The following is a 227,913-nucleotide window of genomic DNA, read 5'->3' on the forward strand; positions in this document are numbered from 1 at the left end:
CGATGGCGACGCCCGAGCCGAGAGCGGAGGATCCGCTGTCCGGCCGCGTCTTTCCCAGCAGCAGGGACAACAGCGTGGACTTGCCGGAGCCGTTCGCGCCGGTGAGCACGATGCGGTCACCCCAATCCACCTGCACCGTCACGGGTCCCAAAGTGAACTCGCCGCGGCTCACGATCGCGCCGGACAGGGTGGCCACCACCGACCCGCTGCGTGGCGCGGCGGCGATGGACATGCGCAGCTCCCACTCCTTGCGCGGTTCCTCCACCGAGTCCAGACGTTCGATGCGCTTGAGCGTCTGCTTGATCTTGGACGCCTGCTTCTCGGTGGACTCGGCGCGCATCTTGCGACCGGCCTTGTCGGAGTCGAGCTTTCGCGGATCCCGCGCCTTGCGCCGGGCATTGCGGACGCCGTGCTCCATCCAGTTGCGCTGCATGCCGGCGCGGGCCTCGAGCCCGGCCTTGGTGTCGGCGTACTCGTCGTAGGCCTCGCGGGCGTGACGGCGGGCGATCTCCCGCTCCTCGAGGTAGGACTCGTAGCCGCCGTCGTAGACGCCGACCTGTTGCTGGGCCAGGTCCAGCTCCACGATGCGATTCACGGTGCGCGCCAGGAACTCCCGGTCGTGGCTGATCACCATGAGGGGCTCGCGGACGCCGGTCACGAACTGTTCGAGCCGGGCCAGCCCGTCCAGGTCGAGGTCATTGGTGGGCTCGTCGAGCAGCAGGATGTCGAAGCGGGACAACAGGACCGAGGCCAGACCGGCACGCGCGGCCTGGCCGCCGGAGAGCACGGTCATCGGGGTGTCGAGGCCGTGCGGGAGGCTCGCGGCCAGACCGAGATCGGCGGCCACCTCCTCGGCGCGCTGCTCCAGGTCCGCGCCGCCGAGGGCGAGCCAGCGCTCCAGGGCGGGGGAGTAGTCATCGTCGCCGCCGTCGGCCAGGCGTTCGGCGGCCGCGTCCATGGTCTGCTGGGCGGCCCCCACACCGGTGCGCCGACGCAGGAATTCGAGCACGGTCTCGCCCGCGACGCGCTCGGGTTCCTGGGCCAGGTAGCCGACCGTGGCGTCGGGCGGGCTCAGCACGATCTCGCCCTCGGGGGCGCGTCCGTCGGCGAGCATGCGCAGCAGGGTGGACTTCCCGGCCCCGTTCACGCCGACCAGCCCGATCACATCGCCCGGGGCGAGGACCAGGTCCAGGTCGGAGAACAGGATCCGCTCGCCGTGTCCGGCGGCCAGGCCGCGCGCATGCAGAGTGGTGCTCACCGGGGCGATTCTGCCGTGTTCAGGGTGGCACCCTGACTCCGGCCCTCGGAAAGTTCAGGGTCGGTATGGGGCGTGGGACCGATGTGCGCGGAGATCGAATTCGGCACAGTGGAGACATGACCACAGAGTTTCCGAACCCCGCCCCCAAGCGCCTGACGCGCTCGGCCGATGACAAGTGGATCGGCGGCGTCTGCGGCGGCCTCGCCGAATACTTCGGCTGGAACGCCAATCTCATCCGCGCCCTGTTCGTCCTGTCCTGCCTGCTCCCGGGTCCCCAGTTCCTCATCTACATCGCCCTGTGGATCGTCATTCCGAAGAAGTGAGTCAGTGGCCGAATTTCACGACCTTCCCGTCGTCGCCGACGTAGATCGTTCCGGTCCCATCGACCGTGAGGGGATCGGTAAAGACCACCCCGAGATGGGTATCTTCTCCCAGCGGCTAGTTCCCTGGGACCTCTCGAAGACCTTGTGCTGTAGCGAATCCATCGAGCACGCGCGGAACGTGCGGTATTCACATGCGCCGAAGTTATCCACAATCCGAATCAAGGTGCTGCACAGCGTCTCCCGGAGTGACAGGATGAGAGCCACGTCACTACGGAGGAGCGCACATCATGGTCACATCGGGTGATCTGCCGGGTCTGGATCTGCCGGGTTTCGACGCGCATTCGGAACTGGGTGCGCTCGGTGGGGTGGAATTATCGCACCCCACGCAGGATCTCGACGGAGATGGCCTACTGGACACGGTGACCACCACCACCGATCACGCCATGCAGGTGTGGACGGATCTGGATCACGACGGCTTCGCCGATCATGTGACCGTGGTGGACAGCGACGGGGACTTCGCGGCCTGGGAGTTCCACCACAATCCGGACGGCACCACCGAGTGGGTGCGCATGGACGTAGGACATCTCGGCGGCAAATAGCCGGGGCGCGGGGGTTTTCACGGCACTGGGATTCGAGGGGGACCAATGGGGGAATCCGATGATTTCGGCGTGCGCATCGCGGCCCTGCACGCCGCGGCCACCACCTTGCGCGACAATGCGGCGAGCCTGGGGCAGCGCGCTCGTGCGGTCGGCGATCACGCCTTCGGCATCGGCAACGACCAGGCCGGGCGCAACTATGCCGCGCAGGGCACAGCCATGCACCAGGGCTTCGAGCGCGCGGCCGCCTGCCTGCGCTACTGGGGCGCGGCCGCGGCCGCCACCGCCGACGTATTCGACCGTGCCGCCACCGAATACGCGCGTCTCGACCACGCCCACGCCACCGCCCTCACCGGGGTGGGGCGATGAGCTTCGACCCGAACGGTAAGACCGTCGACCAGATCCTCGACTATGGTGCGCCGGGACTGCAGTACTGGGAGCACTTCCTGCCCCTGTACACCGAAGCGTTCGGTGCACCGCGGGGTGTCGTCCTCGCCGACCTCTACGCCCGCTATGACGAGCAGCGCGGTACGAAGCTCGCCGACTTCGACACCGCCCGAACCGAACTCGGCAAGGCACTCGACGAGGCCGAGGCGCGCTGGTCGTCCCATCGGTCGGTGGCGCAGACCCTGCCCACCGCCTGGACCGGCGTTACCGGCACCGAGGCGCTGACGATCGTGAATTCCCAACTGCGCCAGGCTCGGGACGATCTCGACACCATCCGTGCCGCCTCCACCGCCATGGCCGCCGCCCTGGACCCACTCCGCCGATCTGTCCTCGCCAAGGCCGAGCACACCCTCGCCCTGCTCGAATCAACCGCGGACGGTGCGGGCCGCGTCGTCATCGACGGCAGAACCCCCGACGACATCGAGGCTCTCGGCGCCACCGACCCGTGGCTGACCGGCACGTTCCGGGCCGACGTCGATCACAAACTCGCGGCCTTCACCGCGACATGCGACGCCACCGACGAGACCTTCGAATCCCACTACCGCACCATCATTACGGCCCTGGCCCAGGTCATCGACCACCCGTACCCCCAACCGGCCCAGGCTCTGCTGCCCCAACCCGATGTGAACCCGATGCCGAGTCCTCCCACCCCCCAACCCCTTCCGGCTCCGCAGTCCTACCCCGCGGTATCGCAGGCTCCCACGGTGCAGCCTCAGCCATCGCAGCAGCCCGTCGTCGCGCCCGCTCACTCGCCGACACCCACCGAATCGCCAGGTGCGTCCGAGCCGCTTCGGGCTCAGCCGCAAGGCCGAAGCCAACCCGCTGGCGGTGCGCCGGAAGCTGTGCCCGACCACGCCGTCTCCACCGAACCGGCCGCCGCCACGGAACAAGCTGCTTCCCCTGCGGCAACTGACATGGCCCAATCTCCATCCGACCAGCTCGGCCGTACAGTGAAGGCTGCCCTCGACCAACTTGAAACCAGTCTTCAACAGGGCATTTCCGCCACCATAGAGAAATTCGGCGCCCTGACCGGCCAGACTTCACCCACGATCGAAGACCCCGATGGCCCTCTCGATTCCAGGCGCCGGCCGGACCGATCAGCCGACTCGGTCCTGACGTCCGGCCGACTCGAATTCGATTTCGCCGGAAAGCATCTCCTCCTCGAGCGCACCTCGGAAGGCGACGTGACCGTTGCCGTCACCGACGAATCAGGCCGAACTCACACCTACGCGCTGTCTTTCGATCAGAACGGAGATCCGGTTCTCACCACAGATGACCCGGCACACGGTCCCGTCGCGCCCGCGGGTGACGGCGCGCCCCAACAGTCTCCGCCCAGCTCGACAGACACGCCGCCCACGGCGGACGGCGGCGGAACGAACGGTACGTCGGAGGACACCCGGCCCATGGAGCCCGGCGAGGCTTCCGGGCCCGCGCCGGGCGCGCCCGTCCAACCCGATTGTGCGCCCCTCACCTGCGCCGTTCCGGACGCCTCGGCCGCTCCGACGCCGGACGCCTGCCCGGACCGCGTACCGGATCTGGCTGCGCCGCCGGATGTTCCGGCGTCGCCACCCACTCTCGAACACAGGGCGCTGCCGAACTGTGCCCAGTCATCTCCTCCGGAACAGGTCGTTGGCGCTTGCCCGCCGCCGACCCCGACCGCGCCGGACCAATACTTGGGAGCGCCCGCGCAACCGCTCGAAAACCCCGCGTCGCCGCTCACCGACCCCCCTCCGTCATTGGCGGAACCCGGTGCGCGGATGGAGATCCCGGAGGGAGGTGTCGAAATCCCTGAGACCACAGATCTTGTCGTGCCGTAGTGGCCACTCTGGTTGACCGCGTGCAATGTGGGCGGCGCGGGGCTGCGGGCACGACGGCCGGCGACTGCTCTGTGCTCGTGGTCGGTATCGGGTTACTTGCGCAGGGCCTGGATGAGTTGGAGGACCGGGAGCTTCTGGGGCTGTTCGGGCTCTTCCTCGATGGCGTGCGGGTCCACCAGTTGGGTGTGGGGGAGCGCGGCCTCGGGGTCGGCGAAGGGCTTGTACTTCTTGTCGCCGAGGACGGTGTAGTTGAGGTAGCCCACGAGCAGGGCCCGGGTGAGGCGTTCGGTCTTGGGCTCGTGCTTGCCCGCGCCGAGGGCGGCCAGGGCGCGGCGGCCCTCGATCATGCCGTTGTGACCGGCCTTGTCGAGGGAGCGCAGGATCGCGCCCTCGCCCCAGGCGGCGGCCAGGGGGATGGCATCGGAGCTGACCGAGTCGATATCGGTGGCGCCGGCCAGGATCAGGGCGGGCGCGTCGATGGTGGGGGCCAGCGCCTCGGCGGACGGGGCGGTGGGCGAGGGGTACAGCGCCGCGATGGCGGCGACCTCGCGCTGGGAGGCGGCGATGACGGCCGCGCCCGCCCCCATGCCGTGCCCGGCCAGGGTCAGTTTGTCGGGGTGCACGCTGACGTTGCCCGCGCCCAGCCGTACCCCGGTGCAGATGTCCAGAGTGGTCAGCAGATCCGTGGCCAGGTTCAGGTGTGAGGGGATGGGTCCGCGCTCGGTGTCGGGCGCCGCGGCGACATAGCCCCAGGAGGCCAGATGCTCCAGCAGCCGGCGGTAGTTGCCCACCCCGGTCAGCCACCCGTGCCCGAACGCCACCGCGGGCAGATTGAGTCCCTTCCCGGGCGTGTACACCACGCCCGGCAGCCCGGCGATGCCGAGATTCCCGCGCAGCACCTCATGCGGGCCGCGCAGGGTCAGAGTGCTCAGAAGCGATTTCACAGACGCCGACACGGTGATGAACTTAGTCGGTAATGGCCCGAGATGCTTCAAGCGCACGAGGTTCGCGGCCCAAGCGCAGGTCTGTGGAGCGCTCGTTCTGGACCGCGGCTCGATAGACCTCCGCCTTGCACCTCCGACTGGGGGGCGGGGGCGTGAACGGCTTCATAGACCCGCGCCTCGGAGGAGCGCAGGAGGGACGATCGAGACCTCCAGCGCCGCGAACCCGACCGGAGCAGCGGGCAAATCGGATACAGCTAGGCTTGTGGCCCATGTGCGGAATCGTGGGGTATGTGGGGTACCGGGATGCGCTCGGCGTGGTGGTCGATGCGTTGCGCCGCATGGAATATCGAGGCTACGACTCCGCGGGAGTGGCGATCCTGGACGGCGCGGGCGGCCTCGCGGTGGAGCGCAAGGCGGGGCGTCTGGCCAATCTGGAGGCGGAGCTCGCCGAGACCGGACGGGAGCGCTTCGCCGGGGCCACCGGCATGGGCCACACCCGCTGGGCCACGCACGGCGCGCCGACCGACCGCAATGCCCATCCGCATCGCGATCACACCGGGCGGGTCGCGGTGGTGCACAACGGCATCATCGAGAACTTCGCCCCGCTGCGCCGCGAGCTGGAAGAGGCCGGGGTCGAGCTGGGTAGCGACACCGACACCGAGGTGGCGGTGCACCTGGTGGCTCGCGCCTATGCGGCCGGGGACACCGCGGGTGATTTCGTCGCCTCCGTGCTCGCCGTGGTGCGCCGTCTGGAAGGCGCGTTCACGCTGGTCTTCTCGCACGCCGACCACCCGGGCACCATCGTGGCCGCCCGTCGCTCCACCCCGCTGGTGGTGGGTGTCGGCCGGGGAGAGATGTTCATCGCCTCCGATGTGACCGCCTTCATCGAACACACCCGGGAGGCGGTGGAACTCGGCCAGGACCAGGCTGTGGTCATCACCGCCGACGGCTACCGGGTCACTGACTTCGCCGGTCGGACCGACGGCGTCCGGATCCGCCCGTTCACCATCGATTGGGATCTGGCCGCCGCTGAGAAGGGCGGCCACGACTATTTCATGCTCAAGGAGATTCAGGAGCAGCCCGCCGGCGTCGCCGACACCCTCATCGGCCACTACGCGGGCGGCCGCATCATTCTCGACGAGCAGCGGCTGGCCGATCAGGAGCTGCGCGAGTTCGACAAGGTCTTCGTAGTGGCCTGCGGCAGTTCGTATCACGCGGGCCTGCTGGCCAAATACGCCATCGAGCACTGGACCCGCCTGCCCGTCGAGGTCGAGCTCGCCAGCGAATTCCGTTACCGCGACCCGGTTCTGGACCGCTCCACCCTGGTGGTCGCCATCTCGCAGTCCGGCGAGACCGCCGACACCCTGGAGGCCGTGCGCCACGCCAAGGAGCAGAAGGCGCGAGTGCTGGCCATCTGCAACACCAATGGCGCGCAGATCCCGCGCGAATCCGACGCCGTCCTCTACACCCGCACCGGGCCGGAGATCGGCGTAGCCTCCACCAAGGCGTTCCTGGCCCAGATCACCGCCAACTACCTGGTCGGCCTGGCGCTGGCCCAGGCGCGCGGCACCAAGTACCCGGACGAGGTGGCGCGCGAGTTCGCGCAGCTGGAGTCCATGCCGAAACTCGTTGCCCAGGTGCTGGAGTCGGGCGATCGGGTGCGTGAGATCGCCCGGCGGTTCGCGCACGTGCCCACCGTGCTGTTCCTGGGTCGCCACGTCGGCTACCCGGTCGCCCTCGAGGGTGCCCTGAAGCTCAAGGAATTGGCGTACATGCACGCCGAGGGCTTCGCGGCGGGCGAACTCAAGCACGGCCCGATCGCGCTCATCGAGGACGGACTTCCGGTCTTCGTGGTCATGCCGTCCGCGAAGGGCCGCGCGGTCCTGCACTCCAAGCTGCTCAGCAATATCCGCGAGATCCAGGCGCGCGGCGCGCGCACCATCGTCATCGCCGAGGACGGCGATGACACCGTGCGGCCGTTCGCCGACCACCTGATCGAAATCCCCTCGGCCCCAACGCTGTACCAGCCGTTGCTGTCCACCGTGCCACTTCAGATCTTCGCCGCCGAGGTGGCACAGGCCCGTGGCTACGACGTGGACAAGCCGCGGAATCTCGCGAAGTCCGTCACGGTCGAATAGCTCCGAGCGTCCGGTCGAAGATTCGCCCCGTCACTCCAGCGCGCACGTGGCTGGAATCCACTCGGTCGGCAGTGGATCTCGGCCCCGAGCATGCCGGGATGACGTTGATCACTGCACGGTGACGGTGCCCTTCATATCCGGGTGCAGCGGGCACAGGTAGCGGTAGGTGCCGGCCGTGGTGAAGGTGTGGCTCCATTCGCCCTTGTGGATGATCGGACTATTGATGCCCAGCGCCACGTCGCCGATGCCCTGTACGGCGTGCGGGGCCTTGTCCTCGAACTTCCAGGTCACGGTGTCCCCGGCCTTGACGGTGACGTCGGCGGGGGAGAACGCCATGTCCTTCACCTCGATCGTGACCGCGGCGGGCGCGACCGGACCGGTCGAGGCGGCGGCGCTCGACGTGGCCGCCGGAGCCGACGTACCGGTGGCCGCGGTGTTCGAGTGGTCCGACGAGCAGCCCCCGGCCGCTAGCGCTCCCGCCACGACGGCGACGAGAAGCAGGGCACGCGAGGACGACTGGCGACGGATCGACATGCCAGCCAGGTTAGTCCCCCGCCGATGACGGGCCACTCGTGGGCACCCGCGCTGACCTGCGTCGCGATCCGACCAGCGTAGTCTCCACAAGCGCAGGCAATCCAGATCCGGGAGGCGAACCATGACCGCACCCGCGGTGCGCGCGTACTACACGGTCGACGAGATCCGGGCGGCCGAGGCCGAACTCTTCACCCGGGTGCCCCACGGAATGCCCATGCGGCGGGCCGCCTTCGGTCTCGCCGATGTGGTGGCGCGGGAACTGCGGGAACGCACCGGCGGCGTGGCCGGGCGCGCGGTGACCCTGCTGGTCGGCTCCGGCGACAACGGCGGCGACGCGCTGTGGGCGGGATCGTTCCTGCGCCGGCGCGGGGTCGCGGTGCGCGCGGTGCTGCTCGCGCCCGAGCGGGCCCACGCGCAGGGACTGGCCGCGCTGTGCCGCACGGGTGGCCGCGCCGTGAGCGCGCCGGCCTCGCCGGACGAACTGCGGGCGGATCGGATGCCCCCGGGAACGCTTCCCTGCGTTCGCGGCAACCGGGACGTGCCCAGGCCGGTTCGCGACCTGCTGGGCGAACCGGACCTCGTCGTGGACGGCATCGTCGGGATCTCGGGACGGGGCCCGCTCCGTCCGGTGGCCGCCGAAGTGGTTGCGGGCGTGCGCTGCCCGATCATCGCCGTCGACCTGCCCAGCGGTGTCGATCCGGATACCGGGGCCGTGACCGGCCCCGCGGTCACCGCGGATGTCACCGTTACCTTCGGTGCGTACAAGCCGGTGCATGCCCTGGCCGCACCGCACTGCGGACGAACCGAATTGGTACCCATCGGATTACGGCTGCCGATGGCGAATCTGGCTGCGCTGGAACCGCACACGGTCGGTGCGGGCTGGCCTGTTCCCGGTCCGTCCGACGACAAGTACACCCAGGGCGTCACCGGTGTGTGCGCGGGCAGCGCCACCTACCCGGGTGCGGCCGTACTGTGCACCGGCGGCGCGATCACCGCCACCTCCGGCATGGTCCGCTACGCGGGTACCGGCGCGGCTCAGGTCGTCGCCCACTTCCCGGAAGTGATTGCCGCCGAATCCATCTCCGCCACCGGCCGTGTCCAGTCCTGGGTCTTCGGACCCGGCGCGGGCACCGACTCGGCAGCCCGAGATCGCCTCGCCGAAATCCTCGCCACCGATCTCCCCGTCGTGGTGGACGCAGACGGCCTCACCCTGCTGGCCGCCGACCCGAGCCTGGTGACGGGCCGCGGCGCCCCGACCGTCCTCACTCCGCACGCCGGTGAGTTCGCCCGTCTAACCGGCTCCGAACCCGGCCTCGACCGTGTCACCGCCGTCCGCAAACTGGCCGAATCCTGGCAGGTCACAGTCCTTTTGAAGGGGCGAGCCACCCTGGTCGCCGGCCCCGACCGCCCCGTCTTCGTCAATGAGGCGGGCGGTTCCTGGGCCGCCACCGCCGGTTCCGGTGATGTCCTCTCCGGCATTATCGCCGCCCTGCTGGCCCACGGCTCGCACCCGGCCTGGGCCGCAGCGGCCGCCGCCCGCGTCCACGCTCTCGCCGCCAACCTGGCCGCCCACGCCAGCACCGCCGCCGGTGCACCGATCTCCGCCTCTCCCTTGCTCTCCCACATTCGCGAGGCCATCGGCACACTCCGGGAGCTCGCCATCTGATCTTCCGCCGCGGGGGCCCCGGGATTCGGTGTCGCCGGCGGCGTGTCGCGCCGAGGCCAAACGGTGCATTCCGGGGGAGGAGTCCAGGTCATGGAAGACCTTGCGGTGAAGTCCATTTCATATAGGGCATGCGATTCTCCCGTGCCATGCCCTGGCGGCCAGAGGTTGCGCATGCCGGGGTGTGGCTGAGAGCCGACTCCAGCTGCTTCTGCCCGCCGTCGGACGCGCGCTGTGCGATACGCGGGAATTCACTCGGCGGGGTTGGTGGCGGCGGCGCGGAGGGCGGTGCGCGCGGCCGCGACGACCGGATGAGCGCCGGTGCCGCGCCGGTAGGCGAGGTGGGTGCGGCGGTGGGCCGACAGCGCGGTCAGGATGACGCCCGAGGGCACTGTGAGTGCGCCCAGGTCGGGGACGAGCGCGACGCCCTGGCCTGCGGCGACCAGTGCCAGGACGGTGCCGAAGTCGTCGGCGTGGTGGCGGATGCGCGGGGTGAATCCGGCGGCGAGGCAGGCTCGGACGGTCATCTCGTAGCAGAGGGTGCCGGGCGTGCCCGCGATCCAGGGCGAATCGGCATGCGCGGCAAGCGGTCCGGGCTCGCGGGCGGCGAGGTGGACGGTTTCCTCGAACAGCGGCTCGGCGTCGAGACCGGGCTCCGGCGCGAGCGGCACGTGATCGTACTCCTGGAGCAGCGCGATGTCCAGGGTCTCGGCGCGTAGCGCGGCCGGGGCGGCCGCCGGATCCAGCTCGGTGACAAGCAGTTCCAGCAGGGGATGATCGCGACTGAGGGTGACCAGCGCGGGCGAGAGGATGGTGTGGACCGCTGTCGGAAACGCGCCGATACGCAGGGTGCCGGTGAGTTCGGTTCGGCAGGAGGCGAGTTCGGCGGTCGCCTCCTCCAGCACGGCCAGGATGGTCTCGGTGTGCTCGACCAGGCGCAGCGCGGCCGGAGTGAGGGTGACGCTGCGCCCTGTCCGCTCCAGCAGCGGCACCCCCGCCTCGCGTTCCAACGCGGTGAGCTGCTGGGACACCGCCGAGGGCGTGTAGGTGAGGGCGTCGGCGACCGCGGCGATGGTGCCGCGATGCGCGAGCTCGCGGAGCAGGCGCAGACGACGGACATCCAGCATCAGCTGATCTTATGCTCGGGCGAAGAAACGTGAAATAGACCTGACGCACGCTGTCGATCACGCTGGTCATATGACATTCACCGGCCTCTACGTGCCCTTGGTCACGCCCTTCACCGCCGCCGACGAGGTGGCCGCCGACGCGCTCGAGGCGCTCGCCCATGAGGTCCTCGACGCGGGCGCGGCGGGCCTGGTCGCCCTCGGCACCACCGGCGAACCCGCCACCCTCACCGCGGATGAGCAGACCCGGGTCATCGACATCTGCGCCCGCGTCTGCCGCGAGCGCGACGCCGCGCTCATCATCGGTGCGGGCTCCTACGCCACCCTCGACTCGGCGCGCGCCCTCACCGCGCTCGACCCGCGCGCCACCGCCGCCCTCACCGTCGTCCCGTACTACCTCCGCCCCTCGGAAGACGGTGTGGTGGAACACTTCCGGACGCTCGCCGCCGCCAGCCCGGTGCCGGTGCTGATCTACCACATCCCCTACCGCACGGCCCGCACCCTCAGCGCCGACACCCTCTGCCGCCTGGCGGAACTCCCGAATGTCGCGGGCTTCAAATACACCGCGGGCGGCATCGACGACACCACCGTCGCGTTCCTGGCCCGCGTTCCCGAGCGCACCGCCGTGCTCGCGGGCGACGACCTCTACGCCGCCCCGCTGCTCGCCCTGGGCGCCGCGGGCGCGATCCTCGCCTGCGCCAATGTCGCGCCCGCGGCCTACGCGGACCTGGTCGCCGCCTGGCGCGCAGGCGATCTCGCCCGTGGCCGCGAACTCGGCAACCGCCTGGCCCCCCTGGCCTCGGCCCTCTTCGCCGAGCCCAACCCCGCTGTCGTCAAGGCTGTTCTGGCGGCCCAGGGCCGCATCCCCACCCCGAACGTGCGCCTGCCCCTCCTCCCGGCGGGAGAGGCGTCGTTGTCCGCCGCGTCAGCGGCGATCGCCGCCGCGAGGGCGACAACTGATCTGGTGAGGGCCGGATAACTCCCCGGGCACGCCCACAATCGGTTCGGCACCCAACGGAGGTACGGGTGCATAACAGCCAACGGCTCTCGGCCGCCCGCCGAAGGCTCGGGGAGGCGGCCTAGCATCGAGGGCGTGAACAAGCCCGACCCACAGGTGGAAATCCTCGTCGACCTGGACGCCATCGCCCACAACGTGCGAATCCTGGCCGAGCACGCCGCAGACGCGGCGGTCATGGTCGTGGTCAAGGCGGACGGGTACAACCACGGCGCGGCCGAGGTGGCGCGGGCGGCCCTGGCGGCGGGCGCGCGGGAACTCGGCACCACCACGGTCGACGAGGCGGTGCGCCTGCGGGCCGAGGGCCTCACCGCGCCGATCCTGTGCTGGCTCAACACCTCCGACGCCGATTATGTGAGCGCCATCACCGCCGGGATCGAAATCGGCGTCTCCGCGCTGGTGCAGCTCGAGGCGGTGGCGGCGGCGGCGCGACAGCTCGGCCGCACCGCCACCGTCAGTCTCAAGGTGGATACCGGGCTCAACCGCAACGGCATTCCCGCCACCGAGTTCCCCGAGGTCCTGGACCTCCTCGGCCGACTGGTCGGCGATGGCACGGTCCGCTTCCGCGCGATCTTCTCCCACCTCGCGCTGGCCGATCTGCCGCAGCACCCGGCCAATGACATGCAGCGCCAGCGCTTCCTCGACTTCATCGCCACCGCCAAGGAACACGGCCTGGAACCGGAACTGGCGCACCTGGCGAATTCCGCTGCCGCACTGACCCGTCCGGACCTCGCGTTCGACATGGTCCGCCCCGGCATCGCCGTGTACGGCTTGTCGCCGATCCCGGAACTGTCCGACTTCGGCCTGCGCCCGGCCATGACCTTCCGCGCCCGGGTGCTCCGCGTGAAGCGGGTCGCCGCCGGTGAGGGCGTGTCCTACGGCCACCAGTGGATCGCCGACCGCGACACCACCGTCGCCCTTATCCCGGCCGGCTACGCCGACGGCGTACCGCGCCCGCTCAGCGGCAGGTTCTCGGTGTGGCTGGGCGGCGCGCGCCGCACCCAGATCGGCCGGGTGTGCATGGACCAGTTCGTGGTGGATCTGGGCGAGAACGAAGCCGGAGTCGTGGCGGGCGACACCGCGGTTCTGTTCGGCGGTGAGCCCGGTCACCCACGCGCCCAGGAGTGGGCCGACACGCTCGGCACCATCAACTACGAGATCGTGTGCGGCCCGCGCGGCCGCGTCGTCCGCACCCACCTCGGCGGCGACCGGTGACCGATCACCGCATGCTCGCCACCGTCGAGGACACCGAGGCGCTGGGCCGCGAGCTCGCCGAACATCTGCACGCCGGGGATCTGGTCATCCTCGACGGCCCGCTGGGCGCGGGCAAGACCGCGCTCACCCGCGGCATCGCCGCCGGGCTCGGTGTCGAAGGACGGGTCAGCTCACCGACTTTCATCATCGCCCGCCAGCATCGCGCCGGATCGCGTCCGGGCGCGGTGGCATTGGTCCACGTGGACGCCTACCGCCTCGGCGGTGACCTCGACGAGCTCGACGCCCTCGATCTGGACACCGATCTCGACCATGCCGTGGTGGTCGTGGAATGGGGCCTGGGCGTGGCCGAACACCTGGCCGATCGCCACCTGCGCGTGCGACTGCGCCGCGAGCCCGAGTCCGATGTGCGCACCGCCGAATGGGAGTGGGTGTCGGGGAACTGACTTTGCGGATCGGATGTGCCGCTCCTCACGGCACGCGGAACCTCGCGCAATGGTTCGCGGCCCGTCTCGTTCTGGACCGAGTGGAGCGGGGGAGCGAATCGGAGGAGGGAAGAACGAGACCTCCAGGGCCGCGAACCCCGCCGGATCGAAGCGGAGGCAATCAGACACAGTATCGTTAAGGCAATCATGCTGATATTGGCTGTCGACACCGCGACCCCCGCCGTCACAGCGGGACTGGTGGAACTGGAACCGGCGCAACCCGGATCGAACGCACCGCGCATCACCACGATCACCGCCAAGGTGACCGTGGACGCTCGCGCGCACAATGAGGTGCTGACCCCGCAGATCCTGGCCTGCCTCGCCGAATCCGGGTGCTCCCGTGCCGATATCGGCGCGGTCGTGGCAGGCGTCGGCCCCGGACCGTTCACCGGACTGCGCGTCGGCATGGCCACCGCGGCCGCGTTCGGCGACGCGCTGGGCCTGCCCGTGTACGGGGTGTGCAGCCTCGACGCCATCGCCGCCGACACCGAGAGCTATCTGCGCGAGAGCGCCGACCCGATCGAGCTGCTGGTCGTCACCGATGCCCGCCGCCGGGAGGTGTACTGGGCGCGCTACCGCGCCATCGCCGGAAGCCGGGTGCTGGAGCGCGCCGAGGGGCCGGAGGTGAGCAAGCCCGCCGATCTGGATCAGGCCGCCGCCACGCTGATCGCCGGATCCGCTTCCCACGTCGACTATTTCGATCTGCCGGTGCTTCCGGTGGAGACGCCGTCCCCCGCGGGCCTGGTGCGCTGCGCGGCCGCCGACATCCTCGCGGGCGCCGTGCCCGCGCCGCTGGTGCCGTTGTACCTGCGCCGCCCGGACGCGGTCGAGAAGAATTACGCGCAGGTGGGCCGATGACCATCCGCATCGAACCGATGCGGCCTGCCGACGTCACCCGATGTGCCGAACTCGAGCAGGTGCTGTTCCCCGAGGACGATCCCTGGCATGAGGTTTCGTTCCTGTCGGAGCTGGCCGGACCGCACAACCGCTACATCACCGCGCGGGACGCCGACGGCCGCATGGTCGGCTACGCGGGCATCGCGCTGCTCGGCACCGCCGACCATCCGGAGGCCGAGGTCCACACCATCGGCGTGGATCCCGCCGAGCACCGGCGCGGCATCGGCACCCTGCTGCTGGAGGCGTTGCTGCTGGAGGCCGGGCGCCGCGGTGGACCGGTGTTCCTCGAGGTCCGCACCGACAACGCGCCCGCCATCACGCTGTACGAGAAGCACGGCTTCCACATCATCGGCTTGCGCAAGAACTACTACCAGCCCAGCGGGGCCGACGCGTACACCATGCGCCGTCCCGCCATGGCCGGTTTCCCGCAGGACGGATTCACCACCGACGCCGAGGTCTCGTCATGATCGTCATGGGTATCGAAAGCTCCTGCGACGAAACGGGAGTCGGCATCGTGCGTCGGCTGCCCGACGGCAGCTGCGAACTGCTCGCCGACGAGGTCGCCTCCAGCGTGGACCAGCACGCCCGCTTCGGCGGCGTGGTGCCCGAAATCGCTTCGCGCGCACACCTCGAGGCGATCGTGCCCGCCATGCGCCGGGCGCTCGCCACGGCCGGCATCAGCAAGCCCGATGCCCTCGCCGTCACCATCGGCCCCGGTCTCGCGGGCGCGCTGCTGGTCGGTGTCGCGGCGGCGAAAGCCTATGCGGCGGCCTGGGATATCCCGTTCTACGCGCTCAATCATCTGGGTGGGCACGTCGCCGTGGACACTCTCGAGCACGGCCCCATGCCCCCGGCGGTCGCGTTGCTGGTGTCCGGCGGGCACACCCATCTGCTGCAGGTCACCGATCTCGCCCAGCCCATCACCGAGTTGGGCAGCACGGTCGACGACGCCGCGGGCGAGGCCTTCGACAAGGTGGCCCGCCTGCTCGGCCTCGGCTACCCGGGCGGCCCGGTGCTGGATTCCCTTGCCACCGAGGGCGATCCGGCCTCCATCGCCTTCCCCCGCGGCATGACCGGTCCCCGCGACCCGCGCTACGACTTTTCCTTCTCCGGCCTCAAGACCGCCGTCGCCCGCTATGTCGAAGCGGCGCAACGGGAAGGCCGCGAGCTGCCCATCCGCGATATCGCCGCCTCATTCCAGGAGGCGGTCGCCGACGTGCTCACCATGAAGGCCGTGCGGGCCGCTCAGGACGTCGGCGTCGACACCCTCGTGCTCGGCGGCGGTGCCACCGCCAATTCCCGCATCCGCTCGATGGCCGAAGAGCGTTGCACCGCCGTGGGAATCACCTTGCGCGTCCCCAAGCCCCGCCTGTGCACCGACAACGGCGTCATGATCGCCACCTTCGGCGCACACGTGATCGCCGGCGGCGCACAGCCTTCCGAACTCACGGTCGCCACCGACCCCGGCCTGTCCGTCTCCACGAGCCTGCTCTGAACGCTCGCGGGCGATGCCCTTACCGAACTCGCGTGCGCGATGTCACACTCGGCCATTCCGGCATGTTCTCGGCCGGGATCCATACTCTCCGAGCGACACCGGGTTCGGCTGGATTCCGGCTGAAAGCACGCCGGAATGACGAAACGATTTCACGGCTTCGAGCTCAGTAGCGGTCGAGACATCCGCGAATGCCGACGCGACAACTGATTTCGCGATTGTCGGGGTAGCTCACGGGTACGTCCGAAATCGGTTCGGCACCCAACCGCGGGCACGAGTGCGCGACGGTCAACGGCTCTCAGCGGTCCGCGCAAGCCCCGAGGAGGCGGTAGCGGCGGGGGTGCGCGGCGCGGCCGAGATGCGCGGCTCCAAGTCGGCGGGCAGGGGGGTGCCGAGGAGCGGGCCCAGAAGACGGGGAAGATCCACCGGGAACGGGATCTGTGGTAGGTCGGGGTCCGGGCGCAGCGGTGGCTGCTGCCCGGTGCCGCTCGGGGCCACGGGAGAGCCGGTGGCCGAACCGGTTTGGGTCGGCGGGACGCCGGCCGTGGTGCGGTGGCCCGGAGTGGCCGTCGGGCTGGTGGAGCCGTTGGACGTCCCCGGCGGCGAGGTGGCAGGGGTGGTGGGCTGCTGCGGGCCGGTGGTGGAAGGCGAGTAATGCGTCTGCTGCGGCTCCGGGACCACGAACTCCTTGACCCCGTACCCGACGATCAGGCCGACCACCACGATCGCTCCGGCCAGCGTGCCCGCCAGCTTGGTGAAGGTGCCGATCGGCGCGTCCGAGCCCAGGGCGATCACCGGGAAGGTGGTGCTCGGGGTGGTCGAATCCGCCACCAGCGCCGCGCCTTTCGCGATCGCGGCCTCCGGCTCCGGCACGGTGACGACCGGCACGTCGAGCTGACGCTCCAGCCCGACCACCATGATCGGCACGTTCGCGCCGCCGCCGATCACCGCGACCGCCTCCGGGAACTTCGGCGCTCGCGCGAACACAGCACGTGAGAACACCGCCAGTTCGCGCAGCAGATCGGCGACGATTTCCTCGAAGTCCACCCGGGTCAGCTTGAGCGGCTGCCCGGCGACATGGTCGATGGTGACCGCCGGAACCACCGACAGGTGCTCCTTGGCGGCCCGGCTGCGGTTGAGCAGGATGCCCCGGTTGGGCCGGATGCCGCGGCGGGACAGGTGGCAGTCCAGCAGGTGCTGCAGGATCAGCTCGTCGATGGCATTGCCGCTGATGGCGGTGGTGCGTTCGGAACGCAGCACGGTGTCGTCGGCATGATCGGCCACGGTGACGGTGGTGCCGGTGGCCCCGATGTCGATGACCGCCACCGTGTTCCAGCGGTCCAGCAGGCCGGTGTGCCGCAGGTACGCCAGCGCCGCGGTGCTCTCCGGGATCAGCTGGACGCCGTGCCGTTGCCGGCCGATGGCGGAGCGGATGATCTGGGCCTGTTCGCGATCCCGGTAGGCGACCGCGATGTCTCCGGGCACACTCGACTCGGGTTCGGGGTGGCCGTTGGTCCGAGCGACCGGATACGCGCCGACCGGATGCACAGTGTCGCGGGGAATCTGGGTGGTCATCAATTCGATCGAGGACGCCACCAGGTCTCCCAGGTCGGAATGGGCCGTATCGGCCGTCACCACCCGATAGTCGAAGTTCTGGGCTCCGTTGGGCGCGGTGGCGACCGTCGCCGAGCACACCACCTCGCTCCCGGCCGAGATGCCTAGGGATGTTCGCATGTTCACCTCCCTTCGAGCGGATGGTCCGGGTGGAGACGACCATCTCGAACGGACTCCGGACGCGCCCAATGGGTAGCGGACGTTTCCGAGCTACGGATCGCGGCGGGCCCTCGTCCGATGGGGCATCCGGACCTGCCACTGATCACTTGCGGTCTTGCTCTCTTCTCGAGCCCGCGCCCACGGGTTGTCGCGCGGTGGTGAAGCAGTTGTGTAACTCTCGACGGGGCACGTGACACGACCGATTCGGTCTCGTCGCGTGGCCGCCGTCAATGGTGTCACAATCCGTTATCCGAACGTTACAGATTTTCGGATTCCTTTGGAAGCCCTCAGATTCCCGGGCCGTCGTGTCGGCGAGTCGTGTTGGATTCGCGCTCCGCTACGTTCCGGGCAGTGCGCGGCCAAGGCGCAGGTCATAGCGTCGGTACCCCCGGCCTTCCCTCCCTCGAGGCGCAGGTCTGTGCGGCCGTTGGCTCCCCCACTCCAGGACGGAGGTCGATCGTGCCGCGGTCCAGGCCGAGGCGGGCCGCGAACACCGGATGGCATGTAGCAGCCCCGTGCCTTGAGCGCTGGCACTCACATGTATAGAGTGCTAGGTGGCACTGGGTTAGTGCTGAGGTGCCAGCTTGATGACTACTGAGCAGGGGTCCCGGCACCCGCGACGACGGGGCTGATTGCGCAGGGTCACACATGACCGAAACCGTGAGTCCGGGGAACAGCCCCGGGCGCGAAGAATCCCCTGAAAGTGGAGGGCTCAACGTGGCGAGCGTGAACATCAAGCCGCTCGAGGACAAGATCCTCGTCCAGGCCAACGAGGCCGAGACGACGACCGCCTCCGGCCTGGTCATCCCTGACACGGCGAAGGAGAAGCCCCAGGAGGGCACCGTCATCGCCGTCGGCCCGGGTCGCTGGGATGAGGACGGCGAGAAGCGGATTCCGCTGGACGTCAAGGAAGGCGACGTCGTCATCTACAGCAAGTACGGCGGCACCGAGATCAAGTACAACGGCTTGGAGTACCTGATCCTGTCGGCCCGCGACCTGCTGGCCGTCGTCACCAAGTAGGTAGACCCAACTCTCGGGGCTCTCAGGGGCTTCCCCTGAAACCCCTTGAAACGCTTCGTTGCCGGGTGCTCAGGGGCCCGCCCCTGGAACTCGGAGCTTGCCGCCCCGGCGTCGCAGCTGGTCATACAGCCACCGACCCGGGGCGGAGTGCGTTCCGCCCCAACTCATTCCGGGGTTCGGGGGAGACCCCCGACCGTCCCGGACCCACAGGAGTAGGTACATATGGCAAAGCAGATCGAGTTCGACGAGAAGGCTCGTCGGGCGATGGAGCGCGGCGTCGACAAGCTCGCCGACGCCGTCAAGGTCACCCTGGGCCCGCGTGGCCGGCACGTGGTGCTGGCCAAGGCGTTCGGCGGCCCGACCGTCACCAACGACGGCGTGACCATCGCCCGCGACATCGACCTCGAGGACCCCTTCGAAAACCTGGGCGCGCAGCTGGTCAAGAGCGTCGCCACCAAGACCAACGATGTCGCCGGTGACGGCACCACCACCGCCACCGTGCTGGCGCAGGCCCTCATCAAGGGCGGCCTGAAGAACATCGCCGCGGGCGCCAACCCGATGACCCTCGGCAGGGGCATGAGCAAGGCCGCAGACGCGGTCGCCGCCGCCCTGCACGCCGCCGCCACCCCGGTCTCCGGTGAGAAGTCCATCGCGCAGGTCGCCACCGTGTCCTCGCGCGACGAGGAGATCGGCGCCCTCGTCGCCGAGGCGCTGACCAAGGTCGGCAAGGACGGCGTGGTCACCATCGAGGAGTCCTCGGGTCTGCAGACCGAGGTCGCCATCACCGAGGGTGTGCAGTTCGACAAGGGCTACCTGTCCCCGTACTTCGTCACCGACCCGGAGACCATGCAGTCGGTCTACGAGGACGCGTGGATCCTGCTGAACCGCGAGAAGATCAGCTCGCTGCCGGAACTGCTGCCGCTGCTGGAGAAGATCGCGGAATCCGGCAAGCCGGTCGTGATCATCGCCGAGGACGTCGACGGCGAGGCGCTGTCCACCCTGGTGGTCAACGCGATTCGCAAGACCCTCAAGGTCGTCGCCGTGAAGGCTCCGTTCTTCGGTGATCGCCGCAAGGCGTTCCTGGATGACCTGGCCATCGTCACCGGCGGCACCGTGGTCAACCCGGATCTGGGCATCACCCTGCGCGAGGCCGGCCTGGACGTGCTGGGCAAGGCCCGCCGCGTCGTGGTCAGCAAGGACGACACCACCATCGTCGAGGGCGCCGGCTCGCAGGCCGACATCGACGCGCGAGTCGCCCAGCTGCGCAAGGAGATCGAGAACACCGACTCCGATTGGGACCGCGAGAAGCTCGAGGAGCGTCTGGCCAAGCTGGCCGGCGGCGTCGCCGTCATCAAGGTCGGCGCGGCCACCGAGACCGAGCTCAAGGAGCGCAAGTACCGCGTCGAGGACGCTGTCTCCTCGGCCAAGGCCGCGGTCGCCGAGGGCATCGTCCCCGGCGGCGGCACCGCCCTGGTGCAGGCCGCGTCCACGCTGACCGACCTGCGAGACTCGCTCTCCGGCGACGAGGCCGTCGGTGTCGAGGTGGTGCGCCAGGCCCTGCTGTCGCCGCTGTTCTGGATCGCCAGTAACGCCGGCGTCGACGGCGCGGTCGTCGTCTCCAAGGTCTCCGAGGGCAAGGACGGCTTCAACGCCGCCACCCTGACCTACGGCGACCTGGTCGCCGAGGGCGTCATCGACCCGGTCAAGGTCACCCGCTCCGCCGTCGAGAACGCCACCTCGGTGGCCCGCATGGTGCTGACCACGGAGTCCGCGATCGTCGACAAGCCCGTCGACGAGCCCGCCGACGCCCACCACGGCCACGCCCACTGACCCGGTCCCGCTGACGTCAGCTCAGGCCCCCGGACGGGAACCCCCGTCCGGGGGCCTCGGTGTTTCCCGGCGCGATTCGGCCGTGGTTGTTCACCGCATGCGCGTGCCGGGGGAGGGGGTCAGCCAGTTGGGGCTGAGCGGGACGGAGACGGGCGGGAGCGGGGTGACGGGGGATCGGTCGCGGAGATCGTCGGCGGGCTGGTAGGCGAAGACGTAGAGACCGGCGAGGATCAGCGTGAGAGCGGCGGCCATGCCCGCCAGGGCGCGCAGGTGCGGACGAGTGAGGACGCCGAGCAGACGCATGCCGGATCCGTTCGGAGGGCGACATGAATCATCATGGCGCGCACGGACTTATCGTGTCCGAATCGTCTGTTTCAAATGGGGCGTTACCGGCAAAGCATGCAGCCGAAACCGGTCAGGCGACCTGAATCGGCGGCATGCGGAAAAGCCTTGCGCGCGTGAGGGGTTCTGGACCTCATGCTTCGGGAGTACGGACGCTCAGTCGTGAATCGAACTGGCGGAGCGGCCGTTTCCGTGGCGGAGACCGGGGTGGGAGTGGTGGATCGTGTTCGGCGGTGCCTGGTCTGTAGCTATCGCGGCGAGAAGGCGGTCGCGGAGGGCGGGCGGCGGCGGCACGGCCAGCGTGGACGCGGCCAGCGCGAGCGCTTCTCGGGTCTGCTGCACTTCCTGGGTGAAGGCGGCGCGCAGTACCGGGTCGTCGGTATCCAAAAGGTCCGCCACTGCGCGCTGATCTTCGTCGCCGATCGATCCGAGCGCGACAGTGTGCGCGAGATCGATCTGGCTTTCTTTCATCTCACGTCACTCCCAAACTTTTCTTGAGTCGTGTCAATCCATCCCGTATACGGGACTTAACGGTAGGTAATCCAACGCCCAAATGAGCCGCGACCTCGGCGTACGTCCGTCCGCCGAAGTACGCGAGAGAGATGGCTTCCCGTTGCGTCTCCGTCAACGTGGCCAGGCCGGCGAGTACCGCCTGCTGTTCCAGCCGTCGCCCGACCTCTTCGGTGACCTCGTCGAATTCATTGCCGAGGGTGCTGGTGCCGTAGGCGACCTCGCGCTGCGCGTGCGCCTGCTCGGCACGGACACGGTCGACCGCGCGTCGGTGGGCCAGTGTCATCAACCAGGTGACGGCCGAGCCCTTGGCCGGATCGAAATTGGCAGCCGTGCGCCAGATCTGGAGGTAGACCTCCTGCGTGGTCTCCTCCGCGTAACCCGGATCGTGTAGCACGCGTAGGACCAGGCCGAACACTCGCGCGCTGGTGCGGTCGTACAGCTCGGCGAACGCCCGCTGGTCGGACTGCCCGCAACGTTCGAGAAGTGCGGCGAGTTCGAGACTTTCGGCTGCGCGCGCCGTCACCGCGGAGTCCAAGCTCGGTGTTTCCACCCGACCGTTCCTGGAACTCTGGAACGAGTCGCCCTCTGCGGCAGGCGGCCGCGTTGTCACAACGCTCCGTTCTGTGTCATCGGCCACGAGGGTAGCGTGCCGCTATAACCTCCTCTCGCGTGGGGGTATCGGCAAAGAAACTGTGGCACAGCGGTTTTCCAGTTTGCGCCGAGACTTTGCAAACGTGACATACGGGACACGCCGGTCGCGACCGACGCCCGTCAAGCGGTGCCGGGTGTTTGCTAGGCATTCGGCGCGCCGCACCGAACGGATGGGAGGAATCTCGGCCCACCTGCCGATCGCCTCAACGACACCGCTGGTCAACACCGGTCACGCGAGTTTGCTCGGGGTTGTGAGACCGCCGGTCGAGGTCTAGCGCAAGGTTCGGCTACGCGACGACGCGGCGGCGATTGCGGCGCGCGTGTAGCTCGCGCTCGGTCTCGGACATGCCGCCCCAGATGCCGTAGGGCTCACTGACCTTCAGGGCGTGCGACCGGCACTGCAGCAGCACCGGGCAGGACTTGCAGATCTCCTTGGCGCGTAGCTCGCGCTGCGCCCGCGCACGGCCGCGCTCGCCGTCCGGGTGGAAGAACACCGACGAGTCCTGACCGCGGCAGGATCCGCGCATCTGCCAATCCCATACGTCGGCGTTCGGACCTGGGAGGTGGGTCGGCATGGGCATGGTGAACTCCTCATGGTGCGAGCTCGTCGGCATTGTCGAGCGGTGCTGGTGGCAAACAGATGGCCGCATCGCCGTGGCCCGGCGATCGCACTTCGTCGGCTCCGCAATTCAACACGACGCCGACGACGGCGATGACGTACGTTAGGTCGGACAACGAAATCGAGTCAATAGCTTCATTCGACTCGAGTCGAATACCAGCGCATTAGAGAATTAACATCCTCGCTATTTACAAAGCTGCCCTACTGTGGTGATACTGATCGGTTGCCCAGTGTCGTGACTAAGCTGTGATAGCTCATCCGAGTGGGCATAATGCCTGGTAGTAGCGGCTTTTTGAGCGCCAATACCTGTCGCGCGATCTATGCAACCCTCTCGATCCGAGTGATCTCAGCCATTGGACAACTCCCGCTGAGTGGGGTAGAGATGGCTGCTTCAAGACCGGCAGGTTAATAGCGCGAAACGCTATACGAATTCCTTACGGGCGTGCTAGGCGATAGCGAGAACAGATTTACGGAGCGGAAACACAAAGACGCTTGTGAATGCTGACAGGTAGCTGGTGGGTTGTGATATGGCATCTGCCCGCACTTGCGCGCGCACTGGTTACAGTGCGGCTGTGCCTGTGCTCGAAGTGAACCCCGAACTCGCCGACGCCGCCTTCGGTTCCACGCCCGAACGCGCTGCCGCCGGGTTGCCCGCCGCCACCGACGCCGCCGAATCCTGGTTGCGGGCGGTCTCGCTCAGCGGTGTCGGGCGCTATGCGGCCGCCCGTGCCGAGCTCCGGCGCGCCCGCCGCGCAACAGCCGATCCCGCCCTGCTGTCGCTCACCCACAGCACCGAGGCCTCGCTGCTGCGCCAGCTCGGCTGGCACGGCGACGCCGCCGTGGCCGACGGCCGCGCGGCCGCCCTGGCCCTGCCCGGCGGGCGTCCCGCGACCCCCGCACCGGCTGTGACCCCCGTGGAAATCCGGCGCGCCGAAGCGGTTTGCGATGCGTTGACCGGACTCGCCGCCGATGCTCTCGGTACCCTCCGCCCGGCGCTTGCCGCCCGGCTGCTGGAACGTTGCCGAGCGCACCTCGACGTTCACCTTCCCGATGCCCGGAGCGCGTGGCGCCCGCACATTCGCCTGCACTGGGTGGCTGCCGAGACTGCGCTGTCGGCCCCCGGCTCGGGTTTGATCTCCGCACCTTCGGCCGACCCCGCCGACGGCGATGGTCCCGCCCCCGCCGATCCCGCACTGGCGCACGCCGAGACCGCGGTCGCGCTCGCCGAAAACTCGCCCTCGCTGCGGCATCGAGTGAAATCCCGGCTACTGCTCGCCGCCGCGAGCGCCGCCGCCGGCGATCTCGACCGATCTCGCGCGCTGGCAATCGAAGTCGATCGCGCCTGTGCCGAACACGAACTGCTGCCGCTGCGCTGGGCCTGCGCGATGCTCCGCTCGGGTATCGAACCCGCCGGTGACGGGCCGATCGTGGCCGCCGGATGTGCGCGGTTGCTGGCTGCTCGCGGTGGGCGATTGCGTTCGGCGAGCGGTCTTCTCGGCCATCCCTGAGTGGCACCCGGGACTTCCCTGAGTCGTCCCCGAGAACCACCCCGTAACGCCTGGCATGAATGCGCCAGCCGCTATTGTTGGACCGTTCCGCCCCTCCGCGGAAGCACCGGCTCTCGCGCCGACGTGCCACTCTCGTAAACGCCAGGAACAGCTCTGACGATGAACAACACGGGTGAGGAGTTGGATCCCGCAGTCGTCGCTGCCGCAGCGCAGGGCGATCGGGCGGCCCTTTCCCAGGTACTGGTGAGCATCCGCCCGCTCGTGGTGCGGTATTGCCGCGCTCGCATCGGAACGGCCGAACGCGGCCAGCTCTCCGCTGACGACGTCGCGCAGGAGGTTTGCCTGGCCGTCATGACCGCCCTCCCCAGGTACCAGGATCAGGGTCGGCCGTTCATGGCTTTCGTCTACGGCATCGCCTCGCACAAGGTCGCGGACGCCCACAGAAATTCCGCCCGTAACAAGGCGGACGCCATGGCCGAAGTACCGGATGTCATATCCACCGACCAGGGGCCGGAGCAGCGAGCTCTCGAATCCGAAACGAGCCGGCAGATGAACGCTCTGCTGGCGACACTGCCGGAAAAGCATCGAGAGATTCTGATCCTGCGCTTGGTCATGGGTTTGTCGGCTGAAGAAACCGCAGTCGCCGTGGGCAGTACGGCGGGTGCTATACGAGTCGCCCAGCACCGGGCACTCGCGAAACTCAAGTCTCAAGTGGCGAGGGCAGGTGAAATGTATGGCTAGGGATGGCGAGCGTGGTCGGGGCGACTGGAAAGCGCGACCTGAATCGCAGAACAGCGGTCCCTACGCCGAGGCGACCGGTGACACCGGACCGGTGGACATCGCCGCGGTGCGCCGCGACGATGCGCTGATCGACGCCATCTCCGGCGATGGTCCCGTACAGACGGGCAATCCGGAGGAGTACCAGCTCGCGGCTCTGCTGGCGGACTGGCGGGCGGAGATCATGGCCGAGCCGTTGCCGGCCGGGCCGGATCTGGATGCCATTGTCGCAGCGGTCAATCAGGAGATCGGCGCCCGGCAGGCCAGAATCGGCGCGCAGAATCGCGGGCGGCTTCGGCTCGTCCGGCCGATCCTGGGTACGGCGGCGGCCATGGCACTGGTCATCGGCGGTCTGACGGCGTTCTCCTACAACGCGAGCCCCGGCGACCCGCTATGGCGGGTCAAGGAGGTCGTGTTCAGCGAGCAGGCTCAATCCACGGTCGTCTCGCGGGCGGACAATGATCTGGAGCAGGCGCGGCAGCTCATCGCGCAGGGCAAGGCCGACGAGGCCAAGCCGCTGATGGAGCGTGCCGCCGACAATGCCTCCCAGGTCAACGACTCCACCAAGAAAGACAATCTGACCGACCGGTGGCAGCAGCTGTTCGCGCAGCTACAGCAGACCGCGCCACGGGTGGCCGAATCGCTGGCGTCGGTCGCGCCGACCATGAGCACCTCCACCAAGGTTCCCGTCACCACGACAGTGCCGGTGTCGCCGGTGATTCCGCCGACCAAGACGGATGGCAACCCGCCGACGTCGACCGATTCGTCGGTGCTCGGTGGGACCAACCCGAACCCGAACCCGATTCCGAATCCGGCCACCGGAGGGGGCGTGTCGACCGTTCCGCCGGTGACCACGCTGCCGACGGTGCCGTCCCCCGAGACCGAGCCGCAGACCGTGCCGCCGACCGGTGGTGGCGGTAACTCCACGAGTGTCGTAGCCCCGACCGGAGGCAATACCGGTGGAAACGGTGGCGGCACTACGGGTGGCGGGTTGCCGACGATCCCGCAGCCGCCGGTGGAGAAGCCGACGGGCGGGGTGCCGATCGTCCCGTCCTCGATCATCCTGCCGACCGGTGGCCCGGTGCTGCCGCCGGTGCCCGGGGCGCACTAGGGCAGCCCAGTCACCGATCGTCCTGTGGCGATCGGTTTTTCATATGAAAAGGGGCCTGCATCCTCGGGATGCAGGCCCCTTTTCCACTGAATCAGACGTCGAACCCGTCGAATCCGTCGCCGTGCAGTGCCTCGTTCATCGAAGCGTCCGCGTAGCCGCGGCAGTAGTCCCAGGTGACGTAGGCCTCGGGCGTGGGGTCGTAGGCGGGCTCGTGCGGGCGCACCGTGCCGTCCACCAGCAGTTGGAGGAGGTTGGCGCGCAACATGTCCCAGTCGTGGTAGTGATCCTGTCGGCAGTCCTCGCAGCTGACCACGAGACCGCGGATGCCGCGGTGGGCCAGCAGCGCCTCGTAGACCGCGAGGTCGGCGAGATCCTCTTCGACCGCTAGGCGCTCATGAGGATCCAGCGGCTCCCCCGGCTCGATGGCATCGAGCGCGGCCGACGGGTCGGAGGGGTCTCCGGCGAATGGATCCGGCGGCAAGCCAGGTGGTAGATGGTCACGCACAGTCCCACGGTACGCAGAACCACCCCCTGTGCGCCAGCGCTGAAGGGGATTTGCCCTCACTTCGCTGGTGGTGCTGTGCCTAGGTCGCGTTCCGTGTCGCCGCGGACCGGTTCGCGGCGACGGCGCAGGTCTATGGAGTCGCGCTCTCGATACTTCCCTCTCCAGCGCTCCTTCGAGGCGCAGGTCTGTGGAGCCGTTCACTCGCTCGCTCCGGGGGAGCCGCGGTCCATAATCGTGGCGATCGTGAACCCCCGGCGTGACCTCTGGCACAGTACCTGCTCGTTGCTGGCTCGGTGGGCCGGGCGTGGGTGCGGCGGGGAATCCGGCGACCGATACCATGGTTGACCAAAGGCCGGGTAGCAAACGCCGGCATTGCCATTCATCCACGCGTCCACCGGTGCCCGGTCCGGTGGATGATGCCGAGGTCCAGGAGGGGTCGATCCGAATGAGCAGTCCCGTGACGGGCGAACGCAGTGATTTCGCCGGACGCGCCGGCCGCCCGCATACGGGTGGAGACGATCCCGACAAGGTCGCCATGCTCGGCCTCACCTTCGACGACGTGCTGTTGTTGCCCGCGGCTTCCGATCTGATTCCGAGCTCGGTCGACACCTCGAGCAAGCTGACCCGCGATATCACGCTGCACACGCCGCTGGTGAGTTCCGCCATGGACACCGTCACCGAGGCGCGCATGGCCATCGCCATGGCGCGCGCGGGCGGTATGGGTGTGCTGCACCGCAATCTGTCGGTCGAGGCGCAGGCCGCGCAGGCCGAGACGGTGAAGCGTTCCGAGGCCGGCATGGTTGCCGATCCGGTGACCTGTCGCCCCGATGACACGCTGGCCGAGGTGGACGCCATGTGCGCCCGCTTCCGCATCTCCGGTCTGCCGGTGGTGGACGAGAGAGGCATGCTGGTCGGCATTATCACCAACCGCGATATGCGGTTCGAGGTGGATCAGGACCGCAAGGTCGCCGAGGTGATGACCAAGGCGCCGCTGATCACCGCCCAGGAGGGCGTCACCGCCGAGGCCGCGCTGGGTCTGCTGCGTCGCCACAAGATCGAGAAGCTTCCGATCGTGGACGGCAGCGGCAAGCTGCGTGGCCTCATCACCGTGAAGGACTTCGTCAAGACCGAGCAGTACCCCAACGCCACCAAGGACCGGGACGGCCGTCTGCTGGTCGGCGCCGCGGTCGGTGTCGGCGAGGACGCTTGGGCCCGGGCCATGACACTGGCCGAGGTCGGGGTGGACGTGCTGGTCGTGGACACCGCGCACGGTCACCAGTCGGGCGTGCTGCAGATGGTCTCCAAGCTCAAGGCCGAGGTCGGTGACCGGGTGCAGGTCGTCGGCGGCAATGTCGCCACCCGTGCGGGGGCCCTGGCCCTGGTCGAGGCGGGCGTGGACGCGGTGAAGGTGGGTGTGGGCCCCGGCTCCATCTGCACCACCCGCGTGGTCGCCGGCGTCGGCGCGCCGCAGATCACCGCCATCCTCGAGGCGACCGCGGCGTGCCGGCCGCATGGCGTGCCGGTCATCGCCGACGGTGGCGTGCAGTACTCCGGTGACCTCGCCAAGGCCATCGCGGCCGGCGCCTCGACCGTCATGCTCGGGTCGCTGTTGGCCGGCACCGCCGAGTCGCCCGGCGATCTGATCCTGGTGGGCGGCAAGCAGTTCAAGAGCTACCGCGGCATGGGTTCGCTGGGCGCCATGCAGGGTCGCGGCGAAGCCAAGTCCTACTCCAAGGACCGCTACTTCCAGGACGACGTGCTGTCGGAGAAGAAGCTGGTGCCCGAGGGCATCGAGGGCCGGGTGCCCTTCCGCGGCCCGCTGGACCAGGTCATCCACCAGCTGGTGGGCGGTCTGCGCGCGGCCATGGGATACACCGGCTCGCAGAGCATCACCGATCTGCAGGCGGCCCAGTTCGTGCAGATCACGGCGGCGGGCCTGAAGGAGTCGCACCCGCACGACATCACCATGACCGTCGAGGCCCCCAACTACGCCAGTCGCGCCTGACGAACAGGCAAAGGCTAACGCCCAATACGTTCGCGGCGCGTCTCGTTCCGGACTGACGGAGCGGGGGAGCGGAGGAGGGGAGAACGAGACCTTCAGCGCCGCGAACCCGCTCGGAGCGAAGCGGAGGGCAAATTGAACACAGGAGGAATGAACAACGATGCGCGATATGGTCGAGATCGGCATGGGCCGGACCGCCCGGCGCACCTACGAGCTGGACGATATCGACATCGTTCCGTCGCGGCGGACCCGCTCGTCGAAGCAGGTGTCGCTGGGCTGGCAGCTGGACGCGTACCGCTTCGAGATCCCGTTCCTGGCGCATCCCACCGACGCGCTGGTGTCGCCGGAGTTCGCCATCGAGCTGGGCAGGGCCGGCGGCCTGGGGGTCATCAACGGCGAGGGCCTATGGGCCCGGCACGCCGATGTGGCCGCCAAGATCCAGCAGCTGACCGAGGTCGGCGAGAAGGAGGGCGCCGAGGCCGCGGTGGCGATGCTGCAGGAGTTGCACGCCGCGCCCATGCAGCCGGATCTGCTGGCCGCCGCGGTCGCGCAGGTGCGGGCCGCCGGTGTCACCACCGCGGTGCGGGTGAGCCCGCAGAACGCGCGGGCGCTGACCCCGGCACTGGTGGCTGCGGGCATCGACCTGCTGGTGGTGCACGGCACCATCATCTCCGCCGAGCACGTGGGCGACGGAGAACCGTTGAACCTCAAGACCTTCATCGCCGAGCTGGATGTGCCTGTGGTCGCGGGCGGCGTGTCCGATCACCGCACCGCGCTGCACCTGATGCGCACCGGCGCCGCGGGCGTCATCGTCGGCTACGGCTCCATGCAGGGTGCCACCACCACCGGTGAGGTGCTCGGCATCGGCGTGCCCATGGCCACCGCCATCGCCGACGCCGCCGCCGCGCGCCGCGACTACCTGGACGAGACCGGCGGCCGCTACGTGCACGTCATCGCCGACGGCGAGACTCTGACCTCCGGCCACATCGCCAAGGCCATCGCCTGCGGCGCGGACGCGGTCATGCTGGGCGTGCCGCTGGCCATGGCGCGGGAGACCCCGGGCAATGGCTGGTACTGGCCCTCCGCCGCCGCCCACCCGTCGGTCCCGCGCGGCGCGGTGCTGCCGTACGCCGTCGACGAGGAGCGCGTCCCGCTGGACCAGGTTCTCAACGGCCCCTCCCATGACCCGTTCGGTTCGTTGAATCTGGTTGGCGGCCTGCGCCGTTCGATGGCCAAGACCGGCTACTGCGACCTCAAGGAATTCCAGAAGGTCGGTTTGAACGTCCGGGGATGAGCTGCCTCTCCGGGACTTCAGCGGACGGCTGAGAGCCGTTGACTATTGCGCGTGCCGGCGGTTGAGTGCCGAACCGACTGTGGACGTACCCGGTGAGCTATCCGGAACCTCGCGAAATCTCTTGTCGCGTCGGGAGAAAATCCGGCCGGGTGATTCGAAGCTCTTCGTGCCCCTTGCGCACTCCTGCGAGTGTGCAAGGGGCACGAGCTGTTTCAGTGGTCGAGCGCTAGCGGCGGAGGATGGGCTGAGTGGTGGGGCGGGAAACTGCTTGGTCGCGTAGGAATTCGCGGATTGCGGTGTTGACGGCTACGGGGTGGGTCATGTTGACCGTTTGGCGGGCGCCTTCGATTTCGACGTAGCGGCAGTCGGGGAGGCGGTCGGCGAGTTCGCGGGCGTGGGAGCGGAGTATGCCGGAGCGGGTGGGGTGGATGAGCAAAGCGGGGCAGGTGATTTCGGGCAGCCGGTTCAGTACCGAATCGCGGCCCAGGAGAGCGCCGGCGGCCACCTCGGTGGCATTGGGGTCGCGGGCGAGCCAGCGTTTCACCCAGACGGCGCGGTACCAGTCGTCCTCGCCGATGAGCCAGCGGGCGAGGTATTCCGCGAGGGCGGGGCGGGGGCCCTCCTCGTACCATTTGTCCAGGAACTTACGGGCATTGGAGAGTTCGGCCGGGGTGGGCTCGTGCGCCTCGCTGGAGAGCAGGACGAGGGCGGCGACGCGGTTGGGGGCCAGCAGTGCGGTGCGCAGCGCGATGAAGCCACCCTGTGAAGTTCCGCCCACCACGGCGCGTTCCACGCCGAGCTGATCCAGTACGGTCAGCGCGTCCCGGGCGGAGGTCCAGTAGGTGAACGGCAGCCCCTCGTCACGGGTGCGGCCGTGCCCGCGCGCGTCCCAGGTCACGATCCGGAACTCCGGTGTCAGCGCCGCCAGTTGCGACGCGAACATCGTTCGGTCCATGAGGAATTCGTGCCCCAGCAACACAACCGGACCTTCGCCCCCGCTGTCCTCGTAGTGGATCTCGGCATCGATCGCACGGGCGAATGGCACGAGGTAGAGGATAGCCAGGACCTGTGACAAACTTCCGAGCTTTCCTGCCCACCGGTGGACCGGATGCCGCTGGGCCCCAGCGCACGGGCCGGAATTCCCGGGCGGGCAAGGGCGGAGGCCTCTACCGCGACGGCCGTGCCGGGACTACTGTGCGGCCCCGCCGATTTCGCTGACTCGAGCCATCGGTCTGATCCGGTCCGACGGAACCGTGCGCTTCGGACCGATCGGATGCCCTCTGCGTCGAACCCTAGCCGCCGTCCGCGTCCGGCCGCGACTCACCGACGATTGTGAGGAATGGGTCGGAAGTCCCTATCCACGACGCCGTCGACGCGAATACCGTCCCGGTGCCACCACTTCCGGGCCGGGCGGGCTACCGCTTCCGAGGCCGCGGCGCACTCCGGCCCGGGGTGGCGGTCCAAGCTCACCCGCCTCGCCTGGACTTCAGCGGGCTCTCCCGTCTCCCCGGGTCTTCAGGGGAAGCTCAGTGCCCTTGGCTGTTGGGCACCCGTGCCGGCGGCGGGTGAGGGCCGCTCGTGGACGTACCAGGTGAGTTACCCGCACCCCACTGGAGCAGTTGTCACCACCGATTCGCTGGGGAATATCGGCGGCTCGCTGCAGACGCGGGGAGGCGGGTCGGTGTGGTGTGTGTCGCTCACTAGACTGTGGCGGTGGCAGAAACCCAGCGACCAGTCCTTGTCGTCGACTTCGGCGCGCAGTACGCGCAGCTGATCGCGCGCCGGGTGCGCGAAGCGAGTGTGTATTCCGAGGTGGTTCCGCACACGATCACCGTGGAGGAGATCGCGGAGAAGCAGCCGCTGGCGGTGATTCTCTCCGGGGGACCCAGCAGTGTGTACGCCGAGGGCGCGCCGCAGCTGGACGCGCGGCTGTTCGATCTGAATCTGCCGGTCTTCGGTATCTGCTACGGCTTCCAGGCCATGGCGCAGGCGCTCGGCGGCACGGTGGCGCACACCGGGACTCGCGAATACGGGCGCACCGAGCTGAGTGTGGACGGCGGCATCCTGCACGGCGGCCTGCCGACCCGGCAACCGGTGTGGATGAGCCACGGTGACGCGGTCACCGATGCCCCCGCCGGTTTCGAGGTCACCGCGACCTCCGCGGGCGCGCCGGTCGCCGCGTTCGAGGATCGGGCGCGCAAGCTCGCCGGTGTGCAGTACCACCCGGAGGTCTTGCACTCGCCGCACGGCCAGCAGGTGCTGAGCCGATTCCTGCATGAGATCGCCGAGATTCCGGGCGCGTGGACGCCGGCCAATATCGCCGAGACGCTGATCGCCCAGGTCCGTGAGCAGGTCGGGGACGGGCACGCCATCTGCGGTCTGTCCGGCGGCGTGGACTCCGCGGTCGCGGCGGCGCTGGTGCAGCGGGCCATCGGTGATCGCCTCACCTGTGTGTTCGTCGATCACGGTCTGCTGCGCGCGGGTGAGCGCGAGCAGGTGCAGCGCGATTTCGTCGCCGCCACCGGGGCCAAGCTGGTCACCGTGGACGCGGTGGACAAGTTCCTGGGTGAGCTGAAGGGCGTCACCGATCCGGAGGAGAAGCGCAAGATCATCGGCCGGGAGTTCATCCGGTCGTTCGAGGACGCGGTCTCGGAGGTGGTCGGCGAGCAGGGCGAGACCAAGGTCGAGTTCCTGGTCCAGGGCACGCTGTACCCCGATGTCGTGGAATCCGGCGGCGGTGCGGGCACGGCGAATATCAAGAGCCACCACAATGTCGGCGGCCTGCCCGACGATCTGGAGTTCGCGCTCGTCGAGCCGCTGCGGCTGCTGTTCAAGGACGAGGTGCGCGCGGTCGGCCGCGAACTGGGGCTGCCCGAGGAAATCGTTGCGCGCCAGCCGTTCCCGGGCCCGGGCCTGGCCATTCGCATTATCGGCGAGGTGACCTTGGACCGGCTGGAGCTGCTGCGCCAGGCGGATGCCATTGCGCGCGAGGAGCTTACGGCCGCCGGTCTTGACAAGCAGATCTGGCAGTGCCCTGTGGTGTTGCTGGCCGATGTCCGCAGCGTCGGCGTCCAGGGTGACGGCCGCACCTACGGCCACCCGATCGTGCTGCGCCCGGTCTCGAGCGAGGACGCCATGACGGCTGACTGGACCCGCCTGCCCTACGAGGTGCTGGAGCGCATCTCGACCCGCATCACCAATGAGGTGGCGGAGGTCAACCGCGTAGTGCTCGACGTGACGAGCAAGCCGCCGGGGACCATCGAGTGGGAGTGAGACGCACCGGCTCCGTCTCCCCGAGCCTTTAGCGGCGGCAGAGTGCCGCCGACCGTGGGCACCCGTGCCGGCCGTTGGGAGCCGAACCGATTTCGGTCGTACCCGGCGAGTTGGCCTCGTCGGCGCGAAATCGGTTGTCACCTCGAGCGACGAAGGGCCCCGCACCCGGAAAGGTGCGGGGCCCTCATCCTTCTCGGAAGGGCAGTTCCCAGAAGGTGGAGTGCGCTGTCCCGGCGAGGGGGAGGGACAGCGCGGTCGGCTAGTCTCGGTTCTTCCTCGGGGTGAGAACCAGGACGATGCCGACGACAATGGCGGCGATCACTACGATCCAGCCGAGGGACAGGCCGCCGGAGACGGGCCATGAGTGGGGGCCGACGAATGCCCATACGCTGACGCCCAGACCGAGCAGTCCGGCCAGCAGGAGTCCGAACGAGGGACGGCGGTTCTTGTTCTCAGCCACGGTTCACCTCCGCGTTTCCCATCTGCACATCGACGGTCAGATTCAGGACGGGACCCGTTGCCGGGCCGGACATTCCGCTCAGGCAATTCGAATCACCCATGCGGACATCGCAGGTCGTGTTCACCCGCAGGTTGGGTGGCAGGACCACGCGGGCGTCGCCCATGCGCACTTTCAGGGCGACGTCGCGGTCCTCGGTCAGTTGCAGCCTGCTCAGGTCTAGGGTGCCCGAGCCCATGGAGACGTGGTATTCGGGCAGCAGCTCGGAAGTGGTTGCGGCGGCCCACCGGTGGTCGCCCATCGCGCCCTGATCGAACTCGATCGGGCCGACCAGTGAGGCCAGGATGACGAACCCGGCCAGCGGCGCGAGCAGCACCATGAGCCCGTGCCCGCGGCGCAGGAACGCGCCGATGATCAGCCCGAGCGCGATCACCGCCAGCGCGGCGGCCCCGATACGACCCGGAGTCATCCAGTCCACACCCGAAGCGGCGACCGAACCCGCTGCGGCAGCGGCCAGGATCGCGAGACCGATGGTGACCGCGGTCAGGCGGGAGCGGGGACGGCGCGGGGGAGCCTGCACGCCGGTCTGCCGAACCGATATGCCCGGCTCCGGGAGTTCCCACGCCAGCGGAGCAACGCCGAGCGGATCCCAACCGGGTGGGGTGGGCCCGAAGTCGGGAGAGATCGGCGCCGGCCCGAACACCGCCCGGGGGCGGTCGCCGGTGGGCGGAATGCGGTGCAGTGCAGGGGGTTTTGCGGGATCGCCCACCGGTGAGCCGGCGGCGGGTGCGCCCGCCGTGTCAGTGCGGTCGGCGCTCTGTTCCGGAGTGCCGTCCGTGCGGGTCGCCTGCGGTGAGCGGGATTTGCCGAGATCGACCGATCCCGCTGCGTTCGCGACGGTGCGCTGCACGGAATCCTGGGGGTCGCCGGGGGATCCGGCCGTGCCCGTGCCGCCGATCTCGTACCGGTCGTTCGTGCCGGGGTCTGCGGGCTGTACCTGGCCGGTCCGGCTCGAGCCGGTCGCTCGCTCGGCGCCGGCGTCGGCCTGGCCGCCGGTGGCTGAGGCGTCCTGGTCGGCGGCGTCGGAGCCGATCCGGGCGGAGTCGGCCGGCTGTCCGGAAAGGTGTGGGCCCGAGGCGGATCCGGATTTGTGCAGGACCACGGTGTCGGCCACGGCTGACGCGGAAGCGTAGCGCGTGTTCAGTACCTCGGTCACGGCCTCGGTGTCGGGAATGCTGTGCGGGGTGGATGATTCCCGGCGCAGGACAGCGGTGCCTGGGTCGCCGGGGTCGGTGCGGAGCACCGCTGTGGCCGCGGCGTCCGCATCGGGCACGCCCGGCCCAGTGCCGGTCTGCGACATGCCCTGTGCGGCAGCGGATTCCGGGCCTGTCGCGGTGTGGACCGGGTCGGGCTCATAGTGGTCGGGCAAAGTGGTGTAGGGCCCGTAGGTCTGGAAGGTGACGGCATTGGTGCCGGGGTACCCGGTCCAGTACGGGTTGGTGGTGCCCGGGTAGCCGGTGTTGAGGAGGCTGTCGGCGGCCGTCTGCTCGAAATAGGCGGCGGGCGGCTGGGGTTGGCGCTGGTAGAGCAGCCACCAGCCGGCCAGCATGAGCGCGAAGCTGATGACGCCGGACCCTCCGAGCCCGACGCCGACGGGTCCCATCGTGCTCACGGCGATCCCCAACGCCACCATGAGCACGATGGTCTTGGACGAGGTCTGCGAGGACTGGCCGCGTCCGAACAGCGATTCCGCCGCCGAGGACTGGTCGCCCGCCTGGTTGAGCAGCAGCCAGCTCAGCAGGTAGAGCACGATGCCCGCTCCGCCGAACAGCGCCGACACCACGAACGCCACCCGCACCAGCACGGGGTCCACGTTGTAGCGGCGGCCGAAGCCGACGGCCACGCCGGCGACGGGTCCGTCCTTGGGGAAGCGCATCGGCCGCGTCTGCCACAGGTCGTGAAGCTGATCGGAGAAGCCGGTACGCCCGGCGCTCTTGGACCAGTCGCTCGTTCTCGTCATGGCTTCCATCGTGCTGTTCGGCGCTGGTAGGGCGCATCGGGGATCACCCTGAATGGGTACCTGAACTTGGGCCCGGGGCAGGGTCCGCGAGGGATCCGTCCTACAGCGTGATGGGGTCGCCGTACACCGCGCCGCTGCCCCCGTCCGGGCCGGAGTCGGCGCGCACGAGTGTGTAGGGCCGGATGGTGAGCTGCCCGCCGCAGCCGCCGACCATGAGGTGGAAGTCCTGGATCAGCAGTGTCCCGGTGCCGCCGTCGCCGGGCAGGTCTTTCTCCCCGGCGACCACGTCCGCGATCTTGCCCGGGGCGATGGAGATGTCGACGCCGATGCCGCCGGTGACGCTGGGCCCGACGCTGAGGTCGACGCCCGCGTGCGGCCCGAGCGAGGTGTCGAGCCCGGCATGGGCGGTGATGGCCGGGTTGAGGTCCAATTCCGGGTCCAGGTGCAGCTTGGCGTCGATATCCGCCTGGCAGCCCACATAGAACCCGGTCTTCAGATGTCCCGTGCCGCCGGCGGGCACTTTTCCATAGGAGATGTTGTCCAGGAACACTTCTCGATTGGTCGGCATGCCGTTCAAGGCCGGCACCGGCCGTGCGTCCACATCGCGCTGTCCCACGGTGAACTCGAAACCGCTTGCGGTCGAATAGGTCTTCTCGTGCGGCGCGTATGCGGCGCTCGCGTGTGTGGTGATCAGTGCGTACCCGGCCGTCGCCATGACAGCCGTCAGTGCCCGTGCGCCTCGCATCGTTCTCCCCGCGGATCCTGACTGAATCTCGGCACGCTGCGCGGGCCGTTGTCGATGATCAGCGGCGAAACTTCACGGTCGCTGCGGGTTGCCTGGGAGTCGGCTGTGGGGATCGGTGGCAGGGGCGGGTGGTCGGGCGTTCGTGTCCGCGGTCGCCGGCCCGCGGTGCGTCCAGATCGTGTTCCTCGGCTCCGGATTCATCGGCGTCCGAGACTCGAAGGATGCCGACTGAGCGGCGCGTGTCTTCACATCCCATGAATGGGCCAGGTCCACCGATGGCATGCGCTACCGGCCGCGAGGATCGATCGATCCGGGCTGTGGGCCAATGACGCCGGAGGCCTATCGCATGAGGCCGATCGATGGACCGGAGGGCAGTGGGGCTCACCGAAAGCTTGTCCGCCGAACGAACTGGATTCTCCGGGTCGGTGCCAGCCCACGGCAGCGTTCCGTCGACATCGCCCACCGTGGGCACGACGAAGCCCCGGAACGATCTCATCGTGGGCCGCGCGTAGTGAAATACTTGCCTGACCGGCTGAAATGCCCCCAAAATAGATCAGTCCCCGGTAGTCTCCATCGAATTCGGAGTCTCAGTCGTCGCTGAAATACTCTTTATTCGACTGGCTTGCCGGGGGCCTGGCCAGATCCTCGAGCAGCATCACCCGTGTCTTTCGACGTCTCGTCCGACACTGTGACACACTCCGGTGTTCTGGTGTGAGGTCAAGTGTCTCGCCGAAATTGTCGCCAGTCAATAGCTCGCGGGGCGAAATCGACCAGAGTTTGCGAGATGGTCGGACCCGGTCCAGCACTTGGCGCACGAGGTCACACACGTTGTCGGTCATCTGGCTGGATCGCGGTCAGTGACCACTGCCGTGATGAAATGCCACCCATGGCGAAAGGCCACATCAGGGATCGTATCGGGGTGTTTCCCGATGTCGCCTGTCCGGCGCCCGTGCCAGTATCGAAGGCATGTACCCGCCCGTGCCGTTGTACGACCCTGCCCGTGGGGCCGCGATCGCCGTGACCCAGCCGAAACTGGTGCGGCGGACGGGCGGCCGCATCGTGGGCGGGGTGGCGGGCGGGCTCGCCGATCACCTCGGGATCGACGTGTTCAAGGTGCGGATGGGGTTCGTCCTGCTGTCCGCACTGGCCGGGGCCGGGATCGTGGCCTACGGCATGCTGTGGATCTTCACCCCGGCCGGTGGTGACGCGTCCCCGCCGACCGGGTCGGAGCGGCGGCAGGCCATCGGATTGGCGCTGCTGGGAATGGCTTTGGCCGTCGCCACCGCCTGGGTGTTCAACGGGACGGCCGCGCATGTGGTCGGCCCGATCATCGTGGTGGCGATCGGTGCGGCGCTGGTGTGGCGCGAATTCGACGCGGACGGGCCGAGATCCGTCATCGGGCTGCCCGCCAAACCGTCGGTGGTCACCTGGACGCGGATTGTCGGCGGGGCCACCCTCATCGTGGTCGGACTGGGTGTCGTGGTGCTGGGACGGATCAACCTCAGCTCGCTCGGGTCGGCGCTGCTGGCGGTGGCGGTGACCCTGGTCGGGGCCGGGCTGCTGACCGTGCCGTTGTGGTTGCGGATGATGCGAGCGCTGAATGCCGAACGCTCGGCGCGGATTCGCAATGACGAGCGTGAGGAGATCGCCTCGCACCTGCACGATTCGGTGCTGCAGACGCTGGCCCTGATCCAGCGACAGGCCGACGACCCGCAGGAAGTGGTGCGGCTGGCTCGCAGTCAGGAACGCGAGCTACGCAGGTGGCTGTTCGAGGACACCGGGCCCGCGCAGTCGAGCCTGGCCGCCGCGCTGCGCACCATCGCGGGCGAGGTGGAGGACCAGCACGGGGTGAAGGTCACCCCGGTCACCGTGGGCGATGTGTCCATGGACCTCGACGACAGCGGAATAGGGCTGCCCAAGGAACACTTCACCGCGCTGCTCGGGGCCACCCGGGAGGCGCTGGTCAATGCAGCCAAGCATGCCGGGGTGCCGACCATCGACCTGTACGCCGAGGTGGAGCCGCATCAGGTGAGCATCTTCGTGCGCGACCGCGGCAAGGGTTTCGACCCGGATACGGTGTCGAAGGACCGGCAGGGCGTGGCCAAGTCCATTCACGGCCGCATCGAACGCCGCGGCGGGCGCGTGGAGATCAAGTCCGCGCCCGGCAACGGCACCGAGGTGCGAATTTACATGCCGCGCAAGGACGGTGGCGACGAGCGGCTGGTGGTGCAGACCGACATCCCCGAAGACGCCGCCCAGCTGTGAGCCGCGGATTGTGGTACCGATGTGGGCATGGTTCGGTTCGGCGTCAGGTGAGGAGATGTAGGTGAGTGTCCGGGTCTTTCTGGTCGACGACCATGCCGTATTCCGGTCCGGGGTGCGGGCGGAACTGAGCCGCGAATCCGATATGGAAGTGGTCGGCGAGGCGGGCGGGGTGGCCGAGGCCATCGCCGGGATCAAGGCGACCGCGCCGGACGTGGTGCTGCTGGACGTGCACATGCCCGATGGTGGCGGGGTCGCGGTGCTGCAGGGCATCGATCCGGGGCCGGTGTACCTGGCGCTCAGCGTCTCCGACGCGGCCGAGGACGTGATCGCGGTGATCCGGGCGGGCGCGCGCGGGTACGTCACCAAGACCATCTCGGGACCCGAGCTGGCCGACGGGATTCGCCGGGTGTCCGGCGGCGACGCCGTGTTCTCGCCGCGCCTGGCCGGTTTCGTGCTGGACTCGTTCACCGGCAAGTCGCCGGTCCCGGAGCCCCCACTGGATCCCGAACTGGACTCGCTGACCCCGCGCGAGCTGGAGGTCCTGCGCCTGCTGGCCCGCGGCTACACCTACCGCGAGATCGCCGAGACGCTGTTCATCTCGGTCAAGACAGTCGAGACCCACGCCTCCAATGTGCTCCGCAAAACCCAGCAGTCGAACCGCAACGCCCTCACCCGCTGGGCCCACCGCCGCCGCATCGATTGAAATTACTTAGGGCGACAACTTATTTCGTGGTTCGAGGGCAACTCGTCGGGAACGTCCGACATGGGTGCGGCACTCGACCGCCGGCACGTGTGTGCACGATCGTCAACGGCACCGCAGCCGTGCGCCGCGCGAGGAGGCCGAGCGGCCGTCGTGGCCGGGCGGCTACAGCACCACCAGAATCACGATGATGATCAGCAGGCCGATGAGCAGGCCGATCACCACCGCGAGCGGGCCCGCGTTCGGCCCCAGCGCGCTGAGATCGAAGCCCTTCGATCTGGGTTGCGGGGCAGCCGGAGCCGCGGCCGCGGTGGCGCGCTGTGGCCGGGGGAGCGGGCTGGAGTGCGGGCTGCGCAGTCCGGCCGCGGAATTGCGGGCCGCCCAGGCCGGGATCGTCCCGTCCTCGGTGCGGACGGGCGCGCCCAGGATGTAGGGCGCGGTGCCGGGACCGAAGGCGGCGGTGAGGATTTCGTTGCGCGCCTCGGTCATGGTGGGGCGGCGCTGGGGGGCCGGCTCCATCATGTGCAGCAGGACCTCGGTGAGCGGGCCGCTGCGGGCGGGCGGAGTGATCTGGGCCATGGCGGCGCGTTCCACGATGACATCGCTGTCCTCGTCGAACCCGTAGGGCGGCTGTCCCTCGATGGCGGTGTACAGCGTTGCGCCGAGCGAGAATACGTCGCTGGCGGTGGTGGGGCGGGCGCCACGCGCGACCTCCGGCGGCAGATAGGCCGGGGTGCCGGTGATGACGTCGCCGATCTCCTCGGTGGCGTCGTTGGCGCCGCTGGAGATGCCGAAGTCGCTGAGCTTGACCTTGCCGACCTCGTCGCCGCGGTCGGCGACCAGGATATTGCCCGGCTTGATATCGCGGTGCACGATGCCCGCGGCGTGCGCGGTCGCCAGGGCGTCCGCCACCTGCGCGCCGATCTGCGCCACCTCGATCGGGGACAGCCGATCCACCAGCGCAAGGGCTTTGGCGACACTGCGCGAGGGCAGATACTCCATCACCAGCCAGGGCTCACCGGCCTCCAGCACCACGTCGTACACGGCGATGGCGTGGTCATGCGACAGCTTGGCCGCCACTCGCCCCTCGTGCATGATCCGGCTGCGGACCTCCTGCGCCTCCTCCTCGCTGAGCCCCTGCGTGGTGAGCACCTGCTTGATGGCGACATCGCGGTGCAGCAGCCGATCGGTCGCCAGCCACACGGCGCCCATGCCGCCACCGCCCAGCTTGGACTGCAGTCGGTAGCGGCCGGCCACCAGGTAATCGGGGCCGACAATGGGACGGGCGCGTTCGGTCACGGGTGCAGGGTAGCGGAAAACCATCCTGACTGGCCTGGTTCGAAACCCGACGTTTGCTGGCCTTCCCACCGTGGACCTGCGCATTCCATTCCAGACCCATACGGGCACAGCATGTTTCGCTTCGCGGCGCCCATGCGGAAGGCATGAGAGAATCCGGCGGCTGTTCCGGCTTTCCGGACGAAACTGACTCCCGGTTCATCAGCCTATCCGTCGGTCGTTGCTGGGGTCGGTTCGCGGCCGGGGGCGCCAGTCGGTGGTGCGGTCGGTCCGGATGTGGCCGCGGTTCCGTCCGGCCGCGATGGCGGCCGCCGCGTACCGACCTCCTTCTGGTCCGGCTCGACGCCGGTTCAGCCGGAACGGCATCCGTCGGCGCCACCGATCTCGTCGCCGTCGAGGTCCATCGATGAGGTCGCATTCTTTATCACGATGTGCTGCGCCGGCGCCTGCCCCTAATTCCCGGGGGTTTTTTATCGCGGCTGCCGGGACCGGATCGAAAATGAACGTCCGGTCGCTACTCGATGAATTCGAATTCCGACCGGCATTTCATCGGGAGACCATCAGGGCAATTGTCTGATCTCGTCGGCTACTACCGCGGTGGCGGGCTTGGGCGCGGCGCCGCAGCTGGCCTGGCGGGGCGGGTAGGCGACGGTGCGGGTGATGACCAGCCAGCGGCGGCCGTCCCGGTGGGCGACCTGGGCCGCACCCGCGAAAGTGGCCGGTTCGGTGGAATGTCCGACGTGGTCGGGGGCCGGTTCGACGGTGAGGTCGTCGATTCCCGCGGTCGGGTCGCCGGCGGTTGCGGTGACCGGGCCGGTGTCGTCGGTGGTGCGGGCGCTCGCGGTGTAGGTGGCATCCGCGATGCGTTGGCGGACCGCGACTTCGGCGACCTGTTCGACCGGGGTGTAGCAGCTGCGCCCGCGAAGCCCGGTCAGGGAGACTTCGCCCTTGTCGGCGGCGGCGAGCATGGCGTGGGCCGAATCCTCGTCCAGGCGGCCGTAGGTGAGGCCGGTGGGCAGGACGATGACGGCGGGGGCGAAGCGGTGGCCACCGGTGTGGGAGCACTCCCAGATACGGTCGGGGTGGGCGGCGGACAGGCTCGCGGCGATGGGGCGGCCCAGCAGGGCACAGCACTGGTCGCGTTTGCCGTGCGCGCACACCAGGACCAGCGGATCCGTCACGGTCGCACCGATTCCCGGGGCCGGTCCGTTGAGCAGGTGCAGGTCCAGGTCCAGCAGCTCCCGCAGATCACTGATCTCGAGGCGCTCGCACCAGGACCCTTCGGGCCGTGAGCTGGCGAGCAGAACCGTTCGCACGCCGGTGAATTCCCTGCGCCCGGGCCGCCGGATCAGGGTCGGTCGGACATGTGCCGCCTTGGTGCGCGCGGCCAGTTCGGCAGTGATGCCGGGCCCGAGCACCTCGTCGCCGATCACATCGCGCCCCCATGCCCCGGGCTGCTCGACGCACAGCCAGCCGGTGACGCGGGTCGCGCTTCCGGGTAGCGGAACCTCCAGCGCCGCGGTCGAACACGACATTCCCTCGAACCCCGTCACAGTGGCTTCCCGTCGATCAACTTCTGAATCACCTGCTCCAGCCGCCGCTGTCGCGTCTGTGGCCGTACCGCGCTGCCCAGGTGGAAGCCGACCGCGAGGCGCGACTGCCTGGGCAGCGTCTCGAAGAAGGCCGCCGCCTCCGGATACCGGGCCAGCGTGGATCGCTCGGATGCGGACACCAGTACAACTGTAGATACCGGCAGCTCAGTGCCCCAGGAAGGGGAGCACTTCGGCCTCGAATTCGCGGTAGCGGTCGCGGTGGATGCTGTGGCCGCAACCGAATGCGCGGACCGTGCAGTCGGCCAGGCCGGCGCGCATGTGCTCGAGCTTCTCCGGATCCACCATTCCGCCGGGGCCGCCGCGCAGGAACAGGGTGGGTGCGGTGATGTCGGACAGCCCCTCCCACCATTCCGGATACGGCTTGCGGAACTGTTCGAGCGCGACGCCGGTCATGGACCGGTCGAAGGCCAGCACCGCGCGCGGATGCCGGATGAGGCTGGTGGTGGCGTGCCACAGCTCCGGAATCGACGGCAGCCGCCGCGTGAATCGCACCTGCTCATCGCCCGAGCGCAGTGGCAGCGGCTGCTCCTCGATCACCAAGCGTCGCACCAGTTCCGGGCGCTCCATCGCCACCCAGGAGATGGCGTATCCGCCGAGCGAGTGCCCGACCAGGTCCACCGTCTCGAGGTCGAGCCGGTCGCAGAGCCGCAGGATGTCCGCGCCGAATTCCGGGAATCGATAGGACATGGTGTGCGCGCTGCGTCCGTGTCCACGCAGGTCGGGAATGATCACCCGCCGTCCGCGCCGTACCAGCTGGGCCGCGAACCGGTCCCAGGTGTGCCCGTCTCCGCCCATGCCGTGCACCAGCACCACGGGGGTCCCGCTATGGAGGTGCCCGCCTGTGGCCCCGGAATCCCGGTAGGCGATCTGCACGTCCTCGAACTCGACCCGGGCCACCGACAACTCCACGATGGTCCAGAGTACGGACCGGCGCGCGGACGACGCCGCACTTTGTGCCCATCGCCATATCGAATTACCGATTCGGTTGCCTATTCATTCCGTTGGCGAATGACAGCGGAACCCCTCCATACTGGCCTGATATCCAGGCGTTACATCTTGTGAAATAGATCACTTTCACATTTTCGATAATCGGTCAACCGTGACGGTAGCGTCATTGCCGATTCACCAATGCTTTTTCTGCCGGGGAAATATGGTTCTCAATGCTGCCGCCCCCGCGGTCGATCTCCTGGAACCGAGCCCGCCGCGGCCGACCTTCGCCAAGGTCTGGGTCCTGCTGCTCGCCGCACTCAGCGCGGCATTCCTTGCCGTTCCCGCCCTGCGCTACGACTTCTTCGGTGACGAGCTGTATTTCGTCGCCGCCGGCGCTCATCGCAGCGTCACCTACGCCGACCAGGGTGTGCTGATACCGCTCATGGCCCACCTGGCCGATGCCCTGGCGCCCGGCTCGGCGCCCGTGCTGCGACTGCCCGCGGTGCTGATGACCGCGGGCGCGGTCGTGATCAGTGCCGCGGTCGCCTACGAACTCGGTGGCTCCCGCACCGCGCAACTGCTCGCGGCCGCCGCCTACGGAGTATCGCCGTTGGCCGCGACCCAGGCCGTCCAACTGAGCACCTTCTCCTTCGACGCCACCCTGCAGGCCACCATCATCTGGCTGCTGATCCGTTGGATCCGCACCCGCGACGACCGCCTGCTGATCGCGCTGGGTCTCACCGCCGCGATCGACCTCCAGGTCAAATGGTTCATCCCCACGATCCTGCTGTGCCTGGGCGCGGGCGTGCTCGTCGCGGGTCCGCGGCAGCTGCTGTGGCGGCCCGCGCTGTGGAGGGGCGCGGCGATCTTCGTGGCCTCCGCCGTGCCCGGCCTGTGGTGGCAGAGCACGCACGGCTGGCCGGCTCTGGCCATGAGCAAGGTGATCGGCGCCGAGCAGGACGCGGCCGGCGGCGGGCCGCTCGCGTGCATGCCGCAGATGATCGGATTGGCGGGGCTGCTCGGCGGACTGCTCGCGGGGTGGGCGTTCTGGTGCCTGGCCCGGCAGCGCTGGCTGCGCCCCTACCTGTTCATGCTGGTCGCCTCGGGCCTGCTCGTGCTCGTGGTGCTCGTCGGGCACGGAAGGCCGTACTACACAGCGGGATTCCTGCCGGTGCTGTTCGGCATCGGCGCGGCTTCGCCGCCGTACTCGGTGAACGACCGCGGCGGCCGGCTGCTGCGTGTCGTCGCACCGCCCGTCGTGCTGCTGTCCGTGGCCATCATCGCCGCGCTCGTGGCGACCCTGCCGCAACCGGCCTCCCGCGTGCACGGCGACATCCGGACGCAGGCGGACTTCGCCGTACGAACAAGCATCTTCGGCTACTCGGGCTGGTCCGATCTGACCGCGAAGGTCGCCGACGCCTACCGGCAGCTCCCGGAGGCGGAGCGTCCGAAAGCGATCATCGCCCAGAACTATTGGCAGGCCGCCGCGATCCAGAACTTCGGCCGCGACTACGACCTGCCGCCCGTCTACAGCCCCAACCGCGGCTTCGGCTACTTCGGCCCGCCGCCGTCGGATACGGGCGCGGTCCTCTACGTCGGTCTCGGCGATATCGAGCAGAGTCTGCAACGGCAGTTCGGCTCGGTGACGGTGCTGGCACGCCTGAACGTTCCCAACGGGTTCCCCGGCGTGAACAGCGACATCGCGATCGCGATCTGCCGCGGACCCGTGCACCCCTGGCCCGAACTCTGGCCGGCCATGATGGATCTGCGCCTGCCGCTGGGCATTTGAACGATGCTCTACTCGTAGAGCCCCTCCACGTGCCAGGTTTGGTTGTAGCCCAGGAGAAGGAGGGCACGCAGCCGGGTGGCGTCCTCGGCATCCAGCTGGACCTGGGCACGGGCGGCGAAGCCGTGCTCGAAACGGTGTGTCCACCAACGGTCGTCGACGGGCCAGGGTCCCGCCCAGCCGGTCAGCCGCCAGGAACTGCTGCCCCAGTGCAGGTGGGCGGGGTCGGCGGTGAACAGACCGCGATCGCTCACCCAGATCGGGGAACCGTCGACGGCCTCCAGGCGCACTTCCGGATGATTGGTGAGCACCAGGGCCGGGGCGGGCTCTGGGAGCCGGCCCGGCCAGGGCTGGGCCGGATCGGTCGCGGGCACCGGCTCGTCGCCGAGGGTGACCATGGTGATGCGCTCCTGCGGACCGCGCCCGCCACTGAGCACGCCCATGCGTACGGCGTCACCGCCCAGCAGACTCTGCACCCGGACCAGCGCGCGACGGGCCCGCTCCTCGTCCTCGCCGACACCACCCCACAGGCCGAGTTGCAGGGCTCCCGCCGACACCACCTCGACGGGCTCCAGGCGCAGCAGGGTGATGGCGGCGTTCGGGCCGGAATCCCAGTCGTCCGCCTCCGAATTCGATGCGCGCGCCCGGCCGCGGTCCAGGGCGCGGCGGGTGAGCCAGCCGTCGAGCTGCCATCGGATGCGGTCGGCGGTGCTGTCCGGGGTGAGGGGCTCAGCGCAGCGCCAGATGCGGGAAAGTTCTTCGCCCGCTTCGGTTTCGGCGTGAATGACCAGGCGGGTGCAGGCCACGGCGGCGGCCGACAGTCTGGTGTGCAGTTCGGTGGCGAGCAGGCGACCCACGAAGGCCGCCATGTCGACGCGTTCGATCGGCGGATCGCAGCGGTGCTCCACGGTCAGATCGGCGGCGGGCGGGCGGGCGGCGGGCGGGCGCTCCGGGATCGCGCGGGCACAGCGATGCGCGATGATCGCGTCCCCGCCGAAACGCGACGCCACCTCGGCCGGGGTGAGGGCCGCGAAGTCGCCGATGCGGCGCAGACCCAGCCGGTGCAGCAGATCCACCAGTTCGACCCGCTGCGGCGCGGCCAGCACCGGCTCCACGGCCAGCTCCGAAACCGGCATGGGCGCAAGGAATTCCGCGCCCCGTCCGGGCGGGACCAGGGTGGCGCGGCGGGCGGCGAAGACCGCGGTGGACAATTCGTCGGCAATGCCGATCTGGCATTCCGCGCCGACCGCCGCCACCGCGTCCACCAGGCGCTCGGCCGCGGCCTCCTCCGAGCCGAAGAACCGCGCCGCCCCGCGCGCCGAGAGCGCCAGCATGCCCGGGCGCAACACCTCGACACCCGGCGTGGTCGCGTCCACGGCCGCCACCACGGGCTCGAAAAGGCGGGCGTCGCGGTCCGGATCATCCTGTGCCACCAGCAGATCCGGGCAGCGACCCTGCGCTTCCCGCTTACGCAGGCCGCGGCGAATGCCCTCCGCCCGCGCCACGGCCGTACAGGCTGTCACCCGGTTTGCCGCCAGGACCGCCACCGCGCGGGTGGCCTCCACCCCCGCTTCCGCGGCCGCCGCCACCGCCGGCCAGTCCGGGCACCACACGACCAGCACCCGCCGCGCCTTCACGATTCGCTCACTCTCGCGGCTCTACCGCGTACTCGAAAACCCTTGCCGCGCAGCGCGCCGAGGCCGTCAGGCCGCGATATGACGCCCGCCGGCGGTACGGGGATGCCGCTGCGACCTTGCGCCGAACCGGAAGCGCCCGGCGACCGGTCAGGACGCGACATGGCGGGCGAGCCGCAGCGGCTGCTCGAGAGCGGTGCCGGCGGTGGATACCCACTCGACGCGGCCGTTGGCGGGGCTGAGGGCCAGATGACCGAGCCTGGGTTGCGCGGAGCGGCCGCGGACGGAGACGTCGAGGCGGACGGTGCGCAGGCGGCCGCAGCCGCGGCCCAGGCCGCTGTAGCCGGCGACCCGGGTGTCGATGTGCAGGGCCGAACCGGACCAGGAACCGTTGGTCACCATCAGGGTGGAGTTCTTGCCGCGGGCGCGGGCGGCGAGGACGCGGGCGCGGGACATCGGGACGGCGAGGCCGTTGAGGCCGAGAACCACCAGGTCCAGGCCATCCAGCAATACGGAGGCGACTTCGAGCGGGTCGGGGCCCGGATCGGAGACCACGGCCAGCCGGTCGAGCCGCGCGCCCATCTCGGCGGCGGCCAGCAGCCCCAGGCGCGGCAGGCCGACCACGGCGGCATGCCCCCCGGAGCTCGTCACCGCGGCCAGCAGCCCCGAGATCAGCGATCCGGCGCCGTTGTAGACGACCACCGACCCCTTGGCCAATCCGCCATCGGGCAGAAGGTTTTCGAGCGCGGCCGGCACCGGCAACGGCTCCCGCCGCGCCTGCTCCGCCACCGGCACCCGAGCCGCCGCCTCGGCCCCGCGCGCGGGTATGGCGGCCATTCGTCGCCGCAACTCGGCCAGCTGCTCCCGCCTGGCCTCCGCAGCCGCACCCATCTATTGACCACCTCTCCCAGTCGACGGGAAATCAACCCTCGGATACTCGAGCCAGCACCGATCCAGCTACCTAACATAATCGAAAGTTTGTTCGATCAATGCACAGTAGAACTCGAGTCTCGGGACGCGTCAAGAGGCAGTGGTCCACACCTCGCCCGCACATCCTGTGCGGACCTCGGCATTCCAACTCCGCCCTGATCAGGGCGCATGCGTCATCCCCGCTTGCGGCCCGCGCGGCCAGAGCGGTCGAAGGTCCGGTCGTACGGGTCGGGATTCGACCAGGTGTGGTGCCGGTGAACAGTTCCGGGTCGGTGGTGCGCGCCTTCCCGTTTTCGAAGTTCTGTTCACTGCAATGACTTCCGGATGCGGTCCGTGCGGGCGTCGCGAATATCCGGTCGGGCGTGGGTGGCGCGACAGCTCGGAGGGGCTAGTCGAGGCGGGTGGCGGTCACGGCCCACACGGGCAGGTGCACCCGGTTGTTTTTCAGCAACGGCGCGATGATCTGGAGTTGCTCTTGCATCGGCTTCATCCGCTCAGCCCATCCAGAGTCGCCGCTCATCTCCTCGGTGAGATGGGCGAACGTCTCTGGGCTGAAGGTGGCTTGGTAAGTGGTGGTTCCCAGGTAGTCGATGCGCCACCCGGCCGCGGGAAGCACCCGGTCGAAATTCTCCGCCGACAAACCTTCGGGCTGAAGGCCATTGACGTTGTGGCGGCCGATTTCGAACATGAACAGTCGCGCCCCCGGTTTAGTGGCCCGGTGCAGGGCCCGCGCGTACTGGGTCTGGATCCGTTCGTCGTCGAGGAACACGTGGTAGAACGCGCTGTCGACGACGGTGTCGAACCGATCCTCGACGCCCTCGAGCCTGGTGGCATCGGCCACCTGGAAGTCCACCCTCACCCCGGCGCGCTCCGCGTTGCGCTTGGCCTGCTCGATCGCCGTCGGCGACGCGTCGATCCCGGTGGCCGAGTAGCCCTTGGACGCGTAGTGGATCGCGTGATGTCCCAGTCCGGTTCCGGGGTCGAGCACTTCGCCCCGCACAGCGCCGTAGGCCACCAACTGCTGCACCACCGGCTGTGGGCCGCCGATGTCCCAGGGGATCAGCACGGGAGCATCCTGCTTCGCCGACGCGTCACGATACAGCGCTTCGAAGTCCGGCTGACCGTGGTGGTTCGGTTCCCTGTCCATGACGCCTCCTCTGATTGCGGACGGGCCACACCTGAAGGGTCGTGCTAGCGATGAGACCAATGGTTCCGTAACTCGGCGGCGGACGCCACCGACTGTCGTGACCGCGGGCTGGGCCGGTTCGGATCAGGACCATGCGGCTTCTTGCCTCCGGTGACGGACAGGAGGACGCTCGAGTCATGGCCAAGCCGTATCGAGCATGGTGGGGCGTGAGAGCGTCCAACATGTGGATGCGGCTCGTGATACGCGTTGGATTGCCGATATGGACTTTCCGTGTCCTCACGGTGCCCGGACGTCGCACCGGCCGCGCGATCGAGACGCCGCTGGCAGTGTTCGAACAAGACGGCCGACGATACCTGGTGGCGTCCTACGGAACGGTGAACTGGGTGCGCAACCTGCGTGCGGCGCATGGGAAGGCGACGCTGCGCCACGGCGAACGCGTCGAGACCGTGACGGCCGTGGAGTTGCCCACCGATCACGCGGCCAGGGTGTTCCGCGCGTCGCTGGTGTCGGGACCGCCGCGCGTTCCGAAACCCATTGTGGCGCTGTATCGACGGTTCTTCGTGCTGCCCTACCTGGATGTGGGTGTGGACTCGTCGCCGCAGCAATTCCTCGACAACGCCCGCACCCATCCGGTTTTCGAAATCGTGTCGGCCTGACTCCGGTGCGGCGACCTGTGTCCTCACCTGTGGGCGGGGTTGGCTATCGCCTGGCCAGGATGCGACAGGGGCCGCAAACGCCACCCGGAACCGATGGATGTGCACACCGTCTCGACGTCGCATCCGATGCAATTACGGCGGTGATGGCACCGGACCTTCATCGGCGGGAGTGCCACAGCCGCAACTGTTTCGGGATCGCGCCCGACGGCAGACGGCCGGCACCTGCCCGATCACTGCCGTGTCCGCCTGTCGTGCTCGGCGGTCATGGCGGCATCGTTGGTACCCATAGCCCATCGAGTCCGGCCCCGCGATCACCCGGGCTTGCCGCCCGCGCGGGGAGGATCCTCGCCTCATATTTGAGAGTGAGCTTTCCGGGCGGTTCGGCGCGGTCCGTGGAGTCAGCGGGTGATCACCAGTGGGTGCCGGGGACCAGGCGGGCGGCGCGGCGCAGGGCGGTGCCGGTGATCCGGACCGCGGGCGGGACGGTACGTCGGTGGCGTTGCGGGACAACGACATCGACGTCGGTGGTCTCGGGCTCGGCCACCGTCTCGCCCTTGGCGGCGGGGGAGTCGGGGATGGCGCGGTAGTAGCGGTGCAGGACCCGCTCCTTGATGCCGGGGGCGAACATGGAGCCGTACTCGGCCAGGGTGCCGAGGGGTACGTCGATGCGGCGGGGGCGCTCGGTGAGGGCGCGGACGATGAGCGCCGCGGCCCACTCCGGGGATTGTGTGCCGGTGCCCTGGTCGCCGCTGGGGGTGATCATGGGGGTGCGCACCAGCGGCATGTGGATGGTGGTGAAAGTGATGTTGCTGGAGCGCATTTCGGCCGCGGTCACCTCGGCGAACTTGTCCAGGGCCGCCTTGCTGGCCAGGTAGGCGGCGAAGCGCGGGGTGGCGACCTGGACGCCGGCGCTCGAGATGTTCACGATGTGACCGTCCTTGCGCTCCCGCATGCCGGGGAGCAGGCCCAGGGTCATGCGCACCGCGCCGAAGTAGTTGACGGCCATGGTGCGCTCGAAGTCGTGCATGCGGTCGGTGGAGCGGTGCACGGCGCGGCGAATGGAGCGGCCCGCGTTGTTGACCAGCATGTCGACGTGTCCATGGGTGTCGAGAATGGTCTTCAGGGTGTCGTCGACCGATGCCTGATCGGTGACGTCGCACGGGTAGCCGAACGCGGCGCCGCCGGCGGCGGTGATCGCGTCCACCACGGTGGACAGTTCGTCGGCGCGGCGGGCCAGCAGGATGACGACCGCGCCCTTCTCCGCGACGGCGAGCGCGGCCGAGCGGCCGATGCCGGAGGACGCGCCGGTGATGACGACGTGCTTGCCGGTCAGGTCGCGGCGTGCGCGCCGACGGGCCCGGTAACCGGTGCCGTGATCTGCGGAGATATCGGTCATCGCTGCTCCCTTGCAGGTGGAATTGCCTCGAACTTACTCCAAGGTAAGTTCCAATGCCACAGTCGGAGTGGGTCAACTCCCGGGGGCTCTCGAGGGCTGCGTCCCCGAACCTCTCGAACGCGCTCCCACGGGCTTCGTCTTGAACTCGCGAAGCGCAATTCGGGGCTTGTCGCATGCCGCTGTAGAGACCAATCGGTTTCGAATGTATGTTCGATATACGAGACCGGTCGGATTTGTGAGGAGGTGGGTCGTGGGCTGGCACAACGGCCCGCCTTCCTGGGCGGAGATGGAGCGGGTGCTGTCCGGGCGGCCCGATCCGGCGCGCAAGCAGGTCGACGGGGACGGGGGTGACAGTCCGGCCTGGTCGCGGAAGCGGGAGAAATACGAGGCGGGAGAACTCGAAAGGGTCGCGCGGTCGGCGGTGCCGTATGCCGAGTTGCACACGCACTCGGCTTTCAGCTTCCTCGACGGGGCGAGCCAACCCGAGGAACTCGTGGAGGAGGCCGTGCGACTCGGTGTGGAGGCTCTCGCGCTGACCGATCATGACGGGTTCTACGGGGTTGTGCGATTCGCCGAGGCCGCGCGGGAATGGAAGATGCCGACCGTCTTCGGGGCCGAGCTGTCCATCGGCACCGCGGCCCGGGCCGGTGCGCATCTGGTGCCGCGCGGGCGACGACGCGGGCGCGAATCCGATTCGGACGCACTGAATTCCGAACCGCGGACCGGAACGCCCGACCCGGCCGGACCGCATCTGCTGGTGCTGGCGCGCGGACAGGAGGGGTATCGGCGGCTGTCGCGGGAGATGGCCGCCGCGCACATGGCGGCGGGGGAGAAGGGCATCCTGCGCTACGACCTGGACCGGCTCACCGCGGCGGCGGGCGGGCACTGGCACATTCTCACCGGCTGCCGGAAAGGTACTGTGCGACAGGCGCTTCAGCAGGGTGACGCGGTGGCCGAGGCGGCCCTGCGCGAGCTGGTCGAACGGTTCGGTCGCGAGCATGTGAGCGTGGAGCTCACCCACCACGGCATTCCCGAGGATGATGAGCGCAATGCCCGGCTCATCGCCCTCGCGGATCGGGCCGGACTGCCCGTACTCGCCACCACCGGAGCGCATTTCGCGGCCCCGCCGCAGCGGCGGCGGGCCATGGCGCTGGCCGCCATCCGGGCTCGCTCCAGCCTCGACGACATGGCCGGCTGGCTGGCGCCCACCGGCGGCGCGCACCTGCGCTCCGGCGACGAGATGGCGCGGCTGTTCGCGGCCTGCCCGCAGGCGGTGGCGAATGCCGTTGAGCTGGGCCGGGAATGCGCGTTCGACCTGCGGCTGATCGCGCCCGAATTACCGCCCTTCGACGTGCCGGACGGTCACGACGAGAACTCGTGGCTGCGCGAACTCACCCTCACCGGCGCGGCCCGCCGCTACGGGCCCCGAGCCGGGAACCCGGACGCCTACCGGCAGCTCGAGCATGAGCTGGACGTGATCGCCACCCTGAACTTCCCGGGCTACTTCCTGGTCGTGCACGACATCGTCAGCTTCTGCCGCGACAACGACATCCTCTGCCAGGGCAGAGGATCGGCGGCCAATTCGGCGGTCTGCTACGCCATCGGCATCACCAATGTGGACCCGGTCGCCAACAGGCTGCTGTTCGAACGGTTCCTGTCGCCGGAGCGGGACGGGCCGCCGGACATCGACGTGGACATCGAATCGGGTCGGCGCGAGGAGGCCATTCAGCACGTCTACGCCAAATACGGGCGCGAATACGCGGCGCAGGTGGCCAATGTGATCACCTATCGCGGCCGCTCCGCGGTGCGGGATGCCGCACGCGCCCTGGGCTTTTCGACCGGACAGCAGGATGCCTGGAGCAAACAGGTGAGCCGCTGGACGGGCGTGGCGGAGGAACAGCACACCGACATCCCGGACGACGTGCTCGCGCTGGCCGGTGAACTGGAGGGCCTGCCGAGGCATCTGGGCATTCACTCCGGCGGCATGGTGATCTGTGACCGCCCCATCGCCGACGTGTGCCCGACGGAATGGGCGCGCATGGCCGATCGCAGTGTGCTGCAGTGGGACAAGGACGACTGCGCGGCCGCCGGTCTGGTCAAGTTCGACCTGCTCGGGCTGGGCATGCTGTCGGCGCTGCACTACATGATCGACCTGGTGGCCGAGCACAAAGGGCACACCATCGAACTGCACCGGCTGGACCTGGGTGAGAAAGCCGTCTACGACATGCTGTGCCGCGCCGACTCCGTCGGGGTGTTCCAGGTGGAATCCCGCGCGCAGATGGCGACCCTGCCGCGGTTGAAGCCGCGTACCTTCTACGACCTGGTGGTGGAGGTGGCGCTCATCCGGCCCGGACCGATCCAGGGCGGATCGGTGCACCCCTACATCCGTCGCCGCAATGGCAGGGAGAAGTCCGATTACGATCATCCGGCACTGGAGAATTCGCTGGAACGCACCCTCGGCGTGCCGCTGTTCCAGGAGCAGCTCATGCAGATGGCCGTGGACGTCGCCGGCTTCACCGCGGCCGAAGCCGATCAGCTGCGCCGCGCCATGGGATCCAAGCGCTCTCCGGAGAAGATGGAGCGGCTGCGGGCCCGCTTCTACCAGGGCATGAAGGATCTGCACGGTATCACCGGCGAGGTGGCCGACCGCATCTACGAGAAGGTGTACGCCTTCGCGAATTTCGGTTTCCCGGAAAGCCATTCGCAGAGTTTCGCCTCACTGGTGTTCTATTCGGCGTGGTTCAAGCTGCACCATCCGGCCGCCTTCTGCGCCGGGCTGCTGCGCGCCCAGCCGATGGGGTTCTATTCGCCGCAGTCGCTGGTGGCCGACGCACGACGGCACGGGGTGGTGGTGCACGGGCCCGACATCAACCACAGCCTCGCCGAGGCGACCCTCGAGGCACAGGGCATGGAGATCCGGCTGGGGCTGGCCTCGGTCCGGCACATCGGCGCCGAGCTGGCCGAGCAGATCGTGGCCGCCCGCGAGATCGGACCCTACACCTCGTTTCTCGACCTCACCGGGCGCGTGGAACTGAGCGTGCCACAGGCGGAGGCGCTGGCCACCGCGGGCGCATTGGGCAGCCTCGGCGGCAGCCGCCGCGAGGCGCTGTGGGCGGCGGGCGCGGCCGCCGGGGAACGTCCCGACCGACTGCCCGGCACCGGCGCGGCCACCGCCGCGCCCGCCCTGCCCGGCATGAGCGCGCTGGAGCTGGCCGCCGCCGACGTGTGGGCCACCGGTGTCTCGCCCGGCAGCTATCCGACCGAATTCCTGCGCGAGCGCCTCGCCGCCCTCGGCGTCATCCCCGCCGCCCATCTGCTCGACCTTCGGGACGGCACAAGGGTTCTCGTCGGCGGCGCGGTCACCCACCGGCAGCGCCCGGCCACCGCGGGCGGGGTCACCTTCCTCAACCTGGAGGACGAGACCGGCATGGTGAACGTGGTCTGCTCGGTCGGCCTGTGGGCCCGTTACCGCCGCCTGGCCGGCACCGCGCCCGCCCTGCTCATCCGCGGGCGGGTGCAGAACGCGGAGGGCGCGGTCACCATTGTCGCCGAGCACCTGCAGCGCATGGATCTGCGTATCGATGGCCGCTCCCGCGACTTCCGCTGAAACACCCGCGGCGATGTACGGGCAGGTTGTCGCCGATGGCGACATTCGACGAGGACTCGGCGTTGTCGGCACTGAATTCGATGGGTCGTCGAACGCGGACGCGCCCCGCACCTCGGGTGAGGCGCGGGGCGCGTCAGGGGTTTCCGCGGGCGCATCGGGTGGATGACGACGCGGGGTGGTCAGAAGTCGCCGCCGCCACCCCCGGAGTCGCCTCCGCCTCCGAAGTCGCCGCCTCCGCCGCCGAAGTCGCCGCCTCCGCCGCCGAAGTCGCCGCCTCCGCCTCCGAAGTCGTAGTCTCCGCCGCCACCGCCCCACTGTTGCGGGCCCGGGTCGTAGCCGTAGCCGCCGGACTCCGGGGGCGGGGCGTAGTCGTTGCGGTCGTGTTCTTCGCGTTCGCCTTCCATGCGACCGAGTTCATACCCGAGCAGGCCACCACCGATGGCACCGCCCACCGCGCCGAGGCCCGCGGCAGCGCCCGGGCTCATGCCGCCCCTGCCACCGCCGTAAGGCGGCGAGGGTGGGGTGCCGTAACCAGGTGCGCCGTACCCCGGACCGCCGGAGGAATAGCCGCTCCCGAAGCCACCGCCGCCGAGCGGGGCGGACGGGGGCGGCGGATTGGCGCGGCGGCGCCGGACGAAGGCGACGACGGCCGCGATGATGCCGCCGATGATCACGATCGGGCACAGGATGCCCAGCCAGCCCCAGCCGCTGCTCTTGGATTCGGGCTTGGCGGCGGGCGCGGGCGCCGGATTGCCGGCCCGGGCGCTGGTGGGCGCGGCCTGGTCGGTCGCCGACTTCAGCGCGCCCAAGGCCGCGACGGTCGCGCCCGTGTAGTCGCCGCTGCCGAAAGCGTTCTTGAATGCCGTACCGGCAGAAGCGGTTTCGCGAATATGCGAGTTCGCGCCGGTGCGGATCGACAGGAACTTGGACTTGGTATTGATGGCCAGCACCACGTCCGCCGGATCCTTGACGTGGCTTTGCGTCTCCTGATCGAACTTGCCGCGATCGTCGGAGAACTTCTCGGTGGTGAAGATCTGCACCGGATTCGACAGCTGGTTCGCCGCATTCGTCACCTTGGCGACATCCAGCACCTTGGAGTCGTCGTGCACGGTGACCGGCCCGGCCGCGGCCGTCCCCGTCGCCAGCAGGATCACTCCCAGTACCGCCGACAGCAGTAATACGAAACGCTTGACCATCTTGCACTTTCCTTCCCGGGTGACGCTCCCCGCCACCACGGCACCCGCGACACTACGGCTTCCCGCCCTCGATCGCTTACCTGGTTTCCTGTGGCTTCTATCGCAGGCCCGAGCTGTTAACCCGGGGCGCATCCGAGACAATGGGCCCCGACGAGTCGAGAAGGGAGAGCTGCGTGCCCACAGTGGTCCGGGCGACCATCAAACCCGGCAGCAAGAAAGGCCCCTTGGTCGAGATCCTCGATGACGGGGCGCTGCAACTGTACGTGCGCGCCCCCGCGGTGGAGGGCAAGGCCAACAAGGCCGCCATCGAACTCCTGGCAGCCCACTACGGTGTCCCCAAGTCCGCGGTCCGCCTCACCGGCGGCGCGACCTCACGCTTCAAGCGCTTCGAGATCGACGACTGACCCGCGGCGGCGATGTTCGGCGAACCCCGCCCGCGAAACTCAGATCGCGCCCGGAAAGCCCAGCTGTCGCCAGGCTTCGTACACCGCGACGGCGGCCGCGTTGGACAGATTCATGGACCGGCGGCCCGGCAGCATCGGGATGCGCAACTGCTCGGTGATGCGGGGATCGGCGAGCACCCCCTCGGGCAGCCCGGTGGGCTCGGGCCCGAAGAGCAGGACATCACTCTTGCGATAGGCGATATCGGTGTTGTGCGTGGTGGCCGTCGCGGTGAACGCGAATACCCGCTCGGGCCGAATGGACTCCCACGCGGCGGCGAGATTCCGGTGCACGGTGACGACGGCCAGGTCGTGATAGTCCAACCCGGCCCGGCGCAGCTTCGGCTCGGATAGGTCGAAGCCGAGCGGTTCGATCAGGTGCAGTTCGCAGCCGGTACCGGCGGCCAGCCGAATGGCATTGCCGGTATTGGGTGGGATGCGCGGTTCGAAGAACACCAAATGGAACACGGGCTCCAGCATCGCAGAGGGCCGGATAAGCTCGTGCGGTGAGTCCAGCCCATGCCGCACCCGAGAGCCGCAGCAGCCGTGCCGGGGAGTTCGTCCGGGACAATCTGCCCATCCTGCTGGTGGCGGCAGTGCTGGTGGTGGCCGTGGTCTTCCTGGCCTGGGACCGCTGGCGGCGCGGGACGTTCTTCTTCGGCGGGGCGACACTGCTGGCGGCGGCGCTGCGGCTGGTCCTGCCGACCGACCGAGCGGGGCTGCTCGCGGTGCGCAGTAAAGGATTCGATGTCGCGTGGCTGACGGTCCTGGGCGGCGCCATCATCGTGCTGGCGGCGACCATCAGCAGCCTCGGCGTCACCTAGACCGCGCCGAGGTCGGGGCCGCGACCGGAGTCGCGGCGCTGGATGTTCTTCAGGGTGCCCGCGGGTGCTCCCGCGGCGCTGGGAGATCGCTAGACCGAGGTCATGCGGCGGCCGAGTTCGCGGCGTAACACTTCCTGGTCCGGGAGTCTGTGCAGGACGCGGAGTATGGCCGGGCGGAGTTCACGCTGCTCGTCCTCGGAGAGCAGATCGACGAGATCGCGGAGATCCATGTCATCGAATGCGGCGGTCATGCCTGAATACATTACGGGTGCGGAGCCCGGTGCACACGTATTCCGGGAAGCCGGTTACGGAGGTGTCATGCGCGCGAAACCGGAAGGGCGTCAGGACAATTCACATGAAACGAACACGATACGCAAGGTAACGCGCCTCCGGCCGAGGCAGCGGCGGTACAGCGGTTCGGCAGCGGTAATTCAGCGGTCGGACGCGCGCTGCGCCCGGGCCAGGTCCATCGTCTCGAGCACGAGTTTGCCGACCGCCTCGGTCTCGGTCAGGAACCCGTCATGGCCGTCCTTGGAGTGGATGACCTCGAGGCCCTTGGAACCCGGGAGCAGATCGGCCAGCTCCTGCTGGGTGCGCAACGGGTAGAGCCGATCCGAGTCCACCCCACCGATCACGCACGGCACCGGCGTCGCCGCCAGCGCCGCCGCGACGCCGCCGCGGCCGCGACCCACGTCATAGCGGTTCATGGCCTCGGTGAGCAGCACATAGGTGCCCGGATCGAAGCGTGCGATCAGCTTGTCCGCCTGGTACTCCAGGTAGCTCTGCACCGCGTAGCGTCCACCCGCCCAGGGGTCTTCATCGCCCTGGGCGCGGTTCTCGAAGCGGTGGTCGAGCTCGGCCTCGGTGCGGTAGGTCAGGTGCGCGATGCGTCGGGCGATGCCCATGCCGGTCATGGGGGCGCGCCCGGTGCCGTGGTAGTTGCCGCCCTGCCAGTCCGGATCGGAGGTGATGGCGGCGATCTGGGTGGTCTGGGTGCCGAGCTGATCGGCGGTAGCGCGCGCGCCGACCGCCAGCACCAGCGCCGCGCCGACCCGTTCGGGCCGCCCGATCATCCACTCCAGCACCCGCATGCCGCCCATGGAGCCGCCGATCGCGGCGGCCAGGCGGTCGACGCCGAGCAGGTCGAACAGCTTGATCTCGGCGGTCACCTGATCGCGGATGGAGATCGAGGGAAATCTTGCGCCCCAGGGTTTTCCGTCCGCGGCCAGCGAGGACGGCCCGGTGCTCCCCTTGCAGCCGCCGAGCACATTGGTGGCGATGACGCACCATTCGCGGGTGTCCACCGGCGCGCCGGGGCCCACGATGCCGTCCCACCAGCCGGGCTGGCCGTGATGCGCGTCGGCGGGGCCCACCACATGCGAATCGCCGGTCAGCGCATGCTCGACGAGCACCACGTTGTCCGCATTAGCCGATAGTTCGCCCCACCGTTGTACGGCCAGCGTCACATCGGGAATGACGGCCCCGCTCTCGAGCTCGACATCCCCGATGGCAATGCTGCCGAGCGTCCCGTCGGACGGCGGTAGCAGTAGCTCCGCCGCGTGCCGGGAGGTGCTCGATTCGATATTCACGGTCAAATTGCCGCCGCCGTCAGTCCGGCGCGCAAATCCGCCAGGATGTCGTCGATGCCCTCGATACCCACCGCCAAACGCACCAGACCAGGTGTGACGCCCGAAGCCAGCTGCTCCTCGGCCGTCAGTTGGGAATGCGTGGTCGAGGCCGGGTGGATGACGAGCGAACGCACATCCCCGATGTTAGCGACATGGCTGTGGAGCACCAGCGCCTCCACGAACTTCTTGCCCGCGTCCACCCCGCCGGCCAGCTCGAAGGACACGATGGCGCCGACGCCCTTGGGAGCCAGCTGTTTGCCGCGCTCGAACCAGGGGGAGCTGGGCAGCCCCGCGTAGTAGACATTCTCGACGCCGGGCTGCCCGGCCAGGAACTCCGCCACCGCCTGGGCATTGGCCACGTGCCGCTCGACCCGCAGGCTCAGCGTCTCGATGCCCTGCGCGATGAGGAAAGCGTTGAACGGCGACACCGCCGCGCCCAGATCCCGCAGCAGCTGCACGCGCGCCTTGAGCGCGTAGGCCGGCGCGCCGAGATCGGCGAACACCACGCCGTGGTAGCTGGGGTCCGGCGTGGTGAAGCCCGGGAATCGGGCCTCGCCCGCGGCGTCCCGCACGGCCCAGTCGAAGCCGCCGCCGTCCACGATCACGCCCGCGACCGCGGAACCGTGCCCGCCCAGGTACTTGGTGGCCGAGTGCACGACGATGTCCGCGCCCAGCCGCAGCGGCTGGATCAGGTAGGGCGTGGCGACGGTGTTGTCCACGATCAGCGGCACGCCCGCCGCGTGCGCGACCTCGGCGATGCCCGGGATGTCCAGCACCGAGCTGCTCGGGTTGGCGACGGTCTCGCCGTAGAACGCCTTGGTGTTGGGCCGCACCGCCGCGCGCCACTGCTCGAGATCGTCCGGATCCTCGACGAAGCTGACCTCGATGCCCAGCTTGGGCAGCGAGTAGTGCAGCAGGTTGTAGGTGCCGCCGTAGAGGTGCGGGCTGGCCACGATGTGGTCGCCGGCCTGCGCCAGATTCAGGATGGCGTAGGTCTCCGCCGCCTGCCCGGAGGCCAGCAGCAGCGCGGCCACGCCGCCTTCCAGGGCGGCGATGCGCTGTTCCACCGCGTCCTGGGTGGGGTTCATGATGCGGGTGTAGATATTGCCCGGCTCGGCGAGCCCGAACAGCGCGGCGGCGTGATCGGTGTCGCGGAAGGCGTAGGACGTCGTCTGGTAGATCGGCAGGGCGCGGGCTCCGGTGGCCGAGTCGGGGGCCTGTCCAGCGTGAATCTGCTTGGTCTCGAAGGACCAGTTGGCCGGATCCTGGGTGCCGTCAGCCGCAACGGCCGCGGGCGCGGTCGAGTCACTCATGTGTTCTGCTCCAAAGATGAAAGGTCGCCGAATGGCGGAAGTTTGACGTTATCGAGAGGCGAATGGGCTTCGACAACAACACATCTCGGTAGACCTCCTGGTTGCGCTTGCGTTCGGCCTTCGAACGCCCGGTCTGCACCCGGAGCACCCCACCGCAGCTGGAGGGTTGCCGATCAGCAAGCCGGGGCCTTAACGCTGATGCTCTTGACCTGTTGCGCGATTCTAGCGGGCGGATGAGGCTGTTTCAGAAGTGGGGCTTCCCACGGCCGGCGCCGCGCAGGTCCGGACGAATTCGTGATAGGCCGCGACCACGGCCTCGGCCATGCCGCGCGGCGACTCGATGAGCCGCTCGTCGGCGAAGCCGGATTCGGCATCCGATTCGGTGCCGGCCCGCATGATGGCGTGGAAAGTGCCGAGCAGCAATCGAACCCGCAGATCCTCGGTGGTGGTGCCGAGGCGCTCGGCCAGAACCTGAGCGGTCTGCTCGGTCTTGTTCTCCGCCGCGGCCATGCTGCACGCCCGCACCGCGGCGGTGGAGCGAATGATGCGCTGCATCTGCTGGAACCAGCGGAAGGGCAGCGGCTCGTCGTGCTCGATGACGCGGTCCACGATGGCGAGGAAGCTGTCCAGCAGCGCCTTCAACTCGTTGCCGGTGTTGGGCTGCTCGCGCAGCGCCTGCGCGTGCGCCCGGGCCCAGTCGGTGATGGGCGCGATGACGATGTCTTCCTTGCTGTCGAAGTACCGGTTCACGGTGCGCGGCGACACCTCGGCCGCGTCGGCGATCTGTTCCACGGTGGTGGCGTCGAACCCCTGCTCGGTGCACAGGCGCAGGGCCACGTCGATGATCCGCGCGCGGGTCTGTTCCTTCTTCCGTTCGCGCAGGCCCGGCCGGTGACATGCGATCACACCGATGTGACTTGACAACTCCGACATTCCTCCATGGTACGGGGTTCGAAGCTTTTATTGTCCCGATATGACAACTGTCGCGGTGCGACAAATTTCTCTTGACGCCAATTGTCGGTTAGGGCCAAGATGGTCGAGGGTGTCCCGGACCGTCCGTGAGGAGACGACATGACCGCCGCGACAACAACACTCGAAGACCAATCCGAAAGCTCCGACCAGCGCGAATCCGCGCGTTGGTGGGCCCTGGGCGTACTCGCCATGGCCCAGCTGATGGTGGTGCTGGACGCCACCATCGTCACCATCTCCATGCCGTTCGCCCAGCACGACCTGGGCATCAGCGACGGCAACCGGCAGTGGGTGCTCACCGCCTACACGCTGATCTTCGGCGGCCTGCTGCTGCTCGGCGGGCGGCTCGCCGACTACCTGGGCCGGCGCCGCATGTTCCTGATCGGCCTGGTCGGCTTCGCCGGGGCCTCGGCGCTGGCCGGACTCGCGCAGAACGGCGGCGAACTGTTCGCCGGACGCGGGCTGCAGGGTGCGTTCGCGGCGCTGCTGGCGCCGGCCGCGCTCTCGCTGGTGTCGGTCACCTTCACCGAGGCCAAGGAGCGCGCCCGCGCGTTCGGCGTGTTCGCCGGCGTGTCAGCGGGTGGCGCGGCCATCGGCCTGATCGTGGGCGGCGCGCTCACCGAATACGCCGACTGGCGGTGGTGCCTGCTGGTCAACACCCCGATCGCGCTGATCGCCCTCCTGGGCGCGCTCGCCTTCGTGGTCAAGGACGTGCCCGCGCCGCGCACCGGCGGCTACGACCTGCCCGGCGCGGTGACCGCCACGCTCGGCCTGGTCTCGGTGGTCTACGGCTTCAGCCGCGCGGCCTCCGACGGCTGGACCGCGAGCACCACCCTGGCCCTGCTGATCGCGGGTGTCGCGCTGCTGGCCGCCTTCGTCGCCATCGAGCGGCGGTCCGCGAATCCGCTTCTGCCGCTGCGCATTCCGGGCGAGATCAACCGCGGCGGCTCGTTCCTGGTGGCGCTGCTGCTGCCGATCGCCATGTTCGCCATGTTCATCAACATGAGCTACTACTTCCAGATCACCCTGGGCTGGTCGGCGCTGAAGGCGGGGGTGGCGTTCCTGCCCTTCCCGGTTGGAATCGTCGTCTCCGCGGCCATCGCGAGCGCGCTGCTGCCGCGGACCGGGCCGCGGCCGCTCATGATCACCGGCTCGGTGCTGGGCATGGCCGGGCTGCTGTACCTGTCGCGGCTGGGCTTCGGCGACAGCTACGCGGCGGGCGTGCTGCCGGCGCTCATCCTGATCGCGCTGGGCATGGGCGGGCTGTTCGTGGCCATGCAGACCACGGCGCTGCACCAGGTCGAGGAGCGGGACTCCGGTGTCGCCAGCGCCCTGCTCAATGCGGCTCAGCAGGTGGGCGGCGCCATCGGCACCGCGTTGCTGTCGACGATCGCGGTGCAGGTGGCCGAGCGGTTCGCGAAGAACAATCCGGGGGCCGATCATGTACTGGCTCGGGCCGCGATTCATTCCTATGACATCGCGTTCCTGATCGGCGCGGGATTCTTCCTGGCGACCATTCCGATCATCGCGTTCATGATCAAGGACAAGCCCGCGAATCTGCTCGAGGGTTCCGAGCACGTGCATGTCGGTGTCTGACCGGCGAATAGTTCTCGCCTGTGGGCCACGGCAAAGGGTTGCCGTGGCCCGCGGGTTTTCGCATGCTGGGAAGTGCGGAATATCACCTGAATAGCTACTTATCGGTAACCGCACTGAATCCCGCACAGCGGGGGCCGCCCGCGCGGTGAGATCGATAGCAGCAGTACGCTTGTCTTGCTTGACGCCGCAGCGTACGCGGACTTGGCACCACAGGTCCCGTGCCGAGCGCCATGCGTATACGTTGTCTGTTGAACAGCTGGGGTCCGCTACAAGCGGTGCTCACCGGCCGTGCAATGGGAGCACCACCTTCCTAGGAGGACACGAAGATCCATGTCCAAGATCAAGGTTGAAGGGACCGTCGTCGAGCTCGATGGCGACGAGATGACCCGGATCATCTGGCAGTTCATCAAGGACAAGCTGATCAACCCGTATCTCGATGTGAACCTCGAGTACTACGACCTCGGCATCGAGTACCGCGACAAGACCGATGATCAGGTCACCATCGACGCGGCGAACGCCATCAAGAAGCACGGCGTCGGCGTCAAGTGCGCGACGATCACCCCCGATGAGGCCCGTGTCAAGGAATTCGGGCTCAAGAAGATGTGGCGGTCGCCCAACGGCACCATCCGCAACATCCTGGGTGGCACCATCTTCCGCGCGCCGATCATCATCTCGAACGTTCCGCGACTGGTTCCGGGCTGGACCAAGCCGATCATCATCGGCCGCCACGCCTTCGGCGACCAGTACCGCGCCACCGATTTCAAGGTGCACCAGGCGGGTACCGTCACCCTGACCTTCACGCCCGAGGACGGCTCCGAGCCGATCCAGCACGAGGTCGTCCGTATGCCGGAAGACGGCGGCGTGATCATGGGCATGTACAACTTCCAGGACTCGATCCGGGACTTCGCGCGGGCCTCGCTGAACTATGGCCTGCAGCAGAACTATCCGGTGTACATGTCGACGAAGAACACCATCCTGAAGGCCTATGACGGCATGTTCAAGGACACCTTCCAGGAGATCTACGAGACCGAGTTCAAGGACGAGTTCGACGCGGCCGGTCTCACCTATGAGCACCGCCTCATCGACGACATGGTCGCCTCCGCGCTCAAGTGGGAGGGCGGCTACGTCTGGGCCTGCAAGAACTACGACGGCGACGTGCAGTCCGACACCGTGGCGCAGGGCTTCGGCTCGCTGGGTCTGATGACCTCCGTGCTGCTCACCCCGGACGGCCGCACCTGTGAGGCCGAGGCCGCGCACGGCACCGTGACCCGCCACTACCGCCAGCACCAGCAGGGCAAGCCCACCTCCACCAACCCGATCGCCTCGATCTTCGCGTGGACGCGCGGCCTGGCCCACCGCGGCAAGCTGGACAACACCCCCGAGGTGATCGGCTTCGCCCAGACCCTCGAGGACGTGGTCATCAAGACCGTCGAATCGGGCCAGATGACCAAGGACCTCGCGCTGCTGGTCGGCGGCGACCAGGGCTACCTGACCACCGAGGAGTTCCTCGGCGTGCTGGACGCCAACCTGGCTCGCGAGCTGCGCTGATCGCCCCCGACTCTCGGGCTTTCTCAGGGGCGAGTCCCTGAGACCCCCGGGGATTGGGTGCTCTCGGGACCTGAGATCCCAAGGGCGAGAAGTACTCAGGGGCATCCCTGAACCGGAGCGCATGCTCCACGCGCCGACCGACGTGAACAGCGCGAAGCGGTGACGATGGCGGCCGGGACCACAGTCCCGGCCAGAACATCCACCGCGCCACACGGGCACCTGCCGCCACCGGAACCGGTGAGCGGGCGGGTGCCCGAACTGTTCCGGGGGTCCGCGGCCATGAAATGGTCATGGTCGTCCGGGGATCATTCGATCACGAGCGCCGGGGGCGGCTTGGTGACCGCGCTCGAATTCGAATTGTTCGACGCGGTGCGCTTTTCGGCGGCCGGATGCTGTGGCCGGCGGAGCGGGCCGAAACTGTGCTCGCCGCATTCCGGGACGCGACGGCGGAGGCGGCCGAGAAGTTCAGCATCTGGCCGGCGCTCACGCGATTCCCGCCTTTCCCCGAGGTCCCCGAATTCTTGCGGGGGAAATCCATGGTCGCGATCGACGTGCTCGCACGAGGCGATGTAACCGGCCCGCTGCGCCGATTCGACGAGATTCCCCGCGTGGTTCTCGATAGCCCCGTCCCATGGACGCGACCGGAATCGGCGGCATCCGCATGGAGCCGGTCGATCCCGGTCCGGCTCTGGTGCGCGGTGAACTGCTCACCGAATTCTCCAGTGGGGTCGGCGATTCCTTGCTCGCAGCGTCGGCGCCGAATGGTTCGGTGTATCCGCCGGCGCTGGTGCGGATCCGGCATCCGGTGGCGAGCTGACCGGGCCTGCGGCGGATGCCGTTGCGGCGGGCGGCATTTCGGAGCGCTACCCGTTGTCCATGCTGGGCCCGGCCCCGTCGCCACAGCACGCCGCCGTGGTGGATCGCCGCGCCGCGATCGCCGCCGAGCTGTCCCGCTACTCGTCGGACCGGAAGCCGTTCACCTACCTGGATTCCGGTGACATTCTCGCCGACGCCTTGACCGCGACACTCTCGACAAACTGTGGGAGATCAAGCGCCGCAACGATCCTTAGGGGGTGCGTTCCGCGGTAACTTCCCGGTGGCCGCGCCGCTCACCGATGTGGACCGCGCCATTGTCGACACGCCGGCCCGACCCGGATGGTCGCCGTGGCCGTTCGCCGAGCGTGAGCGGACTCACGGCCGGGACGGGATGCGGGACGCCGGAGCCGGTGTTGCGCAACGTCATGGCGAATTCTGCACCGGGGACCGACGCGAACCTCGACGGTATCGACGCGCCGACGGCGGTGCCGGAGACACGGCGGTGGCCGGTGGCGGCCATGCTGGCGCTGGCGCTGGGCGGGTTCGGCATCGGCACCACCGAATTCGTCACCATGGGTTTGCTGCCGGACATCGCGTCCGCCATGCGGGTATCCGAACCGACCGCCGGGCACATGGTGTCCGCCTACGCTCTGGGCGTGGTCGTCGGTGCGCCGGTGATCGCGGCGGTGTGCGCCCGAGTGCCGCGCAAGCGACTGCTGATGGCCCTGATGGCGGCGTTCACACTGGGCAATGCGGCCAGCGTGGTGGCCCCGACCTTCGCGACGCTGACTGTGGCGCGCTTCGTCTCGGGCCTGCCGCACGGCGCGTACTTCGGTGTCGCCTCGCTGGCCGCGGCCTCACTGGCACCGGCGGGCCAGCGCGCCAAGGCGGTTGCCGCGATCATGCTGGGTCTGAGCGCCGCCAATGTCGTCGGCGTTCCCGCCGCGACCTGGCTGGGCCAGAATCTCGGCTGGCGGGACGCGTTCGTGGTGGTCGCCGTGATCGGTATCGCGACCGTGGCCGCCATCTCCGGTTTCGTGCCGGAGTTGCACGGCATCCGCATGACCGATCCCCGCACCGAACTGACCGCCCTGCGCCGCCCGCAGGTGCTGCTGACGCTGCTGGTCGGTGCGGTCGGCTTCGGCGGCATGTTCGCGGTCTACACCTACATCACCACCACCCTCACCGATGTGGCCGGTCTGCGGGCCGGCCTGGTTCCGTTGGTGCTCATGCTCTTCGGCCTCGGCATGGTCGCGGGCAATATCGCCGGCGGTGTGCTCGCCGATCGCGGCGTGGACCGCGCGGTGTTCGCGTCCCTGCTGGCCATGGTGGTGATTCTCGCCGGATACGTTGCGGCGGCACACAATCCGTACACGGCCGCCGTCGGCGCCTTCCTGGTGGGCGCATCCGGCGCGGCGCTGGCCCCGGCCCTGCAAACCCGCCTGATGGATGTCGCCCACGATGCCCAGACCCTCGCCGCCGCGCTCAACCACGCGGCCCTGAACATCGCCAATGCGGCGGGGGCATGGCTGGGCGGTCTGGTGATCGCGGCGGGTCTGGGCTACACCGCGCCGGCGGTGGTCGGGGCCGCTCTGGCGGTCGTCGGCACCGCGCTCTTCGCGGTGACGGTGCTCGTCGCCCGGTCGCGGCCGCACGCCCTCGCCTGAGAGTCCGGCGGGATCGCAGACCCGGTCGATGGGGGTCATCGGTCTGCTCATCGAGGGCCTCTCGGATCCCCGCGGTCGGTGATCGGACAACGCCCCGCAACGCGTCCGCAAGCCCCGGAAACGGCTGGGAAGACCTGATGGCCGGTAACCGGATATCCTGCAGCCTGATCGACGCCCGGCATCGCCGACATTCGGTTCTGCCGGGCGTCTTTTCGTGGTTTCGGGAGGGAATGATGTCAACCACCGATACGGTGCTCCGTTTGGATGCCGCCGAACCGGCTGCCGATCGGCCGCCGTTCGCCTGGAGAGGTGTGCTGGCCGTCTCCTTCGGATTCGCCGCCGTGCTCGGCATCGCCGCGGCCCGGTTCAACTTCTTCGGCGACGAGCTGTATTTCCTCGCGGCCGGACGGCGGCTCGCGCTCGCCTACCCGGACCAGGGGCCGCTCGCGCCGTTCGTCGCACACCTGTGCGACCTGGTGGCGCCGGGTTCGGTACTGGCACTGCGGATTCCCGCGCTGGCGCTGACGGCGGCCGCGGCGATCCTGGCGGCGGCCACCGCCCGGGAGGTCGGCGCGGGGTCGCGGTATCAGATCCTGGCCGCCGCGGCCTATGCCGTCTCGCCGCTGGCCTTCGATCAGTTGCAGCTGATCACACTGACTTTCGATATCCCGCTGCAGGCGCTGATCATCTTCCTGCTGATCCGCTGGGTGCGCACCCGCCAGGACTGGCTGCTGATCGCCGCGGGCGTGACCGCCGCGCTCGCCTTCCAGGCCAAGTGGATGGTGCCGGGCGTGTGGGCGCTGCTGGGCCTGGGCGTGCTGGTGGCCGGTCCGCGTGAAATGCTGCGCCGCCCAGCCCTTTACGCGGGCACGCTGATCCTCGCGGTCGCCATGATTCCCGGCATCGTGTGGCAGGTGCAGCACGGCTGGGTGGAATCCCAGATGACCGCGATCATCGCCCAGGAGCAGTACGCCGCGAACACCGGACCGCTGGTGTGCGCGCTGGAGATCGCCACCCAGTGCGGCCTGCTCGGCGGCCTGCTGAGCATTCTGGGCCTGTGGGGTCTGGTGCGGCAGGAAGCGTTGCGCCCGTATCGGTTCGCGATGGTGGCGGGCCTGGGGCTGCTGGCGGTGGTGCTCGTCGAGAACGGCCGCTCGTACTACATCGCGGGCTTCTGGCCGGCGCTGCTCGGCGCGGGTGCGTACGTGCTCGGCACGGTCGAGGCGCAACGCCGAGTGCGCGGGCTGGTCACCGGTCTGGCGGTGGCATCGGCGGTCATGTTCACCGTGGCGATGATCGTGCTGCCGGTGCCGAAGGGCTGGATCGCGAAGCCGATCACGGACCAGATGCAGTACTGGCAGCGGGAGTCGATGTCCGGTCCGGACGGCTACGCCACCTTCACCGCCGCGGTGCGGGACGCGGTGGCCGCGCTGCCGGAGTCCGAGCGCCGCGACGCCGCGGTGGTGGCGGCCTCGTATGTGCAGGCGAGCGCGCTGGAAGAGTTCGGCCGGGACTATCATCTGCCGCCGATGTACAGCCCCAACCGCGGGTTCGGTTACTTCGGTCCGCCGCCGGATTCCGCGCGCACGATCGTGTACCTCGCCGTCGACGGCGTGGGCGACAAGGACTTCCTGTCCCAGTTCGCCTCCACCACGCTGGTACAGCGGATCGACGACCCGAACGGCCTGCCCGGTCTGGAACGCCTGGTGACCGTCTACGTCTGCCGTGAGCCGCTGCATCCGTGGGCTCAGGTCTGGCCGGGCCTGATGACCCTCACCTTCCCGACCGGGATCTGAGATCTCCAATTCTCGCAGTGGTCGTCGAACGAACCCACCGCGAACAGGGCTGAGCTCGAGTTATCGGCCGAAAACAGCGCCCTCGAATCGGCGTCGCAGCTCCACCGTGGCGATGCGGGCCGGGCGTCGGTTCGCAATCCGGGCGCGAACATACACGATTGTATGTAAGTGTAAGATTTCCGCATGACCAGCTCCGCCGTCTCGAAACAGCCGCGCCGCACCCAGGAACAACGCAGCAGCGAGACCCGCACGCGACTGCTGGACGCCACGATCGAGTGCCTGGTCGAGTACGGCTACGCCGGAACCACGACGCCACGGGTGGCGGAGCGCGCGGGGGTGACCCGGGGTGCGCAGGTGCATCACTTCGGCTTCAAGAGTGAGTTGGTGGTGGCGGCGATCAGTCATCTGGCGCAACGGCGCACCGAGGCGGCGATGAAGGAGATCCGGCGGCTCCGCGCGGGCGACGATCCGATCGGCGCCGCCCTGGAGGCCATGTGGGAGCTGCATCAGGGCCCGCTGTTCATCGCGGCCATCGAATTGTGGGTGGCCAGCCGCACCGACCGGGTGCTCGCGGTCGAGATGGAGAAGGTCGAGCCGTTCGTGAACAACGCGGTGCTGCTGACCGTGGCCCAGCTGGTGCCGAATGAGCTGGACCGCAAGAACGTTCGCGATTTCGCCTACACCGCCATGGACACGCTGCGCGGAATCCTGGTGACCAACTTCATTTCTCCCGATCCCGAGCGGGCGCACCGGCGTTGGCTGCGGGCCTCGGCGCAGTTGCGCCTGGCGGCCGAGGCCCGGATGCCGGACTTCCGGATCGCGGATGAATAGCTGATCGATTCGCGCCGAAGGCCCTCGCCGCTGTCCGCGGTGGGGGCCTTCGGCGTTCGCGCGCGTGGGGCTACCGCATCGACGGCATGTGGGGTGCGCGGGGCCGAACTGCTGATCTTGTGCGTGAAGGAGAAGTCCCCGCTGCCCTCTTGTCTACTTACATACAGCTTTGTATGTTTGTTTCTGTTCCCCTATGTGAGGAGTTCGATGACGAACAAGGTCTACGTCGTCGGCGTCGGCATGACGAAGTTCGAGAAGCCGGGGCGGTGCAAGAACGAGGACGGCAGTGACTGGGACTACCCGGACATGGCCCGCGAGTCCGGGACCAAGGCCCTCGCTGATGCCGGGATCGACTACCGCGAGATCCAGCAGGCCTATGTCGGCTACGTCTACGGCGAGTCCACCTCCGGTCAGCGCGCGGTCTACGAACTGGGCATGACCGGCATCCCGGTGGTCAATGTCAACAACAACTGCTCCACCGGCTCGACCGCGCTCTACCTTGCGGCACAGGCGATTCGGGGCGGTCTGGCCGACTGCACGCTGGCACTGGGCTTCGAGAAGATGCAGCCCGGTTCGCTCGGCTCCACCTGGGACGATCGCGAACAGCCCATGGCGCGCCACATCATGGCGCTGGCCGAGATCTCCGAGGTGCTGTTCCCGGTGGCTCCGTGGATGTTCGGCGCGGCCGGGCGCGAGCACATGAAGAAGTACGGCACCACCGCCGAGCACTTCGCCAAGATCGGGTACAAGAATCACAAGCACTCGGTGAACAACCCGTATTCGCAGTTTCAGGACGAGTACACGCTCGAGGACATCCTGGCCTCGCGCATGATCTACGATCCGCTCACCAAGCTGCAGTGCTCGCCTACCTCCGACGGTTCGGGTGCGGTCATCCTGGCCTCGGAGGAGTTCGTGGACCGCCACGATCTGTCGCGGCAAGCGGTGGAGATCGTCGGCCAGGCCATGACCACCGACTTCCAGTCCACCTTCGACGGCAGCGCCAAGAACCTCATCGGTTACGACATGAATGTCCAAGCGGCCGAGAAGGTTTACGCACAGGCCGGGCTCGGACCCGAGGACTTCCAGGTCATCGAGCTGCACGACTGCTTCTCCGCCAACGAGCTGCTGCTGTACGAGGCGCTCGGGCTGGCGAAGGAGGGCGAGGCGGGGCACCTCATCGACTCCGGCGCGACCACCTACGGCGGCACCTGGGTCGTGAATCCCTCCGGCGGGCTCATCTCCAAGGGACACCCTTTGGGCGCAACGGGTTTGGCGCAGTGCAGCGAGCTCACCTGGCAGCTGCGCGGCGCCGCCGACAAGCGGCAGGTCGCCAACGTCACCGCCGCACTGCAACACAACATCGGGCTCGGCGGCGCGGCCGTCGTCACCGCCTACCAGCGCGCCGACCGCTGACCCTCGCCTTATTCATCCCCGATCCGCTGTCCCGGCACCCCGGGATGGCGGGGACCACACGAGGTATTCCCATGGGACACATCGAAGCTTCCAAAGACCTCAACGCGACCCCCGACGGCCTGTGGGCCGTGGTCTCCGACCCGCAGACCTGGGACAAGTGGTTCTCCATCCATGAGCGCTGGATGGAGGAGCCGCCGGCCGTGCTCGCGCCGGGCGCCACGCTGACCGCCAAGATCGTCATGCTGGGCATGGCCAACAAGATCGAGTGGGTGGTCGAGAGCGTCGAGACCCCGAACAAGCTGGTGCTCAGCGGTACCGGCATGGCGGGCGTGAAGGTCCAGTTCTCCTTCGACATCACCGCCGAGGGCGGCGGCAGCAGGTTCGCGGTGTCCGGTGATTTCGAGGGCGCGTTGATCAAGGGCGCGCTCGGCAAGGCGGTGGAGAAGGATGGTCTCACGCAGCTGGACAAGACGCTCGCCGCGCTCGACTCCCTCGCCACGACGGCCTAGCGGCACGGGGAGGAACGACATGGCTTCCACCGCTGTCGAATTCGACCGCGCTGGGCTGGACGTCTGGTCCGATGAGGAGACGTTCGAGGTCACGCGGGAACGGATCGCCGAATATGCCGCGGCCACCAACGATCCCATCGCCGCGCATCTGAAAGGTGATGTGGCGCCGCCTATCTTCGCCATCGTGCCGGTCTTCGAGGCCATGATGGTGCCGGTCATCGATGTGGCGCCGATGAACATCTTCGGGCGGGTGGTGCACGGGGAGCAGGACTTCCACTTCCACCGGCCGATTCGGCCCGGCGACACGCTGGTGTCGCGGGCCAAGGCCATCGGGTTCGAGGGCAAGGACAACGGGTCGACCATCACCATCCTCATCGAATGCCGTTCGGCGGATGGGGACCTGGTCAACGAGCAGTACCTGACCGCGTTCTTCCGCAATGTCGACGCGGGCGAGCGGGTCGGCGAGCAGGCTCCCACGCACCGGCTCGAGCCGGCGCTGCTGGAACAGGCTCCGCTGGCCACGGTGTCCGCGCACGTCGATGCCGACCAGACCTACCGGTACTCGCCGGCGTCCGGTGATCCGGTGCCGCTGCACCTCGATGATCAGGTCGCCAGGGATGCCGGGCTGCCCGGCATCATCGCGCACGGGCTGTGCACCATGGCCATGTCATCGTGGGGCGTGCTGACCATGGTGGCGGGCTCGGATGTGGCCCGGCTTCGACGGTACGCGGTGCGGTTCTCCAAGATGGTGTTCCCCGACGACGACCTCGAGACGCAGATCTGGAAGGCCGGCAGCGAGAACGGGGTCACCACGTACGCCTTCCGGACCGTTCGCGGCGAGGACACCGTACTCAGCGACGGCCTGGCCGAGATTGCCGACAACTCTTGATCTTTTGTGCCCGCCCGCTGTCGCCGGCGGACGGGGACCGATCCTTGTGGAGAAGGAGACATTTCATGGGTGCACTCGACGGGCGGGTCGCCATCATCACCGGGGCCGGACGCGGCATCGGCCGTGAGCACGCGCTGTTGTTCGCCCGGGAGGGCGCGGCGGTCGTGGTGAACGACCTCGGCGGCAGCAATGCCGGTGAGGGCATGGACACCGGGCCGGCGCACGAGGTCACGGCCGAGATCGTCGCCGCAGGGGGGCGCGCGATCGCCAACACCGACAACGTGGCCGACTGGCAGGGCGCGAAGAACCTGGTGGAGCAGGCTGTTTCGGAGTTCGGACGGCTCGATGTCGTGGTGAACAACGCGGGCATCCTGCGCGACGCCTTCGTGGCGGGCATGGACGAGTCGCAGTGGGACGCGGTGCTGGCGGTGCACCTGAAGGGGCACGCGGCGGTGCTGCGGCACGCGGCCGGGTACTGGAAGGAACAGTCCAAGGCGGGCAATCAGCCCAACGCCGCGGTGATCAATACCGCGTCGGCGTCGGGCACCACGATCCCCAATGCCGGGCAGGCGAATTACGGTGCGGCCAAGGCCGGTATCGCCGCGCTCACCCTGGTAGCCGCCGATGAGCTGGCCCGCTACGGCGTGCGCGTGAACGCCATCGCGCCGATCGCCCGCACCCGGCTCACCCTGGCCACCCCCGGCATGGGTGAGATGATGGCGGCGCAGCAGGCCGGTCTGGAAGAAGGCGAGTTCGATGCCTTCAGTCCGGCCAATATCTCCCCGCTGGTGGCGTATCTCGCCAGCGAGAAGTGCCCGATCACCGGCAAGGTGTTCGCGGTACAGGGCGGCGCGATCTCCGAACTGGCGGGCTGGCACGACGTGAAGACCATCGAGACCGAGGGCCCCTGGTCCATCGACGATATCGCCCGGCGACTGCCGTAATCAGAAAGGCGGACAACGATGTTCGAATGGTCCGAGACCGATGAGCTGGTCCGCGGCGCGGTGCGCGGCTTCATCGACAAGGAGGTGCGCCCGCATCTGGACGCCCTCGACAGCGGCGAGATGCTGCCGTATCCCATCATCCGGAAGCTGTTCGCCGAGTTCGGCATCGATGCGCTGGGCTCGGAGGCTGTCGCCAAACTGCTTGCCAGGCAACGGAAGCGGGAGGAGGCGCGCACCGCCGGGGAGCCGCTACCGGAGAAGAAGGACGCCCCGGCCGGCGACGGCGGGCCGTTCTCCGGGCAGGAATCGCTGATGGCGGTGCTGGTCAGCGAACTGTCCGGGGTATGCATGGGCCTTGTCACCGCCATGGGCGTCAGCATCGGTCTCGGGGCCACCACCATCCTGTCGCGCGGCACCCTGGCCCAGAAACAACGCTGGCTGGCCGACATCGTGACCATGAAGAAGGTCGCGGCGTGGGCGATCACGGAACCGGATTCGGGCTCGGACGCCTTCGGTGGCATGAAGACCTACGTCCGCCGAGACGGCGAGGACTACATCCTCAACGGCCAGAAGACCTTCATCACCAACGGCCCCTACGCCGACACCGTCATCGTCTACGCCAAGCTCGACGAGGGCGACGGCGCCGACAAGCGGGAACGCAGGGTGCTGACCTTCGTGCTCGACAAGGGCATGGAGGGCTTCACCCAGGGCAAGCCGTTCAAGAAGATGGGCCTGCACTCCTCACCCACGGGCGAATTGTTCTTCGACAATGTGCGATTGAGCCGCGACCGCCTGCTGGGTGAAACCGAGCGGCACGAGGGCGGCGACGGCCGCGAGAGCGCCCGTTCGAGTTTCACCGCCGAGCGCATCGGCGTGGCCTTCATGGCGCTGGGGATTGTCAACGAATGCCACCGGCTCTGTGTGGATTACGCCAAGACACGCAAGCTCTGGGGTCAGGAGATCGGCCGGTTCCAACTGGTTCAGCTCAAACTGGCCAGGATGGAGATCGCGCGAATCAACATCCAGAACATGGTCTTCCATGCCCTGGAACGTTCCCGCGCGGGCAAACCGCCCACCCTGGCCGAGGCGTCGGCGATGAAGCTCTACTGCTCCGAGACCGCCACCGAGGTTGCCATGGACGCCGTCCAGCTCTTCGGCGGCAACGGGTACATGTCCGAATACCACGTCGAACAGCTGGCCCGCGACGCCAAATCCCTCATGATCTACGCGGGCAGCAACGAAATCCAGGTGACCCACGTGGCCAAGGGATTGCTCGCCTACTAGGCGTGCGTGAAGGTCCGGGGCCGCCCAGTCGCCGGTGGCGGCCCCGGACGCGCACGCTCCGAACGGGTTCACGGGACGGAGACGGGGCGCAGGCAGCTCTCCAGCGGCAGGATGATGGAGCAGACGGGCTCGCCACCGAGCCCGTATTCGCCGAGTTCGGGTACGACGGAGGCGGTTACGGGTGGGCGGGGGTGGCTCGGACCGCGGTGATGACACAGGAGCCCGGGCTGGGGGAGCGGGTGAACTTCGACCCCGAGGCCGGAATGTTCGTCGCGTACGGACAGGACGCGGAGGCGCTGCGGCGGCTCGGCGCCCTACTGCGGGACGCGATGGCGGATCCGGCCGTATTGCGCAGGCTCATCGCCGCCGGAGATCCGGAGTGGTTCGACTGAGCGGCACCCGCTGATCACGGGATTCGATCGCGATCAGTGAGTGCCGCAGGGTTCGTCCGTCAGGGCTTGCGGGATAGGGCAGCGGAGATGAGCTGTTGCCAGACGCTGAGATCGTGGTGGTCGCCGCCGATGCGGGCCACGCCCTCGGCGGTGGGTTCCGGGCGCCAGAGCGAGCAGGGGACCAGACCGGGTTCGAGTATTTCGAGATCGCCGAAGAGAGCGAGGATCTCCTCGTCGGTGCGCCAGCGGCCGCGGCCGAAGGTGGACTGCAGTTTCTGCTCGGCGACCCGGGTCTCCTCGTTGAAGCCGGAGCGGAAATGGGAGATGTAGACCATGCTGCAGGAGGAGATCTGGTCGGCCCAGTAGCGGACCACCTGCTCGGGCTTCTCGTCATTGTTGAGGTGGTGCAGGATGGCGCTGAAGACCACGGCCACCGGCTGCGTGAAGTCGATGAGCCGCTCCACTTCCGGATGGTGTCGGATGGCTTCCGAATCGCGCAGGTCGGCCTGGATCACAGTGGTGTTCGCGTCGGTCTCCAGGATCGCGCGGCCGTGCGCCAGCACGATGGGGTCATTGTCGACGTAGACCACGTGCGGCTCGGACCGGTGCCGCTGCGCCACCTGGTGCACATTGGCGGCGGTGGGCAGGCCGCTGCCGATGTCGACGAACTGCTCGATACCGGCCCGCGACATCTCGCCGATGGCGCGGACAAGGCAATTGCGATTCGCGTACGCGATATCCACCGAACCGGGCAGGTCCTTGATGAAGAAGTCCCCGACCTCCCGGTCTGCGGCATAGTTGTCCTTGCCGCCCAGGAGATAGTCGTATACCCGAGCGATGCTGGGCTTGGACTGGTCGACCCGCGGTTGTTCCGTCATTCTCCACACCCTGTCGATCTGAAATTGGCCTCCGCGTCGCTCCCGGCGGGTTCGCGGCCAAGCGCGGGGAGGCGGAGCGAAGGTCTCGTTCTTCCCTGCCCGCGCTCCTCCGCCTCGCTCCCTGGCTTCGCTCGGTCCGGAACGAGCGCTCCATAGACCTGCGCTTGGGCCGCGAACCTGGCGACGCGGATCAGTCGTAATCCTATGCACATGAACGAGTTCCGGTGCACGGTTCCAGGTAAAGAAGCCGGGTGTGCCAGGGAGTGTGGGCGATTCGGGAATAGTCAGACGGCCCGCAGGTGGGTGCGGCTGGCGTAGACGTGCTCGGCGATGAGGGTCGCGATGCGGTCGGGCGCCTCGAGCATGGGAACGTGACCGACGCCGTGGACGAGGATGCGGTCCGCCGACTCCGGCAGCTCATCCAGGAAACGCCGGGCGTACAAGCGATTCGGGATGATCCGGTCATGCTCGCACATGAGCAGCCGCACAGGCGTGCGCAGCGTGGCCAGATGCTCGAGCGCGGGGAATCGCAGGCCGCTCACCAGCATCGGAAGTGTGGCTCTGCAGTGCATGGCCGAGGTGATGGCGGCCTCGATGGCCGCCCGCGAGGCCGCTTCGGTGTTCTTGGCGAGCAGCAGCGCCACCGCCTGTCGCACGAGTCCGCTGTAGGCGATGGCGGCCGGCAGACGCTTGCCGATCTCCAGGAACGGCACCAGCGACAGGAACTTCAATCCCACCCGGAGTTGCAGCGCGGAGGGGTTTTGCCAGCCGCCCGCCGGTGCGATAGCGGTGAGGGTGCGGGCCCGGCCCCGGCGGGCCAGTTCGAAGCCCACCCAGCCGCCGAGCGAATTGCCCGCGATATGGCAAGTGCGCCAGCCGATCTCGTCGAGCTGGTCCTCCACCCGGTCGGCAAGGGCACTGACATCGAGGTACCAGCCCTCGAGATCGGGGCCGCCCCAGTGCCCGGTGAAGGCCGGAGCGAACACTTCGCAATGGCTCGACATGCGTTGTGCCACCTGCTCCCAGCAATGCGGGGACATCATGAATCCGTGCAGCAGGAGCAGTGGTTCACCGGAGCCGGTGTGGAGCGCGCGGATGGGCGCGGGCGGGGCGGTGGGCCTGGTGGTGCCTGACGTCATCGTCGTCACCCCTTCCTGGACCTCGATGTCCGTGAAGAGAGTCGGTAAGCCGCATTGTACGGTCGTGAAGTGGCGAAAATCATCAGTACGTGCAACGTGAACGGGGTGCGCGCCGCGGCGGGCAAGGGACTGCTCGAGTGGCTGGCGGCTACCGAGGCCGATATCGTCTGTCTGCAGGAGACTCGGGCGACCGATGAGCAAACGCGTAGCGCGTTGGCGCCCGCGCTGGACGCCGGATGGTTTCTCAGCCATGCCGAGCCGGGTCTGAAAGGCCGTGCGGGCGTGGCCATCCTGTCCCGGCACCAGCCCGATGCGGTCCGGGTCGGAGTGGGCCTGTTCCAGGACGGAACCTGGACTCCCGTCGCGGAATTCGCCACGCTGGGCCGCTATGTCGAGGCCGATTTCGACGATCTCACCATCGCCAGCGTCTACGTCCACACCGGCGAGGCCGACACACCGTTGCAGGACGAGAAGTACCGATTCCTGGACGCCATCGGCGCGCGGATGCTGGCTCACGACGGTCAGTTCGTGATCATGGGTGACTGGAATGTCGCCCATACCGAGCTCGATATCAAGAACTGGAAGGGCAACGTCAAGAACGCCGGCTTCCTGCCGCGGGAACGGGCGTGGGTGTCGTCCATGCTGGCCGCCGGCTACGCGGACGTGGTGCGCGATGTGCACCCGGGCGTGCCGGGCCCCTACAGCTGGCACTCCTACCGTGGCCGCGCCTTCGATAATGACGCGGGATGGCGCATCGATTACCAGTTGGCGCGCGGCGAGATCGCCACCCGCGCCAAGCAGGCCGTCGTGGAGAAGGCCGCGACCTATGCCGAACGCTGGTCCGATCACGCGCCCGTGACGGTGCAGTACCGATGAAGCAGCCGACCAGGAAGACGAGCGCCTGGCTGACGCTGGGCGTGGCCGTGCTGCTGCTGATCGTCGCCATCGTCGCCAATCGCATCAACGACCATCCCCGCGACACCGGCAGCGCCAAACCCGTTGCCACCTCGACGGTCCGGACGACCGTCAAGCCTGGCGGCGCCACACCGGCCCCCGGCATCGTCAACCAATCCGCGCCGCCGTCCAAGGTCGCCGGCGTGCCCGACCGCGCGTACCAGACGCTGGTGGAGATCGACGCCGGGCGCTGGCCGGGTTCGGCCGATGCCCCGGGCACGCACGGCGGAGACACCTGGAACAACCGGGACGGCACGCTGCCCCGGAAGGACGCTTCCGGCAAGGCCATCACCTATCAGGAATGGGATGTCAATCCCAAGCAGCCTGGCCAGACCCGCGATGCCGAGCGCATCGTCACCGGCAGCGACGGGTCGGCGTATTACACGGGGGACCACTACAAAACCTTCACGAGGATGCGCTGAATGCCCGAGCCGATGCCGCTGTCGCAGTTCCTCTCCGCTCCCGCCGACGATGTCACCGAGCGCCGGGCGCCCGCCCCGGTGCTCGGTGTGCTGCCGATCGGCGCGGCCGAATTCTCCGGTGTCCGATACCGGATTCCGGACGGCTATCTCGCCCGTGAGGTACGCGGCCGCAAGATGCGCACGGTCGCCGAGGTTTTCGACGAGTTCGCCGCGGCCTTCCAATTCCCCTACTATTTCGGGGAGAACAAGGACGCCTTCGACGAATGCCTGCGCGATCTCGACGAATTCGTCGGCGCCGCAATGGGGTACGTGGTCGTGGTCCGCAATGCGGCGCTCATGCTCGATCGACAGCCGGACGAACGGGCCTGGTTCGCCGAGGCCGTGGCCGATGCCGCGGCCAGCTGGGACAGACGCGGCATTCCCTTCCGGGTGGTGCTCCAGGACGCCGCGCCGCCCGGATTGCCGGTGGTGCTCCTGTGTTTGGACCCCGAAGCCGAGAATCCTTGATTCACCGGAGTTTCCACCCCAGTTAACCTGCGGTCGAACAAAACTGTCCTGGACGCTGCAATGGTTCCGCTATGCGATCGCGGTAGACGCGATCCGGATAGACCTGGAGGTTCCATGCCCGCCTCGGCCCGCCCTCGCTTCGGCCGACGAAGCCGCGCCGCCGCCGCGTTCGCCGCGCTGGTCGCGCTGAGCGCCACCTCATGTTCGTCGTCGTCCGACAAGGTCGCCGCGGACACCGACACCACGACCCCGATCAAGCACGTGGTGGTGATCTTCCAGGAGAACGTCTCCTTCGACCACTACTTCGGCACCTACCCGACCGCCGCCAACACCGACGGCACCACGTTCACGGCCCTGCCGAACACGCCGAAGATCGACGGCCTCACGCCGGACCTGCTCACCAAGAACCCCAACAAGGCCCAGCCCGTCCGCCTCGGCGGTCCGAACCAGCAGGTCACGTGCGACCAGGACCACGAGTACAAGGACGAACAGCTCGCCCTCGACGGCGGCAAGATGGACCAGTTCGTCGAGCACACCAACGTGTCCGAGGGCAAGTCCTGCAAGGCGCCGGTCTACGGCCCGCCGAGCCTGGTCATGGGCTACTACGACGGTAACTCGGTGACCGCGCTGTGGAACTACGCCCAGCACTACGCCATGAGCGACAACTCCTGGACCACCACCTTCGGCCCGTCCACCGTGGGCGCGCTGAACCTGGTCGCGGGCCAGACCCACGGCGTCACCAAGATGGAGCCGCCGAAGCCCGGCCAGCCCTTCCCCGCGGATACCGTGCTGGAGAACGCCGGCAATGGCCAGGGCACCGTGGTCGGCGACCCGCAGCCCTACGGTGACGACTGCTCCAACCGCGACACCGTCCAGATGTCGGGCACCACCATCGGCGATCTGCTCACCAAGAAGGGCGTCAGCTGGGGCTTCTTCCAGGGTGGCTTCAAGCCCACGGACACCAAGGACGGCAAGGCCGTCTGCGGCGCCACCCACAATGTCGGTGCGGCGCTGGGCGGTACCGGCAAGACCGGTGACAAGGCGTGGGATACCAAGGGCGACTACATCCCCCACCACGAGCCGTTCCAGTACTACCCGTCGACGGCCAACCCGCACCATCTGCCGCCGACCTCGGTCGACAAGATCGGCCACGATGATCAGGCCAACCACCAGTACGACCTGACCGACTTCTGGGCCGCCGCCGACAAGGGCAACATGCCCGCCGTCAGCTATCTGAAGGCCCCCGGCTACCAGGACGGACACGCCGCCTACTCCGATCCGCTGGACGAGCAGCAGTTCCTGGTCGAAACCATCAACCACCTGCAGAAGCTGCCGGAGTGGAAGGACACGGCGGTCGTCATCGCCTACGACGACTCCGACGGCTGGTACGACCACACCGCACCGAAGCTGGTCATGAACTCCGCCTCCGAGCAGGACGGCTACACCGGCCCCGGCGTCTGCGGTGACGCCAAGGCGAATCCGGCCAAGTACCAGGGCCGTTGCGGCTACGGCCAGCGTGTTCCGCTGCTGGTCGTCTCGCCCTACTCGAAGGCGAACTTCGTCGACCACAGCGTCACCGACCAGGCCTCGGTCCTGAAGTTCATCGAGGACAATTGGAAGACCGGTCGTATCGGCGACGACTCCTTCGACGAGAAGGCCGGCCCGCTGGACGCCATGTTCGACTTCAAGGCCGCCGCGCAGCCCGCGCTGCGGCTCGACCCGAAGACCGGCGCCGCGAGCTGATCGCGCTCTCGTCGACCGCCCGGCCTTTCCCGTGGAAAAGGCCGGGCGGTTTCGTATGCGGGCGCCCCGGAGAACTACAAGGCCGACTTGTCGAAAACCTCGGTGCTGGAATGGATGCCGCGGGCCACTACCGATCGGCTACGCCGCGAACCCCACCGCTTCCCCCGCGCCGCGTTGCCGGACCGGGATCGAGACGCGGCTCAACGGCGGATCTTCCGAGCCAGATCCTCGCCCAGCAGCACGAAAACGTCGGTCGTCGCGTCGATGAGCTCATCGCGGGTCATGGGCAGGTCGCCCTGGAGCCAGGCGGCGAGGGTCTGGACCAGGCCGCCGACCAGGTAGGTTGCCCGGAAACCGATCACGGGTTCCGGGTCGCCCTCGGTGAGTCCGTAGAAGTCGATGCCCTCGGCGGCCACGATATTCGCGAACGCGTTGATCGTATGCGTTGTGCGGGTGCGCAATTCGGGGGTGGCGGAGCTGACCACCAGGGCCACCCGGGCCTTGCGCGGATCGTCGGTGAGGACATGGATGCCCGCGGTGATGGCGGCGTGGGCCTTGGCGCGCGGGTCGTCGGGGGCGGTGTGCAGTCCGCTGAGCAGGGCGGCGGCCAGCTCCTCGGCGATGGTGTCGAACAGCGCCGACAACACGGCGTCGCGGCCGTCGAAGTTCTCGTAGTAGTAGCGCTCGTTGAGGGCGGCGCCGGTGCACAGCGCTGAGACGGTGAGCTTGTCGATGCCCTGGGTGCCGAGGATGTCGAGGGCGGCGTCCAGGAGGGCAGCGCGACGCTGGGCGCGGCGTTCGTCCGCGGAGATGCCACCGTAGGTCCGTTGCCCGGTCACGAATCGATTCTGGCACGGCCGCGATTCTGGAAGAAGCTCTTGCCAGAATGTCGAATCTGGGGGACTCTATTGCCAGATGCGATGGCCCGCATCACACCGATTGGGAGGCGACGATGCCTGCACGTGCGGCTCAGAGCGGCTATTTCTCCGACGACTCGATGATCCGGCGAGTCATGCGCAGACGCGCGGTCGGGCTCACCTACGGCCAGCGAGCCCTGGTCATCGGCGCGGTCCATCCGCTGCTCTACGTCGGAACCGCCGAGAACACCCAGCATCGGACCACCCCCTACACCCGGCTCGCGCTCACCGGCCGCCTGTTCGAAGCGGTCTCCCTGGGCACCCGCGAAGAAGCCGACCGCGCACGGGCTTTCACCCGCAAGCGGCACGCCCCGGTCGACGGCGTGCTCCCCGAATCCGCGGGCGCGGCCAATCCGGCCGGCACCCGCTACTCGGCCAATGACCCGCATCTGATGTTCATGACCATGGCCTTCACCTTCGACTCGGCCGAGGTCATGCACGATCTGCTGGTTCGCCGCCTCACCCCGACCGAACGCGAAGGGCTGTACCAGGACTACGTGCGCTGGGGCGAACTGTTCGGCATGCCCCGCGGCGCCGCGCCCTGCACCTACCGCGAATTCCGTTCCTACTTCGACGGCTACCTGGCCTCCGACGAGCCCCACCTCACCGAGGAGGCGAAACTGGTCGGCTCCTACCTCATGGGCCAGCGCGTCGCGCACCCGCTGCCGGTGCCGATCCGGCAGGCCCTCACCGGTTTCTCCCTGCTGGTTCAGGGCAGCCTGCCCAAGCGGGTCCGCGCGATGTACGAGCTCGAGTGGGGCCTGCGCGAAGAGGTCGCATTCCGCGGCCTGGCCCGCGCCGTCCGCACCGCCCACCTGTCCCCGCCGCTGGTCGGCAACCCGCTGACCGCGCCCATGACCGGCCCCAGCTATCCCCTCTACAAGCTGGCCACCCGCCGCGAACAGCGCCTGCTCGACTCCGGTCGCCCCAGCATGCCGGGGGTGGATCCGCGCCCGCTGTCTGACCGAATCGGCGCGTGAGCGGCTGCTTCGGCAGATGACCCAGAGGGGCCCGCGGCCACACGCGAGGAGGGCGGAGCGCACGATTCTGGACTGCGGGTCGACAGACCTCCGCCTCGGCGCGGGGGAGCGAACGGGCTCCAGAGACCTGCGCCTCGGCGGAGCGGAGAATCGAGACCTCCGCGCTGCGTCCCCACGCTCGGCCGTGAACCCGCCCCGGAGCGCAGCGGAAGGGCGAATTAAGCTCGAGCCATGTCGAGTCCTGAAGCGACCGCTGAGCGTAAGCAGCGGGTACTGTCCGGAATCCAGCCCACCAGCGATTCCTTCCACCTCGGCAACTACCTTGGCGCGCTGCAGTATTGGGTGCGTCTCCAGGACGACTACGACGCCTTCTACTTCATCCCGGACCTGCACGCGATCACGGTGCCGCAGGAACCCAAGGAACTGCGCAAGCGGACCCAGGTCTCGGCCGCGCAACTGCTGGCCCTGGGCCTCGACCCCAAGAAGTCGACGCTGTTCGTGCAGTCCCAGGTGCCCGAGCACGCCGAGCTGGCGTGGGTGCTGAACTGCATCACCGGCTTCGGCGAGGCGAGCCGCATGACCCAGTTCAAGGACAAGTCGGTCAAGCAGGGCGCGGACAATGCCACCGTCGGCCTGTTCACCTACCCGGTGCTCATGGCCGCCGACATCCTGCTCTACCGCGCCCAGCTGGTGCCGGTCGGCGAGGATCAACGCCAGCATCTGGAGCTGACCCGAAACCTGGCACAGCGCTTCAACACTCGCTACAAGAAGACCTTCGTGGTACCCGAGCCGCACATCGTGACCGGCACCGCCAAGATCTACGACCTGCAGGATCCGACCGCGAAGATGAGCAAGTCGGCCCTCACCGACGCGGGTCTGCTCAACCTGCTCGACGATCCCAAGGTCTCGGCCAAGAAGATCCGCTCCGCGGTCACCGACACCGGGCGCGACATCCGCTACGACCCGGAGACCAAGCCGGGCGTGAGCAATCTGCTGGTCATCCTGAGCTCGCTCACCGACACTCCGATCGTCACGCTCGAACAGGACTACGTCGGCAAGGGCTACGGTGACCTGAAATCGGATACGGCCGACGCGCTCATCGAGTTCGTGACACCGCTGCGCGCGAAGGTGGAAGAATACATGTCTGACCAGGGTGAACTCGATCGCATCCTCGCCGCGGGGGCCGAGCGGGCGCGCGAGGTCGCTGGGAAGACTCTCGCGCAGGTGTACGACCGGGTGGGTTTCCTGGCCCGCTGAAGCGGCCGCAGCGCGTCGGTTGTGCGGAGGTGGCGGTGTGTTCGGGAACGTCAAGGCGTGGATCACAGGGCAGATCCAGCGCCGCCCCTGGCTGGATCACATGGTCCGTGCCGCCGGGCGCTACCAGCGCCGGCGTGGCGACCACTACGCCGCGGGCATCACGTATTTCACCGTGCTGTCGCTGTTTCCGCTGCTCATGGTGGGATTCGCGGTGGCGGGCTTCGTGCTTTCGCGGAATCCGCAGTGGCTCACCGATATTCAGGACAAGATCGTCCAGAATATCCCGGGCGAGGCGGGCGGCCAGATCAACGACCTGATCCACCAGGCCGTGGAATCGCGCACCGGCGTGGGCTCCGTCGGTCTGGTGACCGGCGCCTATGCCGGGCTGGGCTGGATAGGCAACCTGCGGGCCGCGCTCACCGAGCAATGGGATCAGCCCACCGAGCAGCGAAACTGGTTCGTCGCCAAACTCTCCGACCTGATGGCGCTGATCGGCCTGTTCCTGGCGATCCTCGTCTCCCTCGGCCTGTCCGTGCTGGCCTCCGGCGGGCTGATCACCACACTGCTCGAGCGCCTGCGCGTGCACGAGACGACCTCGGCGAAGATCCTGATCACCGTGGCCTCGCTACTGCTGGCGGTGCTCGCGAACTGGGCGGTCTTCGTCTGGATCATCGCCCGGCTGCCCCTGCACCCGGTCACCTTCCGCAGCGCGGCCCGGGCGGCCATGATCGCCGCGATCGTCTTCGAGGCCTTCAAACAGCTGGCCTCGGTCATTCTGAGATCGGTGGTCAACGGCCCGGCAGGGGTGGTGTTCGGCCCGATCATCGGCCTGATGGTCTTCAGCTACTTCACCGCGCGCATCATTCTGTTCGCCACCGCCTGGGCGGCCACCGCCTCGGAAAACGAAGTGCCCGCTGATATTCCGCCACCCGCCCCGGCGATCATCCGGCCTCGGATGACGGGGCCAGGACTCTCGTCCGGAGCGGGCGCGGCCTGGTTCGGCGCGGGAGCCTTTGTCGGAGCGCTGCTTTCAACCCTGCGCCGCCGCTGACGCGGTTCGATGCGACGCTCCGATTGGCGCCGCCGAACATGGTCCAGTCGCCGTGGTGCAGGTCGTGGTCCCAGCAGTGCCACTTCTCGGCGGTCGCGGACGCGGCGGCGGCCGACCAGCCGACGGGGAACCAATCACCGACCGACGAGGTCAGCGGCGGCGGCTCACCCTTCGCGCGGCCAGCAGCAACGCCAGCACCAGCAAGACGCCGCCGATCATGAGGCCCAGTCGCAGATCGTGGCGGTCGGGGCGTGAACCGGGGTCGGCGTCCGGCGTGGGGTCGGTGCGCGCGGGCGGACTCGCCAGCGCCACTGAGAAATTCGCGGACTTCGCGCCGCCGTCCGGCATGGTCCCCACACTCGCGCCGCTGGGCAGCGCGAAGGCGTAGTCGAGCAGCTTGGCCGCCTGCTCCCAGGGCCGCAGCGGCCGCACATCAGCCTTCAACAGCGTCACTACGTAGCGATGGCCATTGCGCGCCGCGGCCGCCACGAAGGTCTGCCGGGCATCGTCGGTATAACCGGTCTTGCCGCCGATCGCACCGTCGTATTCGTAGAGCAGGTGGTTGTCATTGGCGATCGGGAAGCCCGGATGATCCTTGTCGTCAGGGTTTTTCGGGTCGGCCGGGAAGCCTGGGAAGTCCACCTGCTCGGTGTGGATCAGCTCCGCGAACAGCGGCAGCGTCATCGAATGCCGGAACAGCAAGGCCAGGTCGTAGGCCGAGGTGCTCATGCCCGGACCGTCCAGCCCCGACGGTGTGGCGGCCCGCGTGTCCAACGCCTGCAACTGTCTCGCCAGCGTGTTCATCCTGGCGACCGTGGCGTCGTCCCCGCCCAGCTGTGTCGAGATGGCATGCGCCGCATCGTTTCCCGACGCCATGATGAGCGCCTGGAACAGCTGCTTGTTGGTGTAGCGTCCGCCCGGTCCGATGCCGACCCGGGTGCCGTCGGCATTGGCATCGTCCTGGGTGCCGGTCACGATGTCATCCAGGTTGAGCGCCGGAATCGCCACCGCCGCCAGCAGCACCTTGATGGTGGAGGCCGGGCGATACCGCCCGTGCGGATCCTTGGCCGCGATCACCCGCCCGGTATCCAGATCCGCCACCTCCCAGGCGGTGGCGGAAATCCCCTCCGGCACCGGCCCCGCGCCCGACGGCAGGATCACCCCGCAGCCGCCCAGCTGCGTGCCGCCGATCGGCGGATCCGGGATCGGCAGCGCCGCGGGGGCGGTCTGTCCGGGCTCGGGCACCTCGGAGGTGTCGATGGGCGGCGGCGGAGCGGTCTTGTTCGGGCAGCTGTCGGTGCCGGGTGTGGCGAACGGCGTTGTCGTGGTGGACGGTTGGGCATGCGCGGTGCCCGGTAGCGGTCCGCAGGCTACGCCCGGGAACGCGGTGAGGCCGGCCGCCAGGACCGCGGTGGTCAGAAGGGTGGCGCGCCGGCGCCCCATGGCCCGGCGCGAATACCTGCGGATGCTCATCGCGCCCGACTTTATCGCCGACCGGTCGCCCCGGCGCGCCATGGCCCGCGGTGCGGTGGTGACCGTGTCGTCGGTTGGGGGAGTGGCTAGTTCGCGGTGTGGGTGACCGGGCAGCCGTGCGCCAGGGGGCCGAGCAGCTGGTTGTTGTCGTAGAAGTGCTCGAGCTCGAGGATGCGCAGGTCCTCGGAGACCTTGGCGATGGTGACGCCGTACATCTCGATGAGTTCGCCGGTGGGCTGGTGGCCCTTGTACTCACCCTCGAACTTGCCCCAGTGGCGCCACTTGAAGGTGACGGTCGGCGGGCCGGACAGCACCTCGAGCACCTCCCAGAAGAGGCCGCCCGGGAACGCGGTGTGGAAGATCTTGTGCGAGGACTCGAAGTTCTCGCCCGCGGCGTCATAGAAGGGGTTGTCGCCGATCAGGATGTTGTAGGACCCGATGCGCGCGAATTCCTCTGCGTCCTGCCAGGTTCCGCCGTTGACGCGGCCGCGGTAGTGCTCGGCCACCAGCGAGACCCAGGTGGCCGGATCCTTCTTGTGCGAGACCTCCATCTCGAAGACCTTCACCAGCTCTTCGACGATGTGCTCCAGCGAATCCGGTGCGTGCTGGGTGGTGCGCTCGACCGGGATGACCACCTTGCTCAGGTGGTAGTCGGGCGCGCCTTCGCGCCAGTCCTCCGGTGCGGCGGCGGCGATGACGGCGTCGCGGCCCTGCAGGTGCAGCGGGGTCTCGACGGATTCGGTTGCTTGGTCGGTCATTTCGTGCCTCACGTGTCCAGACCCATTGGGGGGTCGGCGATCTCAGAACGGACCGCATGACGGTAGCAGCACGGGGACTTCGTGTCGCGACAAGCATTTGGGACTCCGGTATCAGATGGCGGAATGGTGACACGCCCCATTCGGCCCCCTGTCCAACGGATGACACGACAAGAATTGACAGTATCGACCAAATGGTAGACGCTCTCATTATCGACAAACATCCAAATGATTGGAACTGTCATGAAGGCTCAGGGAGTGCGCCGCTGGCTGGCGCTGGGCGCCCTGGCGGTCGCCATGCTGACCATCAGCCTCGATGTGACCGTGCTGACGGTGGCCCTGCCCACCCTCGCCGTGGACCTGCACGCCGATACCTCCGCGCTGCAGTGGTTCAGCAGCGCCTACACCCTGGCCCTGGCCGCCTTCATGCTGCCCGCGGGGGCGCTCGGCGACCGCTACGGCCGCAAGAAGTTCCTGCTCGCCTCCCTGCTGCTGTTCGGCGTCGCGGCGGTGGTCTGCGCGTTATCCACCACCTCGGGTGAGCTCATCGCCGCCCGTGTGGTGCTGGGCGCCGCGGCGGCGGCCATGATCCCGCTGTCGATGGCGGTGATCCCCGCACTCTTCCCCGACCAGCAGGACCGGCAGCGCGCCCTCAATATCTGGATCACCTCCACCGCCATCGGCATGCCGCTGGGCCCGGTCGTGGGCGGCTGGCTGCTGCAGCACTTCTGGTGGGGCTCGGCCTTCCTGCTGAACGTGCCGCTGGTGATCGTCGGCGCCATCGCGGTCGCGCTCCTGGTGCCCGAATCCCGCAGCGCCGGCACCTTCCGCATCGATCTGCCCGGGGTGGCGTTGTCCACGGCCGGAATGCTCGGCCTCACTTACGGTTTCATTCGTTGCGGCCAGGCCGGCTGGGGCAATGGCGCGGCCTGGGCGGCCATCGTAGCCGGAGTGCTGGCGCTCGGGGCCTTCCTGTGGTGGCAGCGCCGGACGGCACATCCGCTCATCGACGTCGCCCTCTTCAGCGCGCCCGGATTCCGCTGGGGCACCGTGTATCTGGTACTCGTCAACTTCGCGATGTTCGGCCTGTTCTTCACCATGCCGCAGTACTTCCAGGCAGTGCTCGGCGCCGACACCCTCGGCAGCGGCCTGCGCCTGCTGCCGCTCATCGCCGGACTCGCGCTCGGCTCCCGAGTCGTGGACCGGCTCGAGCCCAAGGCTGGGCTGCGGATCGTGCTCACCACCGGATTCGCGCTGCTGGCGGGCGGAGTCGGCATGGGCGCGCTCATCACCGTCGACAGCGGCTACGGCTTCGCGGCCATCTCCCTGGTCCTGCTCGGCATCGGCATGGGATTCGTGATGCCCAGCGCAATGAACCTGGCCATGGGCGACCTCACGCCGGAGCGGGCCGGATCGGGATCGGCTCTGCTGCAGGCGCTTCGGCAGGCCGCCGGCACCATCGGCGTGGCGGTGCTCGGCACCGTGCTGTCCACCCGGTACCGCTCCGATCTCGGCGACCTGAACCATCAACCCATCGCCGACGGCGTGAACGCCGGTGTCGCCGTGGCCCGCAAGCTCGGCGACCCCGCCGCCCTGCACCAGGTGCAGACCGCGTTCATCGGCGGCATGAGCGCGATGCTGTGGGTCTGCACCGCGATCTGCGTAGCCGCCATGATGCTGGCCGCTGTCTTCACCCGGAGCCGGACACGTGTCGAGGAATCCGGCGCGGATGCGGGACAATCGGTCCATGTCGGCTGAGACTGCCTCCGCTCCGCCTCCGGCCACGATGAAGACCGCGGCCGGAGGCGGACTGCGTGAACGAAAGAAGGAACGCACCCGCCGCACCATCCGCACGGAGGCGTTCCGGCTGTTCCGGGAGCAGGGCTACAACGAGACCACGGTCGAGCAGATCGCCGCCGCGGCTGATATCTCGCCGAGCACGTTCTTCCGCTACTTCCCCTCCAAGGAGCAGGTAGCGCTGGCCGACGACCTGGATCCGATCGTGATCGCGGCCATCGAGGCCCAGCCGAAGGACATGACCCTGCTCGCCGCGTTCAAACAGGCCACCCTGGACGCCTTCGCCGCGCTCACCCCCGAGGAATTCGCCTTCGAGAAGGAACGCGTCGAACTGCTCCACTCGGTGCCCGAACTGCGGGGCGCGGTCGCCCAGGAAATCCAGCGCAATGTGGGGATGATCGCCGAGATCGCGGCGCGCTGGACCGGGCGCGCCTCGGACGATTTCGAGGTCCTGGCCTTCGCCGGCGCGCTCACCGGCGCCATGATGGCCTTCATAGACCGCGATCCGTTCTCCTCCGAGCAGATCATCCGCGTCATCGACTTCCTCGAGACGGGCATGTCCTCGCTCTAGACCGGCTTCACGCCGCCAGCCGCGCCGCCGTGTCATCGGACATGGTCTCGAAGAACCCGCCGATCACATCCTCGATCTGGTTGACGGATTCGGCGCAGTACAGAATCGGCTGATAGTGGGTGATGTCGTAGGCGACGGTCCCCATGGCGTGAACGTCCAGCGACCGCAGCTCGGCCTGTCGGAACTCCTCGATCTCCCCGTACGAGGACAGCAATCCCGCACCGTAGCAACGTACTTCGCCGCGCTCGCGCAGCACGCCGAACTCCAGCGAGAACCAGAACACGTCGGCCAGGAATTTCAGCGCCCGCTCGGTCTCGAGCCGGGCCACCGCCGCGCCGACCGTCTCGTACAGCGCCGCGAAGCGCGGGCAGGCCAATTGATTGGCGTGGCCCAGGATTTCGTGAACGGCGTCCGGCTCGGGTGTGTAGAGCGGCGCGGAGTGGTGGCGAATGTACTGGGTGGAGTGGAACATCCGGTCGGCGAAGGAGCCGAAGAACTCGCGCAGCGGCACCAGTCCGGCCGCCGGCGCGTACCGGAATCCGGTGAGCGGCGCCAGTTTCGCGGTCACCTCATCGAGCTGCGGGATGTGATCCGACGGCAACGCCAGCCGTCCGGCCGCCTCGATCACCTCGGCGCACGCGTAGCGTTCCCGCTTGCGCGCCAGTTCGGCCGAGACGATCCGCCACACCTCCTGCTCCTCCCCGGTGTAGTCGATGCGCGGCACTCGATCGCCGGGCCGGTACCCCAGGGCCATGGCGGCGATCGCATTGCGGCGGGCTCGATACACGGGGTCGTGCACGCCCGGATGCTCGTCGCTCAAGTGCACTGTCACGTCGCCGTCGGCCCCCTTCGTGACCGGCGAGTACAGCTGAGCCTCGGTGAACATAACTCGATGCAAGCACCGGCATGTGATCTAGACAACAAAAGGCCGCCCAGCTGGTCAGATTGACCAGCTGGGCGGCCTCGGTGTCGGTCCATGACGGGCGGCTGGCCGCCGTCAGCTGGGCATTCGTACCGGTATCGAACTGCGCGGCGAATGCCGGTCTCCCGCCGGGCCCGTTTGCAGCCGGGCCGGGCGCGAGGTGGAGATCAGCGGGGTGCGTTGGCCGGGTCGAGCAGGGTCGGGGTGCGGCCCTGCTTGCGCGCCTGCCTGGCGTCCTCGAAGAACTCGCGGCTGAACAGGGCGGAGAGCACCGCGATGCCGCCGCGGTGGATGCGGAACTCGCTCTTGGTGCTGGAACCGGTCAGCCGGATGACGCGACCGGCGGCGTCCTGCGGACGGGCCATGTCCTTGACCCGGCCGCGGCCGGTCCAGCTCAGCTCGCTCTGATCGATGACCGCGTCCTCCGGGACGAGCAGCTTGACCATGGCGTGGTCGAGGTCGGCGTGCACCACGATCTCCTGCTCGTCCTCGATCCAGGGCGAGCGCAGGTCGATGACGACGCTGCCGTAGCGCGCCTTCACCTCGAACGAGGACGAGTGGGTCCAGTCGCCCAGGTGCTTGGCGGTGGCGTGGTCGGTGTGGATCTTGACGGTGTCGGTGGCGTTCATGGCTCTCGTCCCTTTCCGGGGTGGTGGTGCTGGTCGGGTTCGCCTGCTCCTCAATAGTGACATGCGAACTAGTTACTTCGCAACTAGTTCGTCGAAACTAGTTTTCGGGCACCTAGTAGGATGGGCGGCATGACAGCATCGGCGCAGGCCACACCGTTCAAGCGCTCGCCCCTGGCCATGGCGGTGCTCGGCATCCTGCACCTGGAGCCGATGCACCCCTACGCCATCCAGCGCCGCATCAAGGAGTGGGGCAAGGACAAGGTCGTGAACGTCGGGCAGCGCGCGCAGCTCTACAAGACGATCGCGCGATTACAGGAGGCCGGGCTGGTGGCCGTGCGCGAGACAGGGCGCGATCAGCAGTACCCGGAGCGCACCGTCTACGAGATCACCGACGCGGGCCGGACCTCATGCCTCGCGTGGATCGACGAGATGGTCAGCACGCCGCGCAACGAATTCCCGGAATTCCCTGCGGCACTGTCGTTCCTGATGCTGCTGGCCCCCGCCGAGGCGCGCGCGGAGCTCGAGAAGCGGGCCGCCGCGGTGCGTGCCGAACTCGAGGCGATCGACTCGGGCATGGTGCAGGCCGAACAGTTCGGGCTCCCGCGCATCACCATGCTGGAGGACGAATACCAGCGCGCCGTCACCGCCGCCGAATTGCACTGGCTGGAAGGCGTACTCGCCGACCTCGCCGACGGCAGCCTGACCTGGTCGTGGGAATCACTGGCGCGCTTCCAGAATCAGACCACGGCCTGAGTTGCCGCCTCCACGGTGGAATCCGTGCGAACGAAGAAGGCCGCCCGCATCCGAAGATGCGGGCGGCCTTCGAGTTTGGGCTGCGCCGGTCAGCGGGCGAACAGGAGGGCGCGCTTGACCTCCTGGATCGCCTTCGTCACCTCGATGCCACGGGGGCAGGCGTCGGTGCAGTTGAAGGTGGTGCGGCAGCGCCACACACCCTCGACATCGTTGAGGATGTCCAACCGCTCGCGGGCGCCCTCGTCACGGCTGTCGAAGATGAAGCGGTGCGCGTTCACGATCGCGGCCGGGCCGAAGTAGCTGCCGTCGCTCCAGTACACGGGGCAGGAGGTGGTGCAGCAGGCGCACAGGATGCACTTGGTGGTGTCGTCGAACCGGGCGCGGTCGTGCTGGGACTGGATGCGCTCGAAGGTCGGCTCGTTGCCACGGGTGATCAGGTACGGCTTCACGGCCTTGAAGGCGTCGAAGAACGGCTCCATGTTCACCACGAGGTCCTTCTCCACGGGCAGGCCGCGGATCGGCTCGACGGTGACCGTCAGCTCCTTGCCGCCCTTGGGCAGCATGTCCTTCATGAGGATCTTGCACGCCAGGCGGTTGACACCGTTGATGCGCATGGCATCGGAGCCACACACGCCGTGCGCGCAGGAGCGGCGGAAGGTGAGCGTGCCGTCCAGGTAGGACTTGATGTAGATCAGCACGTTCAGGAACCGGTCGGTCGGCAGCACCGGGACCTTGAATTCGTCCCAGTGCTGGCCCTTCCCGTCCTCCGGGTTGAAGCGGGCGATCTTGACCGTGATCATGGTCGACCCATCCGGCACCGGAGCCGGCTTCTGCGGCGTTTCAGCGACAGCAGTCATCAGTACTTACGCTCCATCGGCTCGTAACGGGTCTGCACCACCGGCTTGTAGTCCAAGCGGATGTCGGAGATGAGTTCCGGGCTGGCCTTGTAGGCCATGGTGTGGCGCATGAAGTTGACGTCGTCGCGGTCCGGGTAGTCCTCGCGCGCGTGGCCGCCACGGGATTCCTTGCGGTTCACCGCACCCGCCACGGTCACCTCGGCCAGCTCCAGCAGGAAGCCCAGCTCGACGGCCTCGAGCAGGTCGCTGTTGTAGCGACGGCCCTTGTCCTGCACGGTGATCCGCGAGTAGCGCTCCTTGAGGACCTGGATCTCCTCGAGCATGGACTTGAGGCTCTCCTCGGTGCGGTACACACCGGCCTTGTCGTCCATGGAGTTCTGCAGCTGGGTGCGGATGTCGGCGACGCGCTCGTTGCCATGGTCGCCCAGCAGGCCGGCCAGCCAGTCCTGCACCATCTGCGCCGGGTTCTCCGGCATCTCCACGAACTCGGCACGCTGGGCGTACTCGGCGGCGGCGATGCCCGCGCGGCGGCCGAACACATTGATGTCCAGCAGCGAGTTCGTGCCCAGCCGGTTGGCGCCGTGCACGGAGACACAGGCGCACTCACCGGCGGCGTACAGGCCGGGAACGATGTCGGTGTTGTTGCGCAGCACCTCACCGCGGATGCGCGTCGGGATGCCACCCATCACGTAGTGACAGGTCGGCATGACCGGCACCGGCTCCTTGACCGGGTCCACACCCAGATAGGTGCGGGCGAACTCGGTGATGTCGGGAAGCTTCTCCTCGAGCACGTCCTCACCGAGGTGGGTCACGTCGATGAGCACATAGTCCTTGTTCGGACCGGCGCCGCGGCCCTCGCGGACCTCCAGCACCATCGAGCGCGCGACGATGTCACGCGGCGCGAGGTCCTTGATGGTCGGCGCATAGCGCTCCATGAAGCGCTCACCGGAGGCGTTGCGCAGAATGCCACCCTCGCCACGCACGGCTTCCGAGATCAGAATGCCCAGGCCCGCGAGGCCTGTCGGGTGGAACTGGTGGAACTCCATGTCCTCGAGCGGGAGTCCCTTGCGGAACACGATCGCCATGCCGTCACCGGTGAGGGTGTGGGCGTTGGAGGTGGTCTTGTACATACGACCCGAACCACCGGTCGCGAACACGATCGCCTTGGCGTGGAACACGTGCAGGTCACCGGTGGCCAGCTCGTAGGCGACCACACCGGTGGCGACGGGGCCGCGGTCGGTGTCGGTGAGGATCAGATCCAGCACGTAGAACTCGTTGAAGAATTCCACGTCGTGCTTGACGCAGTTCTGGTACAGCGTCTGCAGGATCATGTGGCCCGTGCGGTCGGCGGCGTAGCACGCGCGGCGCACCGGGGCCTTGCCGTGGTCACGGGTGTGGCCGCCGAAGCGGCGCTGGTCGATCTTGCCCTCGGGCGTGCGGTTGAACGGCAGGCCCATCTTCTCCAGGTCGAGCACGGCGTCGATGGCCTCCTTGGCCATGATCTCCGCGGCATCCTGGTCGACCAGGTAGTCACCACCCTTGACGGTGTCGAAGGTGTGCCACTCCCAGTTGTCCTCTTCGACGTTCGCGAGCGCGGCGCACATACCGCCCTGCGCCGCACCGGTGTGCGAGCGGGTCGGGTAAAGCTTGGTCAGCACGGCGGTGCGGACCCGAGGACCGGCCTCGATCGCCGCACGCATTCCAGCGCCACCGGCACCGACGATCACGACGTCGTAGCGGTGCTCCTGAATCGGTCGGGATTCACTCATCGAGGTGGCCTGTTCCTAACTGATGTTGGGGTCGAAGGTGAAGATCACGTAGGTGCCGGTGACCATGACCAGGATCATGGAGACGACCAGCAGGGTCTTCAGCCAGAAGCGGGTGGAGTCCTTGCGCGCGTAGTCGTCGATGACCGTGCGCAGGCCGTTGCCGCCGTGCAGTTGGGCCAGCCACAGCATGGTGAGGTCCCAGACCTGCCAGAACGGGGAGGCCCAGCGGCCGGCGACGAAGGCGAAGTTCAGTCGGTGCACACCGCCGTCGAGCATCAGCATGATCGTCATATGGCCGATGACCAGCACGACCAGCAGCAGGCCGGAGAAGCGCATGAACAGCCAGGCGTACTTCTCGAAGTTGTTGCCGGCGGTGCGACGGGGGGCGCGGGGCGCGTCGAGGGAGGCGGGGCGGTCGTAAGACTTGCCGAGAACGGGTGCGGTCATATCGGCTCTCACTTCGTCAGCAGGTAGAAGAACTGGCGTCCGACGCCGGCTCCGGCGACGACGATCCAGATCGCGAGCACGATCCACAGCATCAGCCGCTGGTATCGCGGACCCTGCGACCAGAAGTCGATGAGGATGATGCGGATGCCGTTGAACGCGTGGAACAGCACGCAGACAACGAGGCCCATCTCCATCAGGGCCACGACGGGGTTCTTGTACGTCTCGATCGCGTGGTCGTAGGTGTCCGGGCTGACTCGCACCAACGCGGTATCGAGGACGTGGACGAAGAGGAAGAAGAAGATCGTCACGCCGGTGATGCGGTGCAGAGCCCAGGACCACATGCCGGGGTCGCCTCGGTACAGGGTCCGCTTCGGCTTGGCCGGAGCTTCTAGCGTGGTCATAGAGTGCGGTGCCTCCAACGTCGTTGATGGACCCGGCCAGAATCCGTCCGCGGAGCCTTCGGACTGTCGAAACCACCTGCTCACGAGCGGAATCAACGTCCGGTGGCAGTGCTGCAGGCCCGTTGTCGGGAACCTGAACCGATCTGTCCTGAACTCTAAACCCAGCTTTGGAGGGGAACTAATTCGGTGTGCCACTCGTTGGCTCAAATTGTTGCGAGTTAGGGTTGCCTTTCCTGATTTTCATGACCAGGTAGAACGCCTATCGCGCGGGTACGGTCACGTCCATGGGAGGATGGTCCGAAATGTCGGAAATTAACTGGAAAGCCCTGCGGGACAAGGCATTTGAAGTCATGCAAGAGGCTTATGCCCCTTACTCTCGATTCCCCGTCGGGGCCGCGGCTCTCACCGCCGACGACCGCGTGGTGAGTGGCTGCAATGTGGAAAATATCTCATACGGTTTGGGCCTCTGCGCCGAATGTGTACTGGTCGGTAACTTGATTTCGACCGGTGGCGGGCGACTGCGGGCGGTCTCGGTGTGCGACTCCCGCGGCGCCGTGCTCATGCCCTGTGGACGCTGCCGGCAGATCCTCCTCGAACACGGCGGCGGTGAGTTGCTCGTCGATCACCACAGCGGCCCCGTCACGCTGAACACCCTGCTGCCGGACTCCTTCGGCCCCGAGGACCTCAGTGCGGGACAGCTATAACACCTGACGGTCGTGGCGCGCGCGGGAATCCGTGCGAAAGGGCCCGGGCCCGTGCCAGGGTGAGTGCGTGACTGTGCACTCGGCGGTGGACGTGATTCGGGCCAAGCGCGACGGCGGTGAACTCAGCGACGCGCAGATCGATTGGGTGGTGGACGCGTTCACGCGGGGGGAGGTGGCCGACGAGCAGATGGCGGCGCTGGCCATGGCCATCGTGTGGCGCGGCATGACGCGACGCGAGACCGCGCGCTGGACCCAGGCCATGATCGACTCCGGGAAGCGTTTGGACTTCACCGATCTGGAACGGCCGACCGTCGACAAGCACTCCACCGGCGGGGTGGGGGACAAGATCACACTGCCGCTGTCGCCACTGGTCGCGGCGTGCGGTGCCGCGGTGCCGCAGCTGTCCGGGCGCGGATTGGGACACACCGGCGGCACTCTGGACAAGCTGGAGGCGATTCCCGGCTGGCAGGCCGACATTCCCGTGGACCGCATGCGGGAGCTCTTGGCGGATCCGACGATCGGGGCGGTGGTGTGCGCTGCGGGGGACGACCTCGCGCCCGCCGACAAACGGCTGTACGCCCTGCGTGACGTGACCGGGACGGTGGAATCCATCCCCCTGATCGCCAGCTCCATCATGAGCAAGAAGATCGCCGAGGGCACCGGGGCGCTGGTGCTGGACGTGAAGGTCGGGCGCGGTGCCTTCCTGAAGCACCTGGATCAGGCGCGCGAGCTCGCCACCACCATGGTCGAACTCGGTACCGACGCGGGAGTGCGGACGGTGGCGCTGCTCACCGCCATGGACACCCCGCTCGGGCACACCGCCGGAAACGCGCTGGAAGTCTGCGAATCCCTCGACGTGCTGGCGGGCGGCGGCCCCGCCGACGTCGTCGACCTCACCCTCGCCCTCGCGCGGGAGATGCTGGCGCAGGCCGGGATCACCGATATCGATCCCGCCGATGCGCTCGCCGACGGCCGGGCCATGGATCACTGGCGGGCCATGGTGCGGGCCCAGGGCGGTGATCCGGACGCCCCCCTGCCGCAAGCACGCCATACGGAAACCGTGCGCGCCCCCGCCGCGGGCACCCTCACCCGCCTCGACGCCCTCGATATCGGGCTGGCCGCATGGCGGCTGGGCGCGGGCCGGGCCCGGCAGGGCGATCCGGTGCAGGCCGGGGCGGGTATCGAAATGCACGCCAAGCCGGGCGATTCCATCGTTCCGGGGCAGCCGCTGCTGACCCTGCACACCGATACCCCGGAGGCCTTCCCGGTCGCGCTCGAGATTCTCGCGGGCGCGTTCACCATCGCCGAGACCGAATCGGCGCCGCCGCAGCCGCTGATTCTGGGCCGTGTCACGGCCTGACCGGCGTCGCCGAACCGGCCTAGCCTGAGATTGTGAAGCAGAAAACCGATTTCCGCGGGCGGGCCGCGGCGGCCGCCGCACTGGGAGTATTGGGCATCGTCACGCCGCTCGGGGCGGCGCTGCCCGCCGCCTGGTCGCCGGCGCCGGTCGCACAGGCCTCACCCGCGGACAATATCCCGTCCGATCCCTCCGGGGACCATCAGCCGAACTCGCTGTCGCGCGGCGACGCCACGTCGCCCACGACCCGAAAGGCGAAGCCCTCGCCCATCTACACCAGCTGCGAGCAGGTGTGGGCGCAGGGCAGGGGCCCGATCTACCAGGGGCAACCGGGGTATTCGGTGGCGCTGGATCCGGGCGGGACCGGTGTGGCCTGCGCCCGCTAGGTGAAGGAACCATGCTGGTCAGCAACGTGAGGGCAAAGACATGCCGAACTGTGGGGTGAGTCCGGTCAACCGCCCTGCCGCGAAACGGGAATGCGGCTAACGTTGCTACATGACTGGACCGACGCCTCTCACTCTCGCTTCGATCCGCCAGGCTCCGAAGGCGGTCCTGCACGATCACCTGGACGGCGGGCTACGGCCCGCGACCGTGCTGGAGCTGGCCCGGGCCTGCGGCTATGACCAGTTACCGGCAGGCGACGCGGAATCCCTGGCGGCCTGGTTCCGGGACGCGGCCGACAGCGGATCGCTGGAACGCTATCTGGAAACCTTCGCCCACACCGTGGCCGTCATGCAAACCCCCGAGGGCCTGCGCCGGGTGGCCCGCGAATGCGCCGAGGATCTCGCCGCCGACGGTGTCGTCTACGCCGAGGTGCGGTTCGCTCCCGAACAGCACCTCGAGGCAGGGCTCACCCTGGACGAGGTGGTCGAGCACACCATCGCCGGATTCCGGGAGGGCGAGGCCGCCGCGGCGGCCGCCGGTACTCCGATCCGGATGGTCTGTCTGCTCACCGCCATGCGGCACGCGGCCCGCTCCCGGGAGATCGCCGAACTCACCGTGCGCTGGCGCGACCGCGGCGTCGGCGGCTTCGATATCGCGGGAGCGGAGGCGGGCTACCCGCCCAGCCGCCATCTCGACGCCTTCGATTACATGCGGGCCAATCTGGCGCACTTCACGATTCACGCGGGTGAGGCGTTCGGCCTGCCGTCCATCCACGAGGCCGTGGCGTTCTGCGGCTGTGAGCGCCTGGGCCACGGCGTGCGCATCACCGACGACATCACCGATTCCGTCGACGGCCCCAAGCTCGGTGTGGTCGCGAACTATGTGCGGGACATGCGCATCCCGCTCGAACTGTGCCCGTCCTCCAATGTGCAGACCGGCGCGGTGCCCTCGCTCGACAAGCATCCCTTCGACGTGCTCGCGCGCCTGCGCTTCCGGGTCACCGTCAATACCGACAACCGGTTGATGAGCGACACCACCATGAGCAAGGAGATGCTCAAGCTGTCGGAGACCTTCGGCTACGGCTGGAGTGACCTGGAGCGCTTCACCATCAACGCGATGAAATCGGCGTTCATCTCGTTTCCCGAACGCCTTCGCCTCATCGATGAGGTGATCAAGCCGGGTTACGCGGTGCTGCTGGGATAGGGCCTTCCGGCAGGACGATTCGGGCCGCACGCGGAGGCGCGGCCCGAATCATGGTGCCGGTCAGGCTTTCTGGAGTCGAGCCTCGAAAGCCGCCTCCAAGGCCTTCCATGCGTCCGATTCCGCCGCGAACGGCGGGTTCGGGGCCATCCGGGTCGGGTCGGGGTTGAGCAGGTAGGAGACGTACCAGCCGAGCGGGGTGGACACGGCGAGCGCGGACTCGACCGAGTCGTCCTCGGCGTAATCGGCTGCGTCGGTGAACAATTCGACTGCTAGGTCGAGCTGGTCGGTATCGACGGACTTGGGTCCGGCGGCAAGATCCTCGGAGAGGCCGGGCAGCACGTAGACGTTCTCCTCGTCGACCTCGACATCGAGGGAGCCGTCCACGGCGGCGGTCTGCACCTCGCCGTAGGTGCTCACCCGAGACAGCTCGTGGTCGTGGTCGTCGGCGAGGTAGCGGGCCAGGGCGCGCTCTGATCCGAAGACCGTGATGTTGCCGTCCTTGCCCAGGAAGATGGGCTCGTCGTCGACATAGCAGCGCAGAGTGAAGAAGGTGCCGTCGGAGGTGACGATCTTGACCGGGTCGATGCCGACCTCGTGCCAGAACGAGAGTTCTTCGTCCTCGTCCTCGTCCAGATCGACGGCCTCGATCTCGTCGTCGTCGCTCTCGGCCGCGTCCTCGGCGTCGACGATGTTCTCCTGCGCCGCAAGCAGTTCCGCCTCCGCGACCGAGACCGCGTCGGCGTCCACCTCCGGAATCGTCACCACCGAGTCGATGGCGTCGATGACCGCTTCCCAGTCCTTGGCGATGGCCGCGCCGATCTGGTCCCACAGTTCCTCGCCCTCGCGCCCGGCGAAGGCGCTCACGCCGCCGGGCAGCGCACCCAGCACCGGATGCGAGCCGAAGAACTTGGTGACGGTGTCGAGTTCGCACACGTCGCCGATATTGCGGACCATCTCGAGGGTCTCCTCGAGTTCGGAGACCACCTCCGGGTCCGGGTCGTCGGCGGCCAGCTCGGGCACGCCGACCAGATCGAAGACGTACTGCTCCTCCGGCTCCAGTTCGGCCGCCGACAATCCGGCGATGATCTTCCAGGCCGGATGATCCACCAGATCGTTGTCGGAGTTGGTGCGTATGAACGCCGCCAGCTCCGCGACGGACTCGAAACCGTACAGGTCTTCCTCGTGACCGAGGAACGCCTGCCACTCATCGTCACCGTCTCGCCAGCGGGGTGCCCAGAGGGTGACAAGATCGCCTTTGGTCAGGCCGAGCGCGATCGGGACGATGTCTCCAGAAGCCATGACGGGAAGCCTATCCAGTCGTCGCGTCAGGCACTATCCGGGCCGCCCCCAACACTTCTTGAAATGTCTGCGCTCGGAGACAGCGAGTCGTTCAGCCGGGCAACGATCAGGGCGCGCTGCGCGGTCGCCGCCGCGGCCGCCTGTTGACTCGCCCACAGGATCAGCCGCGACACCTCGGCGGGTGCGCGCGAGGTCACCGCTTCGGCCAGCCACAATCCGGTCAGCGCGCCGTCGCCGTCCACCTCGGCGGTCACCGAACGGTCCTCGGTGGTGAAGCGGCCGCGCACTTGCCCGAGTCCGTGCAGGGTGGCTTCGAGGGCCGCCAGCTTCTCGTTGACGCCTCTGACCAAGGCGTCCATTTCGGCGCTCATCGGTTCCGCATCCAACTGGTCTGTCCGGTATCAGCGTCGTCGAGCCGATCGAGCTCCTCCACCGCGGCCCGCCGGGTGGGCAGGCCCAGCCGGTCCAGCATCGCCTCCGGCACGCCCGCCTCGGCCAGCTGTTCGCGCCGCCGGGACCGGGCCACGATGGCCGAGCGCTGGGTGAGCCGGAGAATCTCGTCGGCGAGAGCCTGTGCGCCGTACCGGTATTCACCGCGCTCGAACCGGATCTCCACCGGCATGCCCTGATCGCCGGCGTGCACCGTCACCGTGCCGGCTCGGTTGGCCGCGGCGACGATCACCGCCGGAGGCTGTGGTCGTGTCATCCCGTCTCCCTTCGAAATGCCTGTTCGCGCGCTGTGTGCCTAGGCCGTGGGCCGGTAGAACCCGAGGAACCGCATCCCGCTGTTCTCGAGGCGAATCGGCCCGACCTGAACGGGATCACCCGCCTCCACCAACTGCCCGTTCCCGATCACCATCGCGACGTGCCCGTCCCACACCGCCAGATCCCCGGGCATCAAGTCCCCTGGACCGATGCGCTGGTGCCCGTACCCCTGCTCCTGCGCCAATCGCGGTAGCGAAACCCCCGCCTGCGCATACGACCACTGTGTGAGACCACTGCAGTCCATCCCCACCCCCGGCGTCTCCCCACCCCACGCATACGGCGTCCCCAGCACACTCAACGCGCTCCGAACAGCGTCCGCCGCCTGCTGATTCGGCGCCTCGACGCTGCTCCCATCCGGCAATGTCACCTTCACCCCACCCCCCTGCGGCCGAATGATCGTCGAATCACGGCCGCGATCAGGCGTCTTCGGCGTCGCAGCCGAGGCCGACAGGGTGCGCGGTCCACGCGCCGACGACAGCCCGAGCCCGAGGAGGGAACCCCCAGCGGCAGCGATCGTGCCTCCGGTCTCCGCGATCGAGCCGACCCCGGCTACCGCATCGTCCAGTGGTGAGCTCGCCGCGGCCGGAACAACCACCACGTCGCCGGACGTGGCCTCGGCCGGCCACACCGGAGCCGGCGCGGGGATGGGCGCGGTCAACTCCGCCATGGCCGCCGTCTCACTGTCCAGCTGGGCCCGCACCCGCTCGACCACCCGCACCGCCCGTCCGATGTGATCGATCGCCGATTCCACAACGGCGGCAACGCCACTCGGGGTGAGCCCAGCCGCTCCGAGCGCCTCCACCTCCGCCGTGAACGACCGCAGAATCTCCTCGATCTCCCGCTGCCCCGCCGCGATCTCCGCGTCTGCCCGCTCCACGATCGCCGCCATGGCCCATCCGCGCTCGGACGCCGTCGCCGCCGAGGTCTGCTCCCGCAGCGCCGTGTCCATGGCCGCGTCACCGGCCCGCCCGCGCCAGGCGTCGTACATCCGATCCACGCTGACCCGGCTCTGGGTGTGAACCTGCTGCACAGCAGCGGACGTCTCCCGCAGCACTTCGGCGGCAGCCGCGGCCCGCCCGGAGCCGAAACTCCGCAGCAAATCGACGAGCGGCTCCGCCAGCATCCCCACCGCCGGCTCCCCGCTCACCCGCCCGCTCCTGTCCGAGTTCTACCGCACGGCGGTACTTTTCGATCCACCCTGCCGCGCCGGCGCGGTTCCGGCGGGCAGGAGATCACGCAGTCGGGCGCTGCCCGGGTCGGGCCGCGGCGCACCGAGGCCGGACCCGGCAGTGAACGTTCATCGCGTGTGACCGTGTGCCCGACCGTCCCCGGTGACCGCTGCTGCCGAGAGGAAAGTCGCAGCTGGGCAGCGGAACCGGTATCGGGCCGGCAGCGGCGGCCGGATCCACCGCGTCGGGGTCTGCCGGTTCGTGTGCAGACGGCGTCTGCTCGCGGAGACAGGCTGTGGGTGCCGAGGACGCGTCGGGCGGTATTGCCGCGGGCGAGTGAGCTTGCCGCCCAGAGGGTGTCGGACGGCTCAGTCATGCGATCGACTCCTTGGCGGCGGTTCGGAGCGTGGCCGCGTACGCGACATCGTGGGCGGTGTAGGCGGTCGAGGCAGTGCCTGTTGCGGAGCTCATGGCGGCCAGGACCGCCGAGAGCTCGCTCAGAGTGGTCACGTGGGTGCCGTGCGCCGCGGTGTAGGCGCCGAGGAAATCAGCACCGATGAGACCGAAGGCGGGGGCGAGTAGCTCGGGCGCGGCGGCCGCGGCTCGGCCGGCCGCGGCGGCCAGGTCCGCGCAGAGCAGGGCGGTGGTGGCCGCGTAGCCGCAGAGGCCGTCGGAATGGATGGAGATGCGGTGCATGAATACCCCTTCATGCCGGTCGCGATGGATTCGTGCTGCACGGGGTTGGACGCGGGGCGGGGCGTGCCGGTTCCCGCGACGGAAGAATTCCGGCGGCTGGGGAGCTCGGACGGCGGTGCTGACCTAAGGTTTTCGTATGCGCACTCTTGTGGTGGACCATCCACTCGCTGCCGCTTTGCTGACCACCATGCGTGATGCCCGGACGACCAATCCGACATTCCGGGCGGCGCTGCGGGATCTGACCGGGATTCTGGTTTATGAGGCCATGCGAGATGCTCCGGTGGAGCGGTTTCCGATCACCACGCCGGTGGCGGGGACGGAGGGAACGCGGCTGAATGCTCCGCCATTGCTGGTGCCGGTGCTGCGCGCGGGTCTGGGCATGGTGGAGACCGCGGAGAATCTGATTCCGGATGCCCGGATCGGGTTCGTGGGGCTGGCCCGCGACGAGGAGACGCATCGGCCGACGCCGTACATGGAGTCGCTGCCGCAGGATCTGTCCAGCACGCCGGTCATGGTGCTCGACCCCATGCTCGCCACCGGCGGCTCCATGATCTACACCCTGGATCTGCTGGCCACCCGTAATGCCCGCGACATCACCGTGCTGTGCGTGGTCGCCGCACCGGAAGGCATTGCCGCCCTGGAGAAGTCGGGTCACGACGTGCGCCTGGTGACCGCCGCGGTGGACCGCGGCCTCAACTCCGACGCCTACATCGTCCCCGGCCTCGGCGACGCGGGCGACCGCCAATTCGGCCCCCGCTGAACCGCTCCCGCGCTCAGAGCTTCTCGCAGAACTTTCGGATCTCGGAGAGCCGTTGCGCCGCAGCGGCCTTCGCGTCCGGGAGCCCGGCCCGATCGGCGACCGGCGCGAAGGTCTCCAGATAGCACTTGAGCTTCGGCTCGGTGCCGGACGGCCGGATCACCAGCCGCAGCGTCGGACCCTCGAAAACCAGTGCGTCGGTGCGCATCCGGCCGCGCAGCTGCGACATATCGGTGCAGCGCACCGCTTCTGCGGCGATCTCGGTCGGCGGCCGCTCGCGCAGCCGGGCGACCACCGCCGCCGCCTCGCTCACATTCGGCAGGCGCAGCGACACCTGATCCCCGGCGTGCACGCCGAATTCGACCGCGAGGTCATCGAGCACATCGAGCAGGGTCCGCCCATCGGCCTTCACCTGCGCCGCCAAATCCGCCGCGAGGACCGCCGCGGAAATACCGTCCTTGTCGCGCACCGCGGCAGGGTCGACGCAGTGCCCGATCGCCTCCTCATAGGCGTAGACCAGCCCTTCGCCCGCCCGGGCCAGCCATTTGAACCCGGTCAGCGTCTCCGCATACCGCGCCCCGCGCGCCGGGGCCAGCTTGCTCAACAGTCGCGACGACACGATGGTCGTGGCCACCAGCGAATTCGGCGCGGCCGTCCGCAATACGAAATCGCCCAGCAGCACACCGGTTTCATCGCCGCGCAGCATCCGCCACCCACCGGGTCCCCGAACGCCGAGCGCACACCGGTCCGCATCCGGATCCAGTGCGATGGCGATATCGGCGTCGACCCGCTCGGCCAAGTCCAGCAGCAGATCCGCGGCTCCCGGTTCCTCGGGATTCGGAAACGCCACCGTCGGAAAATCCGGATCCGGCGCGAACTGCTCCGTGACCACCAGCACCTCGCCGAACCCCGCACCCCGGAGCGCGGCTACCGCCAACTCCCCGCCCACGCCATGCATGGCGGTCAGTGCGATCCGAATGTCACTGCGCCGCCGTGTCTCCCGTGTGCCCGGCGTCGTCGTGACAGCGGCTCCCGCGTCACGAGCGGCCGATTCCCCGACGGCCGCCGGTCGGCTGCCTGCTGCCCGCTCGTCGAGAGATGGGCTTGCCGGGTCGCCGGGGGGCGAGGTTCCAGGGTCGTCGAGCGAGCCGGAAACTGCCGACCGGGTGTCTCCGGCGCCGAACGGTGTCGCCGGCTCGCCGCCGATCAGGCGGGGCAGCAGGGTGATTCGGGCCAGATAGCGGCGGACGATCTCCTCGCCCAACTCCTCGGCCGGGGTGCCCGCGGGCAGTCCGAGAATGCTCGGGTCCGGGGCTGTCGGACCGGGGTCGGCGCGGGGGATGTGTCCGGTGACCGCGTCGATGCAGCGCTCGATCTCGGTGTCCGCGGGTGGGATGAGCTGGGAGCCGCCGTCGAGGTAGACCTTGTAGCCATTGTCGGTGGCGGGGTTGTGGGAGGCGGTTATCTGCACGCCCGCAACGGCTTTCAGCTCACGGACCGCGAAGGCCACCACCGGGGTCGGCAATGGGCGGGGGAGCGTGAGCACCGAGAACCCCGCCGCCGCGAACACTTCCGCGGTGGCGACGGCGAATTCGGCGGAACCGTGCCGAGCGTCGCGCCCCACGATCACCAGTCCGCCGCCCAGGCACCGGTCGCGCAGCCAGGCGGCGATGCCCGCCGACGCCCGCGAGACGGTGTCCACGTTCATGCCGTCCGGGCCGTCCTGGAGCGGACCGCGCAGCCCGGCGGTTCCGAAGCGCAGCATGCCCGCCGCCTAGAGGCGTTCCAGCACGCCGCGCAGCAGTTTGCCCAATCTGGGTGCGGCGGCACGGCCTTCGGCCAGCACCTCCGCGTGCGAGAGGTGCGCGCCGGTGACGCCGGCAGCCAGGTTGGTGACCAGGGAGATGCCCAGCAACCTGGCCCCGCCCTCGCGGCAGGCGATGGCCTCCAGCACGGTGGACATGCCGACCAGGTCCGCGCCCAGGGTGCGCAGCATGCGGATCTCGGCGGGGGTCTCGTACTGCGGCCCGGTCAGGCCCGCGTACACGCCCTCGGTGAGGCTGGGGTCGATTTCCTTTGCCAGCGCCCGCAATTCGGGATCCCAGGCGTCGACCAGGTCGACGAAGTGAGCGCCTTCGATGGGGGAGCGCCCGGTCAAGTTGATGTGATCGCTGATGAGCACCGGCTCGCCGACCGACAGCCCGTCGCGAATGCCGCCCGCGGCATTGGTGAGGAGCACGGTCTGTGCGCCCGCGGCCAGCGCGGTGCGCACATTGTGCACCACCTGACTCGGCGCATGGCCCTCGTAGAGATGCTGGCGGCCCATGAGCAGCAGCACCGGCGCGGCACCGACGGTGACGGAGCGGATGGTGCCCTGATGGCCTTGCGCGGTGGGCAATCCGAACCCTGGCACGTCGGCCATGGGTATGGAGGTGGCGGGTTCACCGATCTCGGCGGCGGCCTCCTGCCAACCGGATCCCAGTACCACCGCCATCCGGTGCCGCGGCACGCCCGTTCGTTCGGCAATGGCCTCGGCGGCTAGTTCGGAAACCCCGCCCATGGCCTTCTCGGCTGGCATGCCGCCCACCCTAGCTCTGTTTGATTGCCTCCGCTTCGCTACGGGGCCGGGTTCGCGGCCACGGCGCAGGTCTGGGGAGCCGCGATCTCGATTCTTCCCTCCGCCTCCCCACGCTTGCGCCGCGAACCCACGGCCCGCGGCCCACGAGGCCGCGCGCGGCCCCGTATTACTACCTGCGAGTAGATATGGTCGGTCCGCCGATTACCCTGCCTGCATGCCGTATTTGAAGCGTGACGGGGACGTGTTCGTGCTGTACCTCGGGACCGAGGGCCAGACCATCGACAGCGAGAACCGCTTCCACCCGGACTGGATCACCGAGGTCCACGCCCTGCTCGACGAGGTCGAGGCATCCGAGGGCCCGGCCGCGCTGGTGGTCACCGCCGACGGCAAGTTCTTCTCCAATGGCCTCGACACCGATTGGCTGTTCGGCAATTTCGACAAGAACTGCTGGTATCTCGACCGCGTGCACTCGCTCTACAGCCGCCTGCTGGCCTTCGGCCTGCCCACCGTCGCCGCGGTGAACGGCCACGCCTTCGGCGCCGGTGCCATGCTCGCCACCTCCTGCGACTTCCGCGTGATGCGCGCCGACCGCGGGTTCTGGTGCCTGCCCGAGGTGCACCTGGGCATGCCGTTCACCGTCGCCATGAACGCGCTGCTCACCAACCGACTGGTCAACCAGGTCGCGGTGGAGGCCATGACCACCGGCCGCCGCTATGGGGCCGATGACGCCATCGCCGCGGGCATCGTGGACGCCAAGGCGGATGCGGACGCGTTGCTCGCCACCGCCATCGCGCGCGCGGACATGCTCAAGGCCAACCGCAAGCCGAACCTGCCGGTCATCAAGCGGGCCCTGCATCAGCAGGCGCTGGCCGGTCTGGCCGTGGAGACAACCCCGGAGAACCTGGCCTTCAATCCGTAGGACCTGTTCCTCCTGCGTTGTCGGGGTTCGAGGTTCGCCCTCGAACCCCGGATTTCTGAGCGCGCCCGATGATTTCTGCGTGTCGCGCAGTCTGCCGGAGATTTTCCGGCTTACCTGCTGCGACAGAGTTGCGCGGCAGTGCGAGACTGTTGGGATGTCACCATCGCGCAACGGCGATGACCGGAGATCCTGCGTACCGATCGGTCGGCACGACTCGTCCGTGTCGTCGTCGAGTGCTGCCGTGGCCTGCGCGGATCCGGCGCTGCACGCCGCGGCCGATGCCGCCATCGCCGGATACCGCGAACGGCTGATCGCGCTCTCCCATGACATTCACGCCGAACCCGAACTGGCCTTCGAGGAATTCCGCAGCGTCGCAAAGACAATCGAACCGTTGCGGGAACGCGGATTCCGCATCGAATCCGGCGTGGCGGAGTTGCCGACCGCATTCACCGCCGAATACGGCAGCGGAGACCTGGTAGTCGGTATTTGCGCGGAATACGACGCCCTTCCCGAAATCGGCCACGCCTGCGGCCACAACATCATCGCCGCCTCCAGCGTCGGCGCGGCCCTCGGCCTGGCCGCGGTGGCCGATGCCTGCGATATCACGGTGAAGGTGCTGGGCACCCCGGCCGAGGAGTCCGGCGGCGGCAAGGTGCTGATGCTCGAGCGAGGCGTCTTCGACGACGTAGCCATGGCCATGATGGTGCATCCGGGCCCGGAGGACATCGCCGGTGCGCATTCGCTGGCCCTCGCGGATGTGTCGGTGGTTTTCCATGGCCGCGAATCGCATGCCAGTGCGGCACCGCAATATGGCCGAAATGCCCTCGACGCCGTCACCGTCGCGCAGGTTGCTTTAGGTTTGCTGCGCCAACATCTACTCCCCGGGCAGCAACTCCACGGTATAGTCGGGTCGGGCGGCGTAGCCCCCAATATCGTGCCCGGTCACGCGGAACTGCTGTATTACCTACGTGCGGTCGACTCCGCGACCCTCGATGATCTGATGCAACGAGCATCGGCATGTTTCGAGGCTGGTGCCCTGGCAACCGGATGCACACATGAAATCCGGAAGCTCGCGCCCACATATACCGAGCTCACCCCCGATAGCGCACTACTGTGTGCCTATCGCGAGCAGATAACCGCACTCGGACGCGAGCCCATCGCCCCGGAACTCGAGGCGGCACGGCCACTGGGCAGCACCGATATGGGCAATGTGACCAACGTCATCGCCGGTATTCATCCGGTCATCGGCATCGATGCCGGGGGCGCGGTGACCCACCAGCCGGCGTTCGCGGCCGCCGCCGTGAACCCGTCGGCCGATTGCGCCGTCCTGGACGGGGCAACGGCGTTGGCTCGCACCGCGATACATATCGCAGGTGACAAATTGCACAGGGACAGGTTGTCGGAACGGGTCATTCAACGGCAGTTTCAGCGACAGGAGGACATTCGGTGAGCACAACCGGCCGGTCCGCGGGGCGCATCAGCGGACCATTGGCGGGCACACCGTGCGTGAATACGCAGGTGCCGCCTCTGGAGAGTCCGGATTCGATGCTGCGGGAGGATGCGCAGGAATTCGCGATGGAACCGACGACCGGCCATGAGGTGGTGGAGTCATGGCTCGCGGAGCACATGGACGACCTCGTGGCGTGGCGTCGCCACATCCATGCCAACCCGGAGCTTTCCCGAACCGAGTTCGGCACCACCGAGTTCGTGGAGTCGTGGCTGGTCAAGGCGGGGCTCGAGCCGCGCAAACTGCCGAGCGGCACCGGCCTGATCTGTGATATCGGCCCCGACGGCCCGCGCATCGGCCTGCGGGCCGATATGGACGCGCTGCCGCTGCAGGAGTACACGGGGCTGCCCTTCGCCTCCACCGTGCCGGGCGTCTCGCACGCCTGTGGGCACGACGCGCACACCACCATCCTGCTCGGCACCGCGCTGGCGCTGGCCGAGATCGGGGACCTGCCGGTCGGCGTGCGGCTGGTGTTCCAGCACGCCGAGGAGGTCATGCCCGGCGGCGCCATCGACATGGTCGCCGCGGGCGCCATGGAGGACGTCTCGCGCATGTTCGCGCTGCACTGCGATCCGCGGCTGGAGGTGGGCCGGGTCGGCATCCGGGTCGGGCCGATCACCTCGGCCGCCGACACCGTGGAGTTGGTGCTGGACTCGCCCGGCGGCCACACCTCCCGCCCGCACCTGACCAGCGATCTGGTCTACGCCATCGGCACGGTCATCACCGGCCTGCCCGGCCTGCTCTCCCGCCGCATCGACCCGCGCACCAGCACGGTCATGGTGTGGGGCGCGGTGTCGGCGGGCAAAGCTCCCAACGCGATTCCGCAGACCGGCATGCTGACCGGCACCGTCCGCACCGGCGATCACGCCACCTGGTCGCTGCTCGAGCCGATGGTCCGCGAGATCGTCGAGGGCCTGCTGGCTCCGACCGGCGTCCGCTACCAGCTCAACTACAAGCGCGGCGTGCCCCCGGTGGTCAATGACGAGCAGGCCGTCCGCATGTTCGAGGACGCCATCCGCGGCCTCGGCTCCGATGTCCTCGCCGACACCCCGCAATCCGGCGGCGGTGAGGACTTCTCCTGGTACCTGGAGGAGGTCCCCGGCGCCATGGCCCGCCTGGGCGTCTGGTCCGGCCAGGGTGAGCAGCTCGACCTGCACCAGCCCACCTTCGACCTCGACGAACGCGCCCTCGCCGTCGGCGTGCGCGTCTTGACCAACATCGTCCTCAGCGCCGGCTGACCACGCTCGGCGACAGCACACCGGCCGGGCCGCACTGGAAAGTGCGGTCCGGCTTCGCCTTTCACGCCGAATCCCGGAGACTGCCGCTCGCCTTCCGTGCCGCGGACCGAGTGCGGACCTCCACGCGCGGTGACTTCCATGCCGTGCCGCCGAGGCATTCCGAGGGGGAGCGATCAGCGCGCGGGGTTCCAGCGTCGGCGTGGTGGAGAGTGTCGTGACCGAGCGTCCGGCGCGGACTCGGCGTCCGGGCTACTTCGCCTTGGCGGCGATGTCACCCCAGGCGTGCCAGCGGTCGATCTCGATCCAGGCGGAGACGCGCTTCTGGTCGCGGATGCCGTAGGGGCCGCCGATGTAGTGCTGGGCGATGCGGTCGATGACCGAGGAGTCCGGGTCGTTTTCGAGGGAGACGATGCGGCCCTGCACGCTGACGTGGCTGTACCAATTGTCGCCATCGAGCACGGTGAGGCTCACGCGCGGGTCTTCGCGCAGGTAGTCCAGGCGCTTGCGGAAATCGGCCAGGTTCACCAGGATTCGGCCGTTCTCGTACAGGTACCAGGTGGCGACCGAGACCGGCTGGCCGTCGGGGCGATTCGAGGCGAAGACCGCCGGGTTGGGGCGGGACAGGAATTCGGCGATCGGGGCGGGCACGGGGGTCGCGGGCATCGGCTTCCTCTTTTCGATGGTTCGAAATTGGTTTTCCGGTTCACGCAACGTCGATGCCGCGCCGAATCTTCCGGTCGGGCGCGAATGGTGGCCGCACCGTATCCGGTGCGGCGGCGCTGCTTACGGCCCGAAGGTGCCCGGGCCGACGTTCTTGCTGTTGCGGGTGCGTAGCGCGTGCACGTAATCGCTTGGCGCGCCGGCCTTCTCGGCGGCATCGGCGATGACGCCCAGATAGCGCGCGGAGGGCAGCCCGCCCTCATAGGCGTCCAGGACGTACAGCCAGGCCAGCACCGGCTCGCTGCCCGTGCCCGCGTTGGGGGTGACGCGCAGACGGATCTTCTTGTGGATACCGAAGTCCGAGCCCTCCCAGCGGTCGAGGCTCAGCTCGTCCTCACCGGGGACGTCGTAGAGCACCACGAAGACCCGTTGCCCGGCTTCTTCGACCACCGTCGCCAGCGGTCCCTCCCAGCCGATGTCGTCCCCGGCGAAGGTGAGTCGCCACCCTTCCAGCCAGCCGGTTCCGTACACGGGGGAGTGCGGACAGCGCTTGAGCATCTGCTCGGGATCCATGTTGGACCCATAGGCGGCGTAGATCGGCACCAGGAGAGCCTATCGAACAAACCCGGGAGACCGTCCCCGATCCCCATCACAAGGCGGTTCGCGCCCGCATGACCAACCATCTCGCCGAACAAAACGCGCAGATGGTCCGCCCAACAGCAACGAGCGGGTGGTTCGCCGAACAAAACGCGCGAATGGGACGCCCGCAGTTTGCTCGATCCGCCAATCCGTCGACCGAAAGGTTCGCGGCCGTGGCGATTCTGGACCGACGGAGCGGGGGAGCGAAGCGGAGGAGCGGAGAAGGGAAGAATCGAGACCTCGGGGCCGCGAACCCGCCGGAGCGAAGCGGAGGCAAATTCAACCCAGCGTAGCTGCGGGGATAACGTTAGAGACCGGAACCGGAGATCCCGGGGCCGACCTGAAAGCGGAGGAACAATGACCCGCATTGCGATCATCGGTGGCGGCCCCGCCGGTTACGAAGCGGCGCTGGTGGCGGCACAGCACGGGGCACCTGTCACGCTGATCGACAGTGACGGCATCGGCGGCGCGTGCGTGCTGTGGGATTGCGTGCCGTCCAAGACCTTCATCGCCTCCACCGGCGTGCGCACCGATCTGCGCCGCGCCCGTGACCTCGGCATCACCGTGCATCTCTCGCAGGCGCAGGTCCGCTTGGCGGAGGTGAACTCCCGCGTGAAGGCGCTCGCGCAGGCTCAGTCCTCCGACATCCGGGTCAAGCTGCAGACCGCCGGGGTGACCGTGCTGTCCGGTTACGGCGAACTCATCGACCAGGCCCCGGGTCTGGCCACCCATCTGGTGAAGGCCACCCTCGCCGACGGACAGGAGCGGGTCATCGAGGCCGAGGTGGTGCTCATCGCCACCGGCGCCAGCCCGCGCGTGCTGCCCGGTGCGGAGCCGGACGGCGAGCGAATCCTGAACTGGCGTCAGCTCTATGACCTCAAGGAGCTGCCCCAGACCCTGGTGGTCGTGGGTTCCGGTGTGACCGGCGCCGAATTCGTCTCCGCCTATACCGAGATGGGCGTGAAGGTGCGACTCGTCTCCAGCCGCGACCGCGTGCTGCCCGGGGAAGACGCCGACGCCGCCCTGGTGCTGGAGGATGCGCTGGCCGAGCGCGGTGTGGAACTGGTCAAGCACGCCCGCGCCGACGCGGTGGAGCGCACCGCCGAGGGCGTGGTGGTGAAGCTGTCCGACGGCCGCAACATCACCGGCACGCACGCGCTCATGACCGTCGGTTCCATCCCGAACACCAACGGGCTGGGCCTGGAACGCCTGGGCATCGAGCTGGACAAGGGCGGTTACCTGCGTGTGGACCGGGTTTCGCGCACCACCGCGCCCGGCGTCTACGCGGCCGGCGACTGCACCGGCCTGCTGCCGCTGGCTTCGGTGGCCGCCATGCAGGGCCGCATCGCCATGTACCACGCACTGGGTGAGGGCGTGCAGCCGATCCGCCTGAAGACGGTTGCGTCCGCGGTGTTCACGCGCCCGGAGATCGCGACCGTCGGCGTTTCGCAGACCGCGATCGACAATGGCGAGGTCCCGGCCCGCACGGTCATGCTGCCTCTGAATACCAACCCGCGCGCCAAGATGTCGGGCCTGCGAAGGGGTTTCGTGAAGATCTTCTGCCGCCCCGCCACCGGTGTGGTGATCGGCGGCGTGGTGGTGGCCCCCATCGCCTCCGAGTTGATCCTGCCGATCGCCCTGGCCGTGCAGAACAACCTCACGGTGAACGATCTGGCGCAGACGTTTTCGGTGTACCCGTCGCTCACCGGATCGGTCACCGAGGCCGCGCGTCAGCTCATGCGCCACGACGATCTGGACTAGCCGCATCGCCTTTCGGGCCCCTTTGTCACCCGCCCGTCTTGCTGCCTTGTCTCCCTTGTGATTAAGTTCGCGGCGGAAGCGATCGGCAGGGCGGTCGCGAGCGTTACGCAGCGGGGGTTCTCAATTCCCCTCCGGTGCGAGGCTCTTCGATGCCCGGAGCGATCGTGCCGCCGAGGGACGAAGGAATTGAGCGAAACGTGAAGCACCGCAAGCCGAGTCGGATCAAGGCGAGCACCTCCCTGACGCTGGCCGGTGCGGCCGCGGTGGTGTCGCTGCTGTCCGCGCCCGCCAACGCCGCCCCCGCCGATCCGGGCGCGGTCCCGGCGGATCAGCAACAGCCCGACAGCACCCAGCCGACCACCGAGACGCCGACCCCGGAGACGCCGAAGGCCGACGTCGTGCCCGCGCCCAAGCCGGAGAACGTGCAGCCGGGCACCACCAAGCCGCAGCAGAGCCAGCCGGGCGTCACCACCCCGACCACGCCGAACACCCCGGCGCCGGACAATGGTGCGCCCAAGCAGGATTCGGGTCAGCCGCAGGGCGCCACCCAGCAGGACGGCGCCACCCCGAAGCCGGACCCCACCACGCCGAAGAACGACCAGAACGCGCAGCCGGCCGGCACCAATCCCGAGCCCGCGCAGCCGAAGTCGGTGCGGCCCTCGCAGCCGGGTGTGACGGTGCCGCGGGTGGCGCCGCTGCCGGTGCCGGGTCAGTCGACCCAGGCCCAGCCCGCGGTGACCACCCCGCAGCCGGGCCAGTCCACCCAGCCGGGCCAGCCCGCCCAGCAGACCCAGCCGGGCCAGCAGACCCAGCCGGGCACCCAGCCGGTCAAGCCGAACGACCAGAACGCGCAGCCGGCCGTCACCACCCCGAACCAGGACCCGGGCGTGGACACCATGACCGGCCAGCCGACCGTCACCCCGCAGCAGCAGCCGCGCTGGCAGTCGCCCGCGGTCGACACGGCCCCGGCCGCGCCGGTGGTCGAGATGACCGGTCCGCACACCGAGATCGGCGTCAACCTCGACGGCGGCGCGGTGCTGCCGGGGTGGGCCGCCAACACCCACCACTTCAGCAACCTGGACGGCTACGTCGGCACCATCGGCTACACCACGCCGGGCGGTATGGGCGAGGCCGGCATGTCGCTGGACTTCACCACGGTGAACCAGATCAAGGTGACGGCCTTCGCGGGCAACGGCCCGGACAACGACCAGAAGATGGAGTTCGTGCTCGACACGGCCGGGGCGAACGCCGCCAAGGCCAATGCCGAGAACTTCATCCGCCTGCTCCCGGGCGGCGCTACCGTCCTGGAGGCCGCGGCCCAGATTGGTAGGCTGCCCGAGGGCGAGCGGCCGTCGCAGTCGGTCGACGTCGGCGGTGTGACCGCGCAGGTGGGCGGTTCGGTTCAGTACTGACAGGTCCACGAGGGACCGGAAACGGTCCCGGCAGGATCACTGTTGTCGCGTGGGGCGGTCGTCAGCGACCGCCCCACGCGTCTGTGGCGAAAGGACGGGTGATGGTTTCGGGCAGGGACGAATCCGCCGACCGTCAGGCATCCGAGGGGAAGCAGCCGGGATCGGCCGGGCGGCAGGAGTCCGAATTCGGGCCCTCGCTCAATGACTTCGGGCCGTCCCTCAATGATTTCGGTCCCTCGCTGAACGATTTCGGGCCCGCGCCCGCCGCCGACGCCCCGGGGTGGAGTCCCGTGGCGGGCCCGCAGAGCCCTGATCTGGCCTGGCGTCCCGCGGGCACGCCGGTACCGCCGCAGTACCGCGCCCCTGACGCGTGGCAGCCCGTCACCGGCCGGCATCCGGCGGTCAACGGCCCTTCCACGGGCCAGTTTCCGGCCGTTGAGGGTGCGGTGCGGCCTCCGAGTACCCCCGACGTCGAACAGACCGTGAAAATCCCGCCTGGCGGGGCGCAATCGCCTGCTGTCGACGTGGGGGCGACGACCCGGATATACGACGTCGAGTCGGCGGCCGACGCACGGAATTCGACGAGTGCCGCCCAGGCCGCCGAGTCGGGCGGGGCCGTGGATTCCTGGTGGCGTTCCGAGCCCAGCGGCTTCCCGCCCGCGCCGCCGTCGGAATCGGCCGCGTCCCAGGGCGAGTCGCTGTCTTGGGCCGATGATCCGATCGTCAAGGCGCTGGCGCCGAAAACCCCTGTCCCGCAGCATAAGCCGGAAGACGAGGGTCCGAATCGGCGTAGGATCGGCCTGATCGCGGCTGCCGCGGTGGCGGTGCTGGCGGTGGCCGGGGCGGCGGTCTTCGCGGTCGCCCGCGGCGGCAGGGATGACGCGCCGACCGCCGGGGCCACCACCACCGACAAGGCGTCGCCCACCGCGGCCGCGCTGAGCTGCCCGGCCAGGCAGGAGGGCAAGCTGACCATCGGCAACGGCGCGGGCGGCACCGGTAGTGGCGTGGACGCGATCCTGGGCTTCCAGCACGCCTTCTACGTGGATCGCAGTGGTGTGAAGGCGCGCACGTTCGTGGCGCCCGAGGCGACGACGGTCCAGCCCGCCGATGTGATCCAGACCAAGGGCATCGACCGGCTCGGGCCCGGCACCACCTACTGCCTGAAGATCGTCGAGGTGGCTCCGCGGTCCTATGACGTGGACATCACCGAGCATCGCGCGGACGGCACCACCGAGGTCTACGTCGAGCACATCACCACCGTGGAGCGTGACGGAAAACACCTGATCATGTCGATCGAGTAGCCGATTCGGCCCGGGTGGGCGAATCGGGGCCGGTCCACTCCCTGAAAAATGGACCGTGTGTCTCATATCTCGGGATCAGGATTTCATATCCTGGTCGCCATGTGACATGGTGGAATTTCGCATACCCCGGCGTTCCACTCGGAGGTGTTTCATGTCCGCGACCTTCCCGCCCCTCGCGCGGCGTCTCGACGGCCTGCAGAGCTCGGCGATCCGTGACCTGCTCAAGCTCACCTCGCGCGCGGACATCATCAGCTTGGCCGGGGGTCTGCCGGACGCCGAACTCATGCCCCGCGACCGCATCGCGGTAGCCGCCGACGCGGCGCTGTCGGACCGCTCCCGCCTCCAGTACACCGAGTCGCCGGGCTGGGGTCCGCTGCGTGACGTGCTGGCCGCCCGCGAGTCCGCCCGCCTGAGCCGCGCGGTCCCGGTCGAGGAGATCTTCGTGACCCACGGGTCGCAGCAGGCGCTGTCGCTGCTGTCGGAGGTGCTGCTGGATCCGGGCGCGCTGGTGGTGGTGGAGGATCCCGCGTATGTCGGTGCGCTGCAGGTCTTCCGGGCCGCCGGGGCCCGAATCGTGGCCGTGCCGCTGGATGCCGAGGGCATGCGCCTGGATGTGCTGCGCGAGCTGCTCGCGACGGGCGAGCGCCCCGCCGTGGTCCACACGGTCAGCAACTTCCACAATCCGGGCGGCGTCACCCTGAGCCCCGAGCGCCGCCGAGACCTGGCGAATCTGGCCGAGCAGTACGGCTTCTGGGTCATCGAGGACGACCCGTACGGCGAGCTCTGGTTCGATCGGCCCTCGCCCGAGCCGGTCGCGGCGTACTCGCCCAATGTGATTCGCCTGTCCAGCGCCTCCAAGATCCTGGCCCCCACGCTGCGCGCCGGCTGGATGATCGCCCCGGTTCAGGTCTGTCGTGGGGTGGAGCTGCTCAAGCAGGGCGCCGACCTGTGCGGCTCGGCCCTCACCCAGCAGATCACCGCCGACCTGCTCTCCGACACCGAGTGGCTCACCGCGCACGTGGATTCGGTCCGCCAGGTCTACGGCACCCGCGCCAAGGCCCTCGTCGACGCCGTCCGCGCCCGCTTCGGCGACCGCGTCAGCAGCACCGACGCCGCCGGCGGCATGTTCGTCTGGGCCGAGTTCACCGACGGCACCGACGCCCAGGCATTACTCGCTCGCGCACTGGAATTCGGCGTCGCCTACGTCCCCGGCAATGCCTTCGCCGTCTCCACCGACTACACCCACTCCATGCGCCTGTGCTTCACCACCTCCGACGCCGCCACCCTCGATGAGGCCGTCGCCCGCCTCGCCAAGGCCCACGCCGCCACCCCGGCCCAGCCCTGAACCCGCGCACCGGAGATACCGGTTGACGCGGGTGTCCGCTGGATGGTCGTAGTCCGCGGGAATCGGCGTGTCGTGTGCTGATCGATCTGGATGATCCCGTGAGCCTCACGGCCTTTCCTCTGATCGGTGAGCACTACGAGAATGTCGGCGAACACACCGGCCTGGCCACATGGGAGTTGAAGGGCACTACGGTGACCGTTGATCTCGCGGCGCTGACCAGCGGGCGAGCTGCCGGTCGAGCGGAGTGACGACCGTCCTGAATCAGACCCAGTTGTATGTCCGTTCCACCGCCTTGTTCCATTCACTGACGAGGCGGTCGCGGTCGGCGGCGAGCATGGCGGGGGTCCAGCGTTTGTCTTCTGCCCAGTTGGCGCGGATGTCATCGGTGGAGGACCAGTAGTCGACGGCGAGGCCGGCAGCGTACGCCGCGCCGAGGGCGGTGGTTTCAGTGACGACCGGGCGGACGACGGTGGCGTCGAGGATGTCGGATTGGAACTGCATGAGCAGTTCGTTGCCGACCATGCCGCCGTCGACCTTGAGGGTGACCTGTTCGACGTCCAGGCGCTGGGCCTTGGAGTCGGCGCGCATGGCGTCGATGACCTCTCGGGTCTGGAAGGCGGTGGCCTCCAGGACGGCTCGGGCCAGGTGGCCCTTGTTGACGAAGCGGGTCAGGCCCGCCACGACGCCGCGGGCGTCGGGCCGCCAGCGCGGTGCGAACATGCCGGAGAAGGCAGGGACCACGTACGCGCCGCCATTGTCGGCGACGGTGCGGGCCAGCGGTTCGATCTCCTCGGCGGAGGAGATGATGCCGAGGTTGTCGCGCAGCCATTGCACCAGTGAGCCGGTGACCGCGATGGAGCCCTCGAGCGCGTAGACCGCGGGCTGATCGCCGAGCCGGTAGCAGACCGTGGTGAGCAGTCCGTGCTCGCTGAAAACCGGTGTGGTGCCGGTGTTCATGAGCATGAAATTGCCGGTGCCGTAGGTGTTCTTGGTGTCTCCGGGGGACAGGCAGGCCTGCCCGAAGGTGGCGGCCTGCTGGTCGCCGAGAATGCCCGCCACCGGGACGCCCGCCAGCGCGCCGGTGATGATGGGCGCGTAAACCTCGGAGCTGCTGCGGATTTCGGGCAGCATGGACATCGGTGTGCCGAACTCGGCGCAGATCTGCGGATCCCATTGCAGCGAGCGCAGATCCATCAGCATGGTGCGCGAGGCATTGGTGACGTCGGTGATGTGCTGGCCCGTCAGGTTCCACAGGATCCAGCTGTCCATGGTCCCGAAACACAGCTCGCCGGCCTCGGCGCGCAGCCGTGCGCCCGGCACGGCATCGAGAATCCAGCGCAGTTTCGGCCCGGCGAAATAGGTGGACAGCGGCAGACCGGTGCGGTCGGCGTACCGGTTCGGCCCCTGATCGCCGGCGAGTTCCGCGGTGAGGTCGGAGGTCCGGGTGTCCTGCCAGACGATGGCGTTGCCGATGGGCTTGCCGGTGGCGCGCTCCCACACCACGGTGGTCTCGCGTTGATTGGTGACACCGGCGGCCGCGACCTCCGCCGCCCCGATGCCACAGCTCTCGAGGGCCTGGGCGATCACGGATTCGGTATTGCGCCAGATGGATTCGGGGTCGTGTTCGACCCATCCGGGCTGCGGGAAGATCTGCTCATGTTCCCGCTGAGCGGCTCCGGCGATTCGGCCCTGGTGATCGAAGATGATGCAGCGACTCGACGTCGTGCCCTGATCGATGGCGGCCACATAGCGACGCATTGATCGAGGCTAACCGACGACGGCCGCTCGGCCGGGCTACTGTGGGCTACGGTAGCGCTGGGTAGCCGAAAAATAGCCCTGAGGAGTCTCGTATGACGAATCATCCGCGATCGCAGTTCCTCGGCCCCGAGCAGCGCGAAGCTGCCTGGGGGCGGCTCGGAAAGGACGATTTCGACGTCATCGTGATCGGTGGCGGCGTGGTCGGCGCGGGCATCGCCCTCGACGCCGCCACCCGCGGTCTGGAAGTCGCCCTGGTCGAGGCGCGGGATCTGGCCGCGGGTACGTCCAGTCGCTCCTCGAAGATGTTCCACGGTGGTCTGCGCTACCTGGAGATGATGGAGTTCGGGCTGGTCCGCGAGGCCCTCGAGGAGCGCGAGCTGACGCTGTCGACGCTGGCCCCGCACCTGGTGAAGCCGCTGAAGTTCCTGTACCCGCTCACCCGCTACGGCTGGGAACGTCCGTACGTCGCGGCGGGTCTGGTGCTCTACGACACCATGGGCGGCGCGAAATCCGTTCCCGGACAGCATCATCTGACCCGCTCGGCGGCGCTGCGGCAGGCCCCGGGCCTGAAGCGGGACGCCCTCACCGGCGGCGTGAACTACTACGACACCGTCGTCGACGACGCCCGTCACACCATGACCGTGGCCCGCACCGCCGCCCACTATGGCGCGGTGATCCGCACCTCCACACAGGTCGTCGGCTTCCTCAAGGAGGCGGACCGGGTGGTCGGCATCAAGGTGCGCGATACCGAGGACGGCCGCACCACCGAGGTGCGGGGCAGTGTGGTGATCAATGCCACCGGCGTCTGGACCGACGAACTCCAGTCCCTCGCCCGGCAACGCGGGCGATTCCATGTGCGCGCGTCCAAGGGCGTGCACATCGTGGTCCCGCGCGACCGCATCGCCAGCGACTGCTCGATCATCCTGCGCACCGAGAAGTCCGTGCTCTTCGTCATCGCGTGGAGCACCGACCACTGGATCATCGGCACCACCGACACCGACTGGAACCTCGACCTCGCGCATCCGGCCGCCACCAAACGCGATATCGACTACCTGCTCGAACACGTCAACAAGGTGCTGGTCACCCCGCTCACCCATGCCGACATCACCGGCGTCTACGCGGGCCTGCGGCCGCTGCTGGCCGGGGAGAGCGACCAGACCTCCAAGCTGTCGCGTGAGCACGCCGTGGCCCGCATCGCCCCCGGCCTGGTCGCCATCGCGGGCGGCAAGTACACCACCTACCGGGTCATGGCCTACGACGCGGTCGACGAAGCGGCACAGTATATTTCGCGCCGCGTACCGCCCACCATCACCGAGAAGGTGCCGCTGCTCGGCGCGGACGGCTACCACGCCCTCATGAACCAGACCCCGCACCTGGCCGAGAAGTACGGCGTCCACCCGTACCGGATCCAGCATCTGCTCAACCGCTACGGCTCTCTCATCGACGAGGTGCTCGGCCTGGCCGACGGCAAACCCGATCTGCTGCAACCGATCACGGAGTCGCCGGGCTACCTGCGGGTGGAGGCCGTCTACGCGGCCGCCGCCGAGGCCGCCCTGCACCTGGACGACATCCTGGCCCGCCGCACCCGCATCTCCATCGAATACGCCCACCGCGGGGTGGATTCCGCCGACGAGGTGGCGCGGCTGGTGGCCCCGGTGCTGGGCTGGTCGGAGGCCGATATCGAGCGCGAGGTGGCGGTGTACAACGCCCGGGTCAAGGCCGAGATCGAATCCCAGACCCAGCCCGACGACGCCTCCGCCGGCGCCCTGCGCCTGGAAGCCCCGGAGGCGCGGCGTCAGGTGCTGGACCCGGTTCAGCGCACCATCTTGTAGTTGAACTCCGTGGTGCCCAGCGTGTCCATGAGCCGCACCCACAGCGGCAGCATCGGACGAATCGTGCCCATCGGGTGAAATACCGGGCCGCGGGCGGTCAGGGGTGGAACAGGGGTTGGCAGCGGGGGCAGAAGTAGATGGCGCGGTCGGCTCGGGTGGCGTGCTCGTCGTCGCCGAGAAGGCGGACGACCAGGGGCGTGCCGCAGCGAGGGCAAGGGCGGTGCTGACGGCCGTAAGCCAGTGCGCGCCAGGGCGGCTCGGTGGCGGCCTCGGCCAGGACGCGGTGGGCCTCGTCGACCAGGGCGCGTAGGTCGTCGATGTCGCCGACCGGGGTGGCGGGGTGAACTCGGCGGAGGAAGCAGATCTCGCTGCGATAGATGTTGCCGATGCCGGCGAGATTGGTTTGGTCCAGGAGGGCGAGGCCGATGGGGCGGCCGGGGGTGCGAGAGAGACGACGGACGGCTTCGGTGGGGTCCCAGTCGGGGGCGAGGAGGTCGGGGCCGAGATGGTCGGTGGCGGTGTGTTCGTCGGTGCGGCGGAGGACCTCGACCAGGCCGAGGGAGAAGCCGACCGCCTCGGCGTCCGCGGTGACCAGGACCAGGCGCGCGGTGAAACCCGGCCTGGTCCAGCGTTGTCCGGGCTGATACACCCGCCACTCGCCCTCCATTTTGAGATGGGTGTGGATGGCGAGTTCGGGGGTGCGGACGAACAGGTGCTTGCCGTAGCTGCCGACGCTCTCGATCTCCCGGCCCTTCAGGTCGAGGGTCGCGTATCTGGGCACCCGGAAGTCGCTGCGGGTCAGCACCTTGCCCGCCAGAGCCTTTCGCAGGCGCGCGGCGGTGAGGAAGACGGCGTCGCCCTCAGGCATGGGGGCTCACGGGTGGCTCCGCAACCGGAAGCCCTTCGGGGTCGCGGTGAAACCCGCCTCGGTGAGGAAGCCCGCGAAGGTGTTGCCGTGCACGGATTCCCCGTTCACCCGGTCGATGACCAAGGAGTCCACGCGGCGGTCGCGGACCAGGGCGGCCAGGGCGGTGGCCGCCGCGGTGCGCGTCGCGGGGTCCTCGGTGAAGGTGAGCAGCGTCTTGCCGCCGCGCTCCAGATACAGCGCCAACTCGCCCTCGACCAGCACCACCAGCGCGCCCGCCTTGCGGCCGGGGCGGTGTCCCGCGCCCTCGGCGCTCGCCTTGGGCCAAGGCAGGGCCGCGCCGTACGGGTTCGCCGGATCGCACGCGGCCAACGCGATGGCGTTGCCGACCGGCTCATGGGAGAAGCCGTCGCCCGCCGTGGACGTGCGGTCGGTGTCGAAGGACCGCAGACGGTCCACGACGTCCGTGGTCGAGAACTGCGCCCCGCCCAGGGAATCCACGAAGTATCCGCGACGGCAGCGGCCGCGGTCCTCGAACTCGGTGAGCACCCGGTAGACGAGGGCGAAGCCGCCCGGCACCCCTTCGCTCTGCACAGCGCCCCGGGTCAGCACTCCATACCGCTCCAGCAGCACATCGGCGGTGGCGTGCGCGCGAATCGTATTGTCGGCCACCCGCTCCGGTAGTAGCGACCAGCGCCCGGCCACCTGCGGCGAGGCGGTGCGGGCTGGCATTCCGGTGCGCGGCAGGTACATTCGCCCGCGCGGGGCACGGCGCGGCGTCCGGTGCGCGGTGGTGGTGCGGGTGGTGCCCGCCAGCAGGGCACGCACGGGAGCGAAGGTATCGCCGCCGATGCGCCCGGCCCACACCAGATCCCATAGCGCGGCCGTGACATCGGCCTCGTTTTCGGCACCGTCCACCAGTTGCCGGAAGAAGTACGCGCCCCCGGCGCCACCCGCCACCACCTGGTATTCCCCCTTCGGCAGCGTGGTGCCGATCGGCTCCTCGCCCTCGGCCCCGGCGACCCGCGCGGCCGAATCGACGGTCCCGCCGATCACGGTGGCTCCCAAGGCGGTCAGCAGTCCGATGTGCCGCTCGGTCAGGTCGATGTCATCGGGCGGCGGCAGCGTCAGCCCCGCATGCTCGGCCGGGTGCAGGGCGATCCAGCCGTCCTTGGCGGTGATCGACCCGTGACCGGACCAGATCACCTCGCCGGTGGCCATGAGCTCGTCCAGCATGGCGGGGGAGTAGTCGCGCACCCGCAGCGGCAGGATGAGGGATTCCCACGCCGAAGCCGGAATCGGCACGCCCGCGAGCTGTTCCACCACCGACGCGACCCCGTCCACCCCGCGCAGCTCCCCGGTTCCGACATGCTGCCAGGACGGCAGGAAGCGTCCCAGCGCGGCGGTCGCCACCGGCTCCACCTCCTTGCGGGCGGCGGCCAGCGAGCGGCGGCGCAGGCGGCGCAGCACCTCGCTGTCACACCATTCCGTGCCCGCCGCACCGGGCGTGAATTCGCCCTCCACCACCCGTTTCTCGAGCCCCAGCCGATGCAGCGCGGTGGCCGCGACCGCGGGACCGAGCCCGAAGCGGTGCGCCGCCCGCGTCAGGGTGAACGGCCCGTGCGTGCGCGCGTACCGGCCGATCAGATCGCCCAGCGGATCGGCCACCGGTTCGATGAAGGCCGCCGGGACGCCGATGGGCAGCGGCACGCCGAGTGCGTCCCGCAGCCGCGAGGCGTCCTCGATGGCCACCCACCACTGCGATCCGGCGAAGGAGACCTCCAGTGCCCGGCGCGATTTCACGAGTTCCGCGAACCACTGCCGCGGATCCGCCACGCACCGCTCGGCGGCCTCCGCGGCGGTCAGCGGTCCCAGCAGCCGCAGCAGGTCGACCAGACCCTCCATGTCCCGCGCCTGCCGTTCGGGTGTGAGCCGCTGCAGTTCCCGCTCGGTCTGCTCGAGCACCCCGGCATCCAACAGCTCCCGCAGCTCGACCCGGCCCAGCAGCTCGGCCAGCAGGCCGGAATCCAGTGACAGCGCCGTCGCCCGCCGCTCGGCCAGCGGACTGTCGCCCTCGTACATGAACTGGCCGATGTAGTCGAACAGCAGCGAATTCGCGAACGGCGACGGCGCGGCCGTCTCCACCTCCACCAGCCGGATCTGCCGCCGCGCCACCCGGCCCAGCAGATCCCGTAGCGAGGGCAGGTCGTACACGTCCTGGAGGCATTCGCGCACCGTCTCCAGCAGGATCGGGAACTCCGGGAACTTGCGCGCCACGTCCAGCAACTGCGCCGCCCGCTGGCGCTGCTGCCACAGCGGCGCCCGCTTGCCCGGATCCCGCCGCGGTAGCAACAGTGCCCGCGCCGCGCACTCCCGGAACCGCGACGCGAAAAGCGCCGAGCCGCCGACCTGTTCGGTCACCAGATCGTCGATCTCATCGGTGTCGAATACGAACAGTTCCGCCCCCGGCGGATCATCGGTGGTATCGGGCAGGCGCACCACGATCCCGTCATCCGAGGGCGTGGGCGCAGCATCCACCCCGAACCGCTCCCGTAGCCGGGCCCCCACCGCCAGCGCCCACGGCGCGTGCACCGGCAGCCCGTACGGCGAGTGCAACACCACTCGCCAGTCGCCGAGCTCGTCGCGGAACCGCTCCACCACCAGCGTCTTGTCGGTGGGCAGCTGCCCGGTGGCCTCCCGTTGCTCGACGAGCAGCGCTACCAGATTCGCCGTCGCGTTCTCGTCCAATCCGCCTTGCAGGGCGACGGTTGCGACCTCGGAGTCCGCCCCGGAGGTCCTCGAGCGCTTGCTCTTGTCGACCTCCTGACCGGCATGCCGCACGAATTCGCCCAGTGCCGCGCCCAATTCGGCCGGACGGCCCAGGGAATCACCGTGCCAGAAGGGAAGTCGGCCCGGAAGCCCGAACGCCGGTGTCACGAGCACCCGGTCGAACGTGATCTCCTCGATCCGCCAGCTGGTCGCACCCAGCGCGAACACATCGCCCACCCGGGACTCGTAGACCATCTCCTCATCGAGTTCGCCCACGCGGGAGGCCTTCTCACCCACCATGAACACCGGGAACAGACCGCGGTCCGGAATCGCGCCGCCAGAGGTCACCGCCAGCCGCTGCGCACCCGGGCGGCCGGTGAGCGTCCCCGCATCACGATCCCACACGATGCGCGGCCGCAACTCGGCGAATTCATCGGAGGGATAGCGTCCCGCGAGCAGATCCAGCACCGATTCGTAGGCCGAACGCGGCAGCGCCGCATAGCTTCCCGTGCCGCGCACCGTCTCGAACCAGGCGTCGGCGTCGAGGGGCTCCAGCGCGCATGCCGCCACCGTCTGCTGGGCGAGAATGTCCAGCGGATGCGCGGGCACCCGGAGCTGTTCGATCTGCCCGGCCGCCATACGCTGCGACGCCACCGCGCAGTGGATGACATCGGTGCGGTGCTTGGGGAAGATCACGCCCCGCGAGATCTCACCCACCTGGTGCCCGGCGCGGCCCACCCGCTGCAGGCCGGAGGCCACCGAGGGCGGCGCCTCCACCTGCACCACCAGCTCCACCGCACCCATATCGATGCCGAGCTCGAGGCTGCTGGTGGCCACCACGCAGCGCAGCCGCCCGCTCTTGAGATCGTCCTCGATGAGCGCCCGCTGCTCCTTGCTCACCGAGCCGTGGTGGGCCCGCGCCAAAAGTGTGGTGGCGCCGTGGATCACCTCCGTGGACGCGCCCAGCTGTGCGGGCGGCGCGTGCTCGGTGTCCACCGTCTCCCCGATGCGCGCGGCGTACGCCTCGTTCAGTCGCGCCGTGAGCCGTTCGGACAGCCGCCGCGAATTCGCGAACACGATCGACGACCGATGCTCGAGCACCAGATCCACGATGGCCTCGTCCACATGCGGCCAGATCGAGCCGGGCTGATCCGAATCCTCCGCGCCCGCATCGGGTTCGGTCATATCCGCCACCGGAACCCGCACCGACAGATCGAAGGTCTTGGGCGCAGGCGGCGCGACAATGGTGATGGGTGCGCTGCCGACCAGGAACCGCCCCACCTCCTCCGGCGGCCGCACGGTCGCCGACAACCCGATCCGCTGGGCGGGCGATTGCAAGCGCGGGGAGTCGGAGCGGAGCCGGTCCAGGCGCGCCAGTGAAAGCGCCAGGTGCGCACCTCGTTTGGAGCCGGCGATGGCGTGCACCTCGTCCACGATCACCGTGTGCACCTCCCTCAGCGTCTCCCTCGCCGCGGAGGTCAGCATGAGGAACAGCGATTCCGGCGTGGTGATCAGAATGTCCGGCGGCGTCCGCCGCATGGTGCGCCGGTCCGAGGCGCTGGTGTCACCCGACCGCACGCCCACCCGGATCTCGGGGGCGGCCACACCCAGACGCTTGGCCGTCTGTGTGATACCCACCAGCGGCGCCCGCAGATTCCGCTCCACGTCCACCGCCAGCGCCTTGAGCGGAGAGATATAGAGCACCGACGTCGTGCGCGGTGCCTCGGCCGGCTCCTGGGTGGCCAGCCGGTCGATGGCCCACAGGAACGCCGAGAGCGTCTTGCCCGACCCGGTGGGGGCGATGACCAGTGTGTGGTGCCCGGCCGCGATCGACTTCCACGCCCCCAGTTGCGCGGCCGTCGGCGCGGGGAACGCACCGTCGAACCACTCTCGGGTAGCGGGTGAGAAGCGATCCATTGCCCCAGTCTGCACCCGCGCACCGACAGACTCTGCCACCCGGCCGGGGCAACTCAGGCATTCGCGGTGTCCGAATCCGCCGAGGTCGGGGGCCGAGAACGATTCGCGCCCGGGACGGGAGCGAAGGGCGAGCAATCGGATTACGCCCTCTGGCCCCGCGCGTAGGCTTCGGACCGTGCAGAAGGTGCTACGACTCGACTTGGTCAGTCACGGAATGACCGAGGCGATGCGCAGAGCACGATTCCCCGTCGATGAACCCCTGACGGAAGCGGGCCGCCGTGCGGTGTCCGCGTGCGGCCGTCTGCACGCCGCGCGGGTCGTCACCGCCCCGGAGCGCCGCACTGTCGAAACCGCCGCTCTCATGGGGCTCGTGGGCGCCGCGGACGACCGACTACGGGACCTCGACGCCGGGGCCTGGCGCGGCGGCGAACTCATGTCCGTGCCCAAGGACAACCTCTATCTGTGGCTCACCGACCCGAGTTATCGCGGCCACGGCGGCGAGGCGGTGGTCGATGTCATCGAGCGCACGGGCGAATGGCTCGCCGATATCGCCCTGGACGGCGAGCCCACCATCGCCATCACCCACCCGGCGGTGATCCGCGCCGCCCTGCTGATCACCCTCGACGCGCCCGCGAAGTCGTTCTGGCGCATCGATGTTCCGCCGGTCAGCGTCACCCGACTGCACTATCGCGGCGAATGGACCCTGCACTTCCGCTCGTGATCAGCATGGCGCGCAGGGCGTCGGTGATCAGCCGGGCAGGCAGGCTCGGGTCGATGGCGCGCTGAATGCCCAGTCCCAGACCGAGACTCAGCACGGCGGTGGCGGCGTCGTCGGCCGGCATCGGCAGCGCCATGTCCGTGGAGTCGGCCAGCGCCCGCAGCTGAGCGGCGACCGTGCCGCGCACCAGGCTCAGGCTGGACACCAGGGCGGCCTGGAGCTCCGGATCGTCGCGGGCCACAATGGCGAACTCGAATTCCAGCATGGTCCAGCCGACATCGCCGAGGGTCCGTTCGGCCCAGTCCTGGAAGCGATCGAGCCGGGCCTCGAGGGTGTCTCCGCCCGCGAGCAGCTCGCTGACCTCCCCGAATTTGGCTTCATGAATATTCGCCAGCACCTCGAGACAGAGCGCCGACTTGGTCCGGAAGTTCGAGTAGACCGCGCCCTTGGAATACCCGGCCTCCTCGGCGACCCGTTCCAGGCTGGTCCTGGCGTACCCGTCTGTCAGGAACATCTCGCGCGCGGTGGCGAGCAGGTCCGCGCGGGTGCGCGCCTGGCTCTCGGTCCTGGTCAGTCGTGCCATGGCCACGATTCTATGTACTCCAGGATTTGGGATACCGGCAGTATGCGAATACTGCTAGTGTTCGAAACCATGGGTAACAGGAACGGGGCACGGCGACGTGGCCTTGCCATCGGGTGCGGCGGCACGGTCGGCATGGCCTGGATCGTCGCTGCCCTGGCCGCGGTCCGCGACGTCCTCGACTGGGATCCGCGCACGGCCGACGTCATGATCGGCACCTCGGCGGGCGCGGAAGCGCTGACCATGCTGGGCAGCGGCATCGGCGTGGACGAACTGATCGCCATGCAACGCGGCACCTCCGCCCACCCGATCCTCACCGCCCACCTGCGTTGGGAGCCGGGACGATTTCCGCCGCTGCCGCGCCCGAGTCTGGGCGCGCCCGGCCGCGCGGTCCGAGAGCTGCTGGCCCGTCCCGGAAATGGTCATGCCCTGCTCACCGCGGGCAGTGGGTTGCTGCCGAAGGGGGGCGGCGACCCGGCCTGGCTCCAGCGACTGGCCGAGGGCCTCAACCCCGGCCGCGACTGGGTCCCGCACCCGGCGACCTGGCTGGTGGCGATGGACAATGCCACCGGCGAGCGGGTGGCCTTCGGCTCCCCGTCCGCCCCGGACGCGAATCTCGGTGCCGCCCTGCGGGCTTCCTGGGCCGTGCCCGGCTGGTTCCCGGCCGTGCCGATCGCGGGCCGGCACTTCGTCGACGGCGGCGCGGCCTCGACCGCCTCGGCCGACCTGCTCATCCCGGCCGGGCTGGACGAGGTCGTGGTGATCGCCCCCATGGCCTCCACCGGCCGCCTGCCGATCACCGGCCCCGGCCATTTCCTCGAGCGGCAACTGCGAAACCGCATGAGCGAGAAGCTCGATGCCGAGATCGCCCTGCTGCGCGCCACCGGTGTGAAGGTGCTGCGCATCGACGCCACGGCCGAGGATCTCGCGGTCATGGGCCCCAACTTCATGGATGGCCGCCGCCGTCTCGACACCTTCGAACACAGCCTGGGCAGCACCCGCCGCCAGGTCGAGCAGGGAGCGTTCGCATGAGCATCCTCGGAAACGACTATCCGGCCATCGATCTCGATGGCGCACGGGTCCTGGTCACCGGCGCGGGCCGCGGCATCGGGCAGTGCACCGCCGAGCTGTTCGCGAGCAAGGGCGCACAGGTCGGCATCGCCGATGTGGACACCGTCGCGGCGCAGGCGGCAGCGGCCGTGCTGGGTGCCGATGCCTTCGAGCTGGATGTCCGCGACCGGGCCCAGTGGGACCGGGTCGTCGCCGTCTTCGGTCCCGTCGACATCCTGGTCAACAATGCGGGCGTCATGCCCGCGGGCGCCTTCCTCGACGAGCCGGACGCGGTGGGCCACGCCACCATGGACGTCAATGTCTGGGGCCTCATCCACGGCATGCGCGCCGTCGTACCTGGCATGATCGAGCGCGGCCACGGACATGTGGTGAACGTGGCCTCGCTGGCCGGGAAGATCCCGATCCCGGGGCTGGCCGTCTACAACGCCAGCAAGTTCGCCGCCGTGGGCCTGTCCGCCGCAACGCGTCTGGAGTTCGCGCCGCACGGCGTCAGCGTCAGCTGCGTCATGCCCTCGGCCGTGCGTACCCGGCTGTCCTCGGGCCTGGCCCTGGGCGGCGGCATCCCGACCGTCGACCCGGAGGACGTGGCCGCGGCCGTGCTCACCACCGTGCGCAGCCGCCGCGCCGAGGTCGCCGTCCCGAACTACCTGGGCCCCATCGATGTCGCCCTGGCCGCCGCGCCCGAACCCGCGGTCCGCCTGATGCGCAGGCTCTTCCACGGCGACCGGGCGCTGCACCCGGCCGATGAGAAGGTGCGCGCCCAGTACGAGGACCAGGTGCGCGCGATCACCTCCGACGAGTAGTCACTCGAACCGAATGCCCTGCGCCAGCGGCAGTTCGGTGGAGTAGTTGACGGTGTTGGTGGCCCGGCGCATGTACGTTTTCCAGGAGTCCGACCCCGATTCCCGGCCACCGCCGGTCTGCTTCTCGCCGCCGAACGCGCCACCGATCTCGGCCCCCGAGGTGCCGATATTGACATTGGCGATGCCGCAGTCCGACCCGTCGGCGGCCAGGAAACGCTCCGCCTCGCGCTGATCCCGCGTGAAGATCGACGACGAAAGCCCCTGCGGCACACCGTTGTGCAGCTCGATGGCGGCATCCAGATCGTGATAGGTGAGCGCGTACAGGATGGGCGCGAAGGTCTCCTCCCGCACCACCGCGGTCTGCGCGGGCATGCGCACCAGAGCGGGTCGCACGTAGAAGGCGTCCTCGTCCGGCCCCTCGAGGCGCTCACCACCGCAGATCAGTTCGCCGCCATCGGCCAGCGCCCGCTCCAGCGCCGAGCGCATGCCGTCGTAGGCCCGCTCGTTGATGAGCGGCCCGACGAGAACGCCTTCATCGAGCGGATTGCCCACGCGCAGTTGGCGATACGCCGCCGAGATCCGATCCAGCAGCGGCCCGGCCACACTGGCGTGCACGATCAGCCGCCGCAGCGTCGTGCACCGTTGGCCCGCGGTCCCCGCCGCCGCGAAAACGATTCCCCGCGTGGTCAGGTCGAGATCCGCCGAGGGCGTGACGATCGCGGCGTTGTTGCCGCCCAGCTCCAGCAGGCAACGCCCGAACCGCGCCGCCACCCGCGGCGCGACCCGCTGCCCCATCCGCACCGACCCGGTCGCGCTCACCAGCGCCACCCGCGAATCGTCCACCAGCTGTTCGCCGATCGCCGCCGGGCCCTGAATCAACTGGTGCACTTCGGGATCCGCGCCGACCTCCCGCGCCGCCCGGCGCAGCAGCTCGTGGCAGGCCAGCGCGGTCAGCGGCGTCGCCTCCGAGGGCTTCCACACCACGGTGTCCCCGCACACCAGGGCGACGGCGGTATTCCACGCCCACACCGCGACCGGGAAGTTGAAGGCCGAGATGACCCCGACCACGCCGAGCGGATGCCAGGTCTCCATGAGCCGGTGCCCCGGCCGCTCGGACGGCATGGTCCGTCCGTACAGCTGCCGTGACAGCCCGATGGCGAACTCGCAGATATCGATCATCTCCTGGACCTCGCCGCGCGCCTCGGCGCCGATCTTGCCCGCCTCCAGGGTGACCAGCTCGCCCAGCTCGTCCTGATGCGCGGTGAGCAGTGCCGCCAGCCGCCGCACCACCGCGGCCCGCTGCGGCGCCGGTACAGTGCGCCAATTCCGGAAGGCGGTCGCGGCGCGGGTGATGGCGGCGTCCACCGCGGCGGAATCACTCGCGCGCAGGGTGATCAGCTCACGCCCGGTGATCGGGGTGCGAGCCGAGAGTTCGCCGGGTGGTGGCGTTTCGACCCCGAGGCGTTGCAGCAACTTCTCCGTTTGCTCACGAAGCTCACGGGTCGCCCCGTCGGTCGGTGCGTGACTCATTACATGCTCCAGGTTGGGTTCCGGCACCGAGTTCGGTTCGCTGCGTTAGCCTTCGCTGATGGCGGATACACCGGCGAAACCTGGACTCGACGACATCGATCGACTGCTGATCCGTGAGCTGATTGCCGATGGTCGCGCCACCCTGTCCAATCTGGCGGAGAAGGCCAACCTTTCGGTGTCCGCGGTGCAGTCGCGGGTGCGGCGGCTCGAGGCGCGGGGCGTGATTCGCGGCTACACGGCGAATGTCGACCCCGAGGCGCTGGGCCAGATGCTGTCGGCTTTCGTCGCGATAACTCCTCTCGACCCGTCGCAACCCGATGACGCACCCGCACTGCTGCAGCACATTCCGGGAATCGAGGCCTGCCACTCGGTTGCCGGAGATGAGAGCTACATGCTGATGGTGCGGGTGGCTTCGCCCCGGCACCTGGAACAGTTGCTGCAGGAGATCCGCGCGACGGCCAACGTCCGGACGCGAAGCACCATCATTCTGCAGACATTCTATGACAAGTAGCCCCGCGCAGGCCGCAGACATTCGGGTTTCGACACGGTGTACGACGTAGATATTCCGGAACTTGCGGGCATCGCCGTAAAAGTTAATTTACGCTGGATGGTGTGACCCTCGAACTCGATCGGCTCGGGGCGGCTGCCGAAACCACCCTTGTCACCCCCGCCCGGGTGCATGAGATCCTGGCTGCGAGCATTCTCGCCGACGGCTTCGACCTGGTGCTGGACCTGCGCAAATCCCGCGGCCGGCGCCTGGTGGACGCCCGTGACGGCACGGCATACCTGGACATGTTCGGCTTCTTCGCTTCCTCCACGCTGGGCATGAACCACCCGGCCCTGCTGGGCGACAGGCGCTTTCTGGCCGGCCTCACCGCGGCCGCTCTCAACAAGCCCAGCAACTCCGATGTCTACACGGTCGAAATGGCGCGCTTCGTCGACACTTTCGTGCGCGTGCTCGGCGATCCGCGGCTGCCGCACCTGTTCTTCATCGATGGTGGCGGACTCGCGGTCGAGAACGCCCTCAAAGCCGCCTTCGACTGGAAGTCGCGACACAACGAAATGCACGGGCGCTCAGCCGAACTCGGCACCAAGGTGCTGCACCTGACCGGCGCCTTCCACGGCCGCACCGGCTACACGCTCTCGCTCACCAACACCGATCCGGTCAAGACCGCGCGCTTCCCCAAATTCGACTGGCCGCGCATCGACACCCCCTATATCGGACCCGATCACCCCGACATCGAGGCCGCCGAACGGCACGCCCTCGACCAGGCGCACCGTGCCTTCGCCGAAAATCCGTACGACATAGCGTGTTTCATTGCCGAGCCGATTCAAGGCGAGGGCGGCGACCGGCACCTGCGGCCGGAGTTCCTGCGCGCGATCCAGCGGCTGTGCCATGAGCAGGACGCGCTGTTCATCCTCGACGAGGTGCAGACCGGCGTCGGCATGACCGGCAGCATGTGGGCCTACCAGCAGCTCGGCCTCGAGCCGGACGTCGTCGCCTTCGGCAAGAAGACCCAGGTCTGCGGCATCATGGCGGGCGGCCGCGTGGACGAGGTGCCCGACAACGTCTTCCACGTCAGCTCGCGTCTGAACTCCACCTGGGGCGGCAACCTGGCCGACATGGTCCGGGCCCGCAGGATCTTCGAGGTGATGGAGCATGAGGATCTGGTGGGTCGCGCCCGTGAGCTGGGCCCGTACCTGCTGGCCCGGCTGACCGAATTGTCCACCGCCCATGCGGAAGTCACCGATCCGCGAGGTCGCGGCCTCTTGTGCGCGGTCAGCCTGGCGACCCCGGAGCTGCGCGATGCGGTGGTGAACCGGCTGCGGGAGCAAGAGCACGTGCTGATCCTCGGCACCGGCGAGCGCGGCATTCGCTTCCGGCCGCCGCTGACGGTAACCAGGGCGGAGCTGGACGAAGCCGTGGACGCGCTCGAGCGCGTATTGGGTTGAGCCGCAACCCTAGCCGAAACGCCCGGATTGCCGCATTTGCTGAATCGTGCCTTTGACCGAAGCGGTTGGCGCGGAGCGACACTCCGCGATCGCGCCGCGACTGTCCATGTCGCCGCCTACTATTCGAAGACATGTCAGCTCACGGCAATGCCGACATGGCACGGTGCGCCCTGTGATCGCGCGTGGTGCACGTCCGGGCCTGATTGTCGCCATAGCGATGCTGGCCGGTTGCTCGAGTGGTGAATCGGGCAACGCGCCGCATTCTCCGACCCAGTCGGCCACTCCCTCCGCCGCGGCCGAGGCGGAGGGAGTGGCGCCGATGCCATTACCCGGCATGCCGCCCCCGCTCTCGCCCACCGATGTCTACGCGGCGACCCGCGAACTCAGCCCCGCCGTGGCCGACCAGCCCACCCGCGTCTACGTCCCCAACAGCGAGTCCAACACCATCACAGTCATCGACCCGGACAGCTTCCGGGTCATCGACACCTTCCCGGCCGGCGGCCACGAACCCCAGCATGTCGTTCCGGCGTACGACCTGCAGATGCTCTACGCCAACAACGATCTCCCGATCGGCAGCGGCAGTCTGCTGCCCATCGACCCGCGCACCGGCAAACCGGGCGACCCCATACCCGTACGCGACCCGTACAACATGTATTTCACCCCGGACGGCGAATACGCCCTCGTGGTCGCCGAAGCCGACCGCTCCCTGGACTTCTACGACCCGCACAGCTGGGAGAAGCTGCACGACGTCGCGGTCCCCGACTGCCTCGGCGTCAACCACATGGACTTCACCGCCGACGGCCGCACGGCGCTGGTCAGCTGTGAATTCAGCGGGCGCATGGCCGTCGTCGACATCGCGAGCCTGAGCCTGTTGCGCATGATCGACCTGCCCCGCGGCCGCTCCGGCATGCCGCAGGACGTCAAGCTCGCACCCGATGGCCGCACCTTCTACGTGGCCGACATGATGGCCGACGGCATCTACGTCTTCGACGCCAAGACCTTCGACAACACCGGCTTCGTCGAGACCGGCGCGGGCGCCCACGGTCTCTACATCACTCGCGACTCGCGGCAGATGCTCATCACCAACCGCACGGAGGGCAGCATCTCGGTCTGGGACTTCGCGACCGGACAGCTGGCGCGCAAGTGGCAGATTCCCGGCGGCGGCAGCCCGGATATGGGAAATCTCTCCGCTGACGGCCGCGTCTTCTGGGTCTCCGGCCGCAATCACAGCGAGGTGTATGCCATCGACATCGTCGAGTGGAAGCTGCTCGCGCGCATCCCCGTCGGCCGCGGCGCGCACGGGCTCACCATCTGGCCCCAGCCGGGCAGATACTCGACCGGCCATACCGGCGTCATGCGTTGAGCGCCTCGGCATTCCGACGCCCGCGCGGGTCGCGATCCCGGCCGGCCCCGGGTGTGTGGACCCGGCCAAAACCGGGCCGGGATGACTGGGGGAATTCGCTATTGAACGACGTTCGAGTCCCGCCGGCGCCGCGACCGAATCGCGTGCTCTACCTGCGGCTTTCTACTGGCGGGCAGTCAATAGCCGTACTCGCGAGTAGCCCCGTCTGGATTACGAAGGGGGTCTGGTACTGGTTACACTCCCCGTCATGACGAGTGTCCAGCATCAGCCTTCGCCGGGTCCGGCGGGAGCCCCCGATATCCACACCACCGCCGGCAAGCTGGCTGACCTGCGCAATCGGCTGGAAGAGGCCAAGCACCCGATGGGTGAGGCCGCGGTCGACAAGGTCCACGCCAAGGGCAAGATGACCGCGCGCGAGCGCATCCTCGCTCTGCTGGACGAGGGCTCGTTCGTCGAACTCGACGCGCTCGCCCGCCACCGCAGCGTGAACTTCGGTCTGGAGAACCAGCGTCCGCTGGGCGACGGCGTGGTGACCGGCTACGGCACCATCGACGGCCGCGACGTCTGCATCTTCTCCCAGGACGTCACCGTCTTCGGCGGCTCCCTCGGCGAGGTGTACGGCGAGAAGATCGTCAAGGTCATGGATCTGGCGCTCAAGACCGGCCGCCCGCTGATCGGAATCAATGAGGGCGCCGGCGCGCGCATCCAGGAAGGCGTTGTCTCCCTGGGCCTTTACGGTGAGATCTTCCACCGCAACATCCAGGCCTCGGGTGTCATCCCGCAGATCTCGCTGATCATGGGCCCGGCCGCCGGCGGTCACGTCTACTCGCCCGCGCTGACCGACTTCGTGGTCATGGTCGACCAGACCTCGCAGATGTTCGTGACCGGTCCCGACGTCATCAAGACCGTCACCGGCGAGGAAGTCACCATGGAGGAGTTGGGCGGCGCCCACACCCACATGGTGAAGTCCGGTGTGGCGCACTATGTCGCCTCCGGCGAGCAGGACGCCCTGGACTACGTGCGCGATCTGCTGAGCTACCTGCCCAGCAACAACCGCGCCGAAGCCCCGCGCTTCCCGGCCACCGCGTCCGCCGGCGCCATCGAGGAGAACCTCACCGAGGCCGACCTCGAGCTGGACACCATCGTCCCGGACTCGCCGAACCAGCCCTACGACATGCACGAGGTCATCAAGCGCTTGGTGGATGACGAGGAGTTCCTCGAGGTCCAGGCCGAACGCGCGATGAACGTGATCGTCGGCTTCGCCCGCATCGACGGCCGCAGCGTCGGTTTCGTGGCCAACCAGCCCTCGCAGTTCGCGGGCTGCCTCGACATCGACGCCTCGGAGAAGGCCGCACGCTTCGTGCGCACCTGCGATGCCTTCAACGTCCCGATCATCACCCTGGTCGACGTTCCCGGCTTCCTGCCCGGCACCGGCCAGGAGTACAACGGCATCATTCGCCGCGGAGCCAAGCTGCTCTACGCCTACGGTGAGGCCACTGTGGGCAAAATCACAATCATCACCCGCAAGGCCTACGGCGGCGCCTACGACGTCATGGGTTCCAAGCACATGGGCGCCGATGTGAACCTCGCGTGGCCGACCGCCCAGATCGCCGTCATGGGCGCCTCGGGCGCCGTCGGCTTCGTCTACCGCAAGCAGCTGCAGCAGGCCGCCGCCGAGGGCAGCGATGTCGATGCGCTGCGCCTCGAGCTGCAGAACGAGTACGAGGACACCCTGGTGAACCCGTACGTGGCTGCCGAGCGCGGCTACGTCGACGCGGTCATCCCGCCCTCGCACACCCGTGGCCAGATCGTGTCGGCACTGCGTCTACTGGAACGCAAGATGGTGTCCATGCCGCCGAAGAAGCACGGCAACATTCCGCTCTGATAATGCGATATGCGCGGTGTGGGGCGCACACTGTCGAATGGGACAAAGGACTCGTACCGCGCACGATCGCCTCATCCGAGCAAAGATGTTCAGGAATGGCCCTCGCCGTCGGGGGTTGTATCGAATACCGTTTGCGTCCCGGACACGCTCCGGCCGCGAACGAGCCGCACACCCTGCGGCATACGGACAGGAGGACTGGCGCTGTGACGACCATGGCCGATGAAGAAGTACTGCGCGCCGCCGAACTGGATCTAGCCGTCGATGAACTGGCGGACGCCGTGGACACGGCCGTCACCGAGGCTGAACCGGGGAGCACCGGGCCGGTCATCCGGGTCCTCAAGGGCAACCCGACCGATGTCGAGCTCGCCGCTCTGCTCTGCGTGTTCGCCGCCGCGTCGGCGAGCGCCTCCGCCGCTCCGGCCGACCCCGGCCCGGCCGACATGTGGGGCGTTCCGACCCTGCTGCACCGCGGCTCCTCGCCCTTCTCGCCCTACGCTTTTCCGGCGCTTTCGCACCTGCGTGACTGACGGCCTGTGACCGTCTTCGTACTCGCGTCCCAATCTCCGGCCCGACTCGGCGTCCTGCGCAATGCGGGCGTCGAGCCGGTGGTCCGGGTTTCCCATGTGGACGAGGACGCGGTGGTCGCGGCACTGCCCGCGGATACCGCGCCCGATCGAGTGGTGATCGAACTGGCCCGCGCCAAGGCTCGGGAGATAGCCGGGCGGCTGGCCGCCGATCCCGCCTTCGCCGATTCCGTTGTGGTGGGCTGCGATTCGATGCTGCTCGTGGACGGCGTGCTGCAGGGCAAGCCCGTCACTCCCGAGGTCGCACGCGCGCGCTGGGCCGAGATGGCCGGGCGCAGCGCCGATCTGCTCACCGGTCACTGCGTGCTGCGCCTGAGCGACGGTGAGATCATCGGCGAGGCCGCCGACTGCAGTTCCACCACGGTACATTTCGCCAAGCCCGAGCCGGACGAACTCGACGCCTATATCGCGACGGGGGAGCCGCTTCAGGTCGCCGGATCCTTCACCCTGGACGGCCTGGGCGGCTGGTTCGTGGACAAGATCGACGGTGATCCGTCGAGTGTGATCGGTATCGGCCTGCCGCTCGTTCGTCGGCTACTTGCCGAAGTAGGCGTCGGTATTGCGCAGCTGTGGATCGGTGGCCGCGCGTAGCTGCGGTTCCGTGGTGGTCCGCAATTGCGGTGCGATACGGCTGGTCGAGGGCGCTAGTCGAGGCTCGCCGGGTTCGACCTGATCCTCCTCGCCCTCGGCGTCCCCGGTGCGGCCCTGCAATAGTTCCAGACGCGCGACGCACAGTTCGGGTTCCACGAAGGGGTGCAGGCGCACGGTCACGCTCTCGCGACCGCCGTTGCGGTCCAGCACTTCTCGCATGAGTCCCAGGTGCGCGCCGCACACCACCTCGGAGTGGGTGCGGGCCAGTTCGCGGAGGGGGCAGGCGGTCATCCGGATCAGCGCCTGCTCATCGGTCTCGCTGGCGTGGTCGCGCTCGGGGGCGAAGCCGAGTTCCGACATCAGGGTGACGGTGAGGTCCTTGGCGTCGTCGAGCGACTCGACGGGCTGGTCCACCGATTCCAGTTTCGCGCCCCAGGCCCGGCCGGCCGCGATGGCGGCGTCTGAGCGGCGGCGCGGATCGGTGCCGAGCTGATCGGCCAGCACCTGGGCCAATTCCTGATAACCGACCGATCGCTGTACAGCCGTATAGCCGATGCGGGGGCGGCCGCGGCCGCGCGGCGGCTGCTGGAATTGGCGGACCAGCGATTCGCGGGTGAGGACGTCCAAATGGAAACGGACCGTTGTCACATGTTGTCCGGTGACGCGCGCCAGTTCCTGGGCATCGAGAGGCTCGCTGGCGCCACGTAGGATCGCAAGCAGTCGCCGTCGCGGCCAAGAATCGGACATAGCTCACCCCTCCTCTTGAAAGACTTTATCGGATGAAGCTGCGCTTAATTCGCTCAATCATCCGATTCGTGATCTGAAACGAGTTTCGTAACCGCCACATGCCTACGATCGGTGCTGAGATTCGAACCGCCAATACCTAACCCACCACGCGTGAAGGACCACAACGTGCCCGTCGCTCCGGATCCGCATCACTCATTCGGCTCCTACGCACATCCTCACCGACTAGTAACCACAGAGTGGCTGTCGGCAAACATCGGCACGCCGGGACTCAAGATCATCGAGTCCAACGAGGACATATTGCTATACGACATCGGACACGTGCCGGGGGCCATCAAGATCGACTGGCGCACCGAGCTGATCGATCCGCGTACCCGCGATGTCATCGACGGCGCGGCCTTCGCCAACCTTATGCGGGCCAAGGGTATCGAGCGCGACGACACCGTGGTCGTCTACGGCGACAAATCCAACGGCACCGCGGCCGCCACCCTGTGGGTGTTCTCCCTCTTCGGACATGAGGACGTGCGCCTGCTGGACGGCGGCCGCGACGCCTGGATCTCCGAGGCCCGCGAGACCACCTTCGAGGTGCCGTCCGCCGGGCTGGGCGACTACCCCGTGGCCGATCGCGACGATAAATCCTCCCGGGCCTTCCGCCGGGACGTGATCGCGCATCTCGGCGGGCCGCTCATCGATTCGCGTGCCTTCGACGAGTACACCGGCGAACTCGTCGTTCTCGATCGCCCCGAGGAGCAGGCGCTGCGCGCCGGGCACATACCCACCGCCGTCAACATTCCGTGGACCGCCTCGGTCGGCGCGGACGCCCGCTTCCGCCCGCGTGCCGAGCTCGACGTCATCTACGGCGCGGTCGCCAATGGCATTGCCCCCATGGTGTACTCCCGTGTCGGCGAGCGATCCGCCCTGACCTGGTTCGTTCTCACCTACCTGCTGGGCGTGCACGGTGTCCGCAACTACGACGGCTCCTGGACCGAGTGGGCCAATGCGGTCGGCGCGCCCATCGCGATCGGTGAACAACCCGGTGCTGTGCCCGAGGTCGTGGCAAGCTCGTAACGCACGAGGCCCTCCGGGGAGATTCACTGGACAAGGTGTCGGGAGAGTCTGGTAGAACAGGTTCTAAAAAGGCGGGCTCCAAGAGTCGCTTCGCCCACTCCCTGGGCCTACTCTTCGGTAGCCCTATCCTCGGTTCGGTGATTGTTGGCACGATGCCTACACTGCCGACAGACGAAAGTATCCAGAGCACAGGAGGCTCAGTGCCCAACCATGCCAACGCGCAGATCACAAAGGTCCTCGTAGCCAACCGGGGCGAGATCGCCGTGCGCGTGATCCGGGCCGCCAAGGACGCCGGAATCGCCAGTGTCGCCGTGTACGCCGAACCGGACGCCGACGCGCCGTTCGTCAAGCTCGCCGACGAAGCCTTCGCGCTGGGCGGCCAGACCTCGGCCGAGTCGTACCTGGTGTTCGACAAGATCCTCGACGCCGCCGCCAAGGCAGGCGCGGACGCGATCCACCCCGGCTACGGGTTCCTGTCGGAGAACGCGGATTTCGCGCAGGCCGTGATCGACGCGGGTCTGATCTGGATCGGTCCCTCCCCGCAGTCGATCCGGGACCTGGGCGACAAGGTCACCGCCCGCCACATCGCCGAGCGCGCGCAGGCGCCGATGGCCGCGGGCACCAAGGATCCGGTCCGCAACGCCGACGAGGTCGTGGCGTTCGCCAAGCAGTACGGCGTTCCGGTGGCCATCAAGGCCGCCTTCGGTGGTGGCGGTCGCGGCATGAAGGTCGCGCACACCATCGAGGAGATCCCGGAACTGTTCGAGTCCGCCACCCGTGAGGCCATCGCCGCCTTCGGTCGCGGCGAGTGCTTCGTGGAGCAGTACCTGGACAAGGCCCGCCACGTCGAGGCGCAGGTCATCGCCGACAAGCACGGCAATGTCGTGGTCGCGGGCACTCGCGACTGCTCGCTGCAGCGCCGCTTCCAGAAGCTGGTCGAGGAGGCCCCGGCGCCGTTCCTGTCCGACGAGGTGCGCTCCAAGATCCACGAGTCCGCCAAGCGGATCTGCCGCGAGGCCGGTTACTACGGCGCCGGCACCGTGGAGTACCTGGTGCAGGGCGAGACCGTGTCGTTCCTCGAGGTGAACACCCGTCTGCAGGTCGAGCACCCGGTCACCGAGGAGACCGCGGGAATCGACCTGGTGCGCCAGCAGTTCCGCATCGCCGAGGGCCATGAGCTGTCCATCACCGAGGACCCGACCCCGCGCGGCCACTCCTTCGAGTTCCGCATCAACGGTGAGGACGCCGGCCGCGGCTTCCTGCCCGCCCCCGGCCCGGTCGTCGTGTACTCGGAGCCCGCGGGCCCCGGTGTGCGTGTCGATTCCGGCGTGGTCGAGGGCTCGGTCATCGGCGGCCAGTTCGACTCCATGCTCGCCAAGCTGATCGTCACCGGTGAGAACCGGGAGCAGGCTCTGCAGCGCGCCGCCCGTGCGCTCGACGAGTACCGGATCGAGGGTCTGGCCACGGTCATCCCGTTCCACCGCCACATCGTGGAGAACCCGGCGTTCGTCGGCGACGGCACCAAGTTCGACGTCTACACCAAGTGGATCGAGAACGAGTGGGACAACCCGATCGAGCCCTACACCGGCGCCCAGCCCATCGAGGACGAGGACGAGGCGCCGCGGCAGAAGGTGGTCGTCGAGGTCGGCGGCCGGCGCCTCGAGGTGTCGCTGCCGGGTCAGTTCTCCGTCGGCGCGGCTGCTTCCGGCAATGGCGCGGGTGTCGTGCGCAAGAAGCCGAAGCCGCGCAAGCGCGGTGGCGCGGGCGCGGGTGCTGCCTCCGGTGACGCCGTGACCGCCCCGATGCAGGGCACCGTCGTGAAGGTGGCCGTCGAGGAGGGCCAGTCCGTCGAGGCGGGCGACCTGGTCGTGGTGCTCGAGGCCATGAAGATGGAGAACCCGGTCACCGCCCACAAGGCCGGTGTCATCACCGGTCTCGCGGTGGAGGCGGGCGCCGCCATCACCCAGGGCACCGTCCTGGCCGAGATCAAGTAACGCAACATCTTTCGCGAGTGGCCGCTCATCTGCAGGTGAGCGGCCACTCGCGCTAATGTCATGGCATGGCTGAACCACCCGAGATCCGTATCGGCACCGTCGAGCGCGAGGACGCGATGAAGCGGCTGTCGGATCATTTCGCGGCGGGTCGCCTCAGTGTCGCGGAGTTCGACGAGCGCAGCGGAATCGTGGCCGCGGCCCTGACGCGTGGCGACATCGACAAGGTGTTCACGGATCTGCCGGAGCCGGTGGCGGAGAAAAGCGTTCCGGCGCAACGGGAGTTCGCGGTTCGGCCCTCGCACGGGCCCCGGCGGGTCATGGCGGTCATCCCGATTCTGGCGGTGATCCTGTTCTTCGTGACCCATCAGTGGTGGGTGTTCCTGCTCATCCCGCTGGCGGGTGCGGTGTTGTTCGGGGAGGGCAAGCGGGAGCGGCAGCGGCTGGATCGCCGGGATCGCCGGCGGCAGCGGCGGCTGGATCGGGGGCGTGAGGACTGATGGAACCCATCGAGATCAATGCGGGCAGCTGGTATCTGCGGGCCCTGCGCGCCGACGACCGCATCGACGACCGCCCCGCGCTGGCCGATGGCGGCATCACCGATCCCGGCTATGTGGCCCGGCGCAGTGCGGAATGGGCCGAGGAGACCCACTTCTCATGGGCGGTGTGCGTGCCCACCACCGCGGAGATGGTCGCCGAGATCGGCGTACGGCCCAATCCGGACGGCACCGCGACCGTGACCGGCTGGGCGCGTACGGGATACGACGCCGCGCTCGAGGATGGCCTGGTGACGGTGCGCCGCTTCGTCGTGGGCGCACTGGGCCTGGAACCGCTCGACGCCTGATTCCGGCCTACGCCGTGTCCGGTCCGGACATCGATCTGATGCTAGAAAGTCCACCTCTACCAGCCCTGATGTGGTTCGCCCCGGAAATAATCGGTCGTGCCCGGTCGGGGTCCCAGGTCATCCTGGAGTCGCATCCGAAACCGACGACCAGGGGAGGAAGCGGCTATGTGGAGCTGGAGCAGACACCACGCGGATCGGGCAGCGGCGGCATCGTTCACCGCCTGGCGGATCCGTGACCCGGAACCGACAGTGATCGATCCGGAATTCAGTGAAACCTCGCAGGACAACGGTGCGACGGGCGGTCCGCGCAATGGGGAGCGCCGCACCACGGGCAGCGACGAAGCGATGGGGGCCGCGGTCGCACCGGCAGACGCGGACGTGACGGGCGGTGAGCGCGAGGACGTCTCCGAGCGTGAGCTCGCGGCGCTGTTCGCCGCTCTCGCCGATATGGCGGGGGCGGTGTCCGTAGCGCGCTAGCGTGGCTGGGCCGGGAAGGGGCGGGTCCGATCCGGGCCCGCCCCTTTCGCGTGCGCGGGCCCCGGCCGGTTATGGCCCGGGAGAATGAGCATGCTCATGCGCGGAGGTGGGCGGGCGGGGGAGTAGCGTGCGGGACATGGAGAGGTCGCCGTTGGATGCTGACGCGCTGGGCCGGAGCATTGCCGAGTCGCCGGAGCTGGGTTTCTTCTCGGCCATCGAGGTGGTCGAGTCGACCGGCTCGACCAATGCGGATCTGGTTGCGCGGGCCGCGGATTCGAGTGTCGATCGGCTGGTGCTGATCGCGGAATCGCAGGAACACGGCCGCGGCCGCCACGACCGGCAGTGGGTCAGCCCCGCGCGGGCACAGATCGCCATGTCGGTGCTGGTGCGGGTGCGCGGGATCGATCCCGCCGTGCTGGGCTGGCTGCCGCTGCTCACCGGGGTGGCCGTGGTGGACGCGCTGCGTTCGGTCGGTGGGGTGCAGGCGGTGCTCAAGTGGCCCAATGACGTCCTGGTGGACGGCCGCAAGCTGGCCGGGATCCTGGCCGAGGTCGCCGCCGTGGGGGCGGACCCGGCCGTGGTCGTCGGCGTCGGGCTGAACGTGTCTCTCACCGAGGCCGAACTGCCTGTCCCGCACGCCACCTCACTGGTGCTGGCGGGCGCTCCCGAGATCGACCGCACCGTGCTGGCGCAGGCGATGCTGCGCGAGTTCGCCCGACGCTTCACCGCCTGGGAGACCTCGGGCTGGGACATCGCCGATCTGTCCGCGGACTATCGCGAACGGTGCGCCACCCTCGGCGCGCAGGTCCGCACGGAACTGCCCGGCGGGGAGGTCATCACCGGAATCGCCACGGGTGTAGACGAATACGGGCGTCTGCTGGTCGGCGATCGCGCCGTGTCGGCGGGCGATGTCACCCACCTTCGCGCCGAATACTGACCGGAAACGCGGTTCCCGCAGTCCGATTCGCGCAGGATCTCGCGAGAATCACTGAAAACTGTTGTGGCCGTGCGGGCGGCGGTCGCCCGGGCCGCCGCGGTGATTGTCGCCACCGGGCCGGTTGTCGCCGCCCGGACCGGGACCGCCGGGTCCCGGTGGCCGGGGATCAGCGGTCCTCGGCGGTGCGGCGGGGATCAGGGTGCCGTCCGACGGCGGTGCGGTCGGTTCGGCCGCGGGGGCCTCGATCGAGGAGTCGATGGCCGATGGAACCGTCACTCGGACAGGCGCTTTCGTGGTCGCGACCGCGGACATCCGGGTTCGCTGGTCGGGTTGCGGTTCCGCGGCGCGGCCGGTGACCCAGGCGGCTCCGATGGCGATCGCGATGGCGGCGGTCATGAGGCCCGCCGCCGTGAACGCCCACCGACGCGTCGAGCCGGTGTGGACCGCGCCCAAGTTCGAATTCATCGACAGCGCAACGGTTCGCGCGTCCATGCCGGACTCGGTTGAGCGGGCCTGGACGGCGGCCATAGGATCGACCGCCGGTACGGGAGCCGCGAGGGCCACGGTCGTCTGGTCGCCGAGGCCGCGGACAGCGGGCGGGGCGGTGGGCGCGGGGACGGTCAGGGCGGCGCGGGCGGCGTCGGCGAATTCGCCTGCGGTGGAATAGCGTTCGGCCGGTTGTTTGGCCAGACCACGCGCGATGACCTGGTCGAGGGCCGTGGGCACGGCCGGCGCGAGAGCCGAGGCCGGTTCCGGGGTGCGTTCCAGGTGGGCGCGCATGAGCTGGGCCGGATTCCGGACTCGGAAGGGGCGCTGGCCGGTCAGGCACTCGTAGAGGACGCAGGCCAGCGAGTAGATGTCGGAGCGGGGCGAGGCGGCGCCCTCGAACCGTTCGGGGGCCATGTAGGCGGGCGTGCCGACCAGCATCCCGGTCTGCGTGATGGCGGTCTGGCCATCCTGCAGGGCGGTGCCGAAGTCGATGAGGTAGGCGACGTCGTCGGGGGCCACGATGATGTTCTGCGGTTTGACGTCGCGGTGCACCAGCCCGGCGGCATGGGCCTCGTCGAGGGCCGAGGCGATCTGGGCGATGAGGTCGACGGCCGCGTCCGGGCACATCGGGCCTTCCCATTCCAGCAGGGCCTCGATATCGAGGCCGTCGACGAATTCCGACTCGATGTACAGCCGGCCCTCGAGCTCACCGTAGGTGTGCACCGCCACCACGTGCGGCCCGTGCAGCAGTGATGCGGCCCGGGCCTCCCGCTCGAAGCGCTGCCGGTATTCGGGATCGGCGGTCAGTGTGTGCGCCAGCATCTTCAGCGCGACGGTGCGGTCGGCCGCGGTGTCGTGCGCACGCCATACTTCCGCCGACCCACCGCTGCCGAGCAGTTCGTCGAGGCGGTATCGGCCCAGGTAGCCATCCCCCAACGGATTTCCTCTCGTCACACTGGGGGACACCATAGCGAACCGAATTCATCTCAATCGCACACAACGCATCTCCAGCGTCAGACCGTCTGCAATTCGCTGCGGGCGGCTTCCCGGGCGAGCATGCGGTCGCGCTGCTCCTCGAACTTGACGACGTCCTTGGCCAGTTTGTCCATATAGCTGGCCAGTTCTTCGCGCGCTTTCTCGCCACGCGGTCCGAAGTCGTTGCGCTCGAAGATATTCCAATTCTTCAGCACCGGTGCGACGACATCTTCCAGGTGCTGGCGCAGGTCGTAGATGCCGTGTTTGGCCATGATGACCCCGTTACGCCGGAAGTTCGGCATGCCGTGCCCGGGCATCACGAAATGGGTGAGCACCTTGGTGATGGCCTCCACCGCCTGATCGGGCACCAGGTCCAGGCCCGCGCCGCACATGGTGCGGTAGAAGATCATGTGCAGGTTCTCGTCGGCGGCGATGCGCTGCAGCATGGGGTCGGCGATGGGGTCGTTGCAGACCCGGGCGGTATTGCGGTGGCTGACCCGGGTGGCCAGTTCCTGGAAGGTCACGTAGGCGACATTCTCCAGAAAACCGCCCCAATCCGGGGGTGACTGCGCGCCATTGGTCATGTGAATCATGCGTGCCCGTTCCAGCGCCACCGGATCCACGCCGCGGGTGACCACCAGGTAGTCCCGCATGACGATGCCGTGCCGGTTCTCCTCGGCGGTCCAGCGGCCCACCCAGGTGCCCCAGGCCCCCTCCTGGGAGAAGTTCTCGGCGATCTCACGGTGGTACGAGGGCAGATTGTCCTCGGTGAGCAGATTGGTGACCATCGCGATCTTGGCGACCTCGCTGAGCCGCGACTGCGAGGGTTCCCAGTCCTCACCGCCCATGGCCGCGAAATTGCGGCCCTCGTCCCACGGGACGTAATCGTGCGGGTACCACTCCTTGGCCATCGACAGATGCCGATTCAGATTCGCCTCGGCCACCGGTTCGAGCTCGCGAAGTATCTGGTACTGCGTCAACTCTCGGGTCACACACACCTCCTATGTCATGCACACCGGGTAGGGCCTGAAAGGTCGTGCTCGGGTCAAACGTGAAGGTCTTGCGCGGTACAACTCGGAAGGGGAAAGGCGACTCGTGAGTGCCGATCGTACCGGTAACCGCACGATTGTGCCCCGGCCCGCAGATCCGCGTGAGACATTCCGACATCTACGCGCGATAGGGTTTCGCCATGGGTTATCCGGAGGAGGCATTGGCGCCCGAAGAGGTGCTGCTGCTACACCGCCATCCGCATTGGAAGATGTTGTTCTGGCCCGCGGTGACTTTCATCCTGATCACCGCATTGGCCGGATTCGCCGCGGGGGTGACGGCGCGCGAGACCGACGGCACCCTCCAGACCGGTTTGCTGCTCGGCATTCTGGCGCTGTGGCTGGGGATCGTGCTGTGGCGCAGCGCCGCTCCGCTGATCCGCTGGAAGTCGACGCATTTCATCGTGACCGATCGGCGGGTGCTGATCCGGCAGGGTGTGCTCACCCACACCGGCATCGACATTCCGATGAACCGGATCTCGAATGTGCAGTTCCGCCATGGCCTGTTCGATCGCATGCTGGGCACCGGCACGTTGATCATCGGCTCGTCGTCGGAGGATCCGCTGGAATACGACGACATTCCGCATGTGCAGAAGGTGCACGCGCTGCTCTATCACCAGGTCTTCGATGTGGTGCAGAACAATCCGAATGGTGGCGGCCTCTACGGATCTGCCGGGGCATAGCCGTAGTCTTGTGCCGTGACCGCAGTATTGCTGGCCGAAGACGACGAGGCCATCGCCGCGCCGCTGTCGCGGGCGCTGGGGCGTGAGGGCTATTCGGTGACCGTGGAGAGCTATGGTCCCGCCGTGCTCGAGCGGGCCCTCGAAGGCGGTCATGACCTGCTCATCCTGGATCTCGGCCTACCCGGTATGGACGGTCTGGAGGTGTGCCGCCAGGTGCGGGCGCGCGGCGCCGATCTGGCGGTGCTCATGCTCACCGCGCGCACCGACGAGGTGGACTTCGTGGTGGGCCTGGACGCGGGCGCGGACGACTATGTGGGCAAGCCCTTCCGGTTGGCGGAACTGCTGGCCCGGGTGCGGGCGCTGTTGCGCCGCAGCGGAATCGGCGATGAGGCCGTCGAGGTCGGCGGCATTCGGCTGGAGCCGGCCGCGCGCCGCGTGCTGGTGAACGGCGTCGAGGTGAACCTGGCCAACAAGGAGTACGAGCTGTTGAAGGTGCTCATCGATCGGGCCGGGCAGGTGGTCTCGCGTGAGACCATTCTGCGCGAGGTGTGGGGTGATGCCGATCTGCGCGGCTCCAAGACCCTGGACATGCACATGTCGTGGCTGCGCCGCAAGATCGGTGACGAGGGGCCGGTGGCCGAGCGGCGTATCGTGACCGTGCGCGGCGTAGGCTTCCGGTTGAATACCGACTAGCCGTTCTTTTTGATTCCGTTCTGCTGTGCCGTTCCGCGCGTGTAAAACTCCCGAAAGCCCGGCGAAGCGAGGCATTTCGACGATGAGACGCAGGATCCTGCTGTCCATGGTGGCCGCCTTGACCCTCACCAGCCTGGTTCTCGGTGTGCCACTGGCATTCACGGCCTGGAAGTGGGTCGAGGACATCAACCGCAACGAACTGCGCAACCGGCTCAACGGCATCTCCGAGGAGGTGACGCGGCAGGAGCGCGACGGCATGGTGTACGGCGAGCTCGACACCAAGGCGGTGCGCCTGCTCATCCCGGCCAACGGCAAGTTGACCATCATCTATCCGACGCCCGCGGAGAACAACAAGAAGATCGACATCGGTGCGGCCGCGGTGCGGGATCCCTTGTCCGAATCCTGGTCGATGGGCACGGACGGTTCGCTGCGCCTGGAAGTGCCCTCGGCCCCAATGCATTCCATGCAACGGCAGGCCCTGGGCGCGGTGCTGGCGCTGGTGCTCATCTCGCTGGGCGCGGGCATCGCGGTGGCGGTGGTGACGGCACGCCGGGTGGCCGACCCCCTGCGGGATGTGGCGGCCCGCGCGGCGCGGCTGGCCATGGGCGACTTCCGCGCCGACCCGCGGCGGCACGGCATCACCGAACTGGACCGCGTGTCGGACGTCTTGGATTCGGCCACGGTGGAAATCGCGGGTCGACTCCAGCGCGAGCACGCACTGGTCGCCGACGTCTCGCATCAGCTGCGCAGCCGCCTCACGGCCGTGCGCCTGCGCTTGGACGAACTGTCCGCGCACGCCGACCCGGCGGTGGTGCACGAGGCGGAAGAGGCCATGGCACAGGTGGATCGGCTCACCGACGCCATCGACGAACTGGTGCGCGCCTCCCGCGACGAGGGCGCGGCCGAACGCGACCCTCTGCCCGTGGTGGCCGAATTGCGCGGTGTCGTGGCGGAATGGCGGCATCCCTTCGCCGAGGCCGGGCGCAAGCTGGTGTTGCTCGGCGACCCGACCCTGAAAGCACCCGTCACGGGTTCGCGCCTGCGCGAGGCGGTCGCGGTGCTGGTGGACAATGCCCTCATGCACGGCGGCGGCACCTGCACGGTGTCGGTGCGCACGGTGGCGGGCCGCATGGACGACCGCGAGCCGCTGGTGGTGGTGGAGGTCGCCGACGAGGGTGACGGCGTGCGAGATGAGTTGGCGCCGCACATCTTCGACCGCGGCTTCTCGGCGGCTGGATCCACCGGAGTCGGCCTCGCCCTGGCCCGCGCGCTCATCGAAGCGGACGGCGGTCGGCTGGAACTGCAGCGCCGCCGCCCCGCCCTCTTCGCCGTCTTCCTCGGATCTTCCGGCGTGGCCTCCCGCCCGATCGCCGTGGGGACGGAACCCCGATGATCGTCCCTCCGTTTCCCGACTTCTCGTCGACCGACGCTAGGAAATCGCTTCCCACCTTCGGATTCGTCGACCGGGACCGGGGTCGTGACGCCGGACGGTCGTGCCCCGTCCGACACCATCGTGGCGAGCCCGGTTCGTTGAGAACCATCCTCAGCTCCCGCCCGTATCGTCTGATCTTGTGACAGGTCCCCGGATTCTCATTGTGGACGACGATGTCAGGGTGCTGGCCTCGGTGACGCGGGGGCTCCGAATGTCCGGTTTCGAGGTCGAGACCGCGGCTGACGGGGCCGCCGCGCTCCGCCACATCGGGACCGATGCCCCGCAGGCCATGGTGCTGGATCTGAATATGCCGGATTTGGATGGGGTGCAGGTGGTCACGGCCCTGCGCGCACTGGGCAACGACATCCCGATCTGCGTGCTGAGCGCGCGGAACGAGGTCACCGATCGCATCGACGCCCTGGAGGCCGGGGCGGACGACTACCTGACCAAGCCGTTCGATCTGGGTGAGCTGGTGGCCCGCCTGCGCGCCATGCTGCGCCGCGCGCCCGCGCCCGCCCATGTCGCCGACGACCGCATCGTGGTCGGCCCGCTGACCGTGCTGCCCGGCGCCCGCCGCGCGGCGATCGGCGACACACCACTCGACCTCACCAAACGCGAATTCGACCTGCTCGCCGCGCTGGCCTCGGCGCCCGGACGGGTCTTCACCCGCGCCCAGCTCCTCGATCGGGTCTGGGGCTACGACTTCGACACTCAGACCAAGGTCGTCGACGTGTTCGTCTCCCACCTGCGCCGCAAGATCGAGGCCACCGGCTGTCCGCGTCTGGTCCACACCGTTCGCGGCGTCGGGTTCGTGCTGAGGGCCGAGCCGTGATCCGCGCGCCGCGAGGGCAAAGCCCCCCGGTTATCCCCAGGGGGCATGGGCGCACAGCCCACCACTCGGCTAGTTGTGACCCAGGTGCTCTTCGTTGACCAGGTCGACGAATTCTTCCTGGAGTTCCTGCATTTCGTCCGGAAACACCCACTTTTTCATGGCCCAGAAGCGGAATGCCATTTGCAGCAGGTTGCCGACGATGAATGCGCTGAAGAAGTCCGCGATGTTCTCGACGGTGAAACTCACATTGGGCTGCCGGAGATCGAACACGTAGCTCGACACCCACAGGGGCAGCGCGGCGAGCCCGACGCCGATACCGCTGACCAGGAAGAACAGCAGCGCTTCGTGGTGTTTCTCACGCCCGCCGCGCTTGTCGAAGGTCCATTCCCGGTTGAGGATGTAGGACACGATGACCGCGATGGTGCCCGACATGATGCGGGCCACGGTCGGCTTGGTGTCCATGATCGTCCATTTCAGGACGTAGAAAATGCCCAGGTCGATGACGAACGTGGTCGCACCGACAATCGCGAACTTGAGTAGTTCGTAATGGCGGTCCGCGAGGGCCCGCAGCGGCGCGGGCAGGCGATTGACCACTTCGTCGACAAAAGACACGGTGCGAGTCTACGTCTCTGGTCCGCGTGGTGTCCGGCCGCCATAAATTGGGGCAGACGCGTGTCGTGCGACCCGCGGGTCAGCCGCCGGTGGGTGTCATGACAACATAGTCCAGCGTGAGCGCCCGTTCCTTCGATTCCTCCGCGATGCCCACCGTCACCATGATCGGCGGCGGCCAGCTCGCGCGCATGACCCATCAGGCGGCCATCGCGCTGGGCCAGCGGCTGCGTGTGCTCGCCGAGCACCCCGACGACCCGGCCGCGCAGGTGACGCCCGAGGTCGTGCTCGGCAGTCACGACGATCTGGCCGCGCTGCGCAAGGCCGCGGTCGGCTCGTGCGCCCTGACCTTCGACCATGAGCACGTGCCCACCGCGCACCTGGAGACGCTCATCGCCGAGGGCGTGAACGTGCAGCCGCCGCCGCAGGCGCTGATCTTCGCCCAGGACAAGCTCCTGATGCGGCGCAAGCTCGCCGAACTGGGCGTGCCCATCCCGGCCTATACCGAGGTGACCTTGGTCGCCGACGCGGTGGACTTCGCCGACGAGCACGGCTGGCCGTTCGTGCTGAAGGCGGTGCGCGGCGGTTACGACGGCCGCGGCGTGTGGATGCCCGCGGACGCCGACGAGGCCGCGCCGATCGTGGAAGCCCAGCTGGCGCACGGGGTCACGCTCATGGCCGAGGCCAAGGTGGACCTGAAGCGGGAGCTGTCGGCCATGGTGGCGCGGTCCCCGTTCGGGCAGGCCGCCGCCTGGCCGGTGGTCGAGACCGTGCAGCGCAACGGGCAGTGCGCGGTCGTCATCGCGCCCGCGCAGGATCTGGCCGATGCCAAGGCCACCGAGGCCGAAGCCCTGGCCCTGCGCCTGGCCGCCGAACTCGGCGTGACGGGTGCCATGGCCGTGGAGCTGTTCGAGACCCGCTCCGGCGACCTGATGGTCAACGAGCTGGCCATGCGCCCGCACAATTCCGGCCACTGGGGGATGGACGGCGCCTGTACCGGGCAGTTCGAGCAGCACCTGCGTGCCGTGCTGGACTACCCGCTGGGCAGCACCGAGCCGCTGGCCCCGGTCACCGTCATGGCCAATATCCTCGGCGCGCCGCAAACCCCAGAGATGTCCATGGACGAACGCCTGCACCACCTTGCGGCCCGCATCCCCGAGGCGAAGGTTCATCTCTACGGCAAGGGCGAGCGCCCCGACCGCAAGATCGGTCATATCAACATCCTCGGCGACGACCCCGCCGAGACCCGTGAGAAAGCCGAGCGCGCGGCGCACTGGATGTCGCACGCGATCTGGACCGATGGATGGGACCCCCACCATGACTGATACCGCACAGGTTGGCCTCATCATGGGGTCGGACTCCGACTGGCCCACCATGGAGGCGGCCGCGGAAGCCTTGGCCGAGTTCGGCATTCGCTTCGAGGTGGGTGTGGTGTCCGCGCACCGCACCCCGCAGCGCATGCTCGACTACGCCAAGGCCGCGGCCGGGCGCGGCATCAAGGTCATCATCGCGGGCGCGGGCGGCGCGGCCCACCTCCCCGGCATGGTCGCCTCGGCGACTCCGCTCCCGGTGATCGGCGTCCCGGTGCCCCTGAAGTACCTGGACGGCATGGACTCTCTGCTGTCGATCGTCCAGATGCCCGCCGGCGTCCCGGTCGCCACCGTCTCCATCGGCGGCGCCCGCAACGCGGGCCTGCTCGCGGTCCGCATTCTCGCCACCGCCGACCCCGAATTGCGGTCCCGCATGGAACGATTCCAGGTCGGCCTGGAGAAGCTCGTTCTCGACAAGGACGAGGCGCTGCGCAACAAACTGCTGGGCTAGCACGAGCCGGACGGGCGCGGCGGTGCGTCGAGCACCGCCTCGAATGGTTCCGGCGTGATTTCCGCTCGGGCCGACGGATTTTCGAGCACGCCGTTCTACCGATTCCACGAGACCCGCCGGACGGCCATACCGCGGTGCGCGTCGGCGCGGGGGTGATCGTCAGGGCCGGGCAGGCGAGTGCGCCGCGGCGGCGGGACGGCGCGGCGTCGGCCGTGCCGTGCGGGCGGTCTGGTCGGGGTCGCTACCGTTGGCGGATGTCCAATGACCAGCCCGCGCGGCCGCGCGCCGACGTGGATCCCACTCAGCGCCGCCTGACCGTGGTGGATCAGGCGTTGCGGTTGTTCGCCGAAAAGGGTTACGAGGCAACGACGGTCGACGAGATCGCGGAGGCGGCGGGGATTTCGCGGCGGACCTTCTTCCGGCAGTTCCGGTCCAAGGAGGACGTGGTCTTCGCCGACCACGAATCGCAGCTGGCGCAGGCGCGGGCGTATCTGGAGGCCGCGCAGGGCGATCCGTGGGATGCCGTGTGCGAGGCGGTGATCGAGGTGTTCGAGCGGTTCACGCAGTGGCGGGAGATCGCGGCCCGCCGGTACCGGGTGGTGCGGCAGGTACCGACGCTGCGGGAGCGGGAGATCGTGACGGTCTTCCGGTACGAGCGGTTGTTCACCGACTACCTGCGGCGGCGGCTGCCGCAGACCTCGGATCTGGCGCTGGTGCAGTTCACGGCGGCGGTGACGGCGACCCACAACTATCTGCTGCGACGCATGGTGCGCGGCGAATCGGCGGCGAGCCCCGAGGATCTGCGCACGGCGCTGTCGGCGATTCCGCGCGTGGGGACATCGCGCGAGACCACGGCCCCGGATCAGATGGTGGTGGCCGTATTCCCCCGTGATCTGCCGCCCCGACAGGTCGCCGACCTGCTGGCCCGTCGGCTGGCCGCGCCTACCAAAGATATGCTGTGAGGCGTTCGCACGGTCAAAATGACACTGGGTGCCACGAATAGTTGAGTAAGTACCCGCACGTGGCCGCGATATCGCGGCGTATACTTGACTACGACTGGCACTGAGTGCCGCACAAGTTGGCGATGCTGGGCAACCAGCGGCGATCCCCCCGACGACCAGGAGAGAACCCCATGGCGGGCAACCCCGATTTCAACTTGTTCCAGCTCGAGGACTTCCACCATGAGCTGCGCGAGGCCATCCGCGGCCTGTCCGAGAAGGAGATCGCCCCCTACGCGAAGGATGTGGACGGCAACGCCCGCTTCCCCGAGGAGGCGCTGACCGCTCTCAACGCGGCCGGCTTCAATGCCGTGCACGTGCCGGAGGCCTACGGCGGCCAGGGCGCGGACTCGGTCGCCACCTGCATCGTGATCGAGGAAGTGGCCCGCGTGTGCGGTTCCTCCTCGCTCATCCCGGCCGTCAACAAGCTGGGCACCATGGGCCTGATCCTGAACGGCTCCGAGGAGCTCAAGCACAAGGTGCTCTCCGACATCGTCGCGGGCAAGATGGCCTCCTACGCCCTGTCCGAGCGTGAGGCCGGCTCCGACGCCGCCTCCATGCGCACCCGTGCGCGCCAGGACGGCGACGGCTGGATCATCAACGGCTCCAAGTGCTGGATCACCAACGGCGGCAAGTCCGACTGGTACACCGTCATGGCCGTCACCGACGCCGACAAGGGCGCCAACGGCATCTCCTCCTTCATGGTCCACAAGGACGATGAGGGCTTCGTGGTCGGCCCGCTGGAGCACAAGCTGGGCATCAAGGGTTCCCCGACCGCCGAGCTGTACTTCGAGAACTGCAAGGTTCCCGGCGACCGCATCGTCGGCGAGCCCGGCACCGGTTTCAAGACCGCCCTGCAGACCCTGGACCACACCCGCCCGACCATCGGCGCGCAGGCCGTCGGCATCGCCCAGGGTGCCCTGGACGCCGCGATCGCCTACACCAAGGACCGCAAGCAGTTCGGCAAGGCCATCGCCGACTTCCAGAACACCCAGTTCATGCTGGCCGACATGGCCATGAAGATCGAGGCCGCCCGGCTCATGGTCTACACCTCGGCCGCCCGCGCCGAGCGCGGTGAGAAGAACCTCGGCTTCATCTCCGCCGCCGCCAAGTGCTTCGCCTCCGACGTGGCCATGGAGGTCACCACCAACGCCGTCCAGCTCTTCGGCGGCGCCGGCTACACCACCGACTTCCCGGTCGAGCGCATGATGCGCGACGCCAAGATCACCCAGATCTACGAGGGCACCAACCAGATCCAGCGCCTGGTCATGTCCCGCCAGATCCTCCGCTGAGGTTTTCGGCGAGTTCGTAAGTCCCGGAGGCGGTTCCGAGTTTCGACTCGGGGCCGCCTCCGGTCGTTGGCGGGGCTGGTACCCCTGGGCCGGGAGGCTGCTCAGCGGGCCGCCGATCACCGGAATGGAGCTGGCGCTCGGTGAGCCGGTTGGAATCGGCGTGGCGTGATGCCATGCCGAGTCCCGCGCCGAATCTTTTCGGTAGCTGAAGAATCGCTCTGGGGTGTGGTTCGCCGCCGATGTGCGGCAGGGCCGTTCGCTGGAGCTTCTCTTCGCGGCTTCCTCGGGTAAAGCGCGGGTTCGAGGACTGTTCGGGTGGGCATGCTGGGGGCACTATGGACCCATGGCCGGAGTCGAAATCAACGACACCTTCGTCCGGCGCACACTGGCCGACGGACGGGTGGAAGAGGTCGCGTGGACGGAACTGGCAGAGGTGCGGATCATCACCGCGGCGGACGGGCCGTTCGCCGGGGATGTGTTCTTCGTGTTGATCGGGGCGACCGGTAAGGGGTGTGTGGTGCCGTACTCGGCCGCCGACACCGTATTCCTGGCCAAGCTGCAATCACTGCCGGGGTTCGATGACGCGAAGGTGGGCGAGGCGATGGTCGGTAGCGCCGACCGGCATTTCCGGGTCTGGCAGCGTCGGCACGATCGCGCGAATTAGGCCACCAGGTCGGCGTATTCGGGGTGTTCGCCGATGTACTTCTCGACGTACCAGCAGGTCGGAATGATCGAGAAGCCTTCCGCGCGCGCGTCGTTCAGCGCGAACTCCACCACCTGCGCGGCCACGCCGCGGCCGCGGAACTCGGGAAAGGTGAGGGTGTGCTGGATGTCGCGGACCTTGGTGTCACCGTCCACCCGCTCCGCGTAGTCGGCGTAGCCCGCGAGAGTGCCGTCCAGGTAGACCTCGTAGCGGGTCGCGTCGGCGTTGTGTTCCAGCTTGGTGCTCATGACCGATGTGAACTCACCTGTGGTACGGATTGTTCCTGAACGGGTCCGGGGGCTCCACCATCCGACCGCCGCGCAAGCGGAGCCCGGTTACAGAACCGCGCCCGGATTCAGTATTCCGTGCGGATCCAGCGCGTTCTTGATCCGGCGAGTGAGCGCCATGACGTCGGGGCCGAGCTGGTCGGGTAGCCACAGCTTCTTCAGGCGGCCCACGCCGTGCTCGCCGGTGATGGTGCCGCCGAGGCCGATGGCCAGGTCCATGATCTCGCCGAACGCGAGATGCGCACGCTCGGATTCATCCGGGTCGGCGGGGTCGTGGACGATCAGCGGATGGGTGTTGCCGTCACCCGCGTGCGCGATAACGGAGATGAGGACGCGCCGGTGCGCGGCGATCTCGGCGATGCCGGTGACCAGGTCGCCGAGCCGGGGGAGCGGCACGCCCACGTCCTCGAGCAGTAGTGGACCCTTGCGTTCCACGGCCGGGATGGCGAATCGTCGTGCGGCGCAGAATGCTTCGCCCTCGTCCGGATCATCGGTGCGGAAAGCCTCCGTCGCCCCGGCCTTTTCGCAGGCGGCCAGCATGATGTCTGCCTCTCGCCCGGCATGCTCGCCCGGTGCGTCGGATCGCGCCACCAGCAGCGCCGCCGCGTTTCGGTCGAGGCCCATGCGCAGCTCGTCCTCGACGGCATTGATCGCCACCGAATCCATGAATTCCAGCATGGAGGGCCGCAATTGGCCGGTGATGGCCAGGATCGCATCGGTGGCCGCGGTGAGCGTGGCGAAGGTGGCGACCACGGTGGACTGCGGCGGCTGCGCGGGCAGCAGCCGCAGGGTCAGCTCGGTGATGATTCCCAGTGTCCCTTCGCTGCCCACGAACAGCTTGGTCAGCGACAGCCCCGCCGAATCCTTGAGCCGCGGCCCGCCCAGCCGCACCGCGGTCCCGTCGGCCAGTACCACCTCCATGCCGAGCACGTAATCGGTGGTGACGCCGTATTTCACGCAGCACAGCCCACCCGCGTTGGTGGCCGCGTTCCCGCCGATGGAGCAGATCTCGAACGAGGATGGATCCGGCGGGTACCACAGCCCTTGGTCGGCGACGGCCCGCTTGACCTCGGCGTTCAACAGTCCCGGCTGCACCACCGCCGTCCGCGTCACGGTGTCGACGCTGATCTCGCGCATCTTCTCGGTGCTCAGCGTCAGCGTGCCGTGTTGCGCGGTGGCCCCGCCGGACAGTCCCGTCCCCGCCCCGCGCGGCACGATTGGCACCCGATGCTCATGCGCCCATCGCACGGTCGTCGCGACCTGCTCGGTTGTCAGCGGCCGCACCAGCGCGAGCGCGGTCCCGGCGTCCGGATCCAACGCCCGATCCTGCCGATAGGCGGCCAGCACATCCGGATCGGTCACCACCATGCCGGTAGGGAGCAGACCGCGCAGTGTGTCGAGATCGATGTCCACAGTCGAAAAACTACGTGCTTCGGGCCGGTTTGTCCGGAACCCCGTGCACAGAACGGGACTCCCGCACCAGGCAGGTGTGGGAGTCCCGATCGATCCCGAGCGCCGGAGCGCTCAGCGTGCGGTGGCGGCCTTCGGCAGCGCGAGCGCGGCGGCGAGCACGACCACCAGCACCGCGGCCCCGCCCAGCGCGGCCATCTCCATGGCGGTCACGTAGCCGCCGGTGCCATGATGAGCACCCAGCGCGCTGAAGAAGATCACGCCGAGAACCGTGGCGCCGATCGCGTTTCCGAATTGCTGCGAAGTGGTCAGCACCCCAGCGGCCATGCCCGCCTGCCGCGCCGGAATCCCCGACGACAGCACGGCCCCGACCACCGAAGGAATGGTCAGACCGTTGCCCGTCCCGACGATCATCATGCCCGGGACGAGCGCGAGCACGCTCACGTTATTGCCCAGGGTGAACAGCACGGCCAGCGTCAGCGCCAGTCCGGTGAGGCTGGTGAGGGTGCCCACCACCATGACCCGATTGCCGATCCGGGCCGCGACCCGCGGCGCGAGGAAGAACGAGCTGCCCGCGAAGCACAGTCCCAGCGGCGCGAAGGCCAGTCCGGCGGTGAGCGGCGAGAGCCCCAGTCCGTTCTGCAACATCAGGGTCAGGCACAGCATGAATCCCGCGAAGAAGGTCAGATAGCCGCCCGCGATCACCAGTCCGAGGCTGAATCCGCGTTCGCGCACCATGGCGGTGTCCAGGACGGGTTCGCCGCCGCGTTCGGTGAGCCGGTTCTCATAGCGCAGCGTGAGCAGCAGCACCGGGATCGACGCGAGCATGCTGACCCAGGTCCACATCGGCCAGCCCTCGGGGCGGCCCAGCGTGATCGGCACCAGAAGCAGCGCCAGCGCGGCCGAGATACCCAGTGCGCCAATCGGATCCAGTTTCGGCCGGTGGGTCAGCTCGTGCCGGGGCAGCCAACGGGCGGCCAGCGCGGCGGCGACCAGCCCGATGGGCACGTTGATGTAGAAGATGGTGCGCCAGCCCCACCCGAACAGGTCGGCGTCGAGCAGAACGCCGCCCAGCACCTGCCCCGACACCGCGCCGATGCCGATGGTCGCGCCGAAGGCGGCCATGGCCCTGGGGCGTTCGTGCGGCGGGAACAGGGTGTTGATGAGGGCCAGCATCTGCGGAACCATGAGTGCCGCGGTGCCGCCCTGCAGGACGCGGAAGGCGACCAGCGCCCAGGCATTGGGCGCGAGCCCGCACAGCAGCGAGGCGACGGTGAAGGCGAGCATGCCGATCACGAACAGCCGCCGGTGCCCGTGCAGGTCGCCGAGGCGGCCGCCGGTGATCAGGCCCGAGGCGTAGGCGAAGCCGTAGCCGCCGACGATGAGTTCGAGCGCCGACTCGCCGGCGTGCAGGTCGTGTTCCAGTGAGGAGGCGGCGACATTGACGACGAACCAGTCGAACATCGCCATGAACATGGCACTGAGGATGACGGGCAGGGCGCGCCAGCGGGCGGCGAACTCGAGGGGGCCGGGCGCGACGGGAGCCGTTGCGGCGGTCCGGTTTTCGAGGGTGGTCACGTCGTTCTCCCGAACGTGAAGAGGATGGGGAGGCGTTTGGCGCGTCGTTGCGCCGGAAGCTCGAGTCTTGTAACTAACCGGTTGGTTACAGATATTCCACCCGGCTTCCGCATCTTGTCAACCAGTTGGTTGGTTACCATCGAAGCCATGGCAGGCATCAGGGATCCCGAAGCCACGAAGGCGCGCATCTTCGAGGCCGCGACCGCGGAATTCGCGCAGTACGGGATCGCCGGCGCCCGGGTGGACCGCATCGCCCGCAATGCCAGGGCCAACAAGCAGCTCATCTACGCCTACTTCGGCGATAAGGAGAGACTCTTCCACCAGGTCCTGGAAGAGACCATGCTGGCCGTGGCCGGCTCGGTGACCACCGATATCGAGGACCTCGACACCTGGATCGATCAGCACATCGACTACCACCGCGACCATCCCGAATTGCTGCGCCTGCTGCAGTGGGAGGCGCTGGAACTGGGCCGGGAGAACGCCTCGGCGGGCGAATTGCGCTGCGGCCGTTACCTGGAGAAGCGCGAGAAGATCGAGATCGCGCAGGGCAAGGGCCTGATGCGCGCCGACATGCCGTCCGGCCAGGTGCTCATGGCGCTCATGTCGATGATCAACTATCCGCTGGCGGTGCCGCAGGTCAACGCGTTCACCCTGGGCGCGGACGCCGATCCGGAGGAACAGCGCGCCTGGATCAAGGACGCCATCCGCCGCGTCGTCGCGCCGGACCCCGGTTCCGGATCGGGAGCGGATGCCGGGGCGTGACCGGTCGTCCCCGCGCAGTACACTGCCGCGGTGTCCGATGCCAAGCTAGAGATTCAAATGCTGCACGACCGTGTCATGGTCAAGCTCAACCAGGATGCGGGCGAGCGGCGCAGCAGCGGTGGCATTCTCATTCCCGCCACCGCCCAGGTGGCCAAGCGCCTGTCGTGGGGTGAGGTCTGCGGCGTGGGTTCCCATGTCCGCGCGGTCGGCGTCGGCGACCAGGTGCTCTTCAGCGCCGAGGACCAGTTCGAGGTGGAGATTCAAGCGCAGGCGTATTACGTACTGCGCGAACGCGATCTGCACGCGGTCGCCAACACCCACCCCGAACACGGCACCGGCCTGTACCTTTAACGCTCGCCGAGCCTATCGCTCGAAGACCAACGGCCCGCATCCTTTTCGAGACGCGGGCCGTTCCCGTACCGGGTCGATCAGACCGTTTTCACGATGCCGCCATCGATGATGTAGTCCGCGCCGGTGATATTGCGGGCCTTCTCCGACACCAGGAAGGCGACCAGCGCCGCGATCTCGTCGGCCTCGGAGATCCGGCCCGAGGCGATGCCGAACTGCGCGGGAATGGATGCCAGGAAGTCTTCCTGCGCAACGCCGCTCGCGGCGGCCAGTGCCGCTCCCAGGCTGTCGGGTCCGCGCCAGATGTCGGTGCCGACCGGACCCGGCGACACGGTGTTCACGCGCACACCTTGCGAGCCGAACTCCTCGCTGAGCCGCTTGCCGAACGCGGTGAGCGCGGCCTTGGCCTCGCTGTACCCGGCCGGTCCGACCGCGGGCACACGCGAGTTGATGGAGGACACCGTGACGATGGCCCCGCGCCGCTCGACAATGCTGGGCAGCGCCGCGCGAGTGGTGGTGACCACGCCGAACAGGTTGAGGTCGAACAGCTTGCGCCACTGGTCATCCGGGATGTCGAGGAAGCTGCCCAGAGTGAGCTTGTCGGCGTCGCCTCCGCCCACATTGTTGACCAGGATGTCGATTCCGCCGAGCTCGGCCAGCGCCGTCGCGACGGCGGCGAGCGCGCCCTCGGTGGTGCTCAGATCGGCGGAAACGGTTGCCGCCGCGATCTTTTCGAGCTCGGGAGTGATAGTGCGGGCGACGCCGACCACTCGTACGCCCTCGTCGGCGAGCGCTTCGGCCACGGCCAGGCCGATGCCCCGGCTGGCGCCGGTGACGAGTGCGGTCTTGCCGTTCAGTCCGAGATCCATGATCCGTACCTTTCTTGAACTGTGGGTCAAAAACTCAGGTAAAAGAAAAAGGCCGCGGAATGCGGCCCCGATTCGGGCGGTGATTCAGAGAGTCGCCAGTGTGGTGTCGACGATGCGGTACAGCGTCGCCGCGTCCGTGATCTTGGCTGTGACGCGAAGGCCGCCAATGGCATTCATCAGATACTCGCTGTAGGCGCGAGCATCGATCTCGGTGCGGACGTCGCCGTCGCGTTGTCCCTGTTCGATCCGCTCCGTGAGTACCTCGGTCATGTGCGCATGAGCGGCCGTCACCGCCGCGGTCGCCTCCGCGTCGTGTCCACCGAGCTCCATGGCGGTATTCACCACCATGCACCCACGCCGTACCGGCTGCGCCAGATCGCTGTCCACGACCCAGCGCATCCAGGCTCGCAGCCGCTCCCTGGTCGTCCCCGGCTGCGCCAGCACTTCGCGCGCCAGCGCCGCGCCGAGCCGGTCGTATCGCGTCATGCACAAGTCGAACAACTCCCGCTTACTGCCGAAGGCGTTGTAGAGACTGCCTTTTCCGATCCCGGTCGCTTCGGCGAGCTGTGCGGGCGAGGTATTCGCGTAGCCATGGGTCCAGAACGCCTCCATGGCGCGATCCACCACGGCGTCTTCGTCGAAATTGCGTGGCCGGCCCATGGCTCGAACTCTAGAAGTTCTTGACCTTCAGGTCAAGAACTGGGGTAGAAATCGGCCCGCGCCGGAGGGCGCGGGCCGACTGTCCTGTGCCGGGAGGCAACCCGGGGCTAGAGCGCCTTGAGTTCCTCGGTGACGGCGCCGACGGACTTCTTGGCGTCGCCGAACAGCATGGAGGTGTGGTCGGCGTAGAACAGCGGGTTGTCGATGCCGGCGAAACCGGAGTTCATCGACCGCTTGAGCACGATCACGCTCTTGGCCTGGTCGACGTTGAGCACCGGCATGCCGTAGATCGGGGACGAGGCGTCCTCGCGGGCGGCGGGGTTGGTGACGTCGTTGGCGCCGATGACCAGGGCCACGTCGGTGCGGGCGAATTCGCCGTTGATGTCGTCCATTTCCTTCATGGCGTCATAGGACACCTCGGCCTCGGCCAACAGCACGTTCATATGACCGGGCATGCGACCGGCGACGGGGTGGATGGCGTATTTGACCTCGACGCCCTTGGCCTCGAGCAGGGCCGCCATTTCCTTGACCGCGTGCTGGGCCTGGGCCACGGCCATGCCGTAACCCGGGACCACGATGACCTGGTTCGCATACGCCATCTGGATGGCGGCATCGGCGGCGGAGGTGGCCTTGGCCTGCTTCTGCTCACCGCTGCCGGACGCACCGGGAGCCGTTCCGCCGCCGCCGAATCCGCCCGCGACGATGGCGGGGATCGACCGGTTCATCGCCTTGGCCATCAGGTTGGTGAGGATGGTGCCGGACGCGCCGACGATCATGCCCGCCACGATCATGGCGGTGTTGTCCAGCGCCAGACCCGCGGCGGCCGCGGACAGACCGGTGAGGGCGTTGAGCAGGGAGATGACGACCGGCATGTCGGCGCCGCCGATGGGCAGCACCACCATCAGACCGAGGATGCCGGCCAGCACCAGCACCGCGACCATCCAGTATTGCGGCACGCCGTCATCGGTCGCGCCGATGCCGATCACCACGGCCGCGGCGATCGAGCCAGCCAGCAGCAGCAGGTTCAGCGGCTGCTGCAGCTTGCCCACGCCGATCGGCTTGCCGGGCAGGATCTCCTGCAGCTTGCCGAAGGCGATGACCGAGCCCCAGAACGAGACCGAGCCGATGATGGCCGCGAACAGCGAGGCGATCACGATGTGCACCGAGGGCTGCTCGTGCACCGCGGAAAAGCCCTTGGTGTCGAGGAATTCGGCCCAGGCGATGAGGGCCACGGTGCCACCGCCGACGCCGTTGAACGCGGCGACCAGCTGCGGCATGGCGGTCATCTTGGTGAAGCGGGCGGGCGGCACACCCAGTGCCACACCGACCACCAGGCCCGCGACGATGATGATCCAGTTGCTGGTGTCGCGGATGGCGATGAGCGTCGCGACGACCGCGATGACCATGCCGGTGGCGGCGATCCAGTTGCCGCGCACCGCGGTCTTCGGGCCGGTCAGGCCCATCAGACCATAGATGAACAGCGCGAACGCGACGATGTAGAGGATATTGACCAGATTGTCCATGGGTCAGCGGCCCGCCTTCTCTTGCGCAGCGGGCTTCTTCGCCTTGAACATGCCCAGCATGCGGTCGGTCACGACGAAACCGCCGATGACGTTCAAGGTTCCGAACACGACGGCGACGAACAGGATGATCTGCATGAGCACCGACGGGTGCTGCACTTTGCCGAATACCACCAGCGCGCCGAGCACCACGATGCCGTGAATGGCGTTGGTGCCCGACATCAGGGGCGTGTGCAGGGTGTTGGGCACCTTGGAGATGACGGCGAAGCCCACGAACCCGGACAGCACCAGGATCGCGATATTCGCCAGCAGTTGGGTGTACATCAGGCTTCCACCTTCTGAGAGCTCGGCTCGCTCCGCTCACGCGTCACGCAGGAATCCGCCAGCACCTGATCCTCGAAATCGGGTGCGAGCGCACCATCTTTCAGCATGAGTTCGAGCAGGGCGGCGATGTTCTTGGAGTACAGCTCGCTGGCGTGCTCCGGCATGGTGGCCGGCAGGTTCAGCGGCGAGGCGATGGTGACGCCGTGGCGCACAACGGTTTTCCCGGGTTCGGTCAACTCGCAGTTACCGCCGGTCTCGCCGGCCAGGTCCACGATCACGCTGCCGGGCTTCATGCCCTCCACGGCGGCGGCGGTGACCAGGCGCGGGGCCGGGCGTCCGGGCACCAGCGCGGTGGTGATGACCACGTCGAAGCCCTTGATGGCGTCTTCCAGGGCCTGCTGCTGCTGGGCCTTCTCCTCGTCGGTGAGCTCGCGGGCGTAGCCGCCCTCACCGGCGGCGTCGATGCCGAGGTCCAGCCACTGCGCGCCGACCGAGCGCACCTGGTCGGCAACCTCCGGGCGGACGTCGTAACCGGTGGTCCGGCCGCCGAGACGCTTGGCGGTGGCCAGCGCCTGCAGACCGGCGACACCCACGCCGAGCACCAGCACGGTCGCCGGTTTCACGGTGCCCGCGGCGGTGGTCAGCATCGGGAAGAAGCGGGTGGATTCCGACGCCGCGAGCAGCACGGCCTTGTAGCCGGCGACGTTCGCCTGCGACGACAGCGCGTCCATCACCTGGGCGCGGGAGATGCGCGGAATCGCTTCGACCGCAAAGGCCTGCACGCCCGCACTGCGCAGCGCACCGATCTTGTTGTCGGCATTGCGGGGCGCGAGGAATCCGATCAGCGTCTGCCCGCTCGACAGCTTGGCGACCTCGCTGTCGTTGGGCGGGGCGACCTTCACGACCACGTCGGCGCTGTACGGATCACCCAGTGTGGCACCGGCTTCGGTGTACGCCTCGTCGGGAATCAACGCGCCCAGACCGGCACCGGCCTCGACGATCACCTCGACACCCTGCTTGCGCAGGGCGGGGATGATCTTCGGCACCAATGCGACGCGTCGTTCGTCCGGGTTCGTCTCACGAACCACTCCGACGCGCGCACCGCGGGGCGCAGCGGTCTGTGCGCTCTGCGTTGTGTCCACTTGTCAAACTTCCTTCTCGTGGTGAGCCCAGGCCACCCTGTCGGTATGGGCCGCGTCACCGGTCCAACGGTGGGCCGAACTTACTCGGTAGTAAGTTCGTGAGAATTCTCGCAACTGTACCTGGTTCGCGGTGAGCGTAGCCGAGATGCCCGTCACATGGTGTGGCGAGAAAACTGGACAACTCCATGCTCGACTCGGGTTCGACAGGCGACAAGTACCGCGAATTCCGCGTGCTACCCATGGGTAGGCGTGTCGCCGATTGTGCCCACATCGGGGGCATGCAGGGGGTGTCGCACATCACTTGTACGCCGTAATGTCTGCATGGTGAGTGGCTGCATGTTCTGCCGGATCGTCGCGGGCAACGCACCCGCGACCAAGATCTTCGAGGACGACACCCTGGTGGCGTTCCTCGATATCCGGCCCATCACCCGCGGGCACACGCTGGTGATCCCCAAACTCCACGCCACCGATCTGGACGAGCTCGACCCGGCCATGGGCGCGCGGCTGTTCGCCTTCGGGCATCGCCTGGCCAAGTCCATGCGCCGCGCCGGCCTCGGCGCCGACGGCGCCAACTTGCTGATCAACGACGGCAAGGCGGCCTTCCAGACCGTCCACCACGTGCACCTGCACGTCATCCCGCGTCACCACGGCGACGTCCTGCGATTCGCCAAGGGCTTCGTGCTGCGCCGCCCGCACGACACCGAGCACACCGCCGCGGCACTGCGATCCGGACTGGACCGGCTCGCCGATGAGGAAAAGGAGACCACCACATGACCGACACGGTGCCGGACCGCGCCGAGATCACGGCCCTCTTGTCCGACCAGTGGGACGCTCTCGCCCGGCTGGTGGGCGCTCTGGACGAGAACCGCTGGCGTACGGCGTCGCCACTGCCCGGCTGGACGGTGTTCGACGTGCTCGCCCACGTGGTCGGCACCGAATCGATCTTGCTGGGCGAGCCGATTCCCGAGGTCGAGGTCTCCGGCGAGCACATTCGCAACGATATCGGCGCGCTGAACGAGAAGTGGATCGCCACGCTGCGCCCGCTCGCCGGTTCGCAGTTGCTGGAACGGTTCCTCGACGTCACCGGCCGCCGGTCGAAGGCGCTCGAACAGACCACCTCGCAGGCGTGGGCCGAACTCGTGCCGACCCCGGTGGGAATGGCCCCCTACGGCCGATTCATGCGCATCCGCCTATTCGACTGCTGGATGCATGAGCACGACATCGCCGACGCGCTCGGCGTTTCGGTCGACGAGGGCGGCAGCCGCGGCGCGACGGCATATACCGAACTGCTGACCGCCCTGGGCAAGGCCGCGGTCAAAGGCGCGGGCGCGCCGGACGGGTCGCGTATCACCTTCGAGCTCACCGGGTCGGTGCCGCGGACACTGCACGTGGCCGTCGCGGACGGCCGGGCGAGTCTGGTCGAAACCCTCGACGCCCCGGTGGGTCTCGTGGTGACCATGGACTCGGGCCTGTTCGCCCGCCTGCGCGGCGGGCGCGTCACCGCCGACGCGCACGCGGGGGAGATCACCCTCATCGGTGACACCGACCTCGGCAACCGCCTGGTCCGCAACCTGGCCTTCACCATCTGAGTTCGTGCGACTGTTCCTGTCCAGCTACCGCTTCGGCGCGCACCAGCAGCGATTGCTCGATCTGGTCGGCGTCCCGGGCCGGGTGGCCGTTATCGCCAATGCCTGCGACGCCTGGCCCTCGGCCTGGCAGGGCGCGGTCACCAGTGACCTGGTGCCCCTGCGCCGCTTGGGTTTCCAGCCCGACGTGCTGGACCTGCGCGACTACATCGGCCGCCCGGTCGAGGTCGAGCGGCGACTGCGCGAGTACCCGATGGCGTGGGTGCGCGGCGGCAATACCTTCGTGCTGCGCGCCCAATTCGCCCGCAGTGGAGCCGATCTCGCCCTGGCGACGCTCCTCGCGCAGGACGTCCTGGTCTACGCGGGCTACAGCGCGGGCGCCTGCGTCATGACCCCCGACCTGCACGGCATCGAATCCATCGACGACCCGGACGAGGTCCGTACCGCCTGCGGTGTCGAACCCCGGTGGGACGGGCTGGGTCTGGTCGATCACCGCATCGTCCCGCACCTGGATTCACCGACCGACCCCGCGGGCTTGTCTCGAAAACTGGTGCGCGAGTATGCCTCCGGGGGCGTTCCGCACTGGGCGCTGACCGACGACCATGTCGTTGTCGTCGACGGCGATCGCACCGAGTTGCTGACCTGAAGGGGGTCCGGCATGGGAGAGGCCCGCGCACGCTGTCGGCGTGCGCGGGCCTGTTCTGCCCGGCAGTCGGTCAGTAGCCCTTATGACGCAGGCCGTGGCCGAGAGCTACCGCGGCCGCACCGAAGGCGCCGACGGCCAGGGTCACGAAGCTGGCGACGTAGGCGCCCTCGGTCGGCACGGCGGCGTGCGGGCCGAGGTGCAGGACATGGGCGGTCAGGATCGAGCCTGTGACCGCGCCGGCGATCGAGCCGCCGGCGGTGCGCACCAGCGAGTTGATGCCGGAGGCGATGCCGCTCTCACTCATCGGCACGTGCTGCACGGCCAGGGTGCCCAGCGCCGCGTAGCCGATGCCGAAACCGGTGCCCTGCAGCACATTCGCCATGATCATGTCGAACTTGTGATCGTGCGAGATGGCCAGCCAGCCCATGGACAGACCGGCGAACACCGCGCCGATGGCCAGGGTGTAGGCCGGACCGATCTTGGCGGAGATGCGGCCGGTGTTGAAGGAGAAGAAGGTCATGAGCGCCGCGCTCGGAATGCCGTAGAGGCCGACCGAGAGCACGGTGCCGGACAGGCCGTAGCCGACCTTGTCCGCCGGGGTCTGAATGAAGTTGGACACCAGCGAGAACGCGCCGAACATGGAGAAGCCGAGCAGCGCGGAGGCCAGGTTGGCCGACAGTGACTGCGGGCCGACCAGCAGTTGCAGGCGCACCAGCGGCTGCTCGACCTGGAGCTCCACGAACACCCAGACGGCGGTGAGCACGGCGGCGGCCACGAACAGGGCGATGACCGAGCCGGAGCCCCAGCCCCAGCGCGGGCCCTCGCTGATACCCAGCAGCAGGCAGACCAGCAGGGCGGCCAGCAGTGCCGCGCCGACGAAGTCGGGCTTGCCGCCGTGACGGACGCCGTTGTTCTTGGCGCTCACCTGGATCAGCACGGTGGCGATCACGCCCAGGACCGCGGTCAGCCAGAAGACCGGATGCGGGTTGGTGGTGTGGTCGGCGATGACGCCGGTGGCCAGCAGACCGATGGTGCCGCCGACGCCCATGGTGCCGGAGACGATTCCGATTGCGCTGACCAGTCTTTCGCGCGGGAAGGTGTCGCGAATGATGCCGATGGCGAGCGGGATCATGGCCGAGGAGATGCCCTGCAGGGCGCGGCCGACGATGTAGACGGACAGCGAGGTGGCGAAGGCGCAGACGACCGAGCCTGCGATCAGCACCCCCATGGCGACCATCACCATGGGCTTCTTGCCGTACATATCGCCGAAGCGGGAGAGCAATGGTGTGGCAACCGCGCCGGAGAGCAGGGCGGCGGTGAAAAGCCAGGTGACGCCGGCGACATCGGTGTGCAGCTGGGTGATGAAGCGCGGCAGCAGCGGAATCACGACGGTCTGCTGCAGCGACACGACCAGACCGGCCGCGCACAGCGCGAGCAAGGTCAGGCCGAGGTGAGTCTTCGTGTGGTCTTCGGGTTTGGTCCCTTCGACCTGACCGACAGCGGTCGTTGTCATGCGGCGTTCCTTTGGTTTACTTACCAAAATTAAGTAAATGGGGTTTCGTAAGATAACCACATGCCGCGACCGGAAGCCACTCCCGCCGTTGAAGTTGATGCAGCTCACATCGTGGAACTGGAACGCGCGCTGGCCCGCGTCGCCTATCTGCTGACCAGAGTCCGCCGCCACGACCAAGCCATGGTCCAGTGCGGGCTCACCATGGATCGGGCCAGTGTGCCGTTGCTGCGCCTGCTCGCCGACGCCGACGAACCCATGCGCCTCGGCGAACTCGCCACCCGCCTCGATGTGGAGGCTCCGCACGTGAGCCGCCAGATCCAGCGCCTCGAGAAGGCGGGCTATGTCGAGCGGGTGCCCGACCCGGACGACCGCCGCGCCCAGCGGGTCCGCCCGACCGCTGCCGGTAGGCGTGCGGTCGAAGCCGTGCGGGAGGTCCTGCGCGGCTGGATGCGCGAGGCCCTCGCCGACTGGACCACCGAGGATCTCGAAGCCCTGGCCGTCCTCAACCATCGCATGGTCGACGACTTCCTGGACCACGCCGAATTCATCGGCGACCTCGGTGCGACCGTGCGGGACCGGCCGAGCCGCAGCGCCTGACCCGCCCGGCCGTTGCCACGAGTTGTCCCAGGTCCGGTGTCACCGGTCCGCGGATGCTCGGGTGGGCGCGGCGACGGCGTGAGCGCCCCAGGCGCACAACAGCATTGCCAGCAGCGGCACCGCCATCGCGGCGGTGAGCGGCAATGCCTTGTCGAGCCACCCGATGATCGCGGGACCGGCCAGCAATCCCACATATCCGAGTCCGAATACTCGCGACATATCGGTGGCGGCGGTGCCCGAGCCCAGATTTCCGGCCGCCGTGAACACCTGCGGCACCCCGCCGGACAGGCCGACGCCGCACAGCGTCCACCCCAGCAGCGTGAGCGGAAGCCGGCCGGAGGTGACGACCAGCCCGAAACCGATGGCCGCCAGCAGCGTTCCCCAGCGCACGATGGCCACCCGCCCGAACCGTCCGCTCACCCGGTCCGTCCCGAACCGGCCGAGCGTCATGGCCAGCGAGAATCCGGTGAACGCCAGCGCGGCGGTGCCCGCGTCCACCCCGAGCCGGCCCTTCACCTGCAGCGCACTCCAATCCGCCGCGACCCCCTCGGCCATCAGCAGCGCGAACGCGATCAACCCCAGCGCCAGCACCTTTCGCCCGATCCGCGGTGCGGCGTCGGCACCCGCTTCGGCGGCTATCGGCTCCGGCCGCAGGGGCCGGGGAGCGTGCGGGTGCTCGCCGCCGCCCATTCGAGCCGGGCCGGGTTGCGCGCCGGCCCGCTGGGCCATTGGATCGTCGGTGGTTCGCTCCGGGGCGAGCGCCGCGTCCGGGATGGGCTTCGCGATGGGCGCAGCGGTGTCGCGGGCAGTGGGCGCCGTCGACTGACCATCGCCGCGGATCGGGTCCGTGTCTCCGGATATCGCTGGGAAGTGCTGGGCCGGTTCGGGGCCGGGGTCGGCGGTGTGAGCGCCCGCCACGGTTGACTCCGCGTGAGGGAGGAGTCTGGGAATCGCGGCGCCGATGGTGGCCAGCCCGAAAGCGGTGGAGAGCCCGAAGGTGAGGTGGATCGGCCAGTGGGCATGCTGCGTGGCGGCGCCGAAGGCGGAGCCGAGGAAGCCGCCGCAGGAGAAGAACGCGTGGAAGGCCGACATGATGGGTCGGGCGTAGGCGCGCTCGATATGGACGGCCTGCGCGTTCATGGACACGTCGATCGCGCCGTTGGCGAAACCGAAGACGCACAAGGTCAGTCCGAGGGTTACCGGTGAGGCGGCGTAGGCCGGACCGAGCAGGGCCAGTGCCAGCAGGGTGGCGGCGGCCGCGGTCAGGGTGCGGCTGCCCAGCCGGTCCGCCAGCGGGCCGGCGGCCTGCATACCGATGATGGCACAGGCCGCCATGAGCAGGATCAGCATGCCCAGGGTGGTGGGTGACACGCTGGCGCGTCCGGTGACGGCCGGGATGTGCACGATCCAGACGGCCGAGAGCATCCCGTTGAGGCCGAATACCGCGAACAGCGCCAGGCGTGCATTACGGATCCGAGGAGCGGGCGTCGTAGCGGCCATCGGTACGACGCTACCGGGTGCGCCCGGCATCTCCACGGTTTACACAACCCTGGGCGGCTTCATCGACGCCGCGGGCCGCGGTCCGAAACATCTGCGGTACAACCCGTTTGCTCTTCAGTCCAGGAGAGGGCGCCGACACCTGGCCGGTTTGCCGGTCGTCGAACAGCGAACACGGTTGAGAACGACACGGGCATTTGCCATCGTCTTCGGTATGGATGCGTTGGCCAGCCTGCTCGAAGGACCACGCGCGCGAGCCGCCTTCGTCATGCGCTCGTCGTTCGACCCGCCCTGGTCCCTGCGCATCCGCGACGAGGCCCCGCTGACCCTGGTGGCCGTCGTGCGCGGCGGCGGCTGGGTGATCCCGGACCCCAAGGGCGGCAGCCCGACTCCGCCGCGGCAGCTGCGCACCGGCGATATCGCCATCGTGCGGGGACCCGATCACTACACCGTCGCCGACGATCCGGCCACGCCGCCGCAGGTCCTCATCGAACCCGGCAATGTCACCACCACCATGGATGGCGAAGTGCTGTGCGAGGCACTGAGTTTGGGCGTGCGCAGCTGGGGCACGAGCGCCGACGCGGAGACCGTGCTGGTCACCGGCACCTACGAGCACGAGTCCGCGGCCGGCCGCCGGCTGCTGCGCGCATTGCCGCCCATCGCGGTGCTGGGCCGCGGCGAAATCGATTCCCGGGTGCTGGATCTGCTGGTCGACGAGGCCGCCAAGGACCTGCCCGCCCAGGGCGCCATGCTGGACCGACTATTGGATCTGCTGCTCATCGCCGCCCTGCGCGCCTGGTTCTCCCGCTCCGACGCCCCCGCCTGGTATCACGCCTATGGCGACCCGCTGGTCGGCAAGGCCCTGCGCCTCATGCAGCACAATCCGGCGCATCCGTGGACGGTCGCCTCGCTGGCCGCCGAGGTCGGCGTCTCCCGGGCCGCGCTGGCCCGCCGCTTCACTGAACTGGTGGATGAGCCGCCCATGGCCTTCCTCACCGACTGGCGGCTGGCCCTGGCCGCGGATCTGCTGCACGAATCCGACGCCACTCTGGAATCCATCGCCCGCCGGGTCGGCTACGGCAGCGCTTTCGCCCTGTCCACCGCTTTCAAACGGCACTACGGCATCAGCCCCCGGGACCACCGCGCCACCCCTGACGAACGCTCCGCCTGACCGCCACACACAGTGCCGGCGGGCAGAGCGGCTAAGGTTCGTCTTTCGGCATGCCCCCTACTCGAAGTTCGCGGCCGTCTCGATTCTGGACCGACCGGAGCGGAGGAGCGGAGGGAGGGAAGAATCGAGACTTCGGGGCCGCGAATCCGCCCGGAGCGAAGCGGAGGGCAAAATGACACAGCCACAGCCATACCCGGTGCTCTGGCCGGTGCCGACACGGTGGGCCGACAACGACCACTACGGTCACGTCAACAACGTGACGTACTACTCGTACTTCGACACGGCCGTGAACGCGTGGCTGATCAGCGCCACCGGCACCGATATCCGGAACCTGCACGCCATCGGCGTGGTGGCGCAGACCTCATGCAAGTTCCTGGGCTCGATCAGCTTCCCGGACATGCTGCAGGTGGGCATCCGGATCGCGCGACTGGGCAATTCCAGCATCAATTACGAGCTCGCCATCTTCCGCGACGCCGGACAGAGCCTGGAACTGGTCGCCACCGGCACCTTCACCCACGTCTACGTCGACGAGCAGACCCGCAAGCCGGTGCCGATCCCGGCGGTCATCCGCGCGGCCGCCGAGCCGCTGGTGGTCGCCGAGGCAACCGGGAGCTAGCCGCGACCGAGGTCTAGACCCGGCCGAGCAGGGTCAGCGGATCCTCCAGCAGCGTCGCGACGTTCGCCAGGAAGCGCGAGCCCTGCTCACCGTCGATCATGCGGTGGTCGAAGCTGAGCCCCAGGCTGGTCACCCAGCGCACGGCCAGTTCGTCGCGGTGCACCCACGGGCGCTTGCGGATGGAACCCAGGCACAGGATGGCGGCCTCGCCCGGATTCACCAGCGGCACACCGGTATCCACGCCGAAGACGCCGACATTGGTGATGGTGAAGGTCCCGCCCGTCAGGGCGGCGGGCGTGGCGGTGCCGGCCCGCGCCGTGGCGGCCACCCCGGCGATCTCCAGGCACAGGTCGCGCAGCGTGAACTCCTGCGCCTCCTTGAGATTCGGCACCAGCAGCCCGCGCTCGGTGGCGACCGCGATGCCCAGGTTCACGTAGTGCTTGGTGACGATCTCCTGATTGGCCTCGTCCCAGGCCGAATTGATCTGCGGGAACTCGGTGAGCGCCGCCAGCGCGGCGCGCGCGACCAGCGCCAGCGGGGTGAGGGTCAGGCCGGTGAAGCTGGGGGTGGACCGCAGATGCTCCAGCAGCTCCATGGACGCGGTGAAATCCGCGGTCACGAACGCGCTGGCCTGCGGAATGTGCTGGGCGCTGGACACCATGGCAGCGGCGGTGCGCTTGCGGATTCCGCTGATGGGCGTTCGGGTTTCGCGCTCGGCCGGGGTGATGCGACCCCCTGCCGCCGGGTGCATGGGCGGCACCTCGGGCGCGGGATGCGGTGGCGGGGTGTGGATCGGAATGTGGCCCGTGCCAAGGGCTTCCGGCCGCATGCCGTGCAGGTCCTCCACGGTGACCGCGCCCTGCGGCCCGGTACCGATCACCGCCGCCAGATCGATGCCGATCTCGCGGGCCAGTTTCCGGGCGGCGGGTGTGGCGGCGGGCCGTCCGGCCGGCGCCGAATTGCCGAGCCCCTCGGTGCCGTCGGAGCCCATGGCTCGGGGACTCGGAAAGGTCTTCTTATCAGTCATTTTCGCGGCGGTGGCCCGGGCCGCGCGGCGGGACACCGGCTCGCTGTCGGGGCCGTAGCCGACCAGTACGGACTGCCGGTCGGCCGGTGCCTCGGCGCCGGTGGTCGTCTCCTGCCCGGCGCTCGTCTCCGCGGCCGTGCTCGCCCGCGCCGCCACCCCGATTCGGATGAGCGGCGCGCCGACCGGCACGGTGTCGCCCGGTTCCGCCAGCAGGTCCAGCACCGTGCCCGCGTACGGGCTGGGCAGCGCCACCTGCGCCTTGGCCGTCTCGACCTCCGCGACGACCTGGTTCAGAGCTACCGTGTCGCCGACCGCGACCGACCACGACACCAATTCCGCGTCGGCCAATCCCTCGCCGAGATCGGGCAAACGGAATTCCATGACCTGCTGCTGATCTTCCACCGGGCTTCCTCCGTGGCGTAACCGTTAGGCGGCGAGCGAGCGATCGACCGCGGCGAGAATGCGATCGGGGTCGGGCAGGTGGTGCCGCTCGAGTTTAGCCGGGGGATAGGGGATGTCGAAGCCACCGACGCGCAATATCGGCGATTCCAGATAGTAAAAGCAGCGTTCCGTGATACGCGCCGCGATTTCCGCTCCCAACCCGGCGAATACTGGCGCCTCATGCACCACGATGAGCCGCCCGGTTTTCCGCACCGAGGTTTCGACGGTGTCGAAATCGATCGGGGACAGACTGCGCAGGTCGATCACCTCGATCGAATGTCCTTCCGACGCCGCGATATCGGCGGCGGTCAGCGCGGTGGCCACGGTGCCGCCGTAGGCCACGATGGTGGCGTCCGCGCCGCTGGCGCAGACCCGGGCCTGGTCGAGTGCCGATCGGCCGGCCTCGCGGTCCAGCCGGTCGAAATCCACCTCGGCCTTGTCCCAGTACCGTCGCTTGGGTTCGAAGAAGATCACCGGATCGTCGAGAGCGATGGCCTGGCGGATCATCAGATACGCGTCGGCCGGATTGCTGGGCGAGACCACCCGCAGTCCCGCGGTGTGCGCGAAATACGCTTCCGGGGATTCCGAATGGTGCTCCACCGAGCCGATGCCGCCGCCGAACGGAATGCGAATGGTGATGGGCGCGACGACTCTTCCACCGGTGCGGAAGTGGATTTTCGCGACCTGCGAGACGATCTGGTCGAAGGCTGGATAAACGAATCCGTCGAACTGGATTTCACATACCGGCCGCAGTCCGCGCAATGCCATTCCGAAAGCCGTTCCCACGATTCCGGATTCGGCCAGCGGAGTGTCGATGACGCGGTTGTTGCCGAAATCCTTCTGCAGCTTGTCGGTGACCCGGAAGACCCCGCCCAGGCGCCCGATGTCCTCACCCATCAGCACGACCTTCGGATCGTCCTCCAGCGCGCGGCGAAGTCCGAAATTGATGGCTCCAGCGAAGGTGGTCTTCATCGTCCGGCTCCCTCCAGGTAGGCGGCGTACTCGCGGCGTTCCTCGTCGATCAGGCGATGCGGCGTGGCGTACACGTGGTCGAACAGTGCCAGGGGTTCCGGATCGGGCATGGTGAGCGTGGCATTGCGCAACCGGGCCGCGACCGCGTCGGCGCGCTCGGCCACGGTGGCCTCGAACGCGCTGTCCCACAGTCCTTCTCGCTCGAGCAGCCGCTTCAGCCGGTCGATGGGATCGCGGTGCTGCCAGATCTCGAGTTCCGCGGCGGTGCGGTAGCGGGTGGGGTCGTCGGCGGTGGTGTGCGGACCCATCCGATAGGTGATGGCCTCGATGAAACTCGGCCCGCCGCCCGCCCGGGCACGCCGCAGGGCCTGCCGGGTCACGGCCAGGACGGCGAGCGCGTCATTGCCGTCCACCTGTACGCCGGGAATGCCGTATCCGAGGGCGCGCCGCGCGATCGGGGTGGCGCTCTGCACGCGTACCGGCGCGCTGATCGCCCAGTGGTTGTTCTGGCAGAAGAACACCACCGGCGCGCTCCAGCTCGCCGCGAACCCGAGCGCCTCGGCGATATCGCCCTGGCTGGTCGCGCCGTCGCCGAAGTAGGCGATGGTGGCGATCTCGGCGCCTTCCAGGTGCGCGGCGTAGGCGTACCCCGTGGCGTGCAGCCCCTGCGAGCCCACCACGATCGCGGGATTGGTCATCTTGACCGTGTCGGGGTCCCAGCAGGAATGGGCCGCACCGCGCCAGAGCCGGGTGAGGTCCTCCGGCGCGACGCCACGGCAGTAGGCGACGCCCGCCTCCCGGTAGCTGCAGAACACGTAGTCGTCGGGGGCGAGGGCATGGGCCGAGCCGATCTGGGCGGCCTCCTGGCCCAACAGCGGCGGCCAGAGTCCGAGCTGTCCCTGCCGTTGCAGGGCGGTGGCCTCGGTGTCGATGCGCCGGGCCACGACCATATCGGTGTACATGGCTCGGAGTCGGGCGCCGTCGATATCGGCGACGAGCGGGGCGTGTACGCGATCCAGTACGCGATGGCCGTCGGGTTGTACGAGCTGCACCGGATAGGTGTTCTTCTCGGGCATGGATATCGCCTCCTGACACCGGTGTCGCCTGGGGATTGTGTCCCGTGAGCAACCGATGTGTGTCCTGTAACACACAGCATCCTCCGCTGAGCGATCTGTGCAAGCACACCGCGCAGAACTGTGCAGAATGCACGGTCGACGGCCCGTTGCCAGTGTCATACTGAGCCTCATGAGCAGCAGGGAGCCCATTTCTGCCCCGCTGGACGCCACCGATGCCCGGCTGTTGCTGGAGCTGGTGGCCAGCCCCCGCGCGACCGGCGTGGAATTGGCCGCGCGCTTGGGCCTTTCGCGCAATACGGTGCAGGCCAGGCTGGCGCGCTGGGAGACGGGCGGGATGCTCGCCAGCTTCGAGCGCCGAGTCGATCCCCGGGCGCTGGGCTATCCCTTGGCGGCCTTCGTGGCGGTGGTCGTGGATCAGCATCGGCTCGACTCGGTGGTTGCCGACCTGGCCGAGATTCCGGAGGTCACCGAGGTCTGCGGCATGACCGGGCCGACCGATCTGATGGTCCGGGTGGTCGCCGCCGATGCCGATGGTCTGTACCGCCTGACCGGCAGCATCCTGAAGATCCAAGGTGTGGAGCGCACCAATATGGCGCTGGTCATGCGTCGGCTGGTGGGTCCGCGCGTCACGCCGCTGCTGGAGCGTCTGGCCAACGCCGATGGTGCGGCGTGACCGGTCGCAGATGCCGACCGTTTGTGACTCTCGGTGTGCATTTCAGTCCAGTTTCGGGGGATTGGCCGCTGACCGTGGGGTGACCGGATCGCGACGATGACTCGATGAGAACCAGTGTCACCAGTGCTGCGAGGGTCGAGAGCCCGCGCGCAGCCGGGATGGGCCAGCCCATCGGGGCCGGAATCGTCACCGCGCTCGTCGGATTCACCAGCTCGTTCGCGGTGGTGCTGGCGGGCTTGACCGCCATGGGCGCGACTTCCGCGCAGGCCGCCTCCGGGCTGCTCGCGGTCTGCGTGACCCAGGCGGTCGGCATGATCGTGCTGAGCCGGCGGTATCGAATGCCGATCACACTGGCCTGGTCCACGCCGGGCGCGGCGCTGCTGGCGAGCACCGGGGCGGTGTCCGGCGGCTGGGCCGCGGCGGTGGGCGCGTTCGCGGTGGCGGGCGCTCTCATTGTGCTGACCGGGTTCTGGCAGCGGCTGGGCGCGCTGATCGCGGCGATTCCGGTGGAGATCGCGCAGGCCATGCTGGCCGGGGTGCTGCTGCCCATGTGCCTCGCGCCGGTGAAGGCGCTGCCGGTGAGCCCTGCCGTGGTGGTGCCGGTCATCGCCACCTGGCTTGTGCTGCAACGGTGCGCACCGCGCTGGTCGGTGCTGGCCGCCTTCGCCGTCGCGGCCGTCGGCGCGGGGGTCGACATCGCCGTGACCCATCGTCGCCTGGACCTTTCGGCCCTGGCGCCGCGGGTGGAATGGACGGTGCCGCACTGGAGTTGGCAGGCCATAATCGGCGTCGCGGTGCCGCTGTACATCGTGACCATGGCCGCGCAGAACATTCCGGGCACAGCGGTCATGAAGACCTTCGACTATCAGGTGCCGTGGCGGGCGGCGATGACGGTCACCGGCCTGGGCACCATGCTCGGCGCGCCCGCGGGCGGGCATGCCATCAACCTGGCGGCCATCAGTGCCGCGCTGTCCGCGGCGCCGTCCGCGCATCCGGATCCGAAGCGCCGATGGATCGCCGCGCTCACCGCGGGCTGCGTGTATCTGGTGCTCGCACTGGCCTCGGGTGCGTTGGTGATGTTAGTGGCCGCCGCGCCCAAGGGTGTGCTGGAAACCGTTGCGGGCCTTGCCCTCATCGCCACGCTGGCGGCTGCGCTGACCGCCGCGTTGACGCCCGCCGCCCATCGTTCCGCGGCCGCGCTCACCTTCCTGGTGGCCGCCTCCGGCGTCTCTCTGCTCGGCATCGGGGCGGCCTTCTGGGCGCTGGTCGCGGGGTTGCTGGTGCGCTGGTTCCTGCCCCCGGCGAAATAACACGACGGGCGGACGGCTGCGGGGTGCGGCCGACGGTGGCTAGGGTGGGATGGTTCGGCTTCACAGGGCGATGAATCGGCGTAGAGGAGTTGGCTTGAGTTCGGTGCTGATTTCGGTTGCGGAGCTTGCGGACCTGCTGGGCGACGGCGGCAGCCGGTTGCGATTGCTGGATGTGCGGTGGGCGCTGGGGGATCCGGACGGTCCGCAGCACTATCTGGACGGCCATATTCCGGGCGCGGTATTCGTCGACCTGGAAACCGAACTCGCGGATCCGCCCTCCGCCGCCAAGGGCCGTCACCCCATGCCGGACCTGGCGCACCTGCAGAAGTGCGCGCGCAGCTGGGGCGTGTCCGACGGGGACACCGTGGTCGTCTACGACGCCACCGGCGGCATGGCCGCGGCGCGGGCCTGGTGGCTGCTGCGCTGGGGCGGCATGGCCGATGTGCGCCTTCTCGACGGCGGACTGCCCGCGTGGGAGCAGGCCGGCGGCAAGGTCGTCGCCGGTGATGAACCCGCCCCGGAGCCGGGCGCCGTGGTGCTGTCGCCGGGCAATATGCCGACCATCGACGCCGATGGCGCGGCCGGCTGGCAGGGCCTGCTGCTGGATGCCCGCGCGGGCGAGCGCTACCGCGGCGAGCTGGAGCCGGTCGATCCGCGTGCCGGGCACATTCCGGGTGCGGTGAGCGCGCCGACCGCCGAGAACCTCACCGCCGCGGGGCAATTCAAGTCGCTCACCGAATTGCGTTCCCGTTTCGAGGGATTCGGCTCCGGACCGGTCGCGGTGTACTGCGGCTCCGGCGTCACCGCCGCCCACCAGGTCGCAGCGCTGGCCGTGGCCGGGATCGACGCCGCGCTCTACCCCGGATCCTGGTCGCAGTGGTCCAACGACCCCAAGCGACCGGCCGCCACCGGCGCGGAACCGGCCTGATCAGTCGGGTTTGACGGCGGTGAGGATGCCGGTCGCGAACGGGCCGGTGCGGAATTCGATTGCCGTGAAGCCGACGGCGGCCAGCATGTCGCGGTAGCGGCGGATATCGACCGCCGACAGCGGGTCCCCGGCCTCGTCGCCGTCATGCGAGTGTCCGTGGCCGCCGCCGGCGCGGTGCGCGGCCAGCTGGGCCATGGCGCGAATGGCGAGCCCGCGCAGGCCCGTGGTCGGGTGGGTGTCGGCGAGCAGCAGGCGGCCGCCCGGGCGCAGGACGCGGAAGACGGCCGCCAGGGCGGTCTTTCGTTCCGGCTCGGCGATATGGTGCATGGCGAAGGTCGAGGTCGCCACATCGAACGAGGCGTCCGGGTAGGGCAGCGACTGGGCCGCGCCGAGGTCGAAGGCGCAGTTGGGGGCGGCGTGGGCGGTCGCGTAGGCGATCATCTGCGGGGACGGGTCGACGCCGAGTGCTCGGCCCTGCGGTCCGGCCTGGCGGGCCAGCTCATTGGCGAGTCGCCCCGGGCCGCAGCCTATGTCGATGGCGTGATCGCCCGGGCGGATGCCGCTGGTCGTGGCGAAGTACCGCGCCAGGCTGCCGGCCCGGCCCAGGAAGTACACGTCGGTGAGCAGCCGGTAGCGGCGCGGCCAGGTGATGAGGGCCCCGACGGGCCGGGACTCGATATTGGACACTTGCCTTTGTTGGATCATGCGATCAATCATCGAAGGATGAGAAAGGCCAGTACAGAAGCAGTTTCCGGAACCATGTACGATTCCGGACATTCGGACCGGATCCGTCCTGGAACGGCCCCGGATGCCGTCGCTGACCGCCGCGTCCGCCGCACCCGGACGGCGCTGCACCGGGCGCTCATCGAGCTCATGCAGGAGCAGTCGTACGCGCGGATCACGGTGCAGGACATCATCGATCGCGCCGATGTCGGGCGCTCCACCTTCTACGCGCACTACCGCGACAAGGATGATCTGCTGCTGGTCAGCTGTATCGAGCACGTGCGGGCCGAGATTGCCGCGCAGCTGGCCCGCTATCAGGGCGAGCCGCCGCCGCTGGCGCCCGTCGAGATCCTGTTCCGCTTGATCGCCGCGCATCCCGACGTGTACCGGCCGCTGGTCGGTCAGCGGGCGAACGCCACTGTGCTGCGGTCGATCCGGCAGATGTATGCCGAACTGCTCAGTGAGCACCTGGGTGCGCGGCTGGGATCGGATCCGGTCGAGGCGGCCGCGACCCTCGCATTTCTGTCGTGGGGTCTCTACGGGTTGCTGGAATCGGTCATGGATCCGCGCCAGGAGCTCACGGCCGAACAGGCCTACCGGCGCTTCGCGACGCTATGGGCAGGCGCGGGCGACTCGCCCGAGGGCATCCCGGTCGGCGGTGGTGACGGGTAGCCCGTACCGGTTCGCGGCCATCAGGTACTTGCCCGCGTAGAAGCAGTGATTGGCACGGGCGGGCGGCAACCAGTCGCCTGGCGTGCGATCGCCCTTGTCCTCGTTGGCCTTTCCATCCACCGCGAGCAGGTTGTAGTCGACGTCGTTGGCGAAACGTACGCGCAGTGGCAGTGGCCAGCCGGATGCGCCCAGATCCCAGGCGGCGGCCAGCGGATACACGTGATCGATCTGCACGGCCTTGGCATCGGCGCGATCGAAGGCGATGCGCTGCCCGGTGTACGGATCGTTCAACGACCCGGATACCACCACGCAACCGTTGCCGGGCCGGAAGGACACCCGCGCCAGCTGCCTGGCCAGCACGGTATTGCGGCTGTCGCAGCCGTCGTGACCGCCCGGACCGTCGTGATCATCGGTCCACGCCGGTCCGAATACACACCCCTGCCCACTGCCGCAGCCACGTTCGTAACCGCCCGGTCGCGACCGGGCGGGCACACTGCGCACACTCGCGAGCAGGCGTTCGAGCTGGATGCGGGTGGGGCTACCCGGAGCCGGTGTCACCTGCCCGAGGGACTCGCACCCGAGGACCATGAGCAGGACGACCACCGCGCCGAGCAGCCGGAGCAGGACGGTTCCACCCTTGAGCCACACGGCATTACGTGTACCGCATCCGGGGGCCCGGCAGTGCCGTCGAGCGAACTTCGCACCCTGGGGCCCTTCGTGGAAACGGGGCGTCCGCGGGAATCTCGAGGGGTTCGGGGGCGAAGCCGCTGAGAGTCCGTCCGACTAGAGCCAGGCGTGTGCCAGGATGTCGTCGGCTGCGGTCTCCGACAGTTGTGGCGGAAAGCGCGTTGCCGCAATGGAATCCACGCTCGCGCCGTCATGGCCGACCAGCCATGAGCCGCCCCGCTCCTCGCATTCGGCGATCTTGGCGAAGACGGTGAGCAGGAAAGTGATGGAGTCGTGCGGATCCGCGGTGCGGGCGAGGCGCTGCGACTCGCCGGGCCGGGACAGATCCAGCCACACCCCGGACTGTCCGTCCAGGCGCATCCCCACGATCTTCGTCGTGTCCACGAAGGTGAATTTCCGCCGTTCCCACGGAGTTGTGGGCGTGAAGCTCTGCTCGAGCACTTGGAGCAGAATCGTCATCTTCAACGGCCTCCCTACAGTCTCGAAAGTGCCACGGCTTCGGATCGAGTCGCGGTGGATTGTCGGGTGCGCCCCGCACTGCGCCATCCGTCGCACGACACCATCGTGCAACGGACACAACCGACACCGACGCGAGCGGTGACCTGCGGATTTATCCAGTATGTTCCGTCTCTGATCAGAAATAAAGGGGGATCCGGCTCCGGCGAGCGCGCCGGCGCTTCGCACCCTGAAACCCGGTTGTCGGTGGTGGCTGATTGGATGGGCGGATGCTGCACGGACTGTGGTCGCCGGGGTCCGGGTTGGTGCTGTGGCACGATCCGGGCGAGGACGTCACGGCCGAGGATGCGCAAGGGTTGCCGGAGCCGTTGGGCGCGATCGTTCGCGGGGCCAAGTGGCGGCATCGGGCGCAGGTGATGGTCCCGGGGGAGTACGGGGTGGAGAAGGCGCAGGTGCGGGCGCACGCGCTGGCGCCGGAGCGGGCCGCGCGGGTTCTGTTGCAGGAACTCCCGGTGGGGACGGTCGCGGGCGATCTGCGGTTTCTGGGACATGTGGCGCGCGGAGTGGACCGCTGGGTGCGGGCGGGGCGGATCGTGCCGGAGGTCCGGCGCGATGACGGGCAGTGGTGGGTGCGGTGGCGGCTGGTCGGCGGGCAGCGGCAGCGAGCCTGGCTGGCGGAGCTGGCCGTGGCCATGCCGGCCGCGTTGCAGGTGGCGGGGCGGCCCGCCGAGCTGCTGGAGAACCTCGCCGGGGAACTGGCCGATCCGATCGCGCGCATGCGCATTCCGGAAGGGACGGACGCGGAGCCGGGGTCGCATCCATTGCTGACCGCGCTGCTCGGGGCCACCCCGTTGGAGACCGGATCGCATCGGCTGGCGTCGGTGCTGGACGACTGGCGGACCAGTCTCACCGCGGACGAGCCGGAACTGGTGCTGCGGCTGCTGGAACCGGACGGTGAGGAGCCGGGCGAGCTGTGGCGGCTCGAGGTGTGCCTGCGCGACGAAGGCGAAGCGCCGCAACCGGTTTCGCTAGCGGGTGATCCGCAGATCATGCGGATTGCGGGGGAGAAGCTGGCGGCGGCCAAACAGGCGTATCCGCGGCTGCGGGACCTGCCCGGCGATGCCCGCAGCATGGATCTGTTCCTGCCCACCGAGGTGGTCATGGATCTGGTCGCGCACGGGGCGAACGCGCTGCGCGCGGCGGGGGTGCGGCTGCTGCTGCCGCGGGCTTGGCGGGTCGCCGCGCCCACGATGAAACTGCGGGTGCAGAGCCCGGCTGCCACCGAAACCGCGGTCGGGCTCGAGGGTTTGGTGTCTTTCCGGTGGGAGCTGGCGCTCGGCGATACCGTACTGACGCCCGCCGAGATGTCGCGGCTGGTGGACGCGAAATCGGATCTGGTGCGGCTGCGGGGGGAGTGGGTGCAGGCCGATCACCGCATGCTGGCCGCCGCGGCCGACTACGTCTCGGGTCGCACCGACGAGACCGAGACCACGATCGGCGGCCTGTTCGCGGAGCTGTCCGCGCATCCCGTGATCGGGGTGCCGCTGGAGGAGGTCGCCGCGACCGGTTGGGCCGCGGAGCTTTTCGACGGCGAGCGGAATATCGAACCCGTGCCGCACCCGGTCGGATTGAAGGCACAGCTGCGGCCGTATCAGCAGCGCGGGCTGACCTGGCTGGCGACCATGAGCAGACTCGGATGCGGTGCGATCCTGGCCGACGACATGGGTCTCGGCAAGACGGTGCAAGTGCTGGCCCTGCTGGTGCACGAGCGTGAAACAGCGGATGCCGCGATCGACTCCGTGAAGATCGGGCCGACGCTGCTGGTGTGTCCGATGTCGGTGGTCGGCAACTGGCAGCGCGAAGCCGAACGGTTCGCCCCGGATCTGCGCGTGCTGGTGCATCACGGAGCCGGCCGCCGCCGCGGCGCGGAGTTGGCTGCGGCGGTGGCGAATTCGGATCTGGTGATCACCACCTACGCGCTGCTGGCCCGGGATGTCGAGGACCTGAAGCGGCCGGACTGGCGCCGGACCGTCCTGGACGAAGCCCAGCACATCAAGAACGCCGCGACCCGGCAGGCGCGGGCGGCGCGGCTGGTTCCCGCGCGACACCGCTTGGCGCTCACCGGAACCCCGGTGGAGAATCGGCTCGAGGAACTGCGCTCGATCCTGGATTTCGCCAATCCCAAGCTGCTGGGCAAGCCCGCGGAGTTCCACGCCCGCTTCGCGGTGCCGATCGAGCGCGAGCACGACGAGAACGCCGTCACCCGCCTGCGCGCCATCACCTCGCCGTTCGTGCTGCGACGTGTCAAGACCGATCCGGCGGTGATCTCGGATCTTCCGGAGAAGATCGAGATGACGGTGCGGGCCAATCTCACCGTGGAGCAGGCCGCGTTGTATCAGGCGGTGCTGGACGATATGTCGGCCAAACTGAAGGCCGCGGAGGGCATGGAGCGCAAGGGCGCGGTGCTGGCCGCGCTGACCCGGCTCAAGCAGGTGTGCAACCATCCCGCGCATTTCCTCAACGACGGGTCGGCCTTGCTGCGGCGCGGACATCACCGGTCCGGGAAGCTGGCGCTGGTGGAGGACATTCTGGAGGCGGTGATCGCCGACGGCGAGCGGGCGCTGCTGTTCACGCAGTTCGCGGAGTTCGGAAACCTGCTGGCGCCGTTTCTGTCCGAGCGTTTCGGGGCGGAGGTGCCGTTCCTGCATGGCGGGGTGAGCAAGCGGCGCCGCGACGGTATGGTCACCCGCTTCCAGGAGGAGGACGGCGCGCCGCTCATGCTGTTGTCGCTCAAGGCCGGCGGCACCGGCCTCAACCTGACCGCCGCCAATCACGTGGTGCACCTGGACCGCTGGTGGAATCCGGCGGTCGAGAACCAGGCCACCGACCGCGCGTTCCGGATCGGTCAGCGCCGCGACGTCCAGGTCCGCAAGCTGATCTGCGTCGACACCATCGAGGAGCGGGTGGACGACATGCTGAAGGGCAAGAGCCACCTCGCGGACCTCACCGTCGGCTCCGGCGAGAAATGGATCACCGAACTCGGTGACGATGAGTTGCGCGAGCTGTTCGCGCTGGGATCGGAGGCGGTCGGTGAATGACACGCCGCCCTTGCCTCGGGCCGGTGGTGGATCGACGCCCGCCGAATCGGTCGGATCCGTGGGGAGGACGAATTCATGAACACGTATATCGATTTCAGCGAGTTCGGTGATCGGCGGCCGGTGCGAGGCGGCGTGCGGGCGCGCAGCCGGCGCGGCGCCGCGTTCGCCCGAACCTGGTGGGGCCGTTCGTTTCTGGAGTCCGTCGAGCATGTCGCGGACGCGGGCCGCCTCGCCCGGGGTCGCTCCTATGCCCGCACGGGTCAGGTCGTGAACTACCGCCTCGAGCCGGGCATCGTGAGCGCGGAAGTGCAAGGCAGCCAACCTCGCCCGTTCATCTCGGTGCTGGCCCTGCGTCAGCTGCGCGACGACCGCCTCGAGGAACTGGTGGACCTGGTCCGCGCCACCCCCGGCATGCTGGGCGAGATCGCCGCCGGCACCCTGCCTCGGGCCCTCGGCCCGCTGCTGCTCCCCACGACCGTGTCGGAGCTCGATTTCTCGTGCAGCTGCCCGGATTCCGGCTGGCCGTGCAAGCACACGGCGGCCGTCTGCTATGTCATCGCCGAACGCCTCGATGAGCGCCCGAGCGAACTCCTCACCCTGCGCGGCATCGAGTTGGACGCCCTCATCGGCAGCGTCCAGCGTATCGGCCCGCCCACCGAATCCACCGATCTCTACGGCGACGACGCAGCTCTCCCGAATCTTCCGGAGCCCGAATTCAGCCCGGCCCCGGACGATCTCGACGCCGTCCTGCTTCGACAGGCGCTCCGCATGACGGCCGAAGATGAGCAGTCCGTCGCCGCCGCACTCCGCCAACTCCGCGCCCTCTACCGCTCCTCGAGCACCTGAGCGCCCGATTCGCGGCCTGTTGCGGCAGCCGCTTTCGCCGACAGCGCTGACCTCGCGCCGCCACCGCTTCGGCCGATCGCTATCGCCTCGGCCATCAGATCCACTCCGTGACCGCCATCGGCCGTCCGGCCCCCGTGGATTTCCGCCACCGGGGTGAGTCGCCGGTCCGCAGGCCCGGCAACGGCGAGCCGCGCATCGTGTCGCCGTCGCGGACGGCTCGAATCCTCCCGGACAGCGCCGAGTGAGCGCCCGTGCGCACGGGAGCGTCGGCCGTGGCTGCCGTGCCGTGCGGTGCGGGAGGATCAGGCGGTGGCGGTGCGGGCTGTCGGGTGGCGGGTGGCGCGGTGTTCGTCGAGGGATGCGAAGCGGTAGTCTTTCAGGTCGAAATGCGCGGCGCGCCAAGCGGCTTCGGGGGTGCTCATGGCGCGCAGGGGGACATCACCGTTCTTGTCGAAGTAGTAGGAGTTGGCGAGAGCGCAGCTGTCCTGCCAGAAGACCTGCGTGCCGCGACGGGAGAGCATTTCCTGGAAGTAGCGGTCATTGGCCTCGGGGGTGACCTCGATGCGGGTGGCGGCGCGGCGGCGGGCATTGCGGAGCAGGCGCAGGATGTGGGTGGTCTGCATCTCGATGAGCGTGAAATAGGACGCGCCGTTGTAGCCGTAGGGGCCGATGATGGTGAAGAAGTTGGGGAAGCCGGGCACGCTGACGCCCTCGTAGGCCTGCAGGCGGTGGGTGTCCCACCAGTCCTCGAGGCGCACGCCGCCGCTGCCGTGCACATCGAAGGTGGGCATATTGCCGGACTCCATGACCTTGAAGCCGGTGGCCATGATGAGCACGTCGACCCGGTGGTGGCGGTCGGCGGTGCGCAAGCCATTGGCCGTGATCTCGGTGATGGGATCGGTTTCCAGCGTGACGTTCTCGCGGTTGAAGGTCTTCAGGTAGTCGTTGGAGAACGACGGCCGTTTGCAGCCGAGCGCGTACTTCGGCGTGAGCTGCTCGCGCACGACCGGATCGTGCACCTGGTCGCGCAGGTGTGCCAGCCCGGTGCGCTCGCCGAGCTTCACCACCGGCAGCACCTTGTAGTAGTGCGCCGAGAGCGGGAAGGTGAGCTCCACGAACGCCTGGCTGAGCCAGCGGGTGAGGAACTGTCCGCCGGGCAGCCGCATGAGCGCCCGTGCGACGGGCGGCATGGGCGCGTCCGGCCGGGGCAGGCACCAGATCGGAGTGCGCTGGAACACAACGAGTTCCGATACCTCGGGCGCGATCTCGGGAATGATCTGGATGGCCGAGGCCCCGGTGCCGATGATGCCGACCCGCTTGCCACGCAGATCGATGCCGTGATCCCAGCGCGCCGTGTGCATCATCGTGCCCCGGAACCGTTCCGCGCCCGGAATATCCGGCAGTTTGGGCCGGGTCAGCACCCCGGTCGCGCCGATCAGGTATCGGCAGGTGAGCGCGTCCCCGTCGGTGGTGCGCACCCGCCACAGATGCAGCGCGTCGTCGAAGTCGGCGCGGGCGATGGTGGTGCCGAACCGGATCCGCGGTCGCAGGCCGTACTTCCGCACACAGTACTCGGCGTACGCCTTCAGTTCCCGTCCGGGCGCGTACACCCGCGACCAGGACCGTCGCTGCTCGAACGAGTACTGGTAGCTGAACGACGGAATGTCCACGGCGATACCCGGATAGGTGTTCCAGTGCCAGGTGCCGCCGACGCCGTCGGCCTCGTCGATCATGACGAAGTCGTCGAATCCGGCCTTGCGCAGGGCGATCGCGGTCCCGATGCCGGAGAATCCCGCACCCACAATGACGACCTCGTGGTCGACGACGGTATGTGTCACGATGCGTCCTCCGCGTAGATGATGCAGTCCACTTGATGCTCGACCCCGTCCACGGTCCGTATGCCGAGCGGCGCGAGCCGGGCGATGGGCCAGCTGATGAGGCGGCAGTTCGGCTGCCGCAGGGCCCGGTAGTAGCGACTGTGCACCCGCACCGCGGCGGGCCGATCGGGTGTCAGCTGCCGTCGCTCCCACGAATCCCCGACCTGCGCCCGCAGATTCACCGCGGCGGCCTGTCGCAGCGCCTGCCGCCCGCACCAGCGCAGCAGGTCCAGCCCAGAATCGCCGACGGCGACGAGAATCGGTCGCCGCGCTGGTTTCCGGGGCGAGAGACCTTGCCGCACCGAGGATTCGACCGTCAGTGGGCTGGGGCGCGGGGCGGTGCCCGCGCCGACCGGGTGCGACGGGGCGGACGCCGCCGTGTGGTTGGCCGATCCGGACGGGGCTTCGGGCAGGGACGGCGCGGAGTGGGCGGGCAGCGACCCGAGGAAGTCGGCGGGCAATCGGCCGAGCAGCAGCCGCGCTCCCGGGAGCGGCGGGATGGGCAGGATCCAGACCGGATCATGGTGGAAGACGGTCACTCTGCGGGCCCGGGCGACGACGGGCGGAACCACCCTGGCCAGTGCCGCGCCGCCGCCGACGACCGCGACGTGCAGGTGGTCCAGCTCCTGCTGGTCCCGCCAACGGGTGCAATGGATTTGCGGACCGGTGTAGGCGTCGCGGGTTCTGCCCGGGTCGCTCCGGCGGATCGGCGCGGTCATTTCGCCACCGGCTCGTAGGTCAGGGCCTTGGACCAGGACGGTGCGTGGCGCAGCGCGCGCACGGGGAAGTGGTCGATGGCCCTGTTCAGCGCGTCGTTGATGCCTTGGATCGGCTGCCAGTGGTTGATGGTGGCCATGCCGTGCAGGCGAACCACGTGGTAGAGCGGCACGCGCTTGATGTCAGGGCTGCGGTCACCGGCTTTCTCATAGCGCCGCACGGCATTCCACAGCTTCTCCTCGTCCAGCCCCATTGCCATGATGTTGGCGGACATGCGTGACAGCAGCGGCGTATAGAGCAGCGCGCCCAGCAGGAGGGTGGGGCGCAGCGCGAAACCGGCGGTCTCGATGGCGATTCGCCGCAGCGGCCCTGCCCCGAGCTGCTCGAGCACCTGGAAGCCGACCGCCAGATGCCGGGACTCGTCGCTGTTGATGTGCCGGAACACCTCGTGGCACAGCGGATCCCGCACCTCGTCCAGCAGGAATTTCACCAGCGCGCCGTCGAGGGCGCATTCCAGTGAGGGAATCACCGTGCCCAGCACCGGCAGCGACAGTCCGTCCCCGTACCGGTCCAGCCATTCGATGACGAGCCGGATGTTCTTGTTGGGCACCGGCATCGCGTCGCCGTCGAGCATGCCCCAGCGACGCATGAGCGCCAGTTCGGCATTGGCGTGCTTCTGCTCCTCGGCGTGGAAGTACCGGTAGATCTCCTTGAGCGGTCCGTCCGGGGCTCGCAGCGTGAGCGCCGCGAACCCGCGCGCGCCTACGTGCTCGATCCACACCAGATCGGCCATGAAGGTCGTCAGCGCGGGCCGCTGCTCCTCGGTGATGAGTTCGGCTCCCGGTGCGCCCCAGTCGACATCGGCCAGCGCCCACTGCCGATCCTGGATGACACCGAGCATGTCGGAATACGCGAACGCCATTGTTCAACTCCTTGCCGCTGTGGCTACCGCACCAGCCGCTCCAGCAATCCGGCGGCGCGGGTGTAGGTCTCGGGCAGCAGTCGCTTGGACTGCCAGATCGCCTTGGCCTCGAGCTGCGGGACCACGTACAGCTGACCGTGATCCACCGCGTCGAGGGTGGCGCGGGCGATCGATGCGGGCGGGCGTCCGGTCCAGCGGATGAGGCGATCGCCCCAGAGCTGGACGGTCTCGTCGCCGAGCGACACGCCTTCCAGGATGTTGGTTCGCACGCCGGTGGGGCACAGCACGGTGACGGTGACGCCGGTGCCGGACAGTTCGGCGGCCAGTGTCTCCGACAGCGCCAGCACCCCGGCTTTGCTCACGTTGTAGGCGGCCATGCGGGGCGCGGAGCCGAAGGCGGCCGCGGAGGCCACGTTCACGATCGAGCCGTGCCCGGCCGCGCGCAGCTGGGGCGCGAAGACATGGCAGCCGTGGATGACGCCCCATAGGTTGACGTCGAGGACCTGATGCCATTCGGCGGGCGGGGTTTCGCCGATGAGGGTGCCGCCGCGGCCGATGCCCGCGTTGTTGATCACCAGGTCGGGGCTCTTGCCGAACCATTCCTCGGCGGTGTTCGCCAGGGCGGCCACCTGGTCGAGGCTGCTCACGTCGCAGACGGTGTCGAAGGCCTTTCCGCCCGAGTCGCCGACCATGTCGACGGTCTCGCGGGCGCGGTCGGCGTCGATGTCGGAGCAGACGACACGCCCGCCGCGCTTGGCGATCTCGAGGGCGAAGCCGCGGCCGATGCCGCTGCCCGCGCCGGTCACCACCGCGTCCGCCTGCTGTGTGCGGCGGGATCCGCAGAAGGGATTGAGTCGCATGGGAACTCCCGGGGCCGTGCCGTCCGGGCAGCCAATTGGTGGCGTGTGCCACCACTGGCCGCACCTGCCACCAATTAGGCTCCCGGTGCGCTATTTTGTCAACTATGGACGTGCCCGCACCGGCGGCCGCCGATGTGCCTTCAGGGCCCGCGCCCACCCGGCGCGGCGGCACCTGGGGCGGTCGCACACAGGAGGAACGCCGTGCCGAACGTCGTGAGCGGCTGATCGCGGCGGCGCTGGACATCTGGCTCGACAACGGCTGGGCCGCAGTGACCATGCGCGGCGTGTGCACTCGCGCGGGCCTCAACGACCGCTACTTCTACGAGCACTTCGCCGACCGCGACGAACTGCTCGGCGCGGTCTGGGACGAGGTCGGTTTCCGAGTGCTGGCCGAACTCTCGGTCGTGGTCGCCGAGAACCTCGAGCATCCGGCGCTGGGCATTCTGCACCTGGCCATCGCCCGCGCGGTCGCCTTGCAGTCGGAGGGGCCCTCGCGCATCCTGTTCGGCGATCACGCGGGCAGCCGGGTGCTCGAGGAGCGCCGGGCCGCCATGCTCACCGAGGCCACCGATCTGCTCATCGCCACCGCACGCCCCTACCTGCGCCCCGGTGTCGACGAATCCGATCTGCGCATGGGCGTTGTCATGGGCATCGGCGGCTTCATCGAACTCCTGACCGCCTGGCGCACCGGCGCCGTCGACGCCGACGCGGCCCGCATCATCGACCATGTCAGCCACACCGCCGACCTTCTCGGTGCGCAGTACCTGGCGCTACCCGGCTGATGCCGACATCCCCCTCCTCGGTCTCGTCGGCCGACGGGAGGGAGGAATGTCGGCCGACCGGGCCGGAGCGGCCGACATGGTCCGCATGGCCCGGAGACCACCGCGACCAGAGGACGATCGCATGCGAAAGCCCGGCCGCCCGAGATCATCCCGCTGCTTCGGCGATCGGGAGGGGCGGCCCGTCGGAAGGTCGCAGAAGCTGTGGGCGGCGGTCTTCCATGGCGCGAAGACCCCGCCGGCCAGGGCGTCGCCGATCTTCGGCCGGGCGCGGGCCGACTGTCACTTCACTGCCCAGACCATGGATTCGGGGCCGGCGAGATGTGCGGTGCGGGGGTCGCGGAAACCGGTGTCGGCCAGCCAGCCTCGGAGGTCGGCGGCGGTGTAGTCGAAGCCGCCGGGAGTTTCGATGAGCATGTTCAGGCTCATGAGCAGACCGGAGAGGTTGGTGCGGCGACCATCGTCGATGAGGGATTCGTAGACGAGGATGGCGCCGCCGTCGGGGAGGGCGCGGTGGGCCTTCTCCAGGAGCATGAGCTTGGTGGGCAGGTCCCAGTCATGCAGGATGTGACCGAAGACCAGGACGTCGGCCTCGGGCAGCTCGTCGGTGAAGAAGTCGCCGGGCCGGAAGGTGATCCGATCCTCCACCGGCGCATTGTATTCGGTGAAGATGGGCTCGACCGCCGGCAGGTCGTAGCCGATGCCGTGCAGGTGCGGATTGGTTTCCAGCACTGTGCGCAGCAGCGCGCCCTGGGCGGTGCCGATATCGGCCACCGTCTTCCAGCGGTGCCACGGGAACACCTCCGCGATGGCGTGCGCGCTGGGCAGCGACAGCCCGGTCATGGCGCGCTGAAAGTCATAGAGCCGCTGTGGATCCCGGTAGAGGGTGCCGAAGAAGTCCCCGCCGTCGCGGGTCTCGTTCTGCGGCCTACCGGTGCGCAGCCCATCGGTGAGCCCGCCCCAGAAGGGGTACAGCCGCGCCGCCGCCATCTCCAGGAAGCCGCCGATGTACTCGCTGCCGGTGCTGTCCAGATAGGTGGCGGTGTCGGCGGTATTGGCGTAGCGGTCGTCGCTGCGCCGCAGCATGTCCATGGCCACCAGCGCGTCGAGGAAGTCACGGGCGGACCGTGGATGCAGGCCTAGTTCGCGCTGTAACTGCTCGGCGGTCAGTTGCCGGTGCCCGAGCACCGTGAACACCCCGAGTTCGACGGCGCTGAGCAGGGTCCGGGACTCCCAGAAACCCATTCCGATCCGCAGGATCCGATCCATGGCGCATCACGATAGCCACAGCGATCCTCCGGCAACGGCAGACACCGGAAAATCCGTCCGGTGGGGACGCGCGAATTCCTGTGAGCGGGACTCAGAGCACGTCGATCCGGTAGATCCGTTCGGCATTGCGGCGGAAGACCTGTTCGATGGCCTTGTCGTCGGCCCCGTGCCCGGCCAGCGCGGTGGCCACCGCGTCCGCGGCGTTCGGAATGCTCGTAATCGGCTTGTCCACCGGGAAATTCGAGCCCCAGATGAGCCGGTCGGCCCCGAACACGTCGAGCGCGTGTTCCAGCATCGGCGAAATCCGTTCCAGCAGCACCGGAACCGGCGTCGGCTCGCCGCGCCGCGGCACGGGGTGCCCGAGGATGGGCATCATCAGCCCGCTGACCTTGGACACCACATTGGCGTGCTGGGCGAGGGCGGTGAGGTCGTCGCACCAGCGAACGAACAGCTCGCGCCGCTGCCCCGGATGCTGTCCGGTATCGCGTCCGACCGGCCCGAAAATTCCCGCGGGCGTGCCGAGATGGTTGAGCACGATGGTGGTTTCGGGATAACGCTCGGCCAGTGCCGACACCTCGGGCAGCTGCCCGGAGTACACCCATGCCTCGAAGACGAGCCCCCGGTCGGCGAGCGCGCCGAACCCGTCCAGGAAGGCGGGGGAGGTGAGCAGCCCCGGCGTCTTGCGGGTCGCGCGCACCTGCGAGTCGGGGTGGTATTCGACGCGGGTGCGAATGCCCCGGAACAGTGGCGAGGCGGCTCGGTGCGCGTCGAGAAGTTCGGCGAATTCGGGTGCGGTGGGGTCGGCCGCGCCCAGGACCGCGCCCAGCGCCGGGGTGTCCACGCCGAACGGCAGGCTGGCCACCCACCGGGTCTCGTCGGCGGGCCCGAGCGGCCCCGTGCCGATCCACTCCGCCTCGATGTGCGCGATGGCCTCGACCGGCACGTCCCCGGCGTCGGCGCGATAGTCGCGTGGCAGGTAGGGATACACGAAAGGCGTTGGATCCCCGACGAATTCGCGATCGCGCCGCGGGGCCAGCCGTTTGGCCAGATCCATGGGCACCGGCACGTAGCGCAACAGCTTCGCCAGCCCGCTGAACTCGCGTGGGGTGGTCAGCGGATCCCACTGATGAATGTGCGCGTCCACGACAGTCATGCCCGCCAAGTCCATGGGGTGCCTTCCGTCTGGGTCAGCCTGTCCCGGATTCTTCCACGTCGGCCCCTCCCGGGCCATGAAATCGGACATCGGGAAGGGCTGCGCCGGAACGGCTGTGCCGCGCCCGGCGAGGGGGACGCGGCTCACACATTGCGTCGATACTGACCGCCCACAGTGAAGAAAGTATCGGTGACCTGCTGGAGTGTGCACACTCGTGCGGCATCCATCAGAACCTCGAAAACGTTCTCGTCGCTCGCCGCGGCCGCCGCGAGCCGGGCCAGCGCCGCCGGCGCGTCCTCCCGATGCCGATCGGTGAATTCGCGGACTCGTCGCAGCTGGGACTGTTTTTCCGCTTCGGTGCCGCGCGCCAATTCCAGCGCCCGATGATCTTCCTCATGCGGATTGCGGAAGGTGTTGACCCCGATGATGGGCAGACTGCCGTCGTGCTTGCGTCGCTCGTAGAGCATGGACTCGTCCTGGATGCGGCCGCGCTGATACCCGGTCTCCATGGCGCCCAGCACGCCGCCGCGCTCGCTGATCCGCTCGAACTCCCGTAGGACCGCCTCCTCCACCAGGTCGGTGAGCTCGTCGATGATGAAGCTGCCCTGCAGCGGGTTCTCGTTCATGGCGGGCCCCCACTCCCGGTTGATGATGAGCTGGATGGCCAGTGCCCGGCGCACCGATTCCTCGGTCGGTGTGGTGACAGCCTCGTCATAGGCATTGGTGTGCAGGCTGTTGCAGTTGTCGTACACCGCGATGAGTGCCTGCAGCGTGGTGCGAATGTCGTTGAAGCTCATCTCCTGTGCGTGCAGCGACCGCCCGGAGGTCTGGATGTGGTATTTGAGCTTCTGCGACCGTTCGTTGGCCCCGTACTTGTCGCGCATGGCGATCGCCCAGATGCGCCGCGCCACCCGGCCGATCACCGAGTATTCGGCGTCCATGCCATTGGAGAAGAAGAACGACAGGTTGGGCGCGAAATCGTCGATGTCCATGCCGCGCGCCAGATAGGCCTCCACATAGGTGAACCCATTGGCCAGGGTGAAGGCCAGCTGGCTGATCGGGTTCGCCCCCGCCTCGGCGATATGGTAGCCGGAGATGGACACCGAGTAGAAGTTGCGAACGCCGTTGCGCACGAACCACTCCTGGATATCGGCCATCATGCGCAGGCTGAACTCGGTGGAGAAGATGCAGGTGTTCTGGCCCTGGTCCTCCTTGAGAATGTCGGCCTGCACGGTGCCGCGCACGGTGGCCAGGGTGCGGGCGCGCAGGTCGGCCGCCTCCGCGGGCGTGGGTTCGCGCCCTTGCTCGGCCGAGAACTCCTCGGCCGCTTGATCGATGGCGGTATTGAGGAAATAGGCCAGGATCGTCGGCGCGGGACCGTTGATGGTCATGGACACCGAGGTGGTCGGTGCGTCCAGATCGAAGCCGTCGTAGAGCGCCTTCATATCCTCCAGCGTGGCAATGGACACCCCGGAAGTACCGACCTTGCCGTAGACATCGGGGCGTTCGGCCGGATCGTGCCCGTAGAGCGTCACCGAGTCGAAGGCGGTCGAAAGCCGTGTGGCCTCAGCGTGTTCGGAGAGCACCTTGAACCGGCGGTTCGTGCGGAAGGCATCGCCCTCGCCCGCGAACATGCGCGCCGGATCCTCATTGTCGCGCTTGAAGGGGAACACCCCGGCCGTGAACGGGAAGCTCCCCGGCAGGTTCTCCGAGCGCAGGAACCGCAGCAACTCACCATGATCGGTGAAACGGGGGAGCGCGACCCGGGGAATCGAAGTGCCGGAGAGGGTTTCCCGTCGCAGGGCGGTCCGCGATTCTCGATCCCGGACCCGCACGACTTGCTCGTCACCCCGATACGACGCGGCAACCGCGGGCCACTGCGCCAGCAACGCGGCATTCTCGGGTGTGAGAGTGGCTCGCGCCTGGTCCAGCAACGCCGCCACTTCCGTCATCGCGGCGTGCCTTCGGCCGGAATCCACCTCTGGATCCCGGCCGAAAGCGGGCCGGGATGACGGAAGCGAAGCCTCCCCGGATGACGGAGGAGAAGTCAGTTCCGCGAGCGCCTGCTCCCAGCGTTGGACGCGCCGCGCCGCTTCGAGCTGCCGCGTCGTCTCCGCGTGGTAATCCCGCACCGCCTCGGCGATCTCGGCCAGGTACCGCACCCGCGCGGGCGGAATGATCTGCGCGAAACGCGTCGAGGCGCGGGTCTCGACGCGCGGCAGCACGCCCTCCTGCAACGGCAGCCCATGCTCGGCCAGCAGCCCGCTCAGGTGCTGGTAGAGCGCCGTCACCCCGTCATCGTTGAAGGTCGCCGCGCTGGTGCCGAATACCGGCATGTCCTCGGGTGCGGCGTCGAATTCCTCGCGATTGCGCAATAGCTGCCGCGACACGTCGCGCAGTGCGTCCTCGGCTCCCCGCCGTTCGAACTTGTTGATCGCCACCACGTCCGCGTAATCGAGCATGTCGATCTTCTCGAGCTGGGAGGCCGCCCCGAACTCCGGCGTCATCACATACAGCGACACATCCACGTGCTCGGCGATGGCCGCGTCGCCCTGCCCGATGCCGGGCGTCTCGAGGATCACCAGATCGAATCCCGCTGCCTTGCAGGCGAGCACCATGGCGTCGATATCGTGTGGCAGTTCGTGTTCGCCCCGGGTGGCCAGGGACCGGAAATACACCCGCTCGCCATCGAGGGCGTTCATCCGGATCCGGTCGCCCAGCAGTGCGCCGCCGCCGCGTCGCCGCGTCGGGTCCACCGCCAGCACCGCGACCCGCAGCTTGTCCTGCTGATCGGTGCGCAGCCGCCGCACGAGTTCGTCTGTCAGAGAGGACTTTCCGGAACCACCGGTGCCCGTGATGCCCAGCACCGGCACCTGCCGTCCGGAGGCCGCCGCCGTCAGCGCCGCCAGATCCGCCTCCGGCAGGTTTCCCTGCTGCAAGCAGGTGAGCGTCCGTGCCAGCGCCGCCCGATCCCCGCTCAGCACCGCCTCCATCCTGGGGGGCGTCCGCGAAAGATCCACGTCGCAAACCGAAATCAGCTGATTGATCATTCCCGGCAGGCCGAGCCGCTGCCCGTCTTCGGGCGAGAAGATGGTCACCCCCGACTTCGCCAGCCGCGCGATCTCCTCGGGAATGATCACCCCGCCGCCTCCGCCGAAGATTCTGACGTGTCCGGCCCCGACCTCTTTCAAAGCCTGGGCCAGGTACTCGAAGTACTCGATGTGCCCGCCCTGGTAGGAGCTGACGGCTACGCCCTGCACGTCCTCGGTGACGGCCGCGTCCACGACTTCGCGTACGGACCGGTTATGCCCTAGATGAATCACCTCGGCTCCCTGGGCCTGAAGGATTCTTCGCATGATGTTGATGGCCGCGTCATGGCCATCGAACAGCGCTGCTGCGGTCACGAACCGCACTGGATTGACCGGGACATGCAAGTCGGGCATGCCATCCTCCGCACGGAGAGCCTGTAGGTGCTGTGAATTATCCCACAGCCAATACTTGGAAGTCCAACTATAGGATCGCCACAGACCGCGCAATCGGCGCGCAAGCATCGAGACAGGACTGGCATGGTTCGCGAACTCACCCATTTCATCGGCGGCAAGCACGTCCCGGGAACTTCGGGCAACTTCGGTGATGTCTTCAACCCCAGCACCGGACAGGTTCAGGCACGGGTGCCGCTGGCGAGCAAGAGTGAGGTCGAGGCGGTCATCGCCGACGCCGCCGCAGCGCAGCCGGCCTGGGCCGCCACCAACCCGCAGAAGCGAGCCCGGGTGCTCATGAAGTTCCTGACGCTGGTGCAGGACGAGATGGACTCGCTGGCCGCGCTGCTGTCGAGCGAGCACGGCAAGACCATCGCCGACGCCAAGGGCGACATCCAGCGCGGGCTCGAGGTCATCGAATTCGCCGTCGGCATTCCGCATCTGCTCAAGGGCGAGTACACCGAGAGCGCCGGCACCGGCATCGACGTGTACTCCATGCGGCAGCCGCTGGGCGTGGTCGCGGGCATCACCCCGTTCAACTTCCCGGCCATGATCCCGCTGTGGAAGGCCGGTCCGGCGCTGGCCTGCGGTAATGCCTTCGTGCTCAAGCCCTCCGAACGCGACCCCTCGGTACCGCTGCGGCTGGCCGAGCTGTTCCTCGAGGCCGGACTGCCCGCGGGCGTCTTCAATGTGGTCAACGGCGACAAGGAGGCCGTGGACACGCTGCTGCACGACGAGCGCATCAAGGCCGTCGGCTTCGTCGGCTCCACCCCGATCGCGCAGTACATCTACGAGACCGCGACCGCCAATGGCAAGCGCGCGCAGTGCTTCGGCGGCGCCAAGAACCACGCCATCGTGATGCCCGACGCCGACCTCGACGATGTGGCCGACCAGCTCGTCGGCGCGGGCTACGGCTCGGCCGGTGAGCGCTGCATGGCCATTTCGGTCGCCGTGCCGGTGGGCGAGGAGACCGCGGATCGCCTGCGCGCCAAGCTCATCGAGCGCATCAACAAGCTCAATGTCGGCGTCTCCGACGATCCGGGCGCGGACTTCGGCCCGCTGGTCGGCCGCGACGGCGTGGACCGGGTGAACAACTATGTCCAGATCGGCGTCGACGAGGGCGCGGAGCTGGTGATCGACGGCCGCGGCCTGGTCGTGGAGGGCGGCGAGGACGGATTCTTCGCGGGCGCTTCGCTGTTCGACCACGTCACCCCGGAGATGCGGATCTACCGGGAAGAGATCTTCGGCCCGGTACTGGCCCTGGTGCGCGCCAAGGACTACGAGGAGGCGCTGCGCCTGCCCAGCGAGCACGAATTCGGCAATGGCGTCGCGATTTTCACCCGCGATGGCGACACCGCCCGCGACTTCGCCGCCCGCGTGCAGGTCGGCATGGTCGGCATCAATGTCCCGATCCCGGTGCCGATCGCGTACCACACCTTCGGCGGCTGGAAGCGCTCCGGCTTCGGCGATCTCAACCAGCACGGCCCGGACTCGATCCGCTTCTACACCAAGACCAAGACGGTGACGCAGCGCTGGCCCTCGGGTCGAAAGGAGGCCGTGCTTTCGGACGGCTCCGCGAGCTCGGCCGCCAACGCCTTCGTCATCCCGACCATGGACTGACCGATGTTCGTACTTGACGACGACGAGAAGGCGATCGTCGAGACCGCCCGCTCCTTCGCCGACGAGCTGCTCGCGCCCAACGCCCTGGAATGGGATGAGCGCAAGCACTTTCCGGTGGACGTGCTGCGCAAGGCGGGCTCGCTCGGCCTGGGCGGCATCTACGTGCGCGAGGACGTGGGCGGCTCGCAGCTGCGGCGGCTGGACGCCGTGCGCATCTTCGAGCAGCTGGCCACCGGCTGCCCGGCCGTGGCCGCCTACATCTCCATCCACAATATGGCGACGTGGATGATCGACACCTACGGCGATGAGGCGCAACGCAATCGGTGGCTGCCGGGGCTGACCTCCATGGACCTGCTGGCGTCCTACGCGCTCACCGAGCCGGGCGTCGGCTCCGACGCGGCGGCCCTGAGCACCAAGGCCGTGCGCGACGGCGACGACTACCTGCTCACCGGGGTCAAGCAGTTCATCTCCGGCGCGGGCAGCACCGATGTGTACGTGATCATGGCGCGGACCGGAAACGAAGGGGCGCGCGGGATCTCGGCCTTCATCGTCCCGGCCGATACGCCCGGACTGTCCTTCGGTGCCAATGAGAAGAAGATGGGCTGGAACGCCCAGCCCACCCGGCAGGTCATTCTCGACGACGCCAGGATTCCGGCGGCCAACCTGCTCGGTGCGGAGGGCAATGGCTTCCGCATCGCCATGAACGGGCTCAACGGCGGGCGGCTCAATATCGCCGCCTGCTCGATGGGCGGGGCACAGGCCGCGCTCGACCGGACCGTGGCCTACATGTCCCAGCGCAAGGCCTTCGGCTCCCGGCTGCTGGACAACACGGCCCTGCAATTCGACCTCGCCGATATGCGCACCTCGCTGGAGGCCGCCCGCACTCTGCTGTGGCGGGCCGCGGCCGCCCTCGACGCTGACGCCCCCGACAAGGTGGAGTTGTGCGCCATGGCCAAGCGGTTCGCCACCGATGCCGGATTCGAGGTGGCCAATAAGGCCCTGCAACTGCACGGCGGCTACGGTTACCTGGCCGAATACGGCATCGAGAAGATCGTTCGCGACCTGCGGGTGCATCAGATTCTCGAGGGTACGAACGAGATCATGCGGGTGGTCGTCGCCCGCTCGGTGGTAGGGGCGGCGTGAACGGTCAGGACCCGGAGGCGGCGCTCCGCCTCCCCGCGCTTGCCCGCGTGACCATGGAGCACCTTGTGCGCGCCAGAAAGGAAACAGCATGAGCGCAGCCGTGAACGAACCCGAGGTGTTGATCGAGAAGCGTGACGGCCTCGGCCTGATCACGCTCAACCGGCCGCGGGCCATCAACGCGCTCAATCACCCCATGGCGCTGACCATCCTGGACGCGCTACGGGCCTGGGCCGACGACGACCAGGTGCGCGCGGTGGTGCTCACCGGCGCGGGCGAGCGCGGACTGTGCGCGGGCGGCGATATCGTCGCCATCTACAACGACGCCAAGGCGACCGTGTCGCAAGGTGATTCGCCGCAGGTCGCGGCCGACTCGCCGAGCGGGAAGTTCTGGCGCGACGAGTACATCCTCAACGCGCTGATCAAGCGCTACCCGAAGCCGTACGTCGCGGTCATGGACGGGATCGTCATGGGCGGCGGCGTCGGCCTGTCCGGGCACGCGTCGCACCGCATCGTGACCGAGCGGTCCATGGTCGGCATGCCCGAGACCGGCATCGGCTTCATCCCGGATGTGGGCGGCACCTGGCTGCTGGCGCACGCGCCGGGCGAGATCGGCACCCATGTCGCGCTCACCACCGCACGCATGTCCGCCGGTGACGCCATCGTGGCCGGCTTCGCCGACTACTTCGTGCCGTCCGAGCACATTCCGGCGCTGCTGGAGGCGCTGGCCACCACCGAGGTCGACGTGGCCATCGCCAAGTTCGCGCAGCCCGCCCCGGTCTCGGAGTTCGCGGCACAGCAGGAATGGATCGACTCCTGCTACAGCGCGGACACCGTCGAGGAGATCGTGCACCGGCTGCGGATCGACGGCCGGGACGAGGCCGCCAAGGCCGCCGACGACGTGGAATCGAAATCGCCGGTGGCACTGAAGGTCACGCTGCGCTCGCTGCGTGACGCGCGCCGGGCCGCCGATCTCGAAGCGGCGCTGAACCAGGAATACCGGGTCTCCGTCGCCTCCCTCAATACCCACGACCTGGTGGAAGGCATTCGCGCCCAGGTCATCGACAAGGACCGCAACCCGCAATGGTCGCCCGCCACCCTGGCGGACGTCACCGAGGCCGACGTCGACGCCTACTTCGGCGCGCTCGGCGATCGCGAATTGGGTTTGGCCGCACCGAAGGACGAGCAATGAGCACCAACACCAAGATCGGATTCCTCGGTCTCGGGCACATGGGCGGCCCGATGGCCGCCAACCTGGTCAAGGCCGGATACGACGTCCTGGCCTTCGATCCCGTGCCCGCCGCGCAGGATCAGGCGCGCCAGGACGGGGCGACCGTGGTCGCCACCGCCGCCGAGGCCGTCGCGGCCTCCGACATCGTTATCACCATGCTGCCCAACGGCCGCATCGTGCTGGACCTCTACGGCGAGATCCTCCCGGCCGCGAAGCCGGGCACGCTGTTCGTCGACTGCTCCACCATCGACGTCGCCGATGCCAAGCAGGCCGCGGAACTCGCTGCGGCAGCGGGACATCGGGCCCTCGACGCCCCGGTCTCCGGCGGTGTGGCGGGCGCGGCGGCGGGCACCCTCACCTTCATGGTGGGCGGCGCGGCCTCCGACTTCGCCGACGCCCTGCCGCTGCTGGAGATCATGGGCGGCAAGGTCGTGCACTGCGGCGGCGCCGGCGTGGGCCAGGCCGCCAAGATCTGCAACAACATGCTGCTGGGCATCTCCATGATCGGTCTGTCGGAAGCCATTGTGCTGGGCGAGAAGCTGGGTCTCACACACGACAAGTTCTTCGACGTGGTATCCACCGCGTCGGGGCAGTCATGGGCGCTGACCTCGTATTGCCCGGTGCCCGGACCGGTTCCGGCCAGCCCGGCCAACAACGACTACAAACCCGGCTTCGCGACCGCGCTCATGGCCAAGGACCTGGTCCTGGCGGCGAACGCGCTGCGCGCCAACGGCGTCGACGGCCAGATCGGGCAGCTGGCAGCGGAGATCTACACCCGCTTCAACCAGGACGAAGCGGGCAAGGACTTCTCGGCTATCGTCACCGATATCCGCAAGCGATCGGGAGAGGAAGACTGATGACTGCATCGCGTAGCGATTCGGTGAGGGGTGGTGAGGCGACGGGTGGGCCCGACTTCGAGACCATTCTGCTGGAGCGCAAGGGGCGCGTCGCCCTCATCACGCTGAATCGGCCGAAGGCCCTCAACGCGCTGAACTCGCAGGTCCTGGCCGACATTTCCGCGGCACTGGACGAGCTGGAGAACGACGACGAAGTCGGCGCCGTGGTGCTGACCGGGTCCGACCGGGCCTTCGCGGCCGGCGCGGACATCAAGGAGATGCAGTCCAAGTCCTATATGGACATGTTCCTGACCGACCACTTCTCCGGTTGGGATCGACTGGTCGCGTTCCGTAAGCCCATCATCGCCGCGGTCGCCGGCTACGCCCTCGGCGGCGGCTGCGAACTCGCCATGATGTGCGACATCCTGCTCGCCGCCGACACCGCCAAGTTCGGGCAGCCCGAGATCAAGCTCGGCGTCATCCCCGGCATGGGCGGCTCCCAGCGCCTCACCCGCGCCGTCGGCAAGGCCAAGGCCATGGATCTCATTCTCACCGGCCGGAATATGGATGCCGAGGAAGCTGAGCGCGCGGGCCTGGTCTCGCGCATCGTCCCGGCCGCCGACCTCGTCGCCACGGCCATGGAGGTCGCCGAGACCGTCGCCGCCATGTCGCTGCCGTCGGTCATGATCGCCAAGGAAGCCGTCGACCGCGCCTTCGAGACCACCCTCACCGAGGGCCTTCGCTTCGAACGCCGCGTCTTCCACTCGCTGTTCGCGACCGAGGACCAGAAGGAAGGCATGACCGCCTTCGTCGAGAAGCGGCCCGCGAACTTCACCAACAAGTAGGCGCGCCACCCACTCTCGAAGCTCTCATGCCCCGCTGCCCGACGGCATCGGGGCATGGTGGGTTTCAGCCGTGTTTGGGCGGGCCTACTACTTCGACGGTTGGGGGTTTGCCGTCGGTGTGGCCGCCGCCGTCGCGGTTCATGGCCAGCCCGCCGACGATGGCGCCGCTCAGGGTGGCGGTGACCGCCACTGCCGCAACGAGTTTGCGGCGGGAGACGGGGGCGGGGGCGGGGGGCTCGGGGAGGTTGGCGGCGGGAGGCAGGTGGACGCTGCGGATGCTGCGTGCCGACGGGCGTTCGGCGGCCAGCAGGACCGCGCCGCGGGTGGAGACGAATTCGGGTTCGGGATCGTAGATGAGCGGGTAGCCCAGCTGCTGTTTCAGCTCGTCGCGAATGCTCTTGTTGCGGGTGCAGCCACCCAGGAGAGCCATGCGGGTGGGCCGGATGCCGGTCTCGTCGATCATGTGCCGGACGAAGGACGCCGAGTGATGAATGCCCGCTTCGACGAGTTCGGCGAAATCACTGCGAGTGACCACGGTGCGCTGCCCGGTGATCGGGTCGCAGACGGCCAGTACCCGCTCGGAGGCCAGCGCCTCCTTCTGGCGGCGGGCGGTGGCCAGGTCCAGGGTGACGCCGCCGCGGGTGAGCATCCAGCGCAGCAGGGCATCGTGGCCGTCACCGCCCAGCACGGTGCTGCGCTTGGTGGCGAGGACGGCATCGGTTCGGCAGTCGATCTGGGTGAGGGTCAGCCCGGAAGCGCCCAGGTCGTAGAGCAGGATCGAACCCTCGGTGGGCAGCTTGCCGGTGAATCTGAGATACCTGAGCTGGGCCACCGGCTCGTCGATGACGGTGAGGCGATTGCGGCCCGCGGCGGTGCGGATGGCCTCGGCGTGGGTGGAGCAGCGGCAGGTCACCGCGACGCCGGTGATGAACTCGTCCCGTTCGGCCGCCGACTTCCGCATCTGCGCAATGGCCTCGAAGACCGCCTCCTCCATGCTTCCGCCGCCGGCCCGGCGCAGGACCTTGCACCGATCGATGGGAGGCAGGTGAGGCTGGTCGGAATGGGTGAGCATGGCGCGTGCGCCAGCAGCGCCCGCCGACACCCCGAGGACCAGCACCATGGCCTCAATGGTGAACCTTTCGCGGGCCGAAGCCAAGACTATGACGCAGGAAATTGGCTGCTGGGTCGCTGAACGGTTACTGACCGGCCCACCGTGTGGGGGAGCTACCCGGATCGAAATCGCCGGCCGCCTGCCGGAACTCCGCCAGCAATTGCAGCAGCAGCTGCAATCGTTCCGGCGGCAGTCCGGCCTCGGCGAAAACTCGCCGGTTCAGCTCGGTGGTGGCCTTCGCTACCAATTCTCTTCCGGCATCGGTGATTTCGATGAGCGTCGCCCGCCGGTCACTGGGATGTGGCACACGTTTCACCAACTGCGCCGCCTCCAGCCGATCCACCGTGTTGGTGACGGAGGTGGGATGCACCTGAAGACGGGCACTGGCCACCGCCATGGGCAGCGCGCCGGTTTTGCTGAAACTCAGAAGCATGAGTAGCTCGTACCGCGAAAAGGTCAAACCGGACGGCCGCAGCGCTTCGTCCACCCGCGCCATGACGATCTGCTGTGCCCGCACCAGCGACGTCACCGCCGCCATTCCGTCGGCCACATCGCCCCAGCCGTGCTCGATCCACTGACGGTGCGCCTCCTCGATCGGATCGAGCGGCAGCGGACGTGGTCGAGACATGTCCCGATCATCGCACGTCACGAACCGCGCGGCCGCAGCGCCGAGCCGATCCGCGGGGCGCATAGAAATCACGGTGATTCGAAACCTCGTCCGCGGGCCCGATTCGCCGCACTATTGGTGACACGATGCGGCTGTGTCCGAGTTGGTCAGGAGCAGGCCTGCAAAGCCTGTCACACGGGTTCGAGTCCCGTCGGTCGCTCCATCGAAGAGCGCCTCCCGCGCATTCACGGGAGGCGTTCCGGCCTTCAGATCGACATCACGCCGGTGAGGTCGCGCGGCACCACGAAATTGCGGTCGGCCGTCGTGCCAAGGGTGTATTCGGGTAGCAGACCGAAATATTCGCCCCGGGAGCGCGTGCTCCAGCGCCGCGCGGCCTCGGTGCGGGTCTTGTGGAAATTCAGCATGTAGCCGCCTTCGTAGAGGCGCAGCAGCATGTAACCGCCCGGATATTCCTTGGCCGCCGCGACTTCCAGGAATTCGACCGGGATCGGCAGATCGGCGTGCGTGCGGCGATTCCGGTGGGTGTGCCCGGAGTGGTGCAGGAAGACGCCGGGCGCCGACCGGTAGATCGATTGCAGCTCGGCGGCATTCGCGGCGTCGAGAATGAAGCTGGGGCCCGCGATGTTGGACCAGCCGGACTCGGTGGTGACCGGGTGATGGCCGAAAACCAGTGTGGGCCGGTCCGGGTCGCCGGTGAGCAGCTCGCGCAGCTGGTCGAGCTGGGCCCGGTCCAGGGTACCGCCGGGGGCGTCGAGCTGGGTGGTATCCAGGGCGATCAGACGTAGCCCGCCGATCTCATGGGACACCAATTGTTGTCTGGCGCTGAAGGAATCGCCCCAGCAGTCGTGGCGGTCGAGATACGGGGTGCAGCTGGCGTAGTCGGGGCCCGGGTGCGGGCGATCGTGATTGCCGCGGGCGGCGAACCAGTCCCGGCCGGGCGCACCCCAGGTCGCGAGCTGGGCGTGGACGCCGCGCACCTGGTCGGGGGTGGCCTCGGCGGTGAGGTCACCGGCGAGCAGCAGATGGTCGACGGCACGGTCGGGTCGGTGCATATCGTCGAGCAGCGCGGTCAGCATGACCTCGGGATACGGTGGGAGACCGGGCTCCTGGCGCACACCGGGCGGCAGGCCCGCGGCGATCAGCCCGCTGATCTCCTCGCCGTAGTGAATGTCATTGGATAGGGCGATGGTTCGCAGCAGCCGCCCCGGCGGCGGCACCAGGGTGGTGAAGACCCCTTGCGATTCCGGCGTATTCGGCACGCGCGTGGCCACATTCAGCGCGGGCGCGGCCGGAATGCCCCGCGAGCGCGCCTCGAATCGATACGCGCGCCCGGGTTCGAGGCCGGTGACCTCCGCGTAATGGTAGGCGGTCGGCTGCGGGTCGCCGAAGATCTGCCGCGGTCCGGATCCGTCCGCGGGACCGAGCCACACCTCGCTGTCGGTCTCGACGGGCACGGTGTTCCCATTGGCGTCCGGGCCCAGGGTCGTCCAGGTGAACGCGGCCGACTGTTCGGTAATGGTGACGACCTCGAGATCGGTCACCACGAGCGAACCCGCCTGTGCCCGAGCCGTTGCCGGCCCCGCCATGGGCAGTGCCGCGGCTGCCGCCAGGAGGCCGAGAACCTGTCGTCGATTCGGCCCGCAGCAGCTCATGATCGTCCTACTTGGCGTCGGTGGAGCAGACCTTCCATGCGCCGTCTTCCTTGCGCAGGTGTTCATTGGTCGAGCGCTTGCTGTCGGCGGTGCCGGGCAGGGTGAGGGTGCCCAGGGTGATGGCGGTGGCACGGTCGCCGGTGATGGTGATGCCCTCGACCGAATCGACCTTCATGGAGACCTTGCCCTGATCCATGGCCTTCTTCTGGGCTTCCGGGAGCGCGTCGTACTGGGCGCGGTCGCCCGCGCAGGTCTTGCCGACGGCCTGCGACGCCCCGCCCGAGGAGAGCGCGCCGTAGAAGTCACGTACCGCGGTCTCGATCCGCTTGTCGTCGCCGGCTCCGGAGTCCTTGCCGTTCAACGTCACCGCGGTGGCGATGCCACCGGCCACGAGCACCGCGGCTGCCACGCCGAGTCCGATGGTCAAGGGGGTACGCCGCTGCAAGCTCATCGAGATCCTTACGACTCCGGCCGATCTTCGTTGCTGTCCGTCCGGGGCCGTGCCCCGGAACGCACGCAGACTACAGCGATTTCCAGTCGATTGGTGGGGTGGCATTCGAACCCGCGATATGGAACTGTACGTTGGTTAGGCAAACCTCAGGGGCGAGCCTGGGGTGAGGAAAGGACGGTCATGACGGCGGCTCGATGGAAACTGGTGTCCGGTGCACTGGCGGCGATCGCGGTGCTCGGCGCGACCACGGCTTGCTCGAACTCGTCCAAGGACGACAACGAGATCCTGGTCTACAACGCGCAGCACGAATCTCTCACCAAGGAGTGGATCGACGCCTTCACCAAGGACACCGGCATCAAGGTGACCATCCGCAACGGCGGTGACACCGACCTGGGCAACCAGCTCGTGGCCGAGGGCAAGAACTCGCCCGCCGATGTCTTCCTCACCGAGAACTCCCCGGCCATGGCGCTGGTCGAGAACGCCGGCCTGTTCTCCGATGTCGACCCCGGCACCCTCGCGCAGGTGCCCGACCAGTTCCGCCCCTCCACCGGCAAGTGGACCGGAATCGCCGCGCGCTCCACCGTTTTCGTCTACAACACCGCCAAGCTCCCCGCCGACCAGCTGCCCAAGTCGCTGCTGGATCTGCAGCAGCCCCAATGGAAGGGCCGCTGGAGCGGCGCCGCCTCGGGCGCGGACTTCCAAGCCATCGTGGCCGCCCTGCTCGTCCAGAAGGGCGAGGATGCCACGAAGGCGTGGCTGAAGGGCATGAAGGACAACGCGATCATCTCGCAGAACAACACCACCGTCATGAAGGGCGTGAACTCCGGTCAGTTCGACGGTGGCGTGATCTACCACTACTACTGGTACCGCGACCAGGCCAAGACCAAGGAGAACAGCGGCAACACCCAGCTGTTCTACTTCAAGAATCAGGACCCGGGCGCCTTCGTCTCTATTTCCGGCGGCGGCGTGCTGAAGTCGAGCAAGAAGCAGGCCAACGCCCAGAAGTTCCTGAACTTCATCACCTCCAAGAAGGGGCAGGAGGTGCTGCGCGACGGTGACTCCATGGAGTACCCGGTGGCCTCCGACGTCGCGGCGAACCCCGCGCTGCCGCCGCTGGCCTCGCTGAACGCGCCCAAGATCGACCCGAGCAAGCTGGACGCCAAGAAGGTCACGCAGCTCATGACCGAGGCGGGTCTGCTGTAACCGTGACTGTCCGGACCGCTGTACCCACACGAGCCGCCAAGGCGCCGGTGATCCGGCCCGGCTCCCTTGTCACGATCGCCGCCCTGCTCATGGTGGCGGCGACCTTCGTGCCGCTGGGGTACATCGTGTCCACCCTGGTCTCGACCGGAGTGCACGAGACCGCACAGCTGGTGTTCCGCCCGCGCGTCGCCGAATTGCTGCGCAACACCGCCGAATTGGTGGTGCTGACCGTACCGATCTGCGTCGCGCTGGGCGTGGGCCTGGCCTGGATCGTCGAACGCACCGACGTGCCGGGCGCGGCCTGGTGGGGGCCGATCTTCGCGGCCCCCCTGGCGGTGCCGGCCTTCGTCAACAGCTACGGCTGGGTCAGCGCCATCCCCTCGCTGCACGGGTTGGGGGCGGGCGTGCTCGTCTCGACGGTCTCGTACTTCCCGCTGGTGTACCTGCCGGCGGCCGCCACGCTACGGCGGTTGGATCCCGCGGTGGAGGAATCGGCTCGGGCTCTCGGCTCCGGGCCGGTCGCCGTATTCGCGCGCATCGTGCTACCCCAGCTACGGCTGGCCATTCTCGGTGGCGGACTGCTGATCTCGCTGCACCTGCTGGCCGAGTACGGCGCGTTCGCCATGATCCGGTTCGACACCTTCACCACCGCCATCTTCCAGCAGTACCAGTCCAGCTTCGCGGGCGCGGCGGGCAGCACGCTCTCCGGCGTACTCGTGGTGCTGTGCCTGGTGCTGCTGGCCGGTGAGGCCGCCGTGCGCGGACGGGCCCGCTACGCCCGGGTCGGCGCCGGTGCGCAGCGCGGCGCGAACCGGATTCGGCTGGGCCTGGGCGCAATTCCCATGCTCACGCTGCTGACCGCCGTGCTGGCGGCCACGCTCGGGGTGCCGCTGTGGACCATCGGGCGCTGGCTGACGATCGGCGGCGCCGCGGTGTGGAACACCGCTGATATCGGCGAATCCCTCGCGCAGACCATCGGTTTGGCCGCCACCGCCGCGGTGATCACGACCCTGTGCGCGTTCCCGGTGGCCTGGGTCGCGGTCCGTTCCACCTCGCGGTTCGCGCGAATCATCGAAGGGGCCAACTACATCACCAGTTCGCTGCCGGGCATCGTGATCGCGCTGGCGTTGGTGACCGTCTCGATTCGCTGGCTGCCCGCGCTCTATCAGACGGCCGCGACCATCCTGGCCGCCTACACCCTGATGTTCCTGCCGCGCGCCCTGGTGAGCGTGCGCGCCGGGCTGGCCCAGGTGCCGGTGGGGCTGGAGGAGGCGTCGCAGGTACTCGGAAAATCCCCGGCCGCCACCTTCTTCCGGATCACGCTGCGGCTCACCGCGCCCGCGGCGGCCGCGGCGGCGGCCATGGTGTTCGTGGCCGTGGCCACCGAACTGACCGCCACCTTGCTGCTGGCCCCCAATGGCACCGACACCCTCGCCATGCAGTTCTGGCAGCTGTCGGGCGAACTGGACTATGCTGCGGCCGCGCCGTACGCGCTGATCATGATCATCGTCTCGGTGCCGGTCACCTATCTGCTGTTCACCCAATCCAGGAAGGCGGCGGGATTGTGAGTCGTCTTGTCGTAGACCAGGTTCGCAAGACCTTCGGACAGGCGCCGGTGCTGGACGGCATCAGCCTCGACGTGGCCGACGGCAGTGCCACGGCGGTGGTCGGGTCCTCCGGGTGCGGGAAGACCACGCTGCTGCGGGTGATCGCCGGATTCGAGAACCCGGATGCCGGATCGGTCTCGGTCGGCGGGGAAACCATTGCCCGCCAAGGCTTCTCCGTGCCGCCGCATCGGCGCCGGATCGGCTACGTGGCACAGGACGGCGCGCTGTTCCCGCATCTGACCGTCGGGCAGAACATCGCCTACGGGCTCGGTGGCGGCTTCGGCGGGCGGCGCAAGCACCGGCAGCACGTCGCCGAACTGCTCGAGATGGTCTCGCTGGACCCGTCTTATGCCGATCGGCGTCCTCATCAGCTCTCCGGCGGGCAGCAGCAGCGCGTCGCCCTGGCCCGCGCCATGGCCCGCAAACCCGACCTCATGCTGCTCGACGAACCCTTCAGCGCGCTGGACACCGGACTGCGCGCCGCCACCCGGCACGCGGTCGCCGAAGCCCTGCGCGCCGCGGGCATGACCAGCATCCTGGTCACCCACGATCAGGAGGAGGCGCTGTCCTTCGCCGATCAGGTGGCGGTCATGTGCTCGGGCCGCTTCACCCAGGTCGGCACGCCCGAGCAGGTGTACGCGGCCCCCGCGGACCTGTTCACGGCGGGATTCCTCGGCGACACAGTGCTTCTCGATGCCGCCATCGGCTCGGAGACGGCCGAGACCGTCCTCGGCCGCATTCCCGTGCAGGTGAACGCGCCCACGGGCGCGGGCGCGGTCATGCTGCGGCCCGAACAGTTGCTGGCGCGGGCCGCCACCGACGGCCACACCGGTTGTGCCACCGTGCGCGCTCTCGAATTCCGCGGCGCGGACGTCATGCTCACCCTCGACCTCGACGGCTGCCGCGAACTCATCCAGGTGCGCCGGGTGAGTGTGGACGCGCCCACGGTCGGCGACCGGGTGGACCTCGAAGTCCTCGGTGCCGCAGTCGCTTTCACCGCCGAACAGTGCGCCGCCGCCGGACGGTCACCCAGCGCAGCGGTCGCGGCGGACGTGCCGGACGCGTTCTCCGCGGTCTGATCGATCGGCGCTGCGGCCATCCGGCTGCCGAAATGTGACCGATCGGTTCGGGGAAGTACCTATAGTGGCGCGGAGGCCGAATCGTCGGCTGTGGAGGCGAACTGCCTCAGCCCGTCCCGAAGGAGACCCGGTGCGCCGCACACTGCTCGCCACATCCGCTCTCGCCGCCGCGTGCTTGCTGGCACCGCCGGCCGCCGCCGAGCCGCCCGCCGATCCGGCGGTGAAGGTGCAGGCGGTGTACGGACCCGAGCAGTTCCCCATGGCGGGTGTGGCCGCCGATATCGCGCCCTGCGGCGGCGGCGCGAATGTCGCCACCGTCACCACCGGTACCGACGGCACGGCCGTCTATACCGGTGCGCTCGGCTGCTACCGGGTTCAGGTCAGCACCCCTATCGGCTGCGCGCTCGACGGCGACGCCGCGCTCCAGGTCACCTCGGTGCCGGGCGTCACTCCGCTGGCGACCTTCCGTTTCCGCTGCGCCTGACGTTTTCCGGGGCCCGCGTCCGCACGCTCCCACGGACTGTGACCGTCTCCACTTCCCGGACTTAACGCAGCGGGCAGCTGTTAATCTCGGCCGAAGATAGCTGCTCGTTATTGCTGTACGCGGAAGGCGTCGCATCACCGACGGAGAAGGTGACGAGATGGGCGCGAAGTTCGCGTTGGCACAACAACCCCACAGCATTGCCGCGCCCATAGTCGTCCGCAGGCTCGCGATCCGGGTCGAGGCCGTGGCCGCGCTGCTCGGGGCGGCGGTGGCGGGTCTGCTGCTGATGGCCCCGCTCGACCTCGCTGGCACCCCCGAAGGCCCGGTCTTGCAGCTGGACCTGCTGGTGCTGAACATGCCGCGGGCCGCGGCGGCGGGCGCGGCGTTCGCGGTGGTGTCGGCGGCGCTGGTGGTCGCGCTCGGGCGGCGCACCGCATGGGTCGCCTCATGCGGTAGCGCGGTCGTGCTGCTGGTCGACCAGCTCTGGAATCGAGACGCGGCCGCCGCGGGGAACCTCACCACCGCGAACTACATCGACTGCATTTTCAGCGGCATCCTGCTCGGTGCGCTCGCGGTGGCGGTCTTCGGCAAGCCGATCGCGACGGGCGCGTACCTGATCGGCGCGCTGGGCGCGATCCTGATCGGCGATCAGACGTCGCTGCCGCCCTCGGGCGGCGGCGGCAATCCGCTCATTCAATGGGCTTCGGTGGCGACACCGCCGATGTGGCTGCTCCTGCTGACCGTCCTGCTGTTGGCCGCGGGAACCGCCGTGCAGCATTTCGAGCCGGCGGGCGAGGAGGAGAACACCGATCTGGCGATCGGCCCGATCCTGTCCGCGCTGGTGCTGGTCACCGCGACCACGCTGTCGACGGAATGGCTGGTGCGGCATGCGGGCACACCCGCGCAGATCGGGGTGACCGTGGCCATCACCATCGGCGCGGCCGTAGTCGCGGCCCTGCTGCTGCCGGGACGCGAGGGAGTCCTGGTGCTGCTGGCGGTGGCGGTGGCCAATGCGGGCAGCGCGGTCATCGCGGTGCCCCGGCCGGATTGGACCGCGCCGCTGCCGGTCCTCGCGGTGGTGGCGGGGCTGGCGGCCGGACGGCGGTGGCGTTCCCCGTGGATCGCGCTGGCCGTGACCGGTGGACTGGCGGTCTTCGCGGCCCTCACCGCGCACGCGGCGCACCAGTACGCGGTGATTCCGGTGCTCGGTGTCGCCCTCACCGCGCTCATCATCGGGTTCTGCTTCGGTGCGGCCGTGCCGAAGACCGCCGGCAGCGCCGTGGTGGCGATGGCGGTGATGATCGTGCCGTGCCTGGTGGTGGCGCTGCGCGGCAGCAGTTTCGGCCGGGTCGCCTATTCGCCGCGCTGGTATCGGGATCCGAACGCGGCCACCTCCGCGATGCCCGGCTGGATGGCCCTGGTGATCACTCTCGGTTGCGCTGCCGGGGTGTATCTGCTCTGGCGGATCCGTGCGCCGCGGGACCTGGCCGCGCCCGAGTCCCGGCGCCGACTCAGCGCCTGATCCCCTGCCCGAGGGGCGCAAAACGCCTTGCCGCAGGGCTAGTCTGGCCGCATGCCCGACACGTCACCGGTGGACCCGACGATCGATCTCCTGGAGCGGGCGATCGCCCAGATGGGCGATGTCATCGCCGCGATCACCCCGGACCAGGCGTCCCTGCCGACACCGTGCGAGAACTGGCATGTGCGTCGGCTGGTCGACCACATCGTGGGCCAGATCCTGCGCGACTTCGCCACCGCGGCGCGTGGGGGAACGCCGGACTGGGGCGCGCCACACGACGCCGTCGGCGCGGACTGGGCCGCCGAGTTCCGCAGCCGCGCGCAGCCGCTGCTCGAGATCTGGCGCGCCGCCGACCTGGAGCGGCCGGTGCCCGGCATGGGCGGGGAGGCCCCGCTGCGCGGTCGCGCCGACCAGCAGATCACCGAATTCGCCATGCACGCCTGGGATCTCACCCGCGCCACCGGGCAGCGCCGCACCCTTGATCCCGAGCTCGCCGAACACGGCTTGACCTGGTCGAAGCAGGTCCTGAAGCCCGAATTCCGCGGTCCGGGAAAGGCTTTCGGGATCGAAGTGCCGATCGCCGCCGACGCGCCCGCCTACGACCGGCTGGCCGCGTGGTTCGGCCGCGATCCGGGTTGGCGGCCCGAGGCCTGACCACTATCGGCCGAAGCGGGTATCCACCCAGGTCAGGGCGTCATTGAACGAGGCGTCGAGTACACCGCGGTGATCCGCGCCCAGGTAGGTGCGGTATTGCACCGGCTGTCCGCCGGCGCGCTGCTGGACCACCATGGCATCGGTGGCCACTGCCGGGATGGTGGTGTCGGCGCGGCCCTGCAAGACCAGCAGCGGTTGGGTGAAAGTCAATGCGCTGGGGTCATTCTCGTTCAGCACCCGGGCCAGCGCGGAGACATCGCCGCCGCCGGTGAAGACATCGCCGGCGGTGAGGCCGCCCCACGAATCCTGCTGCCGCAGTTGGCCGATGCAGCCGGTGTCGGCCAGCGTGAGCATGGACAGCGCACGGGGCGTGAGGAATCGGGCCGGATCCAGCGCGGAGACTGTCTGCGCGCCGCGAATGATCAATGGCAGGAACGACACCGCGCCGCCGGTGAGCGGGGCCAGCGCCCAGGGCACGCCCGCGGTCGTGGCCAGCTGCGACGCCTGCAGCCCGATGCCCAGATGCGAGACGGGCGCCAGCGCCACCGAGCCCAGCAGCTGGAGCTCGGGCGCCCACTGCTGGGCCTGCGCATCGGTGAAGACCGCCGCCTGTCCGCCCTGAGAGTGGCCCATGGCCACCCAGCGGACGCCGATATCCGGGTCGACCTCCCGGGCGGCCCTGGCCATATCGGTGACGGCCCGCTGTTCGGCGGTGCCGATCAGGTAGCCGTGTGAACCGGGCGTGCCCAGCCCCTGATAGTCGGTCTGCGCCACCGCGTACCCGGCCGCGATCCAGCGCTCCTGCAGACGGCGCACCAGCGAGGTGTAGTCGTGGGCGGGGAAATCGGGGGAGGTGTCCTGTGAGGGCGCGCAGACGTCGGCGACGCCGGTGGTGCCATGTGCCCAGGAGATCAGCGGCCAGCCGCCCGTCGGCGGGGCGCCGTCGGGGACCGCGAGGGTGCCGGACACGGCGACCGGATTGCCCTGCATGTCGACCGAGCGGTACAGCACCAGGTAGTTGCGTGCGCCCGCGAGGGCGGGATCGCCTGTGAGCGCGCGTAATTGGATCACCGAACCCGGGGTGCCCGGGACCCGGTCCTCAGCCGGGAAGTAGAACGACGCGGGCAGCGGCGCCACCGGTGCGGCGGTAACCGGCGCGGCCAGGGTCAGGCCCGCGATCGCGGCCGTCAGGACGGTGGTGAATCCCCCGACGAATGAGCGCGAGGCACGACGCCGCGGCTGTTGTGCACAGGCGCTCTCCTTCTCGGACACCCCTCAGAACATACCGTTCCGTCCTTATTTCAGAGGGAAAGCGGGGCCGTTCGCCTTGCGAAAGGGGTGGCTACCGTGCCGTGCTCGACCGGCGCGATCATCGACATCGTCCGCGCCCAGTCCTACGGGGCACGTCCCGTTTCCGCATGGTTCCGGCGATCGTGGTCATGGCCCCTGGAATCATCCGCTCGATGGCCCGAAACCGTCACCGCCCCAACGAGTCCGGCCACCTGCCGCATCGGCGACCCATAGAGCCGACCGTACCGTGAAACGCGCTCGCGGTGTCCGGCTGCCTCCTGCACAACCGGACACCGCGATGCGACTTCTACCTTCGTCCCTGCGACCGCTGATCGGAATCCCAATCGGTCACGATGGCACGATAAGTCAGTCCGGCCGATAGGCTCCTACTCGGTCCGCGTGCTGATCCGGGTCGGCACGTCAAGGCAGGCTGAGGCGAAAGCCTATACGGCCCGCGCTCGCGGACCGACACACCGAATGACGGCATGCTGACGCCAGGCGGTGTGGGTACCAGCTTGAATTGCTTCATGAGCCGATACCGAACCCGGCATATCGCGTCCTGGATCGTCGTCGCCGCCGGCCTGGCGGCTGGCATGCTCACCCAGCCAGTCGCTTCGGCGCAGCCCGTATCGTCACTTCATGCGACATCCCCCGGCCGGGCGACCTCGCTATGGGTGGCACGCACCGCCGCTCCACAGGGCGAGAATTCCTGGTGGACGGGCTGTCAAGACCGCAGCTGGGCGGTTAGGGGCTGTGCTCAGTACAACCGGCAACAGCTCGGCTCGGCATGGTGTGCTCCGAACGGCGATAGATTCCTGTGTGGACCGTATAGCCAGAATTCTGGCAATTAGCTGACGCTCAGCGCATCTGGAATCGCTACCCTGGCAGAAAAGCTCGGCGAGGAGTACTGCAATCTGTGCCGCACCGCGTGCACGTTCTCGCGGAGTCCGGCGAGATCAAGCCTGTCCCGGGCCTGTAACGGCCGGACCGGCCGGTGCTGTTCGAAGCCGGCGACGTTCATGACACGCACTGCGCGTACCGATCCGGGCGCGGTACGCGAAAGCCCGCTGAGGGGAGACGATTGGGGGGTGACCATCGAGGAGTTCATCGAGGCCCGGATCGACAAGCAGCAGGAAGCCGCCGAATTCGCCCTGCAGCTCGAGCACGACTTCCGCGATACCGGCCGCGTAATCAATTACGAGTGGGTCCGTTTCGTGCGCCGTCATGGTGTCCATACCGCGCCGTCGTCGGTGTTCCTGCCGGGCGCGCCGACACCGGCCCAAACGCTGAGGCAGTGCGCGGCACTGCGCCATGCGATCGGTCTCATCCGCCTGGCGCACGTCCAGTCCGACGGGTACAGCGTCGACGAGGTGAGCCTAGAACTGGATCTGCGGCCGGTCGCCGCCATCTGGTCCGATCACCCCGACTATTGCCCCGAGTGGGCGCAGGCATGATGTACCGATCGAGTGGTGGCCGGCCGAATGAATCAGCACACCCTGTCTGAGCATCACCCGTGCGGTTTCTATCGCTGCCGCGGCGAAATGTACGAAATTGGCAAGTACGAGTCGGTGGCCGAGGCCCGCTCGGTAGCCGAGGCCCAGATGGACTGCTCGATCGATTGGAGGCTGGTGCCATGCTTCAATGCGGGAACCATGTACGGCTACCCGGGTGACGAGGGCAGCGCGCCCTGGAAGTTCATCATCAAGTGGGGCGACGACCTGGAGTGATCTTGTTGCGGACACCCCTGGTATTATGCTGGTCGCGTAGCGCATGAACTATACGCGCAGCAATTGCCCATCCGGGCATTGAATCATGAAGGCCACCACGTCACCCCGCGGTGGCCTTCGCCATCTCCAAGCCGTCATCATGGCGCTGTTCTGATGACGCTGCATCACCCGATCCTGCGGTTGCCGCTGTGGTGGCCGAACGTGCTGGGCTGCTGGATGTTTCGGGCCCTTGGGCTGAGCATGAGACTGCGCATCCTGCCGCTGCCCACCGAACGGTTGGGTGCGTCGATCACTCCAAGCTGCGGGACGAGTTCGCGCCGGTCATGATCGGCACCGAGGGTGGACCACCGGCCATCACACATCACTGACGGCCACTGCCAACGAGGAGACGGTTTACGCCACTGTGAAACGACATCCGTAAATTGCGAGATGTCAAGGCGGGCAAGCTAATCCCGGCCTTGCCCACCTGCTGAAAGGTGGATAGTGGACCTCCTCCCGAAGACCAAGAGCGTGCTCGTTGGGTCGCGCCTCATCCTGACCAAGGTCAACGAGGACGGCACCACCGCCCGCCATCATGACGGCACGACTGCAATGCAGTTCCGCTACATGATCGTGCCTGACAGCGAAGCCGATGCGACCTCAGACCGGTACTCGGAAGGACTGTCCGCGAGCCAGGCCCTCTTGGGGCACCTGCTGGGCGACATCGTCGAAATCGCGCTCGATGATCAGCCGATCCGCGTGCGAGTACAGAGCATCGATTGACGGGTAGGCGGGCGATGCTGTCAGTCTGTGCCTCGACCATTCGAGGAGGATCCTCCATGGCCGGCCACCGCAGCGTTCGCTGGCGTGCTCTCCGCCTGCCCCCGATCGGCCAGTGACCCGAGCCAGGCTGCGCGCCTGCTCGGTCGCTGGCTGCCCTGCGCTACAGGCCGCACCGCGGTGCGCTCGATCAGCCGAAGCCGGCAATCTGGCTATGGGCCACTCCCGAAGCGGCAAACGCAATGTCGGCCATTGGCTACATGTTTGGCTACAGTGCCCGGGCAGAAGAAAGGCCCTGATCGGCTACTGTGCTGATCAAGGCCTGATTCCCTAGTGCCCTCGGCAGGATTCGAACCTGCGGCCTTCTGCTCCGGAGGCAGACGCTCTATCCCCTGAGCTACGAGGGCGGGGATGGTCCCGCCCGGTCTCCCGGTCGGGCGGGGAAAGCGTATCGCATCGTCCGCGCTGCGCCAAAAAGCGACACGGACCGGGCGTTTTCGGGAGCCCGGTCCGCTGTCGTCAGTTCATCGCCAGTGGTGCGACCTTGCGTTCGGCCAGCATCTGGGTCATCAGATCGGCCTCGCTCTTCTGGGTCTTGCCCATGCTCTCGGCCAGCGAGCGGACCGCGTCGGTGTCGGCGCGTTGGGTGGCATACTCGATCATCGGCATGCCGCCCTGGTGGTGGCGCAGCATGAGCTGCAGGAACAGCGCGTCCAGGGCCGGACCGGTGGCCTGGCCCAGCGCGGCCATCTCCTGATCCGACGCCATGCCGGGCATGGTCTGCACCGCGCCGGAATGCATGGCGGTACCGGAATGCTGATGCGCGGACATGTCCGTCATCCAGCCCATGTAGCCGTCGGGCGAGATGAGCGGCTTGCTCCACTGCTGTAGCCAACCCTGCATGCGGCCCGCCTGATTGGCCTGCGTGGTGAGAATGTCGTAGGCCAGGCGCTTCACCGCCTGATCGGTGGACCCGGCCAGCGCGATGCCGGACATCTGCACCGCCTGTGCGTGATGCACCGACATGTCCTGGGCGAAGCCGACATCCACCGCGCCCGGGCTCTCCGCTTCGTGCCGCAGCGGATTGCCGACCAGGACGCCGGCGAGGAAACCGGCGAGCAGCACCCCGACCACGCCGAGGATCGCGAGCAGCTGCGTCCGGTTGCGGCGCGGCTGCTGGGCGGGCTCGGCGGCGGGGTCCGGCTCGGAGCTGCGGTCGGGTACGTCGGACATGAACGGCGGCGTCACTGGGCCGGAGCCGGCTGCTCCGGCTGCGTCGGGCCGTCGGTCGGGGCCGGGATGGTCGGGATCCCGGCGGGGAGGCTCGGGCTACCGGTGGGCAGGCTCGGGATGCCATTGGGCAGACCCGGGATGCCGCCGGTGGGCATGCCGGGGATGCCGCCGCCCAGTTCGCTCGAATCCTGCTGCAGGCCCTTGCCGTCCATCGGCACGGCGTCGGGGCCGGGTGCGGTCGGGTCGAAGGGGGGCGGGTTGTCGGTGTTGAAGGTCGGGTTCGCGCAGTCCGCCCCGACCTCCGGGTAGGCGTACTGGTTCAGCCGCAGCGCGGTGATGAACTCACCGACGCGCTTGTCGTCGGCGCTGTTCAGCTTCAGCTGGTGGCCCCACGACTGCAGCGAGATCGGCGTGTCCAGGCCGGGGTACGGCGACATCAGGCTATAAGGCTTGCCCTTCACCTTCGACTTCAATGTGTCGATGGCGGCCTGGTCGACCTTGTCCGGGTTGTAGGTGATCCACACCGCGCCGTGCTCGAGCGAGTGCACCGCGTTCTCGGTGCGAATCGCCTTGGCGTACACCACACCGGTGCAGGCCGCCCACGAGCCGTCGTGCGGGCCGCCGAAGGGCGGGGCCTGGTCGTAGTTCACGCGCTGGGTGGCCGCGACATGCATGCCCGCCGCGTAGTCCTTCTTCACCACGCCGGGAATCTGATCCGAGGGATCCTTCTTCTGCGCGGAGGGCGTGAACTTGTCCTGCTCCTGCTTGTCCTGGATCTTCGGCACCAGCACCCAGGCGATGCCGCCGATGAGGGCGAGGATGCAGACCACGGCACCGATCATGAGCCACGGGATCTGGCGCTTACCGCCAAGGCCGCCGCCACCGCCCTTGCGGGACGATCCGGCTGACTTGCCCGCGGCCTTGATGGCCTTGGCCGATTTGGCACTGGTCTTGCTCGGCATGCTTTTGTGCTCTTTCGACGTGTCGGACAATCAAACGACGCGGCCGCATCGTTTGCTGGGCACCTGCCCGTGGTGCCCGCTCGCGGCGTTCACCTGCTCAGACCATAGGATAGTGACTCGTGACTCCAGCTGACCTTGCAGATCTCCTTCGCGCTACCGCGGCGAAGGTACTTGTCGAACGCGGATCCGACCCTGCGGTCCTGCCCGACGAGGTCAAGGTGGAGCGTCCCCGCAACCCCGAGCACGGTGACTATGCCACGAATGTGGCCATGCAGGTAGGCAAGAAGGCGGGATTCTCATCCAACCGTGAGTTCGCCGACCTGCTGGCCGCAGCCTTGGCGAACGCCGAAGGTATCGAGGCCGCCGAGGTCGCGGGACCCGGTTTCTTGAATATCCGGCTGGCCAAGGCCGCTCAGGGCGCGATCGTCGAGAAGATTCTCGAGGCGGGCGAGAAGTACGGCACCGCGGACACGCTCGCGGGCAAGAAAATCAACCTCGAATTCGTCTCGGCCAACCCCACCGGCCCGATCCACCTGGGCGGTACCCGCTGGGCCTCGGTCGGCGACGCGCTGGGCCGGATCCTGGCCTCGCAGGGCGCCGACGTCACCCGCGAGTACTACTTCAACGACCACGGCGCGCAGATCGACCGTTTCGCGAACTCGCTGGTCGCCGCCGCGCTCGGGCAGCCGACCCCCGAGGACGGCTACGCGGGCGCATACATCAGCGACATCGCCGACACCGTCGTGCGGGCCAACCCGGGCGTGCTGGAACTCCCGGAGACCGAACGGCACGAACTGTTCCGCCGCGAGGGCGTCGAGCTCATGTTCGCGCACATCAAGAAGACGCTGCACGAGTTCGGCACCGACTTCGACGTGTACTTCAACGAGAGCTCGCTGTTCGCCTCCGGCGCGGTGGACAAGGCACTGGAGCAGCTGAAGGCGTCCGGCAACCTGTACGAGAAGGACGGCGCGTGGTGGATCGCATCCACCGAGTACGGGGATGACAAGGACCGCGTTGTCATCAAGAGCGACGGCAAGTCCGCCTACATCGGCGGTGACATCGCCTACTTCCAGAACAAGCGCTCGCGTGGATTCGACCTGTGCATCTACATGCTGGGCGCGGACCACCACGGCTACATCGGGCGTCTGAAGGCCGCCGCGGCCGCCTTCGGTGACGATCCGAACACCGTCGAGGTGCTCATCGGCCAGATGGTGAACCTGGTGAAAGACGGTGCGGCCGTCCGTATGTCGAAGCGCGCGGGCACCGTCGTCACCCTCGACGACCTGGTCGAGCAGATCGGTGTGGACGCGGCGCGGTACTCGCTGGTGCGCTCCTCGGTGAACTCCAGCATCGACATCGATCTGGACCTGTGGACTCGGCAGGACAGCGAAAACCCGGTCTACTACGTGCAGTACGCGCACGCGCGCACCAACCAGATCATCGGCAACGCGGCGGCGTTCGACTACGCCTCGGTCACACCGGATTTCGCGCTGCTGACCGATGACCGTGAGGGCGAGCTCATCCGCACGCTGGGGGAGTACCCGCGCGTGGTGGCCACCGCCGCCGAAATGCGTGAGCCGCACCGTGTCGTGCGGTACCTCGAGGAGCTGGCCGGGGCCTATCACCCCTTCCAGTCCGACAAGACGCTGCGCGTCATCCCGCAGGGCGACGATGTGGTCACCCCGCTCAACGCCGCTCGCCTCGAGCTGGTCAAAGCCACCCGTCAAGTTCTCGCCAACGGCCTCGGCCTGCTGGGCGTCAGTGCTCCGGAGCGTATGTAGATGAGTGCCCACCCCGCCGGACCCCGTCACGCGGACATCCCGCACGCCCCGACGCTGTCGGAGCGCCCCAGCACCCCGGCGCAGATGATCGAGCTGCCGGCGAACGTGTGGCCGCGCAACGCCTCTCGCGGCGCCGACGGCGTGGTGCGGCTGGCGGGCATGCCGGTGCACGAGCTGGCCGCCGAGTTCGGCACCCCGCTGTTCGTGATCGACGAGGACGACTTCCGTTCCCGTTGCCGGGACATGGTCCGCGCCTTCGGTGACGGCGCGCGAGTCCACTACGCCTCCAAGGCCTTCCTGTGCGGTGAGGTCGCACGCTGGATCCGAGACGAGGGCCTGCATCTGGACGTGTGCTCCGGTGGTGAGCTGGCGGTGGCGCTGCGCGCCGGGTTCCCGGCCGAGCGAATCGCCCTGCACGGCAACAACAAGTCGGTGCCGGAGCTGGAGATGGCGGTCGAGGCGGGCGTCGGCGACGTGGTCGTCGACTCGCTGATCGAGATCGAGCGTCTGGAGGCGGTGGCCAAACGCGCCGGCAAGGTGGTTGACGTGCTGGTGCGCATCACCGTCGGCGTGGAGGCCCACACCCACGAGTACATCTCGACCGCGCACGAGGACCAGAAGTTCGGCTTCTCCATCTCCAGCGGCGACGCCATGCAGGCCATCGCCCGGGTATTCGAGTCCGACAACCTGCGGCTGGTCGGCCTGCACTCGCACATCGGCTCGCAGATCTTCGAGATCGACGGCTTCGAGATCTCCACCCGCCGCATGCTGGGGCTGCTGCGCGAGGTCGCCGACAAGTTCGGCATGGAGCGCGCCGAACAGGTGCGCGTGCTGGATCTCGGTGGGGGACTGGGTATTTCGTACCTGCCGCATGATGATCCGCCGGCCCTGGACGGCTTCGCCGCCAACCTGCGCCGCATCGTGGCCGAGGAGGCCGAGCGGGCCGGGCTGCCGGTGCCGACCATCGCGGTCGAGCCGGGCCGCGCCATCGCCGGCCCCGGCACCGTCACCCTCTATGAGGTCGGCACCATCAAAGATGTTGTGCTCGACGGCGGCAATCGCCGACGCTATGTGAGCGTCGACGGCGGCATGAGCGACAACATCCGTCCCGCCCTGTACCAGGCCGAGTACGACTGCCGCCTGGTCTCGCGTTCCAGCGAGGCCGGTCCGGTGGTCGCTCGGGTAGTCGGAAAGCATTGCGAGAGTGGGGATATCGTGATTCGCGATACCTGGCTCCCGGCCGATGTGGGCCCGGGCGACCTGATGGCTGTGGCCGCGACCGGCGCGTACTGCTACTCGATGTCGAGCCGCTACAACATGCTCACCCGGCCCGCGGTGGTCGCGGTGCGCGACGGTGAGGCGCGCTTGATCCTTCGTCGCGAAACGGTGGAGGACCTACTCAGCTTGGAGGTGAAGGCATGACCGAGAACAGAAACGGCGTGTGGGGATCGGATCATCCCATTGGCGTCGCGGTCCTCGGCATGGGCACGGTCGGCACCGAGGTGGTGCGCATCATTCGCGACCAGGCCGACGACCTGTGCAACCGCGTCGGCGCTCCGGTCGTGCTGCGCGGTGTCGCGGTGCGCGACCCGAGCAAGGACCGCGGCCTGCCCGCCGAGCTGGTCACCACCGATGCCGAGGCCCTGGTCACCCGCGACGATGTGGACATCGTGGTCGAGGTCATGGGCGGCATCGAGCCGGCTCGCGACCTCATCAAAACCGCGCTCACCAAGGGCAAGTCGGTGATCACCGCCAACAAGGCGCTGCTTGCCGACTACACCGGCGAACTGGCCGCCGCGGCCGAGTCCAACCGCGCCGACCTGTATTTCGAGGCCGCCGTCGCCGGCGCCATCCCGGTGATCCGCCCGCTCATCCAGTCGCTGTCCGGCGACCGGGTCAACCGCGTGGTCGGCATCGTCAACGGCACCACGAACTTCATCCTCTCGGCCATGGCCGAGACCGGCGCGGACTACGACGACGTGCTGGCCGAGGCCACCCGACTGGGCTACGCCGAGGCCGACCCGACCGCCGACGTGGAGGGCTACGACGCCGCGGCCAAGGCCGCGATCCTCGCCTCGGTCGCGTTCCACACCCGCGTCACCTCCGGCGACGTCTACCGCGAGGGCATCTCCAAGATCACCTCCGAGGATCTGGAGACCGCGGCGGCCGTGGGCTGCACGGTGAAGCTGCTGGCCATGGCCGAGCGCGTCAGCGACGAGGACGGCAAGGACAACGTCTCCGTACGCGTCTACCCTGCCCTCATCCCGCGCAAGCACCCGCTCGCCGCGGTCAACGGCGCGTTCAACGCCGTGGTGGTGGAGGCCGAGAACGCCGGCCGCCTGATGTTCTACGGTCAGGGCGCCGGCGGTGCGCCGACCGCTTCGGCGGTCATGGGTGATCTGGTGATGGCGGCGCGCAACAAGTTCTACGGTGGCCGCGCGCCGGGCGAATCGGTCTATGCTGAGCTGCCGATCGCTTCGATCGGCGACACCCCTACCCGCTACCACGTGAACATGCAGGTGGCCGACCGCACCGGTGTGCTGGAAGCGGTCGCGGGGGAATTCGCGAAGCACGGTGTGAGCATCTCGACGGTCCGCCAGGAGGGGCACGACGAGGGCGCGCGCCTGGTCGTGGTGACCCACCACGCGCAGGAGTCGGCGCTGGCGGATACCGTTGCCGCGTTGGCCGAACTGGACTCCGTCACGTCCGTGACCAGTGTTCTGAGATTGGAAGGCACCGAGGAATGAGTGCAACCGCACGAGCCGCAGCCGTGCATACGCCCTGGCCGGGTCTGATCGACGCGTACCGGGACCGCCTCCCGATCCCCGCCGACTGGGAGGCCGTCACTCTCTTCGAGGGCGGCACGCCGCTGGTGCCCGCGCACCACCTCTCCGAGCTGACCGGCTGTGAGGTGTATCTCAAGGTCGAGGGCGCGAACCCGACCGGTTCCTTCAAGGACCGCGGCATGACCATGGCCATGACCGACGCCAAGTACAACGGCAAGAAGGCCGTGCTGTGCGCCTCCACCGGCAACACCTCGGCCTCGGCCGCGGCCTACGCCACCCGCGCCGGCCTGCACTGCGCGGTGCTGATTCCGTCGGGCAAGATCGCCATGGGCAAGCTGGCCCAGGCGGTCATGCTGGGCGCGAAGATCATCCAGGTGGACGGCAACTTCGACGACTGCCTGGAGTTGGCCCGCAAGGTCACCGCGGACTTCCCCGAGGTCGGGCTGGTGAACTCGGTGAACCCGGCCCGCATCGAGGGCCAGAAGACCGCGGCCTTCGAAATCGTGGACGCGTTGGGCAAGGCCCCCGATGTGCACGCGCTGCCGGTCGGCAACGCGGGCAACATCACCGCGTATTGGAAGGGCTACAGCGAGTACTACGCCGACGGCATCACCACCGCGCGCCCGCGCATGCTGGGTGTGCAGGCCGCCGGCGCCGCGCCGCTGGTCAACGGTGCTCCGGTCGCCAATCCGGAGACCGTGGCCACCGCCATCCGGATCGGTGCGCCCGCCTCCTGGAACGGCGCCATGAACGCCAAGGAGGAGTCCGGCGGCGTATTCCGCGCGGCCACCGACGACGAGATCCTGGCCGCGTACCACCTGGTCGCCGCCAAGGAGGGCGTCTTCGTGGAGCCCGCCTCCGCCGCCTCGGTGGCCGGTCTGCTGGCCGCGCGCGCCGAGGGCTGGCTGGATTCCGGCCTCACCGTGGTCTGCACGGTGACCGGCAACGGCCTCAAGGACCCGGACAACGCGCTCAAGGGCATGCCCGAGGTCAAGCCCATCGCGGTCGACCCGGTCGCCGTGGCCCACGAACTCGAGCTGGCCTGAGTTGAATTCGCGCGATGGTCAGCTCCGTGAGCGAGCGGAGCGAGGGAACCATGTCACAGCCGCTTCGCGGTACGACGGTGCCGAGCGCCAGCGAGGCACCGTCATGACGCGGACGCTGCCCGCCGGAATTTCCGTCACCGTGCGGGTTCCGGCGTCGAGCGCCAATTTGGGTCCGGGTTTCGATTCCCTCGGAATCGCTTTGGGGCTCTATGACGAGATCACGGTGTCCACCACCGACTCCGGACTGACCATCGAGGTCGAGGGCGAGGGCGCAGACGATGTGCCCTGGGGCCCTTCGCATCTGGTGGTGCGTGCCATCGAACGCGGCCTGCAGGCCGCGGGCGTGTGGGCCGACGGCCTGGACGTGGTGTGCCGGAACGTGATTCCGCATTCGCGAGGCATGGGCTCGTCGGCGTCGGCGGTGGTCGGCGGGCTGGCCGCCGGCCGCGGCCTGGCCGGGAAGTTCGATCCCGCACTGGCCTACGGCGATGACGTGATGGTCCAGCTGGCCTCGGAATTCGAGGGCCATCCGGACAATGCGTCGGCCAGCGTGCTGGGCGGAATCGTGGTGTCCTGGACCGAAACCGACCGTCCCGCAGACGGAATCGGCGCCGACCATCCCCCGCGTATCTACCGTGCGGTGCGTCTGGAACCGCACGTCACCCTGCGCCCGGTGGTGCTCATTCCCGAGGAGCGTTCCTCCACCGCGCACACCCGGGGCCTGCTGCCGGAGATGGTGCCGCACGGCGACGCGGCCTTCAATGCCAGCCGGGCCGCGCTGGCGGTAGTCGCCCTGACACAGCGCCCCGACCTGCTGATGCCCGCCACGGCGGATCGGCTACACCAGGGCTATCGCGCCTCGGCGCTGCCGCTCACCACGAAATGGATCGAACGGCTGCGCGCCGCGGGCATTGCCGCCACCGTGTCGGGCGCGGGCCCGACCGTGCTCGCCTTCACGACCAGCGAATTCCCCGAGGAACTGCGTGAACTCGCGATCGCTGACGGGCTGCGCGTGCTGGAGCCCGGCATCGCCGACGGCGTATCGGTGGATTGACAGCGCGCCTGCCTTGCCGATGCAAAAGGTGGGAGCTATCCTGGGCGAGTCCGTACATCGTGCGCGTCAGACGCCGGTGCTTCATCAGGGCAATCGCTCCAGAGGCTCCTTGCTCAGGCTCGAGGCTTGAGGCTCGAAACTTGGGGGTAGCCAGTCAACTGGAATGATCTCTCCCACCTTTTCACTTGGTGGCGAAGCCCACGTGGTGGCAAACCCACCGGCCCGGCGAGACAGGCGATACGGCATCCGAGTCCGGCACGAGACCGGACTGCAGGAGGAACCCTCGAACAGGCACACGGCGGTCGAGGGAAGGAAAGGATTTCCGTGACAGATACGGACCTGCTCGCGACACCCGGGGTGGACAGTGATTCAGCGTCCTCGGGTAGCCGCGAAAGTGACTCCGGACAGATTTCGAAGATGAGCGAACAAACTGACGTCGCACGATCGGGGCTGACTGGAATGTTGTTGCCGCAGTTGCGTGCGCTTGCGGGAGAACTCGGTATTCGAGGCACTTCCGGGATGCGTAAGGGTGATCTCATCGCCGCTATCAAGGAGAACCAGGCCGGGGGCGCCACCGCCAAGCCTGCGACCGGCAAGGCCACGCGGAACGCGAAGGCCAAGGCCGAGGATGCGCCGACGGGTGGGGAGTCCGCGTCGGCCAAGGCCGCACCGGCCGCCGACCCCGCTCCGGCCGCGGCCGAGGTGAAGGTGGAGGCGCCGGCGAACCGTGCCGAGAAGGCCGGGGCGCGCCAAAACGCTTCGGAGACGCGCGAATCCAAGCGCGAAGAGGGCGAGAGCGTACGCGCGGAGGGCGGCGAGGAGTCGTCTCCGGATGGCCGCGACGGCGGCCAGCGCGGCCGCGGTCGCCAGCGCCGGGGCCGCGAGCAGCGCGGTGCCGCCGCCGAGACCACCGTCACCGAGGCCCCCGCCGCCGACAAGGGCGAGCAGGAGGGCGGCGAGCGCCGTCGCGATCGCGGCAACCAGGGCGAGCGCACCCAGGGCGGTGGCCAGCAGAGCCAGAACGGTGCCGGCCGCGGTGCCGGCGACCGTGGCGGTGACGACGAAGAGGGCGGCCGTGGTCGCCGTGGCCGTCGCTTCCGCGAGCGTCGTCGCGGCCGCGACCGCGAGGGCGGCGCCGGCGGTGGCGGCGAGGCCCGCGAGATGGAGATCCGCGAGGACGACGTCCTGCAGCCGGTCGCCGGCATCCTCGATGTGCTCGACAACTACGCGTTCGTCCGCACCTCCGGCTACCTGGCCGGCCCGAACGACGTGTACGTGTCGATGAACCTGGTCCGCAAGAACGGCCTGCGCCGTGGTGACGCCATCACCGGTGCGGTGCGCGCCCCGCGCGACGGTGATCAGAGCAACCAGCGCCAGAAGTTCGATCCGCTGGTGCGGCTGGATACGGTCAATGGCTCGGACGTCGAAAACGCCAAGCGCCGACCGGAATTCAACAAGCTCACCCCGCTGTACCCGAACCAGCGACTGCGGCTCGAGACCCAGCCGAACAAGCTGACCACGCGCATCATCGACCTGATCATGCCGATCGGTAAGGGCCAGCGTGCGCTGATCGTGTCCCCGCCCAAGGCGGGTAAGACGATGGTCATTCAGGACATCGCCAACGCGATCGCCACCAACAACCCCGAGTGCTACCTGATGGTGGTGCTGGTGGACGAGCGTCCCGAGGAAGTGACCGATATGCAGCGCTCCGTGCGCGGCGAGGTCATCGCCTCCACCTTCGACCGCCCGCCGAGCGACCACACCTCGGTCGCCGAGCTGGCCATCGAGCGGGCCAAGCGCCTGGTCGAAATGGGTCAGGACGTGGTCGTGCTGCTCGATTCGATCACTCGACTCGGCCGCGCGTACAACAACTCGTCGCCGGCGTCGGGCCGAATCCTGTCCGGTGGTGTGGATTCCACCGCGCTGTACCCGCCCAAGCGGTTCCTCGGCGCGGCCCGCAATATCGAGAACGGCGGCTCGCTCACCATCATCGCGACGGCGCTGGTCGAGACCGGCTCCACCGGTGACACGGTCATCTTCGAGGAGTTCAAGGGCACGGGTAATGCCGAGCTCAAGCTGGACCGCAAGATCGCCGAGCGCCGCGTGTTCCCGGCGGTCGACGTCAACCTGTCCAGCACCCGCCGCGACGATCTGCTGATGTCGCCCGACGAGGCAGCCGTGCTGCACAAGCTGCGGCGCGTACTGTCCGGCCTGGACTCGCATCAGGCCATCGACCTGCTGGTCGACCGGTTGAAGAAGACCAAGAGCAATATCGAGTTCCTGATGACGGTCTCCAAGACCGCACCGGGTGCGCTCGACGAATGACAGAAAGGGGGCTCCGCCGACGCGGGGCCCCCTTCTTCTTTTCTGCAGGGCGACAACCGATTTCGTGCCGACTGGGGTGACCGACTGTCCTACTCCGATCGTCATGGGACTCTCACCTGGAGGAACTTTGTGAACTCGAGCGTTCGAATTCTCGAGTAGCGAACTACCCGATTTCGGCCGGGCTCGATTCCCAGGAATACGCGTGCCGTGGTTTCTCGGGGGTGACGGGCGGGAACAAAACGGTCCGAGCGCCTGTTCAGGACGGTGTCACCCCTCGCGGGGACCACTCGGTCGCGGCGCATATACTGTTCCGTCGGCAACCATGCCTAGTCGGCTCCGGTTCACGTCTTCGCTCGAAGGCGACCCGGCGGCCATTGAAAGGACATCCATGAAGGCAGGAATTCACCCCACCTATGTCGACACCACCGTGGTGTGCGGCTGTGGGAACACTTTCCAGACCAAGAGCACCAAGGAGTCGGGCCAGATCACGGTCGAGGTCTGCTCCCAGTGCCACCCGTTCTACACGGGTAAGCAGAAGATTCTGGACACCGGCGGCCGCGTGGCCCGCTTCGAGGCTCGCTACGGCAAGCGCAACAAGGCTGCCAAGTAGCTGTCCCGCCGACGCCCGTCCCGCACGCCGCGGGCCGGGCGTCGGTGTTTAATTGCCTCCGCTTCGCACCGGTCGTTCACGGCCCCGGTGACCCCGATTCTTCTCCGCTCCTCCAAGGCGCAGGCCTATGGAGCCGTTCGCTCCCCGCTCCGTCAGTCCACGGGCGGGCCGCGAACCTTCGGGCGGTTCATCCTGTCAGCATTGAACAGAGTCCTCGAAGGAGCTCCCACGCCATGGCCGACAAGTCGGCGGCCCCATCCGCTATCGACGATATTCTCGCCGAGTATGCCGGGCTGGAAACCCAGCTCGCGGACCCGGCGCTGCACAATGATCCGGGCGCGGCCCGCCGCGTCGGCAAGCGCTTCGCGGAGCTCGGGCCGATCATGTCCACCTACAACAAGCTGAAGACCGCGCGCGAGGATCTCGCCGCCGCCGAGGAGCTCGCGGCCGACGACGCCTCCTTCGCGGCCGAGGTCCCCGGCCTGCAGGAGCAGGTGGAGGAGCTGGACAAGCAGCTCACCGACCTGCTCGCGCCGCGCGACCCGCACGACGGCGACGATGTCATCCTCGAGGTGAAATCCGGTGAGGGCGGCGAGGAGTCGGCGCTGTTCGCCTCCGATCTGGCGCGCATGTACATCCGGTACGCGGAACGGCACGGCTGGAAGGTCGAGGTGCTCGGCGTCACCTACTCCGATCTGGACGGGTACAAGGACGCCAGCTTCTCCATCAAGAGCAAGGAGCCCACCCGCGACGGCGTGTGGTCCAAGCTCAAGTTCGAGGGCGGCGTGCACCGCGTGCAGCGCGTGCCGGTCACCGAATCCCAAGGGCGCATTCACACTTCGGCCGCGGGCGTGCTGGTGTACCCGGAGCCGGACGAGGTCGAGGAAGTCGAGATCGACGAGAAGGATCTGCGCATCGACGTCTACCGCTCCTCCGGTAAGGGCGGTCAGGGCGTCAACACCACCGACTCGGCGGTGCGCATCACCCACCTGCCGACCGGACTGGTGGTGACCTGCCAGAACGAACGGTCACAGCTGCAGAACAAGATTCGCGCCAAGCAGGTTCTCGCGGCCCGGCTCCAGGCTCTGGCCGAGGAACAGGCCGACGCGGACGCGGCCGCCGGTCGCGCCTCGCAGATCCGCACGGTGGACCGCTCCGAGCGCATCCGCACCTACAACTTCCCCGAGAACCGCATCGCCGACCACCGCATCGGTTTCAAGGCCCACAACCTGGATTCCGTGCTGGACGGCAACCTCGACGACCTGTTCACCGCCCTCGGCGAGGCCGACCGCGCCGCCCGTCTGGCCGCGGAGTAAGTCCGGGGGTCAGTGGGAATGCTCATCGCGCGGGTAACGGCCGAATCCATCGACGAGGTGGCGTCGCTGCGGTACGCGCTGTGGCCGGTATCGGACGAGGCGGAGCATCGCGCGGAGTTGGTGGAGCTGGCCGACAGCCCCGACGCCGTCGTCCTGGTCGCGCGCACCGAGGCCGGGGAACCCGTCGGATATGCCGAGGCGAGCATCCGCCGCGATTACGTGAATGGCTGCGATACGTCGCCGGTGGCCTTCCTGGAAGGCATTTTCGTGGCTCCCGGGCACCGGCTGCACGGCATCGCGAGCG

Annotated in this window: 212 protein-coding genes, 2 tRNA genes, 1 pseudogene and 1 riboswitch (2 of these 216 only partly in view); of the genes and pseudogenes, 127 read left to right on the forward strand and 88 right to left on the reverse strand. The window is 68.5% G+C overall.

Annotated elements, in window-relative coordinates:
- A protein-coding gene (locus GLP40_RS02355; protein ID WP_328289576.1) for an ABC-F family ATP-binding cassette domain-containing protein crosses the window boundary here: on the reverse strand, window positions 1–1,258 show its 5' portion. It extends 398 nt beyond the left edge of the window; only the first 1,258 of its 1,656 coding nucleotides appear in the window; the start codon lies at window positions 1,256–1,258; its stop codon lies off the left edge, out of view.
- Window positions 1,259–1,374: 116 nt separating this feature from the next.
- Here GLP40_RS02355 and GLP40_RS02360 point away from each other — a divergent pair, with 116 nt between their 5' ends.
- The 4 genes from GLP40_RS02360 (at window position 1,375) to GLP40_RS02375 (ending at window position 4,441) form a co-directional block, all read left to right on the forward strand.
- The gene (locus tag GLP40_RS02360) at window positions 1,375–1,581 is read left to right on the forward strand and encodes a PspC domain-containing protein (protein WP_154786106.1); all 207 of its coding nucleotides are present in this window, start codon (window positions 1,375–1,377) and stop codon (window positions 1,579–1,581) included.
- Between the two features lie 287 nt (window positions 1,582–1,868).
- Window positions 1,869–2,180: a DUF6802 family protein gene (locus GLP40_RS02365; RefSeq protein WP_154786107.1), complete on the forward strand. Its 312-nt coding sequence runs from the start codon at window positions 1,869–1,871 to the stop codon at window positions 2,178–2,180.
- A 45-nt stretch (window positions 2,181–2,225) separates the two neighbouring features.
- Window positions 2,226–2,546: a hypothetical protein gene (locus GLP40_RS02370; RefSeq protein WP_154786108.1), complete on the forward strand. Its 321-nt coding sequence runs from the start codon at window positions 2,226–2,228 to the stop codon at window positions 2,544–2,546.
- Window positions 2,543–4,441 (forward strand): hypothetical protein, encoded by a 1,899-nt coding sequence (locus GLP40_RS02375; protein ID WP_154786109.1) that lies wholly within the window; start codon window positions 2,543–2,545, stop codon window positions 4,439–4,441. The genes GLP40_RS02370 and GLP40_RS02375 overlap by 4 nt, the downstream gene beginning before the upstream one ends.
- A 92-nt stretch (window positions 4,442–4,533) precedes the next feature.
- On the opposite strand, the gene GLP40_RS02380 is transcribed toward GLP40_RS02375, so the two are convergent.
- The gene (locus tag GLP40_RS02380) at window positions 4,534–5,397 is read right to left on the reverse strand and encodes a dienelactone hydrolase family protein (protein WP_328289577.1); all 864 of its coding nucleotides are present in this window, start codon (window positions 5,395–5,397) and stop codon (window positions 4,534–4,536) included.
- Between the two features lie 257 nt (window positions 5,398–5,654).
- On the opposite strand from GLP40_RS02380, the gene glmS reads away from it, so the two are divergent.
- Window positions 5,655–7,523: a glutamine--fructose-6-phosphate transaminase (isomerizing) gene (gene glmS, locus GLP40_RS02385; protein WP_154786110.1), complete on the forward strand. Its 1,869-nt coding sequence runs from the start codon at window positions 5,655–5,657 to the stop codon at window positions 7,521–7,523.
- A 108-nt stretch (window positions 7,524–7,631) separates the two neighbouring features.
- Here glmS and GLP40_RS02390 read toward each other — a convergent pair whose 3' ends face one another.
- Entirely contained in the window at window positions 7,632–8,057 is a 426-nt protein-coding gene (locus GLP40_RS02390) for a plastocyanin/azurin family copper-binding protein (protein ID WP_154786111.1), read from the reverse strand.
- A gap of 136 nt (window positions 8,058–8,193) precedes the next feature.
- Here GLP40_RS02390 and GLP40_RS02395 point away from each other — a divergent pair, with 136 nt between their 5' ends.
- The gene (locus tag GLP40_RS02395) at window positions 8,194–9,723 is read left to right on the forward strand and encodes an NAD(P)H-hydrate dehydratase (protein ID WP_328289630.1); all 1,530 of its coding nucleotides are present in this window, start codon (window positions 8,194–8,196) and stop codon (window positions 9,721–9,723) included.
- A gap of 248 nt (window positions 9,724–9,971) precedes the next feature.
- Here the strand turns inward: GLP40_RS02395 and GLP40_RS02400 are convergent, their stop codons facing one another.
- Window positions 9,972–10,847: a LysR family transcriptional regulator gene (locus GLP40_RS02400; RefSeq protein ID WP_154786113.1), complete on the reverse strand. Its 876-nt coding sequence runs from the start codon at window positions 10,845–10,847 to the stop codon at window positions 9,972–9,974.
- A gap of 70 nt (window positions 10,848–10,917) precedes the next feature.
- On the opposite strand from GLP40_RS02400, the gene dapA reads away from it, so the two are divergent.
- The 6 genes from dapA (at window position 10,918) to tsaD (ending at window position 15,948) form a co-directional block, all read left to right on the forward strand.
- Window positions 10,918–11,823 carry a 4-hydroxy-tetrahydrodipicolinate synthase gene (gene dapA / locus GLP40_RS02405; protein ID WP_154786114.1) on the forward strand — a complete coding sequence of 302 codons (906 nt, stop codon included), beginning with the start codon at window positions 10,918–10,920 and terminating at the stop codon, window positions 11,821–11,823.
- Window positions 11,824–11,937: 114 nt separating this feature from the next.
- Window positions 11,938–13,074: an alanine racemase gene (alr, locus tag GLP40_RS02410; RefSeq protein WP_328289578.1), complete on the forward strand. Its 1,137-nt coding sequence runs from the start codon at window positions 11,938–11,940 to the stop codon at window positions 13,072–13,074.
- 11 nt (window positions 13,075–13,085) lie between these two features.
- On the forward strand, window positions 13,086–13,517 hold the full coding sequence (gene tsaE / locus GLP40_RS02415) for a tRNA (adenosine(37)-N6)-threonylcarbamoyltransferase complex ATPase subunit type 1 TsaE (RefSeq protein WP_154786373.1): 432 nt from the start codon (window positions 13,086–13,088) through the stop codon (window positions 13,515–13,517).
- A gap of 186 nt (window positions 13,518–13,703) precedes the next feature.
- Window positions 13,704–14,414, forward strand: coding sequence for a tRNA (adenosine(37)-N6)-threonylcarbamoyltransferase complex dimerization subunit type 1 TsaB (gene tsaB, locus GLP40_RS02420; protein ID WP_154786115.1), 711 nt, complete (start codon window positions 13,704–13,706; stop codon window positions 14,412–14,414).
- Window positions 14,411–14,920 (forward strand): ribosomal protein S18-alanine N-acetyltransferase, encoded by a 510-nt coding sequence (rimI, locus tag GLP40_RS02425; protein WP_154786116.1) that lies wholly within the window; start codon window positions 14,411–14,413, stop codon window positions 14,918–14,920. Before tsaB ends, rimI begins: the two co-directional genes overlap by 4 nt.
- Window positions 14,917–15,948, forward strand: a complete 1,032-nt coding sequence (gene tsaD, locus GLP40_RS02430; protein WP_154786117.1) for a tRNA (adenosine(37)-N6)-threonylcarbamoyltransferase complex transferase subunit TsaD — start codon at window positions 14,917–14,919, stop codon at window positions 15,946–15,948. The genes rimI and tsaD overlap by 4 nt, the downstream gene beginning before the upstream one ends.
- A gap of 285 nt (window positions 15,949–16,233) precedes the next feature.
- On the opposite strand, the gene GLP40_RS02435 is transcribed toward tsaD, so the two are convergent.
- On the reverse strand, window positions 16,234–17,679 hold the full coding sequence (locus GLP40_RS02435) for an Hsp70 family protein (protein ID WP_154786118.1): 1,446 nt from the start codon (window positions 17,677–17,679) through the stop codon (window positions 16,234–16,236).
- A 756-nt stretch (window positions 17,680–18,435) separates the two neighbouring features.
- Here GLP40_RS02435 and groES point away from each other — a divergent pair.
- Entirely contained in the window at window positions 18,436–18,738 is a 303-nt protein-coding gene (groES, locus tag GLP40_RS02440; protein ID WP_328289579.1) for a co-chaperone GroES, read from the forward strand.
- Between the two features lie 222 nt (window positions 18,739–18,960).
- Window positions 18,961–20,568, forward strand: a complete 1,608-nt coding sequence (gene groL / locus GLP40_RS02445; RefSeq protein ID WP_154786119.1) for a chaperonin GroEL — start codon at window positions 18,961–18,963, stop codon at window positions 20,566–20,568.
- 90 nt (window positions 20,569–20,658) lie between these two features.
- On the opposite strand, the gene GLP40_RS02450 is transcribed toward groL, so the two are convergent.
- The 4 genes from GLP40_RS02450 to GLP40_RS02465 all read right to left on the reverse strand — a co-directional run bounded on the left by GLP40_RS02450 (window position 20,659) and on the right by GLP40_RS02465 (window position 22,655).
- Entirely contained in the window at window positions 20,659–20,871 is a 213-nt protein-coding gene (locus GLP40_RS02450) for a hypothetical protein (RefSeq protein ID WP_154786120.1), read from the reverse strand.
- A gap of 195 nt (window positions 20,872–21,066) precedes the next feature.
- A complete protein-coding gene (locus tag GLP40_RS02455) occupies window positions 21,067–21,381 on the reverse strand; it encodes an RskA family anti-sigma factor (protein ID WP_230329153.1) in 315 nt (104 codons plus the stop codon).
- Window position 21,382: 1 nt separating this feature from the next.
- A complete protein-coding gene (locus GLP40_RS02460; RefSeq protein WP_154786374.1) occupies window positions 21,383–21,958 on the reverse strand; it encodes a sigma-70 family RNA polymerase sigma factor in 576 nt (191 codons plus the stop codon).
- Between the two features lie 403 nt (window positions 21,959–22,361).
- Window positions 22,362–22,655, reverse strand: a complete 294-nt coding sequence (locus tag GLP40_RS02465; RefSeq protein WP_154786121.1) for a WhiB family transcriptional regulator — start codon at window positions 22,653–22,655, stop codon at window positions 22,362–22,364.
- Here GLP40_RS02465 and GLP40_RS02470 point away from each other — a divergent pair.
- From GLP40_RS02470 to GLP40_RS02485, 4 genes are all read left to right on the forward strand, one after another.
- Window positions 22,648–22,800 carry a hypothetical protein gene (locus tag GLP40_RS02470; protein ID WP_154786122.1) on the forward strand — a complete coding sequence of 51 codons (153 nt, stop codon included), beginning with the start codon at window positions 22,648–22,650 and terminating at the stop codon, window positions 22,798–22,800. The genes GLP40_RS02465 and GLP40_RS02470 overlap by 8 nt on opposite strands.
- 465 nt (window positions 22,801–23,265) lie before the next feature.
- Complete coding sequence (locus GLP40_RS02475; RefSeq protein ID WP_154786123.1) at window positions 23,266–24,201, forward strand: hypothetical protein; 936 nt, start codon at window positions 23,266–23,268, stop codon at window positions 24,199–24,201.
- Window positions 24,202–24,360: 159 nt separating this feature from the next.
- The gene (locus tag GLP40_RS02480; RefSeq protein WP_154786124.1) at window positions 24,361–24,942 is read left to right on the forward strand and encodes a sigma-70 family RNA polymerase sigma factor; all 582 of its coding nucleotides are present in this window, start codon (window positions 24,361–24,363) and stop codon (window positions 24,940–24,942) included.
- The gene (locus GLP40_RS02485) at window positions 24,935–26,089 is read left to right on the forward strand and encodes an anti-sigma-D factor RsdA (protein WP_154786125.1); all 1,155 of its coding nucleotides are present in this window, start codon (window positions 24,935–24,937) and stop codon (window positions 26,087–26,089) included. The genes GLP40_RS02480 and GLP40_RS02485 overlap by 8 nt, the downstream gene beginning before the upstream one ends.
- Before the next feature lie 91 nt (window positions 26,090–26,180).
- Here the strand turns inward: GLP40_RS02485 and GLP40_RS02490 are convergent, their stop codons facing one another.
- Window positions 26,181–26,594 carry a DUF5319 domain-containing protein gene (locus tag GLP40_RS02490; RefSeq protein ID WP_029923780.1) on the reverse strand — a complete coding sequence of 138 codons (414 nt, stop codon included), beginning with the start codon at window positions 26,592–26,594 and terminating at the stop codon, window positions 26,181–26,183.
- Between the two features lie 445 nt (window positions 26,595–27,039).
- On the opposite strand from GLP40_RS02490, the gene guaB reads away from it, so the two are divergent.
- Entirely contained in the window at window positions 27,040–28,599 is a 1,560-nt protein-coding gene (gene guaB, locus GLP40_RS02495) for an IMP dehydrogenase (RefSeq protein ID WP_154786126.1), read from the forward strand.
- A gap of 157 nt (window positions 28,600–28,756) precedes the next feature.
- Entirely contained in the window at window positions 28,757–29,890 is a 1,134-nt protein-coding gene (locus GLP40_RS02500) for a GuaB3 family IMP dehydrogenase-related protein (RefSeq protein WP_154786127.1), read from the forward strand.
- Window positions 29,891–30,116: 226 nt separating this feature from the next.
- On the opposite strand, the gene GLP40_RS02505 is transcribed toward GLP40_RS02500, so the two are convergent.
- Window positions 30,117–30,935, reverse strand: a complete 819-nt coding sequence (locus GLP40_RS02505; RefSeq protein WP_328289580.1) for an alpha/beta fold hydrolase — start codon at window positions 30,933–30,935, stop codon at window positions 30,117–30,119.
- A 662-nt stretch (window positions 30,936–31,597) separates the two neighbouring features.
- Between GLP40_RS02505 and guaA the strand changes: the two genes are divergently transcribed.
- Entirely contained in the window at window positions 31,598–33,163 is a 1,566-nt protein-coding gene (guaA, locus tag GLP40_RS02510; protein ID WP_328289581.1) for a glutamine-hydrolyzing GMP synthase, read from the forward strand.
- Window positions 33,164–33,422: 259 nt separating this feature from the next.
- On the opposite strand, the gene GLP40_RS02515 is transcribed toward guaA, so the two are convergent.
- The 3 genes from GLP40_RS02515 to GLP40_RS02525 all read right to left on the reverse strand — a co-directional run bounded on the left by GLP40_RS02515 (window position 33,423) and on the right by GLP40_RS02525 (window position 36,385).
- Entirely contained in the window at window positions 33,423–33,623 is a 201-nt protein-coding gene (locus GLP40_RS02515) for a hypothetical protein (RefSeq protein WP_154786128.1), read from the reverse strand.
- The gene (locus tag GLP40_RS35005; protein WP_154786129.1) at window positions 33,616–35,640 is read right to left on the reverse strand and encodes a PspC domain-containing protein; all 2,025 of its coding nucleotides are present in this window, start codon (window positions 35,638–35,640) and stop codon (window positions 33,616–33,618) included. Before GLP40_RS35005 ends, GLP40_RS02515 begins: the two co-directional genes overlap by 8 nt.
- 100 nt (window positions 35,641–35,740) lie before the next feature.
- Window positions 35,741–36,385, reverse strand: a complete 645-nt coding sequence (locus tag GLP40_RS02525) for an MspA family porin (RefSeq protein ID WP_154786130.1) — start codon at window positions 36,383–36,385, stop codon at window positions 35,741–35,743.
- 966 nt (window positions 36,386–37,351) lie between these two features.
- On the opposite strand from GLP40_RS02525, the gene GLP40_RS02530 reads away from it, so the two are divergent.
- Together GLP40_RS02530 and GLP40_RS02535 are read left to right on the forward strand one after the other, a co-directional pair.
- Window positions 37,352–38,650: an ATP-binding protein gene (locus GLP40_RS02530; protein ID WP_154786131.1), complete on the forward strand. Its 1,299-nt coding sequence runs from the start codon at window positions 37,352–37,354 to the stop codon at window positions 38,648–38,650.
- Between the two features lie 61 nt (window positions 38,651–38,711).
- Entirely contained in the window at window positions 38,712–39,353 is a 642-nt protein-coding gene (locus tag GLP40_RS02535) for a response regulator transcription factor (protein ID WP_328289582.1), read from the forward strand.
- Window positions 39,354–39,515: 162 nt separating this feature from the next.
- Here GLP40_RS02535 and GLP40_RS02540 read toward each other — a convergent pair whose 3' ends face one another.
- From GLP40_RS02540 to GLP40_RS02555, 4 genes are all read right to left on the reverse strand, one after another.
- The gene (locus GLP40_RS02540) at window positions 39,516–40,673 is read right to left on the reverse strand and encodes a serine/threonine-protein kinase (RefSeq protein ID WP_154786132.1); all 1,158 of its coding nucleotides are present in this window, start codon (window positions 40,671–40,673) and stop codon (window positions 39,516–39,518) included.
- Window positions 40,674–41,206: 533 nt separating this feature from the next.
- Window positions 41,207–42,181, reverse strand: a complete 975-nt coding sequence (locus GLP40_RS02545) for a sucrase ferredoxin (protein ID WP_154786133.1) — start codon at window positions 42,179–42,181, stop codon at window positions 41,207–41,209.
- 14 nt (window positions 42,182–42,195) lie between these two features.
- A complete protein-coding gene (locus GLP40_RS02550) occupies window positions 42,196–42,378 on the reverse strand; it encodes a YdeI/OmpD-associated family protein (protein WP_196054496.1) in 183 nt (60 codons plus the stop codon).
- 25 nt (window positions 42,379–42,403) lie between these two features.
- Window positions 42,404–43,168: an alpha/beta fold hydrolase gene (locus tag GLP40_RS02555; protein ID WP_328289583.1), complete on the reverse strand. Its 765-nt coding sequence runs from the start codon at window positions 43,166–43,168 to the stop codon at window positions 42,404–42,406.
- Window positions 43,169–43,409: 241 nt separating this feature from the next.
- Between GLP40_RS02555 and GLP40_RS02560 the strand changes: the two genes are divergently transcribed.
- Window positions 43,410–44,978 carry an ArnT family glycosyltransferase gene (locus tag GLP40_RS02560; RefSeq protein ID WP_154786135.1) on the forward strand — a complete coding sequence of 523 codons (1,569 nt, stop codon included), beginning with the start codon at window positions 43,410–43,412 and terminating at the stop codon, window positions 44,976–44,978.
- A gap of 8 nt (window positions 44,979–44,986) precedes the next feature.
- Here the strand turns inward: GLP40_RS02560 and GLP40_RS02565 are convergent, their stop codons facing one another.
- From GLP40_RS02565 to GLP40_RS02575, 3 genes are all read right to left on the reverse strand, one after another.
- On the reverse strand, window positions 44,987–46,615 hold the full coding sequence (locus GLP40_RS02565) for a DNA polymerase Y family protein (protein ID WP_328289631.1): 1,629 nt from the start codon (window positions 46,613–46,615) through the stop codon (window positions 44,987–44,989).
- Window positions 46,616–46,759: 144 nt separating this feature from the next.
- Window positions 46,760–47,500 (reverse strand): hypothetical protein, encoded by a 741-nt coding sequence (locus GLP40_RS02570; RefSeq protein ID WP_154786136.1) that lies wholly within the window; start codon window positions 47,498–47,500, stop codon window positions 46,760–46,762.
- 427 nt (window positions 47,501–47,927) lie between these two features.
- Window positions 47,928–48,686, reverse strand: coding sequence for a class I SAM-dependent methyltransferase (locus GLP40_RS02575; RefSeq protein WP_154786137.1), 759 nt, complete (start codon window positions 48,684–48,686; stop codon window positions 47,928–47,930).
- Window positions 48,687–48,913: 227 nt separating this feature from the next.
- Here GLP40_RS02575 and GLP40_RS02580 point away from each other — a divergent pair, with 227 nt between their 5' ends.
- Window positions 48,914–49,342 (forward strand): nitroreductase family deazaflavin-dependent oxidoreductase, encoded by a 429-nt coding sequence (locus tag GLP40_RS02580; protein WP_230329206.1) that lies wholly within the window; start codon window positions 48,914–48,916, stop codon window positions 49,340–49,342.
- Window positions 49,343–49,751: 409 nt separating this feature from the next.
- Here GLP40_RS02580 and GLP40_RS02585 read toward each other — a convergent pair whose 3' ends face one another.
- Window positions 49,752–50,738, reverse strand: a complete 987-nt coding sequence (locus GLP40_RS02585; RefSeq protein WP_154786139.1) for an SDR family NAD(P)-dependent oxidoreductase — start codon at window positions 50,736–50,738, stop codon at window positions 49,752–49,754.
- A 250-nt stretch (window positions 50,739–50,988) separates the two neighbouring features.
- Between GLP40_RS02585 and GLP40_RS02590 the strand changes: the two genes are divergently transcribed.
- Window positions 50,989–54,345, forward strand: a complete 3,357-nt coding sequence (locus GLP40_RS02590) for an error-prone DNA polymerase (RefSeq protein ID WP_328289584.1) — start codon at window positions 50,989–50,991, stop codon at window positions 54,343–54,345.
- A 179-nt stretch (window positions 54,346–54,524) separates the two neighbouring features.
- Here GLP40_RS02590 and GLP40_RS34335 read toward each other — a convergent pair whose 3' ends face one another.
- A complete protein-coding gene (locus GLP40_RS34335; RefSeq protein ID WP_154786140.1) occupies window positions 54,525–55,541 on the reverse strand; it encodes a hypothetical protein in 1,017 nt (338 codons plus the stop codon).
- A 173-nt stretch (window positions 55,542–55,714) separates the two neighbouring features.
- Between GLP40_RS34335 and GLP40_RS02600 the strand changes: the two genes are divergently transcribed.
- Window positions 55,715–55,945, forward strand: coding sequence for a DUF167 domain-containing protein (locus tag GLP40_RS02600; protein WP_328289585.1), 231 nt, complete (start codon window positions 55,715–55,717; stop codon window positions 55,943–55,945).
- A gap of 39 nt (window positions 55,946–55,984) precedes the next feature.
- On the opposite strand, the gene GLP40_RS02605 is transcribed toward GLP40_RS02600, so the two are convergent.
- Window positions 55,985–56,449, reverse strand: coding sequence for a tRNA (cytidine(34)-2'-O)-methyltransferase (locus tag GLP40_RS02605; protein WP_328289586.1), 465 nt, complete (start codon window positions 56,447–56,449; stop codon window positions 55,985–55,987).
- Window positions 56,450–56,487: 38 nt separating this feature from the next.
- Between GLP40_RS02605 and GLP40_RS02610 the strand changes: the two genes are divergently transcribed.
- The gene (locus tag GLP40_RS02610) at window positions 56,488–56,805 is read left to right on the forward strand and encodes a DUF3017 domain-containing protein (RefSeq protein ID WP_328289587.1); all 318 of its coding nucleotides are present in this window, start codon (window positions 56,488–56,490) and stop codon (window positions 56,803–56,805) included.
- A gap of 89 nt (window positions 56,806–56,894) precedes the next feature.
- Here GLP40_RS02610 and GLP40_RS33140 read toward each other — a convergent pair whose 3' ends face one another.
- From GLP40_RS33140 to GLP40_RS02625, 4 genes are all read right to left on the reverse strand, one after another.
- Entirely contained in the window at window positions 56,895–57,056 is a 162-nt protein-coding gene (locus tag GLP40_RS33140; protein WP_169336776.1) for a hypothetical protein, read from the reverse strand.
- A 180-nt stretch (window positions 57,057–57,236) separates the two neighbouring features.
- Window positions 57,237–58,400: a homoserine O-acetyltransferase MetX gene (gene metX, locus GLP40_RS02615; RefSeq protein ID WP_154786143.1), complete on the reverse strand. Its 1,164-nt coding sequence runs from the start codon at window positions 58,398–58,400 to the stop codon at window positions 57,237–57,239.
- Window positions 58,397–59,746 (reverse strand): bifunctional o-acetylhomoserine/o-acetylserine sulfhydrylase, encoded by a 1,350-nt coding sequence (locus tag GLP40_RS02620; protein WP_154786144.1) that lies wholly within the window; start codon window positions 59,744–59,746, stop codon window positions 58,397–58,399. The genes metX and GLP40_RS02620 overlap by 4 nt, the downstream gene beginning before the upstream one ends.
- 98 nt (window positions 59,747–59,844) lie before the next feature.
- Window positions 59,845–59,956, reverse strand: a riboswitch (SAM riboswitch).
- A 12-nt stretch (window positions 59,957–59,968) separates the two neighbouring features.
- Complete coding sequence (locus tag GLP40_RS02625; protein ID WP_154786145.1) at window positions 59,969–60,679, reverse strand: TetR/AcrR family transcriptional regulator; 711 nt, start codon at window positions 60,677–60,679, stop codon at window positions 59,969–59,971.
- A 138-nt stretch (window positions 60,680–60,817) separates the two neighbouring features.
- Between GLP40_RS02625 and GLP40_RS02630 the strand changes: the two genes are divergently transcribed.
- The 12 genes from GLP40_RS02630 to GLP40_RS34695 all read left to right on the forward strand — a co-directional run bounded on the left by GLP40_RS02630 (window position 60,818) and on the right by GLP40_RS34695 (window position 74,400).
- Window positions 60,818–62,311: an MFS transporter gene (locus GLP40_RS02630; protein ID WP_154786146.1), complete on the forward strand. Its 1,494-nt coding sequence runs from the start codon at window positions 60,818–60,820 to the stop codon at window positions 62,309–62,311.
- 330 nt (window positions 62,312–62,641) lie between these two features.
- Window positions 62,642–63,859, forward strand: a complete 1,218-nt coding sequence (locus GLP40_RS02635) for an NADP-dependent isocitrate dehydrogenase (protein ID WP_154786147.1) — start codon at window positions 62,642–62,644, stop codon at window positions 63,857–63,859.
- Window positions 63,860–64,490: 631 nt separating this feature from the next.
- The gene (locus tag GLP40_RS02640) at window positions 64,491–64,676 is read left to right on the forward strand and encodes a hypothetical protein (RefSeq protein WP_154786148.1); all 186 of its coding nucleotides are present in this window, start codon (window positions 64,491–64,493) and stop codon (window positions 64,674–64,676) included.
- A 517-nt stretch (window positions 64,677–65,193) separates the two neighbouring features.
- Window positions 65,194–66,342 (forward strand): MFS transporter, encoded by a 1,149-nt coding sequence (locus GLP40_RS02645; RefSeq protein WP_154786383.1) that lies wholly within the window; start codon window positions 65,194–65,196, stop codon window positions 66,340–66,342.
- Between the two features lie 233 nt (window positions 66,343–66,575).
- Entirely contained in the window at window positions 66,576–68,138 is a 1,563-nt protein-coding gene (locus GLP40_RS02650) for an ArnT family glycosyltransferase (RefSeq protein ID WP_196054498.1), read from the forward strand.
- Between the two features lie 183 nt (window positions 68,139–68,321).
- Complete coding sequence (locus tag GLP40_RS02655) at window positions 68,322–68,969, forward strand: TetR/AcrR family transcriptional regulator (RefSeq protein ID WP_154786150.1); 648 nt, start codon at window positions 68,322–68,324, stop codon at window positions 68,967–68,969.
- Window positions 68,970–69,176: 207 nt separating this feature from the next.
- Window positions 69,177–70,382 carry a lipid-transfer protein gene (locus tag GLP40_RS02660; protein WP_154786151.1) on the forward strand — a complete coding sequence of 402 codons (1,206 nt, stop codon included), beginning with the start codon at window positions 69,177–69,179 and terminating at the stop codon, window positions 70,380–70,382.
- Between the two features lie 71 nt (window positions 70,383–70,453).
- The gene (locus tag GLP40_RS02665) at window positions 70,454–70,891 is read left to right on the forward strand and encodes a type II toxin-antitoxin system Rv0910 family toxin (protein WP_154786152.1); all 438 of its coding nucleotides are present in this window, start codon (window positions 70,454–70,456) and stop codon (window positions 70,889–70,891) included.
- Window positions 70,892–70,910: 19 nt separating this feature from the next.
- Complete coding sequence (locus GLP40_RS02670) at window positions 70,911–71,780, forward strand: MaoC/PaaZ C-terminal domain-containing protein (RefSeq protein ID WP_154786153.1); 870 nt, start codon at window positions 70,911–70,913, stop codon at window positions 71,778–71,780.
- Window positions 71,781–71,845: 65 nt separating this feature from the next.
- Window positions 71,846–72,724: an SDR family oxidoreductase gene (locus GLP40_RS02675; protein WP_154786154.1), complete on the forward strand. Its 879-nt coding sequence runs from the start codon at window positions 71,846–71,848 to the stop codon at window positions 72,722–72,724.
- An 18-nt stretch (window positions 72,725–72,742) separates the two neighbouring features.
- Window positions 72,743–74,008, forward strand: coding sequence for an acyl-CoA dehydrogenase family protein (locus GLP40_RS02680; RefSeq protein ID WP_154786155.1), 1,266 nt, complete (start codon window positions 72,743–72,745; stop codon window positions 74,006–74,008).
- Window positions 74,009–74,010: 2 nt separating this feature from the next.
- A complete protein-coding gene (locus GLP40_RS34695; RefSeq protein WP_328289588.1) occupies window positions 74,011–74,400 on the forward strand; it encodes an Imm51 family immunity protein in 390 nt (129 codons plus the stop codon).
- 59 nt (window positions 74,401–74,459) lie between these two features.
- Here the strand turns inward: GLP40_RS34695 and GLP40_RS02690 are convergent, their stop codons facing one another.
- Together GLP40_RS02690 and GLP40_RS02695 are read right to left on the reverse strand one after the other, a co-directional pair.
- A complete protein-coding gene (locus GLP40_RS02690; protein WP_154786156.1) occupies window positions 74,460–75,278 on the reverse strand; it encodes an SAM-dependent methyltransferase in 819 nt (272 codons plus the stop codon).
- A 284-nt stretch (window positions 75,279–75,562) separates the two neighbouring features.
- Entirely contained in the window at window positions 75,563–76,417 is an 855-nt protein-coding gene (locus tag GLP40_RS02695) for an alpha/beta fold hydrolase (protein ID WP_154786157.1), read from the reverse strand.
- 69 nt (window positions 76,418–76,486) lie between these two features.
- Here GLP40_RS02695 and GLP40_RS02700 point away from each other — a divergent pair, with 69 nt between their 5' ends.
- The 4 genes from GLP40_RS02700 to GLP40_RS02715 all read left to right on the forward strand — a co-directional run bounded on the left by GLP40_RS02700 (window position 76,487) and on the right by GLP40_RS02715 (window position 80,043).
- Window positions 76,487–77,293, forward strand: coding sequence for an exodeoxyribonuclease III (locus GLP40_RS02700; protein ID WP_328289589.1), 807 nt, complete (start codon window positions 76,487–76,489; stop codon window positions 77,291–77,293).
- Window positions 77,290–77,793, forward strand: a complete 504-nt coding sequence (locus GLP40_RS02705; protein ID WP_154786159.1) for a ribonuclease domain-containing protein — start codon at window positions 77,290–77,292, stop codon at window positions 77,791–77,793. Before GLP40_RS02700 ends, GLP40_RS02705 begins: the two co-directional genes overlap by 4 nt.
- The gene (locus GLP40_RS02710) at window positions 77,794–78,300 is read left to right on the forward strand and encodes a barstar family protein (protein WP_154786160.1); all 507 of its coding nucleotides are present in this window, start codon (window positions 77,794–77,796) and stop codon (window positions 78,298–78,300) included.
- Window positions 78,301–78,414: 114 nt separating this feature from the next.
- Window positions 78,415–80,043: a phospholipase C gene (locus GLP40_RS02715; protein WP_154786161.1), complete on the forward strand. Its 1,629-nt coding sequence runs from the start codon at window positions 78,415–78,417 to the stop codon at window positions 80,041–80,043.
- Window positions 80,044–80,243: 200 nt separating this feature from the next.
- On the opposite strand, the gene GLP40_RS02720 is transcribed toward GLP40_RS02715, so the two are convergent.
- Complete coding sequence (locus GLP40_RS02720; protein WP_230329154.1) at window positions 80,244–80,882, reverse strand: TetR/AcrR family transcriptional regulator; 639 nt, start codon at window positions 80,880–80,882, stop codon at window positions 80,244–80,246.
- Window positions 80,883–80,995: 113 nt separating this feature from the next.
- On the opposite strand from GLP40_RS02720, the gene GLP40_RS02725 reads away from it, so the two are divergent.
- From GLP40_RS02725 to yhjD, 3 genes are all read left to right on the forward strand, one after another.
- Complete coding sequence (locus tag GLP40_RS02725; protein WP_154786162.1) at window positions 80,996–81,940, forward strand: oxygenase MpaB family protein; 945 nt, start codon at window positions 80,996–80,998, stop codon at window positions 81,938–81,940.
- 231 nt (window positions 81,941–82,171) lie between these two features.
- The gene (trpS, locus tag GLP40_RS02730) at window positions 82,172–83,197 is read left to right on the forward strand and encodes a tryptophan--tRNA ligase (protein ID WP_154786163.1); all 1,026 of its coding nucleotides are present in this window, start codon (window positions 82,172–82,174) and stop codon (window positions 83,195–83,197) included.
- A gap of 37 nt (window positions 83,198–83,234) precedes the next feature.
- The gene (gene yhjD, locus GLP40_RS02735) at window positions 83,235–84,248 is read left to right on the forward strand and encodes an inner membrane protein YhjD (RefSeq protein WP_328289590.1); all 1,014 of its coding nucleotides are present in this window, start codon (window positions 83,235–83,237) and stop codon (window positions 84,246–84,248) included.
- 150 nt (window positions 84,249–84,398) lie between these two features.
- Here the strand turns inward: yhjD and GLP40_RS02740 are convergent, their stop codons facing one another.
- The gene (locus GLP40_RS02740) at window positions 84,399–85,721 is read right to left on the reverse strand and encodes a D-alanyl-D-alanine carboxypeptidase family protein (RefSeq protein ID WP_230329155.1); all 1,323 of its coding nucleotides are present in this window, start codon (window positions 85,719–85,721) and stop codon (window positions 84,399–84,401) included.
- 86 nt (window positions 85,722–85,807) lie between these two features.
- Window positions 85,808–86,479 carry a SnoaL-like polyketide cyclase gene (locus tag GLP40_RS02745; RefSeq protein ID WP_154786164.1) on the reverse strand — a complete coding sequence of 224 codons (672 nt, stop codon included), beginning with the start codon at window positions 86,477–86,479 and terminating at the stop codon, window positions 85,808–85,810.
- Window positions 86,480–86,719: 240 nt separating this feature from the next.
- Between GLP40_RS02745 and GLP40_RS02750 the strand changes: the two genes are divergently transcribed.
- Entirely contained in the window at window positions 86,720–88,234 is a 1,515-nt protein-coding gene (locus GLP40_RS02750) for an MFS transporter (protein WP_154786165.1), read from the forward strand.
- Entirely contained in the window at window positions 88,224–88,844 is a 621-nt protein-coding gene (locus GLP40_RS02755) for an acyl-CoA-like ligand-binding transcription factor (protein WP_230329156.1), read from the forward strand. Before GLP40_RS02750 ends, GLP40_RS02755 begins: the two co-directional genes overlap by 11 nt.
- Window positions 88,845–88,851: 7 nt before the next feature.
- Here the strand turns inward: GLP40_RS02755 and GLP40_RS02760 are convergent, their stop codons facing one another.
- The gene (locus GLP40_RS02760; RefSeq protein WP_154786167.1) at window positions 88,852–89,730 is read right to left on the reverse strand and encodes a phenylalanine 4-monooxygenase; all 879 of its coding nucleotides are present in this window, start codon (window positions 89,728–89,730) and stop codon (window positions 88,852–88,854) included.
- A gap of 203 nt (window positions 89,731–89,933) precedes the next feature.
- On the reverse strand, window positions 89,934–90,395 hold the full coding sequence (locus tag GLP40_RS02765; RefSeq protein WP_154786168.1) for a hypothetical protein: 462 nt from the start codon (window positions 90,393–90,395) through the stop codon (window positions 89,934–89,936).
- Window positions 90,396–90,524: 129 nt separating this feature from the next.
- On the opposite strand from GLP40_RS02765, the gene GLP40_RS02770 reads away from it, so the two are divergent.
- A complete protein-coding gene (locus tag GLP40_RS02770; RefSeq protein ID WP_154786169.1) occupies window positions 90,525–91,148 on the forward strand; it encodes a PadR family transcriptional regulator in 624 nt (207 codons plus the stop codon).
- Window positions 91,149–91,237: 89 nt separating this feature from the next.
- On the opposite strand, the gene GLP40_RS02775 is transcribed toward GLP40_RS02770, so the two are convergent.
- The 4 genes from GLP40_RS02775 to sdhC are packed head-to-tail and all read right to left on the reverse strand — an operon-like array spanning window position 91,238 to window position 94,622.
- Window positions 91,238–92,005, reverse strand: coding sequence for a succinate dehydrogenase iron-sulfur subunit (locus GLP40_RS02775; RefSeq protein ID WP_154786170.1), 768 nt, complete (start codon window positions 92,003–92,005; stop codon window positions 91,238–91,240).
- Entirely contained in the window at window positions 92,005–93,774 is a 1,770-nt protein-coding gene (sdhA, locus tag GLP40_RS02780; protein WP_154786171.1) for a succinate dehydrogenase flavoprotein subunit, read from the reverse strand. The genes GLP40_RS02775 and sdhA overlap by 1 nt, the downstream gene beginning before the upstream one ends.
- A gap of 15 nt (window positions 93,775–93,789) precedes the next feature.
- Entirely contained in the window at window positions 93,790–94,221 is a 432-nt protein-coding gene (locus GLP40_RS02785) for a succinate dehydrogenase hydrophobic membrane anchor subunit (protein WP_154786172.1), read from the reverse strand.
- Window positions 94,222–94,229: 8 nt separating this feature from the next.
- Window positions 94,230–94,622: a succinate dehydrogenase, cytochrome b556 subunit gene (gene sdhC, locus GLP40_RS02790; RefSeq protein WP_154786173.1), complete on the reverse strand. Its 393-nt coding sequence runs from the start codon at window positions 94,620–94,622 to the stop codon at window positions 94,230–94,232.
- Window positions 94,623–94,924: 302 nt separating this feature from the next.
- Here sdhC and GLP40_RS02795 point away from each other — a divergent pair, with 302 nt between their 5' ends.
- The 4 genes from GLP40_RS02795 (at window position 94,925) to GLP40_RS02810 (ending at window position 98,270) form a co-directional block, all read left to right on the forward strand.
- Window positions 94,925–95,326 carry a cytidine deaminase gene (locus GLP40_RS02795; RefSeq protein ID WP_154786174.1) on the forward strand — a complete coding sequence of 134 codons (402 nt, stop codon included), beginning with the start codon at window positions 94,925–94,927 and terminating at the stop codon, window positions 95,324–95,326.
- 67 nt (window positions 95,327–95,393) lie between these two features.
- Window positions 95,394–96,686, forward strand: coding sequence for a thymidine phosphorylase (locus GLP40_RS02800; protein WP_407671516.1), 1,293 nt, complete (start codon window positions 95,394–95,396; stop codon window positions 96,684–96,686).
- A gap of 32 nt (window positions 96,687–96,718) precedes the next feature.
- Window positions 96,719–97,069 carry an excalibur calcium-binding domain-containing protein gene (locus GLP40_RS02805; RefSeq protein WP_154786175.1) on the forward strand — a complete coding sequence of 117 codons (351 nt, stop codon included), beginning with the start codon at window positions 96,719–96,721 and terminating at the stop codon, window positions 97,067–97,069.
- A gap of 109 nt (window positions 97,070–97,178) precedes the next feature.
- Complete coding sequence (locus GLP40_RS02810) at window positions 97,179–98,270, forward strand: adenosine deaminase (protein WP_154786176.1); 1,092 nt, start codon at window positions 97,179–97,181, stop codon at window positions 98,268–98,270.
- 60 nt (window positions 98,271–98,330) lie between these two features.
- On the opposite strand, the gene GLP40_RS02815 is transcribed toward GLP40_RS02810, so the two are convergent.
- The 5 genes from GLP40_RS02815 to GLP40_RS02835 all read right to left on the reverse strand — a co-directional run bounded on the left by GLP40_RS02815 (window position 98,331) and on the right by GLP40_RS02835 (window position 102,199).
- Window positions 98,331–99,569 carry a primosomal protein gene (locus GLP40_RS02815; protein ID WP_154786177.1) on the reverse strand — a complete coding sequence of 413 codons (1,239 nt, stop codon included), beginning with the start codon at window positions 99,567–99,569 and terminating at the stop codon, window positions 98,331–98,333.
- Window positions 99,570–99,595: 26 nt separating this feature from the next.
- Window positions 99,596–99,940 (reverse strand): YbaB/EbfC family DNA-binding protein, encoded by a 345-nt coding sequence (locus GLP40_RS02820; RefSeq protein WP_154786178.1) that lies wholly within the window; start codon window positions 99,938–99,940, stop codon window positions 99,596–99,598.
- Window positions 99,937–100,275, reverse strand: coding sequence for a hypothetical protein (locus tag GLP40_RS02825; RefSeq protein ID WP_154786179.1), 339 nt, complete (start codon window positions 100,273–100,275; stop codon window positions 99,937–99,939). Before GLP40_RS02825 ends, GLP40_RS02820 begins: the two co-directional genes overlap by 4 nt.
- A 39-nt stretch (window positions 100,276–100,314) precedes the next feature.
- Window positions 100,315–101,481 carry a C40 family peptidase gene (locus GLP40_RS02830; RefSeq protein ID WP_328289591.1) on the reverse strand — a complete coding sequence of 389 codons (1,167 nt, stop codon included), beginning with the start codon at window positions 101,479–101,481 and terminating at the stop codon, window positions 100,315–100,317.
- 394 nt (window positions 101,482–101,875) lie between these two features.
- Complete coding sequence (locus tag GLP40_RS02835; RefSeq protein ID WP_154786180.1) at window positions 101,876–102,199, reverse strand: type VII secretion target; 324 nt, start codon at window positions 102,197–102,199, stop codon at window positions 101,876–101,878.
- A gap of 136 nt (window positions 102,200–102,335) precedes the next feature.
- Between GLP40_RS02835 and upp the strand changes: the two genes are divergently transcribed.
- Window positions 102,336–102,959 (forward strand): uracil phosphoribosyltransferase, encoded by a 624-nt coding sequence (gene upp, locus GLP40_RS02840; RefSeq protein ID WP_154786181.1) that lies wholly within the window; start codon window positions 102,336–102,338, stop codon window positions 102,957–102,959.
- A 13-nt stretch (window positions 102,960–102,972) separates the two neighbouring features.
- Here upp and GLP40_RS33545 read toward each other — a convergent pair whose 3' ends face one another.
- Together GLP40_RS33545 and GLP40_RS02855 are read right to left on the reverse strand one after the other, a co-directional pair.
- On the reverse strand, window positions 102,973–104,721 hold the full coding sequence (locus GLP40_RS33545) for a phospho-sugar mutase (RefSeq protein WP_230329157.1): 1,749 nt from the start codon (window positions 104,719–104,721) through the stop codon (window positions 102,973–102,975).
- A gap of 9 nt (window positions 104,722–104,730) precedes the next feature.
- Window positions 104,731–105,534, reverse strand: coding sequence for a purine-nucleoside phosphorylase (locus tag GLP40_RS02855; protein WP_407671517.1), 804 nt, complete (start codon window positions 105,532–105,534; stop codon window positions 104,731–104,733).
- Window positions 105,535–105,748: 214 nt separating this feature from the next.
- Between GLP40_RS02855 and GLP40_RS02860 the strand changes: the two genes are divergently transcribed.
- The 3 genes from GLP40_RS02860 (at window position 105,749) to GLP40_RS02870 (ending at window position 109,198) form a co-directional block, all read left to right on the forward strand.
- Window positions 105,749–106,453: an enoyl-CoA hydratase/isomerase family protein gene (locus tag GLP40_RS02860; RefSeq protein ID WP_154786182.1), complete on the forward strand. Its 705-nt coding sequence runs from the start codon at window positions 105,749–105,751 to the stop codon at window positions 106,451–106,453.
- A gap of 262 nt (window positions 106,454–106,715) precedes the next feature.
- Complete coding sequence (locus tag GLP40_RS02865; protein ID WP_407671524.1) at window positions 106,716–107,903, forward strand: M20 family metallopeptidase; 1,188 nt, start codon at window positions 106,716–106,718, stop codon at window positions 107,901–107,903.
- 125 nt (window positions 107,904–108,028) lie between these two features.
- Entirely contained in the window at window positions 108,029–109,198 is a 1,170-nt protein-coding gene (locus GLP40_RS02870) for a M20 family metallopeptidase (protein ID WP_154786390.1), read from the forward strand.
- A 249-nt stretch (window positions 109,199–109,447) separates the two neighbouring features.
- On the opposite strand, the gene GLP40_RS02875 is transcribed toward GLP40_RS02870, so the two are convergent.
- Both GLP40_RS02875 and GLP40_RS02880 read right to left on the reverse strand, forming a co-directional pair.
- Complete coding sequence (locus GLP40_RS02875) at window positions 109,448–109,861, reverse strand: PPOX class F420-dependent oxidoreductase (protein ID WP_154786184.1); 414 nt, start codon at window positions 109,859–109,861, stop codon at window positions 109,448–109,450.
- Between the two features lie 120 nt (window positions 109,862–109,981).
- Entirely contained in the window at window positions 109,982–110,461 is a 480-nt protein-coding gene (locus tag GLP40_RS02880; protein WP_328289593.1) for a gamma-glutamylcyclotransferase, read from the reverse strand.
- Between the two features lie 393 nt (window positions 110,462–110,854).
- Here GLP40_RS02880 and GLP40_RS02885 point away from each other — a divergent pair, with 393 nt between their 5' ends.
- From GLP40_RS02885 to GLP40_RS02905, 5 genes are all read left to right on the forward strand, one after another.
- A complete protein-coding gene (locus GLP40_RS02885; protein ID WP_154786185.1) occupies window positions 110,855–112,258 on the forward strand; it encodes an NAD(P)H-quinone dehydrogenase in 1,404 nt (467 codons plus the stop codon).
- Between the two features lie 197 nt (window positions 112,259–112,455).
- Window positions 112,456–113,670: a hypothetical protein gene (locus GLP40_RS02890; RefSeq protein WP_154786186.1), complete on the forward strand. Its 1,215-nt coding sequence runs from the start codon at window positions 112,456–112,458 to the stop codon at window positions 113,668–113,670.
- 101 nt (window positions 113,671–113,771) lie between these two features.
- Window positions 113,772–114,971 (forward strand): hypothetical protein, encoded by a 1,200-nt coding sequence (locus GLP40_RS02895; protein WP_154786187.1) that lies wholly within the window; start codon window positions 113,772–113,774, stop codon window positions 114,969–114,971.
- 151 nt (window positions 114,972–115,122) lie between these two features.
- A complete protein-coding gene (locus GLP40_RS02900; RefSeq protein ID WP_154786188.1) occupies window positions 115,123–116,316 on the forward strand; it encodes an aminotransferase-like domain-containing protein in 1,194 nt (397 codons plus the stop codon).
- Between the two features lie 74 nt (window positions 116,317–116,390).
- Window positions 116,391–116,564, forward strand: a complete 174-nt coding sequence (locus GLP40_RS02905; RefSeq protein ID WP_154786189.1) for a hypothetical protein — start codon at window positions 116,391–116,393, stop codon at window positions 116,562–116,564.
- Window positions 116,565–116,577: 13 nt separating this feature from the next.
- On the opposite strand, the gene glpK is transcribed toward GLP40_RS02905, so the two are convergent.
- Window positions 116,578–118,074 carry a glycerol kinase GlpK gene (gene glpK / locus GLP40_RS02910; protein WP_154786190.1) on the reverse strand — a complete coding sequence of 499 codons (1,497 nt, stop codon included), beginning with the start codon at window positions 118,072–118,074 and terminating at the stop codon, window positions 116,578–116,580.
- A 92-nt stretch (window positions 118,075–118,166) separates the two neighbouring features.
- On the opposite strand from glpK, the gene glpD reads away from it, so the two are divergent.
- A complete protein-coding gene (gene glpD / locus GLP40_RS02915) occupies window positions 118,167–119,906 on the forward strand; it encodes a glycerol-3-phosphate dehydrogenase (RefSeq protein ID WP_154786191.1) in 1,740 nt (579 codons plus the stop codon).
- A 97-nt stretch (window positions 119,907–120,003) separates the two neighbouring features.
- Here the strand turns inward: glpD and GLP40_RS02920 are convergent, their stop codons facing one another.
- Complete coding sequence (locus GLP40_RS02920) at window positions 120,004–120,774, reverse strand: Fpg/Nei family DNA glycosylase (RefSeq protein ID WP_154786192.1); 771 nt, start codon at window positions 120,772–120,774, stop codon at window positions 120,004–120,006.
- 6 nt (window positions 120,775–120,780) lie between these two features.
- Window positions 120,781–125,457 carry an ATP-dependent helicase gene (locus tag GLP40_RS02925; protein WP_154786193.1) on the reverse strand — a complete coding sequence of 1,559 codons (4,677 nt, stop codon included), beginning with the start codon at window positions 125,455–125,457 and terminating at the stop codon, window positions 120,781–120,783.
- Window positions 125,458–125,632: 175 nt separating this feature from the next.
- On the opposite strand from GLP40_RS02925, the gene GLP40_RS02930 reads away from it, so the two are divergent.
- Window positions 125,633–126,178 (forward strand): histidine phosphatase family protein, encoded by a 546-nt coding sequence (locus tag GLP40_RS02930; protein ID WP_328289594.1) that lies wholly within the window; start codon window positions 125,633–125,635, stop codon window positions 126,176–126,178.
- Here GLP40_RS02930 and GLP40_RS02935 read toward each other — a convergent pair.
- A complete protein-coding gene (locus GLP40_RS02935; protein WP_154786194.1) occupies window positions 126,129–126,758 on the reverse strand; it encodes a TetR/AcrR family transcriptional regulator in 630 nt (209 codons plus the stop codon). The genes GLP40_RS02930 and GLP40_RS02935 overlap by 50 nt on opposite strands.
- 69 nt (window positions 126,759–126,827) lie before the next feature.
- On the opposite strand from GLP40_RS02935, the gene GLP40_RS02940 reads away from it, so the two are divergent.
- Entirely contained in the window at window positions 126,828–127,787 is a 960-nt protein-coding gene (locus GLP40_RS02940; RefSeq protein ID WP_154786195.1) for a patatin-like phospholipase family protein, read from the forward strand.
- A complete protein-coding gene (locus tag GLP40_RS02945; protein WP_154786196.1) occupies window positions 127,784–128,629 on the forward strand; it encodes an SDR family oxidoreductase in 846 nt (281 codons plus the stop codon). Before GLP40_RS02940 ends, GLP40_RS02945 begins: the two co-directional genes overlap by 4 nt.
- Here the strand turns inward: GLP40_RS02945 and amaB are convergent, their stop codons facing one another.
- Window positions 128,630–130,159 carry an L-piperidine-6-carboxylate dehydrogenase gene (amaB, locus tag GLP40_RS02950; protein ID WP_154786197.1) on the reverse strand — a complete coding sequence of 510 codons (1,530 nt, stop codon included), beginning with the start codon at window positions 130,157–130,159 and terminating at the stop codon, window positions 128,630–128,632. It abuts the gene before it with no gap.
- 58 nt (window positions 130,160–130,217) lie between these two features.
- Here amaB and GLP40_RS02955 point away from each other — a divergent pair, with 58 nt between their 5' ends.
- From GLP40_RS02955 to GLP40_RS02980, 6 genes are all read left to right on the forward strand, one after another.
- A complete protein-coding gene (locus GLP40_RS02955) occupies window positions 130,218–130,670 on the forward strand; it encodes an Lrp/AsnC family transcriptional regulator (protein WP_154786198.1) in 453 nt (150 codons plus the stop codon).
- A 101-nt stretch (window positions 130,671–130,771) separates the two neighbouring features.
- Window positions 130,772–132,112 carry an L-lysine 6-transaminase gene (gene lat, locus GLP40_RS02960; RefSeq protein WP_328289595.1) on the forward strand — a complete coding sequence of 447 codons (1,341 nt, stop codon included), beginning with the start codon at window positions 130,772–130,774 and terminating at the stop codon, window positions 132,110–132,112.
- A gap of 319 nt (window positions 132,113–132,431) precedes the next feature.
- Window positions 132,432–133,475 carry a YncE family protein gene (locus tag GLP40_RS02965; protein WP_230329158.1) on the forward strand — a complete coding sequence of 348 codons (1,044 nt, stop codon included), beginning with the start codon at window positions 132,432–132,434 and terminating at the stop codon, window positions 133,473–133,475.
- Between the two features lie 247 nt (window positions 133,476–133,722).
- Window positions 133,723–135,360: an acyl-CoA carboxylase subunit beta gene (locus tag GLP40_RS02970; RefSeq protein WP_154786200.1), complete on the forward strand. Its 1,638-nt coding sequence runs from the start codon at window positions 133,723–133,725 to the stop codon at window positions 135,358–135,360.
- A gap of 212 nt (window positions 135,361–135,572) precedes the next feature.
- A complete protein-coding gene (locus GLP40_RS02975) occupies window positions 135,573–135,887 on the forward strand; it encodes an acyl-CoA carboxylase subunit epsilon (RefSeq protein WP_196054511.1) in 315 nt (104 codons plus the stop codon).
- Window positions 135,888–135,893: 6 nt separating this feature from the next.
- Window positions 135,894–136,535 (forward strand): Maf family protein, encoded by a 642-nt coding sequence (locus GLP40_RS02980; protein ID WP_328289596.1) that lies wholly within the window; start codon window positions 135,894–135,896, stop codon window positions 136,533–136,535.
- Here the strand turns inward: GLP40_RS02980 and GLP40_RS02985 are convergent.
- Window positions 136,479–137,282, reverse strand: a complete 804-nt coding sequence (locus GLP40_RS02985) for a helix-turn-helix transcriptional regulator (protein ID WP_230329159.1) — start codon at window positions 137,280–137,282, stop codon at window positions 136,479–136,481. The genes GLP40_RS02980 and GLP40_RS02985 overlap by 57 nt on opposite strands.
- Before the next feature lie 165 nt (window positions 137,283–137,447).
- Between GLP40_RS02985 and GLP40_RS02990 the strand changes: the two genes are divergently transcribed.
- From GLP40_RS02990 to GLP40_RS03015, 6 genes are all read left to right on the forward strand, one after another.
- The gene (locus GLP40_RS02990; RefSeq protein ID WP_328289633.1) at window positions 137,448–138,347 is read left to right on the forward strand and encodes a sulfurtransferase; all 900 of its coding nucleotides are present in this window, start codon (window positions 137,448–137,450) and stop codon (window positions 138,345–138,347) included.
- Between the two features lie 200 nt (window positions 138,348–138,547).
- Window positions 138,548–140,341, forward strand: coding sequence for an acetyl/propionyl/methylcrotonyl-CoA carboxylase subunit alpha (locus GLP40_RS02995; protein ID WP_328289597.1), 1,794 nt, complete (start codon window positions 138,548–138,550; stop codon window positions 140,339–140,341).
- A gap of 65 nt (window positions 140,342–140,406) precedes the next feature.
- The gene (locus GLP40_RS03000; protein ID WP_154786203.1) at window positions 140,407–140,838 is read left to right on the forward strand and encodes a DUF1707 SHOCT-like domain-containing protein; all 432 of its coding nucleotides are present in this window, start codon (window positions 140,407–140,409) and stop codon (window positions 140,836–140,838) included.
- Window positions 140,838–141,182 carry a hypothetical protein gene (locus tag GLP40_RS03005; RefSeq protein ID WP_154786204.1) on the forward strand — a complete coding sequence of 115 codons (345 nt, stop codon included), beginning with the start codon at window positions 140,838–140,840 and terminating at the stop codon, window positions 141,180–141,182. Before GLP40_RS03000 ends, GLP40_RS03005 begins: the two co-directional genes overlap by 1 nt.
- 165 nt (window positions 141,183–141,347) lie before the next feature.
- Window positions 141,348–141,659, forward strand: a complete 312-nt coding sequence (locus GLP40_RS03010) for a hypothetical protein (protein ID WP_154786205.1) — start codon at window positions 141,348–141,350, stop codon at window positions 141,657–141,659.
- A 136-nt stretch (window positions 141,660–141,795) separates the two neighbouring features.
- On the forward strand, window positions 141,796–142,596 hold the full coding sequence (locus GLP40_RS03015) for a biotin--[acetyl-CoA-carboxylase] ligase (RefSeq protein WP_154786206.1): 801 nt from the start codon (window positions 141,796–141,798) through the stop codon (window positions 142,594–142,596).
- 48 nt (window positions 142,597–142,644) lie between these two features.
- Here the strand turns inward: GLP40_RS03015 and GLP40_RS03020 are convergent, their stop codons facing one another.
- Complete coding sequence (locus GLP40_RS03020) at window positions 142,645–144,021, reverse strand: serine/threonine-protein kinase (RefSeq protein ID WP_196054499.1); 1,377 nt, start codon at window positions 144,019–144,021, stop codon at window positions 142,645–142,647.
- A gap of 77 nt (window positions 144,022–144,098) precedes the next feature.
- Window positions 144,099–145,052 (reverse strand): acyl-ACP desaturase, encoded by a 954-nt coding sequence (locus tag GLP40_RS03025; protein ID WP_328289598.1) that lies wholly within the window; start codon window positions 145,050–145,052, stop codon window positions 144,099–144,101.
- A gap of 197 nt (window positions 145,053–145,249) precedes the next feature.
- Here GLP40_RS03025 and GLP40_RS03030 point away from each other — a divergent pair, with 197 nt between their 5' ends.
- From GLP40_RS03030 to GLP40_RS03045, 4 genes are all read left to right on the forward strand, one after another.
- On the forward strand, window positions 145,250–145,789 hold the full coding sequence (locus GLP40_RS03030) for a PH domain-containing protein (RefSeq protein WP_154786208.1): 540 nt from the start codon (window positions 145,250–145,252) through the stop codon (window positions 145,787–145,789).
- A 15-nt stretch (window positions 145,790–145,804) separates the two neighbouring features.
- A complete protein-coding gene (locus GLP40_RS03035) occupies window positions 145,805–146,482 on the forward strand; it encodes a response regulator transcription factor (RefSeq protein ID WP_328289599.1) in 678 nt (225 codons plus the stop codon).
- 82 nt (window positions 146,483–146,564) lie between these two features.
- Window positions 146,565–147,875 carry a sensor histidine kinase gene (locus GLP40_RS03040; protein ID WP_154786209.1) on the forward strand — a complete coding sequence of 437 codons (1,311 nt, stop codon included), beginning with the start codon at window positions 146,565–146,567 and terminating at the stop codon, window positions 147,873–147,875.
- A gap of 178 nt (window positions 147,876–148,053) precedes the next feature.
- A complete protein-coding gene (locus GLP40_RS03045; RefSeq protein WP_328289600.1) occupies window positions 148,054–148,746 on the forward strand; it encodes a response regulator transcription factor in 693 nt (230 codons plus the stop codon).
- Window positions 148,747–148,833: 87 nt separating this feature from the next.
- Here the strand turns inward: GLP40_RS03045 and GLP40_RS03050 are convergent.
- A pseudogene (locus GLP40_RS03050) lies at window positions 148,834–149,358 on the reverse strand (GtrA family protein); the annotation flags it as partial.
- Between the two features lie 116 nt (window positions 149,359–149,474).
- Here GLP40_RS03050 and GLP40_RS03055 point away from each other — a divergent pair.
- The 5 genes from GLP40_RS03055 to GLP40_RS03075 all read left to right on the forward strand — a co-directional run bounded on the left by GLP40_RS03055 (window position 149,475) and on the right by GLP40_RS03075 (window position 154,130).
- Complete coding sequence (locus GLP40_RS03055; RefSeq protein WP_328289601.1) at window positions 149,475–150,680, forward strand: 5-(carboxyamino)imidazole ribonucleotide synthase; 1,206 nt, start codon at window positions 149,475–149,477, stop codon at window positions 150,678–150,680.
- The gene (purE, locus tag GLP40_RS03060; RefSeq protein WP_154786210.1) at window positions 150,673–151,176 is read left to right on the forward strand and encodes a 5-(carboxyamino)imidazole ribonucleotide mutase; all 504 of its coding nucleotides are present in this window, start codon (window positions 150,673–150,675) and stop codon (window positions 151,174–151,176) included. The genes GLP40_RS03055 and purE overlap by 8 nt, the downstream gene beginning before the upstream one ends.
- A gap of 254 nt (window positions 151,177–151,430) precedes the next feature.
- A complete protein-coding gene (locus tag GLP40_RS03065; protein ID WP_154786211.1) occupies window positions 151,431–152,138 on the forward strand; it encodes a TetR family transcriptional regulator in 708 nt (235 codons plus the stop codon).
- 170 nt (window positions 152,139–152,308) lie between these two features.
- Window positions 152,309–153,466, forward strand: a complete 1,158-nt coding sequence (locus GLP40_RS03070; protein ID WP_154786212.1) for an acyl-CoA dehydrogenase — start codon at window positions 152,309–152,311, stop codon at window positions 153,464–153,466.
- Window positions 153,467–153,809: 343 nt separating this feature from the next.
- A complete protein-coding gene (locus GLP40_RS03075) occupies window positions 153,810–154,130 on the forward strand; it encodes a hypothetical protein (protein WP_154786213.1) in 321 nt (106 codons plus the stop codon).
- Here GLP40_RS03075 and GLP40_RS03080 read toward each other — a convergent pair.
- The 3 genes from GLP40_RS03080 to GLP40_RS03090 form a co-directional block, all read right to left on the reverse strand.
- Window positions 154,127–154,417 carry a GNAT family N-acetyltransferase gene (locus GLP40_RS03080; protein WP_154786214.1) on the reverse strand — a complete coding sequence of 97 codons (291 nt, stop codon included), beginning with the start codon at window positions 154,415–154,417 and terminating at the stop codon, window positions 154,127–154,129. The genes GLP40_RS03075 and GLP40_RS03080 overlap by 4 nt on opposite strands.
- 87 nt (window positions 154,418–154,504) lie before the next feature.
- A complete protein-coding gene (locus tag GLP40_RS03085; protein ID WP_154786400.1) occupies window positions 154,505–155,824 on the reverse strand; it encodes an FAD-binding oxidoreductase in 1,320 nt (439 codons plus the stop codon).
- A gap of 156 nt (window positions 155,825–155,980) precedes the next feature.
- Window positions 155,981–157,444, reverse strand: a complete 1,464-nt coding sequence (locus GLP40_RS03090; RefSeq protein WP_328289602.1) for an MFS transporter — start codon at window positions 157,442–157,444, stop codon at window positions 155,981–155,983.
- Between the two features lie 147 nt (window positions 157,445–157,591).
- Between GLP40_RS03090 and GLP40_RS03095 the strand changes: the two genes are divergently transcribed.
- Both GLP40_RS03095 and GLP40_RS03100 read left to right on the forward strand, forming a co-directional pair.
- The gene (locus GLP40_RS03095; RefSeq protein ID WP_154786215.1) at window positions 157,592–158,206 is read left to right on the forward strand and encodes a TetR/AcrR family transcriptional regulator; all 615 of its coding nucleotides are present in this window, start codon (window positions 157,592–157,594) and stop codon (window positions 158,204–158,206) included.
- Window positions 158,207–158,236: 30 nt separating this feature from the next.
- Window positions 158,237–158,557, forward strand: coding sequence for a GroES family chaperonin (locus GLP40_RS03100; RefSeq protein WP_328289603.1), 321 nt, complete (start codon window positions 158,237–158,239; stop codon window positions 158,555–158,557).
- A 77-nt stretch (window positions 158,558–158,634) separates the two neighbouring features.
- Here GLP40_RS03100 and GLP40_RS03105 read toward each other — a convergent pair whose 3' ends face one another.
- From GLP40_RS03105 to GLP40_RS03125, 5 genes are all read right to left on the reverse strand, one after another.
- Complete coding sequence (locus GLP40_RS03105) at window positions 158,635–159,423, reverse strand: SDR family oxidoreductase (RefSeq protein ID WP_154786216.1); 789 nt, start codon at window positions 159,421–159,423, stop codon at window positions 158,635–158,637.
- Window positions 159,424–159,507: 84 nt separating this feature from the next.
- Complete coding sequence (locus tag GLP40_RS03110; protein ID WP_154786217.1) at window positions 159,508–160,083, reverse strand: TetR/AcrR family transcriptional regulator; 576 nt, start codon at window positions 160,081–160,083, stop codon at window positions 159,508–159,510.
- 107 nt (window positions 160,084–160,190) lie between these two features.
- Complete coding sequence (locus tag GLP40_RS03115) at window positions 160,191–161,606, reverse strand: NAD(P)(+) transhydrogenase (Re/Si-specific) subunit beta (RefSeq protein WP_154786218.1); 1,416 nt, start codon at window positions 161,604–161,606, stop codon at window positions 160,191–160,193.
- Between the two features lie 3 nt (window positions 161,607–161,609).
- On the reverse strand, window positions 161,610–161,927 hold the full coding sequence (locus GLP40_RS03120; RefSeq protein WP_154786219.1) for an NAD(P) transhydrogenase subunit alpha: 318 nt from the start codon (window positions 161,925–161,927) through the stop codon (window positions 161,610–161,612).
- Window positions 161,927–163,069: a Re/Si-specific NAD(P)(+) transhydrogenase subunit alpha gene (locus GLP40_RS03125; RefSeq protein WP_328289604.1), complete on the reverse strand. Its 1,143-nt coding sequence runs from the start codon at window positions 163,067–163,069 to the stop codon at window positions 161,927–161,929. The genes GLP40_RS03120 and GLP40_RS03125 overlap by 1 nt, the downstream gene beginning before the upstream one ends.
- A 324-nt stretch (window positions 163,070–163,393) precedes the next feature.
- Here GLP40_RS03125 and GLP40_RS03130 point away from each other — a divergent pair, with 324 nt between their 5' ends.
- The 3 genes from GLP40_RS03130 to GLP40_RS03140 are packed head-to-tail and all read left to right on the forward strand — an operon-like array spanning window position 163,394 to window position 165,301.
- Entirely contained in the window at window positions 163,394–163,843 is a 450-nt protein-coding gene (locus GLP40_RS03130) for an HIT family protein (RefSeq protein ID WP_328289605.1), read from the forward strand.
- Window positions 163,840–164,658: a maleylpyruvate isomerase family mycothiol-dependent enzyme gene (locus GLP40_RS03135; RefSeq protein ID WP_154786220.1), complete on the forward strand. Its 819-nt coding sequence runs from the start codon at window positions 163,840–163,842 to the stop codon at window positions 164,656–164,658. Before GLP40_RS03130 ends, GLP40_RS03135 begins: the two co-directional genes overlap by 4 nt.
- A gap of 4 nt (window positions 164,659–164,662) precedes the next feature.
- The gene (locus GLP40_RS03140) at window positions 164,663–165,301 is read left to right on the forward strand and encodes a Type 1 glutamine amidotransferase-like domain-containing protein (protein WP_328289606.1); all 639 of its coding nucleotides are present in this window, start codon (window positions 164,663–164,665) and stop codon (window positions 165,299–165,301) included.
- Window positions 165,302–165,371: 70 nt separating this feature from the next.
- Here the strand turns inward: GLP40_RS03140 and GLP40_RS03145 are convergent, their stop codons facing one another.
- Window positions 165,372–166,814 (reverse strand): MFS transporter, encoded by a 1,443-nt coding sequence (locus tag GLP40_RS03145; protein WP_154786221.1) that lies wholly within the window; start codon window positions 166,812–166,814, stop codon window positions 165,372–165,374.
- A 60-nt stretch (window positions 166,815–166,874) separates the two neighbouring features.
- Here GLP40_RS03145 and GLP40_RS03150 point away from each other — a divergent pair, with 60 nt between their 5' ends.
- A complete protein-coding gene (locus GLP40_RS03150; RefSeq protein WP_154786222.1) occupies window positions 166,875–167,411 on the forward strand; it encodes a MarR family winged helix-turn-helix transcriptional regulator in 537 nt (178 codons plus the stop codon).
- Between the two features lie 39 nt (window positions 167,412–167,450).
- Here the strand turns inward: GLP40_RS03150 and GLP40_RS03155 are convergent, their stop codons facing one another.
- Window positions 167,451–168,911, reverse strand: coding sequence for an MFS transporter (locus tag GLP40_RS03155; RefSeq protein ID WP_154786223.1), 1,461 nt, complete (start codon window positions 168,909–168,911; stop codon window positions 167,451–167,453).
- 211 nt (window positions 168,912–169,122) lie between these two features.
- Here GLP40_RS03155 and GLP40_RS03160 point away from each other — a divergent pair, with 211 nt between their 5' ends.
- Both GLP40_RS03160 and GLP40_RS03165 read left to right on the forward strand, forming a co-directional pair.
- Window positions 169,123–170,079, forward strand: coding sequence for an AraC family transcriptional regulator (locus GLP40_RS03160; RefSeq protein ID WP_154786224.1), 957 nt, complete (start codon window positions 169,123–169,125; stop codon window positions 170,077–170,079).
- A 172-nt stretch (window positions 170,080–170,251) separates the two neighbouring features.
- Entirely contained in the window at window positions 170,252–170,695 is a 444-nt protein-coding gene (locus GLP40_RS03165; RefSeq protein WP_154786225.1) for an acyl-CoA thioesterase, read from the forward strand.
- 13 nt (window positions 170,696–170,708) lie between these two features.
- Here GLP40_RS03165 and GLP40_RS03170 read toward each other — a convergent pair whose 3' ends face one another.
- From GLP40_RS03170 to pdhA, 3 genes are read right to left on the reverse strand one after another with little or no spacing between them, the layout of a single operon-like run.
- Window positions 170,709–172,103: a dihydrolipoamide acetyltransferase family protein gene (locus GLP40_RS03170; protein ID WP_154786404.1), complete on the reverse strand. Its 1,395-nt coding sequence runs from the start codon at window positions 172,101–172,103 to the stop codon at window positions 170,709–170,711.
- 45 nt (window positions 172,104–172,148) lie between these two features.
- Window positions 172,149–173,135 (reverse strand): alpha-ketoacid dehydrogenase subunit beta, encoded by a 987-nt coding sequence (locus GLP40_RS03175; RefSeq protein ID WP_154786226.1) that lies wholly within the window; start codon window positions 173,133–173,135, stop codon window positions 172,149–172,151.
- A complete protein-coding gene (pdhA, locus tag GLP40_RS03180; RefSeq protein WP_154786227.1) occupies window positions 173,132–174,211 on the reverse strand; it encodes a pyruvate dehydrogenase (acetyl-transferring) E1 component subunit alpha in 1,080 nt (359 codons plus the stop codon). Before pdhA ends, GLP40_RS03175 begins: the two co-directional genes overlap by 4 nt.
- A 169-nt stretch (window positions 174,212–174,380) precedes the next feature.
- Here pdhA and GLP40_RS03185 point away from each other — a divergent pair, with 169 nt between their 5' ends.
- The 3 genes from GLP40_RS03185 (at window position 174,381) to GLP40_RS03195 (ending at window position 177,122) form a co-directional block, all read left to right on the forward strand.
- On the forward strand, window positions 174,381–174,884 hold the full coding sequence (locus GLP40_RS03185) for an Lrp/AsnC family transcriptional regulator (protein WP_154786228.1): 504 nt from the start codon (window positions 174,381–174,383) through the stop codon (window positions 174,882–174,884).
- A gap of 104 nt (window positions 174,885–174,988) precedes the next feature.
- On the forward strand, window positions 174,989–176,194 hold the full coding sequence (locus tag GLP40_RS03190; RefSeq protein WP_154786229.1) for a benzoate/H(+) symporter BenE family transporter: 1,206 nt from the start codon (window positions 174,989–174,991) through the stop codon (window positions 176,192–176,194).
- Between the two features lie 70 nt (window positions 176,195–176,264).
- A complete protein-coding gene (locus tag GLP40_RS03195) occupies window positions 176,265–177,122 on the forward strand; it encodes a sulfurtransferase (protein ID WP_196054500.1) in 858 nt (285 codons plus the stop codon).
- Here the strand turns inward: GLP40_RS03195 and GLP40_RS03200 are convergent, their stop codons facing one another.
- Window positions 177,123–177,827: a methyltransferase domain-containing protein gene (locus tag GLP40_RS03200; RefSeq protein ID WP_154786231.1), complete on the reverse strand. Its 705-nt coding sequence runs from the start codon at window positions 177,825–177,827 to the stop codon at window positions 177,123–177,125.
- Between the two features lie 54 nt (window positions 177,828–177,881).
- Between GLP40_RS03200 and GLP40_RS03205 the strand changes: the two genes are divergently transcribed.
- Window positions 177,882–178,517, forward strand: coding sequence for a TetR/AcrR family transcriptional regulator (locus tag GLP40_RS03205; RefSeq protein ID WP_154786232.1), 636 nt, complete (start codon window positions 177,882–177,884; stop codon window positions 178,515–178,517).
- Here the strand turns inward: GLP40_RS03205 and GLP40_RS03210 are convergent.
- Together GLP40_RS03210 and GLP40_RS03215 are read right to left on the reverse strand one after the other, a co-directional pair.
- A complete protein-coding gene (locus tag GLP40_RS03210) occupies window positions 178,458–179,105 on the reverse strand; it encodes an HNH endonuclease family protein (protein ID WP_154786405.1) in 648 nt (215 codons plus the stop codon). The two genes, GLP40_RS03205 and GLP40_RS03210, sit on opposite strands and share 60 nt — an antisense overlap.
- 195 nt (window positions 179,106–179,300) lie before the next feature.
- Window positions 179,301–179,663, reverse strand: a complete 363-nt coding sequence (locus GLP40_RS03215) for a hypothetical protein (protein WP_154786233.1) — start codon at window positions 179,661–179,663, stop codon at window positions 179,301–179,303.
- Window positions 179,664–179,929: 266 nt separating this feature from the next.
- Here GLP40_RS03215 and GLP40_RS03220 point away from each other — a divergent pair, with 266 nt between their 5' ends.
- Together GLP40_RS03220 and GLP40_RS03225 are read left to right on the forward strand one after the other, a co-directional pair.
- A complete protein-coding gene (locus tag GLP40_RS03220) occupies window positions 179,930–182,758 on the forward strand; it encodes a DEAD/DEAH box helicase (protein WP_154786234.1) in 2,829 nt (942 codons plus the stop codon).
- 75 nt (window positions 182,759–182,833) lie between these two features.
- Complete coding sequence (locus tag GLP40_RS03225; RefSeq protein WP_154786235.1) at window positions 182,834–183,604, forward strand: SWIM zinc finger family protein; 771 nt, start codon at window positions 182,834–182,836, stop codon at window positions 183,602–183,604.
- Window positions 183,605–183,906: 302 nt separating this feature from the next.
- Here the strand turns inward: GLP40_RS03225 and GLP40_RS03230 are convergent, their stop codons facing one another.
- From GLP40_RS03230 to GLP40_RS03245, 4 genes are read right to left on the reverse strand one after another with little or no spacing between them, the layout of a single operon-like run.
- A complete protein-coding gene (locus GLP40_RS03230; RefSeq protein ID WP_328289607.1) occupies window positions 183,907–185,442 on the reverse strand; it encodes a flavin-containing monooxygenase in 1,536 nt (511 codons plus the stop codon).
- Complete coding sequence (locus GLP40_RS35010; protein ID WP_154786236.1) at window positions 185,439–186,200, reverse strand: NAD(P)/FAD-dependent oxidoreductase; 762 nt, start codon at window positions 186,198–186,200, stop codon at window positions 185,439–185,441. The genes GLP40_RS03230 and GLP40_RS35010 overlap by 4 nt, the downstream gene beginning before the upstream one ends.
- Window positions 186,197–187,120: a ferritin-like domain-containing protein gene (locus GLP40_RS03240; RefSeq protein ID WP_154786237.1), complete on the reverse strand. Its 924-nt coding sequence runs from the start codon at window positions 187,118–187,120 to the stop codon at window positions 186,197–186,199. The genes GLP40_RS35010 and GLP40_RS03240 overlap by 4 nt, the downstream gene beginning before the upstream one ends.
- A 23-nt stretch (window positions 187,121–187,143) precedes the next feature.
- The gene (locus GLP40_RS03245; RefSeq protein WP_154786238.1) at window positions 187,144–187,980 is read right to left on the reverse strand and encodes an SDR family NAD(P)-dependent oxidoreductase; all 837 of its coding nucleotides are present in this window, start codon (window positions 187,978–187,980) and stop codon (window positions 187,144–187,146) included.
- A 104-nt stretch (window positions 187,981–188,084) separates the two neighbouring features.
- Here GLP40_RS03245 and GLP40_RS03250 point away from each other — a divergent pair, with 104 nt between their 5' ends.
- Entirely contained in the window at window positions 188,085–188,762 is a 678-nt protein-coding gene (locus GLP40_RS03250; protein ID WP_154786239.1) for a TetR/AcrR family transcriptional regulator, read from the forward strand.
- 279 nt (window positions 188,763–189,041) lie between these two features.
- Here the strand turns inward: GLP40_RS03250 and GLP40_RS03255 are convergent, their stop codons facing one another.
- From GLP40_RS03255 to icmF, 3 genes are all read right to left on the reverse strand, one after another.
- Window positions 189,042–190,028, reverse strand: coding sequence for a methyltransferase (locus GLP40_RS03255; protein WP_154786240.1), 987 nt, complete (start codon window positions 190,026–190,028; stop codon window positions 189,042–189,044).
- 91 nt (window positions 190,029–190,119) lie between these two features.
- Complete coding sequence (locus GLP40_RS03260) at window positions 190,120–191,181, reverse strand: amidohydrolase family protein (RefSeq protein ID WP_230329160.1); 1,062 nt, start codon at window positions 191,179–191,181, stop codon at window positions 190,120–190,122.
- Between the two features lie 143 nt (window positions 191,182–191,324).
- Window positions 191,325–194,624, reverse strand: a complete 3,300-nt coding sequence (gene icmF, locus GLP40_RS03265) for a fused isobutyryl-CoA mutase/GTPase IcmF (protein WP_154786242.1) — start codon at window positions 194,622–194,624, stop codon at window positions 191,325–191,327.
- 123 nt (window positions 194,625–194,747) lie between these two features.
- Here icmF and GLP40_RS03270 point away from each other — a divergent pair, with 123 nt between their 5' ends.
- From GLP40_RS03270 to GLP40_RS03290, 5 genes are all read left to right on the forward strand, one after another.
- The gene (locus GLP40_RS03270) at window positions 194,748–196,280 is read left to right on the forward strand and encodes a CoA-acylating methylmalonate-semialdehyde dehydrogenase (RefSeq protein ID WP_154786243.1); all 1,533 of its coding nucleotides are present in this window, start codon (window positions 194,748–194,750) and stop codon (window positions 196,278–196,280) included.
- A 3-nt stretch (window positions 196,281–196,283) separates the two neighbouring features.
- A complete protein-coding gene (locus tag GLP40_RS03275) occupies window positions 196,284–197,423 on the forward strand; it encodes an acyl-CoA dehydrogenase family protein (protein ID WP_154786244.1) in 1,140 nt (379 codons plus the stop codon).
- Window positions 197,424–197,511: 88 nt separating this feature from the next.
- The gene (locus GLP40_RS03280) at window positions 197,512–198,612 is read left to right on the forward strand and encodes an enoyl-CoA hydratase/isomerase family protein (RefSeq protein WP_154786245.1); all 1,101 of its coding nucleotides are present in this window, start codon (window positions 197,512–197,514) and stop codon (window positions 198,610–198,612) included.
- Complete coding sequence (gene mmsB / locus GLP40_RS03285; RefSeq protein WP_154786246.1) at window positions 198,609–199,508, forward strand: 3-hydroxyisobutyrate dehydrogenase; 900 nt, start codon at window positions 198,609–198,611, stop codon at window positions 199,506–199,508. The genes GLP40_RS03280 and mmsB overlap by 4 nt, the downstream gene beginning before the upstream one ends.
- Window positions 199,508–200,332: an enoyl-CoA hydratase gene (locus GLP40_RS03290; protein ID WP_154786247.1), complete on the forward strand. Its 825-nt coding sequence runs from the start codon at window positions 199,508–199,510 to the stop codon at window positions 200,330–200,332. The genes mmsB and GLP40_RS03290 overlap by 1 nt, the downstream gene beginning before the upstream one ends.
- A gap of 64 nt (window positions 200,333–200,396) precedes the next feature.
- Here GLP40_RS03290 and GLP40_RS03295 read toward each other — a convergent pair whose 3' ends face one another.
- Entirely contained in the window at window positions 200,397–201,452 is a 1,056-nt protein-coding gene (locus tag GLP40_RS03295) for an Hsp70 family protein (RefSeq protein WP_154786248.1), read from the reverse strand.
- Window positions 201,453–201,528: 76 nt separating this feature from the next.
- Window positions 201,529–202,071: a MarR family winged helix-turn-helix transcriptional regulator gene (locus GLP40_RS03300; RefSeq protein WP_154786249.1), complete on the reverse strand. Its 543-nt coding sequence runs from the start codon at window positions 202,069–202,071 to the stop codon at window positions 201,529–201,531.
- 127 nt (window positions 202,072–202,198) lie between these two features.
- On the opposite strand from GLP40_RS03300, the gene GLP40_RS03305 reads away from it, so the two are divergent.
- Window positions 202,199–202,273: transfer RNA gene (locus GLP40_RS03305), tRNA-Cys, on the forward strand.
- Between the two features lie 43 nt (window positions 202,274–202,316).
- Here the strand turns inward: GLP40_RS03305 and GLP40_RS03310 are convergent.
- Both GLP40_RS03310 and GLP40_RS03315 read right to left on the reverse strand, forming a co-directional pair.
- Window positions 202,317–203,612: a metallophosphoesterase family protein gene (locus tag GLP40_RS03310; protein WP_328289608.1), complete on the reverse strand. Its 1,296-nt coding sequence runs from the start codon at window positions 203,610–203,612 to the stop codon at window positions 202,317–202,319.
- Between the two features lie 118 nt (window positions 203,613–203,730).
- Window positions 203,731–204,174 (reverse strand): Rv0361 family membrane protein, encoded by a 444-nt coding sequence (locus GLP40_RS03315; protein ID WP_154786251.1) that lies wholly within the window; start codon window positions 204,172–204,174, stop codon window positions 203,731–203,733.
- 180 nt (window positions 204,175–204,354) lie between these two features.
- Between GLP40_RS03315 and GLP40_RS03320 the strand changes: the two genes are divergently transcribed.
- The 6 genes from GLP40_RS03320 (at window position 204,355) to GLP40_RS03345 (ending at window position 210,720) form a co-directional block, all read left to right on the forward strand.
- Window positions 204,355–205,377: an iron ABC transporter substrate-binding protein gene (locus GLP40_RS03320; RefSeq protein ID WP_154786252.1), complete on the forward strand. Its 1,023-nt coding sequence runs from the start codon at window positions 204,355–204,357 to the stop codon at window positions 205,375–205,377.
- A gap of 89 nt (window positions 205,378–205,466) precedes the next feature.
- The gene (locus GLP40_RS03325; protein WP_154786407.1) at window positions 205,467–206,945 is read left to right on the forward strand and encodes an ABC transporter permease; all 1,479 of its coding nucleotides are present in this window, start codon (window positions 205,467–205,469) and stop codon (window positions 206,943–206,945) included.
- Entirely contained in the window at window positions 206,942–208,063 is a 1,122-nt protein-coding gene (locus GLP40_RS03330; protein WP_196054515.1) for an ABC transporter ATP-binding protein, read from the forward strand. The genes GLP40_RS03325 and GLP40_RS03330 overlap by 4 nt, the downstream gene beginning before the upstream one ends.
- Window positions 208,064–208,193: 130 nt before the next feature.
- On the forward strand, window positions 208,194–208,547 hold the full coding sequence (locus tag GLP40_RS03335; protein WP_196054516.1) for a hypothetical protein: 354 nt from the start codon (window positions 208,194–208,196) through the stop codon (window positions 208,545–208,547).
- A gap of 157 nt (window positions 208,548–208,704) precedes the next feature.
- Window positions 208,705–210,069, forward strand: a complete 1,365-nt coding sequence (locus GLP40_RS03340; protein WP_154786254.1) for a hypothetical protein — start codon at window positions 208,705–208,707, stop codon at window positions 210,067–210,069.
- A 51-nt stretch (window positions 210,070–210,120) separates the two neighbouring features.
- On the forward strand, window positions 210,121–210,720 hold the full coding sequence (locus tag GLP40_RS03345; protein ID WP_154786255.1) for a TIGR03086 family metal-binding protein: 600 nt from the start codon (window positions 210,121–210,123) through the stop codon (window positions 210,718–210,720).
- Between the two features lie 3 nt (window positions 210,721–210,723).
- Here GLP40_RS03345 and GLP40_RS03350 read toward each other — a convergent pair whose 3' ends face one another.
- Window positions 210,724–211,992 (reverse strand): lipase family protein, encoded by a 1,269-nt coding sequence (locus tag GLP40_RS03350; protein ID WP_154786256.1) that lies wholly within the window; start codon window positions 211,990–211,992, stop codon window positions 210,724–210,726.
- A gap of 1,106 nt (window positions 211,993–213,098) precedes the next feature.
- On the opposite strand from GLP40_RS03350, the gene GLP40_RS03355 reads away from it, so the two are divergent.
- The 3 genes from GLP40_RS03355 (at window position 213,099) to GLP40_RS33555 (ending at window position 214,499) form a co-directional block, all read left to right on the forward strand.
- Window positions 213,099–213,464, forward strand: a complete 366-nt coding sequence (locus GLP40_RS03355; RefSeq protein ID WP_154786257.1) for a DUF6221 family protein — start codon at window positions 213,099–213,101, stop codon at window positions 213,462–213,464.
- 87 nt (window positions 213,465–213,551) lie between these two features.
- Complete coding sequence (locus tag GLP40_RS03360; protein WP_154786258.1) at window positions 213,552–213,737, forward strand: hypothetical protein; 186 nt, start codon at window positions 213,552–213,554, stop codon at window positions 213,735–213,737.
- A 483-nt stretch (window positions 213,738–214,220) separates the two neighbouring features.
- Entirely contained in the window at window positions 214,221–214,499 is a 279-nt protein-coding gene (locus tag GLP40_RS33555) for a GreA/GreB family elongation factor (protein ID WP_154786259.1), read from the forward strand.
- A gap of 331 nt (window positions 214,500–214,830) precedes the next feature.
- On the opposite strand, the gene GLP40_RS03370 is transcribed toward GLP40_RS33555, so the two are convergent.
- From GLP40_RS03370 to GLP40_RS03380, 3 genes are all read right to left on the reverse strand, one after another.
- Window positions 214,831–214,903: transfer RNA gene (locus GLP40_RS03370), tRNA-Arg, on the reverse strand.
- A gap of 112 nt (window positions 214,904–215,015) precedes the next feature.
- Window positions 215,016–215,729, reverse strand: coding sequence for a DUF305 domain-containing protein (locus GLP40_RS03375; protein ID WP_154786260.1), 714 nt, complete (start codon window positions 215,727–215,729; stop codon window positions 215,016–215,018).
- Window positions 215,730–215,740: 11 nt separating this feature from the next.
- Window positions 215,741–216,691 (reverse strand): DUF3105 domain-containing protein, encoded by a 951-nt coding sequence (locus GLP40_RS03380; protein ID WP_154786261.1) that lies wholly within the window; start codon window positions 216,689–216,691, stop codon window positions 215,741–215,743.
- A 119-nt stretch (window positions 216,692–216,810) separates the two neighbouring features.
- Here GLP40_RS03380 and argS point away from each other — a divergent pair, with 119 nt between their 5' ends.
- The 9 genes from argS to aac(6') form a co-directional block, all read left to right on the forward strand.
- Window positions 216,811–218,472, forward strand: coding sequence for an arginine--tRNA ligase (gene argS / locus GLP40_RS03385; RefSeq protein WP_328289609.1), 1,662 nt, complete (start codon window positions 216,811–216,813; stop codon window positions 218,470–218,472).
- Window positions 218,473–219,894: a diaminopimelate decarboxylase gene (gene lysA / locus GLP40_RS03390; protein ID WP_154786262.1), complete on the forward strand. Its 1,422-nt coding sequence runs from the start codon at window positions 218,473–218,475 to the stop codon at window positions 219,892–219,894.
- Entirely contained in the window at window positions 219,891–221,219 is a 1,329-nt protein-coding gene (locus GLP40_RS03395; RefSeq protein WP_154786263.1) for a homoserine dehydrogenase, read from the forward strand. The genes lysA and GLP40_RS03395 overlap by 4 nt, the downstream gene beginning before the upstream one ends.
- Window positions 221,216–222,304 (forward strand): threonine synthase, encoded by a 1,089-nt coding sequence (gene thrC / locus GLP40_RS03400; protein ID WP_154786264.1) that lies wholly within the window; start codon window positions 221,216–221,218, stop codon window positions 222,302–222,304. Before GLP40_RS03395 ends, thrC begins: the two co-directional genes overlap by 4 nt.
- 103 nt (window positions 222,305–222,407) lie before the next feature.
- The gene (gene thrB / locus GLP40_RS03405) at window positions 222,408–223,358 is read left to right on the forward strand and encodes a homoserine kinase (RefSeq protein WP_154786265.1); all 951 of its coding nucleotides are present in this window, start codon (window positions 222,408–222,410) and stop codon (window positions 223,356–223,358) included.
- Between the two features lie 324 nt (window positions 223,359–223,682).
- A complete protein-coding gene (gene rho, locus GLP40_RS03410; protein WP_328289610.1) occupies window positions 223,683–225,683 on the forward strand; it encodes a transcription termination factor Rho in 2,001 nt (666 codons plus the stop codon).
- Between the two features lie 388 nt (window positions 225,684–226,071).
- Window positions 226,072–226,293 (forward strand): 50S ribosomal protein L31, encoded by a 222-nt coding sequence (gene rpmE, locus GLP40_RS03415; protein WP_154786267.1) that lies wholly within the window; start codon window positions 226,072–226,074, stop codon window positions 226,291–226,293.
- A 233-nt stretch (window positions 226,294–226,526) separates the two neighbouring features.
- Entirely contained in the window at window positions 226,527–227,609 is a 1,083-nt protein-coding gene (gene prfA / locus GLP40_RS03420) for a peptide chain release factor 1 (RefSeq protein WP_154786268.1), read from the forward strand.
- 18 nt (window positions 227,610–227,627) lie between these two features.
- On the forward strand, window positions 227,628–227,913 hold the 5' portion of the coding sequence (gene aac(6'), locus GLP40_RS03425; protein ID WP_154786269.1) for an aminoglycoside 6'-N-acetyltransferase. Its footprint extends 155 nt past the window's final position; only the first 286 of its 441 coding nucleotides appear in the window; the start codon lies at window positions 227,628–227,630; its stop codon lies beyond the right edge, outside the window.

It is taken from the genome of Nocardia aurantiaca (assembly GCF_009708175.1).
Classification (GTDB): domain Bacteria; phylum Actinomycetota; class Actinomycetes; order Mycobacteriales; family Mycobacteriaceae; genus Nocardia; species Nocardia aurantiaca.

Coding starts and splice junctions, on each gene's coding strand:
- GLP40_RS02360 (WP_154786106.1), top strand. CDS start 1,375: ATGACCACAGAGTTTCCGAACCCCGCCCCCAAGCGCCTGACGCGCTCG.
- GLP40_RS02365 (WP_154786107.1), top strand. CDS start 1,869: ATGGTCACATCGGGTGATCTGCCGGGTCTGGATCTGCCGGGTTTCGAC.
- GLP40_RS02370 (WP_154786108.1), top strand. CDS start 2,226: ATGGGGGAATCCGATGATTTCGGCGTGCGCATCGCGGCCCTGCACGCC.
- GLP40_RS02375 (WP_154786109.1), top strand. CDS start 2,543: ATGAGCTTCGACCCGAACGGTAAGACCGTCGACCAGATCCTCGACTAT.
- glmS (WP_154786110.1), top strand. CDS start 5,655: ATGTGCGGAATCGTGGGGTATGTGGGGTACCGGGATGCGCTCGGCGTG.
- GLP40_RS02390 (WP_154786111.1), bottom strand. CDS start 8,057: ATGTCGATCCGTCGCCAGTCGTCCTCGCGTGCCCTGCTTCTCGTCGCC.
- GLP40_RS02400 (WP_154786113.1), bottom strand. CDS start 10,847: ATGCTGGATGTCCGTCGTCTGCGCCTGCTCCGCGAGCTCGCGCATCGC.
- dapA (WP_154786114.1), top strand. CDS start 10,918: ATGACATTCACCGGCCTCTACGTGCCCTTGGTCACGCCCTTCACCGCC.
- tsaE (WP_154786373.1), top strand. CDS start 13,086: ATGCTCGCCACCGTCGAGGACACCGAGGCGCTGGGCCGCGAGCTCGCC.
- tsaB (WP_154786115.1), top strand. CDS start 13,704: ATGCTGATATTGGCTGTCGACACCGCGACCCCCGCCGTCACAGCGGGA.
- rimI (WP_154786116.1), top strand. CDS start 14,411: ATGACCATCCGCATCGAACCGATGCGGCCTGCCGACGTCACCCGATGT.
- tsaD (WP_154786117.1), top strand. CDS start 14,917: ATGATCGTCATGGGTATCGAAAGCTCCTGCGACGAAACGGGAGTCGGC.
- GLP40_RS02435 (WP_154786118.1), bottom strand. CDS start 17,679: ATGCGAACATCCCTAGGCATCTCGGCCGGGAGCGAGGTGGTGTGCTCG.
- groL (WP_154786119.1), top strand. CDS start 18,961: ATGGCAAAGCAGATCGAGTTCGACGAGAAGGCTCGTCGGGCGATGGAG.
- GLP40_RS02450 (WP_154786120.1), bottom strand. CDS start 20,871: ATGCGTCTGCTCGGCGTCCTCACTCGTCCGCACCTGCGCGCCCTGGCG.
- GLP40_RS02455 (WP_230329153.1), bottom strand. CDS start 21,381: ATGAAAGAAAGCCAGATCGATCTCGCGCACACTGTCGCGCTCGGATCG.
- GLP40_RS02470 (WP_154786122.1), top strand. CDS start 22,648: ATGGGCATGGTGAACTCCTCATGGTGCGAGCTCGTCGGCATTGTCGAG.
- GLP40_RS02465 (WP_154786121.1), bottom strand. CDS start 22,655: ATGCCCATGCCGACCCACCTCCCAGGTCCGAACGCCGACGTATGGGAT.
- GLP40_RS02480 (WP_154786124.1), top strand. CDS start 24,361: ATGAACAACACGGGTGAGGAGTTGGATCCCGCAGTCGTCGCTGCCGCA.
- GLP40_RS02485 (WP_154786125.1), top strand. CDS start 24,935: ATGGCTAGGGATGGCGAGCGTGGTCGGGGCGACTGGAAAGCGCGACCT.
- guaB (WP_154786126.1), top strand. CDS start 27,040: ATGAGCAGTCCCGTGACGGGCGAACGCAGTGATTTCGCCGGACGCGCC.
- GLP40_RS02500 (WP_154786127.1), top strand. CDS start 28,757: ATGCGCGATATGGTCGAGATCGGCATGGGCCGGACCGCCCGGCGCACC.
- GLP40_RS35005 (WP_154786129.1), bottom strand. CDS start 35,640: ATGACGAGAACGAGCGACTGGTCCAAGAGCGCCGGGCGTACCGGCTTC.
- GLP40_RS02525 (WP_154786130.1), bottom strand. CDS start 36,385: ATGCGAGGCGCACGGGCACTGACGGCTGTCATGGCGACGGCCGGGTAC.
- GLP40_RS02530 (WP_154786131.1), top strand. CDS start 37,352: ATGTACCCGCCCGTGCCGTTGTACGACCCTGCCCGTGGGGCCGCGATC.
- GLP40_RS02540 (WP_154786132.1), bottom strand. CDS start 40,673: ATGGTTTTCCGCTACCCTGCACCCGTGACCGAACGCGCCCGTCCCATT.
- GLP40_RS02545 (WP_154786133.1), bottom strand. CDS start 42,181: ATGTCGTGTTCGACCGCGGCGCTGGAGGTTCCGCTACCCGGAAGCGCG.
- GLP40_RS02560 (WP_154786135.1), top strand. CDS start 43,410: ATGGTTCTCAATGCTGCCGCCCCCGCGGTCGATCTCCTGGAACCGAGC.
- GLP40_RS02570 (WP_154786136.1), bottom strand. CDS start 47,500: ATGGGTGCGGCTGCGGAGGCCAGGCGGGAGCAGCTGGCCGAGTTGCGG.
- GLP40_RS02575 (WP_154786137.1), bottom strand. CDS start 48,686: ATGGACAGGGAACCGAACCACCACGGTCAGCCGGACTTCGAAGCGCTG.
- GLP40_RS02580 (WP_230329206.1), top strand. CDS start 48,914: ATGCGGCTCGTGATACGCGTTGGATTGCCGATATGGACTTTCCGTGTC.
- GLP40_RS02585 (WP_154786139.1), bottom strand. CDS start 50,738: ATGACCGATATCTCCGCAGATCACGGCACCGGTTACCGGGCCCGTCGG.
- GLP40_RS34335 (WP_154786140.1), bottom strand. CDS start 55,541: ATGGTCAAGCGTTTCGTATTACTGCTGTCGGCGGTACTGGGAGTGATC.
- GLP40_RS33140 (WP_169336776.1), bottom strand. CDS start 57,056: ATGACCGCCGCATTCGATGACATGGATCTCCGCGATCTCGTCGATCTG.
- GLP40_RS02620 (WP_154786144.1), bottom strand. CDS start 59,746: ATGAGTGACTCGACCGCGCCCGCGGCCGTTGCGGCTGACGGCACCCAG.
- GLP40_RS02625 (WP_154786145.1), bottom strand. CDS start 60,679: ATGTCGGAGTTGTCAAGTCACATCGGTGTGATCGCATGTCACCGGCCG.
- GLP40_RS02630 (WP_154786146.1), top strand. CDS start 60,818: ATGACCGCCGCGACAACAACACTCGAAGACCAATCCGAAAGCTCCGAC.
- GLP40_RS02635 (WP_154786147.1), top strand. CDS start 62,642: ATGTCCAAGATCAAGGTTGAAGGGACCGTCGTCGAGCTCGATGGCGAC.
- GLP40_RS02640 (WP_154786148.1), top strand. CDS start 64,491: ATGGACGCGACCGGAATCGGCGGCATCCGCATGGAGCCGGTCGATCCC.
- GLP40_RS02645 (WP_154786383.1), top strand. CDS start 65,194: ATGCTGGCGCTGGCGCTGGGCGGGTTCGGCATCGGCACCACCGAATTC.
- GLP40_RS02650 (WP_196054498.1), top strand. CDS start 66,576: ATGTCAACCACCGATACGGTGCTCCGTTTGGATGCCGCCGAACCGGCT.
- GLP40_RS02655 (WP_154786150.1), top strand. CDS start 68,322: ATGACCAGCTCCGCCGTCTCGAAACAGCCGCGCCGCACCCAGGAACAA.
- GLP40_RS02660 (WP_154786151.1), top strand. CDS start 69,177: ATGACGAACAAGGTCTACGTCGTCGGCGTCGGCATGACGAAGTTCGAG.
- GLP40_RS02665 (WP_154786152.1), top strand. CDS start 70,454: ATGGGACACATCGAAGCTTCCAAAGACCTCAACGCGACCCCCGACGGC.
- GLP40_RS02670 (WP_154786153.1), top strand. CDS start 70,911: ATGGCTTCCACCGCTGTCGAATTCGACCGCGCTGGGCTGGACGTCTGG.
- GLP40_RS02675 (WP_154786154.1), top strand. CDS start 71,846: ATGGGTGCACTCGACGGGCGGGTCGCCATCATCACCGGGGCCGGACGC.
- GLP40_RS02680 (WP_154786155.1), top strand. CDS start 72,743: ATGTTCGAATGGTCCGAGACCGATGAGCTGGTCCGCGGCGCGGTGCGC.
- GLP40_RS02690 (WP_154786156.1), bottom strand. CDS start 75,278: ATGACGGAACAACCGCGGGTCGACCAGTCCAAGCCCAGCATCGCTCGG.
- GLP40_RS02695 (WP_154786157.1), bottom strand. CDS start 76,417: ATGACGTCAGGCACCACCAGGCCCACCGCCCCGCCCGCGCCCATCCGC.
- GLP40_RS02705 (WP_154786159.1), top strand. CDS start 77,290: ATGAAGCAGCCGACCAGGAAGACGAGCGCCTGGCTGACGCTGGGCGTG.
- GLP40_RS02710 (WP_154786160.1), top strand. CDS start 77,794: ATGCCCGAGCCGATGCCGCTGTCGCAGTTCCTCTCCGCTCCCGCCGAC.
- GLP40_RS02715 (WP_154786161.1), top strand. CDS start 78,415: ATGCCCGCCTCGGCCCGCCCTCGCTTCGGCCGACGAAGCCGCGCCGCC.
- GLP40_RS02725 (WP_154786162.1), top strand. CDS start 80,996: ATGCCTGCACGTGCGGCTCAGAGCGGCTATTTCTCCGACGACTCGATG.
- trpS (WP_154786163.1), top strand. CDS start 82,172: ATGTCGAGTCCTGAAGCGACCGCTGAGCGTAAGCAGCGGGTACTGTCC.
- GLP40_RS02740 (WP_230329155.1), bottom strand. CDS start 85,721: ATGAGCATCCGCAGGTATTCGCGCCGGGCCATGGGGCGCCGGCGCGCC.
- GLP40_RS02745 (WP_154786164.1), bottom strand. CDS start 86,479: ATGACCGACCAAGCAACCGAATCCGTCGAGACCCCGCTGCACCTGCAG.
- GLP40_RS02750 (WP_154786165.1), top strand. CDS start 86,720: ATGAAGGCTCAGGGAGTGCGCCGCTGGCTGGCGCTGGGCGCCCTGGCG.
- GLP40_RS02755 (WP_230329156.1), top strand. CDS start 88,224: ATGTCGGCTGAGACTGCCTCCGCTCCGCCTCCGGCCACGATGAAGACC.
- GLP40_RS02760 (WP_154786167.1), bottom strand. CDS start 89,730: ATGTTCACCGAGGCTCAGCTGTACTCGCCGGTCACGAAGGGGGCCGAC.
- GLP40_RS02765 (WP_154786168.1), bottom strand. CDS start 90,395: ATGAACGCCACCGACACCGTCAAGATCCACACCGACCACGCCACCGCC.
- GLP40_RS02770 (WP_154786169.1), top strand. CDS start 90,525: ATGACAGCATCGGCGCAGGCCACACCGTTCAAGCGCTCGCCCCTGGCC.
- GLP40_RS02775 (WP_154786170.1), bottom strand. CDS start 92,005: ATGACTGCTGTCGCTGAAACGCCGCAGAAGCCGGCTCCGGTGCCGGAT.
- sdhA (WP_154786171.1), bottom strand. CDS start 93,774: ATGAGTGAATCCCGACCGATTCAGGAGCACCGCTACGACGTCGTGATC.
- GLP40_RS02785 (WP_154786172.1), bottom strand. CDS start 94,221: ATGACCGCACCCGTTCTCGGCAAGTCTTACGACCGCCCCGCCTCCCTC.
- sdhC (WP_154786173.1), bottom strand. CDS start 94,622: ATGACCACGCTAGAAGCTCCGGCCAAGCCGAAGCGGACCCTGTACCGA.
- GLP40_RS02795 (WP_154786174.1), top strand. CDS start 94,925: ATGTCGGAAATTAACTGGAAAGCCCTGCGGGACAAGGCATTTGAAGTC.
- GLP40_RS02810 (WP_154786176.1), top strand. CDS start 97,179: ATGACTGGACCGACGCCTCTCACTCTCGCTTCGATCCGCCAGGCTCCG.
- GLP40_RS02815 (WP_154786177.1), bottom strand. CDS start 99,569: ATGGCTTCTGGAGACATCGTCCCGATCGCGCTCGGCCTGACCAAAGGC.
- GLP40_RS02820 (WP_154786178.1), bottom strand. CDS start 99,940: ATGAGCGCCGAAATGGACGCCTTGGTCAGAGGCGTCAACGAGAAGCTG.
- GLP40_RS02825 (WP_154786179.1), bottom strand. CDS start 100,275: ATGACACGACCACAGCCTCCGGCGGTGATCGTCGCCGCGGCCAACCGA.
- GLP40_RS02835 (WP_154786180.1), bottom strand. CDS start 102,199: ATGCACCGCATCTCCATCCATTCCGACGGCCTCTGCGGCTACGCGGCC.
- upp (WP_154786181.1), top strand. CDS start 102,336: ATGCGCACTCTTGTGGTGGACCATCCACTCGCTGCCGCTTTGCTGACC.
- GLP40_RS33545 (WP_230329157.1), bottom strand. CDS start 104,721: ATGCTGCGCTTCGGAACCGCCGGGCTGCGCGGTCCGCTCCAGGACGGC.
- GLP40_RS02855 (WP_407671517.1), bottom strand. CDS start 105,534: ATGCCAGCCGAGAAGGCCATGGGCGGGGTTTCCGAACTAGCCGCCGAG.
- GLP40_RS02860 (WP_154786182.1), top strand. CDS start 105,749: ATGCCGTATTTGAAGCGTGACGGGGACGTGTTCGTGCTGTACCTCGGG.
- GLP40_RS02870 (WP_154786390.1), top strand. CDS start 108,029: ATGGAACCGACGACCGGCCATGAGGTGGTGGAGTCATGGCTCGCGGAG.
- GLP40_RS02875 (WP_154786184.1), bottom strand. CDS start 109,861: ATGCCCGCGACCCCCGTGCCCGCCCCGATCGCCGAATTCCTGTCCCGC.
- GLP40_RS02885 (WP_154786185.1), top strand. CDS start 110,855: ATGACCCGCATTGCGATCATCGGTGGCGGCCCCGCCGGTTACGAAGCG.
- GLP40_RS02895 (WP_154786187.1), top strand. CDS start 113,772: ATGGTTTCGGGCAGGGACGAATCCGCCGACCGTCAGGCATCCGAGGGG.
- GLP40_RS02900 (WP_154786188.1), top strand. CDS start 115,123: ATGTCCGCGACCTTCCCGCCCCTCGCGCGGCGTCTCGACGGCCTGCAG.
- glpK (WP_154786190.1), bottom strand. CDS start 118,074: ATGCGTCGCTATGTGGCCGCCATCGATCAGGGCACGACGTCGAGTCGC.
- glpD (WP_154786191.1), top strand. CDS start 118,167: ATGACGAATCATCCGCGATCGCAGTTCCTCGGCCCCGAGCAGCGCGAA.
- GLP40_RS02920 (WP_154786192.1), bottom strand. CDS start 120,774: ATGCCTGAGGGCGACGCCGTCTTCCTCACCGCCGCGCGCCTGCGAAAG.
- GLP40_RS02925 (WP_154786193.1), bottom strand. CDS start 125,457: ATGGATCGCTTCTCACCCGCTACCCGAGAGTGGTTCGACGGTGCGTTC.
- GLP40_RS02935 (WP_154786194.1), bottom strand. CDS start 126,758: ATGGCACGACTGACCAGGACCGAGAGCCAGGCGCGCACCCGCGCGGAC.
- GLP40_RS02940 (WP_154786195.1), top strand. CDS start 126,828: ATGGGTAACAGGAACGGGGCACGGCGACGTGGCCTTGCCATCGGGTGC.
- GLP40_RS02945 (WP_154786196.1), top strand. CDS start 127,784: ATGAGCATCCTCGGAAACGACTATCCGGCCATCGATCTCGATGGCGCA.
- amaB (WP_154786197.1), bottom strand. CDS start 130,159: ATGAGTCACGCACCGACCGACGGGGCGACCCGTGAGCTTCGTGAGCAA.
- GLP40_RS02955 (WP_154786198.1), top strand. CDS start 130,218: ATGGCGGATACACCGGCGAAACCTGGACTCGACGACATCGATCGACTG.
- GLP40_RS02965 (WP_230329158.1), top strand. CDS start 132,432: ATGCCATTACCCGGCATGCCGCCCCCGCTCTCGCCCACCGATGTCTAC.
- GLP40_RS02970 (WP_154786200.1), top strand. CDS start 133,723: ATGACGAGTGTCCAGCATCAGCCTTCGCCGGGTCCGGCGGGAGCCCCC.
- GLP40_RS02975 (WP_196054511.1), top strand. CDS start 135,573: ATGGCCGATGAAGAAGTACTGCGCGCCGCCGAACTGGATCTAGCCGTC.
- GLP40_RS02985 (WP_230329159.1), bottom strand. CDS start 137,282: ATGTCCGATTCTTGGCCGCGACGGCGACTGCTTGCGATCCTACGTGGC.
- GLP40_RS03000 (WP_154786203.1), top strand. CDS start 140,407: ATGGCTGAACCACCCGAGATCCGTATCGGCACCGTCGAGCGCGAGGAC.
- GLP40_RS03005 (WP_154786204.1), top strand. CDS start 140,838: ATGGAACCCATCGAGATCAATGCGGGCAGCTGGTATCTGCGGGCCCTG.
- GLP40_RS03010 (WP_154786205.1), top strand. CDS start 141,348: ATGTGGAGCTGGAGCAGACACCACGCGGATCGGGCAGCGGCGGCATCG.
- GLP40_RS03015 (WP_154786206.1), top strand. CDS start 141,796: ATGGAGAGGTCGCCGTTGGATGCTGACGCGCTGGGCCGGAGCATTGCC.
- GLP40_RS03030 (WP_154786208.1), top strand. CDS start 145,250: ATGGGTTATCCGGAGGAGGCATTGGCGCCCGAAGAGGTGCTGCTGCTA.
- GLP40_RS03040 (WP_154786209.1), top strand. CDS start 146,565: ATGAGACGCAGGATCCTGCTGTCCATGGTGGCCGCCTTGACCCTCACC.
- purE (WP_154786210.1), top strand. CDS start 150,673: ATGACTGATACCGCACAGGTTGGCCTCATCATGGGGTCGGACTCCGAC.
- GLP40_RS03065 (WP_154786211.1), top strand. CDS start 151,431: ATGTCCAATGACCAGCCCGCGCGGCCGCGCGCCGACGTGGATCCCACT.
- GLP40_RS03070 (WP_154786212.1), top strand. CDS start 152,309: ATGGCGGGCAACCCCGATTTCAACTTGTTCCAGCTCGAGGACTTCCAC.
- GLP40_RS03075 (WP_154786213.1), top strand. CDS start 153,810: ATGGCCGGAGTCGAAATCAACGACACCTTCGTCCGGCGCACACTGGCC.
- GLP40_RS03080 (WP_154786214.1), bottom strand. CDS start 154,417: ATGAGCACCAAGCTGGAACACAACGCCGACGCGACCCGCTACGAGGTC.
- GLP40_RS03085 (WP_154786400.1), bottom strand. CDS start 155,824: ATGGTGGTGACCGATCCGGATGTGCTGGCCGCCTATCGGCAGGATCGG.
- GLP40_RS03095 (WP_154786215.1), top strand. CDS start 157,592: ATGGCAGGCATCAGGGATCCCGAAGCCACGAAGGCGCGCATCTTCGAG.
- GLP40_RS03105 (WP_154786216.1), bottom strand. CDS start 159,423: ATGGATCTCGGACTGAACGGCAAGACCGCACTCGTCACCGGCGCCAGC.
- GLP40_RS03110 (WP_154786217.1), bottom strand. CDS start 160,083: ATGGGCCGGCCACGCAATTTCGACGAAGACGCCGTGGTGGATCGCGCC.
- GLP40_RS03115 (WP_154786218.1), bottom strand. CDS start 161,606: ATGGACAATCTGGTCAATATCCTCTACATCGTCGCGTTCGCGCTGTTC.
- GLP40_RS03120 (WP_154786219.1), bottom strand. CDS start 161,927: ATGTACACCCAACTGCTGGCGAATATCGCGATCCTGGTGCTGTCCGGG.
- GLP40_RS03135 (WP_154786220.1), top strand. CDS start 163,840: ATGACCGACACGGTGCCGGACCGCGCCGAGATCACGGCCCTCTTGTCC.
- GLP40_RS03145 (WP_154786221.1), bottom strand. CDS start 166,814: ATGACAACGACCGCTGTCGGTCAGGTCGAAGGGACCAAACCCGAAGAC.
- GLP40_RS03150 (WP_154786222.1), top strand. CDS start 166,875: ATGCCGCGACCGGAAGCCACTCCCGCCGTTGAAGTTGATGCAGCTCAC.
- GLP40_RS03155 (WP_154786223.1), bottom strand. CDS start 168,911: ATGGCCGCTACGACGCCCGCTCCTCGGATCCGTAATGCACGCCTGGCG.
- GLP40_RS03160 (WP_154786224.1), top strand. CDS start 169,123: ATGGATGCGTTGGCCAGCCTGCTCGAAGGACCACGCGCGCGAGCCGCC.
- GLP40_RS03165 (WP_154786225.1), top strand. CDS start 170,252: ATGACACAGCCACAGCCATACCCGGTGCTCTGGCCGGTGCCGACACGG.
- GLP40_RS03170 (WP_154786404.1), bottom strand. CDS start 172,103: ATGGAATTCCGTTTGCCCGATCTCGGCGAGGGATTGGCCGACGCGGAA.
- GLP40_RS03175 (WP_154786226.1), bottom strand. CDS start 173,135: ATGAAGACCACCTTCGCTGGAGCCATCAATTTCGGACTTCGCCGCGCG.
- pdhA (WP_154786227.1), bottom strand. CDS start 174,211: ATGCCCGAGAAGAACACCTATCCGGTGCAGCTCGTACAACCCGACGGC.
- GLP40_RS03185 (WP_154786228.1), top strand. CDS start 174,381: ATGAGCAGCAGGGAGCCCATTTCTGCCCCGCTGGACGCCACCGATGCC.
- GLP40_RS03190 (WP_154786229.1), top strand. CDS start 174,989: ATGAGAACCAGTGTCACCAGTGCTGCGAGGGTCGAGAGCCCGCGCGCA.
- GLP40_RS03195 (WP_196054500.1), top strand. CDS start 176,265: ATGAATCGGCGTAGAGGAGTTGGCTTGAGTTCGGTGCTGATTTCGGTT.
- GLP40_RS03200 (WP_154786231.1), bottom strand. CDS start 177,827: ATGATCCAACAAAGGCAAGTGTCCAATATCGAGTCCCGGCCCGTCGGG.
- GLP40_RS03205 (WP_154786232.1), top strand. CDS start 177,882: ATGTACGATTCCGGACATTCGGACCGGATCCGTCCTGGAACGGCCCCG.
- GLP40_RS03210 (WP_154786405.1), bottom strand. CDS start 179,105: ATGGTCCTCGGGTGCGAGTCCCTCGGGCAGGTGACACCGGCTCCGGGT.
- GLP40_RS03215 (WP_154786233.1), bottom strand. CDS start 179,663: ATGACGATTCTGCTCCAAGTGCTCGAGCAGAGCTTCACGCCCACAACT.
- GLP40_RS03220 (WP_154786234.1), top strand. CDS start 179,930: ATGCTGCACGGACTGTGGTCGCCGGGGTCCGGGTTGGTGCTGTGGCAC.
- GLP40_RS03225 (WP_154786235.1), top strand. CDS start 182,834: ATGAACACGTATATCGATTTCAGCGAGTTCGGTGATCGGCGGCCGGTG.
- GLP40_RS35010 (WP_154786236.1), bottom strand. CDS start 186,200: ATGACCGCGCCGATCCGCCGGAGCGACCCGGGCAGAACCCGCGACGCC.
- GLP40_RS03240 (WP_154786237.1), bottom strand. CDS start 187,120: ATGGCGTTCGCGTATTCCGACATGCTCGGTGTCATCCAGGATCGGCAG.
- GLP40_RS03245 (WP_154786238.1), bottom strand. CDS start 187,980: ATGCGACTCAATCCCTTCTGCGGATCCCGCCGCACACAGCAGGCGGAC.
- GLP40_RS03250 (WP_154786239.1), top strand. CDS start 188,085: ATGGACGTGCCCGCACCGGCGGCCGCCGATGTGCCTTCAGGGCCCGCG.
- GLP40_RS03255 (WP_154786240.1), bottom strand. CDS start 190,028: ATGGATCGGATCCTGCGGATCGGAATGGGTTTCTGGGAGTCCCGGACC.
- GLP40_RS03260 (WP_230329160.1), bottom strand. CDS start 191,181: ATGACTGTCGTGGACGCGCACATTCATCAGTGGGATCCGCTGACCACC.
- icmF (WP_154786242.1), bottom strand. CDS start 194,624: ATGCCCGACTTGCATGTCCCGGTCAATCCAGTGCGGTTCGTGACCGCA.
- GLP40_RS03270 (WP_154786243.1), top strand. CDS start 194,748: ATGGTTCGCGAACTCACCCATTTCATCGGCGGCAAGCACGTCCCGGGA.
- GLP40_RS03275 (WP_154786244.1), top strand. CDS start 196,284: ATGTTCGTACTTGACGACGACGAGAAGGCGATCGTCGAGACCGCCCGC.
- GLP40_RS03280 (WP_154786245.1), top strand. CDS start 197,512: ATGAGCGCAGCCGTGAACGAACCCGAGGTGTTGATCGAGAAGCGTGAC.
- mmsB (WP_154786246.1), top strand. CDS start 198,609: ATGAGCACCAACACCAAGATCGGATTCCTCGGTCTCGGGCACATGGGC.
- GLP40_RS03290 (WP_154786247.1), top strand. CDS start 199,508: ATGACTGCATCGCGTAGCGATTCGGTGAGGGGTGGTGAGGCGACGGGT.
- GLP40_RS03295 (WP_154786248.1), bottom strand. CDS start 201,452: ATGGTGCTGGTCCTCGGGGTGTCGGCGGGCGCTGCTGGCGCACGCGCC.
- GLP40_RS03300 (WP_154786249.1), bottom strand. CDS start 202,071: ATGTCTCGACCACGTCCGCTGCCGCTCGATCCGATCGAGGAGGCGCAC.
- GLP40_RS03315 (WP_154786251.1), bottom strand. CDS start 204,174: ATGAGCTTGCAGCGGCGTACCCCCTTGACCATCGGACTCGGCGTGGCA.
- GLP40_RS03320 (WP_154786252.1), top strand. CDS start 204,355: ATGACGGCGGCTCGATGGAAACTGGTGTCCGGTGCACTGGCGGCGATC.
- GLP40_RS03325 (WP_154786407.1), top strand. CDS start 205,467: ATGGTGGCGGCGACCTTCGTGCCGCTGGGGTACATCGTGTCCACCCTG.
- GLP40_RS03340 (WP_154786254.1), top strand. CDS start 208,705: ATGGGCGCGAAGTTCGCGTTGGCACAACAACCCCACAGCATTGCCGCG.
- GLP40_RS03345 (WP_154786255.1), top strand. CDS start 210,121: ATGCCCGACACGTCACCGGTGGACCCGACGATCGATCTCCTGGAGCGG.
- GLP40_RS03360 (WP_154786258.1), top strand. CDS start 213,552: ATGTACGAAATTGGCAAGTACGAGTCGGTGGCCGAGGCCCGCTCGGTA.
- GLP40_RS03375 (WP_154786260.1), bottom strand. CDS start 215,729: ATGTCCGACGTACCCGACCGCAGCTCCGAGCCGGACCCCGCCGCCGAG.
- GLP40_RS03380 (WP_154786261.1), bottom strand. CDS start 216,691: ATGCCGAGCAAGACCAGTGCCAAATCGGCCAAGGCCATCAAGGCCGCG.
- lysA (WP_154786262.1), top strand. CDS start 218,473: ATGAGTGCCCACCCCGCCGGACCCCGTCACGCGGACATCCCGCACGCC.
- GLP40_RS03395 (WP_154786263.1), top strand. CDS start 219,891: ATGACCGAGAACAGAAACGGCGTGTGGGGATCGGATCATCCCATTGGC.
- thrC (WP_154786264.1), top strand. CDS start 221,216: ATGAGTGCAACCGCACGAGCCGCAGCCGTGCATACGCCCTGGCCGGGT.
- thrB (WP_154786265.1), top strand. CDS start 222,408: ATGACGCGGACGCTGCCCGCCGGAATTTCCGTCACCGTGCGGGTTCCG.
- rpmE (WP_154786267.1), top strand. CDS start 226,072: ATGAAGGCAGGAATTCACCCCACCTATGTCGACACCACCGTGGTGTGC.
- prfA (WP_154786268.1), top strand. CDS start 226,527: ATGGCCGACAAGTCGGCGGCCCCATCCGCTATCGACGATATTCTCGCC.